This is a genomic window from Citrobacter sp. LUTT5, assembly GCF_009905315.1.
Lineage (GTDB): Bacteria > Pseudomonadota > Gammaproteobacteria > Enterobacterales > Enterobacteriaceae > Citrobacter > Citrobacter freundii.
The window spans coordinates 572,795-803,480 of record NZ_CP047606.1 but is presented as its reverse complement, the minus strand read 5'-3'; the positions used below and the strand labels follow the sequence as shown (position 1 = coordinate 803,480).

The 230,686-nt window shown below is 51.8% G+C and carries 196 protein-coding genes, 1 tRNA gene, 1 other RNA gene, 3 pseudogenes and 1 riboswitch (2 of these 202 cut by a window edge); of the genes and pseudogenes, 101 read left to right on the top strand and 100 right to left on the bottom strand.

Annotated elements, in window-relative coordinates; all coding sequences use genetic code 11:
* The 7 genes and pseudogenes from GUC46_RS03810 to GUC46_RS03785 all read right to left on the bottom strand — a co-directional run.
* A protein-coding gene (locus tag GUC46_RS03810) for a hypothetical protein (RefSeq protein WP_160179782.1) crosses the window boundary here: on the bottom strand, positions 1–1,541 show its 5' end (the start). The gene continues 2,653 nt to the left of window position 1, outside the view; only the first 1,541 of its 4,194 coding nucleotides appear in the window; its start codon is at positions 1,539–1,541; its stop codon lies beyond the left edge, outside the window.
* Between the two features lie 77 nt (positions 1,542–1,618).
* Positions 1,619–3,691: an RNA-binding domain-containing protein gene (locus tag GUC46_RS03805; protein ID WP_130715127.1), complete on the bottom strand. Its 2,073-nt coding sequence runs from the start codon at positions 3,689–3,691 to the stop codon at positions 1,619–1,621.
* Between the two features lie 98 nt (positions 3,692–3,789).
* Positions 3,790–4,938, bottom strand: a complete 1,149-nt coding sequence (locus GUC46_RS03800; RefSeq protein WP_136345910.1) for a DUF3322 domain-containing protein — start codon at positions 4,936–4,938, stop codon at positions 3,790–3,792.
* A 1-nt stretch (position 4,939) separates the two neighbouring features.
* Positions 4,940–6,286: an SbcC/MukB-like Walker B domain-containing protein gene (locus tag GUC46_RS24215; protein ID WP_306308024.1), complete on the bottom strand. Its 1,347-nt coding sequence runs from the start codon at positions 6,284–6,286 to the stop codon at positions 4,940–4,942.
* Positions 6,287–8,071: 1,785 nt separating this feature from the next.
* Positions 8,072–8,218, bottom strand: a pseudogene (locus GUC46_RS24210) (ATP-binding protein); the annotation flags it as partial.
* 5 nt (positions 8,219–8,223) lie between these two features.
* Entirely contained in the window at positions 8,224–8,973 is a 750-nt protein-coding gene (locus GUC46_RS03790; RefSeq protein ID WP_174335344.1) for a DUF4194 domain-containing protein, read from the bottom strand.
* A gap of 5 nt (positions 8,974–8,978) precedes the next feature.
* Entirely contained in the window at positions 8,979–10,475 is a 1,497-nt protein-coding gene (locus GUC46_RS03785; RefSeq protein WP_130715124.1) for a DUF3375 domain-containing protein, read from the bottom strand.
* 664 nt (positions 10,476–11,139) lie between these two features.
* Here GUC46_RS03785 and GUC46_RS03780 point away from each other — a divergent pair.
* The 5 genes from GUC46_RS03780 to GUC46_RS03760 all read left to right on the top strand — a co-directional run bounded on the left by GUC46_RS03780 (position 11,140) and on the right by GUC46_RS03760 (position 19,871).
* Positions 11,140–12,324 carry an integrase arm-type DNA-binding domain-containing protein gene (locus tag GUC46_RS03780; protein ID WP_236654161.1) on the top strand — a complete coding sequence of 395 codons (1,185 nt, stop codon included), beginning with the start codon at positions 11,140–11,142 and terminating at the stop codon, positions 12,322–12,324.
* Between the two features lie 335 nt (positions 12,325–12,659).
* The gene (locus GUC46_RS03775) at positions 12,660–14,771 is read left to right on the top strand and encodes a type VI secretion system Vgr family protein (protein WP_160179779.1); all 2,112 of its coding nucleotides are present in this window, start codon (positions 12,660–12,662) and stop codon (positions 14,769–14,771) included.
* 67 nt (positions 14,772–14,838) lie between these two features.
* Positions 14,839–18,945 (top strand): RHS element core protein, encoded by a 4,107-nt coding sequence (locus tag GUC46_RS03770; RefSeq protein WP_130715122.1) that lies wholly within the window; start codon positions 14,839–14,841, stop codon positions 18,943–18,945.
* Complete coding sequence (locus tag GUC46_RS03765) at positions 18,946–19,494, top strand: hypothetical protein (RefSeq protein WP_130715121.1); 549 nt, start codon at positions 18,946–18,948, stop codon at positions 19,492–19,494.
* 203 nt (positions 19,495–19,697) lie between these two features.
* A complete protein-coding gene (locus tag GUC46_RS03760) occupies positions 19,698–19,871 on the top strand; it encodes a hypothetical protein (protein ID WP_160179777.1) in 174 nt (57 codons plus the stop codon).
* A 460-nt stretch (positions 19,872–20,331) separates the two neighbouring features.
* Here the strand turns inward: GUC46_RS03760 and GUC46_RS23990 are convergent, their stop codons facing one another.
* The 3 genes and pseudogenes from GUC46_RS23990 to GUC46_RS03745 form a co-directional block, all read right to left on the bottom strand.
* A complete protein-coding gene (locus tag GUC46_RS23990) occupies positions 20,332–20,973 on the bottom strand; it encodes a hypothetical protein (RefSeq protein ID WP_225990929.1) in 642 nt (213 codons plus the stop codon).
* A gap of 164 nt (positions 20,974–21,137) precedes the next feature.
* Positions 21,138–21,521, bottom strand: a pseudogene (locus tag GUC46_RS03750) (GNAT family N-acetyltransferase); the annotation flags it as partial.
* A 385-nt stretch (positions 21,522–21,906) separates the two neighbouring features.
* A pseudogene (locus GUC46_RS03745) lies at positions 21,907–22,728 on the bottom strand (IS5 family transposase).
* Positions 22,729–23,098: 370 nt separating this feature from the next.
* Between GUC46_RS03745 and GUC46_RS03740 the strand changes: the two are divergent.
* Positions 23,099–23,956 (top strand): hypothetical protein, encoded by an 858-nt coding sequence (locus tag GUC46_RS03740; RefSeq protein WP_044713779.1) that lies wholly within the window; start codon positions 23,099–23,101, stop codon positions 23,954–23,956.
* A gap of 199 nt (positions 23,957–24,155) precedes the next feature.
* Here the strand turns inward: GUC46_RS03740 and GUC46_RS03735 are convergent, their stop codons facing one another.
* From GUC46_RS03735 to tssB, 15 genes are read right to left on the bottom strand one after another with little or no spacing between them, the layout of a single operon-like run.
* Positions 24,156–24,635 (bottom strand): Hcp family type VI secretion system effector, encoded by a 480-nt coding sequence (locus GUC46_RS03735; RefSeq protein WP_044713777.1) that lies wholly within the window; start codon positions 24,633–24,635, stop codon positions 24,156–24,158.
* 2 nt (positions 24,636–24,637) lie between these two features.
* On the bottom strand, positions 24,638–26,005 hold the full coding sequence (locus tag GUC46_RS03730; RefSeq protein ID WP_160179775.1) for a VasL domain-containing protein: 1,368 nt from the start codon (positions 26,003–26,005) through the stop codon (positions 24,638–24,640).
* Between the two features lie 10 nt (positions 26,006–26,015).
* Positions 26,016–29,540 (bottom strand): type VI secretion system membrane subunit TssM, encoded by a 3,525-nt coding sequence (gene tssM / locus GUC46_RS03725; protein ID WP_160179772.1) that lies wholly within the window; start codon positions 29,538–29,540, stop codon positions 26,016–26,018.
* 23 nt (positions 29,541–29,563) lie between these two features.
* Positions 29,564–30,985 (bottom strand): type VI secretion system protein TssA, encoded by a 1,422-nt coding sequence (tssA, locus tag GUC46_RS03720; RefSeq protein WP_071684645.1) that lies wholly within the window; start codon positions 30,983–30,985, stop codon positions 29,564–29,566.
* 4 nt (positions 30,986–30,989) lie between these two features.
* Positions 30,990–31,718, bottom strand: a complete 729-nt coding sequence (gene vasI, locus GUC46_RS03715; RefSeq protein ID WP_371303276.1) for a type VI secretion system-associated protein VasI — start codon at positions 31,716–31,718, stop codon at positions 30,990–30,992.
* Between the two features lie 23 nt (positions 31,719–31,741).
* On the bottom strand, positions 31,742–34,477 hold the full coding sequence (gene tssH / locus GUC46_RS03710) for a type VI secretion system ATPase TssH (protein WP_071698371.1): 2,736 nt from the start codon (positions 34,475–34,477) through the stop codon (positions 31,742–31,744).
* Positions 34,478–34,485: 8 nt separating this feature from the next.
* Positions 34,486–35,295 (bottom strand): type IVB secretion system protein IcmH/DotU, encoded by an 810-nt coding sequence (gene icmH, locus GUC46_RS03705; RefSeq protein ID WP_044713767.1) that lies wholly within the window; start codon positions 35,293–35,295, stop codon positions 34,486–34,488.
* Between the two features lie 4 nt (positions 35,296–35,299).
* Positions 35,300–36,643, bottom strand: coding sequence for a type VI secretion system baseplate subunit TssK (gene tssK / locus GUC46_RS03700; protein ID WP_160179770.1), 1,344 nt, complete (start codon positions 36,641–36,643; stop codon positions 35,300–35,302).
* A 2-nt stretch (positions 36,644–36,645) separates the two neighbouring features.
* Positions 36,646–37,143, bottom strand: coding sequence for a type VI secretion system lipoprotein TssJ (gene tssJ / locus GUC46_RS03695; protein WP_371303274.1), 498 nt, complete (start codon positions 37,141–37,143; stop codon positions 36,646–36,648).
* Positions 37,144–37,175: 32 nt separating this feature from the next.
* On the bottom strand, positions 37,176–38,474 hold the full coding sequence (tagH, locus tag GUC46_RS03690; protein ID WP_121540789.1) for a type VI secretion system-associated FHA domain protein TagH: 1,299 nt from the start codon (positions 38,472–38,474) through the stop codon (positions 37,176–37,178).
* A gap of 16 nt (positions 38,475–38,490) precedes the next feature.
* On the bottom strand, positions 38,491–39,537 hold the full coding sequence (gene tssG, locus GUC46_RS03685; RefSeq protein ID WP_071684649.1) for a type VI secretion system baseplate subunit TssG: 1,047 nt from the start codon (positions 39,535–39,537) through the stop codon (positions 38,491–38,493).
* Positions 39,504–41,339 carry a type VI secretion system baseplate subunit TssF gene (tssF, locus tag GUC46_RS03680; protein ID WP_044713761.1) on the bottom strand — a complete coding sequence of 612 codons (1,836 nt, stop codon included), beginning with the start codon at positions 41,337–41,339 and terminating at the stop codon, positions 39,504–39,506. Before tssF ends, tssG begins: the two co-directional genes overlap by 34 nt.
* 2 nt (positions 41,340–41,341) lie before the next feature.
* Positions 41,342–41,764 (bottom strand): type VI secretion system baseplate subunit TssE, encoded by a 423-nt coding sequence (tssE, locus tag GUC46_RS03675; RefSeq protein ID WP_370686184.1) that lies wholly within the window; start codon positions 41,762–41,764, stop codon positions 41,342–41,344.
* A gap of 8 nt (positions 41,765–41,772) precedes the next feature.
* Entirely contained in the window at positions 41,773–43,257 is a 1,485-nt protein-coding gene (gene tssC, locus GUC46_RS03670; RefSeq protein ID WP_044713757.1) for a type VI secretion system contractile sheath large subunit, read from the bottom strand.
* A gap of 22 nt (positions 43,258–43,279) precedes the next feature.
* Positions 43,280–43,789: a type VI secretion system contractile sheath small subunit gene (gene tssB / locus GUC46_RS03665; protein ID WP_044713755.1), complete on the bottom strand. Its 510-nt coding sequence runs from the start codon at positions 43,787–43,789 to the stop codon at positions 43,280–43,282.
* A 666-nt stretch (positions 43,790–44,455) separates the two neighbouring features.
* On the opposite strand from tssB, the gene GUC46_RS03660 reads away from it, so the two are divergent.
* The 7 genes from GUC46_RS03660 (at position 44,456) to GUC46_RS03630 (ending at position 51,583) form a co-directional block, all read left to right on the top strand.
* Positions 44,456–44,974 (top strand): Hcp family type VI secretion system effector, encoded by a 519-nt coding sequence (locus tag GUC46_RS03660; RefSeq protein WP_044713754.1) that lies wholly within the window; start codon positions 44,456–44,458, stop codon positions 44,972–44,974.
* Positions 44,975–45,201: 227 nt separating this feature from the next.
* Entirely contained in the window at positions 45,202–47,178 is a 1,977-nt protein-coding gene (locus GUC46_RS03655) for a type VI secretion system tip protein VgrG (protein WP_160180766.1), read from the top strand.
* Between the two features lie 34 nt (positions 47,179–47,212).
* Positions 47,213–48,241, top strand: coding sequence for a PAAR domain-containing protein (locus GUC46_RS03650; protein WP_121572030.1), 1,029 nt, complete (start codon positions 47,213–47,215; stop codon positions 48,239–48,241).
* Between the two features lies 1 nt (position 48,242).
* Positions 48,243–48,572, top strand: coding sequence for a hypothetical protein (locus tag GUC46_RS03645; RefSeq protein ID WP_044713752.1), 330 nt, complete (start codon positions 48,243–48,245; stop codon positions 48,570–48,572).
* A 390-nt stretch (positions 48,573–48,962) separates the two neighbouring features.
* Entirely contained in the window at positions 48,963–49,136 is a 174-nt protein-coding gene (locus GUC46_RS03640; protein WP_160179768.1) for a hypothetical protein, read from the top strand.
* 438 nt (positions 49,137–49,574) lie between these two features.
* Positions 49,575–50,690 (top strand): hypothetical protein, encoded by a 1,116-nt coding sequence (locus tag GUC46_RS03635; RefSeq protein WP_160179765.1) that lies wholly within the window; start codon positions 49,575–49,577, stop codon positions 50,688–50,690.
* Between the two features lie 152 nt (positions 50,691–50,842).
* Positions 50,843–51,583, top strand: a complete 741-nt coding sequence (locus tag GUC46_RS03630) for a peptidoglycan recognition family protein (RefSeq protein ID WP_044713748.1) — start codon at positions 50,843–50,845, stop codon at positions 51,581–51,583.
* Positions 51,584–52,244: 661 nt separating this feature from the next.
* Here GUC46_RS03630 and gss read toward each other — a convergent pair.
* Positions 52,245–54,104 (bottom strand): bifunctional glutathionylspermidine amidase/synthase, encoded by a 1,860-nt coding sequence (gss, locus tag GUC46_RS03625; protein ID WP_003838200.1) that lies wholly within the window; start codon positions 54,102–54,104, stop codon positions 52,245–52,247.
* A 153-nt stretch (positions 54,105–54,257) separates the two neighbouring features.
* The gene (locus tag GUC46_RS03620; protein ID WP_160179763.1) at positions 54,258–56,546 is read right to left on the bottom strand and encodes an FdhF/YdeP family oxidoreductase; all 2,289 of its coding nucleotides are present in this window, start codon (positions 56,544–56,546) and stop codon (positions 54,258–54,260) included.
* Between the two features lie 217 nt (positions 56,547–56,763).
* On the opposite strand from GUC46_RS03620, the gene yghU reads away from it, so the two are divergent.
* Positions 56,764–57,630: a glutathione-dependent disulfide-bond oxidoreductase gene (gene yghU / locus GUC46_RS03615; RefSeq protein WP_003838197.1), complete on the top strand. Its 867-nt coding sequence runs from the start codon at positions 56,764–56,766 to the stop codon at positions 57,628–57,630.
* Between the two features lie 95 nt (positions 57,631–57,725).
* Here the strand turns inward: yghU and hybG are convergent, their stop codons facing one another.
* The 11 genes from hybG to yghX form a co-directional block, all read right to left on the bottom strand.
* The gene (gene hybG, locus GUC46_RS03610) at positions 57,726–57,974 is read right to left on the bottom strand and encodes a hydrogenase maturation factor HybG (RefSeq protein WP_003024459.1); all 249 of its coding nucleotides are present in this window, start codon (positions 57,972–57,974) and stop codon (positions 57,726–57,728) included.
* Between the two features lie 30 nt (positions 57,975–58,004).
* Positions 58,005–58,346: a hydrogenase maturation nickel metallochaperone HypA gene (gene hypA, locus GUC46_RS03605; RefSeq protein ID WP_003024462.1), complete on the bottom strand. Its 342-nt coding sequence runs from the start codon at positions 58,344–58,346 to the stop codon at positions 58,005–58,007.
* A complete protein-coding gene (hybE, locus tag GUC46_RS03600) occupies positions 58,339–58,827 on the bottom strand; it encodes a hydrogenase-2 assembly chaperone (protein ID WP_003024465.1) in 489 nt (162 codons plus the stop codon). The genes hypA and hybE overlap by 8 nt, the downstream gene beginning before the upstream one ends.
* The gene (locus GUC46_RS03595) at positions 58,820–59,314 is read right to left on the bottom strand and encodes a HyaD/HybD family hydrogenase maturation endopeptidase (RefSeq protein WP_160179761.1); all 495 of its coding nucleotides are present in this window, start codon (positions 59,312–59,314) and stop codon (positions 58,820–58,822) included. Before GUC46_RS03595 ends, hybE begins: the two co-directional genes overlap by 8 nt.
* Entirely contained in the window at positions 59,314–61,017 is a 1,704-nt protein-coding gene (hybC, locus tag GUC46_RS03590; RefSeq protein ID WP_160179758.1) for a hydrogenase 2 large subunit, read from the bottom strand. Before hybC ends, GUC46_RS03595 begins: the two co-directional genes overlap by 1 nt.
* Entirely contained in the window at positions 61,014–62,192 is a 1,179-nt protein-coding gene (gene hybB, locus GUC46_RS03585; protein WP_003024479.1) for a Ni/Fe-hydrogenase cytochrome b subunit, read from the bottom strand. The genes hybC and hybB overlap by 4 nt, the downstream gene beginning before the upstream one ends.
* The gene (gene hybA / locus GUC46_RS03580; protein WP_160179756.1) at positions 62,182–63,168 is read right to left on the bottom strand and encodes a hydrogenase 2 operon protein HybA; all 987 of its coding nucleotides are present in this window, start codon (positions 63,166–63,168) and stop codon (positions 62,182–62,184) included. The genes hybB and hybA overlap by 11 nt, the downstream gene beginning before the upstream one ends.
* Before the next feature lie 2 nt (positions 63,169–63,170).
* On the bottom strand, positions 63,171–64,289 hold the full coding sequence (gene hybO, locus GUC46_RS03575; RefSeq protein WP_003024486.1) for a hydrogenase 2 small subunit: 1,119 nt from the start codon (positions 64,287–64,289) through the stop codon (positions 63,171–63,173).
* A gap of 188 nt (positions 64,290–64,477) precedes the next feature.
* Positions 64,478–64,765: a DUF2623 family protein gene (locus tag GUC46_RS03570; protein WP_003838189.1), complete on the bottom strand. Its 288-nt coding sequence runs from the start codon at positions 64,763–64,765 to the stop codon at positions 64,478–64,480.
* A gap of 84 nt (positions 64,766–64,849) precedes the next feature.
* The gene (locus GUC46_RS03565) at positions 64,850–66,490 is read right to left on the bottom strand and encodes a methyl-accepting chemotaxis protein (protein ID WP_160179754.1); all 1,641 of its coding nucleotides are present in this window, start codon (positions 66,488–66,490) and stop codon (positions 64,850–64,852) included.
* A gap of 215 nt (positions 66,491–66,705) precedes the next feature.
* Positions 66,706–67,593: a YghX family hydrolase gene (gene yghX, locus GUC46_RS03560; protein ID WP_003838186.1), complete on the bottom strand. Its 888-nt coding sequence runs from the start codon at positions 67,591–67,593 to the stop codon at positions 66,706–66,708.
* A 155-nt stretch (positions 67,594–67,748) separates the two neighbouring features.
* Between yghX and GUC46_RS03555 the strand changes: the two genes are divergently transcribed.
* A complete protein-coding gene (locus GUC46_RS03555) occupies positions 67,749–68,789 on the top strand; it encodes an aldo/keto reductase (protein ID WP_003024497.1) in 1,041 nt (346 codons plus the stop codon).
* A gap of 70 nt (positions 68,790–68,859) precedes the next feature.
* On the opposite strand, the gene GUC46_RS03550 is transcribed toward GUC46_RS03555, so the two are convergent.
* Positions 68,860–69,363, bottom strand: coding sequence for an ESA_00282 family adhesion-associated protein (locus GUC46_RS03550; protein ID WP_003024499.1), 504 nt, complete (start codon positions 69,361–69,363; stop codon positions 68,860–68,862).
* Between the two features lie 104 nt (positions 69,364–69,467).
* On the opposite strand from GUC46_RS03550, the gene GUC46_RS03545 reads away from it, so the two are divergent.
* Positions 69,468–69,872, top strand: coding sequence for a hypothetical protein (locus GUC46_RS03545; RefSeq protein ID WP_003024501.1), 405 nt, complete (start codon positions 69,468–69,470; stop codon positions 69,870–69,872).
* 1 nt (position 69,873) lies between these two features.
* On the top strand, positions 69,874–70,281 hold the full coding sequence (locus tag GUC46_RS03540; RefSeq protein ID WP_003838178.1) for a hypothetical protein: 408 nt from the start codon (positions 69,874–69,876) through the stop codon (positions 70,279–70,281).
* Positions 70,282–70,358: 77 nt separating this feature from the next.
* Here the strand turns inward: GUC46_RS03540 and exbD are convergent, their stop codons facing one another.
* Complete coding sequence (gene exbD, locus GUC46_RS03535) at positions 70,359–70,784, bottom strand: TonB system transport protein ExbD (RefSeq protein ID WP_003024505.1); 426 nt, start codon at positions 70,782–70,784, stop codon at positions 70,359–70,361.
* Positions 70,785–70,790: 6 nt separating this feature from the next.
* On the bottom strand, positions 70,791–71,525 hold the full coding sequence (gene exbB, locus GUC46_RS03530; RefSeq protein WP_003024507.1) for a tol-pal system-associated acyl-CoA thioesterase: 735 nt from the start codon (positions 71,523–71,525) through the stop codon (positions 70,791–70,793).
* 250 nt (positions 71,526–71,775) lie between these two features.
* On the opposite strand from exbB, the gene metC reads away from it, so the two are divergent.
* Both metC and yghB read left to right on the top strand, forming a co-directional pair.
* Entirely contained in the window at positions 71,776–72,963 is a 1,188-nt protein-coding gene (metC, locus tag GUC46_RS03525) for a cystathionine beta-lyase (RefSeq protein WP_003024509.1), read from the top strand.
* Positions 72,964–73,094: 131 nt separating this feature from the next.
* Positions 73,095–73,754: a DedA family general envelope maintenance protein YghB gene (yghB, locus tag GUC46_RS03520; protein WP_003024510.1), complete on the top strand. Its 660-nt coding sequence runs from the start codon at positions 73,095–73,097 to the stop codon at positions 73,752–73,754.
* A 73-nt stretch (positions 73,755–73,827) separates the two neighbouring features.
* Here yghB and GUC46_RS03515 read toward each other — a convergent pair whose 3' ends face one another.
* Positions 73,828–74,727 carry an AraC family transcriptional regulator gene (locus tag GUC46_RS03515; RefSeq protein ID WP_130715114.1) on the bottom strand — a complete coding sequence of 300 codons (900 nt, stop codon included), beginning with the start codon at positions 74,725–74,727 and terminating at the stop codon, positions 73,828–73,830.
* A gap of 194 nt (positions 74,728–74,921) precedes the next feature.
* Here GUC46_RS03515 and yqhD point away from each other — a divergent pair, with 194 nt between their 5' ends.
* The 4 genes from yqhD to GUC46_RS03495 all read left to right on the top strand — a co-directional run bounded on the left by yqhD (position 74,922) and on the right by GUC46_RS03495 (position 79,159).
* A complete protein-coding gene (gene yqhD, locus GUC46_RS03510; RefSeq protein ID WP_003838168.1) occupies positions 74,922–76,085 on the top strand; it encodes an alcohol dehydrogenase in 1,164 nt (387 codons plus the stop codon).
* 104 nt (positions 76,086–76,189) lie between these two features.
* On the top strand, positions 76,190–77,017 hold the full coding sequence (gene dkgA, locus GUC46_RS03505) for a 2,5-didehydrogluconate reductase DkgA (protein ID WP_160179752.1): 828 nt from the start codon (positions 76,190–76,192) through the stop codon (positions 77,015–77,017).
* 188 nt (positions 77,018–77,205) lie between these two features.
* On the top strand, positions 77,206–78,660 hold the full coding sequence (locus GUC46_RS03500) for a DASS family sodium-coupled anion symporter (RefSeq protein WP_016150982.1): 1,455 nt from the start codon (positions 77,206–77,208) through the stop codon (positions 78,658–78,660).
* A gap of 43 nt (positions 78,661–78,703) precedes the next feature.
* Entirely contained in the window at positions 78,704–79,159 is a 456-nt protein-coding gene (locus GUC46_RS03495) for an HIT family protein (protein WP_003024529.1), read from the top strand.
* A 103-nt stretch (positions 79,160–79,262) separates the two neighbouring features.
* Here GUC46_RS03495 and GUC46_RS03490 read toward each other — a convergent pair whose 3' ends face one another.
* Positions 79,263–81,434, bottom strand: coding sequence for a YgiQ family radical SAM protein (locus GUC46_RS03490; protein ID WP_160179750.1), 2,172 nt, complete (start codon positions 81,432–81,434; stop codon positions 79,263–79,265).
* 199 nt (positions 81,435–81,633) lie between these two features.
* Between GUC46_RS03490 and GUC46_RS03485 the strand changes: the two genes are divergently transcribed.
* On the top strand, positions 81,634–83,109 hold the full coding sequence (locus tag GUC46_RS03485) for a TrkH family potassium uptake protein (protein WP_016150983.1): 1,476 nt from the start codon (positions 81,634–81,636) through the stop codon (positions 83,107–83,109).
* A 16-nt stretch (positions 83,110–83,125) separates the two neighbouring features.
* On the opposite strand, the gene ftsP is transcribed toward GUC46_RS03485, so the two are convergent.
* The 4 genes from ftsP to GUC46_RS03465 all read right to left on the bottom strand — a co-directional run bounded on the left by ftsP (position 83,126) and on the right by GUC46_RS03465 (position 88,318).
* On the bottom strand, positions 83,126–84,538 hold the full coding sequence (gene ftsP, locus GUC46_RS03480) for a cell division protein FtsP (protein ID WP_003024538.1): 1,413 nt from the start codon (positions 84,536–84,538) through the stop codon (positions 83,126–83,128).
* Positions 84,539–84,609: 71 nt separating this feature from the next.
* Complete coding sequence (gene plsC, locus GUC46_RS03475) at positions 84,610–85,347, bottom strand: 1-acylglycerol-3-phosphate O-acyltransferase (RefSeq protein ID WP_003024540.1); 738 nt, start codon at positions 85,345–85,347, stop codon at positions 84,610–84,612.
* A gap of 195 nt (positions 85,348–85,542) precedes the next feature.
* Positions 85,543–87,801, bottom strand: coding sequence for a DNA topoisomerase IV subunit A (gene parC / locus GUC46_RS03470; protein ID WP_003024543.1), 2,259 nt, complete (start codon positions 87,799–87,801; stop codon positions 85,543–85,545).
* 118 nt (positions 87,802–87,919) lie between these two features.
* A complete protein-coding gene (locus GUC46_RS03465; protein ID WP_003024544.1) occupies positions 87,920–88,318 on the bottom strand; it encodes a YgiW/YdeI family stress tolerance OB fold protein in 399 nt (132 codons plus the stop codon).
* Positions 88,319–88,468: 150 nt separating this feature from the next.
* Here GUC46_RS03465 and qseB point away from each other — a divergent pair, with 150 nt between their 5' ends.
* Both qseB and qseC read left to right on the top strand, forming a co-directional pair.
* Positions 88,469–89,128, top strand: coding sequence for a quorum sensing response regulator transcription factor QseB (gene qseB, locus GUC46_RS03460; protein WP_003024547.1), 660 nt, complete (start codon positions 88,469–88,471; stop codon positions 89,126–89,128).
* Positions 89,125–90,474 (top strand): quorum sensing histidine kinase QseC, encoded by a 1,350-nt coding sequence (gene qseC / locus GUC46_RS03455; protein WP_160179748.1) that lies wholly within the window; start codon positions 89,125–89,127, stop codon positions 90,472–90,474. The genes qseB and qseC overlap by 4 nt, the downstream gene beginning before the upstream one ends.
* Before the next feature lie 7 nt (positions 90,475–90,481).
* Here the strand turns inward: qseC and GUC46_RS03450 are convergent, their stop codons facing one another.
* Genes GUC46_RS03450 through GUC46_RS23980 form a run of 3 tightly spaced genes read right to left on the bottom strand, consistent with a single transcriptional unit; the run spans position 90,482 to position 92,013 of the window.
* Positions 90,482–90,814, bottom strand: coding sequence for a DUF2645 family protein (locus GUC46_RS03450; protein ID WP_044713727.1), 333 nt, complete (start codon positions 90,812–90,814; stop codon positions 90,482–90,484).
* 6 nt (positions 90,815–90,820) lie between these two features.
* Positions 90,821–91,531, bottom strand: coding sequence for a hypothetical protein (locus tag GUC46_RS23985; protein WP_226807688.1), 711 nt, complete (start codon positions 91,529–91,531; stop codon positions 90,821–90,823).
* A gap of 2 nt (positions 91,532–91,533) precedes the next feature.
* Positions 91,534–92,013 carry an Hcp family type VI secretion system effector gene (locus GUC46_RS23980; RefSeq protein WP_049002562.1) on the bottom strand — a complete coding sequence of 160 codons (480 nt, stop codon included), beginning with the start codon at positions 92,011–92,013 and terminating at the stop codon, positions 91,534–91,536.
* Between the two features lie 252 nt (positions 92,014–92,265).
* Between GUC46_RS23980 and GUC46_RS03440 the strand changes: the two genes are divergently transcribed.
* Together GUC46_RS03440 and GUC46_RS03435 are read left to right on the top strand one after the other, a co-directional pair.
* Positions 92,266–92,847: an NAD(P)H-dependent oxidoreductase gene (locus GUC46_RS03440; protein WP_160179746.1), complete on the top strand. Its 582-nt coding sequence runs from the start codon at positions 92,266–92,268 to the stop codon at positions 92,845–92,847.
* 30 nt (positions 92,848–92,877) lie between these two features.
* Positions 92,878–93,192, top strand: coding sequence for a putative quinol monooxygenase (locus GUC46_RS03435; RefSeq protein ID WP_003024557.1), 315 nt, complete (start codon positions 92,878–92,880; stop codon positions 93,190–93,192).
* A 72-nt stretch (positions 93,193–93,264) separates the two neighbouring features.
* Here the strand turns inward: GUC46_RS03435 and GUC46_RS03430 are convergent, their stop codons facing one another.
* From GUC46_RS03430 to GUC46_RS03420, 3 genes are read right to left on the bottom strand one after another with little or no spacing between them, the layout of a single operon-like run.
* Positions 93,265–94,455, bottom strand: coding sequence for a glycoside hydrolase family 88 protein (locus GUC46_RS03430; RefSeq protein ID WP_003838151.1), 1,191 nt, complete (start codon positions 94,453–94,455; stop codon positions 93,265–93,267).
* 23 nt (positions 94,456–94,478) lie between these two features.
* A complete protein-coding gene (locus GUC46_RS03425; protein WP_048232794.1) occupies positions 94,479–95,747 on the bottom strand; it encodes an oligosaccharide MFS transporter in 1,269 nt (422 codons plus the stop codon).
* A 10-nt stretch (positions 95,748–95,757) separates the two neighbouring features.
* Positions 95,758–97,578 (bottom strand): DUF2264 domain-containing protein, encoded by a 1,821-nt coding sequence (locus GUC46_RS03420; protein WP_138827941.1) that lies wholly within the window; start codon positions 97,576–97,578, stop codon positions 95,758–95,760.
* A gap of 165 nt (positions 97,579–97,743) precedes the next feature.
* On the opposite strand from GUC46_RS03420, the gene GUC46_RS03415 reads away from it, so the two are divergent.
* The gene (locus tag GUC46_RS03415; protein ID WP_049002558.1) at positions 97,744–98,595 is read left to right on the top strand and encodes an AraC family transcriptional regulator; all 852 of its coding nucleotides are present in this window, start codon (positions 97,744–97,746) and stop codon (positions 98,593–98,595) included.
* Between the two features lie 97 nt (positions 98,596–98,692).
* Here the strand turns inward: GUC46_RS03415 and parE are convergent, their stop codons facing one another.
* From parE to nudF, 5 genes are read right to left on the bottom strand one after another with little or no spacing between them, the layout of a single operon-like run.
* The gene (gene parE / locus GUC46_RS03410) at positions 98,693–100,585 is read right to left on the bottom strand and encodes a DNA topoisomerase IV subunit B (RefSeq protein ID WP_003024571.1); all 1,893 of its coding nucleotides are present in this window, start codon (positions 100,583–100,585) and stop codon (positions 98,693–98,695) included.
* A 28-nt stretch (positions 100,586–100,613) separates the two neighbouring features.
* Entirely contained in the window at positions 100,614–101,195 is a 582-nt protein-coding gene (gene yqiA / locus GUC46_RS03405) for an esterase YqiA (RefSeq protein WP_003024575.1), read from the bottom strand.
* On the bottom strand, positions 101,195–102,022 hold the full coding sequence (gene cpdA, locus GUC46_RS03400; protein ID WP_003838143.1) for a 3',5'-cyclic-AMP phosphodiesterase: 828 nt from the start codon (positions 102,020–102,022) through the stop codon (positions 101,195–101,197). The genes yqiA and cpdA overlap by 1 nt, the downstream gene beginning before the upstream one ends.
* A gap of 24 nt (positions 102,023–102,046) precedes the next feature.
* Positions 102,047–102,469 (bottom strand): DUF1249 family protein, encoded by a 423-nt coding sequence (locus GUC46_RS03395; protein WP_003024582.1) that lies wholly within the window; start codon positions 102,467–102,469, stop codon positions 102,047–102,049.
* Positions 102,466–103,098, bottom strand: coding sequence for an ADP-ribose diphosphatase (gene nudF / locus GUC46_RS03390; protein WP_003024585.1), 633 nt, complete (start codon positions 103,096–103,098; stop codon positions 102,466–102,468). The genes GUC46_RS03395 and nudF overlap by 4 nt, the downstream gene beginning before the upstream one ends.
* A gap of 198 nt (positions 103,099–103,296) precedes the next feature.
* Between nudF and tolC the strand changes: the two genes are divergently transcribed.
* From tolC to GUC46_RS03375, 3 genes are all read left to right on the top strand, one after another.
* Positions 103,297–104,775 (top strand): outer membrane channel protein TolC, encoded by a 1,479-nt coding sequence (gene tolC / locus GUC46_RS03385; protein WP_085951568.1) that lies wholly within the window; start codon positions 103,297–103,299, stop codon positions 104,773–104,775.
* 157 nt (positions 104,776–104,932) lie between these two features.
* A complete protein-coding gene (locus tag GUC46_RS03380) occupies positions 104,933–105,610 on the top strand; it encodes a DUF1190 family protein (RefSeq protein WP_003024591.1) in 678 nt (225 codons plus the stop codon).
* Positions 105,611–105,615: 5 nt separating this feature from the next.
* Complete coding sequence (locus GUC46_RS03375) at positions 105,616–106,776, top strand: glutathionylspermidine synthase family protein (protein ID WP_149911299.1); 1,161 nt, start codon at positions 105,616–105,618, stop codon at positions 106,774–106,776.
* Between the two features lie 85 nt (positions 106,777–106,861).
* Here GUC46_RS03375 and ygiD read toward each other — a convergent pair whose 3' ends face one another.
* A complete protein-coding gene (ygiD, locus tag GUC46_RS03370) occupies positions 106,862–107,650 on the bottom strand; it encodes a 4,5-DOPA dioxygenase extradiol (protein WP_060854962.1) in 789 nt (262 codons plus the stop codon).
* Positions 107,651–107,797: 147 nt separating this feature from the next.
* On the opposite strand from ygiD, the gene zupT reads away from it, so the two are divergent.
* The 8 genes from zupT to GUC46_RS03330 all read left to right on the top strand — a co-directional run bounded on the left by zupT (position 107,798) and on the right by GUC46_RS03330 (position 117,707).
* A complete protein-coding gene (gene zupT / locus GUC46_RS03365) occupies positions 107,798–108,571 on the top strand; it encodes a zinc transporter ZupT (protein ID WP_003024600.1) in 774 nt (257 codons plus the stop codon).
* A 639-nt stretch (positions 108,572–109,210) separates the two neighbouring features.
* Positions 109,211–111,007: an aryl-sulfate sulfotransferase gene (locus GUC46_RS03360; RefSeq protein ID WP_121572038.1), complete on the top strand. Its 1,797-nt coding sequence runs from the start codon at positions 109,211–109,213 to the stop codon at positions 111,005–111,007.
* 23 nt (positions 111,008–111,030) lie between these two features.
* Complete coding sequence (locus GUC46_RS03355) at positions 111,031–111,699, top strand: thiol:disulfide interchange protein DsbA/DsbL (protein WP_160179744.1); 669 nt, start codon at positions 111,031–111,033, stop codon at positions 111,697–111,699.
* Between the two features lie 14 nt (positions 111,700–111,713).
* The gene (dsbI, locus tag GUC46_RS03350; RefSeq protein ID WP_003838131.1) at positions 111,714–112,385 is read left to right on the top strand and encodes a protein-disulfide oxidoreductase DsbI; all 672 of its coding nucleotides are present in this window, start codon (positions 111,714–111,716) and stop codon (positions 112,383–112,385) included.
* Positions 112,386–112,813: 428 nt separating this feature from the next.
* Positions 112,814–113,377, top strand: coding sequence for a fimbrial protein (locus GUC46_RS03345; RefSeq protein ID WP_044713712.1), 564 nt, complete (start codon positions 112,814–112,816; stop codon positions 113,375–113,377).
* A gap of 67 nt (positions 113,378–113,444) precedes the next feature.
* The gene (locus GUC46_RS03340) at positions 113,445–115,892 is read left to right on the top strand and encodes a fimbria/pilus outer membrane usher protein (RefSeq protein ID WP_160179741.1); all 2,448 of its coding nucleotides are present in this window, start codon (positions 113,445–113,447) and stop codon (positions 115,890–115,892) included.
* Between the two features lie 13 nt (positions 115,893–115,905).
* A complete protein-coding gene (locus tag GUC46_RS03335) occupies positions 115,906–116,637 on the top strand; it encodes a molecular chaperone (protein ID WP_160179739.1) in 732 nt (243 codons plus the stop codon).
* A complete protein-coding gene (locus GUC46_RS03330) occupies positions 116,634–117,707 on the top strand; it encodes a type 1 fimbrial protein (protein ID WP_071684667.1) in 1,074 nt (357 codons plus the stop codon). Before GUC46_RS03335 ends, GUC46_RS03330 begins: the two co-directional genes overlap by 4 nt.
* A 55-nt stretch (positions 117,708–117,762) precedes the next feature.
* On the opposite strand, the gene ribB is transcribed toward GUC46_RS03330, so the two are convergent.
* Entirely contained in the window at positions 117,763–118,416 is a 654-nt protein-coding gene (gene ribB, locus GUC46_RS03325) for a 3,4-dihydroxy-2-butanone-4-phosphate synthase (protein WP_003838130.1), read from the bottom strand.
* Positions 118,417–118,522: 106 nt separating this feature from the next.
* Positions 118,523–118,672: riboswitch (FMN riboswitch) on the bottom strand.
* A gap of 132 nt (positions 118,673–118,804) precedes the next feature.
* Here ribB and ubiK point away from each other — a divergent pair.
* Positions 118,805–119,101, top strand: a complete 297-nt coding sequence (gene ubiK / locus GUC46_RS03320; RefSeq protein WP_003024618.1) for a ubiquinone biosynthesis accessory factor UbiK — start codon at positions 118,805–118,807, stop codon at positions 119,099–119,101.
* A gap of 32 nt (positions 119,102–119,133) precedes the next feature.
* On the opposite strand, the gene glgS is transcribed toward ubiK, so the two are convergent.
* Positions 119,134–119,340 (bottom strand): cell surface composition regulator GlgS, encoded by a 207-nt coding sequence (gene glgS, locus GUC46_RS03315; protein WP_019077704.1) that lies wholly within the window; start codon positions 119,338–119,340, stop codon positions 119,134–119,136.
* 260 nt (positions 119,341–119,600) lie between these two features.
* Between glgS and GUC46_RS03310 the strand changes: the two genes are divergently transcribed.
* Together GUC46_RS03310 and GUC46_RS03305 are read left to right on the top strand one after the other, a co-directional pair.
* Positions 119,601–120,230 carry an OB-fold-containig protein gene (locus tag GUC46_RS03310; protein ID WP_044713705.1) on the top strand — a complete coding sequence of 210 codons (630 nt, stop codon included), beginning with the start codon at positions 119,601–119,603 and terminating at the stop codon, positions 120,228–120,230.
* A gap of 23 nt (positions 120,231–120,253) precedes the next feature.
* On the top strand, positions 120,254–121,921 hold the full coding sequence (locus GUC46_RS03305; RefSeq protein WP_003838127.1) for a flotillin family protein: 1,668 nt from the start codon (positions 120,254–120,256) through the stop codon (positions 121,919–121,921).
* 92 nt (positions 121,922–122,013) lie between these two features.
* Here the strand turns inward: GUC46_RS03305 and hldE are convergent, their stop codons facing one another.
* The 3 genes from hldE to GUC46_RS03290 all read right to left on the bottom strand — a co-directional run bounded on the left by hldE (position 122,014) and on the right by GUC46_RS03290 (position 127,774).
* A complete protein-coding gene (gene hldE, locus GUC46_RS03300; RefSeq protein ID WP_003838125.1) occupies positions 122,014–123,447 on the bottom strand; it encodes a bifunctional D-glycero-beta-D-manno-heptose-7-phosphate kinase/D-glycero-beta-D-manno-heptose 1-phosphate adenylyltransferase HldE in 1,434 nt (477 codons plus the stop codon).
* Between the two features lie 59 nt (positions 123,448–123,506).
* Entirely contained in the window at positions 123,507–126,347 is a 2,841-nt protein-coding gene (gene glnE / locus GUC46_RS03295; protein WP_130715106.1) for a bifunctional [glutamate--ammonia ligase]-adenylyl-L-tyrosine phosphorylase/[glutamate--ammonia-ligase] adenylyltransferase, read from the bottom strand.
* Between the two features lie 125 nt (positions 126,348–126,472).
* Positions 126,473–127,774: an inorganic triphosphatase gene (locus GUC46_RS03290; RefSeq protein ID WP_044700902.1), complete on the bottom strand. Its 1,302-nt coding sequence runs from the start codon at positions 127,772–127,774 to the stop codon at positions 126,473–126,475.
* Between the two features lie 241 nt (positions 127,775–128,015).
* Here GUC46_RS03290 and GUC46_RS03285 point away from each other — a divergent pair, with 241 nt between their 5' ends.
* Positions 128,016–128,636, top strand: a complete 621-nt coding sequence (locus GUC46_RS03285; RefSeq protein WP_003024650.1) for a TIGR04211 family SH3 domain-containing protein — start codon at positions 128,016–128,018, stop codon at positions 128,634–128,636.
* Positions 128,637–128,697: 61 nt separating this feature from the next.
* Entirely contained in the window at positions 128,698–129,939 is a 1,242-nt protein-coding gene (locus GUC46_RS03280) for a multifunctional CCA addition/repair protein (RefSeq protein WP_016150993.1), read from the top strand.
* A 97-nt stretch (positions 129,940–130,036) separates the two neighbouring features.
* Here GUC46_RS03280 and bacA read toward each other — a convergent pair whose 3' ends face one another.
* Together bacA and folB are read right to left on the bottom strand one after the other, a co-directional pair.
* The gene (bacA, locus tag GUC46_RS03275; RefSeq protein WP_003846297.1) at positions 130,037–130,855 is read right to left on the bottom strand and encodes an undecaprenyl-diphosphate phosphatase; all 819 of its coding nucleotides are present in this window, start codon (positions 130,853–130,855) and stop codon (positions 130,037–130,039) included.
* An 86-nt stretch (positions 130,856–130,941) separates the two neighbouring features.
* Positions 130,942–131,310: a bifunctional dihydroneopterin aldolase/7,8-dihydroneopterin epimerase gene (gene folB, locus GUC46_RS03270; protein ID WP_003838117.1), complete on the bottom strand. Its 369-nt coding sequence runs from the start codon at positions 131,308–131,310 to the stop codon at positions 130,942–130,944.
* Between the two features lie 106 nt (positions 131,311–131,416).
* On the opposite strand from folB, the gene plsY reads away from it, so the two are divergent.
* Complete coding sequence (plsY, locus tag GUC46_RS03265; protein WP_003024662.1) at positions 131,417–132,034, top strand: glycerol-3-phosphate 1-O-acyltransferase PlsY; 618 nt, start codon at positions 131,417–131,419, stop codon at positions 132,032–132,034.
* A 31-nt stretch (positions 132,035–132,065) separates the two neighbouring features.
* Here plsY and GUC46_RS03260 read toward each other — a convergent pair whose 3' ends face one another.
* Complete coding sequence (locus GUC46_RS03260; RefSeq protein WP_061549549.1) at positions 132,066–133,007, bottom strand: LysR family transcriptional regulator; 942 nt, start codon at positions 133,005–133,007, stop codon at positions 132,066–132,068.
* A gap of 212 nt (positions 133,008–133,219) precedes the next feature.
* On the opposite strand from GUC46_RS03260, the gene ttdA reads away from it, so the two are divergent.
* The 10 genes from ttdA (at position 133,220) to ureG (ending at position 141,293) form a co-directional block, all read left to right on the top strand.
* Positions 133,220–134,128 carry a L(+)-tartrate dehydratase subunit alpha gene (ttdA, locus tag GUC46_RS03255; RefSeq protein ID WP_016150995.1) on the top strand — a complete coding sequence of 303 codons (909 nt, stop codon included), beginning with the start codon at positions 133,220–133,222 and terminating at the stop codon, positions 134,126–134,128.
* Positions 134,125–134,730 carry a L(+)-tartrate dehydratase subunit beta gene (gene ttdB / locus GUC46_RS03250; RefSeq protein WP_044700904.1) on the top strand — a complete coding sequence of 202 codons (606 nt, stop codon included), beginning with the start codon at positions 134,125–134,127 and terminating at the stop codon, positions 134,728–134,730. The genes ttdA and ttdB overlap by 4 nt, the downstream gene beginning before the upstream one ends.
* A 48-nt stretch (positions 134,731–134,778) precedes the next feature.
* Positions 134,779–136,242 carry an anion permease gene (locus GUC46_RS03245; RefSeq protein WP_130715105.1) on the top strand — a complete coding sequence of 488 codons (1,464 nt, stop codon included), beginning with the start codon at positions 134,779–134,781 and terminating at the stop codon, positions 136,240–136,242.
* Between the two features lie 121 nt (positions 136,243–136,363).
* Positions 136,364–137,188 (top strand): urease accessory protein UreD, encoded by an 825-nt coding sequence (locus GUC46_RS03240; protein WP_201743315.1) that lies wholly within the window; start codon positions 136,364–136,366, stop codon positions 137,186–137,188.
* A 10-nt stretch (positions 137,189–137,198) separates the two neighbouring features.
* The gene (locus tag GUC46_RS03235) at positions 137,199–137,501 is read left to right on the top strand and encodes an urease subunit gamma (protein WP_003024678.1); all 303 of its coding nucleotides are present in this window, start codon (positions 137,199–137,201) and stop codon (positions 137,499–137,501) included.
* A 9-nt stretch (positions 137,502–137,510) separates the two neighbouring features.
* Positions 137,511–137,831: an urease subunit beta gene (locus tag GUC46_RS03230; protein WP_016150999.1), complete on the top strand. Its 321-nt coding sequence runs from the start codon at positions 137,511–137,513 to the stop codon at positions 137,829–137,831.
* A complete protein-coding gene (gene ureC, locus GUC46_RS03225; RefSeq protein ID WP_130715103.1) occupies positions 137,824–139,527 on the top strand; it encodes an urease subunit alpha in 1,704 nt (567 codons plus the stop codon). Before GUC46_RS03230 ends, ureC begins: the two co-directional genes overlap by 8 nt.
* Positions 139,528–139,536: 9 nt before the next feature.
* Positions 139,537–139,995, top strand: a complete 459-nt coding sequence (ureE, locus tag GUC46_RS03220) for an urease accessory protein UreE (protein WP_003024684.1) — start codon at positions 139,537–139,539, stop codon at positions 139,993–139,995.
* The gene (locus GUC46_RS03215) at positions 139,995–140,666 is read left to right on the top strand and encodes an urease accessory protein UreF (RefSeq protein ID WP_003838098.1); all 672 of its coding nucleotides are present in this window, start codon (positions 139,995–139,997) and stop codon (positions 140,664–140,666) included. Before ureE ends, GUC46_RS03215 begins: the two co-directional genes overlap by 1 nt.
* A gap of 9 nt (positions 140,667–140,675) precedes the next feature.
* Positions 140,676–141,293 (top strand): urease accessory protein UreG, encoded by a 618-nt coding sequence (gene ureG, locus GUC46_RS03210; RefSeq protein WP_003838095.1) that lies wholly within the window; start codon positions 140,676–140,678, stop codon positions 141,291–141,293.
* A gap of 37 nt (positions 141,294–141,330) precedes the next feature.
* Here ureG and tsaD read toward each other — a convergent pair whose 3' ends face one another.
* Positions 141,331–142,344 (bottom strand): tRNA (adenosine(37)-N6)-threonylcarbamoyltransferase complex transferase subunit TsaD, encoded by a 1,014-nt coding sequence (gene tsaD / locus GUC46_RS03205; RefSeq protein WP_106107586.1) that lies wholly within the window; start codon positions 142,342–142,344, stop codon positions 141,331–141,333.
* Positions 142,345–142,580: 236 nt separating this feature from the next.
* Here tsaD and rpsU point away from each other — a divergent pair, with 236 nt between their 5' ends.
* The 5 genes from rpsU to GUC46_RS03180 all read left to right on the top strand — a co-directional run bounded on the left by rpsU (position 142,581) and on the right by GUC46_RS03180 (position 150,205).
* Positions 142,581–142,796 (top strand): 30S ribosomal protein S21, encoded by a 216-nt coding sequence (gene rpsU, locus GUC46_RS03200; RefSeq protein WP_001144069.1) that lies wholly within the window; start codon positions 142,581–142,583, stop codon positions 142,794–142,796.
* 237 nt (positions 142,797–143,033) lie between these two features.
* Entirely contained in the window at positions 143,034–144,779 is a 1,746-nt protein-coding gene (dnaG, locus tag GUC46_RS03195; protein WP_003024697.1) for a DNA primase, read from the top strand.
* A gap of 359 nt (positions 144,780–145,138) precedes the next feature.
* Positions 145,139–146,986, top strand: coding sequence for an RNA polymerase sigma factor RpoD (gene rpoD / locus GUC46_RS03190; protein ID WP_003024699.1), 1,848 nt, complete (start codon positions 145,139–145,141; stop codon positions 146,984–146,986).
* A gap of 161 nt (positions 146,987–147,147) precedes the next feature.
* Complete coding sequence (locus GUC46_RS03185) at positions 147,148–148,197, top strand: YncE family protein (protein ID WP_003838092.1); 1,050 nt, start codon at positions 147,148–147,150, stop codon at positions 148,195–148,197.
* Positions 148,198–148,207: 10 nt separating this feature from the next.
* The gene (locus tag GUC46_RS03180) at positions 148,208–150,205 is read left to right on the top strand and encodes a TonB-dependent receptor domain-containing protein (protein WP_130715102.1); all 1,998 of its coding nucleotides are present in this window, start codon (positions 148,208–148,210) and stop codon (positions 150,203–150,205) included.
* Positions 150,206–150,235: 30 nt separating this feature from the next.
* On the opposite strand, the gene mug is transcribed toward GUC46_RS03180, so the two are convergent.
* Positions 150,236–150,742, bottom strand: coding sequence for a G/U mismatch-specific DNA glycosylase (mug, locus tag GUC46_RS03175; protein WP_071698087.1), 507 nt, complete (start codon positions 150,740–150,742; stop codon positions 150,236–150,238).
* A gap of 125 nt (positions 150,743–150,867) precedes the next feature.
* On the opposite strand from mug, the gene GUC46_RS03170 reads away from it, so the two are divergent.
* Positions 150,868–150,943 (top strand) — tRNA-Ile (locus tag GUC46_RS03170).
* A gap of 220 nt (positions 150,944–151,163) precedes the next feature.
* Here the strand turns inward: GUC46_RS03170 and GUC46_RS03165 are convergent.
* From GUC46_RS03165 to GUC46_RS03145, 5 genes are all read right to left on the bottom strand, one after another.
* Positions 151,164–151,487 carry a DUF1889 family protein gene (locus tag GUC46_RS03165; RefSeq protein WP_001573898.1) on the bottom strand — a complete coding sequence of 108 codons (324 nt, stop codon included), beginning with the start codon at positions 151,485–151,487 and terminating at the stop codon, positions 151,164–151,166.
* Between the two features lie 109 nt (positions 151,488–151,596).
* A complete protein-coding gene (locus GUC46_RS03160) occupies positions 151,597–153,411 on the bottom strand; it encodes a diol dehydratase reactivase subunit alpha (protein WP_130715101.1) in 1,815 nt (604 codons plus the stop codon).
* Between the two features lie 10 nt (positions 153,412–153,421).
* Complete coding sequence (locus GUC46_RS03155) at positions 153,422–153,850, bottom strand: diol dehydratase small subunit (RefSeq protein WP_032937337.1); 429 nt, start codon at positions 153,848–153,850, stop codon at positions 153,422–153,424.
* A 2-nt stretch (positions 153,851–153,852) separates the two neighbouring features.
* A complete protein-coding gene (locus GUC46_RS03150; protein WP_003024724.1) occupies positions 153,853–154,437 on the bottom strand; it encodes a propanediol/glycerol family dehydratase medium subunit in 585 nt (194 codons plus the stop codon).
* An 11-nt stretch (positions 154,438–154,448) separates the two neighbouring features.
* Complete coding sequence (locus GUC46_RS03145; RefSeq protein ID WP_003841447.1) at positions 154,449–156,116, bottom strand: propanediol/glycerol family dehydratase large subunit; 1,668 nt, start codon at positions 156,114–156,116, stop codon at positions 154,449–154,451.
* Between the two features lie 392 nt (positions 156,117–156,508).
* Here GUC46_RS03145 and GUC46_RS03140 point away from each other — a divergent pair, with 392 nt between their 5' ends.
* From GUC46_RS03140 to GUC46_RS03125, 4 genes are read left to right on the top strand one after another with little or no spacing between them, the layout of a single operon-like run.
* The gene (locus GUC46_RS03140; protein WP_003024730.1) at positions 156,509–156,937 is read left to right on the top strand and encodes a heme-binding protein; all 429 of its coding nucleotides are present in this window, start codon (positions 156,509–156,511) and stop codon (positions 156,935–156,937) included.
* A gap of 22 nt (positions 156,938–156,959) precedes the next feature.
* The gene (gene dhaT / locus GUC46_RS03135; RefSeq protein WP_160179737.1) at positions 156,960–158,123 is read left to right on the top strand and encodes a 1,3-propanediol dehydrogenase; all 1,164 of its coding nucleotides are present in this window, start codon (positions 156,960–156,962) and stop codon (positions 158,121–158,123) included.
* Between the two features lie 16 nt (positions 158,124–158,139).
* On the top strand, positions 158,140–158,493 hold the full coding sequence (locus tag GUC46_RS03130) for a glycerol dehydratase reactivase beta/small subunit family protein (RefSeq protein ID WP_003846238.1): 354 nt from the start codon (positions 158,140–158,142) through the stop codon (positions 158,491–158,493).
* Positions 158,494–159,024, top strand: a complete 531-nt coding sequence (locus tag GUC46_RS03125; RefSeq protein WP_003841452.1) for a cob(I)yrinic acid a,c-diamide adenosyltransferase — start codon at positions 158,494–158,496, stop codon at positions 159,022–159,024.
* Here the strand turns inward: GUC46_RS03125 and dhaR are convergent.
* The gene (dhaR, locus tag GUC46_RS03120; RefSeq protein WP_048218674.1) at positions 159,002–160,927 is read right to left on the bottom strand and encodes a dihydroxyacetone kinase operon transcriptional regulator DhaR; all 1,926 of its coding nucleotides are present in this window, start codon (positions 160,925–160,927) and stop codon (positions 159,002–159,004) included. The genes GUC46_RS03125 and dhaR overlap by 23 nt on opposite strands.
* A 91-nt stretch (positions 160,928–161,018) precedes the next feature.
* Positions 161,019–162,116 carry a glycerol dehydrogenase gene (locus GUC46_RS03115; RefSeq protein ID WP_003024745.1) on the bottom strand — a complete coding sequence of 366 codons (1,098 nt, stop codon included), beginning with the start codon at positions 162,114–162,116 and terminating at the stop codon, positions 161,019–161,021.
* Between the two features lie 563 nt (positions 162,117–162,679).
* Between GUC46_RS03115 and GUC46_RS03110 the strand changes: the two genes are divergently transcribed.
* Positions 162,680–164,338 carry a glycerone kinase gene (locus tag GUC46_RS03110; RefSeq protein ID WP_130715100.1) on the top strand — a complete coding sequence of 553 codons (1,659 nt, stop codon included), beginning with the start codon at positions 162,680–162,682 and terminating at the stop codon, positions 164,336–164,338.
* A gap of 89 nt (positions 164,339–164,427) precedes the next feature.
* On the opposite strand, the gene cfa is transcribed toward GUC46_RS03110, so the two are convergent.
* The gene (gene cfa, locus GUC46_RS03105) at positions 164,428–165,582 is read right to left on the bottom strand and encodes a cyclopropane fatty acyl phospholipid synthase (RefSeq protein WP_003846231.1); all 1,155 of its coding nucleotides are present in this window, start codon (positions 165,580–165,582) and stop codon (positions 164,428–164,430) included.
* A 67-nt stretch (positions 165,583–165,649) separates the two neighbouring features.
* On the opposite strand from cfa, the gene GUC46_RS03100 reads away from it, so the two are divergent.
* Complete coding sequence (locus tag GUC46_RS03100) at positions 165,650–166,498, top strand: AraC family transcriptional regulator (protein ID WP_003024755.1); 849 nt, start codon at positions 165,650–165,652, stop codon at positions 166,496–166,498.
* Here the strand turns inward: GUC46_RS03100 and GUC46_RS03095 are convergent.
* Positions 166,495–167,277 (bottom strand): siderophore-interacting protein, encoded by a 783-nt coding sequence (locus tag GUC46_RS03095; RefSeq protein WP_103848566.1) that lies wholly within the window; start codon positions 167,275–167,277, stop codon positions 166,495–166,497. The two genes, GUC46_RS03100 and GUC46_RS03095, sit on opposite strands and share 4 nt — an antisense overlap.
* Before the next feature lie 238 nt (positions 167,278–167,515).
* Here GUC46_RS03095 and GUC46_RS03090 point away from each other — a divergent pair, with 238 nt between their 5' ends.
* The gene (locus GUC46_RS03090) at positions 167,516–168,190 is read left to right on the top strand and encodes a PadR family transcriptional regulator (protein WP_130715098.1); all 675 of its coding nucleotides are present in this window, start codon (positions 167,516–167,518) and stop codon (positions 168,188–168,190) included.
* 53 nt (positions 168,191–168,243) lie between these two features.
* Here the strand turns inward: GUC46_RS03090 and GUC46_RS03085 are convergent, their stop codons facing one another.
* The gene (locus GUC46_RS03085; protein ID WP_160179734.1) at positions 168,244–169,764 is read right to left on the bottom strand and encodes a PAS domain-containing methyl-accepting chemotaxis protein; all 1,521 of its coding nucleotides are present in this window, start codon (positions 169,762–169,764) and stop codon (positions 168,244–168,246) included.
* A gap of 430 nt (positions 169,765–170,194) precedes the next feature.
* On the opposite strand from GUC46_RS03085, the gene ygjG reads away from it, so the two are divergent.
* Positions 170,195–171,574 (top strand): putrescine aminotransferase, encoded by a 1,380-nt coding sequence (gene ygjG, locus GUC46_RS03080; RefSeq protein WP_168150126.1) that lies wholly within the window; start codon positions 170,195–170,197, stop codon positions 171,572–171,574.
* A gap of 73 nt (positions 171,575–171,647) precedes the next feature.
* Here ygjG and GUC46_RS03075 read toward each other — a convergent pair whose 3' ends face one another.
* Positions 171,648–171,980 carry a tRNA-binding protein gene (locus GUC46_RS03075; protein WP_003024768.1) on the bottom strand — a complete coding sequence of 111 codons (333 nt, stop codon included), beginning with the start codon at positions 171,978–171,980 and terminating at the stop codon, positions 171,648–171,650.
* Between the two features lie 208 nt (positions 171,981–172,188).
* Between GUC46_RS03075 and ebgR the strand changes: the two genes are divergently transcribed.
* The 7 genes from ebgR (at position 172,189) to GUC46_RS03040 (ending at position 184,301) form a co-directional block, all read left to right on the top strand.
* A complete protein-coding gene (gene ebgR, locus GUC46_RS03070; RefSeq protein WP_003024771.1) occupies positions 172,189–173,172 on the top strand; it encodes a transcriptional regulator EbgR in 984 nt (327 codons plus the stop codon).
* 207 nt (positions 173,173–173,379) lie between these two features.
* Complete coding sequence (gene ebgA, locus GUC46_RS03065) at positions 173,380–176,472, top strand: beta-galactosidase subunit alpha (RefSeq protein ID WP_160179732.1); 3,093 nt, start codon at positions 173,380–173,382, stop codon at positions 176,470–176,472.
* Positions 176,469–176,918, top strand: coding sequence for a beta-galactosidase subunit beta (locus GUC46_RS03060; protein ID WP_003024776.1), 450 nt, complete (start codon positions 176,469–176,471; stop codon positions 176,916–176,918). Before ebgA ends, GUC46_RS03060 begins: the two co-directional genes overlap by 4 nt.
* A 66-nt stretch (positions 176,919–176,984) precedes the next feature.
* Positions 176,985–178,418, top strand: a complete 1,434-nt coding sequence (locus GUC46_RS03055) for an amino acid permease (RefSeq protein WP_160179730.1) — start codon at positions 176,985–176,987, stop codon at positions 178,416–178,418.
* Positions 178,419–178,625: 207 nt separating this feature from the next.
* The gene (ygjJ, locus tag GUC46_RS03050; RefSeq protein ID WP_160179727.1) at positions 178,626–179,687 is read left to right on the top strand and encodes a protein YgjJ; all 1,062 of its coding nucleotides are present in this window, start codon (positions 178,626–178,628) and stop codon (positions 179,685–179,687) included.
* 15 nt (positions 179,688–179,702) lie between these two features.
* Entirely contained in the window at positions 179,703–182,054 is a 2,352-nt protein-coding gene (ygjK, locus tag GUC46_RS03045; protein ID WP_160179725.1) for an alpha-glucosidase, read from the top strand.
* A gap of 228 nt (positions 182,055–182,282) precedes the next feature.
* On the top strand, positions 182,283–184,301 hold the full coding sequence (locus tag GUC46_RS03040) for an FAD-dependent oxidoreductase (RefSeq protein WP_130715094.1): 2,019 nt from the start codon (positions 182,283–182,285) through the stop codon (positions 184,299–184,301).
* 128 nt (positions 184,302–184,429) lie between these two features.
* Here GUC46_RS03040 and rlmG read toward each other — a convergent pair whose 3' ends face one another.
* On the bottom strand, positions 184,430–185,566 hold the full coding sequence (gene rlmG, locus GUC46_RS03035) for a 23S rRNA (guanine(1835)-N(2))-methyltransferase RlmG (RefSeq protein ID WP_003024789.1): 1,137 nt from the start codon (positions 185,564–185,566) through the stop codon (positions 184,430–184,432).
* Between the two features lie 84 nt (positions 185,567–185,650).
* Between rlmG and GUC46_RS03030 the strand changes: the two genes are divergently transcribed.
* From GUC46_RS03030 to sstT, 4 genes are all read left to right on the top strand, one after another.
* Positions 185,651–186,151: a YgjP-like metallopeptidase domain-containing protein gene (locus tag GUC46_RS03030; RefSeq protein ID WP_160179723.1), complete on the top strand. Its 501-nt coding sequence runs from the start codon at positions 185,651–185,653 to the stop codon at positions 186,149–186,151.
* 72 nt (positions 186,152–186,223) lie between these two features.
* The gene (locus GUC46_RS03025; RefSeq protein WP_003846207.1) at positions 186,224–187,222 is read left to right on the top strand and encodes a Gfo/Idh/MocA family protein; all 999 of its coding nucleotides are present in this window, start codon (positions 186,224–186,226) and stop codon (positions 187,220–187,222) included.
* Between the two features lie 271 nt (positions 187,223–187,493).
* Entirely contained in the window at positions 187,494–188,462 is a 969-nt protein-coding gene (locus tag GUC46_RS03020) for a TerC family protein (protein ID WP_003828551.1), read from the top strand.
* 243 nt (positions 188,463–188,705) lie between these two features.
* Positions 188,706–189,950, top strand: a complete 1,245-nt coding sequence (sstT, locus tag GUC46_RS03015) for a serine/threonine transporter SstT (RefSeq protein WP_049001660.1) — start codon at positions 188,706–188,708, stop codon at positions 189,948–189,950.
* Between the two features lie 16 nt (positions 189,951–189,966).
* Here the strand turns inward: sstT and GUC46_RS03010 are convergent, their stop codons facing one another.
* The 3 genes from GUC46_RS03010 to uxaC all read right to left on the bottom strand — a co-directional run bounded on the left by GUC46_RS03010 (position 189,967) and on the right by uxaC (position 193,644).
* Positions 189,967–190,521, bottom strand: coding sequence for a YgjV family protein (locus GUC46_RS03010; protein ID WP_048217117.1), 555 nt, complete (start codon positions 190,519–190,521; stop codon positions 189,967–189,969).
* A gap of 207 nt (positions 190,522–190,728) precedes the next feature.
* Positions 190,729–192,216, bottom strand: coding sequence for a UxaA family hydrolase (locus GUC46_RS03005; protein ID WP_130715092.1), 1,488 nt, complete (start codon positions 192,214–192,216; stop codon positions 190,729–190,731).
* Positions 192,217–192,231: 15 nt separating this feature from the next.
* Positions 192,232–193,644 (bottom strand): glucuronate isomerase, encoded by a 1,413-nt coding sequence (uxaC, locus tag GUC46_RS03000; protein ID WP_003024811.1) that lies wholly within the window; start codon positions 193,642–193,644, stop codon positions 192,232–192,234.
* A 472-nt stretch (positions 193,645–194,116) separates the two neighbouring features.
* Here uxaC and GUC46_RS02995 point away from each other — a divergent pair, with 472 nt between their 5' ends.
* The 11 genes from GUC46_RS02995 (at position 194,117) to GUC46_RS02945 (ending at position 202,135) form a co-directional block, all read left to right on the top strand.
* Complete coding sequence (locus tag GUC46_RS02995) at positions 194,117–195,418, top strand: MFS transporter (protein ID WP_003024814.1); 1,302 nt, start codon at positions 194,117–194,119, stop codon at positions 195,416–195,418.
* Between the two features lie 134 nt (positions 195,419–195,552).
* On the top strand, positions 195,553–196,329 hold the full coding sequence (exuR, locus tag GUC46_RS02990) for a transcriptional regulator ExuR (protein WP_003024817.1): 777 nt from the start codon (positions 195,553–195,555) through the stop codon (positions 196,327–196,329).
* A gap of 348 nt (positions 196,330–196,677) precedes the next feature.
* The gene (gene yqjA / locus GUC46_RS02985; RefSeq protein WP_003024820.1) at positions 196,678–197,340 is read left to right on the top strand and encodes a DedA family general envelope maintenance protein YqjA; all 663 of its coding nucleotides are present in this window, start codon (positions 196,678–196,680) and stop codon (positions 197,338–197,340) included.
* Positions 197,341–197,358: 18 nt separating this feature from the next.
* Positions 197,359–197,727, top strand: a complete 369-nt coding sequence (gene mzrA, locus GUC46_RS02980) for an EnvZ/OmpR regulon moderator MzrA (RefSeq protein ID WP_176691756.1) — start codon at positions 197,359–197,361, stop codon at positions 197,725–197,727.
* A gap of 148 nt (positions 197,728–197,875) precedes the next feature.
* Positions 197,876–198,244 (top strand): DUF1090 domain-containing protein, encoded by a 369-nt coding sequence (locus tag GUC46_RS02975; protein ID WP_003024825.1) that lies wholly within the window; start codon positions 197,876–197,878, stop codon positions 198,242–198,244.
* Between the two features lie 33 nt (positions 198,245–198,277).
* On the top strand, positions 198,278–198,583 hold the full coding sequence (locus tag GUC46_RS02970) for a YqjD family protein (protein ID WP_003024832.1): 306 nt from the start codon (positions 198,278–198,280) through the stop codon (positions 198,581–198,583).
* 2 nt (positions 198,584–198,585) lie between these two features.
* Complete coding sequence (locus GUC46_RS02965; protein WP_003024834.1) at positions 198,586–198,981, top strand: phage holin family protein; 396 nt, start codon at positions 198,586–198,588, stop codon at positions 198,979–198,981.
* Entirely contained in the window at positions 198,981–199,280 is a 300-nt protein-coding gene (locus GUC46_RS02960; protein WP_003024845.1) for a YqjK-like family protein, read from the top strand. The genes GUC46_RS02965 and GUC46_RS02960 overlap by 1 nt, the downstream gene beginning before the upstream one ends.
* Positions 199,281–199,454: 174 nt before the next feature.
* Positions 199,455–199,847 (top strand): DoxX family protein, encoded by a 393-nt coding sequence (locus GUC46_RS02955; protein ID WP_003024847.1) that lies wholly within the window; start codon positions 199,455–199,457, stop codon positions 199,845–199,847.
* A gap of 71 nt (positions 199,848–199,918) precedes the next feature.
* Positions 199,919–200,905 carry a glutathionyl-hydroquinone reductase YqjG gene (yqjG, locus tag GUC46_RS02950; RefSeq protein WP_032950281.1) on the top strand — a complete coding sequence of 329 codons (987 nt, stop codon included), beginning with the start codon at positions 199,919–199,921 and terminating at the stop codon, positions 200,903–200,905.
* 864 nt (positions 200,906–201,769) lie between these two features.
* Positions 201,770–202,135, top strand: coding sequence for a DUF805 domain-containing protein (locus GUC46_RS02945; RefSeq protein ID WP_130715090.1), 366 nt, complete (start codon positions 201,770–201,772; stop codon positions 202,133–202,135).
* Between the two features lie 37 nt (positions 202,136–202,172).
* On the opposite strand, the gene yhaJ is transcribed toward GUC46_RS02945, so the two are convergent.
* The gene (gene yhaJ / locus GUC46_RS02940) at positions 202,173–203,069 is read right to left on the bottom strand and encodes a DNA-binding transcriptional regulator YhaJ (RefSeq protein ID WP_003024855.1); all 897 of its coding nucleotides are present in this window, start codon (positions 203,067–203,069) and stop codon (positions 202,173–202,175) included.
* 104 nt (positions 203,070–203,173) lie between these two features.
* On the opposite strand from yhaJ, the gene GUC46_RS02935 reads away from it, so the two are divergent.
* Positions 203,174–203,875: a pirin family protein gene (locus GUC46_RS02935; RefSeq protein WP_048232841.1), complete on the top strand. Its 702-nt coding sequence runs from the start codon at positions 203,174–203,176 to the stop codon at positions 203,873–203,875.
* Positions 203,876–203,901: 26 nt separating this feature from the next.
* Positions 203,902–204,051: a hypothetical protein gene (locus tag GUC46_RS02930; protein ID WP_086504593.1), complete on the top strand. Its 150-nt coding sequence runs from the start codon at positions 203,902–203,904 to the stop codon at positions 204,049–204,051.
* 54 nt (positions 204,052–204,105) lie between these two features.
* Here the strand turns inward: GUC46_RS02930 and GUC46_RS02925 are convergent, their stop codons facing one another.
* From GUC46_RS02925 to garP, 14 genes are all read right to left on the bottom strand, one after another.
* Positions 204,106–205,416 (bottom strand): serine dehydratase subunit alpha family protein, encoded by a 1,311-nt coding sequence (locus GUC46_RS02925; protein ID WP_003841509.1) that lies wholly within the window; start codon positions 205,414–205,416, stop codon positions 204,106–204,108.
* A 24-nt stretch (positions 205,417–205,440) separates the two neighbouring features.
* On the bottom strand, positions 205,441–206,772 hold the full coding sequence (locus GUC46_RS02920) for an amino acid permease (RefSeq protein WP_003841510.1): 1,332 nt from the start codon (positions 206,770–206,772) through the stop codon (positions 205,441–205,443).
* 283 nt (positions 206,773–207,055) lie between these two features.
* The gene (gene tdcG / locus GUC46_RS02915; RefSeq protein WP_049016219.1) at positions 207,056–208,420 is read right to left on the bottom strand and encodes an L-serine ammonia-lyase; all 1,365 of its coding nucleotides are present in this window, start codon (positions 208,418–208,420) and stop codon (positions 207,056–207,058) included.
* Positions 208,421–208,507: 87 nt separating this feature from the next.
* The gene (locus GUC46_RS02910) at positions 208,508–208,903 is read right to left on the bottom strand and encodes an enamine/imine deaminase (RefSeq protein WP_003024870.1); all 396 of its coding nucleotides are present in this window, start codon (positions 208,901–208,903) and stop codon (positions 208,508–208,510) included.
* A 13-nt stretch (positions 208,904–208,916) separates the two neighbouring features.
* A complete protein-coding gene (pflB, locus tag GUC46_RS02905) occupies positions 208,917–211,211 on the bottom strand; it encodes a formate C-acetyltransferase (protein WP_003024871.1) in 2,295 nt (764 codons plus the stop codon).
* 28 nt (positions 211,212–211,239) lie between these two features.
* On the bottom strand, positions 211,240–212,448 hold the full coding sequence (gene tdcD / locus GUC46_RS02900) for a propionate kinase (RefSeq protein WP_160179721.1): 1,209 nt from the start codon (positions 212,446–212,448) through the stop codon (positions 211,240–211,242).
* A 31-nt stretch (positions 212,449–212,479) separates the two neighbouring features.
* On the bottom strand, positions 212,480–213,811 hold the full coding sequence (gene tdcC, locus GUC46_RS02895; RefSeq protein WP_003024875.1) for a threonine/serine transporter TdcC: 1,332 nt from the start codon (positions 213,809–213,811) through the stop codon (positions 212,480–212,482).
* 22 nt (positions 213,812–213,833) lie between these two features.
* Positions 213,834–214,823, bottom strand: a complete 990-nt coding sequence (tdcB, locus tag GUC46_RS02890) for a bifunctional threonine ammonia-lyase/L-serine ammonia-lyase TdcB (RefSeq protein ID WP_003024877.1) — start codon at positions 214,821–214,823, stop codon at positions 213,834–213,836.
* 98 nt (positions 214,824–214,921) lie between these two features.
* Positions 214,922–215,860 carry a transcriptional regulator TdcA gene (gene tdcA / locus GUC46_RS02885; RefSeq protein WP_160179719.1) on the bottom strand — a complete coding sequence of 313 codons (939 nt, stop codon included), beginning with the start codon at positions 215,858–215,860 and terminating at the stop codon, positions 214,922–214,924.
* 1,182 nt (positions 215,861–217,042) lie between these two features.
* Positions 217,043–217,419: RNase P RNA component class A (gene rnpB, locus GUC46_RS02880), an RNA gene on the bottom strand.
* Between the two features lie 32 nt (positions 217,420–217,451).
* Positions 217,452–218,597 carry a glycerate 2-kinase gene (garK, locus tag GUC46_RS02875; protein WP_049001679.1) on the bottom strand — a complete coding sequence of 382 codons (1,146 nt, stop codon included), beginning with the start codon at positions 218,595–218,597 and terminating at the stop codon, positions 217,452–217,454.
* Positions 218,598–218,662: 65 nt separating this feature from the next.
* Complete coding sequence (gene garR / locus GUC46_RS02870) at positions 218,663–219,553, bottom strand: 2-hydroxy-3-oxopropionate reductase (protein WP_003024889.1); 891 nt, start codon at positions 219,551–219,553, stop codon at positions 218,663–218,665.
* A 32-nt stretch (positions 219,554–219,585) separates the two neighbouring features.
* The gene (gene garL / locus GUC46_RS02865; protein WP_130715088.1) at positions 219,586–220,356 is read right to left on the bottom strand and encodes a 2-dehydro-3-deoxyglucarate aldolase; all 771 of its coding nucleotides are present in this window, start codon (positions 220,354–220,356) and stop codon (positions 219,586–219,588) included.
* Positions 220,357–220,371: 15 nt separating this feature from the next.
* Positions 220,372–221,706, bottom strand: coding sequence for a galactarate/glucarate/glycerate transporter GarP (gene garP / locus GUC46_RS02860; protein ID WP_003024898.1), 1,335 nt, complete (start codon positions 221,704–221,706; stop codon positions 220,372–220,374).
* Between the two features lie 403 nt (positions 221,707–222,109).
* Here garP and garD point away from each other — a divergent pair, with 403 nt between their 5' ends.
* The 7 genes from garD (at position 222,110) to GUC46_RS02825 (ending at position 230,504) form a co-directional block, all read left to right on the top strand.
* A complete protein-coding gene (garD, locus tag GUC46_RS02855; RefSeq protein ID WP_003024900.1) occupies positions 222,110–223,681 on the top strand; it encodes a galactarate dehydratase in 1,572 nt (523 codons plus the stop codon).
* Positions 223,682–224,036: 355 nt separating this feature from the next.
* The gene (locus tag GUC46_RS02850) at positions 224,037–225,296 is read left to right on the top strand and encodes a sugar ABC transporter substrate-binding protein (protein ID WP_044701300.1); all 1,260 of its coding nucleotides are present in this window, start codon (positions 224,037–224,039) and stop codon (positions 225,294–225,296) included.
* A gap of 78 nt (positions 225,297–225,374) precedes the next feature.
* A complete protein-coding gene (locus GUC46_RS02845) occupies positions 225,375–226,319 on the top strand; it encodes a carbohydrate ABC transporter permease (RefSeq protein WP_130715087.1) in 945 nt (314 codons plus the stop codon).
* 10 nt (positions 226,320–226,329) lie between these two features.
* A complete protein-coding gene (locus tag GUC46_RS02840) occupies positions 226,330–227,154 on the top strand; it encodes a carbohydrate ABC transporter permease (protein ID WP_130715086.1) in 825 nt (274 codons plus the stop codon).
* Positions 227,155–227,165: 11 nt separating this feature from the next.
* Positions 227,166–228,272 carry an ABC transporter ATP-binding protein gene (locus GUC46_RS02835; RefSeq protein ID WP_003024911.1) on the top strand — a complete coding sequence of 369 codons (1,107 nt, stop codon included), beginning with the start codon at positions 227,166–227,168 and terminating at the stop codon, positions 228,270–228,272.
* A gap of 36 nt (positions 228,273–228,308) precedes the next feature.
* Positions 228,309–229,565 (top strand): Gfo/Idh/MocA family protein, encoded by a 1,257-nt coding sequence (locus tag GUC46_RS02830; RefSeq protein ID WP_160179717.1) that lies wholly within the window; start codon positions 228,309–228,311, stop codon positions 229,563–229,565.
* 18 nt (positions 229,566–229,583) lie between these two features.
* Positions 229,584–230,504, top strand: a complete 921-nt coding sequence (locus GUC46_RS02825; RefSeq protein ID WP_049001689.1) for an ROK family protein — start codon at positions 229,584–229,586, stop codon at positions 230,502–230,504.
* Positions 230,505–230,541: 37 nt separating this feature from the next.
* Here GUC46_RS02825 and agaR read toward each other — a convergent pair whose 3' ends face one another.
* Positions 230,542–230,686: the end of a transcriptional repressor AgaR gene (gene agaR, locus GUC46_RS02820; RefSeq protein ID WP_003024920.1), read on the bottom strand. The gene runs 626 nt beyond the window's last position; 145 of the gene's 771 nt are visible here — the last part of the coding sequence; the start codon falls outside the window, past its right edge — the gene reads right to left on this strand; its stop codon occupies positions 230,542–230,544.

The window sequence follows — 230,686 nt, the reverse complement described above, 5'->3', positions numbered from 1 at the left end:
AGACCTTCGCAAAAAATTTTAAGAAAAAGTGGATTACTGAATTCAGGATGTAATATCGGGACTCCCGGTTGCTCTATACCATATTGAGAAAAGAAGAACTTAGATGCCTGATATTCGACACTCCCAAAACCAGAATGAGCAATTCGTGTTATTTTATTTTCATCGAAAAAGTCTTTGGGGACAATTAATTTTTCATATGAGCTTCTGATACTCAAAACAAGCCCAAGCCAAGGATATTTAGAGAGCTGATTTATCATGCCGACAATATAATCGGGCCAAAAATACCGTCCTTTCCCTTCATTGATTGCATCAATAATAAATAGCAGACGTTCTCCCTGAGCCTCAGCTCTGGCATTCAATGCCCCTAATAAGACATTTTCTTTACCATCAACACGCAGAATATTTCTTAGTATTTGTGTCCATGGTGACTCTTCTGATACAAAGTTTTGCCCCAGAAGTAATAGGCAAGGAATCCTACTTTTTATTCGATGGTTTGCTATATCCGCTAATAAATGAGATTTTCCAATCCCGGCCTCCCCTGACAGAATCATTAGAGGGCTATTTGCCAATTTCAGCATTGGGCCCTTGATAAAGTCTGAAAAGTCAGAAATTGCCTGCCATGCATTATTAACCTGATACCTCAGATCGTCATTTTTCTTTTCGCTATTATCAATAAATTCATGTTCAAAATCAGATAAGTACTTACTAATATTATCTATGTGACTCAACAATAAATTTATATCAAACTGTTCCAATGCACGGTCTTCGGGAACAAAGCTGTCTTTAACATCAGAAATCCAGCGTTTAAATTGTTCGGATGTGTTATTACCAGAATAATGAATGGCTCTATCTGTAAACTTGTTAAGTTTTGAAAGAAAATCATGAAAATATTTATGTGTTACCTTATAAAAACCACTATTTCTGCTAATTGCATCAAAATTCCTGGAAATATCCAGTTCGACATTCAGTTCTGGAGTATATCGCTTGCCAAGGTTTTTAGTACTCTCTTCTATCTGTTCGCTAAACCAACGAATGGTAAACTCTTCCGCTGAGAACCAAAAATGTAACCGGCCAGCATTATTCTCTTGTGATAACCGATGGGTTAGTTCCGAGCTTCCCCAATACTCAATACTGATATTTCTTCCTAGCCCTTTAGCGTATTGAGTCCATTCAGCAACCTTTTTATTCCATTTATCCATAAACCAATCCTGATCCTTTCTACGAGGATCCTGTCGATCTAACGGAATACAGATATAATATTTGGTAAGATTTAGATGTGTTTTTAAAGCAGTTTCAAATGATTCTTTTAACTGTTTCCACTGAGCATCACCCATACTAAAAAAATACTTTGCCTGCCAGCCATATTCAGTTCCATCATCAAGTACACAATAGGCTTCGACGCCACCATCTGGCGCTGCCACACGGCGAAAATCTATTTTGTTAATAATAGGTTCTTCTCTTGCTAACTGACAAATCAGTTCTTCAAAAGCATTATTTTGAGAATTGTTGAACGTCCTGATGCTTTCCCATCTTATCGACATATTATTTCCTTACGATGTGCGTTCAAATCAAACGACACGAGGCGCACGTTTATTGAATATCGCAACCAGATATAGCATTAAACTGCACTATACCCCTGCTTCGGGTCATTCTTATACTGTGGAAAAGCCAGTTTCAGTTCTCCTTGTTCCACCAGCGGTTTTAAGTACTGCTGACGCAGCGCGTTAGGGTTACGACTAAGGATCTGTCCCAGCGCAGCAACGGAAATATACTGCCCCTGACATACTTTCAGGATCACACTCTTCATCAGCGCTTTATCCCCCAGACGTAACCTTCCACGTGGAACGGCAGCCAGAGCAAACAACGAATCCCGGAAAGCATCAGTGAGATTTTCAACATCATCAATATAAGGTCGATCGATAAAACGGTTGAGCAACCGTCCATACTCATCCCGGGATGCGGGCTGATCGTCCCCGGCGTTATACGTGGAGCTTTCCTCGTTATGTGTGGACCTCTGCTCGTTATGTGTGGAGTTCCCTTCGTTATGTGTGGACCTCTTCTCGTTATATGTGGAGTTCCCCTCGTTATGTGTGGACCTCTGCTCGTTATATGTGGAGTTCCCCTCGTTATGTGTGGAGCTCACAACTGCACCTAACGAGAAAACTTCATCCGGCGTCATGACCGATACGCCGGGCAAGGTGTAATATTTGCTTTTCTGCTCACCCCCAGCGACCAGAAAACCTTTACTTTCCAGACGTGGAAGCGTCAACGTGACTTCGCGGGAATGACGGGTTGTTAACTGGCAGGCGCGTTCATGATTGACCCAACCTTCAATAGCCGCGGTTGCAACAATCACCTGTTCAAAATCATCAAGCTGATCAAAAGTCTCGCCAAATCGTTGATGCAAATCATCCAGAACGTGCTGCGGGATCAGGCTGGCGGTTGGTAACTCCAGTATTGTCTGTGCCGGGAAGGGATTTTCTCTCAGTCTCGGCATGCGCCAGTTGGTCGTTCGCCAGCCGCTAAAAATCTTCGGCATTCCTGAACCTGCACGTTCACCCAGACCAATCAGCAAAAACATCTGGTGTAGCAACCTGTTGCGGCAATCACTGACGCCGCCTGCAATCACATCCTCCAACGGCAGGCGCATCAAGCCGGGATTGCGAAAGCCAAACATATCGGGACGTTTGACGATCAGAATAGAAACCCGGTCGGTAAAATCAGCATGGACCAGCGTGTTGACCAACGCTTCACGCAGCGCGATATGTACTGGCGTATCCGTTTTGCGCTGACCCTCTTCAAGGGTAAACGGGACTTTCAGATCGGCGACCAGCTTTTGGTATACCTTGCGATAAAAATCAAACAAGTTCCCTGACCATGTACCGTCCGGACATACCCGATCTACCCAACGTAGCTCCGTTTTAGCCTCGGGGCGTTCCTGATAGTCCACCATGTAGTTGGGCGCTGCGGCAATAATCGCATCCCATTTACCAAACATGAGAACGCCAGCCAGCGTTATACCCTCTTTTCCGGTTTCCCTGTCTTTACGCCACCCACCAACCATTTTAAATAGTTCAAACGGCTCACAGGCCAGATAAGGATGTTGCGGGTTATTTGCCGATAGCAGATTGCGATAGACTTTCAGACTATCCAGATCGATATCGTCCTGAAAGGTATAGTGTTCGGAAAGCACTTCATTATCGCGGCTGTCGTGGATCTGCTCTGCAAGCATCCGCTTGACGGTCATATCATCACAAACGCGATCGCCTTCGTGCAGACGTTGATAGGTGTTACCAAATGGGGACTTTTTCAGGTGCACCGGCTTTTGTTTGCGCATTGCCTGTGGAATATGGATCGCCAGAACGTCCATTCCCTGCAAAGAGACCTGTTGCACATCATTTTCTGATCTCAGCACATTCGCACTGACCCGATCGCGATCGTTTAACTGATTAAACAGATCGGTCTTAATCTTTTCGGGATCAGCAATGCCAACTGGTGTAAATTTTCCAGCCTGTTCTTTTACACCGAGAACAACCCAACCGCCCCGACCATTTGCCATTGCGGAATAGGTGGGCCAGAAGTCTTTCGGTAACTCGCCTTTGCCGTCTTTTCCCCCTGCCAGCTTGAACTCTACCTGTTCCGATTCAACAAGGGTTTGCAGATCTATAATGTCTTTTATTTGCAAAGGCATAGAGGTTCCTCTGGCTGAAAAATATTCGACTATATGATACCGCATCTACCGAATATCCGGTAGGTTGCTAAGGGTACTGACGGATCTTTCAACCTTATTTATAATCCTTTCCGCCACATGACCAGCACCTCTTCAACTATCCCCGCAGGCAAAAATTCCTGCTCCAGACGACCACGCGGCAAGCGGATCAAGTAGCGATAAAAATCGGCCTCTTCATTAAGCAAACCATCGGGTACTGCTTGCTGCGCTTTTACCGGTTCAGAAACGGCGCTATGGCTGGCATATTGCTCAAACAACTCACGGTTCATAAGCAGAACATCAAGCGTCGGGCGACAGCGCCTGGCTCTCGCCAACATCAGTAGCCCCCAGCTATCCATGTCCCCCCAATAGGCAACGCGTTTTTCATCCAGAACAGAGCTGGATAACCATTGCACATCAAGGCCACACCCTAAAATCGCGATAGTGTCAGATAACGCTGGAAGTTGATGCAGACACTGTTCATTTTCAATCACCAGAATACGCGACGCGGGCAATGTCGTTTCCGCCAGTTCCGCCGTCGTCACCCGGCATTTTTTAAAAGGGAGCAATCCGGGCGATAATGGCACAACCAGAACCCAGTGGCTGGACTCATCGAAAGCGTCAAGAAAGGTGGTTAATCCCTGCTCGCTGGCTTCGCCGGAAAAACGCACATCCAGCAGTCGGGTTAATAACGAAATATTATTCTCGATAAATTTGGTATCCACCCCTTGCCCGGAAAGCAGCCTTAACGGTAGCCCTTTTGCGCAGCCTGGCTCTAATCGGCAGGCCAGCCTGGCTGCGCTGATGATGTCTTGTGGGTCTTTGTGCCGCCAGAGAGAACGATGGCTGACCAACAGCGGATGAAAAATGGCATCAACCTGCTCAATAATTCTCTCCAGCAAGCGAAATTCCCGACTCACCACAGGATCCGCCGCTGCGTTGATCCAGTCAGAAGGGCCATTCAGTATCCAGCGTAACGGCATTAATACTGGCGTGCCGCTAGCCCGATAACTCACCTCTTCCCAATCCACACGCCCAACCGTTACTTGCCGCCATAACTGTACGTGCTGCAAAACGTACTGCGTTTGCTCTGCGAACATTCTGGCGGAAGGTTTGCCAATGGGCAGGCAGAGCGGCCAGCTACCTGGAGGAAGTAAGCGCTCAGCCCGAAGCTTTGCATTATCCCACTGCCGGGCTAGTTTTTTACGCAGTTCCTCAGGAGAATACATTTTACGCGTTCTCCCGCCGCTGGTAGTGTTGTTCCAGTTCTTCCCAGCTCAGCGAGGCCATATTCGAATCCTGACCGCGCCGGTGGACGACAATCGCCGAGCGAGTATGGTCGCGCAACAGGCGCATCTCTTTATTAGGGGTGATAAATACCGCATGTAAACCAAACTCTCTAAGCGCGGCAATGATCCTGCCCGCCACGGCATGAGAGCTACGGGAGAAAGCTTCATCAAGGACAATAGTGCCAAACAGCGGATAACGACTCCCCGCAGGGCATAGCGCGTAGCTAAGTGATGCGGTCAGCACGTAAGACGCGATAATCTCTTTTTCTCCGCCGCTACCGCCCTGCGAGCCGGTACGTGACTCAATCACATTACCACTCTGGCGATCCATCACCGATACGGCGAACTCCAGACGAAAACGGGGATCCAGCAGCGCCTTCGCCCCCAGGGTACGGTTTCGTTCACAGGCATCCCGCAGTTGCGCCACCAGCACCTGTAAGGCCTTATAATGGCTCTCGCCATTATCATCAACAAACCGGGCGGCATTTAGCTGACGCTGCGCTTTTTCAAGCGTGCGCAGGCTTTCATGAACAACTTTTTTGGTATCCAGACGCAGGTAGCGATCCGGCTGAAAATCAACCCTGAACATGGTTTCATTGAGTTCGCTGAGTCGCGCTTCAATCACCAGCACCTCATGATCGATATGGCTGAGCAGTTGCGTTACGCCGTCGTCAGATGAACGATTCAGATAGTCAAGAAAGCGATTGAGCTTTTCCGGCAGGGCTTCTTCGGTCAGTTCCTGCAAATGCTGTAAATAGACAGGAATATCGTCTAAATCAGCCCCTGCCTCAACGAGCGCCCCGGTATCCACACGCTTGGCTTCAGACATACGTTTGGTCAGTTCAATGTTCAGTCGATGCAGTTCACCTTTAACACCCTCAATTTCTTGCTGAATTCCCCGCTCATGTTGACGTTCCAGATCGCGAATGTCGGGCAGCTGCTCCAGAGTCACCGCAGGAAAATGTAACGCGCACAACTCTCGCTCTTCATCCTGCATAGCTTGTTGCGCGGTTTGCTGGGCCTTACGTTCTGCGGCCCGGGCTGAGGTGAGTTCTGTATCCAGCCCGTTAGTGACTTTATTGGCGGCTCTGAGCTGCGTATCAAGTTCAGATTCAACCGTTTGAGCTTCATCAAGCTTTGCTTTCGCTACGCTGGCGTCAGAATCCGGGCGGATTAGATTCTCCAGCCGTTCCTTGAGTGTTTCCAGTTGGCCCTTTGCGCCGGGAACATCGATGCTATCGTAATCAATTTGTTGTATTTTCTGGAATGAAATGGCCTGATTTTGCAAAAGCCCCACCTCGCCTTTCGCAAACTCAAGTGCCTTGTTTGCGGCTTTAACCTGCTCCTGAAGCGCGGCAATTTCTTTTGCAAGGAAATTCAGGCGATCGCGGTTATCGAATCCCGTTAGCCAGTCTTCATCAAGGCGTTTCTGATCCTGCTTGTCATAAAAACGCTGTTTACCGGACATTAATCCCTGCATCGTCATGGCATGAGGCATGTCGCGCAACTGTTCAGGGCTGTCAACACAATGCCTGTCGCTTTCCGCCAGTAAGACTTTGACGGCTTCCCGCCACGGATGCTCTTTCCACAACAGCTTGCGGGTAAAGCCATCGTCGAAAAACCGGGCGGGAGAGTGCGGCAATTTGACTTCCAGCAGCCGCACATGCAGACGGTTGTTGCGCTGATTTACCCAGCGCAGCGCTTCCGGTGCAGATTCTGGTGAAACCAGAATACGCAGCCGGTTACTGCCAACGGCACGTTCAATCGCACCGCGCCATTGCGCCTCTTCCGGTTTAACCTGAATCAGTTCGGCGACAAAAGGCAGTTCAGACTCTTCAACGTTCAGCGCTTTTGCCAGCTCGCTGCGAAACGCCTGATAATGTACGGGAAGGTTAGAATCCGGACGACGCGCGATCTCGGCGCGTTCAGTTTCCCGCTCACGCAGTTCTTCGGTAATGCGATGGCTGAGCGCGCCTTTTTGATACGCCTCCTCCTGTTTTAACTTTATATCATCGGCGAGCTGTTCACGTCGGGCCTCGGCTTCATGCTGATTCGCTTCCAGCTGTGGCTGGCTCAGGTCAGGCGGCAATCCAAGATTGCGGGTCAGCTGTTGATACTGGTGCGCCAGAGTTTCTCGACTACCGAGCGTTTTTTGCCAGTCATTGATGCGCTCGTTCAGTTCATCAATATTGGCGCCGCCGACCTGGAGATAGCGCTGCATACAGTCGCTAACCACCTTTTTTTGCAGTTCGAGCCGTGACTGGATCTGTTCTTCGTGAGTTTGTGCCTCACCAAGCTCAGCGTTAAGGAGGCTAATCTTTTCCCGCCAGAGCTGACTCGCCTGTTGGGCAAACCAGATAGGTAACAACGATTCCTGCATCTTCCTGTCAGCAAGTTGTCGCTCTTGCTTCTGGTACTTGTCCCAACTCAGGGCAACAGGTTGCAAGGACTGCTGCTGTTTACGCGCCGTTTCGAGTTCCTGATGAATCTCAGTCAGACCATCAAAACTATTGGCCACTTCTGTTGCGCGATCGAAGGCGGAATGGTCGTCCAGCACCAGCTCGCGGAAAATCTCATCAATACTGTTGAGCTGTTTTAACCCTGCCGCCCGGTTTAACAACGTAAACGCGTTTTCCCCCACTTCGAAGAAATCCCGCAGGCGAGCCAGGTACTGTTTTTTATTCGGATATGTCCAGATGCCGGTCACTTCCTTTTCCATTTGCCGCAGCAAACGTGTGCCGCCATCATGGTAAACATTCAACCAGTGCTCCAGTGTCTGCCCGGGGTTATCGCTGAACAGCCAAAGCCTTTTCATATCCGTCACGCTGGAGCTGGTGGAATCAAACCACAACAGCGCCCCCAGACGTACCTGTTGTCCTTCGCGCTCCAGCGTAGCGGCAATACCGGTCACGGTTTTACCCGGTCTGGCAATATGCGATTGGCCTTCTCCTCCATCACCGGGGCCGGATACGCCGCGCACGTAGGAGATAAGATCCCTGTCACTTTCATGACCGCCGGTTGAGGCCAGGTTGTAACGGGGATTGGCGCAGAGTAGCGTCATCAGGGCATCGACCAGCGTGGTTTTTCCGCTCCCGGTTGGGCCAATAACGGCAGTGCCTTCATGATGGATTGCGGCCTGATGCAATCCATGAAAACCGCCCCAGTTGAACAACTCGATGTGGGTAAGAATGAAAGATTCCTTCCCAGTCAGACGAACCATCTGATTCATACGTCCTCCTCACTGCTATCCTTTTCTGACGCGTTATCCGGGGAGGTTTGCCGGGCAATCTGTTCCCGCAGCCATGCCAGTAATGCCTGAAGATTCATCGGATCGGCAAGATGAGCAATAATCGGACGAATCACGATCCGCTCATGCGCATCCGGCGACGTGACCAGCCCATGACCCTTTAATTGATCCAACAGGGTAAGCAACCGGGTACGTTCTTTTGATTCACTCCCCGGATCGCCAAGGTAAATCTGGAGCTGAGGGAGAAGATCGTCGATAGCGATCTGCGCCTGGCTGGCGCCGGTTCCACTTTCTTGCTCCCAGGCAACAAAATGCTGACGCAATATGGCGACTAATAATGATTGTTCAAGATTGAGCCGTTGCCGTCTCACCAGAGGGTGTGACCATTCATCCTGTTCTGGCGTTTCGTCAAGCCTGACTTTGACATACAGCAGACCGCGGATCTCATCAATGCCAATATCCAGATCGAGAGGTTCCAGAATGCGAGTAACCTCTTCAGGGTGAGTCAGTACCACGCGGTACAGATTGGGTTTACTGGCCTCTTCCAGCAGGCCGTATTTGAGCAATTCCTGAGTCGCTTCGCGTATTTTTTTCAGTGTTCGCGTTTCACTACTGGTTGCATTTTCCTCAACCAATGCTTCGGTAACTTCTTCATCCAACGATTCTGATTCACTGCCTGTATTTGCAGTAACGCTCCGGTTAATCAGTTTGTCAAAAAAGCCCGCCATGCCAACTACTCCCAATCAATATCCATTAATGCCTGACTTTCCAGACCGGTAATGGGCAGATTAAATTGCCAGCGACGACCTTCCCCATCACTAAGTTCAGCAAATTCGCGCTGTGAATCAATAACCTCAATGCCCGCTTCTCTCGCCATGCCAATCCAGACGGCGAACGTTTCGAGATCGTGAGCCGGGGGCAACAACGCCGCCAACTCAGCCAGACCAACGGGACGATTTTCTTTTGCCAGAAGCTGCAACGTCTGCTGAATCAACGCCTCACGATCGAGACCATTGAAAGCATCCCAGAAATCATCACCAATCTGCGTTAAATCCGCCGCATGATTACTGAGATCCAATGTCTGTTCCGCTTCATCGTCCACTTCTTTAAAACGCAAGCGTTCAATAGCAGGGACACCCGTGACTGACACACCAATGGCAGGAAGCGGAACCTCTTGTTTGCGAATAACCTGGCGCTGCCAGTCGAGTTTTAATGCCAGATTCAGAAATTCGTTAAGCAGATGGCCAACACGGTGATGTTCAGCCGCAAGACCCGTTTTCATAAAACCGCGAACATCGCGCTCGCTACGGGCGCGAGCCTGAAGTACGGTTTGCGATTCATCGACCAGGCGTTTAACCAGCCAGCGCAAATCATGACGCTGTAGACGGTTGAGCGCATCAGAAGCAGAAGGATGGCCAAGGATTACGTGCAGTCGCTCGCTCATTGCAGTCAGTTCAGCTGACTGGCGTAGCTGTTGCTGAAAACTGTCGAAGACTCTTCCCTCTGGTGTATTAAGCAGCGCGTCCTGATCGTTTAACAGGCGTTCTACTATATCGCCACGGTGATATTGCTCACCGATAATGGATTGCCGAAGCGCACGGTCTGCCTCACGCCAGGAATCTTCAACGCGACGAAAGTCAGCCCTCAGGCTGGAAGCTAAATTGAAGACCTCACGAATATGTTCGACCGCCTGATACGTTTCCAGTACCTCAATATGTCCGGCTTCTGCCTCCTGTAATTCACGTTCCAGCTCGGCAATACGACGACGTAAGGTTGAAACCCGGTTTGCCGGGTTAGGATTAAGCCGGGTTTCCAGATTTTCAATTTCTCGCTGTACGGTGGACAGACGGGAAGCCGTAGAGGTCATGAAACGATTATCCAACGACTCAACAAACGTAATCGCGACCTCAAGCGCATCGGTGGCGAAGATACGCCCATCCCGTTCGACAATTAAACGCCGTTTTATCCATTCTCGTAGTTCACGGCTGGCCTGAAGAGACGGGTTTTCCTGATTAATATCATACTGTTCCTGACTCACATGCTCGACAAGAATACCGGTAAGGGACTGAATCGCGTCCTCAAGAGGGATACCATCATTTGATTTTTCAAACAGCGTTTTCAGGCAACTCAGTATCAGCGGGGAACGACGGGTAGCAAGAAGTATCCAGGCAGGATGCTGGTTTTTTGCTGAAATATAATTTTCCGTACGCTGCCTTGTGTTTTCTTCCATGTAGCAGAGCCTTCAAAATACTGGTTGAGGTACACAGACTACGATAATTCGCCGTTGCAGATTTTTTCTCCAGTAGCCTGCCTTACTTTGTGATTTTTATCACAATATTTTCTCCAGTGGTTTTTCTCCGTTATCAGAAAAAATCCCGGAATCTGTATGCGATAAGTTCGGGCTAACGCATGAACTGATAACGTCTAGTAATAACTTTACAAGACAGGATGCTGAAAGGCGTGGTGGAAAAATGCGGAAATGGTGTTAACTCCCTACGATAAAAAACAACAACTCTGCTTCATAACAATGGTGAGTTTTATGGTATGGAACAAATCGCGTGTCGTAAGAGTGGGGGGGGGTGGGTCAATTACACTCCAATTTTTCGTGACAACCATCACAAAAACAAAGCGATTTTTTATGGGGGCTTTAGTGGGGGCGCTGTTTGTGAGAAATATCAATAAAACCAATAATAAACAGCACGTTAATCGTGGATATGATTCCGAGTCCGCCACCTTTTCTTTTTTATGCTTCCCTATGAATCCCTATGCGTATGCAATTCAACAGGTTAGCGTAAAAATCTTTCCCGATGCGTTTTGATTTATCCCTACGTATCCGGAAAATTTGGGGTCAGATTACGGGTCGTTCAGTTCGATGAACGATAGAGACCCGTACTATGGCCCTGAATGACAGTAAAATCCGCGCAGCTAAACCCCTCGACAAATCTTACAAACTCACCGACTCGCAAGGTCTGTACCTGACCGTATCCACCAGCGGCGCTAAGCTTTGGTATTTTCGCTATTGCTTCGGCGGCAAAGAAAACCGTCTGGCGTTTGGCGCTTACCCACTGGTGACGCTGGCCGAAGCCCGAGAAAAGCGCGATGCCGCGCGTAAATTGCTGGCGTCCGGTATTTGTCCTTCGCAGATCCGCAAGGCGGATAACGCCGCCGTTGACGAATCCCGCACGTTTACCTTTATCGCCACCGCGTGGCACACCAGTTGCCTTAAGCTCTGGTCGGAAGGTCACGCCGACAAAATCCTCACCTGTCTGAAGCGCTATGTCTTTCCCGATATTGGCGCGATGGATATCGCGAAGATCGAAACCCGTCATCTGGCGCAGCTTGTTAAAGCTATTGACGATAAAGGCGTACACGACGTTGCCGGGCGGGTAAAACAGCATCTGACCAAAATCATGCGCTATGCGGTGCAGCAGGGCGTGATTAAGTACAATCCCGCTTACGATCTGGATGGGGTCGTGACCCCAGGCGTGACCCAACATCACCCCGCCCTGCCCCTGAAACGCCTGCCGGAGCTGCTGGAGAAGGTGGACGGCTACAAAGGCCGCCAGCTGACCCGTCTGGCGCTGGAGCTGAACCTGCACGTCTTCCTGCGCTCCAGCGAACTGCGCCTCGCCCGCTGGGATGAGTTCAACCTGAAAGCTCACATCTGGACGGTGCCTGCAAAACGGGAAGCGGTGAAGAACGTGCGATTTTCCGAGCGTGGCGCAAAGATGAAGGACGAGCATCTGGTGCCGTTATCTGCGCAGGCCGTCACCCTGCTGGAGCAGATTAAGGAAATTACCGGAGAGTCAGTATTTGTCTTTGCGGGTGCGCATTCAATGCACAAGCCCATGAGTGAAAATACCATCAACAAAGCGCTACGGGTAATTGGCTACGACACCAAAACCGAGGTTTGCGGGCATGGTTTCAGAACAATGGCCTGTAGCGCCCTGAATGAATCCGGGCTGTGGTCAAAGGACGCCATTGAGCGACAGATGCGCCGTATGTCGCCACTAAGGTTATTCAGGGTTCCAATCCCGACACCTGATTGTGCAGGTGCGTGCAAAAGATACCGCGATTGATGAACGCCGACAAGAGGGCAGAAACGCAGGAAAGGTGCTCCTCGCTGCCCGACAGCATTTCAGTCAGCTCACCGGGTGTAAAACAGCACAGGAAAAACATTCACGTAACGGATATTAAAATGAAACATATTTTTAAAATAAATAAAACACAATTCACCATTTATTGACAAAAATCATAAAAAAGGACAGGGAGTCGTTTTTAAATGGGACCATCATTTATCAGTGACTTTAATCATTTTCCCGGTAATTCGCAGATGAGTCAGAAGACCAGATAACGCCTGTTGCGATGCCTGCGAAAATGCCCCGTTTTGTTTATTCAGGGAAGCGCTTCGCTTATGTCAACAGGATTACATTTCACGCTGGAAGTGAATGGCCTGGAGCCAGAAACCTTCGCCGTGGTGAGCTTTCTGCTGAAACAGCGTTATTCCTTCCCGTTTACGCTGGAGATGGACGTCGCCAGCGATTCTTTCCGGCAGGCAGCGGAAAACATACTGGAAAAGAACGCCACCCTGACTGTCTGGCAGGGCGATACGCCGCAGCGCCGTATCAGCGGCATTGTCACCCGCTTCGGGATGAAAGAGTACAACGGCTGGCAGATGTGCTACAGCCTGACCATCAACCCTCCCCTGTGGCGCGCCGGGCTGCGACAAAATTTCCGCATCTTCCAGCAGCAGGATATTCAGACGATTTCCGCCACGCTGCTGGAGGAAAATGGCATCACAGGCTGGGAACCTCTGTTTTATGAAGACCACCCGGCGCGGGAATTTTGCGTGCAGTACGGTGAGACCGACCTGGCGTTTCTCACCCGCCTGTGGTCGGAGGAAGGGATTTTCTTTTTTGACTGGCACGTTGCCGACACGCCGTCGCAGACGCTGACGTTGTGCGATGACATGGCCGGGCTGTCCCGCACCGATGAAATCCCCTTTAACCCCAATCCCACGACCACCCTTCTGCCCCTGACTGTCAGTACATTCAGTTACCAGGCACAGATACGCTCCTCTTCGGTGGAAACCCAGGACTACACCTTTAAGGTGCCGGGATGGCCGGCGTATTACGGACGCGACGGCAGGCACCTGAACGGCCAGCGCACGCAGTATGAAGTTTTCGATTATCCGGGACGGTTCAAGGATGAGCAGCACGGGCAGGATTTCGCCCGTTATCAGATGGAAGGCTGGCGCAATAACGCGGAAACCGCCGCCTGCATCAGCAATTCACCGACATTATGGCCGGGCGTCATCTTTACCCTTACCGGGCATCCGGTCAGGGAGCTTAACCGACAATGGCAGGTTGTCAGCAGCGTTCTGACGGGTAAACAGCCGCAGGCGCTGAAAGGCAGCCAGGGGCTGGGGACCACGCTGGATAACCAGTTCGGGGTCATCCCCGCTAACAGGACCTGGCGACCACAGCCGCTGCTGAAGCCGAAAGTGGATGGTCCGCAGAGCGCGATTGTGATGGGGCCGCCGGGAGAGGAAATCTTCTGCGATGAGCATGGCCGGGTGCGGGTGCGGTTTCACTGGGACCGTTACTGTCCGGGGAACGAGGACAGCTCCTGCTGGGTGCGGGTATCGCAGGCATGGGCAGGTGCCGGATTCGGCAATCTCGCCATTCCGCGCGTGGGTCAGGAGGTTATCGTGGACTTCCTCAATGGCGACCCTGACCAGCCGATAATCATGGGACGTACCTATCACCAAGATAACCGTTCACCGGGCAGCCTGCCGGGAACGAAGACGCAGATGACCATCCGCTCAAAAACCTACAAAGGCGATGGTTTTAATGAGCTGCGCTTTGAGGATGCGACGGGGCAGGAGCAGGTTTATATCCATGCGCAGAAGGACATGGATACCGATGTGCTGAATAACCGCACCACCGATGTGACGGCAAACCACCGCGAAACCATCGGCGGCAATCAGCTCATCACCGTGAAGCAGAACCAGATACAGACGGTGGTACAGAATCAGAAAGAGACCGTGGGTCAGAACCAGAGCATTACCGTCGGCCAGAATCAGGCCGAAACGGTGGGCGTGGCGCGGGCGCTGACTGTCGGCGTGGCATACCAGACCACCGTGGGCGGCGTGATGAATACCTCGGTGGCGCTGACGCAGTCCTCACAGGTCGGCATTTATAAATCCCTGCTGGTTGGCAAAGGCTATGACGTCAGCGTGGGGGAAAACGTCACCTTCACGGTGGGCAAAAGCAAAACCGAGAGCACCGGAAAGGTGGCGGTCTATTCCGCCGGGGAACATCTGGAACTTCGCTGCGGACAGGCACGGCTGGTGCTGACGCAGGACGGCAAAATCTTCCTTAACGGTACTGCCATTAATCTCCAGGGCGTCCAGACGCTCAGCGGCGACGCGCTGATGATTAACTGGAACTGCGGCGTGGCGGAAGACCCGCCGGAGGCACCGAAAGAAGACAGCAACAAACCGCCGGATATGCGGCAGTACTGAGTGATATCACCGCAGCAACAGGGCTGTATGTTAAAGAAAAATAAGAAGTTATAAAAAGGACGGGAATATGAGCGGAAAACCGGCGGCACGTCAGGGCGACGGCACCATGAAAGGTGGCCCGATAATCCAGGGCTCGGCGGGCGTGATGATTGGCGCACCCACCGGCGTGGCCTGTTCGGTGTGTCCCGGCGGCATGACCTCCGGCAACCCGGTCAACCCGCTGCTGGGCGCGAAGGTGCTGCCCGGTGAAACCGATATCGCGCTACCTGGCCCGCTACCGTTTGTACTTTCCCGCAGCTACAGCAGCTACCGGACGAAAACGCCTGCGCCGGTGGGTATCTTTGGTCCCGGCTGGAAAGCGCCTTTCGATATCCGCTTACAGATACGTGAAGATGAACTGATACTCAATGACAACGGCGGGCGCAGCATTCACTTTGACCCGCTGCTTCCCGGTGAAACGGCGTTCAGCCGCAGCGAATCGTTCTGGCTGGCGCGGGGCGGCGCTCCGGCGCTGCATGAAAGCAATCCACTGCATCGCCTCTGGCAGTCCTTGCCCGACGATATCCGTGTAAGCCCGCATATTTATCTGGCAACCAACAGCGTGCAGGGGCCGTGGTGGATACTGGGCTGGCCTGAGCGCGTTCCTGAACCTGATGAAGCACTGCCCGCCCCGCTGCCGCCGTACCGGGTGCTGACCGCACTGGTGGACAATTTCGGGCGAACAATAACCTTCCACCGCGCCGCATCCGGGGAATTTGCCGGAGATATTAACGGGGTGACCGATGGCGCAGGTCGCCGCTTCCGGCTGGTGCTGACCACCCAGGCACAGCGGGCAGCGCAGGTCCGCAAACAGGCTGCATCCGCAAAACAGCCCCCGGTTCCTGATGTGTTGCCCGCCACGGGGTACGGCGCAGACAACGGTGTTCGCCTGGCGGAAGTGTGGCTGACCCGTGACCCGGAATACCCGGATAATCTGCCTGCGCAGCCGCTGGCGCGTTATGCCTATTCACCGCGCGGAGAACTGGTGGCAGTGTATGACCGCAGTGGCACAGCCGTGCGCAGCTTCACTTATGACGCAAAATATCCGGGACGGATGGTGGCGCACCGCCATACGGACAGGCCGGAAATACACTATCGCTACGATGCTACCGGACGCGTCGTGGAACAGCACAACCCGGCGGGATTAAGTTACGTTTATGCCTATGAAAAAAATGCCGTCACTATCACCGACAGTCTGAACCGCCGTGAGATGCTGCACACCGAAGGTGACGGCGGGCTGAAGCGGGTGGTGAAACAGGAGCGTGCGGACGGCAGCGCCACGCACAGCGAATATGACCCGGCGGGCAGACTGATTGCGCAGACGGATGCGGCGGGTCGTAAAACGGCATACCGCCTGAGTCCCGGCTCCGGTCTGCTGAAAGAAATTATCACACCAGACGGCAGGCGCACTGAATTTTACCACAACAGCCAGCGCCAGCTGACCAGCACGCTGTACCCGGACGGACTGAAAACCCGGCAGGAGTACGACGACCCGGGCAGACTCACCGCCGAAACCGCGCGCGACGGCAGCACGACCCGTTATTTTTATGATGACCCGCGCAGTGAACATCCCTGCGCCACCGAAGACACCACCGGCAGTAAAAAGCAGATGGTATGGAGCCGCTACGGGCAGTTGCTGGAATACACCGACTGCTCCGGCTACCGGACCCGCTATGAATATGACCGTTTCGGGCAACTGACAGCCACACACCAGGAGGAAGGTATCAGCCTGTACCGCGCTTATGATAACCGTGGCAGGCTGGTCGGCCAGCGGGATGCACAGAGCCGCGAGACGCGCTATGAATACAACGCGGCAGGCGACCTGAAGGCGGTCATTTCTCCTGACGGCAGCCGCAGCGAAACCACCTTTGATAACCGGGGCAACGCCATCAGCACCACGCAGGGTGGGCTGACGCGCCGGATGGAATACGATGCTGCAGGCCGCGTTACCACGCTGACTAATGAGAACGGCAGCCACACGGCATTCACTTATGATGTGCTGGGCAGGCTGACGCAGGAAACCGGCTTTGACGGCAGGGTGAAGCGTTACCGTTACAGCGCGACCGGACAGGTTGTGCGCAGCGAGGATGAAAACCTCGTTACCCTGTGGCATTACGACGAATCAGACCGCCTGACATACAGAACTGTGAATGATGAAGAAGCGGAGCGCTGGCAGTATAACGAACGCGGCTGGCTGACAGATATCAGCCACCTCAGCGACGGCCAGCGCGTCGCCGTGCATTACGGTCATGACAACCGGGGTCGTCTTATCAGCGAGCGCCAGACGGTGCACCACCCGGAAACCGGTGAACTGCTGTGGCAGCATGAAACGAAGCAGGACTACAGCGATAAGGGGCTGGCGACCATCACCACCCCCGACCACCTGTCGCCAGTGGAATGGCTCACTTACGGCTCCGGCTATATTGCCGGAATGAAGCTCGGCGACGAGCCGCTGATTGATTTCACCCGCGACCGCCTGCACCGGGAGACCCTGCTCAGCTTCGGTCAGTACGAAAGAACCACGGCGTACACACCAGCGGGTCAGCTACAGAGTTACCATTTTAACAAACCGCAGCTTAATCGTGACTATACCTGGAATGATGCCGGGCAACTTGTCCGTATCAATGGTCAGCATGAACAGCGTGATTATCAGTACAGCGACACCGGGCGACTGGTTAACACGTATATCAAATCCCCGCACCATGACATCACGCAGTGGACGCTCACCGACCCGGCAGGCAACCGGATAGCGGAGCGGGATAAATACCCGATGCTGCCGGAGGTCTGGCACGACAACCGCATCGCCCAGGACGCAGACTACGTCTACCACCACGACGAACATGGCAGGCTGACGGAAAAGGATGAGCGGCGTGTCCGAAATGGCGGCGGCTTCGTCTATTATTACGATTACGATAATCAGCACAGACTCACGCGCTACCGACAGATACATAACGGCAACACACTGACGGAGAGCCGTTATACTTATGACCCGCTCGGTCGTCGCACCGGTAAACGGATATGGACATGTACGGTGTACCATGATGGTTCATGCGCACAACCGGAACTGAAGGAAGCCGTATGGTACGGCTGGAATGGAGACCGTCTGACCACTACGCAGACAGACGTCGCCCGTATCCAGACGGTGTACCAGCCGGGAACATTTACGCCACTCATTCGCATTGAAACCGCTACGGATGAACTGACAAAAGCTATCCGTCGCACGCTGGCGGAAAAACTCCAGCAGGACGCGGGGATGGTGTTTGTGCCGGAGCTGGTGGCGATGCTGGATAGTCTGGAGCGGGAACTGAAAACGAATCAGATAACCGAACAAAGCCAGCAGTGGCTGGCACAGTGCGGGCTGACCGTGGAGCAGATGAAAAATCAGGTGGAGCCGGAGTATACGCCGGTGAGGAAAATTCATCTTTACCACTGCGACCACCGGGGACTGCCGCTGGCGCTGATTGATGTCAGTGGATATATTGCATGGAGTGCGGAGTTTGATGAATGGGGGAATATACTGCGGGAGGATAACCCGAATAATCTGCAACAGCTAATCCGGCTGCCGGGGCAACAGTGGGATAAGGAGACGGGGCTGTACTATAATCGTCACCGGTATCTCGATCCGTTGCAGGGAAGGTATATTACTCAGGATCCGATAGGACTGAGGGGGGGATGGAATCTGTATTCGTATCCACTTAATCCAGTCACAGATACAGATCCTTTGGGGTTAGAAGTTCTTCCTGGTCCGTTCCCCTTCCCACTTCCATTGCCAAAAAGTCCTGCACAACAGGAAGCTGAAGCTAATGCAGCAAAAGCCTTGACAAAATGGTGGAAAAACTTCGGAGATACCATTAGTAATCCACCGCCTCCAGGTAATTGTTCTAATGATTATTATGAGCATCTGAAAAATCAAAAAGAAGCTATTTGCAACCAAAAAAGAAAATGTTATCCGACCGATAGTTGTCAAACCATAATACAGAAAGGTGTGTATGGTCTTGCTTGTGTATCAGCAAGAAATAATATTATGAATCAATGTTTTAATGGAGGTGATTTACGACATCAGCTTGAAAGAGAAACGGCTAGGGGAACTATGATGTCATGCACTACACTGGCTGTAATAAAAGGATGTTTATAAATGAGAAAAGACGAGATCATAGATTATATTCAGAAAACGTTTTCTGAATACCCAGACTATTTGAGAGATGGGGTCGTTGATGAAGATAGCATTACACATTGCTATGACGCTGTAAAACTTTTTTCGGGAAAGAGTTGGATTGAATTAATGGACAGTGATCTTTATCATTCGGAAGATGCTGTCATGTGTATAACTAAACCGGCATTTTCATATTATATTGCCGCCTATTTAAGACTTTTTATTGAAAGCTATTACGAGGCTGATGCTTTAGTGGATACTGTTTTAAATATGCTCACCCCTCCTGTTAGGAATGGTATTCCAAGCACTACATGGATAGGGAAAAATCTTGATTGTTTTAGTTGTAATAAAAAGGTGATTATCGCTTTTACATTCCAGTATTTATGTAATGAATATAGTGATCAAAATGCTGAAAGGGCATTAAAAATATATTGGGGACAGTATCTGAATGAATCATTGCTCATTAAGAATGAACAGTCCCTTAAAAAGAAGGGAAATAAATGTAAATATTCTCAACGGTCAGGAATGTAAAAATATAATTATATAAAAATAAAACCGACGGGAAATCGCATAGAAACAAAGACCCGACAACAATTCGACAACCTGCCAGAGCAGGACCGCCTCTGGCGCTGATTACCCTGAACAGTATCACATGAAGACGTGTAAATGCTATCCTCTGATAGCATGTTTTTGGTGGTTGTGGCTTACCTTGATAGATTTTAGGGGAGATAAAAATGGAGTATGATTTTGATGAGCATTTTTTTCATGACAACTTAATTCATGGCATTATTTTTCATTCAGATACTGGAGAGTTTTCTTCAGATATAGCGCTTGACATTGATTATATAGAAAAATGGATTAAAACAGATAAGGATGAGATATTTTTGTTATTTATCGAGCGTTATTAAAATTCCATGATGTAACCGATTTAAAAAAATTAATTGACTGGGGAAAGAGTAACAATACTTTATTTTCAGGATATGCCGCCGGGATTTATATAAATCGCATCACACGAAAAAAAACTCACTCCCCAATTACAGATAATTATTTTTTATGGGAAGTAGAAACAAACAGTCATGATAGTAACATTTGTTTTGGTGCATCATCTTTTTCCCTGGAAATTATTGGAAGTCAACACACTGTTAATAGACAATTTTTATTACGGAGTGAAAGATAAAAGATAGAGTGATGATAGAGTAGTTGAGTTTGGTAGTGGAGTATAAACGCCCGACGAACTTATCTTGCACTTTCAGTACAATAGAGGATCCTTCCCTCAGTCGGAATCATTCTCCGAAAAAGGTAACAGTTTACACAGCCTGACTACTTACTGAACAGGACAATAATACATGTACAAATATCAGAAATGTTCTATTTAATATACTGAACATGCATCCTTAGCATAGACTCATAGTTCATCAGTAAATCCTTACTGATGTCTATTCCAAATTTATCATATTCTTGATAATTGCTTAGTTCTTCGTACTCCACAATATCATATTTATTTAATAACCAGTAATCAGCAATAATTGATGCCTGCTGTTCCATAGTATAAAAATTAAATGCAGGCTCATCTAATTTGTAGGAATACCAGACGGATGATGTATACGGATCACGAAAAGAAGAATCATATCTGAAATACTGCCAGACAAAAGACATCGCAAAAATAAATAAATGAGGATATTTTACCGAATCATGATGACTTGTATAATCACCAGAAAAATCAGGTCGGTATTCATTCACGCTTAAAAGCACTTTCCCATTTTTAGTGGTAGTGATAACTCTGGGTTGCATTCGGGATTGACTGCTATGACAATATATCTTTACCCTGTCATAGTCGATAATATTCTGAAAGACAGTCTGCGCCAGTTTTATCTCTCCGGGAGTTAGCGACCTGAATAACTCGGTGTCGGATTGGGGGTGTAACGGTAGTTCTACAGACAGATGATGGTTATTCCTCAGGATAGTTTCATTATTATCAAGAGAGGAGTTTCTTAATATACTCTCGCACATAACAACCTCCATTTACTTTACTTCATCATACTCCCAGGAATAAAAAACTCAATAAAAAACATGATACTTGCTTCGCTGTTTATTTTTATCTGTGACATCTATCTTATGGCATCTTCCTTATGAATAATCATTCAGAAAACTGTTAAACGGAAATTGAGCCACACTTACTCAGATCCCCCCAGCGTCACCAGCAGCATCATCGGATCCATTGGCGACGGCTCAAACCCCAGCCGCAGGTAGAACTCTCGCGCCTCATCAGATAGCGCATGAACCAGCATCCCGCGAATGCCGATAGTATCAGCCACCTGAATCACCCGCAGCCCGGCGTCACACACCAGTGCCCGCCCGATGCCCCGACCGCGCAGAGATTGATCCACCGCCAGACACCCAAGCATCACAACCGGAATTGGATCGGGCATATTGCGGCGAAAGCGATCGGGAGCAATGTTTGTCGTCACTGCGCTGGGAGCCAGCGAGTAATACACCAGTACCTTAGAATCGCTGTCGCAGCAAACAAAAGTACGGGATGCGCCAGTGACCTGATTTTGATCTTACCCGCGTAATGTAGACATTAAACATACAACATGCGTAACGCAGATGTCATTACGATAGATATTAAGGGAATCGAACCAGTGCATCGAACCGAGAATATTTTGAACATTTAAACCCACTATTTTGATTTAAAAGCAAAAATACGGGTCTTGCTCAGTGTCTTGACAACTTATCGAAAACAGATTTATGATGAAATACAGTTAAATAGGTTGCTGAATGTTCCCGAGTCCGGGCACCACTATTTAGAAGAACCCGCCTATGGCGGGTTTTTTGCTTTCTGGGGTTCCGGTAGATATCTAGTCGTCCTGGCCACAGTTACCACCACCGGCTTTGTTGAATAAATAAGATTCCGTGCGAACGTTCCTGTAGCGGGTCGGATTATCATTCAACACGCACGCTTTCTGGCATACCTGCCTTCGTCATTTTGTTCAGTGCACGTATCATGGCCAGAGCGTATGCAACCTGACCATCGTAGTCACGTAGTGTCAGTGCACCTCCGAACAACTGTTTTACCCTATACATGGCCGTTTCCGCTATAGCGCGACGGTAATATTCCGTTGTCCATTTCCACCGAGCATTGCTTCCGCTCAGCCGCTGATTAGCAACAGCACGGTTGCGATCCGCATACTCATCTGGCCAGTAACCCGCTCCCTTTAGGGGGGGAATGAGGGCGCTGATTTTCTTACGGCGCAGTTCATCGTGGCATAACAGGGTGTCGTAAGCGCCATCGGCGGTGTTCTTTGCCGTGTTTTTTGACTTTCCATTCGCCTTCACCGAAGACCTTCAGCCTGGTGGAATCAATCACCAGGTGTGCGATTTCACCCCGGGAGGGTGTTTTAAAACTGACATTGACCGACTTTGCACGCTTGCTGATACAAGTGTAATCCGGACAGCGTAGCGGAACGCCCATCAGGGTAAAAATGGTATCAATAAAGCCCTGTGCAGCCCGCAGGGTCAGCCGGAATACGCGTTTAAAAACCAGAACGGTAGTGATGGCAAGGTCAGAATAGCGCTGAGGTCTTCCGCGTGCTGAAGGCGGGGCGGTGTCATACCACGCCTTAATTGTTTCATCGTCCAGCCAGAAAGTCATGGGGCCACGGTTGATAAGCGCTTTGTTATAGGTGTGCCAGTTGGTGATTCTGAACTTCTGCTTTGCCACGGGACTGCCTGCATTGTCAGGGAATATGTGATCTGATCCTTCAACTTAGCAAAAGTTCGATTTATTCAACAAAGCCAATTATATGTGGAAAACTTTTCGATATTAGTTAACTTCCATTATCTTTATTAGAAAAATACGCAACCGGATTCGTTAATTATATTAGTAGTTATGGTAAAAACTGATGCATTTATTTGCACACATCGTAAAGTTTACTGCGTGATATATTTATGGTCGTTGATCATTGTTTTACGCCACGCAGAATATTACGTTACATTCATCTGGCGAATAATATTTGCGATTGTATATTCCCGTTGTTTATGATTTATTTTTGTCATACTGTCCGTAAATAACGGTATAATAGGCACTTATTTTTCCGGATTAAATAAAACTGATACATCAATAAGGATGTTATGTATGAATACCAGGTCAGGGTTATTACTGCTTCTTGTTTCAGGCTCCTTTCTGTTAACCGGGTGTGCCAGGACATCCTCCATTGATGCCAGGAAAACAAAATCAGGTGTACCTCACCAGGAGCAAATTGCTCCCACATCACAACTCACCGATCAGGATGTTTTTGGTAATGAACTAACGCTAGAGATCACCGAGGAAGATATTCAGAATGCAGTGGAGGAGGCTCAGGAGCAATTTACTATCCCCCTGAACTCTGCCGTTGTGCTGATAAAATCGGGTTCGCGCGCACCTGATGCCAGGATGCAACAGGAAATGCAGCGCTACTATCGAGTATCCACCTTCTCCGGTATTCCGGTTGTAAAGAAAAAACGCCCTGTTCAGCCAGTTATACCAGTAAAGGAAACACAGGCTGATACAACCACGGATGGTGATTTTTCAGTGGACCGGAACAGTGTTGTCAATGCCAACTATATGCAGGCGATGAGATATATTGCGGCAAAGGGCAGACAGAAAGCCATCGTGGTTTACTGGGATGAACTGGAAGCGGGAAAATATAATTCAGCGACAAAAGAGGTGGTCTGGAAAAAATACGCAGGTGAAAAACTGTCAGGATCATCACTACGCTATTTGATCCGGTTTGCGCTGGTGGATGTCGCCACCGGGGAATGGGCCACATATTCCCCTGCCAATTTTGAATCGGTGACTGCTCCGTTGATCGTACAAACGGATGTAAAAGCGAAAGCTGATGCAATGACCAGTGAGAAAACGGATATTACAGAGCAACAGATTGTCAGCCTGGAACAAAAAACCTGCCAGATGGTGGTCCGGGACCTGGTAAACCGGTACAGCAATAAAATCTGATCAACACCCATATTCAGGAATATCTGCCGCCGATGATCTACGGCGGCAGCCAACGGTACGAGAATGTCCCGCCTTTCAGCATTCTTATTTGCTCAATACCGGCAATGACCTGCGGATATTTTTTACAAGGAATATCCATGATCCTGACTGGATCGTAAACACATCATTCATTGAACATCCCTGCTATTTTGCTGCATCCTTAAAAAAGCCGCTCTTCCCACAGGCTGTAGGCGCTGGTTCCGGCGATACAGTGTTCCCAGTTAATGCTCTCATAGGTCAGTGACAGCGATTCTTCGGGTTGTCCCTGGCTGCTGGTGATAACATGGGGAACGATCAGATCGATTTTTGCAATCCGGGCATTAATCAGTTTCAGTTTGTAGTACAGCTCATTGATCCCGAAACGATTAGTGCGGTAGAACTCAAAATCACAGGTCAGACACTCGTTTTCTGAGATGGCTTTATTCAGCAGTGGTGAAGATTTATCCATCGGTTTGCGCACCGTCATCATCAGGTGATTAACGTTCTGCGATCGGCTCAGACTATGATTCATGCTCAGCACCATAATCTGATCCAGATGCGCAATCTGTGCCTTATTACCAATGGACGCCAACGATGAACATCCCGCTGAAATCAGTCCCTGTAACTGTCCGTTCAGTGTCAGGTAGGTTACGTTTGCCATAATTATTTCTCCTTCACCTGCGATGTCGGTTCCCTGGAACCCGCCACCGTAACAGGCGATATGTTGTTTTTCAGCAGCAGCCAGCGGCTTAACACGCCATCCAGCCGTTCATTAATCTGTTTTTCCAGCACGCCAGTCGTCTGGCCTTTCTCCTGCGCGTCCTGGTACTGTGTCAGCAGCGACTCCAGCGGCGTCTCCTGGTTCAGCGTCCGCTCAGCCTGATAAACCACCGTTTTGATATAGGAAAGTGTGAAGCCCTCTTTCGCCTGCTCGCGCTGAACCAGCAGTTCAGCAAACGTGCGTAAATCCTGGCGGGTCTGCTGCCAGCCTTTCATCTGCGGACTGTTCTGCGCGCGGGCTTTCAGCGTTGTATTCCACTGCGCCGTTGCCTGCTGCTGTTGCAGGCTCTCCGGCCAGCGGCTGTCCGCCAGTCGCATCATCTGCATACCGGTTTCCAGTGGTTGTAGCGGTGGGGCATCAGGAAGCTGTTGCAGTCGTTGCCCGTAGCTGTTCAGATCCGGGAAAGCCAGCCAGGCCGTGGCTGCTCCCTGTGCGGTATCCCTGACCTGCGCCAGTTGCTGCTGTACCGGATATACCTGCCACCACCAGAGCGCGGCTGCGACGACGACGGTACAGACGACGCCAGCCGCAAAGCTTTTGAGCCTGTTTCCCGGTGGCGTGCCTGCCACGCCGTTCACAGTTGCGCAGTGGTGAACCTCCACCTTCATGTCCGGCAGGTCTGGAAGAGGCGGAACAACCTCCGCCGTTGCGGGAACGCCTTCCGGAGCATAGACCAGCGTTCTGACCGTAGTATTTACCTGCGTATCCTCGCGGCCACCGGGGTGTGGCTCCAACCGTTTACGCGTGTTCTGCACAAAGTACAGCAAGTTCTCCACACGCGGTGCCCGCTTCAGATCTACCTGCTGGAGTTTGTCGCAGATGAGCTGTAAGGCCCGTTCGGTACGGTACAGCAGCGGCAAATCAGTTTCCGCAAAGGACATCTGCTGGCGCAGGATATTGCCGGTGCGGGTGTTGAACCAGTCCAGCATTTCGGTACGGGCATGATTATCCTGCGGCCAGAATTTATCCCATTCATGACTAATCATCGCCGCCAACAGTTCCGTTCCCTCACAGAACCCCGCCAGCCCCTGCGTGCGGGTACGCGCCAGGGTGTAGTACGTCGCAGTATGCAAATCCACACCATTCGCTCTGAAGATGCTCAGCGCCAGCGATTCCACCAGTTTCCAGTTAAGCTGAGGTTGTGACGGGTGGCTGGCCTTATTGATTTCCTCGCGAATGGCGCTGAATTCCGGCAGACCACGTGGGTCGCTGCCGGTCACAATGGTCTGTGTCAGTACGTTGTTATTCATCCCTGCCTCCTCAGTACAGCGTATCCGGCAGACGGAACTGGCTGAACAGCCCGCCAGTGAACGGGTTATCTTCGCTGTCGGTATGTACCCGGTAGACCATTGCGCCGCCGTCCACGTTAAAGCGCACGCCGAAGGTGCCGTCCTGTACGCCGGTAAGCTGCCCTGCGCCGAACAGCCGGAACTGCGCCCACGGCCCGCTGAAAACGATACTGCGCGGGCCGTTACCGCTGGTGCCAATTAGCGTCAGCTTGCTTTCGTTACCTTCACGCATGTTATTCGGCCACACCAGATGAGCGGTGTAGTTACGCCCCTGGCTGTAATCCACAAGTTGACCATCCAGGTTCAGCACGCTGCGCCGCTTGTTACCGGAGAGTGATACGGTTTCCACCGCAAACTGTGTGCCCAGACCGTTTTGTTTGCTGAAGAAGATGTCGCGGATTTTTTGCGCGGTCTCCAGTTGCTCCCGGATATCCTCACGGATAATGACGCTGTTGTCCCCGTCCTCCAGACTCAGATCGTTCTCCATAAACAACCGCAGATTCTGCTGATAAAAGGTGTCCAGCATGCCGTCCGGTTTGAAGAAACGCTCAAATGCATCCAGCGACGCATCCTGTAATGCGTCCGGGTTAAACGGATACTTGTCTGCCAGTTGTTCGTTAAACGGTTTCACCACGCTGTCACGCCAGTCCACTTCCATATAATGGACGGCCTCCACCATCACCACATGCCAAGCCTGGTCGGCCAGCCTGCCCACCCAGCGGTTGAGCGGCGCAGGTAGAGTTTTCGCCATCTGCCGGGTGGAAAAAATCGGGTCGCTGCTATTCTGATCCAGTCTTAGCTGTACGGCCTTTAGTGCCGATTTTCCCGGCACTGGCGCGTTTTGTATCGCCAGCAGATAACGGTGCAATTCCGTCAGTTGCCGGTAGACTGCCTGCATGGTGCTTTCTTTGTCCTTTTGCACTTCCAGCGCACTGTTTTCCGGAGCAAATTCATGTCCCAGACGGGTCAGGAGCTGATAGTCTGCTGCGCTCCGGGCTTCCTCTCGCTCCTTATCATCCAGTTTTTCCGGGAGAACGATGGAATGCGTGTTGTCGCGCAGTGCGGTTAATGCCCGCTGGAGCGGCTGGTCACCGCTGATGATTTGCTCCAGTGCGCCGGTCAGTTGCGCAATGGATTCATAGTCACGCACGTTGAGGTTATCCATCCCGGCGCGCCAGGTGGCAGTGTAGTCGCTGAGATACTGTTCGGTCAGCTGGCGCTGGATTTCTGCCCGGTCGGCATCGCTGTATTTCACGCTGCGGGTGATATTCAGCACCCAAGAATCCATCGCGGTCAGTTCGACCAGTGCATCGCGCTGCTTCACAAAATAACCCTGTAGTCCGTGTCGGGTGAGCAGTTGCGGAACGACCAGTTTGTTGTCGTCTCCGGAGACAAAGACCAGCTCAAAGGTCGGCCCCACCTGGTCACGCAGGTTCAGATCGGCTGGCAGAACGCCCTGCGCCCGTGTTTTCAGACTCTGATAAACGCGCTGGTAAACCGGCAATTTACTTAACTCGTTCTGCGCATCAGCAACCGGTTTGTCATACGGTGCCCAGCGACTGATGGCATCATTGTCGCCTTGCTCGCGCGCAGCGTGCCAGTCGGTGTGCTTCAGTGCATAATCGAGATGGGACATCAGTTGCGCCTGAATATCCCGCTGGCCATGGAACTGTTCGCTCCAGCGTTTTGCCATATACTGCTTCACTACCGCATCATTACGCCCGCTTTTATCCTCCAGCATCCTCACTACACGCAGTACGGCCAGTTTTTGTTCACTTCCCTGCGGCGCGGCCGCCAGATCCTTTATCAGTCCGTTTGAGAGCGACGTGAGATAACGTTGTTCCAGTAGTTGCAGGTAAGTCTGTTCAACATACGGACCGATATTACGGCCCTGGTACAGACCGAGGTCAGCAAAACGGCTGCGGTCCCCCCAGTCGCCGTAGGCCAGGGTGGCGTCACGTACCGGGTTGAGCAGCGGCAGTTGCAGGTTGCCGTAGTCATCCACACCCTGCGGCGGCGGGACGGACATAAAGGCTCTGGCCTGTTCCAGTACCCTGACGCCCGCATTCCAGTTGGTGTTGTAATAATGGTGCCAGCCACCGGCTGCCAGCACGATCAGTACCGCACTACAGGCAGCAACCCCCATCATCCGGCGACGGGCATTGCCCAGCCAGACACTGTTTTCCCCGGACAGGTTCGGTTCAGCCAGCAATGCCAGTGGAAACAGGCAGCGGGTGAAGTACGGCCTGGTATCGACCAGTGGCCATGCTGCCAGCGGGCTGCTGCCCAGCAGATACTGACGGGCGGCGGACTGCATAAAAATGTCATCCATTTGGCCGCGTTGCAGAGAGGAGGTGAGATATATACCGCGCAACATGACATCCATATTTTCGCCGTCCAGCAGGCTGCCCAGCAGTACCGCCAGAACGTCATGACACCCCTGCATCTGGCGGACAAAGCTAAACAAGGCGCTGCGATCATGGTTTTGTGCGAGCATCAGATCCGGCAGAGCATTGTTGAGTTGTTCACCCCATGTCTGCCAGAAGGCTTTCAGCTCCACACGCCAGTCGTCGTTTTCATGGGCGTGGCGGGTAAAGGTAACGCCGAGAATAGCATCCCTGCCCTGTTTATCCAGCGAGTGAAACAGCGCGGCAAAACCGGTCAGCAAATCCAGTCGGGTCAGTACCACATAGACCGGTAACTGGCAGTGGAGATGCTGACGTACATCCTGTAAACGACTGCGCAAAAGTTGCACAAGGTGTTCACGGCGGTGCTTATCGGCGGTTAGCAGATCGGGCAGATCCAACGTCAGGATCAGACCGTTGAGCGGCTGACGGGCGCGTTTTTGTACCAACCAGCCCAGCCAGTGCTCCCACAGGCGGCGGGGCAATACCTCTGTATCCTGTTGCTCACAGAGTACGCCATCCGGATCAAAAATCACCGCCTGTTTCCCGACGTGCGGCGTGATATACAGCCGCTGCCCCGTTCCCCGCACCGCTTCCGGCGTATAAATAATGTCAGCCGGAAAACCCTCGCGCAGCAGCGCGGTTTTACCGCTCCCTGCAGGGCCGACTACCATATACCACGGCAGTTGCCACAGGTAACGTCGGCTGTCGAGGTGGCGTTGCAGCCGCAGTAGCCACCGGTCGAGGTAACGTTGCTGGGCGTTCAGCTCCACGCTGACAGGATCCTGAGTCTCTTCGCGTTGTTGCTTTTGCTGCCGTTCAAGCTGTTGCAAGCGCTTCATCACCCGGACGGTGAGCCAGATCAGCGCGATAAGCCCCCAGATGGCCGTTGCCAACCAGCGGTTCGCCAGCGGTTTCAGCCAGTGCTCTTCGTATAATGACCATGCCGGGCCTTTCCACCAGATCCACACCAGAAGAAAAATCCACGCCAGCACCAGCAGCCAGAAGGCGGAAACCTTAAACCTGGGCATTGCCGGTCTGAGGGCCGATTTCAGCCCGCTGAAAAGTCGGGGGGTCGGTAATCTGAACACAAAAACTCCTGTTATCTTATTTCTTATTGTTCTGCCGTGAATCTGTTTTCAATATGTTCCAGCAGGGACGGCTCCCATTCGGCCACCATCATCTGTAGCCCCAGTCTGAGCAGGGTCCGGTACTGCTGCTGCGCCAGCTTTTCCATTCCGGCTTCTTCCATCAGTTGCGCGCCCAGGAACTGACGGTGAAACTGATCGCGGGGAGAACCCTCCGGTAGCGTTTCCAGATAGCGCAGCGCAGCCTCCAGCCCCAGTTCGCTGAAACACTGGCGGACAGCCTGTAATTCTTCACTGGTCTGTGCAATAGGTGTGCCACGACCGTGGCTACCCGGAGAAGTTGCCAGCCATTGTTTTGTCGGTTCAGCAATAAACGGCGTATGGTCATTAAACAGCAGACTGGTAAGCTGAGGCAGCCGGACAAGAAAACGAGTGACTTCATCGCGGATAGCCTCTGCCACATCGGTGTAACCCAGACGCAACGCGGTCTGCGCCGAAAGATAATGACCATCCAGCCAGTAGGGCGCCAGCAACAGACTTTTCTCCACCTGCTGCCACAGAGCCATATCCGCGCTGGCAAGCCGCGCCTGATAATCTGCAGTCATATCAGCAGGGACTGCCGCCAGCGGTGTGCGTCCGTCACTTTCCGCCTGCGGTGTGCTGGTAATGGATTGCCACAGCGCATGGCGACGCAGGCGGTAGCCCTGTGGTGAATCCGGTTGACGCTCACACAAAATTGCCGCCACATTCAGCAGCGTGTCGCGCCAGGCTTTATCGTCGTGGCTGTCGATATCCACCACCGGCATGGAAGGAATGACCGTACTGTCAGCAACCGTGCTCTGTTGTATCCCTCGTGAAGGCGTGGCAGTGGCCTGTGTAACAGTAACGTCAGGCGATGTTGCATGTGCCGCATCGCGAAATCCACGCTGGTACAGGGTAAAAAGGTCGTCCGTCGCCTGCGCCAGCTCTGGGACATCATGCGTTTTCCAGCAGAGAGCCAGTTTCGCCAGTTCCCCCAGCAGAAGGTCGCGCTGCGCAGTCGTGGCACTTTCCGCAAAGCCGGAGGTACCGGCCTCAAAGCGTTTGATGACCTGAAGCGCGAAGCGTTTCTTGTGCGTGGCATTCTGTGGCGCAGCTACCGTCCAGTAGTGTTCCACATACAGCGCCAGCAGGCGCAGCGCCAGTAGGTGATCGCCTGCGTGTTGCAGGGTACGCAGCAGGTGGGCCAGCAGGCGAAAATCCTTACTTTCTGATGCCAACAGCACCAGTCCACGCCGCTGAATTTCCGGGATGTCGAGCTGGCTGTGAGCCAGCGAGCCGAGCTTAACGATTTCACTGTCGATATATTCCCACGCCGGATTATCATCTTTCAGTGGCTTGGCCAGTTTGTCGTCCGGCAGGTTTTCCAGCAGGTGCGATATCCATATATCCGGGATACGTAAATCCATGTTGTTATTCTCCCGCCCAGTGACAGGCATCGCGCAGTGGCGCGATGGTTTTCACCAGCCCGTCAATATTAAAGGTTAGTTTCCCGGCAGCGCTGTCGGTACCAGTGCCAATCGTCAGCGTTTTTGCGCCAAACAGGTGCTTAATTTCGTCAATACCGGATAACCCCCGACTGGACTCCAGCAGAGTGCCGTTTTCACGAATAAACCAGTGCGAGCGTAACTGTCGGTTGTCTGCAATCAGCACAACATTAAGGTCGTTCTCCGTCCGGGATTGGGTCAGCGCAACCTGCATCCGGGTGATGTTGTCAACGCAACTGAACATCAGCACCGGACGCGGCGGTACGTTACCGATAGCGGGCGTGGTGATAATCACCGTCGGGTGCTCCCCGGGCGTCCGGGTCATCATCAGTGCCGTTGAGTTGTCCGGGCGCTGCTTCTCCTGGGTGAAAGCCCGCTTCCAGGCTTCGCCTTCGTAACGAGCTTTCGCCAGAGCATGTGTAAAACCTTCAGGCTGCTCTGGCGCAAGGACGTGGTCGTAGCAGTCCAGCCGCTCCAGTGCCGCAGGCGCTTTTCGGCAGGCGCTCATGGCGCTCACCGTGGCCTGCGTGTTGTCAGGACGCTGTGTGTTCAGCGTCGCGGCGAGCGCCTCCGCCAGAGCAAGGCCTGGAGCCAGTTGTTCTGGCGGTTCGGCGGCCTGTACGGCGCTGACGATCAGGCTGGTCAGCAGCACGATGAACCGGGAAACGTGCGTGAGACTCACAGGGCAGCACCCTCCTCTGCTTCCGGCTCTGGTATGTCATCGCTGACGATTGTCTCTTCGATATCGGCGGTAAACGCCCCCTCTGCCACGCCGAGGCTTATCCGGGTAATCACTGCATTTGCCGCCATTTTCTGCAACAGCAGAAGCGACAATGGCGGCAGCATTTCGCCGTCAATTACCGATTCCAGCATACGTGCCCCGTTCTCGGCACGGGTGACGCGTTGCATGATTTCGTCAGTGACTTCTGGCGCGATGACTACCTCCGCACTAAATCGCGAGCGCAGTACGTTATCCAGCCGCGCCAGCTTCCCGGCGATGATGTTAGCAAGCGTGTCGCGCGACAGCGGCAGGTAAGGCACTACTTCCATACGCGCCAGAAGCGCGGGTTTGAAGAAGTCGGCCAGTACCGGATACAGGGCGTCGTGCAGGATTTCCGGATTGTCAGCATGTTCGACAATCACCTGATAACCCAGGTTAGAAGTGAGGAAAAACACGATGTTTTTGCAGTCAATTAGCCGTCCTTCACCGTCGGCCATCTCGCCTTTGTCAAACGCCTGATAGAACAGATTGAGCACGTCCGGGTGCGCTTTTTCCACCTCATCGAGCAATACCACGGAGTACGGCTTCTGACGAATCGCTTCGGTCAGCACGCCGCCTTCACCGTAGCCGACATAGCCCGGTGGTGAACCAATCAGCCGAGAAACAGTATGTTTTTCCTGAAACTCCGACATGTTGATAGTGGTGAGGTACTGACGCCCGCCGTAGAGCAGTTCCGCCAGTTGCAGCACGGTTTCGGTTTTGCCGACACCGCTCGGCCCGGCCAGCAGGAATGCACCAAGAGGGCGTCCTGGACGACGCAGATCAGCACGCGCCGTTAGCAGGTGCTTGTGCAGGTGCTTAATCGCCAGTTCCTGGCCTTTGATGGTGTCGCCCAGCCACTGCGGCAGGTCTGTAATGACCGACATTTCGTTCTGCGACAGGCGGTTAAGCGGCACACCTGTCCATTCGGCAATCACGGCGGCAATCTGCTTTTTATCGACATGTGGGGAAACCAGCAGTTGCGTGTTGTGCAGGGCGTCGAGTTCAGCGCTCAGTTGTACCAAGCATTCAGCCGGACAGATTTCAGTTTCCGGCTGCTTAGCCACCGACTCATCTGCCACCAGGTCGCCATTTTCAGCCACATCCGCTGGCGCGACTTTTTCGCTGTCTTCAGCGTCAGTTTCTTCCAGCAGCCCCTTACGCAGCGCAATAATCTCCTGCACCAGCGCCTGTTGCTGACGCCATACGGCGTCCAGCGTCTGGAGTTCTGTCTGTATTGCCTCATACTGTGCGTGAACGTCGTCCAATCGTGCGGTATCCGTGCGCAGGCCGATGCGAATTTCACGCTCAAGCTGGCGGATTTCCGCTTCGTACTGGTGACTCTGCGTGGTCAGCGCTGAGATTTGCTTCGGCGGCGAGGAGAGGTTAATCGCCACGCGGGCGCAGGCGGTGTCCAGAACGTCAATCGCCTTGTCCGGTAACTGGCGCCCGGAGAGGTAGCGTTCGCTTAATGTCGCCGCCGCCTGTAATGCGTCATCGTCAATCAGCACGCCGTGCGATTGCTCATACACCGCCGACAGGCCGCGCAAAATAATGGTGGCTTCAGCGGCATTCGGTTCGCTAACTTTTACTAACTGGAAGCGGCGCGACAGGGCGGCGTCTTTCTCAAAGTATTTTTTGTACTCGCTCCAGGTGGTGGCGGCAATTGTTTTCAGTTCGCCGCGCGCCAGTGCCGGTTTCAGCAGGTTGGAGATATCCAGCCCGCCCTGCGCATTACCCGCGCCAATCAGCGTGTGGGCTTCGTCGATAAACAAAATGACTGGCTTCGGTGACTGAATGACTTCGGCCATCAGCCCCTTGAAGCGTTTTTCAAACTCACCCTTGACCGAGGCACCCGCCTGTAATGCCCCTAAATCCAGGGTCATAATATCGGTATCGCGCAGCTTGTCCGGCACCTGTCCTGCGATAATACGCAGCGCCAACCCTTCAATTAAGGCGCTTTTCCCGACGCCCGCTTCGCCCACCACCACCGGATTGTTTTTACGGCGGCGGCTGAGAATATCAATCATCAGGTCGATTTCATTATCACGGCACAGCACCGGATCAAGCCGCCCCTGACGGGCGTCTTCGGTCATGTTTTTGGCATAGCGGGCAAGCAGGGTTTCCTCTCCGGCAACGGCAGTATGCTGACCGGGCTGCCCGTCAGTGAGCATCATGGATTCGGCAGATTCCTTTGTCCATTCGGCATAATCCTGCTGTAGCTGGTCGCGGTTAATGGCCGTCAGCAACCGGGCTGCGGCAGGAAGCACATAACGTAATGGTGAATGTAGCAGGGCAAGCAACAGGATACCGCCGCGCAGTTCGGTCTGCTGCATTTGCGCAGAGGCCAGCAGCCAGGACTCTTTCAGCCACTCAACCAGCATCGGCGAAAAGGACGGATAGCTGTCTGCTGACCGGGTGCTGGCGTAATTTTCCACCGTCAGCGCCTGGCGTAAATCCTCTGCGCTGATGTCTGCGCGTTCAGCAATCACCCGCAGGTCGCTGCGCGGGATGGCTAGCATCTGGATAAGTACATGACTGACGGTAATTTCTGTCGCCTGCTGGCTCATACACTCCGACGCCGCCATCTCCAGCGCCTGTTTTGAGAACGGGTTAAGCCGTTTTACCAGCGTGGCTAAATCAATCTGGATCATGGGTGTCCTTACCTGGCAAGCAGCCGGTTCAACTGGTGAAGGATATCCTGCGTCTGGCTGTCCAGGCGCAGCAGGTAAAATAGATAAAGCAGCACCAGCACGACAACGCAGCCAAGCAGAACATGCTTAACGGTCAGGCGTTTGATAAGCTGGTAACGCCCACCCAGGGTCTTTTTATCCTGGTGCAGCAGAGGAAAAGGGGCGTCGCCGCGCAGTTTGTGCAGGACGTGGTACAGGCGACGGTATATCTGTTCAAACTCACCCTGTTCCTGCACCGCCACTTTGTAGCGTCCGCGAAAGCCGAGCGAAAAACAGATATACAAAAACTCCAGCAGGTGCTGGTAACGCGCAGGCTCGCGTATCAGTCTCTCCAGCAGAATAAAGACCTTCTCGCCGCCCCAGGCTTCGTTATGGAAATGCACCAGCAGCGACTGTTTGATCCATTCGTTCTTGTTCGACCAGCCGTTACCCAGCGCGGCCTCATCAATAAAGGTACAGAGGATGTAGCGAAACGAGACAATCACGCCCGGCTCATAGCCCTGCTCCTGAAGCAACTGCTCCACCGCCTGCACGTCCGTTACCACCTGCGTGAACAAGTGTTCCGGCATGGCGTTACTGTTCATCCCGGCAACACGCATTACCATGCCCAGTAGCGGCGTGGCAGCGTCGATCATCGGGTTAAGGCTGTGGCCGCGAAGCGGTAGCCGGTACTGACGGCGGGTGGTTTCCCCGTCGCGTTCGGGTAGAGCGACACTGCCCTGAAGGGGATCCTCCACCAAATAATGGTCGCCGGGCGAAAGAACACGCTGTTCACTCATGCCGTCAACCCCTTATCGCCCAGAGCTGCATATCCAGATCCGGGAAGGTGCCGGAAATATGCAGCCCCAGCGCACCGACCTTCACCACGTCGTTCCAGGCAGCCGCGCCTTTTTCCAGCTCGAAATAAACGTACCCGTCGTGATACGGCAACTGGCGGGGCGCGGCGGTCAGCGGGCGCAGCGGGACGCCCGGTACCTGGACGCTGACCACATTGCGGATCTTGTCGGTAGCGGCCACTTTTGACTGCTGGGTGAACTGAAGAATAATCTGGTTGCTCGGCATTCGCGCCCGGACAGCCAGCACAAAGGAGCCGGACTGCAACAGAGCAGGATCGTTGATGGTGGCAAGATACACGCCGTCTGCGAATATCAGCGGCAGGTTCTGCGCCCGCGGCATCAGCACTGTGTTGAGTGCCCGACGCAGTTCCGGGATCACCGTTTTAAATGACTGAGTAAGATCGCGGTGGTTATAGACTTCCACCTCACAGGGTAGGCGGTTTTTTTCGGTAAACGTCATCAGTTCACCTAACAGGCGTACCAGATCCAGATAAAAAGCCTCCGGGTGCAGAGTATGCAGGTGTGAGCGGTGGGTGAAGTGCATGTGGTTGCGGTTGAGCATCTGCAACATCATGAACTCCGCCACGTCAGCGATACCGCTCTGCTCCGGAGAGCCAATACGCTTTGCCAGTTCGCTGGCCCGGTTCTGGATAAGCCCCTGGACATCACCGGCAAACCCGGCCAGCACGCTGCTGACCCGGATGGCCTGGCAGGTCGGGATAAAGCTGTTATCCAACACCAGTGCGCCAGTGGCCTGGTTGTTGCGGATACGGCACAGCGGCAGTGTTACCATCGCACTGAGATCCTCCGCACCGCTGACAATCCGGGGCACTAGGCTGGCGACGCCGATCTGCTGGACATCCCCCTCATCGGAGTGCAGATCACGGGCGTCCACGCGGGTCAGGCAGTAACGTTCCGTTCCCTGCCCGGCGCTCTGACGACCACTGATTTCGCAGGTGATATCGCTCACCACTGGCAGGGCGAGATAAATATCCAGGCTGCCCGGTTTTGAAAAATCGACAGGCTGAAAAGGCGCGGGAAGATTATCCTGTTCAGGGATACTGAATACCGTTCCATCCGGCATACAGCCCGACGCGCGGTCGATCATGATTTTCCCCTGGGCCAACAACTCTGTATTCAGCACCAGCGAGGTGAATCCCCAGGCAAAGTCGTCCAGTGCGTCCATACGCTGGTTCAGGTGGTATTCGTGATTGCGCTGCTGTTGCTGAAAATGCTGCGGCAGAACAAACAGCCCCTCCTGCCAGATCACCCTGTTTTTCATGGTTGCCATCGTCAGTTATCCTCTTTTTTCATTTCGATACTGCTCTGTCTTACATGCACCAGCAGGCGGTAGCTGTGGCCCGTTCCTACCACCGGCTCGATCTGTTTCCATTCGGAGACCTCATCGCCGGAGAAGTACGCTACCACGCCGATAAACTGCGTTTTCTCATCCAGCTTCACCGGCGGCAGCGTTTTGATGGTGTCAGGCAGCAGGCTGAAATCCTGATGGTCGATATAGTTTTTCCACAACACATCGGGCAGCGGCGTGCTGGCGATCTGGTCATAGTCGGCGGCCTGGAGTTTTGAGTCGTCGGTCAGGTAAATCAGCTGCACGTCCACTGTGGCTGCTTCGCCATCAGCGTTCAGGTTGGTGTCCGGTTCGGTGAGCAGCGTGACGGTCACTTCCGATGGCTGCGATTTCAAATCTCCCACCTGAATATTTGGGTTGCTGATCACCTGCCCCATCTTTTTGGCTGTTTCGCAGCCTGTCAGGGTGACGGTAAATAGCATCACGACCAGACAGGCGCGAAAAAAACGTCCTGTCATGCTTCCGACTCCCGCTGTTTTTCACGCAGTACCCGGTCGTAGATCTGGGCGTACACCTCGTTAAATAACATCTCAAAACCCTGCTGACGATTGGAGGCCAGTTCGTCGTAATAATGGCTGTACATTTGCCACGCTCCGGCATCATCCAGCGGTTGTCGCAATTCGTGGCTGCGGCGATACTGAACAAAACGGCGCATCAGACTCTGTGGCGAGAACGCATCCAGTAGCACCCGCAGTGACTCCACAATCGCTGCCCGGTTTGCCTCTTCGTGGTGACGGATATTACGCAGGCTTTCCCCCACAGCGGCGGGAGCGGCCAGATGCACCGGGCTTTTGCCTTCGGCAAACATCACATCCAGCACATCTGCATAATTCATATTCAGGCGCAGCGGGTTATCCTCCAACGGTCGAAGGTGTTTGTCTGACAGGCTGTTACGGCACTGTTGCAGCGTGAGCAGCCCTTTAATCGCCGCCTGTAATGTCCGGCCAGCCTCCTCCAGGAAATCATCCGCTTCCTGTGAGTCGCGCACAGCCAGTGAACTACCCAGCCCGCGCAGCAACGGCGTGACCGCAAGGTGGCGCTGCGCCATTTCTGCCGAAGAGTCGATGTCGTCGTTTCTGCCATGTGGATCGGTATGCAGTGGCGGCAGATCCATAAACGGCGTATTGATCGTATTGTCCTGTGCCGGATCGGATCCTGGGGCGAAGGAGCCGGAGGCAGCCACGCCGGAAAGCAGATCACCCGCCGTGGTCAGGCTTTCAGCCCGCAGCGCCTGTAACGGATCGGTGGAGAAACCATTCACTACGGTATCGGCGAGATGGTGCCGCCGGGGCATCCCCGGATAAGCAGGCTGGCCGTCGGTGCTCAGCAACGTATCCGCCAGGCGGTCACGGTTGGTGACGATGGTTTCCGGGGCGGCCATCTGTTCGCTGTAGCTGACCAGTTTGCCCTCATGGATAAACACTTTCAGCGCCAGCGCGCCCAAGCCTATCTCATCCCCCTGGCGCAGACGCACCAGTCCAGTGTCCACGGAGACTGGCGCAAGGTTAATCATCAGCCCCGGCATCAGGCTGCGCAGGCAGAATGTGCCATCGTGCAGGACAATCTGGCAGGCGCGACCGGCAATCGAACCAACCCGGTCCTGTACTGGCCAGCGGCACGCCGGGGCGTGACCGATATCTCCACCTTCGGCTGCGAAGAGGCATTTTGCGGCGCGTCCGCTTTCCAGTTCATTGCCGTTCATCACCTGTAATGTCAGTGATAATGCGGCAGACTGCGGTTTTTCCTCAGCCATATGCGGCTCCATAAAATTAGTCCCTGATGTGGAGAGTGATGGATGGCGGTATTTTCGGCTTACCGATAAACGCCGTGCGTTTGATACAGGAACTGGCGCGGTCGCCCAGCCGCATTCCCTGCGCTTGATCCGGTGCCAGATCTAGTTGTAAATCCCAAGCAAGTTGATCACGCAACAGGAAGGAGATAAACATCTTCAGCGCGTCATGGTTATCGCCATTCGGTAAAAGCGAGAGATAACGCGACATTGACAGGCCGCCTATCCGCAGCAGGAATTTGCCGCTACGATCCGGAACTCTCGCACCCAGAGTAAAATTGATGCCGATAACCGAGCGTCCGGGAACATACCCGGCGGTTTTCTTTTTCAGGTGACGTACGCCCAGTCGGTTTTGCTGGTCAGGATCGACCGGCACTTTACGCAGCAGCCAGTTCTCAATGGTGACATCCGGCAGATCAAAACAGTGGGACACCAGGTTGCGCACTACATCCGGCGAGCGCCCCGGCGTTGCCAGGATACCGGCGTAGGCCAGCATCTTGCTGTGGTTGATGGCCAGTTTATCGCGCACGCTTTTATTGCCCAGCCCCACCAGCGCATACATGCGCTGTGAAAACACATCCGTACCGCCGTTGCGAAAACAGATGTGATAGCGGTATTTGCGCCAGGCATGGTACGCAAACTGCGTCCAGCGGTGGCTGAACAAATCGAGAAATGCTGCCAGCCCCTCTTCATTCTGCGCCGATTCCCGCGCCATGCGATCAAGGTAATAGCCTGGCAGCGGCGACTGGCTGCCGGAGAAGCCCAGAAATTTGGTGGTCAGCGTGAACTGGCCTGCGTTGCTACGTGTCAGCGATGTCAGGTCGCTTCCCGGAAAGGCAATGCTGGCGTCGGATTTGAACAGCGCCACTTCCTGTGCAGGCTCTGTGCGCAGGGACGGCTCCTGGTCTGGTTCACCGTACCGGCGGTAGAACGCATCCATCAGGACATAGAAATTCATCCCACGCACGTCTGCTGGGAAAGCGTCATGCGCCCCTACATCAGGGCATGCTGGCCGGTGTGCTGCCATTCCCAGGCCTCCTGACTTTCCGTGTTAATAATTTTGAGACAGTGAAAGGAATTGATACTGGCGTACAAGGCAAAGAAGTGAGACAGCACGTTGCCCAGCAGATAGATTTCACCCGCGCAGACAAAGGGGGCGGGATTTATCCACAGCGTGGTGGCGAGTCCCCTGACTGGAACACCTTTAAACAGGCGGTCAACCGGGCGAGTGTCGAGCTTTTCAATGGCATCCAGCTTCTGGGTGGAAAGACGGGCCTGCTGTGGATGATGAATGCCCGGCAAATCGAAAGTGCGCATCACCTGAATCAGCGCCTCGCGGTCGAGCAGGGAGAGATAATTCAGGTTCATACAGGAAATCAGCGACCAGTGCATGTCGCCATCCGTGACCGGGTAAAGCTGGCGCGTCGGTCGTGTAACGTTACTGAAGGAAGCCACCGCCGGATTTTTATCGACCGCAACGCAGATATCCCCGGTGTGTAATAAAGAAGGGAGCTTCCGGTTGGTGCAGACCAGCGAAGTCGTGATAACTTCTTTGCTTAGTTGTGAAAGATCGGGCTGATGGCCATCGGCATGAACGAAAGCAATGGAATGCTCCAGACCCCGGTGAAACAACGAGGTTTTTGTCCGGTGATGCCAGTAAACCACTTCGCGCTGTTGGCTGTATTCAATCTGATGCTGAAAGCTCTCAAATTCAGGCCACTGTCGCTCTCGTTCCCCCAGACTCGGAACGCCATCAGAGACAGCGACCTTGCTGGAAACAGATTTCACCTGGAAGATATCATAATAATCCGGATGCTTATGACTGACGCTTAGTGGATACTGTGGTGCGCTACCGTCCGGGTTGACCGGCTCTGCATAATGCCGGAACAGATTCACTGCGGGGGTACAGTAAAGACGCAGTGAGTTCTGCCGTAGTTTACTGTCCACCGGTAACGGCTGGTTAAAATGCAGCCGTAGCGTAAAGGCGCTTACCGGGAAATCCTCCGGCAATGGAGCGACGTCGCGCAGGTGAAAGAAGAAAAAGCTCTCCGGGTAGCAAAAATACTCCTGAAGAACGCGATAGCCGTTGTGAACATTTTTCGGCCACGGCAACAACGCATCTTCGCGCTCAAACCCCGCAGCCTCCAGCCATAAATCCGGCAGAGGCAGCCGCCTGTCACCGGCCACCAGTTCAGCATCCATCAGCCGTTCGCTGAACCACAGATAAAGCTGATGGCGGGTATAATCATCCTCATTACCCAGCCAGAAGGTAAGTTTACTCAGATCCAGCGACCGGGATGAAATGGTGCCTTCCGTGAAAAAATCAATCTCAATAACGCCTTTTTTCAGGCTGCTGGTATTACGCACATCGCGAATATGGAGAGGCTGTAACCAAGTATCACGCGCCAGCGTAAAATGGCATCCCGGAAGGGCTTCAGCATTATCGTCAGCCAGCACTTTTTTTCGGCCAGAAGACTCCACCCGGACGACACCAGAACTGATGAGTTCATCGCGACAAACTTTAGCTGGTGCAGAAAATTGTGACGCAGCCGGTTTGTATTCAATGATGGTCATGGCAGGCACCGGGCGCAGGTAATTCGCCCACAGCATATTGATGAGTCCGTGAGAAAATTCAGGAAACTCATCCTCCAGCTTTTGTCGCAGGCCGCCGGAAAGAAAGGCGAAAGCCTCCATCAGGCGCTCCACATCCGGATCGCCTTCCTTTTCAGCCAGGAAACGGGCCAGATGCGGCTTTTCCCGCGCCAGAAGCTTGCCGAGCTGGCGCAGATAGTCCAGTTCTTCCCGGTAATAGCTCTCTTCAAACGGCATCCCTACCCCTCCACCGACCAGTGCTGATGGTTATCCAACAGAATGTTAAATTCCAGAACGTCCCTGCTGCCGTGAAAATCCATATACGCCACAATATGAAAACACAGTTCAAATGGCGCATATTCGTCCTGTGCCCCGGAGGTAACAGCAATGTCGGCAATCCGTGGCTCATAGCGCAGGATACATGTCCGGATAATCCGGGCTGTCGCCACCCTGAGATTTTGAGACGCCAGGGATTCATCATTGAAATCCGGGATCCCCAGTTCCGGTGAACCATAACAACTGCCGGAACGGGTGTTGAGAATATTGCACAGGTTATTGCGTACAGAATGCAACAACGCCGCTTTCGGGCGCTGGCGCGGAGGCGGGTTCACCGCCTCACTGATACGCTCAAACAAACTACTCCCCGACTCCCGCTCCGTTATCATGGTACTTATTCCCTGTCCAGACGTCCCACCAGGGACAATTCAAATGATGCCCCCATATATTTGAAGTGCGGACGCACGCTCAGGGCCACCTGATACCAGCCAGGTTCCCCTTCAACATCAGAGACTTCAATCTTCGCCTGGCGCAACGGTTTACGACTGCGTACGTCAGAAGGCGGGTTTTCCTGGTCGGCCACATACTGGCGGATCCAGGTGTTCAACTCTCGTTCCAGGTCGCCTCTTTCTTTCCATGAGCCAAGTTGCTCGCGTTGCAGAACTTTGATGTAATGCGCCAGTCTGTTGATAACAAAAAGATAAGGAAGCTGGGTGCCGAGTTTGTAGTTGGTTTCGGCCTCTTTCCCTTCCGGGGTGCTGGGGAAGACTTTTGGTTTCTGAACCGAGTTGGCGGAGAAAAATGCAGCATTATCAGAATTTTTGCGCATCGTCAGGCTGATAAATCCCTGCTCTGCCAGCTCATACTCCCGCCTGTCGGTGATAAGGATTTCGGTCGGAATTTTAGCCTGAAGCTGACCCATAGCCTCATATAAATGCACCGGCAAATCCTTTACCGCTCCACCGCTTTGCGGGCCGACGATATTTGGGCACCAGCGGGTTGACATGAAGCTTTCAGCCATGTTGGCTGCCAGAAGGAACGCGGTATTTCCCCACAAATAATGCTCATGATTTTTACTGACTTTTTCATGATAATTAAAGCTTTTAACGGGATTTTCATCCGGTGCATAAGGGTGACGCAAGAGGAAACGAGGTGCCGTCAGACCGAGATTACGAGCATCTTCTGATTCGCGCAGCGAGCGCCATTTTGTGTAGGCAGGGCCTTCAAAAATAGCGGCAACGTCTTTAATGCCAGGAAGCTCGGTAAATGATTCCAGCCCAAAGAACTCAGGGGATACCGAAGACAGGAACGGGCAATGAGCCATCGCACTGACCGCGCTGATATACTTAAGCAGCTTCATATCTGCGGCCGTGTTTTCAAAGGCATAGTTACCAATAACAGCCGCCACTGGCTCGCCGCCAAACTGACCAAACCCGCTGGAGTAAACGTGCTTATAGAACCCGGACTGAGTGATTTCTGGGGCAAATTCAAAATCATCCAGTAGCTCTTCCCTGCAGGCGTGCAGCAGATGAATTTTGATATTTTCACGTGGATCGGCATGGTCTACCAACAGTTTCAGCGAACGCAGAAATGACTCCAGTTCCTGAAATTCCGGGGCATGAAGGATTAAATCCATCTGGTGCCCCATGCGCGCATCAATGTCGGCAATCATTGCATTGACCGCCAGAATATCGACAGGCTCCGCTTCATCGTCGCTCTGCAACAGCGCGCTGATAAAAGCTGTCACACCCTGGCGGGCGATATCGTAACTTTCTGACTCCGGTTTAAAACGGGTCTGCGCCATGATTTCATCAAGCAGGCCAGGTGCAGCGACTGGCATGGGGGAAGCAAATACTTCCGGTAAGATAGTTTCTGACATACTGAAATCCTTGTACAAAGTGTTATTTCCGGCCAGCAAGACCCAGCTCCGCGATCAACTGCTCGCGGCTTTCTTCGTTATCCAACAACGCCTTAATCTGGGCGCGGAAGGCGGGCAGATTACCCATCGGGCCTTTCAGTGCAACCAGCGCTTCGCGTAGTTCCAGTAGTTTTTTGAGTTCCGGCACCTGGGTGGCGATGTTGTCCGGCGTAAGATCGGCCAGGGATTTCACTTTCAGGTTGACGCTCATGCATGCATCAGACGTTTCACTGAGCGCAGAGGGAACCGTGAACTCACGTCCGACACCCGCTTGTTCCAGGACGGCGTTAAAATTATTACGATTGATGGCAATTGGCTGACGTTCATCCAGCGGTGTGTCATCCGCCCCTCCGGTCAGGTTGCCTGTCACCAGCAGATTAAGCGGCAGTTCCACTTCCGCAGTCTGATTTCCAGTTTTTGGCTTGAATTTTATGTTTACACGTTCTTTGGGTGCAATACTGCCACCGGCATCATTGTTTTTTCTGCTGCTCATTAGAATAGTCCGTCAGGTTATCGTCCATACCATGAATACAGCATTCCTTATTAATAAAAAAACAGGCAATGCCGTTCCGGTGGCAATTTAAATAGATTCTCACACCTTCTGCAATTTACATCTTACGCCCATAAAAATATTTTAAAAGCACTTTTTCTTCTAATGAAAGGGGGGTATCCTTACAAGAATCTCAATAACAGACCATTTATTAATTACAATTCAACCATTGTAAAAACAATAAGTTATACATATATAGCCTTTAATTAACCATCTCTAAAAAAGGATATTAAAATATTATTTTATAAATCATATGAATAATAAAAACGAAAACATTAATCTTGATAATTAATTTGTCGCACTCGAAAAAAAATCGTCAATTGGAGTTTTAATTGATGTAAAAATTGACGAATATAATATTGTTCATGATTCAGAAATATCCATTTAAAATATATCATGGACACGTACTGAGGAATGGAAAATGGATATCCGCACATGTATTTAAATACAGACTTAACTGGTTTCGCGTTACCTGACCGCACAATTTTGCTTATTTGCGGTGGATACGAAAAAGGCGGTTCCCGGAGTGAACCACGCAACGTTGCCCGCCGCAGGCTAACGGCAGGTGACAGTAACAGTCGCTGAGACAACACCAAAGGAGTTAATAAAATGCCAACACCATGTTACATATCAATTACAGGCCAGACCCAGGGCAACATTACTGCAGGCGCATTCACCGCGGATTCTGTCGGTAACATCTATGTGCAGGGCCACGAAGACGAGATGCTAGTGCAGGAATTTCTGCATAACGTAACCGTCCCTACTGACCCGCAGTCCGGCCAGCCAAGCGGCCAGCGCGCCCACAAGCCGTTCATCTTCACCGTGGCGCTGAACAAGGCCGTCCCGCTGATGTACAACGCGCTGGCATCCGGTGAAATGCTGCCGAAAGTGGAAATGCACTGGTGGCGTACCAGCATCGAAGGCAAGCAGGAGCACTATTTCACCACCCGCCTGACCGATGCGACCATTGTGGATATGAACCTGCATATGCCGCACTGCCAAGACCCGATGCAGCGCGAGTTCACGCAGTTGCTCGCCGTAAAACTGGCTTATCGTAAAGTTGAATGGGAGCACATCAAGTCAGGCACCTCCGGTGCTGATGACTGGCGTGCGCCGCTGGAAGCGTAAATGCGAGTTGTTTGAACTGACAGCATTCTGTCCTTACGGGCAGGGTGCTGTTTTTTATTGTGTCGAAATTAAAAAGTCAGTGCCAGTAAGGGGTTACGTTTTTACGGGAGATGGCGGATGCCGGAAACTTCGGCGGTAGCGTGCCTGAATGCAGGCGTAACACTGTACTGGTCATAGTTGCTGCCCAGCGACTGTCTCTTTTTTCCTGTGAACCAGGGAGGTCAAATATGTCATTAAAAGGTCTGCGTTTTACGCTGAATATAGACGGACTGAAGGAGACGTCCACGGCGGTGGTGAGTTTCCGGCTGGTGCAGCATTATTCCAGAACCTTCATGCTGAAGGTGGATATTGCCAGTGACCTGCCGGACCTAGCGGCAACGGATTTTCTGGAAAAGAATGCGGTACTGACGGTCTGGCAGGGAATGGAGGCCCAGCGCAGTGTCAGCGGTATTGTCACAGCAGTAACCATGAGTGAAAACAACCACTGGCAGATGGGATACCACCTGATTATCGCCCCGCCCTTGTGGCGCTGCGGGCTGCGCCAGAACTTCCGTATTTTCCAGCAGCAGGATATCCAGACAATCACCTCCACCCTGTTGGATGAAAACGGCGTGACGGGATGGACGCCGGTGTTTTATGAGGGACATCTGGCGCGGGAGTTCTGCGTGCAGTACGGAGAGAGTGACCTGGCATTTCTGACGCGGCTGTTGTCGGAAGAAGGTATTTTCTTTTATGACTGGCACGCAACGGACAGTACAGACCAGAAGCTGGTACTGACCGACAATGTGGCGGGGGCGTCGGCACTGAAAGCGCCGTTGCCGTTTAACCCGAACATCAGTACGGAAGTGTCAGTGGAGTACATCAGCCAGTTCCGCTACCACGCGCAGATACGGCCTTCATCCGTGGAGACGCAGGATTATACATTCAAAACGCCTGGATGGCCGGGATACTACGAGCATGACGGTGAGCACCTGAACGGGCAACAGACGCAGTATGAGATATTTGATTATCCGGGGCGGTTCAAGGACGAGTCGCACGGGCAGGCGTTTGCGCGTTACCAGACAGAAGGGTGGCGAAATGATGCGGAGATGGCGACAGGGCTGAGTAACTCAGCGAAGCTGTGGGCGGGGAAACGGTTCACACTGTCAGGACATCCGTCGGAGACACTGAACCGGGAATGGCAGGTAGTGAAGAGTGTGCTGGTGGGTGAGCAGCCGCAGGCACTGCACGGCAGCCAGGGTGAAGGCACCACGCTCAGTAATCGCTTTGAGGTAATACCTGCGGACAGAACCTGGCGCGTACCACCGCAGCCCAAACCCTCAGTAGATGGTCCGCAGAGTGCAATAGTGACGGGGCCTGCGGGAGAGGAGATTTTTTGTGACAAACATGGACGAGTGCGGATACGTTTTCACTGGGACCGTTATTGTCCGGGGAATGAGGACAGTTCGTGCTGGGTGAGGGTGTCGCAGGCGTGGGCGGGAACGGGGTTCGGCAACCTGGCGATACCGAGGGTGGGCCAGGAGGTTATCGTGGATTTTCTGAACGGCGACCCGGACCAGCCAATTATCATGGGGCGTACCTATCACCAGGATAACCGCTCGCCGGGGAGCCTGCCGGGGACGAAGACGCAGATGACCATTCGTTCAAAAACCTACAAGGGAGACGGGTTTAACGAACTGCGTTTTGAGGATGCGACGGGGAAGGAAGAGCTGTATATGCACGCACAGAAAGACATGACGACTGAGGTGCTGCATGACAGGACGACGACTGTGAACAACAACCATACGGAAACGGTGGTGGTAGGGCAGACGGTGAATGTGGGGAGTAAGAAGGAAGATGGACATGATCAGAAAGTGATCGTGGCGAATGATCAAAAAACAACAGTAGTTAATAATCAGATCACCGAAATTACGGAAGGAAATAAAAAAACTGATGTAAATAAAGGAGATCAGGAAATTACTCTTCATGAAGGAAAGCAAACAATAAAGGTTAAAAAAATCATCAGTGTTTCTTCAGAAGAAAAGATCGAATTTATTTGTGGGGAGTCGAGTATTACCTTGTTGGAAAATGGTGAAATTACAATTAGTGGAAAAATAATTAAGAATATTGCGAAGGATGAATATCATGTCAATACCAAAAAATTATCAGCAGATGGTAGTGAAGAGCAGGTGCTGACCGGTGGCATGTTGAAATTAAATCCATAAGTAAATTAGTTATTACCACATAAGAGAATGCGATATGGGTAAGGACGCAGCAAGACAAACGGCAGATACGGCCGGGCATGATGGTCCAATAACATCTGGTAGTAGCAACGTTTCAACAGGAGGCTTCCCGGCTGCACGTATGGGAGATACTTTTGTTTGTAAAGAGCATGGATCAGGTGTAATTAGTGAAGGTTCTAAAACAGTTATAATAAATGGAATGCCCGCAGCCAGAAAGGGAGATAAGGTTGTCTGTGGTAAAAAATCATTGCCACCAACAAAAACACCTAAACCGCCGGAATATAACTATGTAACATTAGATAAAAATACGAATGAAGATGGAACGGTAAAAGTAAAAAATCCAGATGAATTTCAGATGAGTGTTTTATTAGCCTCATCACAATTATCAGATTCAGATGGTAATGGAAATTTTGATACTGCAAATATTAAAGCTGTCGTTGAGGAGTTTCAATTAAACCATTCCATAGGCAATAGTGGTGTTAATTTTAAGATGGGAGGTACAGTCGGCAAAACGGAAATGACTACTGAGACAACAAATGGAAATAAGGGTAGCTCATTTGGTGTCGATTTAAGTGCGACTGGACTTTCTGGGAATATTGGCCTTAGCGCAGGAACACAAGGAAGTGGTAATTATACAGAAGTGGATGCTGTAGGAACCATTGGTTCAGCAGAAGCTAAAGCTGGAAGTCAAATAATTAATGATGAAGAAGAGCATCAATATGGATTCAAAACTGAACTTGGTGCTGAAGCTGCTATTGCAAAAGGAGATATAAATATTGCTGCCGAGTCAAAATATTTGAAAACAAAGGCAACTATTTCTGGTTCGGCGGGCTCTGTTGGCGCTAGTGGCGGTGCTAGTGTAGTATATGATACAGATGATATACTATTAAAAGTAGAGTTTGTAGGTGAAGTTGCTGCCCTTCTGGGGATTGGGGGGGATGTTGAAGCTGAAATTGGACCTTTCGCACCTCTTTTAGCATCTCTTTTTGGTATCGATTCTGGAACCGTTATTTCCGGCTTGGATACGGTGATTATAGGGGGGTAACATGCTCTTTGAAAAATTACGCAAAATTTTATTTGGTGTGATTTGTTTTTTATTCTTTTCTTTTTTTAGCTTTAAAATCCCAGCACTAAAAAATGTATTTCTTTTACTGGGAGGATATTTATTTATTTATTTTTCTATTTTTTCCTTCATCGAGCTAATCGCTGATAACATCTCTTCCTTTCATCAAAGAAACAATAAAAGAGGACTTCAAAAACAACCCGTTAAATATTTTATTGAGAATAAACATGACGTGATTTATTCTTATAAGATAATATTCAACGTTGGATATGCAATAATAGTTTTTCTTGTGTTGAAATCCGAGGGATTATGAAAATGTATAACAATGATGGTTTTTTTAGGAGAAAATTACATACAAATTCAATTATCAAGAAAAGCATTTTTGGCGTTGTCGTTATACATCTACAAACTCAAATAGTTTACATTATAAAATACTACTTCCGTTAACTGTCAAGCCTATTAGTATGGATCCTGTTCCTGTTTACTGGGACCGTTACTGTCCGGGGAGTAACCATAACATATGACAGTAATGAGTCACTTTATGGATTTGGCGGTGAATTAGGTGCTGAGGCAGCTGCTGCAAAGGGAGAAGTTTCAGCAGCGGGAGTAAAAATATTTTAGATTAAAAGGTTCTCTTGGTTGCAGTGCGGGATCTGTGGGGCTGGCTGGATCTGCTGGAGGATGGTTAGATACTGATAATATAATGTTAAAATTAAAAACAGGAGGTGAATTGGCACTCGTACTTGGACTGAAAGGTGATGTTGAGGTTCAATTTGGACCTTTTAATGATGTTCCTTTGAGTAAAAGATTAGGGTTTACTTCATCAAAATCTGGTACAATATTATCCGGCATGTCAAATATTATTATTGGTGGATGACATGAAAAAACTCTTCCGTATATTAAGATCGTTAAAAGTTTTTCATCCATTTTATAATAATCGTGTTTTTAGTTTTTTTAGGTATTGTCATATTTTATTTATCTGGATTTACAGCACAACGTTGGATTGATAACATCTCATCCATATGGGAGGGATTGTCATTTGAGATATTATTTTTATATCTGTCTATGCTACCATATATTTTACGGTTTTTTTCATTGGCAGCCTTTTTTTGTGATAAAGCAACCTCGTGTCATGAAATACATAATAAGAGTAATATTGACAAGCAGCCTATAAAATGGTTTTTAAGTACAAAGTAAAGCTATCTACTTGCATTAAAATGTTGTTTAATTTTTGGTGTATTTGTGTACTTATTGCTGAGTTAAGAAAATTATTTGATTTTTTTAATGTCGTTTAACATTGAAAATGGAGAGATAGATGAGCATCTTCGATAAAAATGATGTTTTTTATTTTCCTGAAAAAATAACGTACAGCTTTGATTATCAGGAAAAACATTTCTGGCGTTGTCGTTATACTTCCGCAAACTCAAAGAGTTTACATTATAAAATACTGCTTCCGCTGGCAGTCAGACCTATTATTATAGAACCAACATCTGTTGATGGATTGGACGGAGTTAATATCATTGGCAGTTACCAAACCATACCTGAATATCAATCTTCATTTATGGAGGTAAATGTGGTTTATGAACATATAAAGAATGATATTGACGCCAGTGACTGGCTTGATAAGATATTATCCCTTCTTGGCGAAAAGATTATTAACCGTAAAGACAATTATAGTGTTAGTGGTAAATATTCTGATGTATTAACAAGCAATGAGTTTGACAGCGATAAAATAATATCCAGGATTAGAGTGTTCAAAAATTATGATTTCGAACATAAAGGAGCCAATCTAATTATGGTAAAAGCCAGTTGCCCCCATAAAAATTATGAGTCGTTGGCAGAGAGTTTTCTTCATTGCATCAAGTTTTTTACTTTGATTAATGATTCAAAATGGCATCTGGCAGAAGAACTTAAAAGCATAAATTTAGATATACCGTCAGATTATTCATTTTTTTATCCGAATTCATGGCAGTATACAGAACGATATAATAATGAAAAAATGAGTTATTTTTATTTATCTCAGAAAGGGGCAGAAAAAATATCTGGAGATATTAGTGGCTATTTTTTATGTGATAACGCCGTGATTAACAAAGAAATAATTTGTGATTTAATTGTTAAAAAATTAAAAGATGATAAGTATTCCGTGATAAATGAATTTAGCCTAAATGAAGAACGGAATATTTTTAATAAGAATATATCTGAACTGTGGTCGGGTACGTTCAGTGTAAGCAATGAACATAATCGTAATGGTGAACTGGTTGTGTCCGCTGGCCGGATTGAGAATGCCTGGTTTTATTTTATTGGGATATCGGCAAACAGAACGTCAAGCTTTATGTCATGGGCAGTGGTAAAACGAACGATGGATATAATCATTAATTCTTTAAATAATTACGATTTATCTTATGAAGATAATTTCTATGGACAGAAGTAGTTTACAGGGCCACTGCTTTTAGCTGCGAATAACTGCCTGGGCTGTAGTGGTGACTCTTTGTCCTGATAAGGAACATTTAAAATGCATACCCTGGTGAGAAAACTGGTTTCGGGCGTGCTCCAAATCATCAAAAATATATAAATGGTTTTAATATGAACAATGAGTATTATAAAGTAACTGAAGAGTTAATTCATAAAGGACTTGATGCAATATCAGAGTCCATAGTAGAGGAAAATGAAAAAAAAACCAGAGTAAGGGAGGCCATATTTTCTGACTTACGAGAAGCCGGAATAACTATCAGAACACGAAGTGACTGGAATGCAAAAAAAGCCCCAGGAACTGATGGCAAGGATTGGGACTATTCTGCAATTGTGATACATCATGCAGGAAATAGCTACTCCTGTGATACGGATGGAGTAGTTAAAATGCGTCAGGCTGAAGAAACTGACATCAAAAGTTTTAAACATTTAAGTTATCATTATGCCATAGATTGTACAGGTGTAATTTATGAGGCTTTGGATATACGAGAAAAAGGTGCCCATCTAAAGGGGGAAAATACAGGAAAAATTGGCGTGGTTTTTTTATCAGATTTTAGTGTATCTGGTGAAGCATCACAACATGGGCCATCTCGATGGGGATCATTAAGTGAGTTTGCTGGACAGGTTAAGGATGACTGGGATTCATCTGTTGATATACCTACAGATAATCAGAAAAAGACTATTGATGCTTTAGTTAAAACACTAATAAAATCTTTCCCAATCAAACAATTAGGAGGGCACAGGGAGTTTGCTTCTTTAAATGCCTTAGGTCGGGCTTGTCCAGGAACTTATGGTCTTCAGATTGCAGCCAATCTCAGGAAAAAGTACAAGCTAGAGTCCCCTCAAAAACAGTGATTTTAAATGTAAAATCAACATCCTTGAGCAAGGTGCCATAATGCGCATTTTTTCATTTCGTAATTTTATTATTTTACCTGTTTTTTTATATTTTATAATTGGCATAGATAAGCAGCCATACTATGAAGAAGGTGCGTCACCTTGGGTTCCGATATTTTTCATTAAGCACACCATGTCGTTAAAATTAATTTTCGAAATACCTGTGTCGCCTGCTGAAATACTAACCAACTCGTCCTTACCGAATGGTAAATATAATGAATTACATAATTACTGCCAGGCAAGATATGGAACCAAATTACCCGAGTGTAGAAAGCAAATAGCAAAAAAGCTTATTGACAATGGATTTTACATACCAAAATAAACAATGCCACATATCATTATATGACGCTCGAAACTCATATAATAAAATATTATATTACACCTAGATGCTTTCTCAATATTGTGAACGCAAACATATAACGTTAGACCTATCTCACCAAGCGTAATTGTTGAAGTCAGTCAGGAGTCGGACAGCGATATGAATATCTGTGCATATACATGTTATATGATGATTTCGAGCACTGTCTGGCTTAAAACTATCCTAATGGAATAAGCTCATCAATAAAATTATTCCCGACAAAGCCCCCCGTGCTGGCAACATCACCACCACAGGGGGTTGCGATTATTCCTTCACCACAATCAGCGGCTCGATATCGCTCTCTTTCTTAATCACCAGCGACTCATCGCCGCGCAGGCAGGTACCGCCGTAGTTACCGCCTACGGTGAAGGTACAAACCTGAATATATTTACCGGCAATGTTTGGCAGACACCAAAGCTGCTGATAAATGTTCTTCTGCTCGGCAAACTTACCGCTGGTTTTATCCAATAGCTCTTCCTGATGGCTCACCAGATCGATGTTGCTGCCACAACGTCCTGCAATGGGTTTCACCGCATAACCGGTTTGTGCCAGCTCTTCATTAACAGTGAAATCGGTATCAAGCAGATAGCGGTGGTGCGGGAAAAGCTGCCAGAGGATTGGCAATATCGCTTTGTTGCCTGGGATCACCGTCCACAGAGGTTCGAAGACCAGCACTTCCGGGCGCAGCAACACGTCGATTAAACGCACTTCCTGATTCGTATGCCCGGTACGAATTGGTACCGCGGCGTACTCCGTTTCGCTGACCTCTCGCACCTGCTCAATCGCGGTTTCCCACGCCCAGGTTTTCCAGACACAGTTCACCAGGCGGCCGTCACCGTCAATCAGTTGACCGGCATCATCCCAACGTAGCTCATCGAGGCCACGCAGAATTTTGCTGTCAAACCCGGCCTGACGCAGCGCCTGCTGCATAAACTGCGCGTGATAGTTTTCTTCGATATCCTTATCCTGCATGATGTGGACAAACGGACGTGCGCGGCTGTGCTTCCAGGCACCCGCCAGTTCGTTGATCAACCCTTCAGCCGGGTTGTGTCCCTGCCCTGTGTAGCCACGCTCGGCCCATCTTTCGAGAATCAAGCCAGCTTCGGTATGGCACGAGGCGGAATCGGCGTTGTACTCATACACCTTCAGTCCACGTTCATCCATACAGAAATCCATACGACCCGTAATCATATGATGCCGACGACGCTGCCAGGAAAGGCGCAGGCGCGGCCAGAGGATTTTCGGAATATCGAACAGCGCCAGCAAGTTATCGTCTTTCAGCACCTTGTCGGTCGCGTGCAAGTACATCAGGTGCAGCTCGTTAGTGGCTTTGATCAGCTCCTGCTCGGCACTTTCGGTAATGGTGAAGTACTGATGCGGATCCTGATTAATCACATGCCCATTCGCCAGCACGTAGGCTTTTTGCAGCGGATCCTGTTCATCCAGCCATTTACCGTCAAACTGCCCGTTATCTTCCAGTCGCGCGCCGCCAATTTTCAGTGAGTCACTGGCGATCTCCGGCTGCGGCAGGCTGTAACGAGTATCCTCGGTCTGGATCATCCAGCCAAGGATGGTGGTGTCGTCAAAGGTATCCCTCAGGGTGTAGCAACCGTTTTCAACCACCATCTCCAGCTCGCGGGTCCACTGCTGTCCGGGAGGCAGCGGCGTATGGAGCACGTTCTGTTCGGCAATACGGATTTTGTTTTCCAGCAACTGGGTGACGACCGCCACATGGCCGGTATCTTTAAATTCGCCGCCTTTTTGCCAGATAAGCAACGCGCCTGCTACCGGTGCGCGGGGTGAACCATTGGGAAATGCCTGTAACGGCAGGATATTGTCATTCACCACTTCACGTAGGAAGCGTAAGGAGAAGATCTCCCAGGCCATGCCTACATCGGTGAAGACCACGCCATAGTTAAGGAAGAGAAAGCGGCGTGCGAACTCTACGCACTGCCATTTGTGGCCCATGTATTCGTCGTCGATATAGCTGCGAAATGCCGCATCATCGTCGTAGTCCCGTGGGTCGAGGGAGCTGTAATCTGAAGAGTAGATTGCTACGCCACCTGGGGCGTAGCCCAATAATGTCCCGAATGGGGCATCCTGACTGGTCGTTCCTTTGCTCATGCACCTTACCTCAAAACAATACAGCCTGAGCAGGTTGGCGTGAATTTTTCGCTCTGATTGCCTGCTCTGCGACACTAACCGGACAGAGGTCGACATCATCATACACCTCAACGCAGCGACTGGCGCTCAGAGGCGAAAAATTCACAACAGGAACTACACCTGGGTAAGGATTACCGGCACGCTTTTATAGGCCGGAGTCAAACTTTGTGTATCCACCGCCTCCAACGAGAGCAGGACATTCGCTTCAGGCAGATACGCGCCAATTGAGCCCGCCGCCATGTTGTAAATCACCACCGTTAAGCCGTACATGATGCGATCCGCGCAGGGCTGACCGTTGTCGTCCAGCGCCTGAACGTTGACCACATCACCCTGGCTCAGACCGCGCCTCATCGCTTCTTCAGCGCTTAAAAACACCACATCCCGACGGCCGGTAATGCCACGATAGCGATCGTTCATACCATAAATCGTGGTGTTGTACTGATCGTGGCTGCGTAGCGTCGCCAGCACAAGCGCAGCAGCAGGCTGGTTCTCCCGCTCTACCGCCCGCTGATGGCTGACGATAAAGTTGGCTTTGCCATTTACCGTTCGCCATTCACGACGCGATGCAGGGGTATCCATACGAAACCCGCCCGGTTCAGCAATACGGGCGTTGTAGTCGTGGAACGCCGGGATCACGGCTTCAATGGCATTACGGATCAGCGCGTAGTCCCCGGTCAACGCTTCCCAGTTTACCGGCGAAAGCGGCAGCGTTGCGCGCGCCATGCCCGCCACAATCGCGGGCTCGGATTTTAGCCAGCGGGAAGCCGGCTTCAGCGCGCCACAGGACGCGTGGACCATCGACATTGAGTCTTCGACGGTCACAGACTGAATGCCCGTAGCTTGCAGATCGCGCTCGGTTCTACCCAACGCGGGGAGCAAATAGTTGTGTTTTGCCAGCAGCAGGTGCGATCTGTTCAGTTTGGTCGCCACATGGACCTGCAGATCCAGCTTTTTCATCGCCGCAAAGGTACGCTGCGGCTGGGGCATCGCCACCGCCAGATTGCCACCCATGCAGATAAGTGCTTTTACGTCTCCGCGCTCAATGGCGCGAATACTCTCCACGCTGGAACGACCATGTTTGCGCGGAACACGGATAGAAAAATACGTCTCAAGGCGTTGCAGGAAATCTTCGGACGCCGCTTCGTTGATCCCCACAGAACGATCGCCCTGCACGTTAGAGTGACCGCGCAACGGGCAGATCCCCGCCCCCGGCTTACCTATATTTCCTTTCAGCAGCAGCAGGTTTACCAGTTGCTGAACGTTCTCAGTGCCGTTTTTATGCTGGGTGATGCCCAGGCCGTAACAAACAATCGTAGCGCGGGATTTACTGTAGCTGTGCGCCAGATCTTCCATCTGACTGCGCGTCAGACCCGAGTCCTGTTCCAGCTCCGCCCAGCTACGCTGGCGTAAGTCATCATACAACGCGGCATATCCAGCGGTATGCTCTTCGATAAACGCATGATCGAGCGTCGGCTGCTGATCCAATAAGATCCGCGCTTCGTCCATTTCGATTAGCGCTTTCATGATGCCTTTGAGCAGCGAAGCGTCACCGCCCATTTTTACCTGGTAGTAGTCGTTGCTCAGCGCCGTCGCCTGACCGGTGAACATCTCTTTCGCGCTTTGCGGGAAGCTAAAGCGCTCAAGCCCCCTTTCGTTCAGCGGATTAATGGAGATAATTTTAGCCCCGCGTTTGGCAACGTCGCGTAAGGTGGTCAGCATGCGCGGATGGTTAGTGCCAGGGTTATGCCCGATACAAATCACCAGATCGCAGTGGTCAAAGTCCTCAAGTTCAACGGTTCCTTTTCCAAGGCCAATGGCTGGCGTTAACCCTGCGCTGGTCGGTCCGTGGCACATGTTTGAGCAATCAGGGAAGTTGCTGCTGCCATATTCGCGGGCAAACAGCTGATACAGGAACGCTGCTTCATTTGACGTTCTGCCGGAGGTGTAAAACTCAACCTGCTGGGCTGAATCATAACTGCGCAGACGCTCGCCGATTTCCTGGAAGGCGATATCCCAATCCACCGCCTGCCATGTGTCTGACGCGGCATCGTATTTCATCGGCTGCGTTAAACGACCGATGTTTTCCAGCTCATAATCGCTGTAATGCCAGAGTGTGGAAACCGGGTGACGGCTGAAAAATTCTGGTGACGCTTTCTTGTTGGTTGTCTCCCAGGAAACCGCCTTAACGCCATTTTCGCACAGCTCCATCGGTGCCCGATGGCCAGGGTCCGGCCATGCACAGCCCGGACAGTCGAATCCTTTCACCTGGTTCATTTTAAACATCGCGATAATGTCGCGGGCGACAGCCTTTTGCGAAAACAGCGAAGCAGTGACGGCTTTTACCGCGCCCCACCCACCCGCCGGGCCCTGATAACCGCTTACTCCTGGAACACCCTTTTTCATTATTACTGCTTATTCACCGCCAATTTTTGATGGCGAATACGGTAGCAATTTCCGTGCAACAATGATTTCCTCTTCATGGAGTACGGGCCAGGTACAATGAACGGGTTAGATTTATCTTCCCCTTTCAGCACAAAACGGCATAAAGTCCCAATCTGTTAAATTCAGTTCTACCTGGCTGCTACACTGCATCAAACAACCACTCAGAAGGCAGGTCACTATGTCAGACAATACCTATCAGCCCGCGAAAGTCTGGACGTGGGAAAAATCGAACGGCGGCGCATTCGCCAATATCAACCGCCCTGTTTCCGGCGCTACACACGAGAAAACGCTGCCGGTTGGCAAGCATCCGCTGCAGCTCTATTCGCTGGGTACGCCAAACGGGCAGAAAGTGACGATTATGCTGGAGGAGTTGCTGGCGCAGGGCGTGAAGGGCGCGGAATACGATGCCTGGATTATCCGCATCGGCGATGGAGATCAGTTTTCCAGCGGCTTTGTTGAGGTGAATCCGAACTCGAAGATCCCGGCACTGCGTGACCACTCGCAAAACCCACCGGTTCGCGTATTTGAATCTGGCGCAATCCTACTCTATCTGGCGGAAAAATATGGTTATTTCTTGCCGCAGGATTTGGCAAAACGTACTGAAACGCTAAACTGGTTGTTCTGGTTACAGGGTGCTGCCCCGTTCCTTGGCGGTGGCTTTGGTCACTTCTATAATTATGCGCCGGTTAAAATTGAATACGCGATTAATCGCTTCACCATGGAAGCCAAGCGCTTACTTGACGTGTTGGATAAACAGTTAGCGCAGCATCAGTTTGTCGCCGGAGATGAATACACCATTGCCGATATGGCAGTCTGGCCGTGGTTTGGCAATGTGGTTCTGGGTAACGTGTACGACGCGGCAGAGTTCCTTGATGCAGGAAGCTACAAGCACGTGCAGCGCTGGGCAAAAGAGATTGCGTCGCGTCCGGCGGTTAAGCGTGGTCGTATTGTGAACCGTACCAACGGACCGCTGAACGAGCAGCTTCATGAACGCCATGACGCCAGCGACTTCGATACCAATACCGAAGATAAGCGCCAGGCTTAAAATGCCTGATGGCGACGCCGGGGCGTCTTATCAGGCCTACAAAGATGTCATGCCGTAGGTCGGATGAGGCGTTTGCGCCGCCATCCGGCATAAAATCACGCGCTGGTGACGTCGTACTCCATACGGCGAAGTGCGTCTAACGTGGCTTTAGCTTCATCTTCATCAATGATGCTCATGGCGAACCCTACGTGCACCAGCACCCATTGCCCGACCAGCTCAGCCGTATCACCTTCACAAATCAGGGCAATATTGACATCACGTTTGATGCCGCACACTTCAACCTGCGCAAGCTGGTGAATATCTTCACCAACGGCCAGAACCTGACCAGGGACTCCAATACACATATCTGACTCCGCCCCATAGCAACCTATGGGTTATTCGACTTCAATACTTTTCACTTTCAGTGAATCGCCCGCATCAACTCGCAGACGATCCCCCTGACAATGTGGACACTGCGCATCATGCTGGGTGATTTCCACAACCTGACTGCAATCCCAGCACCATGCCTGGGCTGGCTTGTAATCAATATGCAGCTCACACCCTTGCGCCAGCGTCCCCTGACAGACGATGTCGAAACTGAAACGCACGGCGCTCTCTTCAACACAGGAGAGCGCCCCAATTTCCAGCCAAACGCCGGTTACACGTTTGACACCGTGCTGCTCTGCCTGCTGTTGAACAATCTCAACCGCGCTCTGACAAAGGGACAGCTCATGCATTTTCGCAGTTCCGACGACCCAGCAGCAGCGCGCGGCGATTGAGCTGCGGCGCATTAGGATCGCTCACCGGCAGCGATAACAGCATTCGCGCACAATCGTCAGTCAGGCGCACACCTTCTTGCGCAGACATGCTGTGCGAAAGCGGCGACATCAGTGAACAGGAAAGGTATTGTGATACGCCCTCCAGTTCACCAACGGTAAAGGTCATCTCGCCATACGGCAGACGCAGCCCGATTTTTTCGCTGACTTTACGTACCGGCCAGACCTGGTCTGGTCCAGGGAAAATCAGTGCGCTGAGCATCCAGGGTGTGATAACACACCCCGTCCACTGCCCTTCAAACAGCGTAAAATCAGAGACATATACCGGCATATTCGGATGCAAGAAAGAGAGATCGTGCATCGAACGCCGGGCAACCTCTTCAAACGCTGCCTGAATCTGCATCTTCGGGGCCGTCTGAAAACCGACAAACTCCTCAGACATGAGCCGCCTCCCGAGGGATCGCTTCAACACCTGATTCGCGAAGCGCAGCAAGAACCTGCTCAAGCGCAAGTTCAATCATCGCTTCGACCGTTGGCGTTAGCCCGATATGCGGCTCCAGTGATTCCGGAATAATGCCGACTAACGTCAGCTTTTTCGGAAACTCTCCGGTGAAACGCAGGGCCGACAAAACGTCGGCCAGGCCAAGCTGGTGCGGTGAGATTTTGTTGGTAAACAGCGCCGGGATCTCTTCATCCCGTAGGACCATCATCGTTCCTGGCGTGTTTTTCTTCGACACAATGGCGTCAGCAATGATCAGATGATCTCTGTTCGCCATATCGCCGAGAAGCTCCATCCCAGCCGTACCACCGTCCAGAACATCAACAAAGTCTGGCAGGATGTACCGTTGCTCTAATGCCTCAACGATACGTACTCCGATGGCTTCGTCGGTCAGCAAAATATTGCCGACCCCTAAGACTAATATCCGCATTACAGAACCTTAACTGAGACCACTTCGTTCCCGTCAACGTCCACCACATGCACCGCACATGACATACAAGGATCGAAGGAGTGAATGGTACGAACCACTTCCAGCGGTTTGTTTGGATCGGCAATCGGCGTTCCTACCAGCGAGCGCTCATACGGTCCCACTTCATCATTAAAGTTACGTGGGCCAGAGTTCCAGGTTGACGGTACAACCGCCTGGTAGTTGCTGATAATGCCATCTTTAATGACCATCCAGTGAGACAGCATACCGCGCGGCGCTTCGAGGAAACCAACACCTTTGAATTCGCCCGTTGCCGGAATATCCGGTTTCACGAAGGTGGTATGGTCGCCTTTACCGATGTTCACGATCAGCGCGTTGTACTGATCCTGCAGAACGTTCTGCAGTTCACAGCAGTGAACGGTACGGCCAATAATACGACCCAGCGTAGAGTGCAGTTGAGACACTTCGATAGTTTTACCGGTCAGCTTGGTGTAAATCGCGATGATTTCATTCAGCTTGGCATGAGTAGACTCGCGTTTGGCCGCCAGTTTACACAGCATGTTGGCCAGCGGACCCACTTCAACCGTTTTACCGTAGAAGGTCGGTGCTTTAACCCAGGAGTACTTGCCGTCATCTGACCAACCGGTGTAATCAGGAACCGTTGTACCTTCCCACGGAGCCTGCGGCGCTTCGTCTTTGTACCACGCGTGTTTCGCGCTCTCCTGAATCCCTTTGATCAGGTACTCATCGGAGTGAGAGGTGATCGGACGATAGGTCGACAGATCTTCATTAGTAATGTAACCACCCGGGAACAGGAAGCTGCCGTTTTTACCGTCAGTCGGGAATTCCGGCGCGCTCAGGTAGTTAACCGCGCCCTGACCACGTTCCAGCCATTCAGGGTAGAACGCAGCAATGACCGCGGTATCAACCTTGTAAACCTGCTCAACGAAGTCGCTCAGCTTATCAATGAATGACTTGATGTACATCAGACGCTCAAGGTTCAGCACGCCAAGACCGTCGAGGTTAATCGGGTTAGCAACCCCACCTACCGCCAGGTTCTGGATGTGCGGCGTTTTACCGCCCAACAGCGCCACAACGCGGTTGGCATCACGCTGGCATTCCAGCGCCTGCAGATAGTGAGCGACCGCAATCAGGTTCACTTCCGGCGGCAGCTGCATTGCCGGGTGACCCCAGCAACCGTTAGCAAAAATGCCTAACTGACCGCTGGCAACAAGATCTTTGATCTTGTTCTGAACCTTGGTGAACTCTTCTGCGCTGTTCAGGTGCCAGGAGGACACGCCGTTCAACATGGCAGATGCTTTCGCTGGGTCAGCTTTCAGGGCAGAGGTGATATCCACCCAGTCCAGCGCAGACAGCTGATAGAAGTGAACAATATGGTCATGCGTGGTGTGCGCGGCCAGAATGATGTTACGGATATACTGTGCGTTCACCGGAACATCAATATTCAGCGCACTTTCTGCTGCACGAACGGAAGAGATAGCGTGAGTGGTCGTACAAACGCCACAGATACGCTGCACAATCATCCAGGCATCGCGCGGATCGCGGTTTTTCACGATCTCTTCCATGCCGCGCCACATGGTACCGGAAGCCCATGCTTTAGATACCATGCCATTTTCGATTTCGCAGTCGATGCGTAAATGACCCTCAATACGGGTTACCGGATCAATAGTAATTCTCTGGCTCATGCTTTGCTCGCCTCATGACGATTTTGATCGTTTTGTTTTAAAGGAGGAAGTATCGGCAGTAGACGAATGAGTACGATGTATGCACAAATCTCAATAGCCACAAAACCAATAGAAATCAACAGTTCTTCCCAGGTCGGGAAGTAGTGGTAGCCACCACCAGGATTGAACGCCACCAGCGAATAGGACAGACGCCATGTTGCACAACCCAGCAATGCGCTCAGCGCAGACAGATACAGCATGCGCGAGTCATTACGCAGCTTAGTGACGCGCAGCACAACCAGCGGGAAGACCATCAGCACGACCTCAAGCCAGAACATGGCTGAGTAGAAATCGCCTGCAAACGCATACGACAGCTTGTCGCGATAGATCAGTTCGCCAAAGCGCAGAACCACGAAAATCGCCAGCAGCACGCTGATGGTGTTCGTCAGCTTGATGAACAAACTTTTCTCGTCCGGACCGTTACCTTTCAGACCCGCTTGTACCAGTGAGCCTTCAAAGATGACGATCGAGAAGCCCATAATAAAGGCGGTTAATACCGAGAAAAGCGGCAACATTTCATAAGCTTGCCAAAGCGGATGCACCTTATAACCCGCAGAAATCATCAATGAACCCATTGAAGACTGGTGCATGGTTGGCAGCAGCGCGCCGAGGGCAATAACAAAGAACATCACTTTATTCAAACGCTTGAGAGAAACTTTCCACCCCAGACGTTCAAACAGAGCCGGAGCAAATTCCAGCGCCATGATGCCGATATAGATGGTCATACAGACCGCCGTTTCGAACAGTACCGAATTCACGTTGAAGTGACCCGGAATGTAGAAATACGGCAGGTTCCAGTAACGACCGACGTCGATGGTGATTGACAGACCACCCAGCGAGTAGCCAAACAGGCTCGCCAACAGCGCCGGACGTACCAGCGGATGGTATTGTCCTCTGTTGAAAACATACACCGCCCACGCCAGCGCCCAACCGCCGCACGCAAAGCCAGTACCAATCAACAGGTCAAACGCGATCCATACACCCCATGGGAAACCGCCGTTCAGATCGGAGACTGAGCCCAATCCGAAGACCAGACGTTTCACGATCAGGAGCATACACAGGACGATAAGCGGCCCAAAAATAATGACCGGTTTGCTGATTATTTTTCCGCCCAGCGGTTTAGGATCATGACTCATGATCGTCTCCTCCATCGTGATGGTCGTTTTTCGTGTTACGACGAACCAGCACGGTTAAGCCCGCCAGCGCAGCCAGGGGTAATATCATGCCCTTGTACAGGGAATGTTGAACATGTTCGGAACGCGCACCAGTTGAAAGATCATCCAGCTTCGGCAGATCCAAATCCTCGTAAGGAACACCCGTCAGCACCATAACCTGCGTACCACCACCTTCTTTCTCACCGTACAGGTGTGGGTAGTACTTCGGTACCGTATGCAGATAGGTATCGCCTGCTTTCACCGTTTGACGCGGATAGTGGTATTCGCTGCCAGGCTTCAGCGCGAGACGTTTTTTCGCCTCAGCCATCAACTCTTCACGAGTACCAAAAATCACCGCACCGGCTGGGCACACTTCAACACAACCCGGCAAACCGCCTTTGTCCAGACGCTCAACGCCTTTCTGGTTACACAGTTCACATTTGTGAAGCGCACCAAACGGGTTGTTGTAGTCGTACTTAGGCACGTTGTACGGGCAGGCGACCATGCAGTAACGACAGCCCGTGCAGACGTCTTTGTCATAATGGACGATGCCGGTTTTCGGATCTTTCTTCAGCGCGGAGACCGGGCAAACGGAAACGCAGTTCGGATCAACACAGTGCATGCACTGTTTCTTGATGTATGCGTAGCCATTTTCTTCCTGGTCTTTGTTCACGCCTTTTCCGCTACGCCACACCTGGATGATGTTATTGGTATACGGAGACAGTTTGTCGTTGTTCGACCAGGTTTGCTCGCCTTCCGGGTTACGGGCCGGGAAGTTGATATCCTGACACTTGGTGACACAGGCCTGGCAGCCTACGCACAGCGTCGAGTCATAGAGCATCCCAAGAGAACCCGGGATCGGCGGACGGTTTTCTGCAGCCGCATGACTGATGGACGGCGCTGCGCCCAACAGCAATGCCCCGCTGGAGGCTGCTTTAATAAAGTTACGTCTGTTCACGGTTATTCTCCCCGTGAGTCAGCGTTATCTTTCTTTTGCTGACGCCCCAGTTCACGTACCGCCATCACGCTGACGCCGGCAACCAGTCCTACTACGCCACCCAGCAGTCCAATCGCTCCGGCAGATACATTACCGCCTTCTTTCATATTGACGTCAGGCTTCTCGGAACGCGGCGTTTGGTTTTCCACATGAGCAAGCTGGTGAATACCTTTATGGAAACCGACGCCTTCTTCGTTGCAGCCGTAGCAAGGGTGACCAATAGCCACCGGCCACACGCCGCCAACGTCGCAGAATTGCAGCGTTGAACAGTTGCCGTAGGTTTCTGGCCCTTTACAGCCCAGATGGTAGAGGCACCAACCTTCACGGTGGCCTTCATCGCCAAACTCTTTCGCAAAACGACCAGCATCGAAGTGCGGGCGACGTTCGCAGTGCTCGTGAATCAAACGGCCATAGGCGAATGTCGGACGGTTTTTGGTATCCAGCTTCGGCGGCTTACCGTAAGTGATGATATGCGCGACCGTTGCGAGGAAGTTATGCGGGTTCGGCGGACAGCCGGGGATGTTGATGATGGTTTTGCCTGGCAGAACTTCTTGCAGGCCGACGGCACCCGTTGGGTTAACGCCAGCGGCAGCAACACCACCCCACGCGGCGCAAGAGCCGATGGCAATGATAGCGGCTGCGCCTTCTGCGGCCCGGCGGATGTGATCCACGATCGGCTCACCGGCAACCATGCAGTAAATACCATTATCTTTCAGTGGGATAGAACCATCTACTACCAGAACATATTGCCCTTTGTACTTCTCCAGAGCGTTATGTTTGTTCTCTTCAACCTGATGGCCGAAGGCGGCAGAGAGCACCTCATGGTATTCCAGAGAGATTGTCTCCAGAACGAGGTTTTCCACTGTAGGGTGTGTCGCGCGAAGCAGCGATTCAGTACAACCCGTACACTCCTGGGCACCAATCCAGATAACCGGTGGGCGCTGAGGACGAGAAACTGATTCGGCCATTTCTGCGGCGGCTTTGCTACTGAGCCCCATGGTAGCGGCCAGTGCTGCACAAAGCTTCATGAAATCACGGCGATTAATGCCGCTCGAATTGATGAGAGAGTTATCTCCAGTCATTTTATAGTTATTCCGTTGCGAAGACCTGGCTTTTATTTTGCACCATTCGCATGTTGCATATTGCGATCGGCGCGCCATTACCACACTTTTTATATGGTTATGTGCATTATAATACTTCGACGGAGCAACAAAACGAAGGCGTAGGTCAATAGTGTAATTAATTAAAGCAAGATAATACCCCTTTCGGATCAAGCTTCGAGTCGATAGCCAGCCATGAAAAAACGAATTGTTGTACTGGATTGATTCTCTCTAAAGAAATCCATAACCATCTCTTTATCCAGTCCATAGCGACGCGTGAGGATGCCCGCTTCCCACGCGCTAAGCTGTCGATCGCCCGTTTTTTCAAACATGCGATGTGAAAATCCCAACACAAAACCACGCTTATAATCCGCACAAAAATTCGCCACTGAGCGTGCGCTGTCCGCACTTGAGGCGTTTAATCCGGCCATCAGGCCTTTTCCAAAATGGTTGTCCATGCATAACCTCCAATCGCCATATAATAAATTATATAGCGATTTTTTGAGCAAAGACCAGAGGTATCACGAACTTTTTATGCCAGCTTAAAAGGACACCCATTCATCCGTTTTAGCTGCCGCAGACGTTTTGCTGTCTACTGAAGGGGAAGCAGTATTAGCAGCGGCGTATTGCACATCATTCGCTGAGAGGCGGAACTGTTGCACCGAGCGTTGCAGTTCCTCTGTTTGTCTTTCCAACGCCACGGCAGCGGCGGAGACTTGCTCTACCAATGCAGCGTTCTGTTGCGTTACGCTGTCCATCTGCGTGATCGCCACGCTCACCTGCGAGATGCCCTTATTCTGCTCTTCCGAGGCTGAGGCAATTTGCTTCATGATGACCGTAACTTCGGTGGCGCCGCGCAGAATTGCCTCCATGGTTAATCCCGTTTCTTTAACCAGACGAGCCCCCTGGTCGACACGACGAGATGACTCGCCAATTAGCGTCTCAATCTCTTTCGCCGCTCCGGCGCTGCGACTGGCAAGGTTGCGTACTTCACCGGCAACGACGGCAAAACCGCGCCCCTGCTCGCCTGCCCTGGCAGCTTCAACTGCGGCGTTCAGCGCCAGAATATTGGTCTGGAAAGCAATACTATTAATAACTGACGTGATTTCCGCGATCTGTTTAGAGCTGGCGGCAATGCCATCCATCGTCTCAACCACTTCTGAAACCAGCGTGCTGCCTTTACCTGCCGTTTCTGTGGCCGTATCGGCAAGCTGGCTGGCTTCACGCGCATTTTCAGCGTTCAGTTTTACCGTTGCGGTCAGTTGCTCCATGCTGGCAGCGGTCTCTTCCAGCGCCGCGGCCTGTTCTTCAGTACGTGAGGAGAGATCGTTATTACCGGTGGAAATTTCCGTCGCCCCTCGCCAGATGTTGTCACTACCTGAACGGATGGTACTGACGGCTTCGCGCAGGCTGTCCTGCATCGCGCACAGTAACGGCACCAGTTGACCCACACAGTTACGACCAAAATCTTCAATGGGATGGCTGAGATCGCCCTGCGCAATCTGCTGGAACTGCTGACGGATGCGTCCCAGAGGTTTCACCATCATGGCGACGAGGTAACGGTCGGTAAAGAACAGTAGGGCAATACCGAGGATAACAGCAGTAATAATTAACGTTCGGATGATAGACGTTTTGCCATCGACCATCACGCGGGTGGTATCAAGCCGCTCTCCTGCCGTGGCGTTAAAACGCTCGGCACTGGCGCCAAATTCACGGCTCAACGCTGGCGTAACGGTACTGGCATGTTCCGCAAAGGCCGTGAGCGTGCCCTGCTTTGCCAACTGCATTTGCGGGATCACGCCATTGTCCAGCAGCGCCTGCCACTTCGTCAGTACCGCCGCGGCAACTTCCGGATCCATGGGGCCTGGAGACAATGTTTTCATCTCCTGGAGTTTTTTACTCATATTCTCCAGGGACTGCTGCGCCGGCGCAAAATCAGGCGTTCCGCCGCTCATTTTGACATCCATGGCGCGACTTAAGCGCGTTACGAAGCGAAAGTACTGATCGTTACCCTGACTGAGAACCGTCATCTGATGGACAAGATGGCGGTCAATATCATTGCCTTCAGATATTTTTGATAACGAATGAAGACTGAATAAACCCACGCCCGACCAGAGCAGGCAGAAAAGTCCCAGTATTGCCAACATGACAATACGAATAGTGAAGTTTTTCAGCAAACGCATAATAATTTCCTTGCCGTTGATGAGGAATTCGCCATCAGGCGATACTTATCCTTGTTATCGGCAGGCAGTAGAGAAGATATAATGCGTTCTTTATTTTTTTACTTTCTTAAGTACATCCACTATCTCTCCACCCTATATCAATATGAATGCTAATGAAATTAGATAGCATTATTATTCAGGTAATTAATTAAAAGCATTAAATAATCTATTGTTTTCTATCGCAAATATTTATCAAACCACGCAAGGGTACGTTCCCAGGCTAATTCAGCGGTAGCTTTATCATAACGAGGGGTAGAATCATTGTGAAAGCCATGATTAACACCGGGGTAGATATATGCTTCATAGACTTTCTTATTCGCCTTTAGCGCCGCTTCATATGCAGGCCATCCCTCATTAATTCGGGTATCTAATTGCGCATAGTGCAGTAATAAAGGCGCGCTTATTTTAGGGACATCTGATGCAGGAACCTGACGCCCATAAAAAGGCACCGCGCAGGCCAGTTCAGGGAAAGCCACAGCTGCGGCATTCGACACACCACCACCATAGCAAAATCCGGTGATACCTACCTTTCCCGTCGTCCCTGAATAATGCTGCATAAATTCAATGGCGGCAAAAAAGTCGTTCATTAACTTTACGGGGTCAACCTGCTGCTGCAATTCCCGACCTTTATCATCATTGCCTGGGTATCCCCCTACCGAACTTAACCCATCAGGCGCGAGTGCCATAAAGCCCGCCTTCGCCACCCGTCGCGCCACATCTTCAATATACGGATTCAGCCCACGATTCTCATGCACTACCACCACCGCCGGAACTTTCCGCGTCACCTTCGTTGGTTTAACCAAATACCCCCGCACATCACCATGTCCTTCAGGCGAGGGATAGGTAATATATTCCGCCAGAATATCGGGATCGGTAAATTCTACCTGCGTTGCGAGAGCGTAGTTGGGTTTCAATAAATTGAATAAGGCCAATGCCGTCATGCCACCCACTGCATATTTCGCTGCCATATTGAGAAACTCGCGTTTCGTTATTTTGCCATGAGCGTAATAGTCATAGTAGTCGAGCAGTTCTTGCGGAAAATCTTTGGCAGTCAAACGCGGCATCGTCGCACTCCTGATTGATGTTTTTTTAAGCAAAGCACAGTGACCTGTTTTTGCCCAGTTTTTCATCTCAGTGTGACCTGGTGAACGGGATATTCACCGTGAACCCGCTAGAATAGAAACGTTGTTTCGAAATTCACCTGCACTAAGGAGATCTCATGGCCTGGTTTGCCAATCCTGAACGTTACGAACAGATGCTCTATCGCTACTGTGGGCGCAGCGGTTTGCGCTTACCCGCTCTATCGCTGGGTTTATGGCACAGTTTTGGGCACGTTCAGGCGCTGGATTCACAGCGAGCCCTGTTGCGTAAAGCATTTGATTTAGGCATCACGCATTTTGATTTAGCCAATAACTATGGGCCGCCACCAGGCAGCGCAGAAGAGAATTTTGGCCGATTACTGCGCGAGGATTTTGCACACTATCGCGATGAACTGATTATCTCCACCAAGGCAGGCTATGACATGTGGCCAGGGCCATACGGTTCTGGCGGTTCGCGCAAATACCTGCTCGCCAGCCTCGATCAGAGCCTGAAACGCATGGGCCTCGACTATGTCGATATCTTCTACTCGCACCGCGTCGACGAAAATACGCCAATGGAAGAGACCGCCTCAGCCCTGGCCCACGCCGTACAGAGCGGCAAAGCGCTGTATGTCGGCATCTCATCCTATTCGCCAGAGCGTACGCAGAAAATGGCCGAGCTGATGCGGGAATGGAAAATTCCCCTGCTGATCCACCAACCGTCTTACAACCTGCTTAACCGCTGGGTAGACAGCAGCGGCCTGCTGGATACGCTGGAATCCAATGGCATGGGCTGCATCGCCTTTACGCCACTGGCTCAGGGACTGCTGACGGGGAAATACCTCAACGGCATTCCGGAAGGTTCACGCATGCAGCGTGAAGGGAAAAAAGTTCGTGGGCTGACGGAAAATATGCTGACGGAAGAAAATCTTAACAGCCTGCGGTTGCTCAATGAGATGGCGCAACAGCGTGGACAGTCGATGGCACAAATGGCCTTAAGCTGGCTGCTAAAAGACAACCGGGTGACTTCGGTATTAATTGGCGCCAGTCGACCGGAGCAACTGGAGGAAAACGTTCAGGCGTTGGCGAACCTGACGTTCAGCACCGAAGAACTGGCGCAGATCGATAAGCACGTCGCGGACGGTAAGCTGAACCTGTGGCAGGCCTCATCTGACAAATAGCCGTATGTAACATCGTGCCGGGTGACAGCGTTAGCCTCCCCGGCACGTAATACGGGCCAAACAGTCCCCTTCACACCTCTTCCGCTTTGATCTCCGGGCGTTGATACTCCGGCCACACCAGCGCGACAAGCGCGGGATAAGCCTCCAGACTGAACTCCCTGAAACACTGACGCAGGTTGAGCACGTCCAGGTCGGCATGCGGGACCTTCTCACCGCTCAAACAGCGCTTTTTAATATTGTCGTAATATTTATACACCGCAGAGTTGAGATCGCTACAACGCCGCTGCGCATCAAATAATCCAGGTGTCTCATTCAACTCCACCATTGTCATCCGCTTGATCGTGGAGTGGATAAAATCGATATATTCGTGATTAACGCGCCAATACCAGACCGGCGTAATCGAATTCATCAATACCGAGAAATGGTCCTCGCCTTCTTCTTTACTCAGCATTTCCGGCTGGTTTTCAGAGTGCCCATTTTCGGCATGTCGGTTTTTATTTGCACTGCGCATTAACAAAAGTACCCCGCAGGTCAGCAATAGCAGGGTAATAACAGAATAAAATATACTGTTCATATACTGGCTCCATTTTTTTTGATTTTAAAATTACGCCATGCTATTGTCAACGCGGCCTGGTTTATTTAAAACAACATATCATTGGCATCAAAGGATATTTCAACATGCTTCCCGAGCATCTTGTTCCCTCGCACTTTCACTTATCCAGCCCCGCTACCAATACCAATCCCGTAGATAATAGTGAAAATTTGACTCAGGGAAAGAGAACATTAAGCGATTACGAATCTGATATTTTGATTAGCTCAACGGCTACCGGTCAATCACGAAATATGCTATTTGAAGAGTGCGACCGTCATTTAAAAGAGCGTCTGTTTCGTGCAGCAAAAATTGAGTCATTCTCTCGCCTGCTCAATTCACTACAAGCAGAAGGCGATATTAACGCACAAGAATTAAGTAAAATTTTGACTCAAAAAACAGCCATCATAAATGAACAGGGCAACAAAATTTGGCTTAATTTAATTACGCGTGAAACCAGCGACCCTATTTTTTATTCTCTGGAAGAGAAATAAAATGAAAGATGTTGAGGATAACAATGTTTATTTGGCTTTAGATAACCATAAAAGCGATGAGTTTGTCTTAAAGCAAAATTTAGCCGTGTTGATTGCCAATAAAAACGCGACGCTGGAAAGCGTTGCTCAGGAGATAGTCTCTATTCCCGCTGCACTGGTGCGGATGAAATGGCAAAATCGGCGTGAAATTTACACGCTACAGGCTAAAGAAGAGATCTACGGTGCCGCGATCGAAGCCATTATGGAGCAGCAACCAGAACTGCGGGACAAAATCATGGCCCGACTGGAAAGCACCTACCAGCATATACTCGCACGGGAAACGGCCACCTTACGCCTGACACGAAAGCTGTCTGAAGGGAACTACGAACCCACCAGGATAACCACGGTCGCGTTAGACGAGAACAGATAAGAACAGGTATGCGAGGGAGTTGAATCAGGAGATGCACGCCGGGTAAGGCGGCAACCATTACCCGGCAATGAGGAGGATTACTTCGCTTTCACAGTCTCTTCGCCAACCAGACCAATCTTCAGGAAGCCCGCCTGATGCAGCGTATCCATAACCTTCATCATGGTCTCATAATCAACGGTTTTATCTGCCCTGAAGAAAATGGTGGTGTCTTTCTTCCCATCTGTCAGTGCATTTAACTCGCTAATCATGGTGTCATCCGTCACCTGATTGTTGCCAATAAACATACTTTTATCGGCTTTAACAGATAGGTATACCGGCTTTTCCGGACGCGGCTGCGGCGTGCTGGTGGAGGCAGGAAGATTCACTTTCACATCCACCGTTGCCAACGGTGCGGCCACCATAAAAATGATCAATAAAACCAACATAACGTCGATAAACGGCGTCACGTTGATTTCATGCATTTCACCGTTATCGTCCAGGTTTTCATTAAAGCTCATTGCCATGGAACATTATCCTACACGTAATTTCTGCGCTGCACGTACCGGATGCGCGGATGCGCTTGCGTTCAGGTCCAGATCGCGACTTTGCAGTAACAGCACCTGTGCCGCGACATCACCCAGCATCGCTTTATAGCTGCCAATCTGACGTGCGAAAATGTTGTAGATAACAACCGCTGGAATTGCTGCGACCAGACCAATTGCGGTCGCTAACAGCGCTTCTGCGATACCCGGCGCAACAACGGCCAGGTTGGTCGTTTGAGTTTGTGCAATCCCGATGAAGCTATTCATGATGCCCCATACGGTACCGAACAGACCGACGAATGGAGAGATAGCCCCGATGGTGGCCAGGTATCCGTTACCGCGTCCCATATGACGACCTACCGCCGCCACACGACGCTCCAGACGGAAGCCGGTACGCTCTTTAATGCCTTCGTTATCGTCACTGCCTTCTGACAGTTCCAGCTCGTTTTGCGCTTCGTTAATCAACTGTGCGCCCAGGCTTTTGCCATCGAATCCTGCGGCAATCTCACTTGCCTGATCTAAAGAGCGGGCTTCCGCCAGCAGTTGCTGTTCACGCTTAAGGCGGCGTTTCTGAGTAAAGAACTCAAGGCTCTTACTAAAGAAGATAGCCCAGGTGACCACTGACGCCAAAATCAGCCCAATCATCACGCACTTAACCACGATATCGGCGTGCTGATACATACCCCAGACGGAAAGATCCGTCTGCATCAAATTATTACCCACTCTGTATCTCCAGGACGCAAATCACAAAATCTGAGCGTAATGATATCAAAAAGACGTCGAATTGATAGTCGTTCTCATTACTATTTACATATTGCCGCACCTTTGGTTTCTTTTCCTTGCGCTTACGCAGTAAAAAAGTCACCAGAAGCATTTTGAGATTATTTTCTACTGTATGACCGTTCTGCAGGATGCGTCATCTTTGATTCATGGTAGTTTAGACATCCAGACGTATAAAAACAGGTAAGACAACATGGCAGATAAGCAACTTGAAACCAAGCTCGTTCACGCAGGACGCAGTAAAAAATACACGCTGGGCTCGGTAAATAGCGTGATCCAGCGCGCTTCTTCGCTGGTGTTTGACACCGTGGAGGCCAAAAAGCAGGCCACACACAACCGTGCCAACGGTGCGCTTTTCTATGGACGTCGCGGAACCCTGACGCATTTCTCTCTGCAGGAAGCGATGTGCGAATTGGAAGGCGGCGCGGGTTGCGCCTTGTTCCCTTGCGGTGCGGCTGCCGTTGCCAACACCATCCTCGCTTTTGTGGAGCAAGGCGATCATGTGCTGATGACCAATACCGCCTATGAACCCAGTCAGGATTTCTGCACCAAAATTCTCGGCAAGCTTGGCGTGTCCACCGGCTGGTTCGATCCGCTGATTGGCGCCGATATTGTGAAGCACATGCAGCCGAACACCAAAGTCGTATTTCTGGAGTCGCCCGGCTCTGTCACCATGGAAGTGCATGATGTTCCGGCAATTGTTGCCGCCGTCAGAAGCGTAGCACCTGACGCAATCATCATGATTGATAACACCTGGGCTGCCGGAGTGCTGTTCAAAGCGCTGGATTTTGGCATCGATATTTCTATTCAGGCAGGCACCAAATATCTGATTGGCCATTCCGACGGCATGGTCGGAACGGCGGTATCTAATGCCCGCTGCTGGGATCAACTTCGCGAAAATGCGTATCTGATGGGGCAAATGCTGGACGCCGATACCGCCTATATGACCAGTCGTGGGCTGCGTACGCTGAGTGTACGCCTGCGTCAGCACCATGAAAGCAGCTTAAAGGTCGCCGAGTGGCTGGCCAGCCATCCGCAGGTCGCCCGCGTGAACCACCCGGCACTGCCCGGCAGTAAAGGGCATGAATTCTGGAAGCGTGATTTCACCGGCAGCAGCGGCCTGTTCTCCTTTGTATTGAATAAGAAACTCAATAATGAGGAGCTGGCCGCGTATCTGGATCACTTCAGCCTGTTCAGCATGGCCTACTCCTGGGGCGGTTTTGAGTCGCTGATTCTCGCCAACCAGCCGGAACACATTGCGGCAATCCGTCCGCAAGGCGAGGTGGACTTCAGCGGAACGCTCATCCGTTTGCATATTGGTTTAGAGAATGTTGACGATCTGATTGCCGATTTGGCCGCAGGATTTGCCCGAATCGAGTAAAATTGCCACAGATGGACATATATGCAGACACTTCTGGTGGAAAAGTCTGCAATTGTTGCGTCCGGGATCAAGGCATCCCGGGCAATTCAGGAGTACAATCCACATATAAACGCTGTTCCACAGGAAAGTCCATGGTAGTCATTCAAGATATTGTCTCCGCGCTCTGGCAACACGATTTTGCCGCACTGGCGGATCCGCACGTTGTGAGCGTGGTGTACTTCGTCATGTTCGCCACACTGTTTTTAGAAAATGGCCTGCTGCCCGCCTCCTTTTTACCCGGAGACAGCCTGTTATTACTGGCAGGAGCGCTGATCGCTCAGGACGTGATGAGTTTTTTACCTACCATAGCTATTCTGACTGCCGCAGCCAGTCTGGGCTGCTGGCTGAGCTACATTCAGGGACGCTGGCTGGGCAACACGCGCACGGTGAAAGGCTGGCTGGCGCAATTACCTGAAAAATACCATCAACGCGCTACCTGCATGTTTGACCAACACGGGTTGATGGCGCTGCTTGCCGGGCGTTTCCTGGCGTTCGTCCGTACCTTGCTGCCAACGATGGCGGGCATTTCAGGGCTTCCTAACCGTCGGTTCCAGTTTTTTAACTGGCTGAGCGGACTGCTGTGGGTCACCGTCGTTACCAGTTTCGGCTATGCGCTGAGTATGATCCCGTTCGTCAAACGTCATGAAGATCAGGTGATGACCTTTTTAATGATCCTGCCGATTGCCCTGTTAACCGCAGGTCTGTTGGGAACGCTGTTCGTGGTAATTAAAAAAAAATACTGTAGCGCCTGAGTATTATCCGTATGCCGGAGTCACTCCGGCATTTCATTGATGGCGCACAGCTAGCTTTAAAGCCGACAAGAAATCAACTCCCCTGCATCATACGAATTCTTGCCGCATCTTCCCCCGGCGTTACGCCAAAGAAACGTTTGAACTCCCGACTGAATTGCGATGCGCTCTCATAGCCGACGCGCATTGCAGCCGCACTGGCCTTCATTCCATCGTGGATCATCATCATCCGTGCTTTATGCAGGCGATAGCTCTTCAGATATTGCAGCGGCGAGGTACTGGTCACCGCTTTAAAATTATGATGAAACGCCGATACGCTCATGTTCGCCTCTGCCGCCAGCTGTTCTACATTGAGGTTTTCGGTGTATTTGGTTTCAATCCGCTTGAGTACCCGGCTTATCAAACTGAAATGCGTCTGGCGACTTACCAGCGCAAGTAACGCGCCACCGCGCGGCCCGGTCAGCACATGGTAGAGGATTTCGCGAATGATCTGTTTCCCCAGAATACGCGCATCCAGCGGTCGCTCCATCACATCCAGCAGGCGCTCAGCAGCACAGAGAATTTCGTCTGAGAGCGTCGCGGAGTTAATCCCACTGGCAGCCATAGCGGGCTGGAACAGCTCGTCTTCCCCAATGTCCATCAACAGCTCCTGCAGTTGCAGGATATCGACATTCAGGTAAATACCGGCCAGAGGAACCTCCGGCGTCGCATACGTTTCACATTCGAAGGGTAAAGGTACGGTTAGCAGCAGGTATTCGTTGGCGTCATAGCGAAATACGCGCTCATTAATGTAACCAATTTTATGTCCCGAAAAGAGAAATATGATGCCTGGCTGATACATGACTGGTGTACGCGCCGCCGGCTCCGTACCGTGTAGCAGGCGGACATCTGGCAGCAGTTCGTTAAGTTTATTTTCATTGCTTTTCAGATGCTTAATTTTATCTGTCAGCAGAAGGCAGATCTCATCACGGTTCATGGGTCACCATTTCATTATCGTTTTTCGACCCTGACATAATGCGCAGATTTATCCGTTTTCTCCAGCAGTCTGTAGAAATGGGCAAGACATCGGCAGAAATGAGCATTGAGAGCAGCGCGGCGGGCGACCACAATGTTCATCATCCGGCAGACACTCTCCTGCCCTCTTCTATTACCCACCAAAGGGAACGAGCAATGAACAACTTTAATCTCCATACCCCAACACGTATTTTGTTTGGTAAAGGCGCGATTGCTGAGCTGCGCGATCAAATTCCTCAGGACGCTCGCGTACTGGTTACTTACGGCGGCGGCAGCGTGAAAAAAACAGGTGTCCTGGCACAGGTTCAGGACGCGCTGAAAGGCCTGGACGTGCTGGAGTTTGGCGGTATCGAGCCAAATCCGTCTTATGAAACGCTGATGAACGCGGTAAAAATCGTGCGTGATGAGAAAGTGACGTTTCTGCTGGCAGTAGGCGGCGGTTCCGTGTTGGACGGCACCAAATTCATCGCGGCTGCTGCACAGTACGCTGACGGCATCGATCCATGGCGTATTCTGGAAACCCACGGCAACGACGTAACAAGCGCCATCCCGATGGGCTCCGTATTAACCCTGCCTGCAACCGGCTCTGAATCTAACTCCGGCGCGGTAATTTCGCGTAAAACCACCGGCGATAAACTGGCCTTTATGACCCCGTTTGTGCAGCCAGTATTTGCCGTACTGGATCCGGTTTACACCTACACCCTGCCGCCACGTCAGGTTGCAAACGGCGTCGTGGATGCGTTCGTTCATACCGTTGAGCAGTATGTGACTTATCCGGTCGACGGGAAAATTCAGGATCGCTTTGCCGAAGGCATTCTGCTCACACTGGTAGAAGAAGGTCCGAAAGCCTTGCAGGAGCCGGAAAACTACAACGTGCGTGCGAACGTCATGTGGGCGGCAACCCAGGCGCTGAACGGTCTGATTGGCGCAGGGGTACCGCAGGACTGGGCAACGCATATGCTGGGCCATGAACTGACTGCAATGCACGGTCTGGATCATGCTCAAACACTGGCCATCGTTCTGCCAGCGCTGTGGAATGAAAAACGTGATACCAAGCGTGCCAAACTGCTGCAATACGCAGAGCGTATCTGGAATATCACCGAAGGAAGCGATGACCAGCGCATCGACGCCGCCATTGCCGCAACCCGCGCTTTCTTCGAACAAATGGGCGTACCGACTCGCCTGTCTGACTACGGTCTGGACGGTAGCTCCATCCCGGCGCTGCTGGAAAAACTGCAAGCGCATGGCGGTACGAAACTGGGCGAACATCAGGACATTACGCTTGAGGTCAGCCGTCGGATTTACGAAGCTGCCCGCTAAGGTTTTTTAACCTCCGCCTTTCGTTTTTGGGTATTTATACCAGACTTAAGTCACACCTATGTCACCGGAGTATGTTCCGGTGACAGTCATTAAGGGGAGGAATTATGACCACTCCAACCATTATCAAACTACAGGATGGTAACGTCATGCCGCAACTGGGCCTGGGGGTCTGGAAGGCAAGCAACGAAGAAGTCATCACTGCCATTCATAAAGCGCTGGAAGTGGGGTATCGTTCAATTGATACCGCGGCAGCGTACAAAAATGAAGAAGGTGTCGGCAAAGCAATACGTGACGCAGGCGTGCCACGGGAAGAGTTATTCATTACCACCAAGCTGTGGAATGATGACCAGAAACGCCCCCGGGAAGCCTTGCTCGAAAGCATGGAGAAACTCCAGCTTGATTACCTCGATCTGTACCTGATGCACTGGCCAGTTCCGGCGATCGACCACTACGTTGAAGCGTGGGAAAACATGATCGACCTGCAAAAAGAAGGGCTGATTAAGAGCATCGGCGTGTGCAACTTTCAGATCAACCATCTCCAGCGGCTGATGGATGAAACCGGCGTACCTCCGGTGATTAATCAGATAGAACTTCACCCGCTCATGCAGCAGCGCCAGCTGCACGCCTGGAACGCCACACATAAAATCCAGACCGAATCCTGGAGCCCGCTGGCGCAGGGCGGCAAAGACGTCTTCGATCAAAAGATAATCCGTGACCTCGCAGAGAAATATGGCAAATCACCGGCGCAGATTGTCATCCGCTGGCATCTGGATAGCGGCCTGGTGGTGATTCCGAAATCGGTCACCCCTGCGCGTATCGCAGAAAACTTTAACGTCTGGGACTTCCGCCTGGATAAAGATGAATTAGGCGAAATCGCGAAACTCGATCAGGGCAAGCGTCTGGGGCCAGACCCGGACCAGTTGGGCGGTTAACCCCTTCCCTCCAGCCCGACACTCTCGTCGGGCCTTTACTGATTTGAAATATCAGGAAACAATTCACGCACATATATTGTTGTATTTCTTGCAGTCACTGGAGCAGCATTGCGCAACATAACCTGTTAATTATCAAATAAATATATTTATTTGATGAATGTATTCACCATATCCATAGGTGCGTAACCGTGACTGAGAAAAAAGGTAGCGGAGTCAAATGGCTCCCATTAATTCTTATAACATTCATTTCTGCCGGGCTGTGGCAACTTACCCCTCCATCCGGGTTAAGTGCGCCAGCCTGGCATTCGGCAATTATCTTCGTTGCGACGATTGCTTCTATCGTGGCAAAAGTTTTACCCATCGGCGCGGTCGGCATTATTGGGATTACGGTTTTTGCACTCGCCTATGCGGCCGGGGATAAAACCGCCAGCGGCGCTATCACCACAGCGCTAAGCGAACTGAACAGTTCACTTATCTGGCTTATCGTCGTGGCTTTTATGATTGCCCGCGGTTTTATCAAAACTGGCCTCGGACGACGCATTGCGCTGCAGATGATCCGTCTGCTCGGCAAGCGCACGCTGGGACTCGCCTATGGTCTGGCTTTTGCCGATCTGATCCTCTCCCCGGCAATGCCGAGTAATACAGCACGCTGCGGCGGCGTCATCTATCCGATTGCCGACTCTCTGGCACGCAGTTTCCATTCGAACCCGGAAGATGAGTCCCGCAGTAAAATCGGTACCTTTCTTATCACCTGCATTGGCAACGTCAACGACGTCACCGCCGCGCTCTTTATGACCGGTTATACCGGCAACCTGTTGGCGGTGAAGTTGGCGGCCAATGCGGGCGTCACGCTGACCTGGGGCAGCTGGTTTATGGCGGCGCTGCTGCCATGCCTTGTGTCCTTACTGCTGGTTCCACTGCTGGTCTACTGGATCGTGCGCCCGGAAATAAAGCACACGCCGGATGCCCCGAACCTGGCGCGCAAAGAGCTGGCTGAAATGGGCAGCATGTCTCGCGGCGAATGGCTGATGCTGGTTACCGTCGGCGTACTGCTGGTGCTGTGGATTTTTGGCGATACGTTAGGCGTCGACGCCACTACAGCCTCGTTCGTGGGACTGTCCATTTTATTGCTAAGCGGCGTTCTGAGCTGGGAAGATGTGAAAAGCGAGAAAGGCGCATGGGACACGCTGATTTGGTTTGCCGCACTGCTGATGATGGCGAACCAGCTGAAAAAACTAGGTTTCACTACCTGGTTTGGCAATCTGATCGGCGATAGCCTGAGCAGTACTATGCACGGTACCAGTTGGGTGATCGTCCTGTTGCTGCTGAATGCCGCCTACTTCTATACCCACTACTTTTTTGCCAGCGGTAATGCACAGATTGCCGCGCTGTACGCCGTTTTCCTCGGCGTCGGACTGCATCTGAATATCCCCGCAGCCCCCACGGCGTTAATGCTGGCCTTCACCAGCAGTTTGTACTGCTCGCTCACCCAGTACACCCACGCTCGCGGTCCAATCCTGTTTGGCGCCGGGTACGTTCCAACGGGCGTCTGGTGGCGCACAGGATTTATCATCAGCCTGTTTAATCAGGCGGTCTTTATTACCGTGGGTCTGATGTGGTGGAAGGTGTTGGGTCTGTACTAAACTGACTGCGTCCTGACGAATACCTTACCTACGGAGAAAAGGAATGACCTGTATTTTCTGTCAAATTGTTGAAGGTAAAGCACCCTGCCATAAGGTCTGGGAAGACGAGCACCATCTGGCTTTTCTGTCAATTTTCCCGAACACCGACGGTTTTACCGTGGTGATCCCGAAAAAGCATTACCCCAGCTATGCCTTCGATATGCCGCCGCAGGCTTTGGCTGACCTGATGATGGCAACCCAAAAAGTGGCTAAGAAACTGGATAAGGCTTTCCCGGATGTCAGTCGTACGGGGATGTTCTTCGAAGGTTTCGGCGTAGACCATGTGCACAGCAAATTAAGCCCCATGCACGGCACTGGCGATCTAACTCACTGGAAACCGATTGAGTCGCGGCAGACCAAATTTTTCGAGCAATATGAAGGGTATCTGTCATCACACGATCATGAACGGGCGGATGATGCAAAACTGGCCGCATTAGCGGCCAGAATTCGTGAGGCATAAATACTGAGCACTTCTGCCGGATGGCGGTGCAAGCACCTTATCCGGCCTACAAAACTGTGCTGCTCGTAGGCCTGATAAGCATTTCACCACCGGGCAAAGCAAATTAACGTCCCGCTACTTTCCCGCGTTTTTTGTTTGCGGCAGGGGTCTGGCGCTGGTGCGCCACCGGGGTGTGCTTGGTCAACGCCGGACGGGTATGACGATTCTGGCGACGTGCTTCGCGCATCTCTTCCAGCGTAGGCGCCGGAACCAGACATTCACGACGACCGCCGATCAGATGCTTTTTACCCATGTCTTCCAGCGCCTGGCGGATTAACGGCCAGTTAGCTGGATCGTGGTAACGCAGCAGGGCTTTATGCAAACGGCGCTGCTTATCACCTTTCGGCACCACCACGTCTTCACTCTTATAACCAATTTTACCCAACGGGTTTTTGCCGGTGTAATACATGGTGGTCGAGTTTGCCAGCGGCGACGGATAGAAGTTCTGTACCTGGTCGAGACGGAAACGATGCTTCTTCAGCCACAGCGCCAGATTCACCATATCCTCGTCACGCGTACCCGGGTGCGCGGAGATGAAGTACGGGATCAGGTACTGTTCTTTACCCGCCTGTTTAGAGTAGGTATCGAACAACTCCTTAAAGCGATCGTAGCTGCCCATCCCCGGCTTCATCATCTTCGACAGCGGGCCTTCTTCAGTATGCTCTGGCGCAATCTTCAGATAGCCGCCAACGTGGTGGGTCGCCAGTTCTTTGATATAGCGCGGATCTTCAACCGCGATGTCATAGCGCACACCGGAAGCAATGAGGATCTTTTTAATGCCTTTCAAATCACGCGCCCGGCGATAAAGGTTAATCGTCGGTTCGTGGTTGGTATCCATATGCGGACAGATATCCGGGTAGACGCATGACAGACGACGGCAGGTCTGCTCCGCACGCGGTGACTTACAGCGCAGCATATACATGTTCGCCGTTGGGCCGCCGAGGTCGGAAATCACGCCGGTAAAGCCCGGAACGGTGTCGCGAATGGCTTCGATTTCATTGATGATCGAGTCTTCAGAGCGGCTCTGGATGATGCGGCCTTCGTGCTCGGTGATCGAACAGAACGAACAGCCGCCAAAGCAGCCACGCATAATGTTGATCGAGAAACGGATCATCTCATAGGCCGGAATGCGGCTGTCGCCATACGCCGGGTGCGGCACGCGCTTGTACGGCAGCGCAAAGACGCTATCCATCTCTTCGGTAGACAGCGGAATAGCTGGCGGGTTGATCCAGATGTAGCGATCGCCGTGTTTTTGCATCAGCGCACGCGCGCAGCCAGGGTTGGTTTCGTGGTGCAGGATACGCGACGCATGCGCATACAGTACTTTGTCGCCCTTCACTTTTTCGAAGGATGGCAGCAGCACGTAGGTTTTTTCCCACGGTTTCGGGCGCGGCGGCTGTACGGTTACCGCTTTCGCTTCCTGCTTTTTCGGTGCGACCGGTTTGTTGTCAGCACACGGCAGATCTTCGCCGTACGGATGCGGGATCGGATCAATCTTGCCCGGCGTGTCGAGACGCGTGGAATCCACGCCACTCCAGCCCGGCAGCGCTTCTTTAACCATAATCGCGGTGTTACGCACGTCGCGGATCTGATCGATGGTTTCGCCCATCGCCAGACGATGCGCCACTTCCACCAGCGGACGTTCGCCGTTGCCGAACATCAGCATGTCGGCTTTGGAATCCACCAGAACAGAGCGACGAACGGTATCGGACCAGTAGTCATAGTGCGCGGTACGGCGCAGGCTGGCCTCAATGCCGCCGAGAATAACCGGCACATCTTTCCATGCTTCTTTACAACGCTGGGTATAGACCAGCGTGGCGCGGTCCGGGCGTTTACCTGCTACGTTGTCTGGTGTGTAGGCATCGTCATGGCGCAGTCGGCGATCTGCGGTGTAACGGTTGATCATCGAGTCCATGTTGCCTGCGGTCACACCAAAGAACAGGTTCGGTTTACCCAAACGCATAAAATCGTCTTTGTTGTTCCACTCCGGCTGGGCGATAATCCCTACACGAAAGCCCTGCGCTTCCAGCATACGGCCGCATATTGCCATGCCAAAGCTGGGATGATCGACGTATGCATCGCCGGTAACCAGAATGATGTCGCAGCTATCCCAGCCAAGTTGGTCCATTTCATCGCGTGACATCGGCAAAAACGGTGCCGGGCCAAAACAGGCAGCCCAGTACTGCGGCCAAGAGAAAAGGTCTCTGTCCGGCTGGATCAGGGATATTGCGCTCATAATGCTTCCAAAAATGGTAAAAAAATAATCAAAGGCCGGGGATTATACGCTGTATGTCGACAAGAAATGAAGTGGAGTCTGAACCAGGGCAGTAGAAAGTTATATAAATTGTTAAATTTTACGACGCTCATTTTTATCAATCATAATTAACACCATGCCGGCCAGCTGAGATAACTCTTTTTCGGCGGGGGATTTTTCATTGCGACTCAACGATTCACTGCATATTTCCCAGTTACGGGTTGTTGTTCACCTGTGTGGGTTTCTGGTTCTTCTCTACAGCTTTTCTATGCTGCCACCGATGACCATCGCTTTGTTAAACAAAGAGCGGAGTTTGTTCGCTTTTTTCAGCACATTTATGACTTTCTTCACCCTCGGCGGCGGGGCGTGGCTAGCAACCAAACATGCGGGTATTCAACTGCGAACACGGGATGGTTTCGTTATTATCGTCCTGTTCTGGCTGTTGTTTTCGTTTATCAGCGCGATGCCGATGTGGATGGACGATGGCTTAAACCTCTCCTTTGCGGATGCCCTGTTTGAAGGGGTTTCCGGGATTACCACCACGGGCGCAACGGTAATTGGCGACGTCAGCGCCATGCCGAAGTCGTATCTCTACTATCGGGCTCAGCTCAATTTTATTGGTGGCCTGGGTGTTATTGTCCTCGCCGTGGCGGTATTACCGCTTTTGGGTATCGGCGGCATGAAGCTGTATCAGTCTGAAATGCCGGGCCCCTTTAAAGAAGAACGCCTCACGCCAAGACTTGCTGATACTGCACGTACGCTGTGGCTGACCTATGTCATTCTGGGTCTTATCTGTACCCTGGCCTACTGGGCTGCCGGGATGTCGTTCTTCGATGCCTTATGCCACGGGCTGTCGACGGTTTCTCTCGGCGGATTTTCCACTCGCAGTGAAAGCATCGGCTTCTATAACAGCCATGCGATCGAGCTGGTCGCTGGGGTGTTTTCCCTGCTGTCTGCGTTTAACTTCACCCTCTGGTACGTGGCTATCGTGAAACGTACCTTCAAACCCTTTCGTCGTAATGCCGAACTGCGTTTCTTTTTGCTTATTGCGTTGGTTGTCACTCTGATCGCCACCTGGCAAGTTTGGCGGGCAGGCATGTACGGATTAACGGACAGCCTGGTGCATGCTTTTTTTCTGGCCAGTTCGATGCTGACAGATAATGGCCTGTCGACGGCGGATTACGCGCAGTGGCCTTCGCACACGATCTTCATGCTGCTCAGCGCCAGTTTCTTCGGCGGTTGTGTGGGATCGACCTGCGGGGGGATTAAGGTGCTGCGTTTTTTGATTATGTTCAAGCAGTGCCGTCAGGAGTTACACCAGCTCGCGCATCCCCGTGCCCTGCTGAACATTAAAGTGGGCAATAGCGTGGTAAGCGACCGGGTGGTGCGTTCGGTATGGAGCTTTTTCTTTCTCTACGTTTTGTTCACCAGCTTTTTTATCTGGGCGCTCAATCTGATGGGCTACGATCTCTTCTCCTCTTTTGCCACCGTCGCCGCCTGCATCAACAATATGGGGCTAGGATTTGGCGTCACCGCCACAACATTTGGCACCTTAAATGAGGAAGCAAAGCTACTGATGTGCGCGGCTATGATCATGGGGCGTCTGGAGATTTACCCCATTCTGATCCTGTTCTCGCGCATGTTCTGGCGGGCATAACGGAAATCCCGGCGCATTACGGCGCCGGGTTCACCAACATCTGTCCGATTGAGCCACGATCTGCCATTTCCAGCGTCTGGCTATTAAAGTAGAACGGGAAATGGGCCCAGGAAGGCTGTCCGTAATAAACCAGTAATTCAACCTGGCCGTCAACCCAGACGGTATCTTTCCAGCCTCTGTCTTCCGGGAACGGCATCGCGCCATTCACATTACGGATCAGGAACGAGACGCCTTCAATATGGAAGGACTGGGGCATATCCGCCCGCACCGTCCAGCGCTCCCAGGAGCCCTGCTGAGCGGTAATATCCATACGATTGACGTCCCACAGCTGACCGTTGATGCCAGGGTCATCGTCCAGGCTGATATCACGGCTGCGAATCGGCGAACCGCTGAGGATTTCCGTTGGCAGCAGGCGCATTGGCAGGCTGTCAGTCACCAGCGGCAGAAGCCCCGTTGGACGCAGAGTCAGCACCAGCGTGGAGATGAGAATACTGGAAGGCTCAAAGAACCCGCGGATCCTGTCGACAATACTGGCTGCCTCGCCACAGGTGATAGAGACCTCATTACCGTTCGTCATATCCACCAGGATCTCACGACGCTCGCCAGGCGCAAGCGAAAGCTGCTTCACCGAAACGGGCGCAGGTAAAAAGCCCTGATCGCTGGAAATCACATGCAGCGCACGGCCATCGCTCATTTGCAGCTGGTAACGACGCGAGTTTGAAGCGTTCAGTAAACGCAAGCGCACCCAGCCGCGGGAGACTTCGACATACGGGCTTTGCGCCCCATTGACCAGCAACGTATCACCGACAAAGCCACCGCTGCCGGGCTCGCTGTATTCCGGCGTGCCAAAGTTGTCCAACCGCTTGTCCTGGATAATGACCGGAAAATCATCCACGCCATAGTGGTTGGGAATAGACAGTGATTTACTCACTTCATCTTCAACCAGCCACATCCCGGCAAGGCCGTTATAGACCTGCTGAGCAGTACGATTTGGCGTATTGGCGTGATACCACAACGTGGCGGCATTCTGGCGAATCGGTAGCACCGGCGCCCAGTCAGCATTCGGGGACATCATGCGCGCCGGGCCGCCCATCAGCGGGCCTGGTACCTGTAACCCGGCGACGGTCATCGAGACATTCTCAGTCAGACGGTTGCTGTAGATAAGCTTGACGTCATCCCCTTTCCAGACGCGAATTGTCGGTCCCAGGTAGCGGCCGTTAATTCCCCAGACAGGTGCGCGCGTGCCTTGTGTAAAGGACCAGTGCGCACGTTGCAGCGTCATAAATAGCGGCTGCCCCCGGCGGGATTCCAGCAGCGGAGGCACAGGTAACGGTTGTTGCTGACCGGCAGCATTAGCCTTCAGCGGAACAGCACCTGCACACAGTGCGATCCCCGATGCCTGAATGAACTGACGCCGACTGAATGACATATAAACTCCATAAAAAACTGGCTATTAACACGCAGGAAGTCATTTCCTGTAAAAAACCCGAATTGCGCGGATTAAACCTTACCGGCGGCTTCCCGCTCAGCAACTTCTTTATCGAGCTCTGCGATTTTTTGTTCCATCAACGTGCGGCAATGTGCTGCCAGTTCACGAACCTGATCTTTGCCAAAGTGGCTAATATCCACCGGCGGCAACATCTCGACAATCGCCAGACCATTATTGAGTCTGTTTAATTTTATCTTGTTCGAGGTTGTGGAAACGCACACCGGAATGACCGGGACACCAGCAGCAATCGCTGCATGGAACGCGCCGGTTTTAAACGGAAGCAGACCGCGACCGCGGCTACGCGTTCCTTCCGGGAACATCCAGATAGAAATGCGGCGTTTTTTGAAATGATTCACCACGGCAGCAATGGTGCTGTGCGCTTTTGCGCGGTTATTTCTGTCAATCAACAGGTTACCGGTTAACCAGTACAGCTGCCCGAAGAAAGGGATCCACAGCAGGCTTTTTTTACCCACCGTCACCGTCGGCGGTTGAACGATATTCGCAGCAGTAACCATGTCATAGTTGTTCTGATGGTTACAAATATAGATAGCATTACCATAGTTCTGCGCGTCTGCCGGCATGCGGCACTCGACCTTCAGACCATAAAGGGGAGCCAGGCGGCCAAACATATGACCGAACGTTGCAACGTGTTTTGGATTTCGCGGGCTGAACAGACAGTATATGCAACCGAAAATACAGACCAGAACGCAGTAAATAACAGTAATAATTAAACGAAAAATATATAGCATAACAACCTCTAAGGCCTAAGAGCCTGGCATTTTACGTCACCTGATTCATCACGCGGTATCAGGTTAGGGCTTTGTTAAGGGCGGCTCTCTGGAAAAGCGTATTGTTAATCGCAACGCACGAATAAACAACGGTTTCACGGGAATTTTTAACGTTGGCTCTCCCTGGGCTTTAACAGGGAGAGCCGGACGGTAGCGTTATTCTTCGCTGTCGCCGTGACTGGCGCGTCGAGGCGAGTCAATCTCAATGCTGTCGATACGCTGCAGACCACGCATTAGCGTGCCGCGACGGCCACGCTCGCCGGTCACTTTCTGCAACTCTTCGGGACGCAGTTTGATTTTGCGCTTACCGACGTGGATAGTCAGCGTGCTCTGCGGCGGCAGCACGTAAAGTTGCGCCAGACCATCCTCGCCTTTCGCCGCTTCCGCTGAAGGGATATTAATGATCTTGTTCCCTTTGCCTTTCGACAACTGCGGTAAATCGCTCACCGGGAACATCAACATGCGACCAGCCTGAGTAATCGCCAGCAGCATATCGGTTTCATCTTCAATCACCACCGGCTGCATGACGCGCGCATTCTCTGGCAGAGTAATCAATGCCTTACCTGCACGGTTACGTGCAACCAGGTCATTGAAGGTGCAGACAAAACCGTAGCCCGCATCCGATGCCATCAGCAGTTTCTGATCATCGCCTTCCATCAGCATGTGCTCAACCGTCGCGCCCGGCGGCAGAGTGAGCTTCCCGGTCAGCGGTTCACCCTGACCGCGCGCCGACGGCAGCGTAATCGGATCGATGGCATAGCTGCGGCCGGTCGAGTCCACGAACACCACCGGCTGATTGCTCTTACCCTTCACTGCCGACTTAAAGCTGTCGCCCGCTTTATAGCTTAATCCCGGCGCATCGATGTCGTGGCCTTTCGCGCTACGCACCCAGCCACTCTGGGACAACACAATAGTCACCGGCTCAGACGGCAGCATGTCGTGCTCGCTCATCGCCTTCGCTTCTTCGCGCTCCTGCAGCGGAGAACGACGATCGTCGCCATAGGCCTCAGCGTCAGCCTGCAGTTCTTTCTTCAGCAGGTTATTCATTTTACGTTCAGAAGCCAGAATGGCCTGCAACTGATCGCGCTCTTTCGCCAGTTCATCCTGCTCGCCGCGGATTTTCATCTCTTCGAGTTTGGCAAGATGGCGCAATTTCAGCTCAAGGATGGCTTCAGCCTGGGTTTCAGAAATACCAAACCGCGACATCAGCTCTGGCTTAGGTTCATCTTCATGACGAATAATTTCGATTACTTCGTCAATATTGAGGAACGCCACCAGCAAGCCTTCAAGGATGTGCAGGCGCTTGAGCACTTTTTCCAGACGATAATTCAGGCGGCGGCGCACGGTATCGCGGCGGAACGCCAGCCATTCGGTGAGGATCTCCAGCAGGTTTTTCACCGCCGGACGACCATCAAGACCGATCATGTTCAGGTTGATGCGGTAACTTTTTTCCAGATCGGTGGTGGCAAACAGGTGGTTCATCACCTGCTCCATATCCACGCGATTGGAGCGCGGGACAATCACCAGACGAGTCGGGTTTTCGTGATCCGATTCGTCGCGCAGGTCGTCTACCATCGGCAGCTTTTTATTGCGCATTTGAGCAGCGATCTGCTCCAGCACTTTTGCCCCGGAAACCTGATGCGGCAGCGCGGAAATCACCACCGCGCCGTCTTCTTTCGTCCATACCGCACGCATACGTACGGAGCCGCGTCCGTTTTCGTAAATCTTACGAATCTCCGCGCGCGAGGTAATGATCTCCGCTTCGGTCGGGTAATCCGGCCCCTGCACGATATCCAGCAACTGATCCAGCGTCGTTTTCGGCTGCTCAATCAGAGTAATCGCTGCTTTTGCCACTTCACGCAGGTTGTGCGGCGGAATGTCCGTTGCCATACCAACGGCAATACCGGTCGTACCGTTGAGCAGAATATTTGGCAGACGCGCAGGCAGCATCTTCGGCTCCTGCATGGTGCCATCGAAGTTCGGCACCCAGTCCGACGTGCCCTGACCGAGTTCACCCAGCAGGACTTCCGCATATTTAGACAGGCGGGATTCGGTATAACGCATCGCCGCGAAGGATTTCGGATCGTCCGGCGCCCCCCAGTTCCCCTGCCCGTCAACCAGCGGATAACGGTAAGAGAACGGCTGCGCCATCAGCACCATCGCTTCATAGCAGGCGCTGTCGCCGTGCGGATGGTATTTACCCAGCACGTCACCGACGGTACGGGCGGATTTTTTAAATTTGGCGCTGGCATTCAGCCCCAGTTCGGACATCGCGTACACGATGCGACGCTGAACGGGTTTCAAACCATCGCCAATAAACGGCAACGCCCTATCCATGATGACGTACATGGAATAGTTCAGATAGGCGTTTTCCGTGAATTCATGCAGCGCCAGGCGCTCTGCCATATCGCTCATTAATCGTGGTTCCTCAACTTTGTACCCCTCTATTGAAGGGCAATATTGCCGCAGATACTACCCTATCTGGCGTGTTGAGTCACAAAGAAAAGGGCCGCGAATGCGGCCCTGATGGGGATTACTTAGCAACTTTGGTAATCTGTTTCACGTCGATTTCAACGGAGTTCCAGTCTTTATCCACTTCCCCCTGGATTTCAACCACATCCTGCGGTGTGACGGTTACGCCGTTCCAGCGCTTGTGGTCGATATCCACATTCACTGTGCCGGTCGCATCTTTAAACACATACAGGTCGTCGGAAATACGCTCAACGATGTTCCCGCGCAGGGTAACCCAGGTGTCATCACGCAGTGATTTGGCGCTTTCTACTGTCGTGCTACTACCGTTCGGGCCGACAAATCCGCCGTTTTGGCTCTGCGTAGTGGTTGTCGTTGGCCCAGAGAAGCCGCCCTGCTGAGCTGCCAGAACAGGTGCGGAACACAGTGCCATTACGGCAACCATTGCAGCTAATTTTTTCATCGTCATGTCTCCCTTTCATGTTGGTTTACGACTATTAAATAAGTTAATCCTTAACAAGTTCTTAAGGCAAAAAAAGATACTTTTTTTACTGTACAGAGACTGTAGCCACAGGTTTACTGACTGCAAATGAGTTATCGCAGGGAAGAACATATGCGTATTTTACTGATCGAAGATGACACGTTGATTGGCGATGGCCTGAAAACAGGTCTGAGTAAAATGGGTTTCAGCATTGACTGGTTTACCGAAGGCCGCCAGGGGAAAGAAGCACTCTACAGCGCACCTTATGATGCGGTAATCCTCGACCTGACACTGCCAGGCATAGACGGACGGGACATTTTGCGCGAATGGCGAGCTAACGGGAAGCAGGAGCCGGTACTGATTCTGACCGCTCGCGACGCGCTGGCGGAACGCGTTGAAGGCCTGCGCCTGGGCGCAGATGACTATCTGTGTAAACCCTTTGCGCTAATCGAAGTTGCTGCCAGACTGGAGGCGCTGGTGCGTCGTGCCAGCGGCCAGGCCAGCAACACATTGCGCCATGGCCAGGTAACGCTCGATCCTGGCGCGTTGGTCGCCACGGCGGCGGGTGAACCTTTGTCACTCAAACCTAAAGAGTTCGCGCTGCTGGAACTGCTGATGCGCAACAAAGGTCGCGTCCTGCCCCGCAAACTGATTGAAGAAAAACTGTATACCTGGGACGAAAATGTCTCCAGCAATGCGGTTGAGGTCCACGTTCATCACTTACGCCGTAAGCTCGGCAGCGACTTTATCCGTACCGTGCATGGCATTGGCTACACCCTGGGTGACGCATGAAACTCACACAACGCCTCAGCCTGCGCGTCAGGCTAACGCTTATTTTTCTGATTCTGGCATCAGCCACCTGGGCCGTATCCAGTTTTGTGGCCTGGAGGCAGACTACCGATAATGTCGATGAGCTGTTTGATACCCAACTGATGCTGTTCGCCAAGCGGCTTAGCACGCTGGATATCAGCGATGTCACCACCTCAAGCAATATGGCCCGCACGCCAAAGAAACTGAAGCATGGCCATATTGATGACGACGCACTGGCGTTTGCCATCTACTCCACCGACGGCAAAATGGTGCTACACGATGGCGATAATGGCCAGGATATTCCCTACAGCTACAGCCGGGAAGGGTTTAGCGACGGCCAACTCAGGGGCGACAGCGATTCCTGGCGCTTCCTGTGGCTGAATTCCGCTGATGGGAAATATCGCATTGTGGTGGGCCAGGAGTGGGAATATCGGGAGGATATGGCGCTGTCGATCCTTACTGCACAATTAACCCCGTGGCTGGTTGCGCTGCCGCTGATGTTGCTGATCCTGGTGGTCATGCTGAGTCGCGAACTCAGGCCGCTAAAAAAACTGGCGCAAGCTCTGCGCTGGCGCGCCCCGGAATCAGAAGAGCCGCTCGACCCGAAAGGTGTGCCAAGCGAAGTGCGCCCGCTGGTTGAATCGCTAAATCAGCTGTTTATCCGCATCCACTCAATGATGGTGCGTGAACGCCGCTTCACTTCTGATGCCGCCCATGAGCTGCGCAGTCCGTTGACCGCGCTGAAGGTGCAAACCGAAGTGGTGCAACTGTCAGACGACGACCCGCAAACGCGGGAAAAAGCGCTGGCGCAGCTACATGCGGGAATTGAACGCGCCACCCGACTGGTCGATCAGCTCCTGACGCTTTCGCGCCTCGACTCCCTCGATAATCTTCAGGATGTGGCGGAAGTTTCATTGGAGGAGCTACTGCAATCCGCGGTGATGGATATCTACCACCCGGCCCAGCAGGCGCACATTGACGTACGTTTGCAGATTAACGCACACAATATTATGCGCACAGGACAGCCGCTGTTGCTGAGCCTGATGGTACGAAATCTGCTGGATAATGCCATTCGCTACAGTCCACAGGGGAGCATTGTGGAAGTGACGCTCAACGCCCGCAATTTCAGCGTCAAAGATAATGGTCCTGGCGTTGCGCCGGAGGTACTTACACACATCGGTGAACGTTTTTATCGTCCACCGGGACAAAGCGTGACCGGCAGCGGTCTCGGCCTGTCAATTGTCCGCCGTATCGCAACACTGCATGGAATGTCAGCCTCGTTTGGCAACGCACCGGAAGGCGGGTTTGAAGCTAAGATCAGTTGGTAGACCAGACTTAGTGGCAATTTAAATAACGCCCCCAAAAAAGCCACCAGCCGAAGAAAAGGCAGGTGGCTATCGCGAGACAAGATAACCAGAAATCAAACATTCTTCGGACATAGAGTTTTCTGATGAGGATAATGATAAGCGGTGTAAGCAAAAAAAAGGCTGCAACGGCAGCCTGCAAACTGCGGTTATCGTTTGACACGACAGGTATACTACAAATTGAGTCATCCAGTTCAAGCATCCAACTGTATTTATTGAAGGCAAAAAATGTGTCGGTTAACCAATATGCAAGGACTATGTATATAAACACTTCAAGTATGGATATTATTTTTTCTTTTAACATATATAATTACTCTCTAAGTAATGTTCTGATATGTTCTCTTATTTCCAGCAATCTCATACCATAGGATATATAGTTATAGTCTTCTGTACCTCGTTTGGGTAGATTTCTTATTAATCGGATGAAATCGTCTAAACGCCTTTGAACTCCCCGATTATACCTCACACCTGCCATTATGTATTGCTCATCGGTCATATAAAGTGTTGCTACATCAGGATAATCATAGAGAATAAGATCTCTCAAATAATTTGCTGTAACACGCAAGTTAAAATCATCCTCCATGAGACAAGTTGCTAACTCCAACTGATCCCTGGTAGTCAGTTCCGAAGGATCAAGACCAAATGTAACAGCCGCAACGCGTATCTGTGCTGCTACCGAACCAAATGATGTTTTATCTATAGGCTTATTCGCCAACCCGATCATTCTTTTAGCTTCAAAAACTTGAAATTTAAAATTTTCAGGCATTCCTCCTGATTCAATCCATGCTACTGCACCAAGCAGGTCAGAGCGTATCCCCGCAGCATTAGCATGATTAATGATTTTATCTCTGTTGTATTGTACATATGCATCTTTATAGGCATTCAAATAAAAAACTCCTGAACGACCACGCGCATCATTTCTACCCAACGTCCAAAATAAAACATCAATTTCATCCCATTTCCGAAATTTTGTCTGTGGGATAGTACAGAAACGGTTTTTCAACACAAAATCAGTTTTCATTGTCAAAAAATCCTTTCATCCCATAAGCTATATGATTCAGTACCGGCAATAAGATGTTTCCATGTAATATTTTTATAACTCAGCATAACAATTTCCTCTGGTTGATTACCAACATGAGTTAGCACATGAGGATAGCAGGATGAGATGTTAGACAAATAAACTTCCTGTAACTCAATAGAGTAAAATCTTTCAATACCACCACCGGAGGCGGTTCTATAAAAGTCAAATACAACCGATAATTTTTCATTTTCAGATATCGCAGCACTTAACAAGGGTGATGACTTATCTATCGGTTTATAAAATTTCACAGGATGATGTAAAACATTATGCTCTCGACTAATAGAATGATCGAATTGCAGGACAAAAATTTCATCAGTGTGATTTATTTGGTATTTATTACCAATAGAAGCAGATGTTCCACAACCAGCAGAAATCATGCCCTGCTTTTCACCGGTAACAGTCGCATATATAATATTGGCCATTGTTATCCCTCAGTATATTGATGTTTTTGGAAAACTAGCCACAGCATTTTATTCCTTCACTAGGATAAAAAATCTCTTCCCCTATCAGTTACACACATTTCAGAATTCATTTAGCCTTATACTCAGCTAATCACTCTTGGCTCGCAAAAAATTATTGCTATAAACGCAAAAGACTTTGCACATTTTGCTAATTTCACCGCACCGCTGGTGGGGGTAAAATCGTCCTCAAACGTATTTCCTTGAGGACACAAAATGAGCAACATTCTGATTATCAACGGGGCGAAAAAATTCGGCCATTCTAATGGCCAACTGAATGACACCCTGACCGAGGTCGCGGACGGTATCCTGCGCGACCTCGGGCATGATGTTAAAGTCGTACGCGCGGACAGCGATTATGATGTAAAAACAGAAGTGCAGAATTTCGTCTGGGCCGATGCGGTTATCTGGCAGATGCCAGGCTGGTGGATGGGCGCACCGTGGACCGTGAAAAAATACATCGATGACGTGTTTACCGAAGGTCACGGCACGCTGTACGCCAGCGATGGCCGCACACGTTCAGATGCCTCTAAAAAATATGGCTCCGGCGGGCTGATTCAGGGCAAAAAATACATGCTGTCCCTGACCTGGAACGCACCGATGGAAGCCTTCACTGAAAAAGACCAGTTATTCCATGGCGTTGGTGTTGATGGCGTCTATCTCCCGTTCCATAAAGCAAACCAGTTCCTGGGAATGGAAGCGCTGCCGACCTTTATCACCAATGACGTGATTAAAATGCCGGACGTCCCGCGTTATATCGCAGAATATCGCAAGCATCTGACCGAAATTTTTGGTTAACTGGTAACCTGGAATTAGAAGGAGTTAACCATGCTTACCGTTATTGCAGAAATCCGTACACGTCCAGGTCAACATCACCGCCAGGCGGTACTGGATCAGTTTGCTAAAATCGTTCCGACCGTACTGAAAGAAGAAGGCTGCCACGGCTATGCGCCGATGGTGGATCATGCCGCAGGTGTGAGTTTTCAGACCACAGCGCCAGATTCAATCGTGATGGTTGAGCAGTGGGAAAGCATCGCGCATCTTGAAGCGCATTTGCAGACCCCGCATATGAAAGCCTACAGCGAAGCCGTGAAAGGTGACGTGCTGGACATGAATATTCGAATTCTGGAGTCGGGTATTTAAGGTTGTCGATTTGCCGGATGAGGCGTTTTAGGCCACCATCCGGCATTCAACCGCAGCGCCACCGGGCACTCCTTACCAGTAGAGCTTCCAGCTCTGAGTGAAGCGCATTAACGCTTCAACGTAGAAATAATCCCCCCAACTTGCACACTCATCGACCCCTTTGTTGCTCGACAGGTGATACACCGAGTGTTTCAGTAGCCCGTTCCCCTGTTCATCTTTACCCATCAGATAATGCCTGGTCAGCGAAGACATGATCCCCATCGCCCACTGCTGGTAGCACTCGCGATCCGGATCGGTCACCGGCAGATGTTTAATCAGCTCCAGCAGACCACAGACGGCAATCGCCGCCGAAGATGAATCGCGCAGCGCATCGGTTCCGACTAATGCCAGATCCCAGTGGCAAACGGCATCTTCCGGCAGGCGATTAAGAAAGTAGTTGGCCAGCTTTTTCGACAGCTGCACCATTTGTGTATCGCCAGTGTAAATATAGCTCAGCAGAAAACCATAAATCCCCCATGCCTGCCCACGCGACCAGCAAGAATCATCAGCATAGCCCTGCTGCGTATTACCGTAACGCGGTGCTCCGGTTTGCACGTCCATATAGTAGGTGTGGAAGGTCGACGCATCCTGGCGGATCAGATATTTGGCTGCCTGCGCAACGTGGGCCTTCGCCGCATTCGCAAAACGCGGATCGCCCGTTTGCTCGCTAGCCCAGTACAGCAGCGGCAGATTCATATTGCAGTCAATGATCATCCGTCCGGCCTGATCGGGATCGCGAAGATCGCCCCACGCCTGGATGATCTGCGCCTTTTCATGAAAACGCTCCAACAGCGCTTCTGCCGCCATCAGGGAAAAACCTCGAGCATCGCGATTGCCGGTCAATCGCCAGGCCGCCACACAGGAAAGCGTGTAGAGGAATCCCAGGTCGTGGGTGTTGGTATCGTGGCGTCCGGCAATACGCATGCCAAACGAACGCACATGCTTCTCCGCCATCTCACGAAATTTGCTCTCACCACTCATTTCCCACGCCAGCCATAACTGCCCGGTCCAGAAGCTGGTCGTCCATTCCACATTCTCTGTCAGTGGGTAATAACCTTGCACACAGGTTTCGGCAGGAAATTGTTCACCGAATTCCGTTAAATGACGGCTAATCAATTCGAGGACATCTTCTCGGGCGCAACTTATTTGATCCTGAAAACTGCCGGGATTAACCGGACTGCCAGGAAATACGCGCAACGATTCCTCAACGATATGATTTAACATATTTCGGTTCCTTATGACGTAAATTATTTTGCAGGGGTATTTTCAGCAATATCGAGAGCGATATTTTTGCCACGTTTGCTCTGACAGGCTGATAAAGTAAATGCCGATATCAATGTAAAGGTCAGCGCCACAATGCCCATAATGATATATGTCTTCTCAAAGCCTATCCGGTCGTACATTAATCCGGCAGGAGAGGAAACCACCACGTTACCGACATACAGCATCGCCTGATAACCCAGTAAATACATGGTCGCATTGACACGTTTATCAAAATGCTCGGCAATATATTTGAAGACGGAAACCAGTAATAAACAGATCTCCAGACCGTATAGCGGCTTCAGCACAGAAATTAATAAATGAGAGTCACATAGCCCAGATATCACCAATCGCGCGCCCACCAGCGCCCCAACAATCAGCAGACCACGCTTCGCGCCAATATAATTGACGAATAGCGGAATGACCATGTACATGACAAATTCCATTCCCGACTGCACGGTGCCCAGATAACCAAAGACGGCGTTCCCTTCATGTACATCGGCAAAGAAAGTGACGAAGTAGCGGGAGAACTGCTGCTCCGCGATAAACATCATCCACGCCACGCCCGCAACGTACAGGCAGAATGCCCAAAATTTGCGATTACGCAGCAGGGCGTAAACATCCGTCGGGGAGATTTTCTCTTTAGTTATCACCTCCGAGGCGTTGGCCGCATTGACATTGACTTTCAGACTCACCAGAACAACCAGCATCACCACTGACGTCAGGCTGCCGAGCATAAAGTTATAGGCCGGTGAGAGGTTAAACAGCAGGCCAGAGAACGATGACGCCACCGCCCAGCCAAGCGACCCCCACATACGGATCTGCCCAAACTCCATGCCGTTCAGACGGCTGTAGCGGTCAGAATAAGATTCACAGGCCGCCACCCCGGCATACCACGCAAAGCTCAAGTAAATCGCGCCAACTATAATACCCAGCATGGTATTGGAGAGTAATAATGGCTGATAGACATAAATAAAAAACGGTGCCATTAACGCTGACATCACTACGACGAAATAGAGCAGATATTTGCTCATACCTATTTTATCGAGGATATAACCATAAATAGGCTTCAGAATAACCGAGAAAATACCATTCACAGCAAATACGGTGCCAATCACTGTACCGCTCAACTGCGCTTTTTGCCCCAACCAGATAGCCAACAAACCAATACTTGCGGACCAGGTAAAGAAATAAAGGAATATAAAACTGCTTATTTTATAATATTCAGTCCGATTTCCCGTTGAATTATTTTTCATACCACCCTCGCTATAAAAAGAACGACAACTGGCGTGCACTTTCAGGTTGCTGAATAACAACTTGGTTATTGTTGATAGATAGCTGCGGAACGGCGGAGTACTGTCTTTGCTGCCCGCTGGCACTCACGGCGCAGCAAAGCCAGCTTTCGCCCTGCGGGATTTCGCTGGTCAACACAGGAATCGACGCACATTCAGGGAACATGATGCTACTGTTCGGCGGCGTGACCACGCTGTCTGGCTGGCGAACTATGGACGGCGACAGATCAACGATAACGCTGGTTCCGTTGCATGCCGCAAGGAGGCATCCACGCTCACATAACCGGGGCTCGGCTTTCATCACCGCAAATCCCCCTTCCACCGTTTGCAGCGTTCGCGCACTGTTAATACGGTGCAGGCGAAGATGCCATTCGCCAAACGGGACAAGCCAGGTCTCAATCATTACGTCATGCCAGGGAGACCAGCGGGACCAGATAAAATTCTCATCGACCCGAACCTCGTCGCACTGACGACGGCCACGATAGTAGCCATCGCCGTCCGCCAACAGCAGCATAGAGTCACAGGCCGCATGTTTGATGCCGTAACGGCCGCGCTCAATGGTGAAACCAAAGCGGCTGGAGTAGGCAAATTTGGTGTATTTGGCTTCGGTATTAACGTAGTTGTTCAGTTCAAGCTGGCCTGAGGTCAACATCATGACATGCTCAGAATGCTCACTATGCTGCAGGATCTGCGCAGCATGGGGGATAACGCGTTTTTCAACGAGTTGCGGTAGCGCCAGCTCTTCAGCCTGCCAGAATGGATGATCCTCCGGCAGTGCAAGAATCAAAAAAACCTTCAATGCCCAATAAGGCGATCCCGGCGAGTTGTAGTCTTCACACATCGCCAGATTCGGGTAGGCAAACCCCAGCGTCAGAATGCCATCACGATCGAAAATCGGCTGCTTCTGCCACCAGCGCAAATGACGCAGGATCACCCCTTTGATTATGCCTGGCGAAAGAACATCCAGTTCGGCAAACGCCACCGCGCTCCAGAAGGCAACCATGGCAAAGCGGTAGGTCAGGCTGCGGCCAAACGGCACCGATGCGCCGTCAGCGGCGGACAGGTAAATAAAATCTTCGGCAAACAAGCGCGAACGTTCACGCAGAACGACAGCGCGTTCGGTGTCATCCGGGCTGAGGGTGGCATACAACAGACCGTAGAAGTGAAAAGCCATTGAGATGTAGTAATCTTTCGGTCGACCGGGACCATCGGAATACCAACCGTCACCAAGATAGTAGGCTTCTATCAGCTCAAAGCGGCGATCGATAGCTGCCTGATCGTAAGGCAGACCTGCACGCTTGAAACCAAGCTGAACGATAATCGCAAAGTAGTTCCAGTTGCTGTCCGGCATTTGCGAGTCGGTTATCTGATTCAGCCAGCGGTGCAGATTCTCGCGTTCGCTCAGGGAGAAATGCTCCGTTAATTGCGTCTGTAACAATGCCAGACCCAGGCCATAAGCAGCCATCTCAACCAGACGCTGATCGTAAGGACCGGTGTCTCCCCAGTAATGTGGGCTTTGTGGGTCAGTACCGAGTTTTATCGCCTGAATGTACTTTTCGGCAAACGGCACTTTAGCCCCGCCTGCCATCAGAGGAAATAGCCCCCACAACGCCCGGGAAAGCCCTTCCATACAGGCAATATCCGCGCTGTAGTGAGCACAGGTATTGCCAAGAGAAAACTGAGCCTGTCCCGCCGGAAACTGCCGATCCAGCGCACGTAAAATGGCGTTAACCGCACACGTTACGTCTTCGCGTGATGACAATGGATTTGATTTTTCTTCAGTTGCTGACCACATAATCTGCCCCTCTGAATTAAGTGGCTAAAGAATAGTGAATCGCAGAGCAGCAGAAATGTTACGTCAATCACAGCACCAGAATTAAAGTAAAACAGTGATTGAGAAAATTTAAAAATAGGGTTTATAAATTACCATTCGGCGGCAAAAATTTAAATTTATTGCACTATGACTTTATCCTCACCGCAAGAACGTCTGGAGCTGATCGCCCTCAATGATGCGGTTGCATCGTTCAGCCGTTTATTCGCCAATACGGTGCGTTATCACCACTGGCATCAGTGTCTGGAAGTACTGTATGTGGAAGAAGGCTTTGGCGTGGTTACGGTTGACCATAAGCAATACACCATGCGACCGGGACGAATGTTCTTTTTCCCGCCGTTTACCCTACACAAGATCTGGGTCGATGAGCAGGCGCGGGATGGTTATCGACGTACCATTATTCATCTCGATCAACATGCGGTACTGAAGGTGTTGCGCGACTTGCCGCATACTCAACAGCATCTGCAAAATCTGAGCATTCGCGGCAGTGAAGCATGGGTCGTCGACGCGGCGGATGTTCATCCACATGTTGATTTTCTCTTCAGCCGTTATGAAAAAATGGCCGCTCAAAAACCGCTGAGCACTGAGCAGGTTGCCTGTCTGTTAGTCAATTTATTCAGCCTGTTACCCGACGATAATGGCAATATGCCGGAAATTAGCAGCGGAATTGCCAGTCAGGTGATGTTCTGGCTGGATGAACATTACACTCACAAATTTAGTCTGGCAGCGCTGGCGCAGGAACTGAATAAATCAAAAAGCTATGTATCCCGCCGCTTCCAGATGGAAACGGGCGAGAGCATTCTCGACTATCTCAATACGCTGCGGTTACGCAAAGCCTGTGAAGCGCTGTTACACAGTGAAATCAGCGTGCGGGAGATTGCTCAAAAGGTGGGATTTTCAGAGGTAACATACTTCATCAGCGCCTTCGGTAAAGGCATTGGCGAGACGCCGTTGCAGTATCGCAAGCGGCATAAGCTGTAACGCCTGATGGCGACGCTGATGCGTCTTATCAGGCCTACGGGCACAATGCGAATGTAGGCCGGATAAGCGAAGCGCCATCCGGCATTTAACATCATGCTTACCCTTCGAGATCCGCCAGGTCGCCTTTCTCTTGCAACCAGTTACGACGGTCTTCAGAACGCTTCTTGGCCAGCAGCATATCCATCATTGCGTTGGTGCGCTGATCGTCTTCATCATCGATAATGAGCTGCACCAGGCGACGGGTGTTCGGATCCAGCGTGGTTTCACGAAGCTGCATCGGGTTCATTTCACCCAGTCCTTTAAAGCGCTGCACGTTCGGCTTACCTTTCTTGCGCTTTAACTGCTCCAGTACGCCCGCTTTCTCTTCTTCCGTCAGCGCGTAATACACCTCTTTACCGAGGTCGATACGGTATAGCGGCGGCAGCGCCACGTACACGTGACCGTGTTTCACCAGCGTGCGGAAGTGTTTCACAAACAGTGCGCACAGCAGCGTGGCGATGTGCAGACCATCGGAGTCCGCATCCGCCAGGATACAGATCTTACCGTAACGCAACTGGCTCAGATCGTCGCTGTCCGGATCGATACCGATCGCCACCGAAATATCGTGCACTTCCTGCGAAGCCAGCACTTCATCGGAAGAGACTTCCCAGGTATTGAGGATCTTACCTTTGAGCGGCATGATCGCCTGATATTCACGATCGCGCGCCTGTTTGGCTGAACCACCTGCGGAGTCACCTTCGACGAGAAACAGTTCGGTGCGGTTAAGATCCTGTGCAGTACAGTCCGCCAGTTTACCCGGCAGCGCCGGACCGCTGGTCAGCTTTTTACGCACCACTTTTTTCGCCGCACGCAGACGACGCTGGGCGCTGGAAATTGCCATCTCAGCCAGCAGTTCAGCTGACTGTACGTTCTGGTTCAGCCACAGGCTGAAGGCATCTTTCACCACGCCAGAAACAAACGCCGCACACTGACGCGAAGAGAGGCGTTCTTTGGTTTGTCCGGCAAACTGCGGATCCTGCATTTTTACCGACAGCACGTAAGCACAGCGATCCCAGATATCTTCCGCCGACAGCTTCACGCCGCGCGGCAAAATATTGCGGTATTCGCAGAACTCGCGCATCGCATCCAGCAGACCCTGACGCAGACCGTTGACGTGCGTCCCGCCCTGCATAGTTGGGATCAGGTTCACATAGCTTTCGGTCAGCAGCTCACCGCCTTCCGGCAGCCAGAGCAGCGCCCAGTCCACTGTCTCCGTCTCACCGCTGAAATTACCGATAAACGGTTTTTCCGGCAGAGTCGGTAGGCCATTCACCGCTTCGCTCAGATAGTCATTCAGACCATCCTGGTAGCACCAGCGCTGTTCGCTGTTGTTGACCTCATCCTTGAAGGTGATCTCAACGCCCGGGCACAGTACCGCTTTGGCTTTCAGTACGTGCGTTAAGCGCGAAACAGAAAAACGCGGGCTGTCAAAGAAGCTTTCATCCGGCCAGAAGTGCACGCTGGTCCCGGTATTGCGTTTGCCGCAGGTACCGACAACCTGTAAATCCTGCACTTTATCGCCATTCTCAAACGCGATGTTGTATACCTGCCCATCGCGGCGTACGTTCACTTCCACACGTTTGGACAGGGCGTTAACAACGGAGATCCCCACACCGTGCAGACCACCGGAGAACTGGTAGTTCTTGTTGGAGAACTTGCCGCCCGCGTGCAGACGACAGAGGATCAGCTCAACCGCCGGAACGCCCTCTTCAGGGTGAATGTCTACTGGCATGCCGCGTCCGTCATCAATGACTTCCAGAGACTGGTCGGCATGTAAGATCACGTCCACGCGTTTCGCGTGGCCCGCCAGTGCTTCATCCACACTGTTATCAATCACTTCCTGTCCAAGATGGTTCGGACGGGTCGTATCGGTGTACATCCCAGGGCGACGGCGTACCGGCTCAAGCCCAGTGAGTACCTCAATGGCATCAGCGTTATAAGTTTGCGTCATGGTTTAAATAAGCAATTCGAATTGATCGTCAGAAACTGTGCAGTCCAAGGAAATCGACAATCGGGTTGAAATAATCTTCGAAGCCCGTGAATGCGTGGTTTCCGCCCTCAATAACTGTCTGACGGCAGGAGGCGTAATACGCCACCGCCTGGCGGTAGTCCAACACTTCATCGCCCGTTTGTTGGAGCAGCCAGATCAAATCCGGCGCTTCCAGCGGGTCAATCTGCATGACTTTAAGATCGTAAATATGGCGTGACTCTAGCACATATTGCTGCCCCGTGTAGGGGTTCTCGTTTTGACCGAGATAGTCGACCAGCAGTTCATAAGGCCGTACAGCAGGGTTCACCACCACTGCCGGCAGCATAAAACATTGCGACAGCCAGGTGGCGTAATAACCACCTAATGAGGAGCCGACAATCCCCAGCGACTCTCCGCCATGTTCAAGAATGATCGATTCCAGCATCTCTGCGGCCTGGGCCGGATACGGCGGCAGCTGCGGTACGATCATCTCAACGTGCGGATGGTGCTCCGCCAACCAGTTTTTCAGCAAACACGCCTTCGCCGAACGAGGAGAGCTATTAAATCCGTGAAGATAGAGAAGCGTAGACATCAGTAGCCTTCTGAAGCGGTATCAGGGTGGAACCGATTACCCTGCAGACGACGTACCTGAGTCTGCAACGTCCCGTCAGCAAAAAGCTCCAGCGTCCGCCAGCCGGGGCTGATGGTATCCAATGTGAAGTTGGAACAGTGCGGCTTAAACTGCACGCAGGTCGATGGCGTCGCCAGCAGGCGGCGTCCGTTCCAGTCCAGATCCAGTTCCTGATGAATATGCCCGCACAGCAGATACTTCACGCGTGGATAATTCACCAGCACGTTATCCAGCTCAGCGGCATTGCGCAGGCTATGCTGATCGAGCCAGCTACAACCCGCAGGCAGAGGATGATGATGCAGAAGCAGCAAGGTATTACGCTCTGGTGCATCAGCAAGTTTACGCTCCAGCCATTCGAGCTGGAATTCACTTAATTCACCGTGGGGAACGCCGAACACCTGGCTGTCGAGCAACAATATTTGCCACTGCTCACCGATGAAAACACGCTTGGCAGGGGAAATTCCCGCGTCCTGCAGCGCGCTGTACATTGCCGGCTGAAAATCGTGATTGCCCGGTAGCCAAACGCAGGGCGCACGAAAGCTTGCGATGCCTTCAGCAAAATGCTGATAGGCCGCAGCGGATTGATCCTGCGCCAAATCACCCGTCGCGACGATCAGATCGTACTCAGGCGACTCTGCATGTATGGCATCCAGTACGGATTGATAACTGTCCCAGGTATTCACACCCAGCAGCGTTTCATGCTTTTCGGCAAACAGGTGAGTGTCTGTAATTTGTAAGATCCTGACTCTGGCCTCACCAGCCAAAGGAAGGGTTAACAGGCTTTCCAAATGGTGTCCTTAGGTTTCACGACGCTAATAAACCGGAATCGCCATCGCTCCATGTGCTAAACAGTACCGTAGCCAGTCGGCCAGAAACTGATTAATTTGATGCTTTTCGTCGCGTTGATGCAACTTTTTATTTGGATAATCATACCGCGCTTTGAAGCGAAAGATCTGCTGACTTGAACACACTTCAGCCACCCTCGCGTCATGATACAGGCGCACGGTCAATGACGGCAGGCTCCAGTATGTGACAGCCGGCGCCGTTTGTTCGATCGCGACAAGCGTAGTGTATCGGGTCGATTCAACGATCGTTAACCGATATTGTGCGTTTGCTACCTGATAGCTCACTGTTTCACCGGCTGCATCATTACGTGGCAGCAGGCGGCGCAATTGCGAATAGTTGGTTTCGCACAGGCGCATCATTTCAGGGAAGTCAGGTGTGTAACGCTTCATTTTTTCCACTCAGTTTTTAACTCTTGATAGTGCAGCTGTAACCATTGCAAGGCGATGACAGAAGCCGCGTTGTCGATTTTCCCCTCTTCTACCCATTGATAAGCCTGCTCCCGGCTCACCACATGAACACGAATATCTTCGTTTTCATCAGCCAGACCATGAATTCCGCTCGCGGTCGTAGCGTCCACTTCGCCAACTAAAATAGACAGGCGCTCACTGGTGCCGCCAGGGCTTGCCAGATAGCTCAGAACGGGTTTCGTACGTTTAACGTCCAGTCCGGCTTCTTCCATCGCTTCACGACGGGCCACATCTTCAACGGTTTCGCCCTCTTCGATCATTCCGGCTACCATTTCCAGTAGCCACGGGCTTTCGCTGGTATCAAACGCCGCGATACGTATCTGCTCGACCAGTACAACTTCGTCCCGCTCAGGGTCAAAGGGTAGCAAGACTGCCGCGTGTCCGCGCTCAAAAATTTCGCGCTTTACCTCACCGCTCATACCACCGTTAAACAGGCGATGGCGGAACCGATAAAGATCCAGTGAAAAAAAACCGCGGTATAGCGTTTCTCGTGCAATAATTTCTACATCATTTTTAGTGAAAGTCATTGGCAAGTTGTCTGGTTTACGCATTGTGCTGTCCTGAAACCAATAGTGATTAAAATGTGAATTTCAAGGTCGTTTGACTGATGTTTGAACGCCCTTGTGTTAAATTGATGCAAATTAACGCCGTATGGCACGTAACGCCAACTTTTTGCAGTGGCGGATTCTGCTAGAATCAGCAAATATTTTTACATTTGATCAGCGCTAAATACTGCTTCACAACAAGGAATGCAAATGAAGAAATTGCTCCCCATCCTTATCGGCCTGAGCCTGTCGGGGTTCAGTACTTTGAGCCAGGCAGAAAACCTGATGCAGGTTTATCAGCAAGCACGCCTGAGCAACCCGGAATTGCGTAAATCCGCCGCCGATCGCGATGCTGCATTCGAAAAAATTAACGAAGCGCGTAGTCCATTACTGCCGCAACTGGGTTTAGGTGCCGATTACACCTACAGCAATGGCTACCGTGATGCAAACGGCGTCAACTCCAACGCCACCAGCGCGTCATTACAATTGACTCAGACGCTGTTCGACATGTCTAAATGGCGTGCCCTGACGCTGCAAGAAAAATCAGCGGGCATCCAGGACGTAACTTATCAGACCGATCAGCAAACGCTGATCCTGAATACCGCTACGGCCTATTTTAACGTACTGAACGCGATTGATGTGCTGTCTTACACCCAGGCACAGAAAGATGCGGTTTATCGTCAGTTAGATCAGACCACTCAGCGTTTTAACGTTGGTCTGGTCGCCATCACTGACGTGCAGAACGCCCGTTCACAATACGACACCGTGCTGGCGAACGAAGTGACCGCGCGTAACAATCTGGATAACGCGGTAGAACAGCTGCGTCAGGTGACCGGTAACTATTACCCGGAACTGGCTTCGCTGAACGTTGATGGTTTCAAAACCAACAAACCGCAGGCGGTGAATGCGCTACTGAAAGAAGCGGAAAACCGCAACCTGACTTTGTTGCAGGCGCGTTTAAGCCAGGATCTGGCGCGTGAGCAGATTCGTCAGGCACAGGATGGTCACTTACCAACGCTGGATTTAACCGCCTCTACCGGGGTATCTGACACCTCGTACAGCGGATCTAAAACCAACAGCTCCCAGTATGACGACAGCAACATGGGCCAGAACAAAATCGGTCTGAGCTTCTCGCTGCCGCTGTACCAGGGCGGGATGGTTAACTCGCAGGTGAAACAAGCGCAGTACAACTTTGTTGGCGCGAGTGAACAACTGGAAAGCGCACACCGCAGCGTGGTGCAGACCGTTCGTTCTTCATTCAACAACATTAATGCTTCTATTAGTAGCATTAACGCGTACAAACAAGCGGTTGTCTCTGCTCAAAGCTCATTGGATGCGATGGAAGCCGGTTATTCCGTAGGTACACGTACCATTGTGGATGTGTTGGATGCCACCACCACGCTGTACAACGCCAAACAGCAACTGGCAAATGCGCGTTATACCTATCTTATCAATCAGTTAAACGTCAAATCTGCGCTCGGTACGCTGAACGAGCAGGATTTGGTAGCACTGAACAATACGCTGGGTAAACCGGTATCCACAACGCCGGATACCGTAGCACCGCAAAATCCACAACAAGATGCCGCCGTGAATGACTTTAACGGCACTGGCAATTTGCCTGCGGCTCAGCCGACAGCAGCACGTTCAACCAGCAGCAACGGCAACAACCCGTTCCGTAACTGATGCTGATGACGGGGCTTCGGCCCCGTCTGAACGTAAGACAACGTAAAGATCCGCCCCTTCCTGCGCATTCTCGCCTCTTCCCGCTTCAATTTCGACCAGTCATCCTCTATCCTGAGCATTATTTACTGTGTTTACCACTGGGTCCTGGAAGACAAAAATGAAACGGACAAAATCTATACATCACGCCTCGTTCCGCAAAAGCTGGAGCGCGCGCCATCTGACTCCTGTCGCCCTGGCAGTTACCGCAGTGTTTATGCTCGCGGGCTGTGAAAAGAGTGACGAAACGGTTTCGCTTTATCAGAACGCTGACGACTGCTCTGCAGCGAATCCAGGTAAAAGCGCCGAATGTACTACCGCGTTTAACAATGCGCTGAAAGAAGCTGAACGTACCGCGCCAAAATACGCCACTCGTGAAGACTGTATCGCTGAATTCGGCGAAGGCCAGTGCCAGCAGGCTCCTGCGCAAGCAGGTATGGCGCCGACCGGTGAAGGTCAGGCTCAGGCGCAGAATCAAAGCAGCGGCAGCTTCTGGATGCCACTGATGGCAGGCTACATGATGGGCCGACTGATGGGTGGCGGAATGGGCGCTCAGCAACCGCTGTTTAGCTCGAAAAACCCAGCCAGCCCGGCTTACGGCAAATACACAGATGCCAGCGGTAAAAACTACGGCGCAGCAACGCCGGGTCGCACCATGACCGTACCGAAAACCGCTATGGCACCGAAACCAGCCACCACCTCTACCGTAACCCGCGGCGGATTTGGTGAGTCTGTGGCCAAACAGAGCACCATGCAGCGTAGCGCAAGCGGCACCACCACACGTTCAATGGGTGGCTGATCGTCATGGAAAGAGTCAGTATTGTTGAGCGCCCGGACTGGCGCGATAAAGCCACCGAATACGGTTTTAATTTTCACACTATGTACGGCGAGCCGTACTGGTGTGAAGACGCGTACTACAAACTCACCCTTGCTCAGGTTGAAAAGCTGGAAGAGGTCACCGCAGAGCTGCATCAGATGTGCCTCAAAGTGGTGGAAAAGGTCATTGCCAGCGATGAGCTGATGACCAAGTTTCGCATTCCGAAGCATACCTGGGGTTTTGTCCGCCAGTCCTGGCTGACACAGCAACCGTCGCTCTATTCACGTCTCGATCTGGCGTGGGATGGAACCGGTGAACCCAAACTGCTGGAAAACAACGCTGATACGCCAACCTCGCTGTACGAAGCCGCGTTTTTCCAGTGGATCTGGCTGGAAGATCAGCTCAATGCGGGCAACCTGCCGGAAGGCAGCGATCAGTTCAACAGTCTGCAGGAAAAGCTTATCGAGCGTTTCACCGAGTTGCGTGAGAAGTATGGTTTTCAGTTGCTACATCTGACCTGTTGTCGTGATACGGTGGAAGATCGCGGTACGATCCAGTATCTGCAGGATTGTGCGGCCGAAGCTGAGATCGCTACAGAATTCCTCTATGTAGAAGATATTGGTCTTGGTGAAAAAGGCCAATTCACCGATATGCAGGATCAGGTGATCGCTAACCTGTTCAAGCTCTATCCGTGGGAATTCATGCTGCGTGAAATGTTCTCCACCAAGCTGGAAGACGCTGGCGTTCGCTGGCTGGAACCCGCCTGGAAGAGCATTATTTCCAATAAAGCACTGTTACCGCTGTTATGGGAAATGTTCCCGAATCATCCGAACCTGCTGCCAGCGTATTTCGCCGAAGACGACTACCCACAGATGGATAAATTCGTTGTCAAACCGATCTTCTCGCGTGAAGGCGCTAACGTGTCGATCGTTGAGAACGGTAAAACGATCGAAGCGGTGGAAGGCCCGTACGGTGAAGAAGGCATGATCGTGCAGCAGTTCCATCAGCTGCCGAAGTTTGGCGACAGCTACATGCTGATCGGCAGCTGGCTGATCAACGATCAACCAGCCGGGATCGGCATTCGTGAAGACCGTGCGTTGATCACGCAGGATCTGTCACGTTTCTATCCGCATATTTTTGTCGAATGATTGAGAGTGCCGGGCGGCGGCTCCGCCTTACCCGGCCTACGGCACGAACTTAATGCCCGATAAGCGTCGCGCCATCGGGCGTTCATCACCCAACCTGCACCGACAACATACTTAAACTTCCCATCTCGATACCATCTACAGGGATCGTAACAGACTCTTTACCATCCCATGCCCCGAGAACATACAGCAGCGGCAGATAATGATCTGGCGTCGGGTTCGACAACGATCCACCTTCATGAGCAAGATAGTTCACCAGCGGGTGCTGCTCAACCGGTCCTTGCCAGGTCAGGTTAGCCTTAACATAATCATTGAATGAGGTTGCCCACGGATATGGCGTGTTCTCACCGTGCCAACGCGCAGTACGTAGGTTATGCACCACGTTACCACTGGCCACCAGCATAATACCCTCATCACGCAGTGCCGCCAGTTTGCGGCCCATCTCAAAATGCCAGGCCGCCGGTTTTGTACTATCGATGCTTAACTGCACCATCGGGATGTCGGCATTCGGATACATCTTGATCAGTACGCCCCAGGAACCGTGGTCAAAACCCCACGCCTCTTTGTCTAACGCGACGGATACAGGAGCAAGTAAATCAACCAGGTGCTGCGCCAGTTCTGGCGAGCCCGGAGCCGGGTAATGGGTGTCATACAGCGCTTGCGGAAAACCGCCGAAATCGTGGATCGTTTTAGGCGCTTCCATCGCTGTCACACCCGTTCCACGGGTGAACCAGTGCGCCGAGACCACCACAATGGCTTTCGGACGCGGCAACGTTTCCCCCAGTTGCTGCCAGGCACGGGTATAAACGTTATCTTCCAGAACATTCATCGGGCTACCGTGGCCCAAAAACAATGCTGGCATACGAGTTGAAGACATGATGATATCCTTACTGAGGGAGTCATTTTGATACCATTACAATACGCTTATTCGGTTGATGAAGAACTCAGATAACCATGATGAAGATCATCAGTTATTTTGACGATCCGGTCCGGAAAGCAGATTGATAAGGAGTTTTATTTGTCGATGTCAGTACCTTTACTTCTGACTTTACTGGCAGGTGCCGCCACGTTTATCGGCGCATTTCTCGGCGTGTTAGGGCAAAAACCTTCCAACCGCGTTCTCGCCTTTTCTTTAGGCTTCGCTGCCGGGATTATGCTACTGATCTCTCTAATGGAAATGCTACCTGCTGCGCTGGCCGCTGAAGGCATGTCGCCAGTGCTGGGCTACGGAATGTTTATCGTCGGCTTGCTGGGCTACTTTGGCCTGGACCGTCTATTGCCGCACGCGCACCCTCAGGATCTGGTACAGAAAACAACGCAGCCTCTACCCGGATCCATTAAACGCACCGCGATTTTATTAACGCTCGGCATCAGCCTGCACAATTTTCCGGAAGGAATTGCGACGTTTGTTACCGCCAGCAGCAACCTCGAGCTGGGCTTTGGTATTGCGCTTGCCGTCGCATTACACAATATTCCTGAAGGATTAGCCGTTGCAGGTCCGGTCTATGCAGCAACGGGCTCCAAACGTACGGCGATATTCTGGGCCGGGATCTCGGGCATGGCAGAAATACTGGGCGGCGTACTGGCGTGGTTAATTCTGGGGAGTCTCATCTCGCCTGTGGTGATGGCGGCAATAATGGCGGCAGTCGCGGGTATTATGGTGGCGCTGTCAGTCGATGAATTGATGCCACTGGCAAAAGAGATCGACCCAAATAATAATCCCAGCTATGGGGTCCTGTGCGGAATGTCGGTGATGGGGTTAAGTCTCGTCATCCTCCAGTCCATGGGAATCGGATAATCCAGAGGGCGGATGCCACCCTGCTATTTTACAGCATCCGCTCATCCATAGCAGAACGTGAAGGACTATTCCTGTTCCTTAATCACGCTGTTATCTTCACCAGAACGTCGGAAGAGTTTGTTTCGCGCCTCAAGCAATGCGTCTCTGTCTTGTCGGAATGCCCGACAATAACGCTTCATATGGCAATAATAACCCAATGCAACGAGTGCAATTAATACGATCCAATACCAGGCAATAAACATTCTTTTACCCTTAACATTTAACATCATTAAACATTTAACGTTAAAATTTTACATAAACTTATTCTGACATACCCCTATAGTGGCATATTTCAGAAACAAATATATGATTTCGATCATATAAACCAGCAGCTATACCAATAGCTAAAACAGTTATAAAAAATAAAACTCTGTCGACGAGATCACACTAAGCAATAATAAACATTGTCCTTAAAATACCTCACTCATACTATCCAGAAAACAATAAAAATTAGATTTTGTAGAATAATACACTTCATCAATATTTATATACCCACAATAAAAGTGACATCAGTAGTACCATTTTCATTTTTAGCCATATCGTAAAAACATAATATATTCAGTGAAATTATATTTAAAGTTAATATAAGGAGATATATCCATGTTTAGACAATACCGAAAAACACTTCTCGCTGGCACACTCGCACTGACGTTTGGATTAACCGCTGGAAATTCGTTTGCCGCAGGTTTTCAACCCGCTCAACCTGCGGGAAAACTGGGGGCAATAGTGGTTGACCCATACGGAAACGCCCCGCTTACCGCACTGGTTGAATTAGATAGTCACGTTATTTCAGATGTCAAAGTCACCGTTCATGGTAAAGGTGAAAAAGGGATTCCTGTGACATATGCCGTGGGCAAAGAGTCACTCGCTACCTACGATGGCATACCTATTTTTGGCCTTTATCAAAAGTTTGCCAATAAGGTCACCGTTGAATATAAAGAAAATGGCAAAGCCATGAAGGATGATTATGTGGTGCAAACGTCCGCCATCGTTAATCACTACATGGATAACCGTTCTATTTCCGATTTACAGCAAACGAAAGTTATTAAGGTAGCGCCTGGCTTTGAAGACCGTCTCTATCTGGTGAATACCCATACTTTCACCCCACAGGGGGCAGAATTCCACTGGCATGGTGAAAAAGACAAAAATGCCGGCATCCTGGATGCGGGTCCTGCGGGCGGGGCATTACCTTTTGACATTGCCCCCTTCACCTTTATCGTCGATACGGAAGGTGAATATCGTTGGTGGCTGGATCAAGATACCTTTTACGATGGCCATGACATGGATATCAATAAGCGCGGTTACTTGATGGGTATCCGGGAAACACCGCGCGGCACCTTCACAGCCGTTCAGGGTCAGCATTGGTACGAATTCGATATGATGGGGCAGATTCTGGCCGATCATAAGCTACCGCGCGGCTTCCTCGACGCGTCGCATGAATCGATCGAAACAATCAACGACACCGTGTTGCTTCGCGTGGGCAAACGCGATTATCGCAAAGAAGATGGCATCCATGTGCAAACCATCCGCGATCAGATAATTGAAGTAGACAAGTCCGGGCGTGTGGTTGATGTGTGGGATCTGACAAAGATACTCGATCCGATGCGTGATGCGCTTCTGGGTGCACTGGACGCAGGCGCGGTATGCGTCAACGTTGACCTCGCTCATGCCGGTCAACAGGCGAAACTGGAGCCAGATACTCCTTACGGTGACGCCCTCGGAGTGGGTGCTGGTCGTAACTGGGCGCACGTTAACTCCATTGCCTATGATGCCAAAGATGACTCCATTATTATCTCTTCCCGCCATCAGGGTGTTGTCAAAATCGGTCGCGATAAACAGGTGAAGTGGATTCTGGCACCGTCGAAAGGCTGGAATAAGGCGCTGGCAAGCAAGCTGTTAAAACCGGTTGATGATAAGGGCAACGCGCTAAAATGTGACGAAAACGGTAAGTGCGAGAATACTGATTTCGATTTTACCTACACCCAACACACCGCATGGCTCTCGAGCAAAGGGACATTAACCATCTTTGACAACGGCGATGGTCGTGGGCTCGAACAACCGGCATTGCCGACGATGAAATATTCCCGTTTCGTCGAATATAAAGTTGACGAGAAAAAAGGAACCGTTCAGCAAATTTGGGAATACGGAAAAGAACGCGGCTACGATTTCTATAGTCCCATCACCTCGGTTATCGAATATCAGAAAGACCGTGACACCATGTTTGGCTTTGGTGGCTCAATTAATTTATTTGACGTTGGACAACCAACCATCGGCAAGATCAACGAAATTGATTATAAGACCAAAGAAGTCAAAGTTGAGATTGATGTTCTTTCAGATAAGCCGAACCAAACGCACTACCGTGCATTACTGGTCCGCCCACAACACATGTTTAAATAATCGCGTTAGATTAAGGATTAATTATGTCATCTAAATGGATTACTTCATTATTTAAAAGCGTGATATTAACCGCCACACTTGCTTCGTCGTTTGCCGCCTCCGCTTTTACAGAAGGCACTGATTATATGGTTTTAGAGAAACCGATTCCTAATGCTGATAAGACGTTAATAAAAGTATTCAGCTACGCCTGTCCGTTCTGTTACAAATATGATAAAGCCGTGACTGGCCCGGTTTCTGAAAAAGTTGCCGATCTCGTCACCTTCACACCATTTCATCTGGAAACCAAAGGGGAATATGGTAAACAGGCCAGTGAAGTTTTTGCAGTAATGATTGCTAAAGATCAGGCAGCAGGGATTTCATTATTTGATGCCAAATCACAGTTCAAAAAAGCGAAATTCGCTTATTACGCTGCTTACCACGACAGGAAAGAGCGCTGGTCAGATGGTAAAGATCCGGCCGCATTCATTAAAACAGGCCTGGATGCTGCAGGCATGAGCCAGGCAGATTTTGACGCCGCGCTGCAAGATCCCACCGTTCAGCAAACGCTGGAGAAATGGAAAGCGGCATACGACGTCGCCAAAATTCAGGGGGTTCCGGCTTACGTCGTTAACGGTAAATACCTGATCTACACCAAGAGTATCAAATCCATTGACTCCATGGCTGAGCTTGTCAGAGAGCTGGCAACAAAATAAACAGGGACGAGGCTATGGTTTTCATAAAAGGATTGTGGCGGGACTTACGTACCACGCCGGTTGATACGCTGGTGAGATGGCAGGAACGGCGCTTTCTGTGGCTACTGATGGCCTGCGCGATGGGCGGGTTAATAATATTGGCCCACTCGTTTTTCCAAATCTATCTCTATATGGCCCCCTGCGAGCAGTGTGTCTACATTCGCTTTGCCATGTTTGTGATGGTTTTCGGTGGATTGATCGCGGCAATAAACCCTAAAAATGTTGTTCTGAAGCTTATTGGCTGCATTGCGGCATTTTACGGCAGCATCATGGGCATTAAGTTCTCGCTCAAACTCAATGATATTCATCATGCGGTACATAGCCCGGATTCACTGTTTGGCGTCCAGGGGTGTTCCACCGATCCGACATTCCCTTTCAATTTGCCGCTGGCAAACTGGGCTCCGGAGTGGTTTAAACCCACTGGAGATTGCGGCTATGATGCCCCCATAGTGCCTGATGGCGTGGCACTCAGCAGTACGCAAAAGTGGTTTATCGATCTATACCAACAGTCTGAAGGCTGGTATCTGCTTCCACCGTGGCAATTTATGAACATGGCGCAGGCATGCCTGCTAGCCTTTGGCTTATGTTTATTGCTGTTGGTGATAATGAGCGGCGCATGGGCATTGAAACTGGCCAGGGCCAAATAACCTGAATGGAAAAACCAAAGCAGAAGTCTGTATTCAGATTTCTGCTTTTTTTACGATGGTTATACAATCCTATCGCTGGATTCCCTTCGGTTCAAATCATACAAAACGCAAATTATTTGGCGCAAACAATAATAAATCAATATTTATATATTCTGATTTGCAGAAAAAAACCTCATCTAAATCACAGTTTTACAATAACCACCTTAGAGTCAACACCACGAAAAATAATAATAAAACACCATTCATTCTCTCATCAAATGCAATGCAAATTGCAACATCGAAATATATATACACCAAACTTAATCAATACCGGGTCAAATTCCGAATATCACGCAAAAACAAAATATCCTGGTGATATAATATTTTAAAAAACCTATTATTTCGACTTAAGCATAAAGGATATTGTATATTACTAAAGGAATGATTGTATGAAACTAGGCAAAGAAACGTTATTAGCCGTGGCTATCGCCACATTAACTACCACCAGTGCCTTCGCCGATGTTGACGGTGGTAGCGGCAAAATAACCTTCACGGGTACCATTATTAATGCCCCTTGCGCCATTGAACCTGACGATATTGACAAGCAGGTTGAGCTGGGTGAAGTTCCTGCCAGCTATATCAATACTAACGGACATTCTGATGCGGTTGACTCCAGCCTTCACTTAGTCAATTGCGATCTGCCACACTCAAATAATGGCAGCGATGTACCTGTGTCCAAAGTTGATGTCACATTTAACAGTGACAGCGTTACAGCTGAAGATACCAGCCTGCTTAGCAATACTTTTGCCAGTGGTGCAACAAATGTTGGCGTACGCCTTCTGGACAAAACAAGCACGAAGATTACTCTGGGGACCGCAAAAACCATTGATCTAAGTGCAGGATCAGCGACTCAAATCCTTCCATTCCAAGCCTATATGGAAAAAATTGGCGCAACGGATGTCACCGTGGGCGCTGTCGCCGCGACGGCAACCTACAGACTTACCTATAAGTAGTCACATTATGGTGGCCGGATGGCCACCCTATAACACTTGCAACGCTTGGGTATAGGTAAGGATTGCCATGAATACCTGCAAGGTCGTGGCCTATGGATGTGGGCTACTGTTGTCATTTTCCACTCTGGCCGTCGAATTCAACCTGAATGTACTGGATAAATCCATGCGTAGCAGTGTGGATCTCTCACTACTAAAAGATGATCTCTCAATTGCCCCTGGGAACTACTTTGTCACAATTGCTGTGAATAAAAACCAAATCTCCTCTGGCCGCCAACTGAGCTGGGGGAAAAAAGGTGAAGGTGTTGCAGTCTGTATTCCTACCGATCTTGCCGAGCAATTGGGGTTAAAAGAGAAAATTTTACGTTCCCTGCCAATGCAGAACAATTGCGTAGATTTCACCGCATACGCCGACATTGCGTTTACGCTAGACATTGCGAATCAACACCTGGATATTAGTATTCCGCAAGTATTAATGGCATGGAAATCAGAGAGCTGGATGCCGCCATCCACCTGGGATCACGGCGTAAATGGCTTGCTCTTCGACTACAACTTATTTGCCAGCACTTATCGTCCCGATCGGGGTAAAAGTACAGAAAATATAAACTCCTACGGTGCTGCTGGCCTGAATATGGGCGCATGGCGCTTACGTAGCGATTACCAAATCAGTCAGAACCGCAATGAAAAAAACACCCAAACGACACGGAGCATTTCGCGTACCTATCTTTTTCGCCCTCTCCCTTCTCTGGGCGCCAAACTCACACTGGGAGAAACTGATCTAAGTTCCAATATCTTCGACGGTTTTTCCTATAATGGCGCTGCACTGGCAAGCGACGATCGCATGCTGCCGTGGGAATTACGTGGCTATGCCCCACAAATCAGCGGTATCGCACAAACCAATGCGACCGTCACCGTCAGCCACTCCGGTCGCGTTATTTATCAAACAAAGGTTGCCCCTGGCCCCTTTGTCATTACCGATCTCAACCAATCGGTACAGGGTACGCTAGATGTTAAAATCACCGAAGAAGATGGCAGAACCAATACGTTTCAGGTTTCTGCAGCATCCACGCCCTTCTTGACCCGCGAGGGGCAGGTCCGTTACAAAATCGCGGCAGGCCGTGCACGTCCGGACATCTCGCATCATGTGATCGATGAGACCTTTGCCAGTGGAGAAGCCTCGTGGGGAATATTGTCCAATACCTCGCTGTATGGCGGGATCCTCGCAGGAGGCAGCGATTATCGCTCTGCGGCACTCGGCATTGGGCAGAATATGCTATGGCTGGGCGCGCTTTCATTTGACGTTACACGTGCCAGCAGCACTTTCGATGATGGTCATCAAGAAAACGGTCTCAGTTACCGACTGAACTACAGCAAACGCTTTGATGCGACAAACAGCCAGATTTCACTTGCGGCATATCGTTTCTCCGAACGTGAATTTCATAGCTATGCCAACTTTATCGCCCATCAGTACAACAATGCTGATACGCAGGACGAAAAGCAGACCGTAAGCATCGCCTTCAACCAGCCGATCGATCCTTTGCGGATGAATTTGTACGTCAGCGCACTACGCCAGCAATGGTGGGATGGCGACAGCTCTACTACCGCATCCGTAACTGCCGGATTTAACTTTGATGTCGGTGAGTGGAAAGGTTTATCGCTATCGACATCCTTCAGCACAACGCACTACGAAGAGAGTGATAACGATAAGCAGGTCTATGTTTCGCTCTCCGTTCCCTTCGACTTTGGTCGGCGGTTGAATTACGACATGCGCAATAGCAGCAACACCACTAACACTCTCTCATGGAATGATTCCTCCGATCCCCGTAATACCTGGGGCGTTTCCGCAGGAACCGCCACCGACAAGCCAGATAACGGCGCGCAATTCAGGGGCAACTACCAGCATACTACCCCTGCGGGCGAGCTACAGTTCTCCGGAAGCTATGCTGCCAGCGACTACACCTCTGTCAGCGCCAGTTGGAGCGGTTCAATGACAGCCACGGGCAAAGGTATTGCCTTGCATCGTCGCAGTTTTGGTAATGAACCTCGAGTTATGATCGGTACAGATGGCGTGGCCGATATACCTGTTCAGGGAGATAGCAATCGCACCAACCGCCTCGGCTATGCGGTTGTACCGATGATATCCAGTTATCAACCCTCAACCATCGCCGTCAACATGAACGATCTCCCTGACGGCGTTACCGTTGATGAAACGATCACCCGCCAAACCTGGACGGAAGGAGCTATCGGTTACAAAGCGCTGATATCCCGTGCAGGCAAAAATATTACCGTCGCCATCAGAATGGAAAATGGAGACTACCCGCCACTTGGCGCGATCGTTCGGCATATTGCCAGCAATACCGAAGTAGGAATGGTCAGTGAAGAAGGTCATGCCTGGCTTGGTGGTGTCGACAGTGGGCAACACTTTACAGTTCAATGGGGTGATAAAAAGACATGCACCTTCGCATTACCAGACACATTAGATATCACCACGCAAAACCTTATTTTACCTTGTCATTAATTAAGGATGAAAAATGACATTATTTAAAAAATTGCCAATAGTACTATTCGCCTTATCACTCACCTCTCAGGCGGCAATTCAACCTGACAGAACGCGGATAATATTTAACGGCAACGAAAAGGCCAGCAGCCTGAAAATCGAAAACCAGAGCAAGCAGCTGCCCTATCTGGCCTATTCATGGATTGAAGATGAAAAAGGTAATAAGGACGACACCTTTCTGGTTGCCCTGCCTCCAATCCAACGCTTAAATCCCAGCGCAATTTCACAAGTGAGGATCGTTAAGCAGGATAAAGCTCGCTCACTACCTCAGGATCGGGAAACGCTGTTCTATTTTAATGTCCGTGAAATTCCGCCTGCGCCAGAAAATAAGGGAAGCAATGCCATTGTGCAGATGGCCCTGCAATCTCGATTGAAATTGTTCTGGCGTCCAGCGGCTTTGAAGAAAAAGCCGGGTACTGAAGTTGAACTTCAGCTCAAAGTTAGCCAACAGGGAAATACGCTGTTGGTTAATAATCCTACCGCCTACTACATTACGTTGGCTTTTTTTGGCAAAGACAGCAAAAGCCAATTGTCAGGCTTTAGCAGTAAGATGATTGCCCCTTTTTCCTCTGTCACATTAAATGCCGGCGGTTATAACGGAAATGCGTTCGCACTAGGATATATGGATGATTATGGCGGACTGCGCATGCTGAACGTGAAATGCCATGGTCAATGCGATCTTATCGTGCCGGAGGCCAGAAAATGATCCGCACGCTACGGTTATTTCTGCTGTTAATATTCATCGCGCTCCCTTTTCGTTCAGCGCTGGCGGTTCACTGCTATCTGGGAGCCACCGGAGGTCCTGTTGAAGGTTATACCGCTATCGAGCCGTTTGCAGTCCCTAACAACGCCAAACCCGGGGACAAAATCTGGGAAAGTAATGATATAAAAATTCCCGTGTACTGTGATAACGCCACTTCCGATGATGGATATAGCGGTGAAAACGCCTATGCCTGGGTTAACCCCTATGCTTCTGTCAATGATACCTACTACCAGTTAGGTGTCACCTACGAAGGCGTTGATTATGACGCGACGCAAGGTGCTATCAGTATTGATACCCACCAGTGTATTGATAATCAGAAACTGAAGATCTATAACCCGGCGCAAATCAAAGCCAGCGGTTGGGAACATTATCTTTGCTCAGGTAATGCGGAAGATACACACTACTCGAGAACGTTTATCGCACGAATGCGCCTGTATGTAAAAGTCATCTCTATGCCTCCCCATGACTACACCAGTAGTATCGGCGATTATATTCTTGTGCAGTTTGATGGTGTTGGTGGTATCAACGTCAGCCCGGATGCCGCTAACCTGAAATATCATGTCACTGGATTAGATCAAATTCGAGTACTGGACTGTAGCGTAAAATTCAACATCTATCCGGAAAATCAGACCATTGACTTTGGCACCTTTAATAATATGGAAATCAATGCCAAAACCATGACCAAAAGTTTCTCCATCAAGACTATAAAGAATTTAAATGCAGACAGTGGATGTACTGATACATTCAAAGTTTCATCTTCATTCTATACTACTGAAGAATTAGCAGAAGATGATACTTCACTGAGAATAGGTAATGGCTTGCAATTAAAAATCCGTAATATGGAAGATAATACACTCTCCACCTACAACGCGTACGCAGAGTATGCCGAATTTGATACGGAATTATTGACCAGAGAGAAAAGTTATCAAGCAGAGTTAAGTCAAGTCGCTGGCGAGGCCGTTCAGACCGGACCATTTGAAACGGTAGTGTTATTTAAAATTAACTACAACTAAACAAAAAAAAGCCGATGGCATTGCATCGGCTTTTCTTCACCATGGCACTGTACGATTAGCTGGCTTTGCGCTCGTGCGCCTGACGGTAAGCCACCAGGTCTTCGATAGTCACCACCGCCATATTATGCTTGCCGGCAAATTCGATGCACTCTGGCGCACGCGCCATGGTGCCATCGTCGTTGGTCAGTTCGCACAGCACGCCTGCCGGTTTAAACCCTGCCAGCGTCATCAGGTCGATGGTCGCTTCAGTATGACCACCGCGGGTCAACACGCCGCCAGCCTGAGCACGCAGCGGGAAAACGTGCCCCGGACGGTTAAGATCGGAAGGTTTGGCGCCATCCTTAATTGCCGCACGCACCGTAGTCACACGGTCCGCAGCGGAAACACCGGTGGTCACGCCCTCTGCTGCTTCAATGGTCACGGTAAAACCGGTGCCGTAAGCGCTGGTATTATTTTCCACCATCATTGGCAGATCGAGCTGTTTGCGTCGGTCTTCAGTGATGCACAGGCATACAATACCGCTACCGTGACGGATGGTCAGCGCCATCTGTTCTACGGTCATGGTCTCTGCCGGGAAAATCATATCGCCTTCGTTTTCGCGATCTTCATCGTCAAGCACCATCACACCGCGTCCTTCACGCAGCGCAGACAGCGCATGTTCAACACGTTCGAAAGCCGTACCAAAAGAGGAAAGTAGCGTCTGATTCATGGTAAAAAAACCTCACTAAAATTATGGTTACCAGAATCAGGGCAGTCTTAGGAGTACCGTCTAAGCGGCAAAAAAATAACGTGAGCGGGTCCATGCCCGACTGGATCGTTACTCTCTCCCATCCGGACTCTAACCGTCGGCCCCGGAATTACACCGGATCTGCTGACCTTTTTGCCGTAACAAAAAGCGCTCGCGGGCTTTCAACATCAGTTGATTTACCGCCGGTGGGGAATTTCGCCCCGCCCTGAGAATAAGCGGGTTAACTATAACGCTATTGATTACCTTCATCAACGCCTTTACTCGTCTTAGCTTCACACAATTCTGGTTTATGCCTGTGCCAGTTCGCACTACAATAGGCAGCAACACGTACCAGTTCAGGGAAACCACAATGATTGACCCGAAAAAAATTGAGCAGATTGCTCGTCAGGTTCACGAGTCGATGCCGAAAGGGATCCGCGAGTTTGGCGAAGACGTCGAGAAGAAAATTCGTCAAACGCTGCAGTCACAGCTGACCCGTCTGGATCTGGTAAGCCGTGAAGAATTCGATGTACAGACTCAGGTTTTATTGCGCACACGTGAAAAGCTGGCGCTGCTTGAGCAACGTCTGACTGAGCTGGAATCGCGTGAAAAAACGGCAGAAGTTAAACCTGCCCCCGCGATCCCGTCAGTCGATCCGCAAGAGTAAAACGACAACGGGCCGCAAGGCCCGTTTTTCTGTTAGTGTTCCAGTTCTAGCTTCCTGGCTTCCGTCGCCTGCTGGCAGTACAGCGCATAGCGTTTGCAAAACCAGCTTCGATGTTCTTCATCCATGTTCCCGGTTATCGCCTGGATATCAACGGGATGGCCCTCAGCCTGCATTCTGGCAAAACTACGGGCCAGGAAATCGAAATTGTTCATTGAATACATATTGCTGTTCATGAGCATACCCTCCAGTTATTGAATATCTGCTAAGGCCATATGCTTTTTCTAATTTCAGTATTTCCCTGGATACGAAGTTATTCTGTACATATTGTGCGCAAAAAAACCGCCTGCTTCACAGTTTCCTACGAAATCTAAGAGGGGGATGAGCCCCTTTTCGGATTAAAGACCAGGGTAACGCATGTTATTGTAACGTCATGTAAAAGTAAGAGGTAAAACCATTACTTTTGACACGGACAGGGAACGCAGTAACAGGAGGAAACAACTTGGCATTATTCACGGATTACAACAGCCCCTACCTGTTTGCTATTTCATTTGTACTGTTGATTGGTCTACTGGAAATCATCTCTCTTATTTTTGGCCATTTTCTTTCAGGTGCGCTTGATGCTCACCTCGAACATTACGATGCCCTGACTTCCGGCAATATCGGCCAGGCGCTTCACTATCTCAATATCGGGCGGATCCCGGCACTGATCGTGCTGTGTTTACTCGCTGGCTTCTTTGGACTCTTCGGTATCCTCCTTCAGCATGGCTGGGTCACGCTGTGGCAAGCACCGCTCAGCAACCTGCTGCTTGCTCCGGTGAGTTTTATTCTTGCCGTCTTCGCCGTGCATTACAGCGGAAAAATCATTGCTCCCTGGCTGCCGCGGGATGAAACCACCGCCCTCGCTGAAGATGAATTTATCGGCAGCATGGCGATTATTACCGGACATTCCGCAAGTGCCGGAACCCCCTGCGAAGGCAAATTTACCGATAAGTTCGGGCAGACTCACTATGTGCTGCTGGAGCCTGAAGCGGGCAAAGAATTCAAAAAAGGAGACAAGGTGCTGATTATCTGCCGACTCTCCGCAACGCGTTACCTGGCCGAGCTAAACCCCTGGCCGACTGTTTTATAATTTTATACAGAGGGATCTTATAGATGGATGATGTTTTTGGCATGTTACCTTCATGGATGTTTACCGCCATTGTGGCGGTGGTCGTCTTAGTAATTATCGGGATTATTTTTGCCCGCCTGTATCGCCGCGCATCTGCTGAACAGGCGTTTGTGCGTACCGGCCTTGGTGGACAAAAAGTGGTAATGAGCGGCGGCGCAATTGTCATGCCTATCTTCCACGAAATTATTCCTATCAACATGAACACCCTCAAACTTGAGGTGAGCCGTTCAACTGTCGACAGTCTCATCACCAAAGACCGTATGCGCGTGGATGTCGTCGTCGCCTTTTTCGTGCGTGTAAAACCGTCTGTTGAAGGGATTGCTACCGCCGCACAGACGCTGGGACAGCGGACGCTGTCACCAGAGGATTTACGTGTGCTAATAGAAGATAAGTTTGTTGATGCCCTACGTGCCACTGCGTCGCAGATGACCATGCATGAACTGCAGGATACGCGTGAAAACTTCGTTCAGGGCGTACAAAATACCGTCGCGGAAGACCTGTCCAAAAACGGCCTGGAACTGGAGAGCGTTTCACTCACCAACTTTAACCAGACCGAAAAAGTCCATTTCAACCCGAATAACGCCTTTGATGCCGAGGGTCTGACCAAGCTGACCCAGGAAACAGAACGCCGTCGTCGCGAACGTAACGAAGTCGAGCAGGACGTAGAAGTTGCCGTTCGTGAGAAAAACCGTGATGCGCTGGCACGCAAGCTGGAAATCGAACAGCAGGAAGCCTTCATGACGCTCGAGCAGGAGCAACAGGTGAAGACCCGCACGGCCGAGCAAAACGCCAAAATTGCCGCCTTCGAAGCCGAACGTCATCGTGAAGCTGAGCAGACGCGCATTCTTGCCGAACGCCAGATTCAGGAAACAGAAATCGAGCGCGAACAGGCGGTGCGATCCAGAAAAGTCGAGGCCGAGCGTGAAGTTCGCATTAAAGAAATCGAACAACAGCAGGTAACGGAGATTGCTAATCAGACAAAATCTATCGCCATTGCCGCCAAGTCCGAACAGCAGTCTCAGGCTGAAGCACGCGCTAACGATGCGCTAGCCGAAGCGGTTCGCGCCCAGCAGAACGTAGAAACCACCCGCCAGACCGCAGAAGCGGATCGAGCCAAACAGGTGGCGTTGATTGCCGCAGCGCAGGATGCAGAAACTCAGGCGGTTGAACTGACCGTCCGGGCAAAAGCGGAAAAAGAAGCCGCAGAATTGCAGGCGGCAGCAATTGTTGAACTGGCCGAAGCCACGCGGAAAAAAGGTCTGGCGGAAGCCGAAGCCCAGCGTGCGCTGAACGATGCCATCAACGTGCTTTCCGACGAACAGACCAGTCTGAAATTTAAGCTGGCCCTGCTGCAGTCCCTGCCAGCAGTCATTGAGAAATCCGTTGAGCCAATGAAGTCTATCGATGGGATCAAGATTATCCAGGTTGATGGTCTGAATCGTGGCGGCGCCGTCGGTGAAGTGACCGCAGGTAACGTAACCGGAGGGAATCTGGCTGAGCAGGCATTATCCGCCGCCCTTGCCTATCGTACACAAGCGCCGCTGATTGACTCGCTGTTAAATGAAATTGGTTTGTCCGGCGGTTCGCTGTCGGCACTGGCCGATCCGCTGAAAAACAGTCCACAGCCTGTTGAGAAAACGACTGAAGAATAAGAAACAGAAATGCCGGATGGCAACGCTTACGCGTTTTATCCGGCCTACAACCTCGTAGGCCGGGCACCGCCATCCGACAAACATTCCAATTGTTATTTATCGCTGTCTTTCTGGATCTTCTTGATGATATTGGTCGTTGAGCAGCCATCTTCGAAGTTCAGCACCAGCACTTCACCGCCGTTCGCCCATACCTCTTTGCTGCCCGCAATATCTTCTGGCTTATAGTCACCGCCTTTGACCAGCAGATCCGGCAGGATGCCGGCGATCAGACGCTGCGGTGTATCTTCTTCAAAAGAGACCACCCAGTCGACGGATTCCAGCGCGCCCAGCACGATCATGCGCTGTTCCAGCGGGTTGACCGGACGCGTTTCGCCTTTCAGACGTTTGGTCGACGCATCGCTGTTTACCGCCACGATCAGGCGATCGCCCAGCTTGCGCGCATTTGCCAGATAGGAAACGTGGCCCGCATGCAGGATGTCAAACACGCCGTTAGTCATCACCACTTTCTCACCGCGCTTGCGGGCGCTGGCAACGGCCTGTTTCAGCTCAGATTCGCTCATCACGCCAAAACCAGTATCAGCCCGACCACGCACCGCGTTTTCCAGTTCAATCGGAGAAACGGTGGAGGTTCCCAGTTTACCAACCACAACACCGGCTGCAGCGTTGGCAAAATAGCACGCCTCTTCCAGTGTGTTACCCGCCGCCAGCGTCGCCGCCAGCACGCCGATTACCGTATCGCCCGCACCGGTCACGTCATACACTTCCTGCGCCTGCGTCGGCATATGCAGTGGCGATTTGCCCGGTTGCAGCAACGTCATCCCCTGTTCTGAACGGGTAATCAGCAGTGCGGAAAGGTCGAAATCAGCAATCAATTTCATGCCGCGCTCAACCAGTTCATCTTCGCTTTTGCATTTACCCACTACCGCTTCAAACTCAGACAAGTTCGGCGTTAGCAGCGTTGCGCCGCGGTAACGTTCAAAATCGGTCCCTTTCGGATCGATAAGTACCGGCACGCCAGCCTTACGCGCCAACGCAATCATCTGCTGCACGCTTGCCAGCGCGCCTTTGGCGTAGTCGGAAAGCACCAGAGCGCCAATAGAACCCAGCGCCTGATTAATACGCTCGTGCAGCGGCTGCGGATCCACGCCTTCAAAACCTTCTTCAAAATCCAGACGAATCAACTGCTGGTTGCGGGAAAGCACGCGCAGTTTGGTGATTGTCGGATGTGTCGGCACGGAAACGAAGTCGCATTTTACGTTCACATCCGCCAGCGTTTTGCTCAGCGCACGCGCCGCGTCGTCGATACCGGTCAAACCCACCAGACGGGAATTTGCGCCCAGAGAGGCAATGTTCATCGCCACGTTTGCTGCGCCACCGGGACGTTCTTCGATGGTATCGACCTTCACCACCGGAACCGGCGCTTCAGGTGAAATACGGCTGGTAGGGCCGTACCAGTAGCGATCCAGCATCACATCACCGACAACCATGACTCCTGCACGTTCAAACTCTGGCAGCGTTACTTTCATTCCTGTCTCCTGAGAGATTCTCTGAGGGTCTTAAAATTTGCGCGCGATAATAGCACACTTCACTCGGCAACCAGCCACTTCTGCCAGCTGTCACGCACTAGCGTACGTTCAGCGTCAAAGTGCTCCAGCGCCACATGGCCCGGAAGTTCCTGCAACGCAAGATGGTGAAGTTCATCACGCAACGTCGTATAAGCACGGGTAAGCGCCAGCGCTTCCTGCTCGTCCATAATGTCGTTTTGCGCCAGTAATTCCAGAATGCGCACATTATCCGACCAGCGCGTCAGCTTCGGTTTTTCATGCGCATAGCGCAACACCAGATACTGCGTAATAAACTCAATGTCTGTGATGCCACCCTCATCCGCTTTAATATCAAAACGATCCCGATGCTTATTGCCCAAATGGGCGCGCATTTTCTCACGCATTTCACGCACATCGGTCTGCAAGGTTTTCCCATCACGGACGAGGGTCATGATATCGCGACGAATCGCATCAAACTGAGAGGTCAACTGCGGGTCACCATATACCACACGAGCACGCACCAGCGCCTGATGCTCCCACGTCCAGGCTTCGTTGCGCTGGTAATCGGCGAAAGCGTCGGTTGATGTCACCAGCATTCCCGCCGCGCCGGATGGACGCAGACGCGCATCCACTTCGTACAAAATACCGGACGAGGTGCGGGTGCTGAAAAGGTGCATAATGCGCTGCGACAGACGCAGATAGAACTGTCGCCCGTCAATCTCACGCTCACCGTCCGTCATCACGTCCATCGGGCAATCATGCAGGAAGATCAAATCAAGATCCGAACTGTAACCCAGTTCCCAGCCACCCAGTTTGCCATAGCCGACGACGGCAAAACCGCGCCCCTCACGTTCGCCAAGATGGGTAGGTTGGCCGTAGCGAGCAACCATCTGCGTCCACGCCTGCTGGACTACCGCATCAATAATCGCTTCCGCCAGCCAGGTTAAATGGTCGCTCACCTTCATCACCGGCAGCGTACCGGCGATATCAGCCGCGGCAATACGCAGTAGCTGCGTTTGCTTAAACTGGCGCAGTGCCTCCAGTTGCTGCTCTTCGTCATCTTCCGGCACACGCAGCAAATACTGGCGCAGCTCATCACGGTAGGCGTCCGTCGCGGTAGGTTGATACAGGGTATTCGGATCCAACAGTTCATCGAGCAACAACGGATACCGCGCCAGCTGGCTGGCGACCATCGGCGAGGCCGCACAGAGCGAAATCAAATGCTTCAGCGCCCCGGGGAATTCGCTCAGCAGTTCCAGATAGGTCGTGCGGGTCACAATACCCACCAGCAGCGGGGTAATGCGTGACAGCGGGACTGAGGCGTCGTCACGCGTACAGACATCGCTCAGCAGATGCGGCATTAAATGATCCAGCACCTGTCGTCCGCGTGGGCCAATAGTGCGTTTATCCAGCTCTTTGCGGAAATCAGCAATCAGAGACAGCACGCGCCGCCGATCGTCATCCGCCAGATGCGTCAGCACTGGCGTGGTGTCATCTTCCTGTAAGGCGTCCTGCCACAATTCGCGCCACTGTTCTGAGAGCGACTCTTCCTGGGTTTCAGCTTCGTCATCGCCAATCAGCTCGTTGAAGACCCGGCGCACATTGTCCATATGATTGGTCAGCACATCGGTTAACTGCTGCCAGTCATCAACGTTCATCCCCCACGCCAGCCGCGCGCGATTCAGTTCATCACCCGGCAGCGTCTGGGTCTGCTCATCATTGATACTTTGCAGCAGGTTTTCCAGGCGGCGTAAATAGAGATAGGCTGCGCGCAGTTGTTCCGCGTCGGTATCAGAAAGCAAGTGCAGCGCATTGATGGCGCTAAGCGTCGGTAACAGCGAGCGGGATTGCAGCGATGGCTCGCGCCCACCGCGAATCAGCTGGAATACCTGCACGATAAATTCGATTTCACGAATGCCGCCCGCCCCCAGCTTGATGTTGTCTTTCAGGCCACGACGGCGTACTTCACGCGCAATCATCCCTTTCATGTTACGCAGCGACTGGATCACGCTGAAATCAATATAGCGACGGAAGACAAAAGGCCTCAGCATGGCACGAAGCTCGCTGACGTATGTACCGTCGGCATCGCCCATAATGCGGGCTTTAACCATCGCATAGCGTTCCCAGTCGCGCCCTTGTTCCTGGTAATAATCCTCCAGCGCGGAGAAGCTCAGCACCAGCGGGCCGCTGTCGCCAAACGGGCGTAAACGCATATCCACCCGATAGACAAACCCATCCATTGTGGGCTGATCCAGCACTTTGATAAGCCGCTGGCCCATACGGGTAAAGAACTGCGCGTTATCCAGCTCGCGACGCCCACCCTGTGTGCTGCCGTGTTCCGGCCAGGCAAAAATCAGGTCGATATCGGAGGAAAAATTCAGCTCGCCGCCGCCCAGTTTCCCCATGCCTAAAATCAGCAGCGGCTGCGCCACACCTTCAGGATTACACGGCGTTCCCCATTCGCGACAGCAGGCTGCGTACAACCAGTCGCGCGCGGCGACGATCAACGTTTCAGCCAGATGACTTAGCTGCTGCAAAATACTCTCTTCGGTCACCAGCGACAGCGTCTGTGCCCAGGCGATACGCACCATAATGCGACGGCGAAACAGGCGTAACTCACGCATCAGTGTGTGTTCGTCACTAACGTCAGCCAATGCTTGCTGTAACCAGTTGGCATAGTGTTGCCATTCATCCGCCAGGGGTGGAGTGCTTTCCAGCTCAGCCAGCCATTCGGGATGGGCAATAATGCTGTCACGGACAAAATCACTGAATGTAAGTACTGACTTCGCCTGAACGCTAAGCGAGGACTCAGATATTGCTGCTGGCAGCCGCTCAACAACGGTCGGCCAGTACTGCTGTAACGGTGAAGAGAGCTGCTTCATTTACGGGTTATCCTTTGAATGGTGCCGGATGCGTCTTTTCGCCTTATCCGACCTACATGACAGTTACACACATCGCGTAGGCCTGATAAGCGCAGCGCCATCAGGCATCCCGGCCTCGGCCCTGATTATCGTTTTCCGCTGTGCAGCCAGAACGGTTCCAGCGCGATCGCCTCGTTGCGGAAGTGTTCAATTTCAATATATTGGTTGGCCGCAATGGCGCGACGTAAGCCCTGCCAAGTAGCGATCCATTCTGATGCGACATTTTCGTCGTAGTATCCCGCCAGCATCAGCATGCTATCAATGTTACGCGTCAAACGTGGAAGCTGATCGGCGTACTGATCGCCCAACGGCTGCGCAAAAGCGGTTTTCAGCTCAGCGGCATGGCGTGAAAGATGGGTATCAGAGAAGCGCTTAAAGGAGTCGGCAATTTTGCCCTGCGCCTTCGCATCCAGGAACGGCTGCCATCCTTTGGTCACCAGCCATTCGGTCAGCGCCAGCTTGGCCATTGCCGTTTGCGTACTGTAAACCGCCGAAATAGCAGAAACGTCCGACGCAATGATCGCTTCCGATTGGGTCAGTAAATCACGTAAGTGAGCGCTCGCTTTTCGTGGCACATTACCGCCAAACAACATCAGAATGTGACGCACCAGCCCCATTGCCGCCAGCACCTCGGCTTTCGCCCCTTTAACGCCGCGTACCCACAGCTCTTCGTGGTACTGCCACTGTGATAATGCCAGCTCCAGCGCCGCTTCCAATCCCTGCTCAATGCTCGCCTTCGCCGGAACCTTCAAAATCCGCGTCGGTTTGAGTTCGCGCGGCGCATTCCCCAGGGCCAAATGATAACCGCGCGCGGCTTTGCTCAAACTGCCCTGGCGTAAACCGGTTTGCGAAACCAGCTGGTTTGCCAGCTTCAGTACCGCACGGGTATCGCCGCTTAGCAGTTCAAGTTCAAGCTCACAGATAGGTTCTGCAAACTCGCCCGCTTTCACTTCCCCCACATCGAGGGCCATTTCAATCCGGCTGCCATCAACATCAACCAACCATTTCTCACGGAAAAAATCGGTGCTGAACAACGGCTGCACTTGAGAAGCAAGTTCAGCGGGCAGTTTGCCATCAGGCCAGACTTCCGTTGGGAACAAGGCGAGATCCAGCTCAGGCGCGTCCAGCGCAACGTTAAACTCCGGTCGCTGATGCAGGCCGCCCGTTACGCGTCCGGCGATTTTCATGGTCATTTCGTAATGACCGTTTTCACCGCGAATACGCAGCCCCATATCGTGACCACGCAACCACGCATCCGGCGTTTCGTAGTAAATATTCAGCAACTGGCTGGGTGCATGATGCTCTCCCCCCAGCGTATTCAGACGTTCACGTAGCGCATCGACAGCGTCACTATTAACGATAAATTTTAATTCGATTTCCTGGGCCATGGTCTTGTACTTATGGGTTATGTCACAGTTGAGAAAACTGACTGCGAACTAAGTTCGTTCTTTATGGTCAGTAGATAGTATTTTGCGCCAAATTGCCATGCAACGAGCAATTTGACGGGCGTAAAAGTTTCGAGTGGTGGCAAAAAGGACACAGATGATTCCGATTGATGTCGAATGCTTTGCGTAGAGACACTGATGCCACTACTATCGTTCCACTTTCTATGACAATAACGACAGCCTGATGCCAAAATTACGCCTGATTGGATTAACTTTACTCGCACTTAGCGCCACTGCAGTCTCTCATGCCGAAGAAAAGCGCTATGTCTCTGACGAACTGAACACCTGGGTCCGCAGCGGTCCGGGAGATAATTATCGCCTCGTGGGTACGGTTAACGCCGGCGAGGAAGTCACGCTATTACAGACCGATGCCAATACTAATTACGCCCAGGTGAAAGACAGCACCGGACGTACCGCCTGGATCCCACTGAAAGAGCTGAACAGTACGCCGAGCCTGCGTACCCGCGTTCCCGACCTGGAAAACCAGGTTAAGATCTTGACCGATAAGCTCAATAATATCGATACCACATGGAATCAGCGTACCGCCGACATGCAGCAAAAGGTAGCGCAGAGCGACAGCGTGATTGACGGGCTGAAACAAGAAAACCAGAAGCTGAAGAACGAACTTATCGTGGCGCAAAAGAAGGTGAGCGCAGCCAACCTTCAGCTTGATGACAAGCAGCGTACTATCATCATGCAATGGTTTATGTATGGCGGCGGCGTGCTGGGTCTTGGTCTGCTGCTCGGTCTGGTTCTGCCACACATGATCCCAAGCCGTAAACGCAAAGATCGCTGGATGAACTGAATCGCCTTCTCCGCCACACTGACATATGATTAAGGAATGTTTTTTTCAAAAGGAAAGTGGCGTGAAGATTTATCTGGTCGGTGGTGCTGTTCGGGATGCGTTATTAGGGCTACCGATTAAAGATAAAGATTGGGTCGTTGTCGGCGCCACGCCGCAAGGAATGCTCGACGCGGGTTACCAACAGGTAGGCCGCGATTTTCCCGTGTTTCTGCATCCGCAAACCCGGGAAGAGTATGCGTTGGCGCGTACTGAACGCAAATCAGGTTCGGGATATACCGGATTCACCTGCTACGCCGCGCCAGATGTGACGCTGGAGGCCGATCTTCAGCGACGCGACCTGACCATCAACGCAATGGCCCGCGATGACAACGGGGAGATTATCGACCCGTATAACGGACGCGATGATCTGGAAAACCGCCTGCTGCGTCATGTTTCCCCGGCTTTTAGCGAAGATCCACTGCGCGTGCTGCGCGTAGCGCGCTTTGCTGCCCGCTATGCGCACCTTGGCTTTCGTATTGCCGACGAAACCATGACGCTGATGCGCGATATGAACGCCGCTGGCGAGCTGGAACACTTGACGCCAGAGCGCGTGTGGAAAGAAACGGAAAGCGCCTTAACCACCCGCAACCCACAGGTATTTTTTCAGGTCCTGCGCGACTGCGGCGCACTGCACGTTCTGTTTCCTGAAGTGGATGCTCTGTTCGGCGTTCCCGCGCCCGCGCAGTGGCACCCGGAAATTGATACCGGTATTCACACGCTGATGACGCTGTCGATGGCAGCCATGTTAAGCCCGGAGGTCGACGTGCGTTTTGCCACGCTGTGCCACGATCTTGGCAAAGCATTAACGCCTAAAGCGCTATGGCCGCGCCATCATGGCCACGGTCCGGCGGGTGTTAAGCTGGTCGAGCAACTGTGTCAGCGCCTGCGCGTGCCGAATGACATCCGTGATTTAGCCAAACTGGTGGCCGAGTTCCACGACCTGATTCATACCTTCCCGATCCTGCAACCGAAAACCATCGTTAAGCTGTTTGATTCCATCGATGCATGGCGCAAACCGCAGCGCGTGGAGCAAATCGCCCTCACCAGCGAGGCCGACGTGCGTGGGCGAACCGGTTTTGAAGCGGCGGATTACCCGCAAGGCAGGCTGTTGCGTGAAGCCTGGCTGGTTGCACAGGCGGTTCCCACGAAAGATGTCGTGGAAGCGGGATTCAAAGGTCAGGCAATTCGTGAAGAACTGACCCGGCGTCGCATTGCGGCGGTGGCCAACTGGAAGGAGAAGCGGTGTCCTAAACCTGCCCATTAAACTGACGTTGCCGGATGGCGGCATAAATGCCTTATCCGGCCTACATATTACGCCCGTAGGCCGGATAAGCGCAGCGCCATCCGGCATTTAGTGGCGATCAGAAAAAAACCACATAGACGGCAGCCGCCACAACAAAGCGGTAAATCGCAAACGGAATGAACGAGATACGCTTAATCAGCTGCAGGAAGGTTTTGATCGCGACCAGCGCCACGATAAACGCCGTCACAAAACCGACTGCAAACATTGGGATATCTGATGCGCTAAGGAACGACCAGCTCTTGTAGAGATCCAGCGCCGTCGCGCCCATCATCATCGGCACCGCCAGCAGGAATGAAAACTCAGAAGCCGCATAACGGCTCACGCCCATCAGCATACCGCCAGAAATCGTCGCCCCTGAGCGAGAAAAACCCGGCCACAGCGCGAGACACTGAAAACAGCCAATCATAAACGCCTGGCGATAGGTCATATCATCCAGACCCGGCGCGCGCGGCTCTTTCGGCTTCAGGCATTCTGCGGCAATCAGCAGTACACCACCCACCACCAGCGCATACATCACGTTGATCGGGTTAAACAGCGACTTGATGGTGTCGTGGAACACCAGTCCCAGTACAACCGCCGGAATCATCCCCAACAGGATATGCCCCAGCGTCAGTCGACCTTTGCCAGTACCTTCATGCGGGGCCTTGCCGAAGTGAATGCCGATCAGGCCAAACAAACGTCGCCAGAACATCACCACCACTGCCAGAATAGACCCCAATTGGATCACCACCTCGAATGTTTTTGCGGTATCACCCTCAAAACCCAACAGGTGGCCAACAATAATCATATGGCCGGTACTGGAAACGGGTAAAAATTCCGTCAATCCTTCGACCACACCCAAAATTGCCGCCACCAGCAGCGAGTGCATATCACTCATTAATAAACCCCTAGATAGAGAAAACACGGCAAAAAAGAGCCGACGAAAGGACTCTTTTATACCCGTTTGATTTAGAAATTATTAAATTAATTATTTTCTTTCAGATTATTGCCACGCTCAATGACGACCCCGACGTTTGCCGCACGGGCTACCGCGCCAGGTTTGCTGAGTTTGATCCGCACCCACGGTGAATTAAAGCGGTTAAGTAGCAAATCCGCCACCTCTTCCGCTACACGTTCTACCAGCGCAAAACGCCCACCTTCCACATGATTAACAACCGTTTGAGCAATATCAGCATAGCTCAGGCAATCAGCCACATCATCGCTTTTAGCTGATTTGCGGTTATCCCATGCCATTTCGATATCGAACACCAACCGTTGTTCGATCGTTTGTTCCCAGTCGTAAACACCAATAGTGGTGATTACAGAAAGTTGCTCTATAAATACAATATCCATCACGACCTGCCTGCTTTTTGGCTAACCCGGATACCACTTCCGGCGAAATATGCGTATTATCCACAGAAGTAGCGTTTTACACGACATTTTCAAAACGGAACAGCTTATGAGTGCAATCGCGCCTGGAATGATTATCTTCGCGTACCTCTGTGGCTCAATTTCCAGTGCTATTCTGGTATGCCGCCTTGCTGGATTGCCGGACCCGCGCGACAGCGGCTCTGGGAATCCGGGCGCGACAAACGTGCTGCGCATCGGTGGCAAGGGAGCCGCCGTCGCGGTACTGATTTTCGACGTCCTGAAAGGTATGTTACCCGTCTGGGGTGCCTATGCGCTAGGCGTCAGCCCCTTCTGGCTGGGATTGATTGCAATCGCCGCCTGTCTGGGACACATTTGGCCGGTATTTTTCGGCTTTAAAGGTGGAAAAGGCGTTGCCACCGCCTTTGGCGCAATTGCGCCGATTGGCTGGGACTTAACCGGCGTGATGGCCGGAACCTGGCTACTAACCGTCCTGTTAAGCGGCTACTCGTCGTTAGGCGCTATCGTCAGTGCGCTGATCGCCCCTTTTTACGTCTGGTGGTTCAATCCCCAGTTCACTTTCCCGGTGTCCATGTTGTCGTGCTTAATTCTGCTTCGTCACCATGACAACATTCAGCGTCTGTGGCGTCGTCAGGAGCCGAAGATCTGGACCAAGCTAAAGAAAAAACGCGAAAAAGACCCCGAGTGATTTTATTGTCGGATAGCGACGCGTCGGCGTCTTATCCGGCCTCGGGGATGTGATACCCCTCCACCGGTTTGCCTAATCGGTTCTGACACCACGTCGCCAGAAACTCCACGCACACGCGAAGCTTCACGCTGCGATACAGCGGCTCCTGATAAACCGCCCAGATATTAGCGCTCTGCGCATAGTCCGGCAGCACCCGCTCCAGTTCACCGCTGGCCAGAAACGGTTGTACGTCCCATTCAGAACGCAGCATGATCCCTTTTCCCTGTAGCGCCCACTGCAGCACAATCTCACCGCTGTTAGAAGAAAGATGTCCCGCCACCTTAACCGACTTTTTCTCCTGACCGTTATCCAGTTCCCACACCCCGTGAGTCATATCCCGTTCTTTGGTGACCAGACAATCATGCCGAATTAATTCCTGTAACGTGGTCGGCTCACCGTATTTTTGTAAATACGTCGGTGCTGCGCATAATATCCTTTTATTTCTCGTTAACAAATGAGCAATATAATAGTCAGGAATTTCATCATTGATACGAATATCCAAATCGATATTATCCTGCGCCAAATCAATTTGCCGATCGTAAAGTTCAAAATGTACCTGTAATTCAGGATAGCTGTGCATCAATTCTGTAATTGCCGGTGCAATATAACTGCGCCCAAAACCAAAGCTACAGCCGATACGAATCATCCCTGCCGGACGCGTTTTGAGTTGCGTAACGTCATCGACCAGATGTTGATAACCTGCGAGGATCGCCTGCGCATGTTCATAGCAACGTTGACCACTCTCCGTTAGCGCCACGCCGCGCGCCGAGCGGCTTAGCAACGTAGCCCCTAGCGTGGACTCGAGGATCTGAATGCGCTTCGTCACAAACGCTGGCGTCTGGCCCAGCGTCGCAGCGGCGGCGCTAAAGCTGCCGCTATGAACAATTTCAACCAGCACCTGTAGGTCTTTCGCCAGGGGATACGTATTCAGCATGATCGGTAATCCGTAATGTGATTAACCGCAGTGTAATTCTCCCATACGTATTAAACCCTGCCCTGGCGCAATTTTTATTGCCTTATCTGGACATCATTCACGAACTGTTAATTAGATATTCACAGTGCCAAATAATATAAAACCACATTTTTAGTGGTAGTTTGTGGCGGAGAATTTATTTCCAGACAAATAAAAGAACTGGAGTTAATAATATGAGCAATCAAAATAACCAACATGCGATAACTACGCTGACGAACATTGTCGCCGACTTTACCGCCATGATTTCTACCCGCATGCCTGACGATGTTGTGGATAAATTAAAACAGCTGCGTGAAGGCGAAACCTCGCCGATGGGTAAAATCATCTACCACACCATGTTTGACAACATGCAGAAAGCTATCGACCTGAACCGCCCAGCCTGTCAGGACACCGGGGAGATTATGTTCTTCGTGAAGGTCGGTTCCCGTTTTCCGCTACTTGGCGAACTGCAAAGCATTCTGAAACAGGCTGTTGAAGATGCCACGGTAAAAGCGCCGCTGCGCCATAACGCGGTTGAGATTTTTGACGAAGTGAATACCGGAAAAAATACCGGTACCGGTGTGCCGTGGGTCACATGGGACATCATCCCTGATAACGATGACGCGGAAATAGAAGTCTACATGGCAGGCGGCGGCTGTACGCTGCCGGGGCGCTCGAAAGTGTTAATGCCTTCTGAAGGCTACGAAGGCGTGGTGAAATTTGTCTTCGAAAATATCTCCACGCTGGCAGTTAACGCCTGTCCTCCGGTGCTGGTGGGCGTAGGTATTGCCACCTCTGTAGAAACCGCTGCCGTGCTTTCTCGTAAAGCGGTGCTGCGCCCAATCGGATCACGCCATCCAAACCCAAAAGCGGCAGAACTGGAACTGCGCCTGGAAGAAGGACTTAACCGTCTGGGCATTGGGCCGCAAGGGTTGACCGGGAATAGCTCAGTGATGGGCGTACATATCGAATCCGCCGCGCGCCACCCGTCGACTATCGGCGTTGCCGTCTCTACCGGCTGCTGGGCGCATCGTCGCGGCACGCTGTTGGTTCATGCCGACCTCTCCTTCGAAAACCTGTCTCACACCCGGAGCGCGTTATGAAAAAGATCCTCACAACCCCGATCAAAGCCGAAGATCTGGCAGACATTCGCGTTGGCGATGTCATTTACCTGACCGGTACGCTGGTGACTTGCCGTGACGTTTGCCACCGCCGCCTGATCGAACTGAAGCGCCCGATTCCTTATGACCTGAACGGCAAAGCCATTTTCCATGCGGGCCCGATCGTCCGTAAAAACGGTGAAAAATGGGAGATGGTCTCCGTCGGTCCAACCACGAGTATGCGTATGGAAGCCTTCGAGAAAGAGTTCATCGAGCAGACCGGCGTCAAACTGGTGGTCGGTAAAGGCGGTATGGGACCGTTGACAGAAGAAGGCTGCAAGCAGTTTAAAGCACTGCATGTGATCTTCCCGGCAGGTTGCGCCGTACTGGCGGCTACTCAGGTTGAAGAGATTGAAGAAGTGCACTGGACGGAGCTGGGCATGCCGGAATCCCTGTGGGTGTGTCGGGTCAAAGAGTTCGGCCCGCTGATTGTGTCCATCGACACCCACGGCAACAACCTGATCGCCGAAAACAAAAAGCTGTTCGCTGAACGTCGCGATCCTATCGTCGAAGAAATCTGCGAGCACGTGCACTACATCAAATAACCCTCCCGGAGGGGCATAACGCCTCTCCCTCTTCGCAGGGATACAACAATGGCACCTTTAGCTGGTTGGTGGCGATACCTGGCTCCGCTGGTGGTCATCGCCATTATTGCTGTTCTGCCCGTCCCCACCGGTCTTGAGAGTCACACCTGGCTCTATTTTGCCGTCTTTACCGGTGTGATTGTCGGGCTTATTCTGGAACCTGTACCGGGCGCGGTGGTGGCGATGATTGGCATTTCGATCATCGCCGTCCTTTCACCGTGGCTGCTGTTCAGTCCGGAGCAACTCGCGCAGGACGGTTTTAAATTTACTGCCAAATCGCTGTCGTGGGCGGTATCTGGATTCTCAAACTCGGTCATCTGGCTGATCTTCGCGGCCTTTATGTTTGGTACTGGCTATGAGAAAACCGGCCTTGGTCGGCGAATCGCGCTGATGCTGGTGAAAAAGATGGGGCACCGGACGTTATTTCTCGGCTATGCGGTGATGTTCTCCGAACTTATCCTCGCTCCCGTCACGCCTTCCAACTCCGCGCGCGGAGCCGGAATAATCTACCCAATTATCCGCAACCTGCCGCCGCTGTATAACTCGCAGCCCAATAGCGCCAGTTCACGCTCCATTGGCTCGTACATCATGTGGATGGGCATTGTCGCTGACTGCGTTACCAGCGCTATTTTCTTAACGGCGATGGCACCGAATCTGCTGTTGATCGGCCTGATGAAAGGCGCGTCCCACACCGCGCTGAGCTGGGGCGACTGGTTCTTAGGCATGCTGCCGCTGAGCATTTTACTGGTGCTGATCGTGCCGTGGCTGGCGTACGTGCTGTATCCACCGGTACTGAAATCCGGCGATCAGGTTCCACGTTGGGCGGATACAGAGCTAAAAGAGATGGGACCGCTCTGCGCTCGCGAGAAAAAGATGCTGGCACTGATGGTCGGCGCGCTGGTGCTGTGGATCTTCGGCGGCGACTACATTGACGCCGCAATGGTCGGATACAGCGTGGTGGCGTTGATGCTGGTACTACGCATCATTAGCTGGGATGACATCGTCAGCAATAAAGCCGCATGGAACGTCTTTTTCTGGCTGGCCTCGCTGATAACGCTCGCCACCGGGCTCAATAACACCGGTTTTATTACCTGGTTCGGCAAGCTGCTGGCGGGAGGACTGAGCGGCTATTCGCCGATGATGGTGATGGTGGCGCTGATCGTGGTGTTCTATCTGCTGCGCTACTTCTTTGCCAGCGCCACGGCGTATACCTCTGCCCTCGCGCCGATGATGATTGCCGCCGCGCTGGCAATGCCGGAAATCCCGCTACCGGTCTTCTGCCTGATGGTCGGCGCCGCCATTGGCCTGGGCAGCATTCTGACCCCGTACGCCACCGGTCCTAGCCCTATCTACTACGGCAGCGGTTATTTGCCAACGGTGGATTACTGGCGACTCGGCGCTATTTTTGGCCTGATTTTCCTCGTGCTGCTGGTGATCACCGGTCTGATCTGGATGCCCCTCGTTTTACTGTAATCTCCCTTGGGCGGCATATTGTCGCCCCTTAATCCATAAGCTTCTCATATGATCGATTTCCCGATGCGCTGAGGCATACTTTTTTGTATGCAAACACCCTCATGCTGATAGGGGAAACGCTCTGGACACGGTTGCGCACGAGACACTCACACGAGGCTGGCAGGCCGAACTGGAACTGCATTTTTCCTGCACCGGGCACAAAACGGTGCTCGCCTCGGCGCGTCATCATGGTCCATTGACAGTTCAGCGCCCGTTTTACCCGGAAGAGGACGTCTGCCACCTCTATTTGCTGCATCCACCTGCGGGGATCGTTGGCGGGGATGAGCTTCATATTGCCGTCACACTCGACGAAAACAGCCATGCGTTAATCACCCAGCCCGGCGCGGGCAAGTTTTATCGCAGTCGAGGGCCACAAGCGTTGCTGCGCCAGCATTTTACCCTCGCCTCGCACGCCACGCTGGAGTGGCTGCCGCAGGATACGATCCTCTTTCCCGGCGCCAACGCCGCTATTCAGACCGTCTTTCATCTGACATCCGCAAGTCGCCTGCTGGCCTGGGATCTGCTGTGTCTTGGCCGACCGGTTATGCAGGAAACTTTCAGCCACGGCCTGCTGCAAAATCGCCTGGAAGTGTGGCGAGATGGGCTGCCGCTGCTGATAGAACGCTTGATATTGCAGGAGGGGAATCTGAGCAGCGTCGCGCATCATCCCTGGGTCGGCACGTTGCTGTGTTATCCGGCCAACGAACACATGCTGGAGGGCACGCGGGAGCGGCTTATGGCGCTTGGCGATTACGCCGGGGCAACGCTTAACGACTCGCTGCTGACAATCCGTTTTCTTGCTAACGACAACCTGGTTGTTCAGCGCGTTATGCGTGACATCTGGCAATTTTTGCGCCCGCTGCTGACACATAAAACGCCTGTACTACCGAGAATCTGGCAAACCTAAGAGAACCCTTATGGAACTGACCCCCAGAGAAAAAGATAAGTTGTTGCTGTTTACCGCCGCGCTGGTGGCGGAACGTCGCCTGGCCCGCGGGCTGAAGCTGAACTACCCGGAATCGGTGGCGCTGATTAGCGCTTTCATCATGGAAGGGGCGCGCGACGGGCAAACTGTAGCCGCGCTGATGGAGGACGGGCGTCACGTCCTGCGCCGCGATCAGGTGATGGAAGGCGTACCGGAAATGATCCCGGATATTCAGGTTGAAGCCACGTTTCCGGACGGATCGAAGCTGGTCACTGTCCACAACCCGATCGTCTAAGGAGCGACAATGATCCCAGGTGAATATCAGATCGTAAAAGGCAGTATCGCACTTAATCAGGGGCGAGAGATCTGCACGATCGTGGTGGAAAATCATGGCGACAGGCCCATCCAGGTGGGATCGCACTATCACTTTTTCGAAGTGAACCCGGCGCTGCGCTTTGACAGGCTGGCCGCACGCGGCTTTCGTCTGAACATTGCTGCGGGCACAGCGGTGCGTTTTGAGCCAGGACAAAAACGCGAAGTCGAACTGGTGCGCGTTGCTGGCGCACAAAGGATCGTGGGTTTTCGCAGCGAAGTGATGGGCGCGCTGGAGGCAGATAATGAGTGACATTTCCCGGCAGGCGTACGCCGACATGTTTGGCCCAACCACTGGCGATAAAGTGCGCCTGGCGGATACCGAGCTGTGGATCGAAGTGGAAAAAGACTTCACCACCTACGGTGAAGAGGTCAAATTCGGCGGCGGAAAAGTGATCCGCGACGGCATGGGCCAGGGGCAAATGCGCGCCGATGCATGTGTGGATCTGGTGATAACCAACGCGCTGATCGTCGATCACTGGGGGATCGTGAAAGCGGATATTGGTATCAAAGCCGGCAGGATCTTCGCCATCGGAAAGGCAGGTAATCCCGATATTCAGCCCAACGTTACGATCCCGATAGGCGTGGGAACTGAAGTCATCGCCGGGGAAGGCAAGATCGTCACCGCAGGCGGCGTGGATACGCATATTCACTGGATCTGCCCACAGCAGGCGCAAGAGGCGCTGGTTTCCGGTGTGACAACGATGATCGGCGGCGGCACCGGTCCGGCCGCGGGCACTCACGCCACCACCTGTACGCCGGGTCCGTGGTACATCGCACGCATGCTGCAGGCGGCAGACACGTTACCGGTTAACATTGGTTTACTGGGCAAAGGTAACGGCTCAAATCCTGACGCCTTGCGCGAGCAAATCACCGCGGGCGCAATTGGCCTGAAAATCCATGAAGACTGGGGTGCCACGCCCGCCGCTATTGACTGCGCACTGACCGTGGCCGACGAGATGGACATCCAGGTCGCGCTGCACAGTGACACGCTCAATGAGTCCGGTTTCGTGGAAGATACGCTGGCGGCGATTGGCGATCGCACCATTCATACTTTTCACACCGAAGGCGCGGGCGGTGGTCATGCGCCGGATATCATCACCGCCTGCGCGCATCCGAATATCCTGCCCTCCTCTACGAACCCGACGCTGCCCTATACCATCAACACCATCGACGAGCATCTCGACATGCTGATGGTTTGCCACCATCTCGATCCAGATATCGCCGAAGACGTGGCCTTTGCCGAATCACGCATTCGCCGGGAAACGATCGCTGCCGAAGATGTGCTGCATGACATTGGCGCCTTTTCCCTGACCTCGTCCGATTCGCAGGCAATGGGGCGCGTGGGCGAAGTGATCCTGCGCACCTGGCAGGTGGCACACCGTATGAAGGCGCAGCGTGGACCTTTGGCAGAAGAATCCGGTGACAACGACAACCTGCGCGTTAAACGCTACGTCGCCAAATACACCATCAATCCGGCGCTAACCCACGGTATCGCCCATGAAGTCGGCTCCGTTGAGCCTGGCAAACTGGCCGATCTGGTGCTGTGGTCACCGGCCTTCTTTGGCGTAAAACCAGCGACGATCGTTAAAGGCGGGATGATCGTCTGTGCGCCGATGGGCGACATCAATGCCTCGATTCCTACCCCACAGCCGGTGCATTACCGCATGATGTTCGGCGCACTTGGCGCAGCGCGGCATCACACCCGGCTGACCTTTATTTCGCAGGCCGCTGATACGCAAAACATCGCGCAGCAGCTCAACCTGCAAAGCGCCATCGCCGTCGTTAAAGGCTGCAGAACAGTGAAAAAGGCCGACATGATCCACAACGACCTGCAACCCAATATCACCGTCGATGCTCAGACCTACGAGGTGCGTATTGATGGCGAACTGATTACCAGCGAACCGGCAAACGTTTTGCCGATGGCACAACGCTATTTTCTGTTTTGAGGAGTGACGATGATCTACCTGACCCAACGCCTTGACCACGCTCACCGCGTCACCGCAAGCGTCACGCTACCCATTGATATGCGAGTAAAAAGTCGTGCCAGAGTGGCGCTGAACGACGGTCGCGAAGCCGGGTTGATGCTACCGCGCGGTTTGCTGTTACGCGGTGGCGACCTGCTGACCACCGACGATGGAAGCGAGGTGATCGAAGTGATCGCCGCGCCGGAGTCGGTTTCCGTGGTGCGCTGCGCCGATCCTTTCCTACTCGCCAAAGCCTGTTATCACCTCGGCAATCGCCACGTTCCGCTGCAAATCCTGCCGGATGAGCTGCGCTACCACCACGATCATGTGCTGGACGCCATGCTGCGCCAGTTCAACCTCGAGGTGACGTTCGCTCAACTACCGTTTGAACCGGAAGCAGGCGCTTATGCCAGTGAATCACACGGGCATCATCACGGCCATGCGCACTGATGCATAACACCCAACAACTGCGTCTGATGCAGCTCGCCAGCAGCGCACTCCCGGTGGGGTCGTTTACCTGGTCCCAGGGTCTGGAGTGGGCGGTGGAGATTGGCTGGGTGAAAAGCGTCGATGACTTCTCTGCCTGGCAAATTCAGCAGATGGAGCAGAACTTTTTTACCGTCGACCTACCGCTGCTGGCGAGACTGTATCGCGCCTGCGAGCAGGACGATCTCGACGCCGCACGCCGCTGGAGCGCTTACCTGTTGGCCTGCCGGGAAACCCGCGAACTGCGGGATGAAGAACGCAGTCGGGGCGCGGCGTTTACGCGGCTGGTCACCGACTGGGAGGCGGATTGCTCGCGAGAGTGGCGCACTCTCTTCGCCGACAGCCAACTCTGCGGCATGGCCTGGCTGGCCGTGCAGTGGAGAATTCCCCTGACCGAACTGGCGTTAAGCCTCGGCTACAGCTGGATTGAGAGCGCTGTGATGGCTGGCGTCAAGCTGGTTCCTTTTGGACAACAGGCGGCCCAGCGTTTGATTATTGCGCTCTGCGATCGCTATGCGCAGGGTCTGGCACAGGCGCTGGCGACGCCTGACGCCAGTCTCGGCTCCGCAACGCCGTTGGCCGCTATCGCGTCTGCCCGGCATGAAACCCAATATTCCCGATTATTCCGCTCCTGAGGAGAAAAAATGAGTAACTACAAGCATCCCCTGCGTGTGGGCGTTGGCGGCCCGGTCGGCTCCGGCAAAACGGCGCTGCTGGAAGCGTTATGCAAAGCCATGCGCAGTAGCTATCAACTGGCGGTAGTCACCAACGATATCTACACCAAAGAAGATCAGCGCATTCTCACCGAGGCGGGCGCACTGGAGCCAGACCGGATCGTCGGTGTGGAAACCGGCGGCTGCCCGCATACCGCCATCCGCGAAGATGCGTCGATGAATCTGGCTGCCGTAGAGGCGCTGAGCGAGAAATTCGGCAATCTGGATCTGATTTTTGTGGAAAGCGGTGGCGATAACCTGAGCGCCACCTTCAGTCCGGAATTAGCGGATCTGACGATCTATGTGATCGACGTTGCCGAAGGCGAGAAGATCCCGCGTAAAGGCGGTCCGGGGATCACTAAATCCGATTTTCTGGTTATCAATAAAACCGATCTGGCTCCCTACGTCGGCGCCTCGTTGGAGGTGATGGAACGCGATACCCTGCGTATGCGCGGGGAGCGTCCATGGACGTTCAGCAATTTAAAATCCGGAGAGGGTCTGGAAAAAATTATCGCGTTTCTGGAAGAGAAAGGAATGCTGCGGATGTAGCGTCTTGCCCGGTAACAGTGCGCCACCGGGCAAAAAATCACGCCGCAGGTAATTCCGCCAGCGGCCAGCGTGGGCGCACGGTCACGCCAAGATCCGCCGTTGCGCCCGCTTTAAAGCGCACCATGCCCGCGTAGGCGATCATCGCCCCGTTGTCGGTACAAAACTCCGGACGCGCGTAAAACACATCACCACGACGTTTTTGCATCATCTCGGCCAGTTTCGCGCGCAGCGTACGGTTCGCGCTCACGCCCCCCGCCATCACCAGACGTTTAAAACCGGTTTGATCCAACGCGCGTTTGCACTTGATCATCAGCGTATCAACTACCGCATCTTCAAAGGCACGGGCGATATCTGCGCGCGTCTGATCGTCATTTTCGTTATTACGAATGGTATTCGCGGCAAAGGTTTTCAGCCCGGAGAAGCTGAAATCCAGCCCCGGACGATCGGTCATCGGGCGCGGGAAGACAAAGCGTTTTTCAACGCCTTGCGAGGCCAGCTTTGACAGCATTGGACCGCCAGGATAATCCAGTCCCAGCAGCTTGGCGGTTTTGTCGAACGCTTCGCCAGCAGCATCATCAATCGATTCGCCGAGTAATTCATACTGACCGATACCGGTGACGCTAATTAGCTGCGTGTGACCGCCAGAAACCAGCAGCGCGACGAACGGAAAAGCAGGCGGATTATCTTCCAGCATCGGCGCCAGCAGATGACCCTCCATGTGGTGCACAGGAATTGCTGGTACGCCCCAGGCGAACGCCAGCGAACGTCCTACGGTTGCGCCAACCAGCAGCGCGCCAACCAAACCAGGACCTGCGGTATACGCCACCGCATCAATCTCTTTTGCCGTCAGTCCCGCCTCTTTCAGCGCGGCCTGGATCAGCGGTACGGTTTTACGTACGTGATCGCGCGAGGCCAGTTCTGGCACTACGCCGCCGTAGTCAGCGTGTAATTTCACCTGACTATACAATTGGTTGGCTAAAAGACCTTTTTCATCGTCGTAAATGGCGATGCCGGTTTCATCGCAGGATGTTTCAATACCCAGTACACGCATGACTTGTTTTACCTCGCTCTATTACCGCGCAGTGTAGGACCAATGCGGGTTGATGTAAAACTTTGTTCGCCCCAGGAGTTCCGCTCGTGTATACTCCTTGTCCTTATAAAAGTCCCTTTCAAAATCGCGTCGGTGCTTTACAAAGCAGCAGCAATTGCAGTAAAATTCCGCACCATTTTGAAATAAGCTGGCGTTGATGCCAGCGGCAAACCGAATTTATTAAAGGTGAGAGTTACATGCCGGTAATTAAAGTACGTGAAAACGAGCCGTTCGACGTAGCACTGCGTCGCTTCAAGCGTTCATGCGAAAAAGCAGGTGTTCTGGCGGAAGTTCGTCGTCGTGAGTTCTATGAAAAACCGACTACCGAACGTAAGCGCGCTAAAGCTTCTGCTGTGAAACGTCACGCGAAGAAACTGGCTCGCGAAAACGCACGCCGTACTCGTCTGTACTAATCCATTGAGAGCCAAAGCTCTCAATTCAGACTGAGTTGTAGTTGTAAGGCCGTGCTTCCGGAAGGAATGCGCGGCTTATTTTCGTTTATACACGTCATCATTCAAGCTGCCTCAGTGTTGGCTGCAGTCGCTCACCCCAGTCACGTACTGATGTACGCTCCTGAGGATTCGCTTCCTTGCCGCCTTGATGCATCCTGAATGATTTTGTGTATATGAGTCATCAAAAAACAGGGGCTTATGGCTGGACGAATTCCTCGCGTTTTTATCAATGACCTGCTGGCAAGAACCGACATCGTCGATCTCATCGACGCGCGGGTAAAGCTGAAAAAGCAGGGCAAAAATTATCACGCGTGCTGTCCGTTTCATAACGAAAAAACCCCCTCTTTCACCGTAAACGGTGAAAAACAGTTTTATCACTGCTTTGGGTGTGGCGCGCATGGCAACGCCGTCGACTTTCTCATGAACTACGACAAGCTCGAGTTTGTGGAAACCGTCGAAGAACTGGCCGCAATGCACAACCTTGAAGTGCCCTATGAAGCAGGCAGTGGCCCCAGTCAGATAGAGCGCCATCAACGGCAAAGCCTTTATCAATTGATGGATGGCCTGAACACTTTTTATCAACAGTCTTTGATGCAACCCGCCGCTACCCCTGCGCGCCAGTACCTGGAAAAGCGAGGATTAAGTAGCGACGTTATCACCCGTTTTGCTATTGGTTTTGCGCCCCCCGGCTGGGACAACGTCCTGAAACGGTTTGGCGGCAATGCTGAAAATCGCAAATCGCTGGTTGATGCGGGGATGTTGGTCACCAACGATCAGGGACGCAGTTACGATCGCTTCCGCGAACGGGTGATGTTCCCCATCCGCGACAAACGTGGTCGGGTCATTGGTTTTGGTGGACGCGTGCTGGGCGATGCCCTGCCGAAGTATCTGAACTCCCCGGAAACCGATATTTTCCATAAAGGTCGCCAGCTGTATGGTCTTTATGAAGCCCAGCAGGATAACGCCGATCCACAGCGCCTGTTAGTGGTAGAAGGCTATATGGATGTGGTGGCGCTGGCGCAATACGGCATTAACTACGCCGTGGCATCCCTTGGGACGTCAACCACCGCCGATCACATCCAACTGTTGTTCCGCGCGACGAACAACGTAATTTGCTGTTACGACGGCGACCGTGCCGGACGCGACGCAGCATGGCGCGCGCTGGAAACCGCACTGCCCTATATGACAGACGGACGCCAGCTACGCTTTATGTTTTTACCTGACGGCGAAGATCCCGATACGCTAGTGCGCAAAGAAGGGAAAGAGGCCTTTGAAGCGCGGATGGAGCAGGCGCTGCCGCTCTCTGCGTTTTTATTTAACAGCCTGTTGCCGCAGGTGGATTTGAGTACCCCAGACGGACGCGCACAGCTCAGCACGCTGGCATTACCGCTGATTACTCAAGTACCAGGCGAAACGTTGCGCATTTACCTGCGACAGGAGTTGGGAAACAAGCTCGGCATTCTGGATGACAGCCAGCTTGAACGTTTAATGCCAAAACTGGCAGAAAATGGGGCTTCCCGCCCTGTTCCACAGCTAAAACGTACGACCATGCGTATACTTATAGGGTTGCTGGTGCAGAACCCGGAGCTCGCCCCGCTGGTTCCACCGTTAGGGGCACTGGATAGCAATAAGCTGCCTGGACTTGGCTTATTCAGAGAACTGGTCAACACTTGTCTGGCTCAGCCAGGTCTGACCACCGGGCAACTTTTAGAACACTATCGTGGCACAAATGATGCTGCGACCCTTGAAAAACTGTCGATGTGGGACGATATAGCAGATAAAGATATCGCAGAAAAAACCTTCACCGACTCACTCAACCATATGTTTGATTCGATGCTTGAACTGCGCCAGGAAGAGTTGATAGCTCGTGAGCGCACACACGGTTTAAGCAGCGAAGAACGCCGGGAACTCTGGACGCTGAACCAGGAACTGGCCAAGAAATAAGAGAAAGACAAAACAAAGACAAAATCATTCGCGTTGTATCAAGGCAGCAAGTGAACGAACGCCTGGGAGTGTACATAAGTACATGACCAGGATGACAAATCCGCCGGAAGCGGATTTGAACGCTGCTTGCGGCGGCCCCGTAAGGGGCGAGGCTCAGGATGAGCCGAGTAACGAACGCAGCTAACGCAGAGACAACGTGAAAGATGAAGTATTTAACGGCTTAACTGCCGAATATCGATCGGGAAGCCCCCGACAGCCGCACGGAGAGGCAGCGGCAAAATATAAGTATGCCCTCGTTTTGCCGTTGGCGGTTTTACCGCCCAACACCAATCAAACGAATTAAGTGTGGATACCGTCTTATGGAGCAAAACCCGCAGTCACAGCTGAAGCTTCTTGTCCAACGTGGTAAGGAGCAAGGCTATCTGACCTATGCCGAGGTCAATGACCATCTGCCGGAAGATATCGTCGATTCAGATCAAATCGAAGACATCATCCAAATGATCAATGACATGGGTATTCAGGTGATGGAAGAAGCACCTGATGCCGATGATCTGCTGCTTGCTGAAACCTCCAACAGCACCGATGAAGACGCGGAAGAAGCGGCTGCCCAGGTTCTGTCCAGCGTTGAGTCCGAAATCGGTCGTACAACTGACCCGGTCCGCATGTACATGCGTGAAATGGGTACCGTTGAACTGTTAACCCGCGAAGGCGAAATCGACATCGCTAAACGCATCGAAGACGGGATTAACCAGGTTCAATGCTCCGTTGCCGAATACCCGGAAGCTATCACCTACCTGCTTGAGCAGTACGATCGTGTAGAAGCTGAAGAAGCACGTCTTTCCGATCTGATCACTGGCTTTGTCGATCCAAACGCGGAAGAAGACATGGCGCCCACGGCGACCCACGTCGGTTCTGAACTCTCTCAGGAAGAGATGGATGACGATGAAGACGAAGATGAAGAAGATGGCGACGACGACAGCAGCGATGACGACAACAGCATCGACCCTGAGTTAGCGCGTGAAAAATTCGGTGAACTGCGTACTCAGTACGAAATCACTCGCGACACCATCAAAGCGAAAGGCCGCAGCCATGCTGCCGCGCAGGAAGAAATTCAGAAGCTGTCCGAAGTGTTCAAACAGTTCCGCCTGGTGCCGAAGCAGTTCGACTACCTGGTAAACAGCATGCGCGTCATGATGGACCGCGTGCGTACTCAGGAACGTCTGATCATGAAGCTCTGCGTTGAGCAGTGCAAAATGCCGAAGAAAAACTTCATCACCCTGTTCACTGGCAACGAAACCAGCGAAACCTGGTTCAACGCGGCAATCGCGATGAACAAACCGTGGTCTGAAAAACTGCACGATGTGGCAGATGACGTTCACCGCGGCCTGCAGAAACTGCAGCAGATTGAAGAAGAAACCGGCCTGACCATCGAGCAGGTTAAAGATATCAACCGTCGCATGTCCATCGGTGAAGCGAAAGCCCGCCGTGCGAAAAAAGAGATGGTTGAAGCGAACTTACGTCTGGTTATCTCTATCGCTAAAAAATACACCAACCGTGGCCTGCAGTTCCTGGATCTGATTCAGGAAGGTAACATCGGTCTGATGAAAGCGGTTGATAAGTTTGAATACCGTCGTGGTTACAAGTTCTCCACCTATGCAACCTGGTGGATCCGTCAGGCGATCACCCGTTCGATCGCGGATCAGGCGCGTACCATCCGTATCCCGGTACATATGATTGAGACTATCAACAAGCTCAACCGTATCTCCCGTCAGATGCTGCAAGAGATGGGCCGCGAGCCAACGCCGGAAGAACTGGCTGAACGCATGCTGATGCCAGAAGACAAGATCCGTAAAGTGCTGAAGATCGCTAAAGAGCCTATCTCCATGGAAACGCCGATCGGCGACGATGAAGATTCGCATCTGGGTGATTTCATCGAGGATACCACCCTCGAGTTGCCGCTGGACTCTGCGACTACCGAGAGCCTGCGTGCCGCAACGCACGACGTTCTGGCTGGCCTGACCGCCCGTGAAGCGAAAGTTCTGCGTATGCGTTTCGGTATCGATATGAACACCGACCACACGCTGGAAGAAGTCGGTAAACAGTTCGACGTTACCCGCGAACGTATCCGTCAGATCGAAGCGAAAGCGCTGCGTAAACTGCGCCACCCGAGCCGCTCTGAAGTACTGCGTAGCTTCCTCGACGATTAATCGTTTCTGTTATTAAGAAGCTCCCTCCGGGGAGCTTTTTTTTTTGGGATTTTCCGCAGTGTACAAAAATTGGTAGGGGGCATTGCCTATACACGCAATTGTAAATGATATTTATTTTCATTATCATTTTCTTTTCGCAAACAACTGTAAAGAAAAATGACATGAATTTAAAAACATTAAAAAATCAGTCCCTCTGCGCGCTTGCGATTTCACTGGCACTTTATACCGGTTCAGCCCTGGCAAAAGACTTTACTGAGGATCAGTTCGCCTCTCAGACGCTTGGTCATGGCGTTTACGAACTGGCTTATGACGCCGGACAACAGGCTATCTATGCAGCCTCTGCCCCCTCTTTCGACAAAGATAAAACCGCCGGTGAAGTGTTCCTGTTTTCAACTGAATCATTAAAAGTCGATGAGCGGATCGCCACCGAACGCCGTCCTTTTGCGGTCTCACTGGATGAACCTAACCACATTCTCTGGCTAGGTAATGCGCTGGATGGCTCACTGACCCTGCTGGATACCCGCACCCATAAAGAAGTGAAAATGCTTCAGCTTGCAGACGAAGAAAATAAAGCCCACGTTCGTGAAGTGGTGCTCGACAAGAAGCACCACCGTCTGTATGTCTCCGGTATTGGCAGTGAAAATAAAGGTGTGCTGTGGGTTGTCGACACGCATAACCAGAAACTATTACACGCCCTCAAAGGGATGGATCCGGTCGGTTTCGCCGTTGATGAAGCTGGCGATAAAGTTTACGCCGTCACTGGCAAAGGCGAACTGGTTACCCTGGATGGCAAAACGTCGCAGGTTCTGTCGCGTGTGAAGGTTGACCCCTCCGAGCCGAAGCATTACTTCCTGAACATCGCGTTAAACACGGCCAAAGGCGTCGGATTTATCGCCGATACCAACACCGCCGACGTGCTGGTAGTCCAACTGGACAGCGGTAAAATTGTTCACCGCGTTCCCACGCCAAACTCTATCGCTGCGGTCTATAACCCTGCCCGCAACGAAGTGTATGTTACCCATCGCAATGCCCGTCAGATTAGCGTTATCGATGCCAACACTTACAGCCTGAAGCACACCATCAAAACGGCGGCAATGCCAAACAGCATGGTGCTTTCTCCTGACAGCAAAACGCTCTTCGTTAGCGTGAAGCAGGATGAAAAAGCCAACAAGGCTGACTATGTACTCAAGCTCGATTTAACCCAGTTCTGAGGAATGCGTTGTGATTAACCAGACTCGTACCGCGCTGGCGATTTCGCTCGCCCTTGCCAGCCTCGCGGCGACCGTTTTCGCCGAAGAAACCACACCAGATAATGAAGATCAACTGGTGGTCACCGCCACCGGTTTCGCACAGGAACGCCGTGAGGCACCGGCGACCATCTCCGTCGTCGGCGAGAAAGAACTGAACACCCGCTCTAACCAGAACGTCACCGAAGCCCTTCGCGAGATGCCCGGCGTATTGGTGGGTAATGGCAACGGTAGCCTTGCCACAGGCGATGTGCAGATGCGCGGAATGGACTCGACCTATACCTCCTACATGGTCAACGGCATCAAACAAGGCACCCGCGAATCGCGTCCTTACGGACACCATATCGGGACAGAGGCTGCCTTTTTACCGCCGCTTGCTGCTATTGAGCGAATAGAGGTGATTCGCGGACCGATGTCCTCACTGTATGGCTCTGACTCCATTGGCGGCGTGGTCAACGTCATCACCAAAAAAGGCTACAACCTCGATAAATGGACGGGTGTGCTGGAAGATAACTACTTCCTGCAAGAGAAGAGCGAGTACGGTAACACCAACCAGACTAATGTCTTCCTGATGGGGCCAATTATCCCCAGCAAGCTCGGGGTGAGCGTAGCGGCGGATTATCTTGATCGCCGTGATGACGACAGCATCTCCGATGAGCGCTTTGTGAAGCACCAGGCTGGCAATCTGGATGCCACCATCAACATGTCGCCGACCGACACCCAACTTTGGGATTTGAACGTCGTCAAAGGGCATCAGGTAAAATCACACAATGATAAAGCCTGGCAATGGGACTTTGACCGCGATGCCGCTTCACTTGCGCAGCATGCCTGGTACGGCGACGATCTGCTGGAAGTGAAGAACTTCATCAGCTACGAAAACGCTAAAACCGAGTATCGTGTGCCGGGCATGAGTTCGCAGTTCATTAAGCAGAAAAACTATGAAGCCAACAGCGCGAACACCTTTACGCTGGGCGACCACAAGTTGACGCTGGGGATCAACTTCACCCGTAATGAGCTGGACGACACTTTCGGCATCGAAAACAAAGAAGTGCCGGGCATAACGCCAGTCAGCAAGATCACCCGTGACGGCTGGGCCATCTTCGCGGAAGATGCCTGGATGATGGTTCCGGACTTCACCCTCACCACCTCGGCGCGTCTCGATCACGACAGCTACTTTGGCTACCACGTCACGCCAAAACTCTACGGTAACTGGACGATTGACGAAAACTGGGCGCTGAAGGGCGGCGTATCGGCGGGCTATAAAAAACCGGACCTGCGTGAGAACAATGAAGGTTTCACCAGCGTCTACGGTTCGTATCCGTATTCCTTCATTGGGATCGGTAACGATGACCTGAAACCTGAGCAGAGCGTCAACACCGAGCTGGGCGTTTACTGGCAACAGGACACACTGGCACTGGATGCAACCGTGTTCTTCACCAAATTCAAGGACAAGATCAGCGACTACACCATTTGTACCGCAACGGCCACGCAGAAGTGCATTTACAACGGGTATGAAGCGGAAGAAGTCTCGCAGTATTTCAACGTCAGCGACGCGGAAATCTATGGCCTGGAGCTGAACGGCGACTGGCAGGTCACTACCGCGCTGAAAGCGAACGCGAACTACACCTATACCCACAGCGAGCAAAAGAGTGGTCAGTACAAGGGAGAGGCACTGAACGAGTTCCCGACGAGCATGGCCAACCTGTCTCTGACATGGAATGCACTTAACGATCTTGAGCTGTGGAGCAAAGCCAGCTGGCGCAGCAATACGCCTGACATCGGCAAATCAACGTCAACCGACGCCTATGCGCTGGTCGATTTAGGGGCACGCTACCATCTCAACAAGAGCATCACATTGATGGCGGGGGTTTATAACCTGTTCGACGTGAACCCAATCTACAAAACGTCCTATAACCAGTCTTCCATCCTGGAAGGACGCCGCTACAACATGGGCGCACGCTTCGAGTTCTGACAGTGACGCCGGAGCCTAAGGCTCCGGCAGTTACAGGCCGCGCGCCTTCAACGCCACATTCACTTCCCGATACGCCTCTACCAGTTTATCCAGCGTGATCCGGCTTAACCCGCTGGGATTCGGCAATACCCATATTTGCGTCGCGCCAATGGTCAGCGTCTGTTTTCCCCACTGCGCCCCACGCTGGCTAAGCCCCTGCTCAAATGCCTGCTTCCCGAGGATAGCGAGCGCGGCTGGCTGATACTCTTCTATTTTCTCAACGAGCAGACGACCGCCGTTGCGCATCTCCAGGAGCTTGACTTCATTGGCTTGTACCGTCGGCCTGTCGACAAATTTCGTCACGCCGCAGCGGAAATCCAGCAGATGCTGTGCCTCTTCAGGTTTAAGCTGGCGATCGGTGAACCCCGCCTGATGGATAACCTTCCAGAAGCGATTAGCGGGATGTGCAAAGGGGAATCCTGTACCTGCGGAAGATAACCCCGGATTGATGCCGCAAAATACCACCCGCAGCCCCGGTGCCAGTATGTCCTTAACCATAATTACTCCGAACAATACATCAGAGGAACAAGTATAACGGACTGAAAATACATTGTTTATAAAAACAGCATCCGTACGCTTATGTCTGGATTGCAACGCGGAGTTACTTTATAATCCACCGCCACGGCCCCTTAGCTCAGTGGTTAGAGCAGGCGACTCATAATCGCTTGGTCGCTGGTTCAAGTCCAGCAGGGGCCACCAAATTTCAAGGACTTGCGAGAAATCGCAGGTCCTTTTTGTTATTGGAAATATATGCAATTGTTGGCAAAGCCAATAATTGGATGGCTCTGAATGCGTAGCGGGGGATCGCGTGGGAATAAGGATATATCATGCGATACGCCAGCCCATATCGCTGGCATTACATTTGGACGCCGCCATCCCGAGATGGAAACGTCCGTTAGAGTTTGATTCGATAGTCAGCTCACACTAGCTCTTTGAGCTGCTCCTGCATATAGGTTGAAAAATACTCTGGGTTCTTGATAAGGATGCGGTTACCGGAGGCAACTTTTTCTGCCCATCCGGCCACTTTTTTCGTGAACTCGGGATTCCATCCCTCCTGCTCACCCCGTGCCATCACAACTTCCGGACTCGCTGGCACACCTAAGTCATGCAAATACTTTAAGATTCCCTTAGCGGTGCTTTCATCCATTGAATGGGGTACTGACGCCGAAGTGTTCATACCACCAATAAAATCCAATGCTTTCTCAATTGCTGTTGGCATGCTCTTATCCTTAAAATTAACCACGTGAGAGACACATTTATACTATGTACCCAACTCCGCCGGGATATCAAAGAGAACATCGCCTTTATTTGACTTACCCCGCAGCTAAACGCTTGCGCGGCTGTTTTCTGCGCTATTTTTTTGCATCTCCGGCTAAAACCAGTCCGGTTGCCACCGCATTACGCGGCCCTTCGGTACCTCGAATATTGCCCTGCCCGGCGACAACGCCGTAATGCGCCAGCGCATCGGTGATCATCTGCGGGATTTCGAAATCCAGCGAAGAACCGCCTACCAGCACCACAAAAGTCATATCGCGAATAGATCCACCGGGTGACACCAGGCGTAACGCGCGCAGGCAGTTGGTCACAAAAACCTTCTCTTTGGCCTGTCGGCGCACCAGACGTATTTTTTCCAACGAGGTCTGGTTATCTACCGGGATCAGCTCGCCCTCTTTCAAATACACAACTTTGGCAAACACCGCCGGGCTGAGCGGTTCGCGGAAAAACTCTACCGCGCCGTTCTCATGGCGAATGCTGAACAGGCTCTCCACTTTTGCCAGCGGGTATTTTTTAATTTCCTCCGCCAGAAATGCATCGCTTAAGCCCAGCTCTGTTTGAATCAACAGGCTGACCATATTCCCCGCCCCGGCCAGATGTACCGCTTTCACTATGCCATCGCTATTGATGACGGCTGCATCGGTAGATCCTGCGCCTAAATCGAGGATTGCCAGCGGCGCAGCGCATCCAGGTGTTGTTAACGCCCCCGCTACAGCCATGTTAGCCTCCACGCCACCAACTTCAACCGGCGTGTTTAACCGGGCACTCAGCTCACTGGCGATGGCCTGCATCTGTAAGCGATCGGCTTTCACCATCGCCGCAATGCCCACGGCGTTCTCCATTGAACACTCTCCGGCGATGCCGCCCTGCACCTTACGCGGAATAAATGTATCGACCGCCAACAGATCCTGAATATGCACCGTGTTCATGTCATGACCGGTCAGCGAGGCCATCACCTTTCGCACCCGCTCCAGCATGCCGCCTGCGTGCGTACCAGCTTCCCCAGCAATATCGCGCACGGGCGCGCAGGCGCTCATCGCCTGCATAATGGCCTGCGCGCCTTGCGCTACGTCGGCTTCACCGCCACGCTTTTCACCACGGATAAAGATCTTACCCGCCGGGATCACTCTTGATTGCACATCGCCCTGCGGGGTTTTCAGTACCACGGCGGAACGGTTGCCAATCAGCGCTCTGGCGATGGGGACGATAGTTTGCGTTTCCTCGGGCGTCAGGGCAAAGAAGGTCGCAATGCCGTAAGGGTTCGACAGCACCCGTACCACCTGTCCCGGGGCCGCCACTTCCACCGCCGCCAGCACACCTTCCGGCACCTTCTCCAGCAGGGTGACTTCATCAACCACCGGCATTGGCCGACGCAGGCGATTATTCACCAGCACCCCATCATCTTTTTTCAGGATAGCCGCCACCACATTGACGCCGCGATCCAGCGCTTCATTGATAAACCAAACCGCCTCAAGGAAATCCATCTCCTCACCTACCAACGGGATCCAGCCCTGGGCAAATCGATCCTCGCTCAACGCCGCCAACTTCTCCACGGCGATGGTGGTTCCCATACCCACGCCAACGCCACCGGGCGTTTGCGGGTTATGACCAATCATCGTCGATTCGGTAATGATGGTTTCAGTGATGGTTTCCATCGCCACATCGCCAATCACCGGTGCGGCCTCGTTGATACAAATTTTTGCTACGTCCTGCAGCGACCACGGCGTGTTATTCAGCGCCTGCTGCAGGGACGCGACTACCCCAGCGATATTATCCCGCGTGCCTTTCATACCGGTCGTGGCGACAATCCCGCTGCCGATAAACCGGCCATCCTGCGCCAACGCCACTTCGGTGGTGGCGTTGCCGATATCGATCCCTGCAATTAACGGCATGCTGCCTCCGTCACTGGCTGCCTTTACGCAGCTTATTTCTCTGCTGGTATACCTCTGCCGATTCGCGGACAAACCCGGCGTTCACCGTGGCATGCCATGTGTGTTCCAGTTCATCGGCAATGGCCTGCAACTCGGCGAAAGAAGAACGAAACGGTCGCAGCGCGTTGTAGATCTCCAGAATGCGTGTATCCGGAATCGCAATCAGCTCAGCCGCACGACGAAAATTGCGCGCCACGGCATGACGCTGCATCTGCTCGGCAATCTGCGCCTGGTACTCCAGCGTTTGCTGAGAAATACGCACATCCTGCGGTCCTACGCGGCCCGCCAGCACATTCTCAAGGGTAATGTCGGTTAGCGGCTTGCCGGTAGGCGTCTGGATTTTCTCCGGGCAGCGGGTCGCTAATGGGTAATCCTGCGCAGTCATGATGTTGTCGTTCATGGTCATTCCCTTACCAGTGCAATATGCAACGTGACAGGCGCAGCATCCTGCACCACGTGTTTGGTTTCTTTGATATGAAACAGCGCGGCCTTGGCCATAAATTTAGGGCGCACCATCTGGTCATTGACCACTGGCACCGGCGAAGGCGACTCTTTGCGTGCATATCGCGCGGCGTTTTTACCAATCTGACGATAGGTTTCCAGCGTCAGCAGCGGAGCTTGAGAAAACAGCTCGAGGTTGCTTAACGGCAGCAGATCGCGCTGATGAATCACCGTGGTTCCTTTCGACTGGATGCCAATCCCGATGCCTGAGCCGCTGAGGTTTGCCGCATCCCATGCCATAAAAGAAACATCCGAGGTGCGCAGGATCCTTACTACCCGCGCATGTAATCCCTCTTCTTCGATGCCAGCAACCAGCTCTTTCAGAATCGCGTTGTGAGGCATATCAATCAGGGTTTTATGCTGGTGCTTGCCAAAGGCCGGGCCGACGCCAATCACCACTTCATCCACGCGTTCATCCGCGTTAGCCGCCTCGCCTTCGCTCACCTGTAAGGTGAAAACCGGCTTACGTTCAGTTGTGCATTCCACAGTGTTCCGCCTTATTCGATCGAGCCGGGCTGAACCACGCCCGCAATATTTTTAATTTCCGCCCAGCGTTCGGCACTGATGCGATAGCCGGTACCAGGTCCCTGATAATCATTGATGTCGTTGACGGCGCTGACGACGTCGAACTGGCGATCCAGAATGGCCGACGTTTGCAGGTAATCACCAGTAACACGCTGTCTCAGCATATTGAGGATATTGCTGGCGATATCTTCAAAACCGCTGCAACTCAACGCGCCGACGATATCCAGCCCGGTGATATTACGCTTCATCATCTCTTCCACGGCCGCCAGATCCTCCACTACATTGCGCGCAGGCATATCTTTGCTGCCGTGAGCATAAGTAGCGGCTTCCACTTCTTCATCGCTTATCAGCGGCAGGCCCAGTTCGCGGAACACCGCCTGAATGGCGCGTGCAGCCTTATTGCGTATAGCGATGGTTTCTTCTTCAGTCACCGGACGCAGACCGCCGTCAACCATCAGATCGCGTTGCAGGATGTTGTAATCATCGAAGTCTTCAGCGTCGAAGTTCGACCCGGCAAACATGTTGTCGTAGTTGGGTACCGCGCTGTAACCAGAGAAAATAAAGTCGGTACCCGGCAGCATCTGCATCAGGGTGCGGGCAGTACGGCGAATATCGGAGTGAGAAAAGGTCTGGTCATTGGCGGAGGCCACTTCAAGGTCGAGCATTGAGGCAATCAGGTTTTCTGCCAGCACCGCGCGGATCCCCGAAGGCACAGCGCCGGTCATGCCGATACAGCTGACCGCACCGTTTTGCAGCCCCTGTACGCCCGCGCCTTTAGTGATAAAAATGCAGCGCGACTCCAGATAAAGCATCGATTTACTTTCGGAATAGCCCATCAGCGCTTCCGAGCCAGTGCCGGAGGTGTAGCGCATCTTCAGGCCACGCGACGCATAAGCCGAGGCGAGAAACGCTTTGGACCACGGCGTGTCATCACCGTCGGTAAACACCGATTCTGTGCCATACACCGACACCGTTTCGGCATAACTGGTTAGCCCACGCATGCCCAGCTCCAGCTCCGTGGCCTCTTCAACAGAACATTGCGTCAGCACACCGGGACGACCGCATTGGGAACCCACCAGCAGCGCCAGGGCGTTAAACGGCGCGTAGCGGGCGATCCCGACCGTCGTTTCCTGCTCGGAAAAGCCGCGGATCCCCGCTTCAGCAGCGTCGGCGGCAATCTGTACCGGGTTATCTTTCAGGTTGGTCACGTGGCACTGGTTGGAGGGCGTGCGTCTGGCACGCATTTTTTGCAGCGCCATCATCATCTCCACCACGTTCATTTGCGCCATCACTTCCACCGCTTTCGCCGGGGTGATGGCAGTGGTAATGGCAATAATCTCTTCCCGACTGACGTGGATATCCACCAGCATTCTGGCGATCTCCAGCGCGTCGAGCTGCATGGCGTGCTCGGCCTCAGCCACGTTAATGGCGTAGTCGGCAATGAAACGGTCGATCATGTCGAACTCGGCGCGGCTCTTACCGTCCAGCTCAACAATACGACCATTTTCCACCTTCACCGACGACGCTGGATCGTAGGGGCTTTCCATGGCGATCAGCCCCTCTTCAGGCCATTCGCCAATCAGCCCATCCTGATTTACAGGCCGCTTCGCAAGTACTTCGAATCGTTTTGATCTTCTCATGATTTATTGACTCAAAAGATAAAAAATAGGGACGCCGGGCCGCATTGCCGGGGACACAACACCCGTCATTCGCCTTTCATCAGCAATGGTCGAACTCTAAATGAGCAGAACAATAAAAAAATAAAATTAATTTCGTTCCAATTTGGTACCTAATAAAAACGCATCGTTTCATATTGAAACGCAATTCAGGAATATCCATCGTGAATTGTGACGAGGTTAAATGATCATTATCAATAAACGCAAAACCGGGAAGGTGAATTTAATATCTTTGAAATTTTCGCCCTATTGACTTAATAACGCACGGCGAGAAAATAAGGTAAAGCCAATGATAAAAATAGCTGTTGCGCGATATGTTTCGTGACCTCAGCCCTACAACATTTTCAGGAGAAACTGTGAATAAGAGCCAACAAATTGCCACCATTACGCTGGCGGCTGCAAAAAAAATGGCGCAGGCCGTTGAGGCTAAAGCGCTTGAGATCAGCGTTCCGGTGGTCTTTTCCGTGGTGGATCGCGGTGGGAATACGCTGCTAATGCAACGCATGGACGATGCGTTTGTCACCAGCTGTGATATCTCTCTTAATAAAGCGTATACCGCCTGCTGCCTGCGCCAGGGTACCCATGAAATTACCGATGCGGTACAGCCTGGTGCTTCGCTATATGGTTTGCAGCTTACCAACCAACAGCGCATTGTTATTTTCGGCGGCGGTTTACCTGTCATATTAAACGGTAAATTAATTGGTGCCGTTGGCGTTAGTGGCGGCACCGTGGAACAAGACAGATTATTAGCAGAAACCGCACTGAATTGTTTCTCTGAATTATAATTTAAATCTAAGAAGGTATATTATGAGCTATCGTATGTTTGATTACCTGGTGCCAAATGTGAACTTCTTTGGCCCCAATGCTATTTCCGTTGTCGGCGAACGCTGCAAACTGTTAGGCGGTAAAAAAGCGCTGCTGGTTACTGATAAAGGTCTGCGGGCCATTAAAGACGGCGCGGTAGATAAAACCCTCGCCCATTTACGTGAAGCGGGCATTGACGTGCTGGTTTTTGATGGCGTTGAACCTAACCCCAAAGACACCAACGTGCGTGACGGTCTGGAAGTCTTTCGCAAAGAGCATTGCGATATCATCGTTACCGTCGGTGGCGGTAGCCCGCATGACTGCGGTAAAGGCATCGGTATCGCAGCAACTCACGAAGGCGATCTCTACAGCTATGCCGGGATTGAAACCCTGACCAACCCGCTGCCGCCGATCGTTGCGGTAAATACCACTGCCGGTACCGCCAGCGAAGTCACCCGCCACTGCGTGCTGACCAATACAAAAACCAAAGTGAAGTTTGTGATTGTCAGTTGGCGCAACCTGCCGTCGGTCTCCATTAACGATCCGCTGCTGATGCTCGGCAAACCCGCCCCGCTGACCGCCGCGACGGGTATGGACGCCCTGACCCACGCCGTAGAAGCCTATATTTCCAAAGATGCCAACCCGGTCACCGACGCTGCCGCTATTCAGGCTATTCGCCTGATCGCACGCAACTTGCGTCAGGCCGTAGCGCTGGGCAGCAACCTGAAAGCTCGCGAGAACATGGCCTACGCCTCCCTGCTGGCAGGTATGGCTTTCAACAACGCCAACCTCGGCTACGTTCACGCGATGGCGCATCAACTTGGCGGTCTGTACGACATGCCGCACGGCGTGGCGAATGCCGTACTGCTGCCGCACGTGGCGCGCTATAACCTGATCGCTAACCCGGAAAAATTTGCCGACATTGCAGAGTTTATGGGCGAAAACACTGACGGACTTTCCACCATGGATGCCGCAGAACTGGCCATTCACGCCATTGCTCGTCTCTCTGCTGACATCGGCATTCCGCAGCATCTGCGCGATCTGGGTGTCAAAGAAGCCGATTTCCCGTACATGGCGGAAATGGCGCTGAAGGACGGCAACGCCTTCTCTAACCCGCGCAAAGGGAACGAGAAAGAAATTGCCGAGATCTTCCGTCAGGCATTCTGATAGTACAGGGGGCGCAATGTCACTTTCATCACCGGGCGTACATCTGTTTTATCACTCGCGCTGGCAGGATACTCGCGTGCTTGATGAGCTGTGCTGGGGACTGGAAGAGCAAGGCGTCCCTTGTCGGGCAATCTGTTGCAACGAGCATGACTGCGCACTGGCATTGAGCAAACTTGCGGCCAAAAGCTCAACGCTACGTGTCGGTCTGGGTCTTAACGCCACGGGTGATATTGCTTTAACCCACGCCCAGTTGCCCGAGGATCGGGCGCTGATCCGTGGTCATATCCGCGCCGGTGCAGCCCGGCTCCGCGTCCTCGGTGCTAATGCTGGTCAACTGGTCAAAGTGCTTCCCTTCAGCGAGATAAAATAAATGTACCGCATCTACACCCGAACCGGCGATAAAGGCACGACCGCACTGTTTGGCGGCAGCCGTATCGACAAAGACGACATCCGCGTTGAGGCCTATGGTACGGTGGATGAACTGATTTCCCAACTTGGCGTCTGCTATGCCAGCACGCGTCAGGCCGGGCTACGCCAGGATCTGCACGCCATACAGAAAATGCTGTTTGTTCTGGGTGCGGAACTCGCCAGCGATGAGAAAGGACTCGCTCGCTTACAACAGCGTATTGGTGAAGAGGATACTCAGGCGCTGGAGCAGCTTATTGACCGTAATATGGCGCAAAGCGGCCCGCTCAAAGAGTTTGTTATTCCGGGGAAAAATCTCGCATCGGCACAGCTACACGTTGCGCGAACCCTGACGCGCCGACTGGAGCGGGTCCTCATCGCGATGAGCAGATCGCTAACGTTACGCGATGAACCCAGGCGTTATATCAACCGACTGTCAGACGCGCTGTTCTCGATGGCGAGAATTGAAGAAACTAGTCCAGATGCTTGCGCTTAAACTGGCTGGCATCAATGTCGTACTGCTTCATCTTGCGCCACAAGGTAGTGCGACCGATATTCAACAGTTGCGACATCTCCTGCACGCGCCCGCTGGTGACGCGGGCAGCATGGATAATCGCCTCTTTTTCGATAGCGGTAAACGTCAGACTAGCAGGTAGCAGTGAAGACGCCGTCTCCAGACCAGGACGTTCGGCAAACAAATAATCCGGTAGATTGCTCAGCCGAATATGGCCGTTATCACTGCTGATGGCGATGTTTTCGATAATGCTGTTCAGCTCAAAGTCATTGCCCGGCCACGAATAGGCCACCAGTTGCGCCAGCGCGTCGTCGTCGATCTTCAAACTGTATGAAAAGCGTTTTTTCAGGCTATTCAGCCGCGTATAAATCAGCGAGGGAATACTACTGCGCCGCGCCCGCAGCGGTGGGATCACTATCTCAAAAGAGTGCAGCGCATAATACAGCTGACGGCTAAAGCGGTTTTGCTCCACCAGATTGGCGAGATCAACCGTGGTGGTGGCGATCACTTTGACATCCACCGGAATCAGCCGACGGGCATCCAGGCGGGTTAATACCCCCTGTTTGATCACCTGTAACAGCGCGGATTGCAGCTCCGGTGCCAGATATTCAATTTTTTCCAGAAACAGCGTGCCGCCGTTCGCCAGTTCAAGACGGCTCAACCGGCCATTTTCATCGTCGGTGGGCGCACTGCCCATAAAATCCTGCCCCAGTACGCTGTTGGCATACAGCTGACAGTTCACGGCGATATACGGCCCGCTGGCGCGCTCGCTTTCATTGTGGATGGCCTGACTCAGCAGCTCTTTACCAACACCCTCTTCCCCGCACAGCAGGATCGGGAAACTCCCCCTCGCTGCCTGGCGTCCAAAATGGATCAAGCGGCGGGTTTCCGGATCGTCAGTCGACATCTGCTCAAAGGTGTGGCTCACCTTGCCGAGCTGGCTGGTCATCAGCTGGCGCATTTGTTCCACCGGATGCAGTAGCAGAATAAAGCTGTTGCCCTGCTCCTCAACAATCGGCTTCAGGGTAATGACGGCATCAACAAACTGATGCTGGCTTTCAAAGGTAACTTCGACGTGATTCAGACCGCGGGCATGTTTGATCGCCCGGCGCAGCAGCATGGGGAGATTAAGCAGATCGTGAATGTTTTTCCCCTGACTGGCCTGCGCATCGAGATGCAAAAGCAGCGCCGCTCGTGCATTGAGGAACTGCAATACGCCCTGTTCGTTCCAGGCCATCACACCATCATCCATACTCTCCAGCAGCCCGTACATCTGGTTCAGATGGCGGTTGGATTCAGCCAGCAGGCTGTCGGTCAGCAAAGAGTTGCCGACTTCTCTGGCAATCGCCAGCGTCAGGGATAAATCAGAAACGCACTCATGCTCCACCAGACAACACAGCGAAATGGAGCCGAACAGTCGACCATGGTTATCGAAGACCGGCGTCGAGCAGAACGACCACGGATGCAGCGCCTGTTTAAAATGCTGATCGCCAGAGGTTTTTGTCGGCTGACCCGGCATCGTCGCCAGCGACAGGGCACAACTGCCAATGATGCTTTCCGCACAGTAGCTGCCGTCACGAAACCCAAGCTCCGCCAGCTGTTCTACCGTCTGCGGATCGCCGCAACGGCTGAGAATACAGGCTGATTCATCCAGAATCAGCAGCGCGCACGGGCGGCCGTCCATAAACTCCCAGGCATCTTCCAGCGCAGCCTGAGCAATCGTCAGCAACGCCGTCTTGCGACGACAAATCGACTCAAAGGTCAGCCCCTGCGCCTGATGCGGCGCCTGCCAGGTTTCCCGCTGCATAAACTTGCTGCAACGATGCCATGACTGGGCAATGACTGAAGAGACTTCCTTCCCGATGCTATGCGTGTGCGCCGTCATATCCCTTTCCGCTGTTTAACCATAGACAACCCCTCCGGCAGAAACTGTCAGAGGGGGAGAAGATGCCGGATAAAAACCTACCGACGACTGATTAACGCGCCAGCCACTGCTGTCCCAGCAGATCTGCCGTCAAGATAGCGGCATGTACGCTTTCAGGCGTTACCGGGAACGGCATATTGTGGATGGTTTCACCTTCTGCGCAGGTCGCTTTCGCCACGGCCATGATCTTGCCGTCAACGTCTTCTTTCACGCCCATTTCCGCTAACGTTACCGGCAGGCCGACTTTCTGACAGAAATTCAGCACGGTTTCGATCTCTTCCATCGGGCTGTTTTGCAGCACCAGTTGCGCCAGCGTACCAAAGGCGACTTTTTCACCGTGGTACAAATGGTGGCACTCTTCCAGAATCGTAAAGCCGTTGTGGATCGCATGCGCCCCTGCAAGACCGCTGCTTTCAAAGCCGATGCCGCTGAGGTAAGTGTTAGCTTCGACAATACGCTCCAGCGCATCGGTCACCACGCCAGCCTGCGCAGCAAAGCGTGCCTTCTCGCCTTCCGCCAGCAGGGTATCATAGCACAAGCGCGCCAGGCTCAGCGCCGCCACGGTGGACTGTCCGCCCGCCATGCTAGTCGCTCTGGCGTCATAACAGGCTTTCGCTTCAAACCAGGTCGAGAGCGCATCGCCCATCCCAGCCACCAGCAGACGTACCGGCGCTTTGGCAATGATCGCAGTGTCCATCACCACCATATCCGGGTTTTTCGGGTAGATCAGATACTCTTCAAACTCACCGGCTTCGGTATAGATAACGGACAGCGCGCTGGTTGGCGCATCGGTAGACGCGATAGTCGGGATCACCACCACCGGCAGCTTCTGGTAGTAACCAATCGCTTTGGCGGTATCCAGCGTTTTCCCGCCGCCAATACCAACCACGCCGCGACAACCGTGCTGTTTCAGAATGGCAATCAGTCGATTAATTTCAACATGGCTACATTCACCGTTAAAGCGTTCCGCATGGCAGCTAATGTCGTGGCTGTGCAGGCCGTTGAGTACTTTCTCTCCCGCCAGCTTCATCACGAAGTCATCCGCAATCACAAAAAAGCTGTCCGCCAGGTTTTTAGCGTATTGACCAAACAAGGTGGAAGCGTCAGGACCCTGGAGATATTTGGCTGGAGATTGAATAACTTTTAGCATTCCTTTCATCCTCAAATAAGTACATGTTTTTACATGGTGAGCCCTGGCGTTAACCTGTTTGGCCTGATGCAGACGGCGAAAACGGGAGGTACCGGAGCGATGCAATAACTGTATGGCGAGGCGTGCACAAAAAAATCTTTCGTCTTTTTGTTCTGATATGAAACAGATAAAAACGGAGTACGTTCCATATTGGAACGCTTATCCACAAAAATGATAAGGTTTGCGATCCCGATCCGCTCATTTGCCACCAAATCTCCGGCACAGACGAATCTCACTTTCTTTTTTACCTACTCACTTGCCAAAAAACCGGCAAAAAAAAAAGCTGACAGTGCCGTATCAGCTGCATTCATCGCGAGAGAAAAAAGTCGAGCGAGCTCGCATTGTGATCGTTCCTCGTTCTTTTCGGTTTCATTACGGAACAAAAAACAATGACAACGTTCCGTAATGAAACTCATTTTAACGTTGTTTTTTTCCGCGCTGACTTCGCCAGAATCTCTCTATCGCCTCCGTACCATGACCATGCTTCCGGGGGTTTGTCTTACACTCAACCTCAAGGAGCCGTTATGTCTCAATTCTTTTTTAATCAACGCACCCATCTCGTGAGCGACGTCATCGACGGTACGATTATCGCCAGCCCGTGGAATAACCTGGCGCGTCTGGAAAGCGATCCGGCCATTCGCATCGTGGTCCGTCGTGACCTCAACAAAAATAACGTGGCGGTAATTTCCGGCGGCGGTTCAGGGCACGAACCCGCGCACGTTGGGTTTATCGGTAAAGGTATGCTAACCGCTGCGGTTTGCGGCGACGTTTTCGCTTCCCCGAGCGTGGATGCGGTACTGACCGCCATCCAGGCGGTAACCGGTGAGGCGGGCTGTTTATTGATCGTGAAAAATTACACCGGTGACCGTCTTAATTTCGGTCTCGCCGCCGAGAAAGCCCGTCGCCTTGGTTACAACGTTGAAATGCTGATTGTTGGCGACGACATCTCTCTGCCTGATAACAAACACCCACGCGGCATTGCGGGAACCATCCTGGTGCATAAAATCGCAGGCTATTTTGCCGAACGCGGCTACAACCTCGCCACTGTCCTGCGTGAAGCGCAGTACGCGGCCAATAACACCTTCAGCCTGGGCGTTGCGCTTTCCAGCTGTCATCTGCCGCAAGAAGCCGACGCCGCCCCGCGTCATCATCCAGGCCACGCGGAACTGGGCATGGGCATTCACGGCGAACCAGGCGCATCGGTTATCGACACCCAGAACAGTGCGCAGGTGGTGAACCTGATGGTGGATAAACTGATGGCAGCCCTGCCTGAAACCGGCCGTCTGGCGGTGATGATTAACAATCTTGGCGGCGTTTCCGTTGCCGAAATGGCCATCATTACCCGCGAACTGGCCAGCAGCCCGCTGCACCCGCGTATCGACTGGCTGATTGGCCCGGCCTCACTGGTCACCGCGCTGGATATGAAAGGCTTTTCACTGACGGCCATCGTGCTGGAAGAGAGCATCGAAAAAGCGTTACTCACCGAGGTGGAAACCAGCAACTGGCCGACGCCGGTCCCGCCGCGTGAAATCAGTTGTGTACCGTCATCTCAGCGTAGCGCACGCGTGGAATTCCAGCCTTCGGCGAACACCATGGTGGCCGGGATTGTGGAACTTGTCACCACAACCCTTTCCGATCTGGAGACTCATCTTAATGCGCTGGACGCCAAAGTCGGCGATGGCGATACCGGTTCGACCTTTTCCGCTGGCGCGCGTGAAATTGCCAGTCTGTTGCATCGCCAGCAGTTGCCGCTGGATAACCTTGCCACGCTGTTCGCGCTGATTGGCGAACGTCTGACCGTAGTGATGGGTGGTTCCAGCGGTGTGCTGATGTCTATTTTCTTTACCGCTGCGGGGCAGAAACTGGAACAGGGAGCTAGCGTTGCCGAATCCCTGAATACGGGACTGGCGCAGATGAAGTTCTACGGCGGCGCAGACGAAGGCGATCGCACCATGATTGATGCGCTGCAACCAGCCCTGACTTCGCTGCTCACGCAGCCGCAAAATCTGCAGGCCGCATTCGACGCCGCGCAAGCGGGAGCCGAACGAACCTGTTTGTCGAGCAAAGCCAATGCCGGTCGCGCATCGTATCTCAGCAGCGAAAGCCTGCTCGGAAATATGGACCCCGGCGCGCACGCCGTAGCGATGGTGTTTAAAGCGCTGGCAGAGAGTGAGTTGGGATAAGCCATAAGTGCCTGATGCGCTGCGCTTATCAGGCCTACGAGTGCAAAGCTTTGTAGGCCGGATAAGGCAACGCCGACATCCGGCGGACGTTAACGATAAACGCGGATCCCGCCCTCTACGCCGCGGCTAAACAGCACCTGCCAAAGCTCAATATCTCTGGCGCGGAAAGCCCCTGCGCACGCGCATAAATAGTAATTAAACATTCTTCTGAAGGTGGCGGAATAACGTGATGACAGCTCCGGCCATGCCTGATTAAAGCGCTCATGCCAGGCCATCAGCGTTTTATCGTAATCGCTGCCGAAGTTATGCCAGTCTTCCATCACAAACCGTGATTCGCTGGCCTCGGCAATATGGGAAATCGCCGGTAAGCAGCCATTTGGGAAAATGTATTTATTGATCCACGGATCGACGCTCATCCCTTTTTTATTGCTACCAATGGTATGCAGCAGGAACAGTCCGTCTGGTTTTAAACAACGGTCGGCGATACTGAAATAGGTGTCGTAGTTTTTCGGCCCGACATGTTCAAACATCCCCACGGAGACAATGCGATCGTAGTGTTTATTAAGATCGCGATAATCCTGCAGCAGAATGTTAACGTCCAACCCTTCACAGCGCTGCTGCGCCATTTTCTGCTGCTCTTTGGAAATGGTAACGCCTTCTACTGCCACGCCATAATGACGCGCCGCATATTCCGCCAGCCCGCCCCAGCCACAACCGATATCGAGTAAACGCATACCCGGTTTAAGCTGCAACTTCTCGCAGATCATTTTTAATTTGGCATTTTGCGCATCGTTTAATGTGGTTGCATCTTTCCAGTAACCGCAGGAATATTGCATATGCGGATCAAGCATCAGCGCAAAGAGATCGTTACCAATATCATAATGTTCTTTACCGACGATCCATGCACGGCTACGTGACTGCAAATTAAACAGGCGCGCGCTGGCAATGCGTAAAATATCTTTCAGATTACCTGGCATCTGCTGGTCGAGTTTTGCTTTCAGGATTTTGCAGAACAGAATATCGAGCCGTTCGCAGTCCCACCAGCCTTCCATATAGCTTTCGCCAAGCCCTAATGAGCCTTGCTGCAATACTCGTTTAAAGAAACCGGTATGATGAAGTTGAATGTCCCAGGCGCGTGAGCCATTAATTCTGATATCCGCTTGTGAAAGCAGCTCTTTTCCCATTCGGGTCCAGTTATCATTTGTTTCATTGACGATGACAGCATCTGAACAAAGCGAGTTCATGGTATTTACCAAAAGTGGGCTAAAAATTATTACGCAAGATTATTATGGAAAAAAGAGTGTATGTATTATGATCCGCGGACAAGATCTATCGAGCAGCGGACACATCATCGGGAGTATTGACGATTCATTTATGGAAACTCTGGCGCAAAAACAGTGGAACTCCTTCCCGGATAACTCCATGACCGAACTGCCGCAGGACGTATTCTTTCGCTCTTATGTCCTGGAAGCCAACCACCATGTACCGCAGCATTCACACTCTTTTATGCAATTTCATTTCGCCCGCAAAGGCAGCATGCGCATTGATGTTGCTGGTAAGTGCTGGATAATCCCGGCGCATTATGGCATCTGGATCCCAAATAATACTGAGCATGCAGTTTGGGCATTGGATGATGTGTATTTAGAAAATCTGGATATTAAACCGGGCTTTCTTGAAGAGAGCATCAATGAATGCAAAGTTGTGGCTATCAGTGATTTCGCCAGAGAGTTTATTCATTACGCCACGAATTCAATTTCAGGTCATTATGATAGCCAGTCAAAAGAGGGCAAACTGGTTAGCGTACTGGTCGATATTATTCTGCAACTCCCGGAAGTCGCCTTTGTATTACCCTGGCCGCAGGATCGCGAATTAACCAAAGTATGCCGAACCATACAAGAATCCCCCGCCCTGGAGCATTCAGTTGAATACTGGGCGCATCATCTGGGTATGTCTGCCCGTACCTTTTCACGCCATTTCAAAAAAGAAACCGGATTGCCTTTCAGCGTCTGGAAGCAAAAAATGCGTATTCTGGAATCCGTATTAATGCTGAAAAAAAATAAAAGCGTGACCGCCGTGGCGCTCGACGTAGGATATTCAAGCACCGCGGCATTTAGCTATGCCTTCCGCCAGGCGTTTGGCGTTCCGCCATCTAATTATTAATCTGCCGCTTTACGCTGATGCCAGTAGGCTGCCGCACGCACCCGTTGAGGGTCAAACGCCTCGGTTTCAAAGCGAGCACTCAGGTTTTTTACCACCTTGCCTTCGCCAGTAATCCAGACGTAATAATCATCTGCGGGCACAGTTAGTCGCGATAAGCGTTCATTCACCGCCTGCGCGTCATGGCCGATAAACCACTCAATAGTAAACCTGTCGAGATGGGCAAGATAATCCTGGTACGCCGCATCCTGCACGCTGACCAGCGCCGTGACGTTTGGACGTACCGCTAAACGGCTGAGCGACTCCAGGCGTCGGCGTAGCGCGGGCATTCCCGACTCATCGCACACATAAACCTGATACGCATAATCCTCTGGCACCACCAAAGAACCGCGCGGCCCGCCGATTGTCAGCTTGTCGCCCTCGCGGGCATTCATCGCCCATGTACTCGCCACGCCGCCATCATGAATATAGAAATCCAGCGCCAGCTCATGGCGCGCTTCGTCATACAACGGCGTGTAGTCACGGGAAAGCGGACGCACACCGTCAGCCCAGACAATGCCTTCATCGGTGACGACAGGCGGCACAAAGTGGCTGCCCGGTTCAGGGAAAAAGACCTTGGTATGGTCGTCAAAGCCGTGTGAGCTAAAACCGTCCAGAGCGTCACCGCCCAGTACAATGCGCTGAAAGCCCGCGCTAATACGCTCTACGCGCAGGACGGTAAGTTCCCTAAAACGCAGTTCATTGCGAACGCGCTGCGGGTAGCGTGAGGTGTTTTTTGTCATGTTTTCGCCTTCGTGAAATAATAAGATATATCTAAATTCATTTTTAAATGATAATGATTGCTAATCAAGAAGATTGCAAGCACTTTTTTGATATAGTCACCGTCTGATTAAGTAGCTATCAAAAACCAATAAAAACACTAATTAATCATAGGCTTAAACAACATATAATTTGTAGACTTGCAAAATAATAGTTTTTAGATATAAATTAGATATATCTAAATAACATCAGGAGACGATGATGCAAAACCATCATGAAGGTTGCTGCAAAAATACAGAGCACCAACACGAAGGCTGCTGCAAGGGTGAAGGACATCACCACGAAGGCCGCCGCAACGAGCACCATGCAGGCTGCTGCAAAGGTGAAGAACATCGCCATGAAGGCTGTAACAAAGATCACCACCACGAGCACGGCTGCGGGCACCGCCATGGTCGCGGCGGCGGTGGTCGTCGCCAACGCTTCTTCGGTCACGGAGAATTACGCCTGGTCATTCTGGATATCTTGACCCGCGACGCCAGCCACGGCTATGAGCTGATAAAAGCGATTGAAACCCTGACTCAGGGTAACTATACCCCGAGCCCGGGTGTTATCTATCCGACGCTGGATTTCTTGCAGGATCAGGCACTGATCACCATCAGCGACGAGGAAGGTGGGCGTAAACAGATTGCGATCACGACTCAGGGCCAGCAATGGCTGGATGAAAACCGTGAACATCTGGGCCATATCCACGAACGGATCAAAGCCCGCTGCGTGGGTTTTGAATTACGCAAAAATCCACAGATGAAACGCGCGCTGGAAAACTTCAAAGCCGTGCTGGATCTACGCGTTAATCATGGTGATACCAGCGATGCGCAGATCAAAAAAATCATTGGTATTATCGATCGCGCTGCGCTGGATATTACTCAGCTGGATTAACCTGCACAGCAGGCGGAACCCGTTTGCCCGACGTTCCGCCTGTATTATTAGTATTAATGCAACACCGTGACCGCATCTTCCAGACGACCCGCGCGATGTTTCACCATTGCGGAAATCTGCGCACTCTCTTCAACCAGTTCGGCGTTTTTCTGCGTAATGTTGCTCAGCTCATTCACCGCGCGGGTCAGGCTGGAAAGACCATCCGACTGTTCCAGCGTTGAGTGGCTGATTTGGGCGATCAGCTGAGTGACGTTTTGCACCTGCGCCACAATATCGTCCATCGTGCGTCCTGCGGCGTGAACCTGGTCGGATCCGGACTGCACTTTGTCGGCGCTGGCATCAATCAGCTTGCGGATATCATTGGCAGCACTGGCGCTGCGGCTGGCAAGATGACGCACTTCTCCCGCCACCACGGCGAACCCTTTCCCCTGCTCGCCCGCCCGCGCGGCTTCAACAGCGGCGTTCAAAGCCAGAATGTTGGTCTGGAAGGCAATATCGTTAATCAGCGTGGTAATGGTGCCGATCCGCTGGGTGCTGTTGGCGATATCGTCCATGGTTTTGATGACGGTATCCATCGCCTCACCGCCGTGCGTTGCCGCGCTGCTGGCGGCAATAGAGAGCTTATCAGCCGCCGCGGCGGTCTCTGAGTTTTGTTTTACCGATGCCGCCATCTGATTCATGGTGGTCACCGTTTCCTGCACGTTCTCAACGGTCTGCTGCGTATGCTTATTTAAATTATCGCTACCTTTTGCCAGCGTTTCGCTGTCGCTGCGCACGCAACTCACCTGGCTGGAGACATCATGAATAAGCCAGCGACACATTAATCCCAGTTGGCCCACTGCTCGCAGCATCAGTCCCAGTTCATCGCTGCGGTTAAGATGCGACACGCTGTTCCGCTCACCGGTCGCCACTTTCAGCGCCTGACGGGTGACATTCTCAATAGGACGCACAATCTGCCATTCGAAAATAGACGTTCCTAAAAGCATCACCAATGCACTCATCAACAGTAACGGCCATTCAGCACCCATTTGCTGCAATGCGACCGCTAGCAGGACAAACATGAATGCCATCACGCTGCGTACCCGCCAGCGAATCGGCATCGCCGGCAGTTTACCCAGCCAGCCTTTGCGTACCACCAACCCCTTATGGATACGCCGGTTGCAACGTCCTTCGTTCAGCGCTTTATATAAAGGCTCTACCGCTGCAATTTCCTCGTCAGTTGCCCGGGTACGAATCGACATATACCCGGTCACGCGTCCTTCCCGCACCATCGGCACCGCATTGGCCCTCACCCAGTAGTGATCGCCATTCTTACGCCGGTTTTTCACAATCCCGCTCCATGGCTCGCCCTGCTTCAGGGTGTACCACATATCCGCAAACGCCGCTTTTGGCATGTCCGGATGACGAACCAGATTGTGCGGCTTTTCGAGCAACTCATTCAGTTGATAGCCGCTGACCTGAACGAAGGTGTCGTTCGCATGGGTGATATAGCTTTGCAAATCGGTGGTCGACATGAGGGTGATATCATCATCCAGCGGTGTATTTTGCTGACTAACGTAGGGATGAGAAGACATGATTGCGTCCTGTGCAGGTTATCTGGTTGTTAACTCTTTCGGCTTATGTTATTTCGGCGATAATTTTTTTATCTTTAGTTGTTAAATTTGATTTAGATCGCAATTTGCGATTAAACCTCAAAAACTGTACGCATTCTAATCCATTGATTTAAAATACTTTCATCCAGTAACTATTCAATATCACTTCTACCAGCGCACAGTCACAGTGCAAATATTGCCCATTTTTAGAGCAAATTTGCGTTTATTCGATCTGTTTTCAGGCTCCTGAGTTGGACAAAATGCCAGCGAATGTTAAATAATGGCATTAAATGTTGCGTAAATAAGATGTTTCCTGGTGTTTATCCCGATTTTTGCTAAGCGCGCCGGAATGGCGCAATCCCTGCAATACTTAAATCAGTATCATGTGATACGCGAGCTCCGGGAGCATATTTTGAACAGGTTACCTTCCAGCGCATCGGCCCTGGCCTGCAGCGCACACGCACTGAATCTCATCGAAAAGCGCACGCTTGATCATGAGGAAATGAAATCGTTAAACCGAGAGGTGATTGAGTACTTCAAGGAGCATGTCAATCCGGGGTTCTTAGAGTATCGAAAATCTGTAACTGCAGGCGGGGATTACGGAGCCGTAGAGTGGCAAGCGGGAAGCCTGAATACGCTTGTCGACACCCAGGGGCAGGAGTTCGTCGATTGCCTGGGTGGTTTTGGAATTTTCAACGTGGGGCACCGTAATCCAGTCGTGGTTTCCGCCGTACAGAATCAACTCGCGAAACAACCTCTGCACAGCCAGGAGTTACTTGACCCTCTGCGGGCCATGCTGGCAAAAACTCTCGCCGCACTGGCGCCCGGTAAACTGAAATACAGTTTTTTCTGTAACAGCGGGACCGAGTCGGTTGAAGCCGCCCTGAAGCTGGCGAAAGCGTATCAATCACCGCGCGGTAAATTTACGTTTATTGCCACCAGCGGCGCATTCCACGGTAAATCATTGGGCGCGCTGTCCGCCACGGCTAAATCTACCTTCCGCAAACCCTTTATGCCGCTGCTGCCGGGCTTCCGTCATGTGCCGTTTGGCGATGTTAACGCGATGCGCACCATGCTCAGCGAGTGTAAAAAGACCGGTGACGATGTCGCAGCCGTGATCCTCGAACCCATCCAGGGTGAAGGGGGGGTGATCCTGCCGCCACAAGGCTATTTAACCGCTGTTCGTAAACTTTGCGATGAGTTCGGCGCACTGATGATCCTTGACGAAGTGCAGACCGGGATGGGGCGTACCGGCAAGATGTTCGCCTGTGAGCACGAAAATGTGCAGCCCGACATTATGTGTCTGGCCAAAGCGTTGGGCGGCGGCGTAATGCCCATTGGCGCAACCATTGCCACCGAAGAGGTGTTCTCCGTCCTGTTCGACAATCCTTTCCTGCATACCACCACGTTTGGCGGCAACCCGCTCGCTTGTGCGGCTGCGCTGGCCACCATTAACGTCCTGCTGGAGCAAAATTTACCGGCTCAGGCGGAGCAGAAAGGCGACATGTTGCTGGATGGTTTCCGTCAGCTTGCGCGGGAATACCCGGACCTGGTACATGATGTACGCGGCAAAGGCATGCTGATGGCGATTGAGTTTGTCGATAATGAAATCGGCTATAACTTTGCCAGTGAGATGTTCCGCCAGCGGGTGCTGGTCGCTGGGACGCTGAACAATGCCAAGACGATCCGCATCGAACCGCCGCTAACGTTAACGATCGAGCAATGCGATCTGGTGTTGCGATCAACACGCAAAGCCCTGGCAGCATTACGGGTGAGCGTGGAGCAGATGTAACAGATGTCTGTCCGGCCTGCGTGAGCAAACGTAGGCCGGATAAGGCGTAGCCGCCATCCGGCATCAGCACCATTTAAACAATCCGCACGCCTGCAGGCATCACCCGTTCTGGCGTTAACAGCACGCTTTCGCTGCCATCGTCCGTCTCAGCGCACAGCAGCATACATTCTGATGTTTCACCGCGCATTTTGGCCTTTTGCAGATTACACAGCACCACCACCGTTTTCCCCATCAGCTCCTCTTCGCTGTAATAAGGCACCAGGCTGGTCACGGTTTGCAGCGTACGTTCTCCCACATCAACCTGTACGATATACAGCTTATCGGCATTGTCATGGCGCTTAACCTGTGCGATTTTTCCAACACGTATTTCCATGCGGGCAAAATCAGCAAATGCGACAGTATCCATTGTTTTCTCCTTGGTAAAATTTTACTAAATACTAGCAAATTATTTTCTGGGCATTGTTCTCAAAAGCGGGAAAATGACGTACCCATCACACTCTGCAAGCCCAGCTTTACCCCGAACATGTCAATTAAACGTGCTTTTTTTACTGAAAACAGATGAATAGATAAGCACTTCATTTACAATGCGCAGGTAACTCAGGGAAAAGGCAAACATGGCAACACTTAAAGACATCGCAATCGAAGCTGGCGTGTCCCTGGCGACAGTGTCCCGGGTTTTAAACGATGACCCCACGCTGAATGTAAAAGAAGAGACCAAGCATCGCATTCTGGAGATCGCGGAAAAGCTGGAGTACAAAACCAGCAGCGCCCGTAAGAACCAGACCAGCGCACTCGGCCCCCAGCATATTCTGGCGCTCTACAGCTATCAGCAGGATTTGGAAATCAACGATCCTTACTATCTCGCGATCCGCCATGGGATTGAAACCCAGTGCGAGAAGCTGGGGATTGAACTGACCAACTGCTATGAGCACAGTGGGTTGCCGGAGAGCAAAAACATTACCGGCATTCTTATTGTCGGCAAGCCTTCTCCTGCGCTGCGCGAGGCGGCAACAGCGCTTACCGACAACATCTGCTTTATCGATTTTCATGAACCCGGCAGCGAATATGACGCTGTCGATATCGATCTGGCCCGCATCAGTAAAGAGAGCATCGACTACTTCATCGCCCAGGGCGTGACCCGCATTGGCTTCATCGGCGGCGAAGATCAGCCTGGCAAGGCTGATATCCGCGAAGCCGCGTTTGTCGAATACGGTCGCCTGCAGCAGGTCGTTTCAGAACAGGATATTTATCGCGGTGGCTTCTCCAGTTCATCAGGCTATGAACTGGCCAAAAAAATGCTGGCGAAAGCCGACTATCCCAGCGCCCTGTTTGTGGCTTCTGACTCGATTGCTATTGGCGTTCTGCGCGCCATTCACGAGCGTGGACTGAACATTCCGCAGGATATTTCGCTGATTAGCGTTAATGATATCCCGACGGCGCGCTTCACCTTTCCTCCGCTTTCCACCGTACGCATCCATTCAGAAATGATGGGCAGTCAGGGCGTCAATCTGCTGTTTGAGAAAGCCCGCGACGGGCGTGCACTTCCCCTGCTGGTTTTTGTTCCCAGCAAGCTGAAACTGCGCGGTACCACCCGCTAAAATTCCCCGTTAATCCGTCCGGTTTCTGCTGAAGCCGGGCGCGCATTGTCATGCATTCTTTTCTGCGCCCGAATTATTTTCGTGATCCAGTTAAAGTAAATCACCTCACTCGCTATATTTTAGTAAAACTTTTACTAAAATCACCATCAATTACACTTACTCACCATTAAAATGAATGGTTCCGATTTTTCTCCACCGGGAGGCCTTATGAATCGCTGGGAAAACATTCAGCTCACCCACGAAAATCGACTGGCGCCACGCGCATATTTTTTCTCTTACGACTCCGTTGCGCAGGCTCGCTCGTTTGCCCGCGAAACCAGCAGCCTCTTTCAGTTGCTGAGCGGTCAGTGGAATTTCCAGTTCTTTGAGCATCCGCTGCAGGTGCCGGAAGCCTTTACATCGCAGTTTATGAGCGACTGGGGCAACATCACCGTCCCCGGTATGTGGCAGATGGAAGGGCACGGCAAGCTGCAGTATACCGACGAAGGTTTTCCTTTCCCGATTGATGTCCCCTACGTGCCGACCAATAACCCCACCGGAGCCTACCAGCGTATTTTCTCTCTCAGCGAAGGCTGGCAGGGTAAACAGACGCTGATTAAATTTGATGGCGTAGAAACCTACTTCGAAGTTTACGTGAATGGTCAGTACGTTGGCTTCAGCAAAGGCAGTCGCCTGACGGCCGAGTTTGATATCAGCGCGGTGGTGAAAACCGGTGACAACCTGCTGTGCGTTCGCGTCATGCAATGGGCTGATTCCACCTACGTTGAAGACCAGGATATGTGGTGGTCGGCGGGAATTTTCCGCGACGTCTATCTGGTCGGCAAACAGGCGACCCATATCCAGGATTTTACCGTTCGTACCGATTTCGATGATGACTATCGCGATGCCACCCTCTCCTGCGACATCGTGCTGGAAAACATCGCCTCCACGCCAACGATGGCATCGCTCGAATACACTTTGTTTGACGGTGAGCAGGCACTGCATAGCGGTGTGATTAACGCTCTGACAGTGGATAAACTCACCCGCACCGCGTTCAATTTCAAGGTCAGCGCACCACAGCAGTGGTCAGCGGAATCGCCGTATCTCTATCATCTGGTGATGACCCTGAGAGATGCCAGCGGCAACATCCTTGAGGTTGTGCCGCAGCGCGTCGGATTCCGCGATATCAACGTTCGCAACGGTCTGTTTTACATCAATAACCGCTATGTCATGCTGCATGGCGTCAACCGTCATGATAACGATCATCTCAAGGGTCGGGCGGTCGGTATGGATCGCGTGGAAAAAGATCTGCTGTTAATGAAGCAGCACAACATCAACTCCGTACGCACCGCCCATTACCCGAACGATCCACGTTTCTATGAATTGTGCGATATCTACGGTTTGTTCGTCATGGCCGAAACCGACGTTGAATCTCACGGCTTCGCTAATATCGGCGATATCAGCCGGATCACCGACGATCCGCTGTGGGAAAATGTCTACGTTGAGCGCATCGTACGCCACGTCCACGCGCAGAAAAACCACCCGTCGATCGTCATCTGGTCGCTCGGCAATGAATCCGGCTACGGCTGTAATATTCGCGCCATGTACCACGCGGCAAAAGCGCTGGATGACACGCGTCTGATCCACTACGAAGAAGATCGTGACGCCGAAGTGGTGGATATCATTTCCACCATGTACACCCGCGTACCGTTGATGAATGAGTTTGGTGAATACCCACATCCTAAACCGCGCATCATCTGCGAATATGCTCACGCAATGGGCAACGGCCCCGGCGGGCTAACGGAATATCAGAACGTCTTCTATCAGCATGATTGCATTCAGGGACACTATGTCTGGGAGTGGTGCGATCACGGGATTCAGGCCAAAGATGAAGACGGTAACGTCTGGTACAACTATGGCGGTGACTACGGCGACTACCCGAACAACTACAACTTCTGCCTTGATGGCCTGATTTATTCCGATCAAACCCCAGGCCCGGGTCTGCAAGAGTACAAGCAGGTAATTGCACCAGTGAAAGTGCGCGCGCAGGATCTGGCTCGCGGCGAACTGCGGGTAGAAAACAAACTGTGGTTCACCACGCTTGACGACTACACCTTGCATATTGAGGTTCGCGCCGAAGGAGATACGCTCTCTGCTCAGCAGATAAAACTGCGCGACGTTCCTCCCAACAGCGATACGCTGCTGCAATGCACGCTGCCGGAGCTGGATGCGCGCGAGGCGTTCCTCAACGTCACCGTGACGAAAGATTCCCGCACGTTATACAGCGAAGCCGGGCATCACATCGCGACTTATCAGTTCCCGCTGAAGGCCAGAACGGCGACTGCCGTACCGTTCAGTCTGCAAAACGCCACCCCTTTGACGCTGGAAGAGAACCGCCAGAGCTGCACCGTTCGCGGTTATAACTTCCATCTGACGTTCTCAAAGCTGACCGGTAAACCCATTAGCTGGAACGTCAATGGTGAAGAGCTGATTACCCGCGAGCCGAAGATTAATTTCTTCAAACCAACCATAGATAACCACAAGCAAGAGTTCGAAGGCCTCTGGCAGCCAAATCATATACAGATAATGCAGGAGCATCTGCGCGACTTTACCTTTGAGCAAACCGAAGATGCGCTGCTCATCACCAGCCAAACGATTATCGCCCCGCCGGTATTTGATTTCGGTATGCGCTGCACCTATCGCTGGCGGATTGCCGCAGACGGTCAGTTGAATGTGGAGCTTTCCGGCCAGCCTTACGGCGAGTACCGGGACATTATTCCGTGCATCGGCTTCACGATGGGCATCAGCGGTGATTTGGGACAGGTGGCCTGGTACGGACGTGGTCCTGGTGAAAACTATGCCGATAGTCAGCAGGCCAACATCATCGACATTTGGCGCAGCAGCGTGGATGAGATGTTCGAGAATTACCCGTTCCCGCAAAACAACGGCAATCGTCAGGACGTACGTTGGGCAACGCTAACCAATCGTCACGGTAACGGTCTGCTAGTGACTCCGCAGCGCCCTGTCAATCTGAGCGCCTGGCGCTATACGCCAGAAAATATCTTTGCCGCACAGCACTGTAATGAGCTGCAGCACAGCGATGACATCACCCTCAATCTGGACCATCAGCTACTGGGCTTAGGTTCTAACTCGTGGGGAAGCGAGGTACTTGATTCCTGGCGCGTCTGGTTTACGTCATTCAGCTACGGCTTCACGTTGTTGCCGGTTTCCGGCAGTGAGTCTGGCGCTCAAACCACCGCCAACCGTGCCTTTGGCACCGGGTTCTTTTCCACGAATATGCACAGCGAGAATACAAAATGAGGATCATCGACAACTTAGAGCAGTTCCAGCAACGCTATGCTTCGGGTCGGAAATGGCAACGCTGCGTCGAGGCCATTGAAAATATTGACAATATTCAGCCAGGCGTCGCTCACTCTATCGGTGATTCTCTGAGCTACCGTGTAGAGACGGACTCTGCAACCGATGCGCTGTTTACCGGCCATCGTCGTTATTTTGAGATCCATTACTACCTGCAAGGACAGCAAAAAATAGAGTATGCCGCCAAAGAGGATCTCCAGGTGGTTGAATATTATCGCGATGAAACCGACCGCGAATATTTGAAAGGCTGCGGAAAAACCGTAGAAGTGCACGAAGGACAAATGGTTATTTGTGACAACCATGAAGCCTATCGTTTTATCTGTAATAGCGTAGTGAAGAAAGTCGTACTCAAAGTCACCATCGAAGATGGTTATTTTCATAATAAATAAAAAACACAGGCGGCGCCGACGTTGCGCCGCCAGTACCCTATAATAATCAGGAATCGGAGATGTGCTATGTCTGATACCAAACGTAATACCATCGGCAAGTTCGGCTTACTTTCACTCACCTTTGCCGCGGTTTATAGTTTTAATAACGTTATCAACAATAATATTGAGCTTGGTCTGGCATCCGCACCGATGTTTTTCCTCACGACAATTTTCTACTTTATTCCATTCTGCTTAATCATCGCCGAATTTGTTTCGCTGAATAAAAACTCCGAAGCCGGTGTCTACGCATGGGTGAAAAGCTCGCTGGGCGGGCGCTGGGCCTTTATTACCGCCTACACCTACTGGTTCGTTAACCTGTTCTTTTTTACCTCGTTACTCCCGCGCGTTATCGCCTATGCCTCGTACGCATTTTTAGGCTACGAATACATTCTGACGCCGTTCGCCACAACCGTGTTAAGTATGGTGCTGTTTGCCTTCTCGACCTGGGTTTCGACCAACGGCGCAAAAATGCTGGGGCCGATTACCTCCGTCACCTCCACGTTAATGCTGCTGCTGACGCTGTCTTACATTTTACTGGCGGGTACTGCGTTGGTGGGCGGCGTGCAGCCTGCTGACCCCATCACCGTTGATGCAATGATCCCGAATTTTAACTGGGCGTTCCTCGGTATTACCACCTGGATATTCATGGCGGCAGGCGGCGCGGAGTCCGTGGCGGTATATGTCAACGACGTCAAGGGCGGGTCAAAATCGTTCGTGAAGGTCATTATCATTGCCGGGATTTTTATCGGCGTGCTTTATTCCATCTCCTCGGTGCTGATCAACGTCTTCGTCAGCAGCAAAGAGCTGAAGTTTACCGGTGGATCGGTGCAGGTATTCCACGGTCTGGCGGCATACTTTGGCCTGCCGGAACTGATCGTTAACCGCTTTGTCGGCCTGGTCTCCTTTACCGCGATGTTCGGCTCTCTGCTGATGTGGACCGCAACGCCGGTGAAGATCTTCTTCTCTGAAATTCCGGCGGGTATTTTCGGTAAAAAAACCGTCGAACTGAATGAAAACGGCGTACCGGCCCGTGCAGCGTGGATCCAGTTTCTGATCGTTATCCCGCTGATGATTATCCCAACGCTCGGTTCCAATACCGTGCAAGACTTAATGAACACCATCATCAACATGACCGCCGCCGCATCGATGCTGCCGCCGCTGTTTATTATGCTGGCCTACCTGAATCTGCGCGCAAAACTGGACCACTTACCGCGCGACTTCCGTATGGGTTCGCAAAAAACCGGCATTATTGTGGTATCAATGCTGATCGTCCTGTTCACTATCGGATTTATTGCCTCTACCTTCCCGAGCGGCGGAAATATCATAACCATTATTTTCTATAACGTCGGTGGGATTGTTATTTTCCTCGGTTTTGCCTGGTGGAAATACAGTAAATACATCAAAGGGCTAACCAAAGAAGAAAAAGCTATTGAGGCTGCTCCCGCTTCAAATATCAATTAATGACTAAAACATAATAACAATAAACAATATTCTCCAAGGCTATAACCAAAATAATTCGAGTTGCATGAAGGCGGCAAGTGAGTGAATTCCCAGGAGCATAGATATCTATGTGACTGGGGTGAACGAACGTAGCTAACGCACATGCAGCTTGAAGTATGAAGGGTATATAACAATAAAAATTATATTTTATTTGCTTAGGATCGAAGCATGAATAACATTAGCCATTATTGCAGGGCAATTATTGCCCTGCCCTTTTTCTGCGTCTCTTCTCTGGGTGCAGAAGAAGTTCGCCCTGCTGAACACGACGATACGAAAACACCTGCCATAACCACCCCCTCTTTTCGTTTTTATGGCGAATTAGGCATGGGTGGATATATGGATTTAGAAGGAAAAGATAAGCATAAATACAGCGACGGTACTTACATTGAAGGTGGCCTGGAGATAAAACACGGTTCATGGTTTGGTCTGATCTACGGCGAGGGCTGGACCGTGCAAGCCGACCATCAAGGCAATGCCTGGGTTCCTGACCATAGCTGGGGCGGATTCGAAGGCGGGATCAACCGCTTTTACGGTGGTTACCGTACCGATGCTGGAACAGAGGTGATGCTCAGCCTGCGCCAGGACTCCTCGCTGGATGACCTGCAATGGTGGGGGGATTTCACGCCAGACCTGGGCTACGTTATTCCGAATACCCGAGACATCATGACCGCCATTAAGGTGCAAAACCTGACCGGCCCTTTGCGCTATAGCGTGACCGCTACACCCGCCGGACATCACGATGAAAGCAAAGCCTGGTTGCACTTTGGTAAATACGATCGCTACGACGATAAATATACCTATCCGGCCATGATGAACGGTTACATCCAGTACGACCTGACTGAAGGCGTAACCTGGATGAACGGTCTGGAGATAACGGACGGTACCGGACAGCTGTTCCTGACCGGCATCCTCTCGCCCAACTTCGCCGCCCGCGCGTGGCACCACACGGGTCACGCCGACGGGTTGGATGTATCCGGCACCGAGACCGGCTATATGGTCAGCGCGATGTATGAAGCGCTAAAAGGCGTTTACCTCTCCACCGCATATAGCTACGCCAAACACCGACCGGATCGCGCCGAGGAAGAAACCACGTCCTTTATGCAGTTCGGTATCTGGTATGAATACGGCGGCGGACGTTTCGCTACCGCCTTCGACAGCCGGTTCTATATGCAGAATGCATCTGGTGACCCGAGCGACCAAATCTTCCTGATGCAATATTTCTATTGGTAACAAGGACCGGAACTCATGAATATCAAACCTCTTCTTACGCCGCTGGCCTGCCTCCTGCTGATGAACGTCTCTGCGCATGCCGCCAGCGTTAATGACTTCAAAAACATCATTAATCGCACCGGTGCGCCGGACTACATGCATGACTACGATCACGACGACCACCAGCGTTTTAATCCCTTTTTCGACCTCGGCTCATGGCATGGGCATCTGTTGCCAGATGGCCCCGCAACAATGGGCGGCTTTCCTGGCGTCGCACTGCTGACCGAAGAGTACATCAACTTTATGGCCAATAATTTTGACCGACTGACGGTGTATCAGCACGGTAAAAAGGTCGATTTTGCCCTCGAGGCTTACAGCATTCCCGGGGCGCTGGTACAGAAATTGTCATCAAAAGATGTACAGGTAGAGATGACGCTACGCTTCGCCAGTCCGCGCACTTCGCTGCTGAAAACCAAAATCACCAGCAACTCGCCGCTGGATCTGGTGTGGGACGGCGAACTGCTGGAAAAACTGGAGGCAAAAGAGGGAAAAGCCCTGTCGGATAAAACCATTGATGGCGAGTTCCCTGGCTATCAGCGCAAAATCACCGCCACGCACGACGGCCTGAAAGTCACCTTCGGCAAGGTGCGTTCAACCTGGGATCTGCTCACCTCCGGCGAGTCGGAGTATCAGGTGCATAAATCTGTCGCCATGAAAACCACGGTTAATGGTCATCGTTTCACGGGGAAGACCCATATCAACGGTTCGACGACGATTTACACCACCTGGTCTCATCTGCTTACCGCCGAAGATGTGGCAAAAGAGCAGCCGCAGATCCGCGATATTCTGGCGCGTCCTTCTTCTTACATGCTCGCCTCGCAGCAGCGCTGGGACGACTATCTCAAGAAAGGCTTAAACAACCCGGACGCCACGCCAGAACAAACCCGAGTGGCGGTGAAGGCGATCGAAACGCTGAACGGTAACTGGCGATCGCCGGGCGGCGCGGTAAAACACAATACCGTGACACCGTCGGTTACCGGCCGTTGGTTCTCCGGCAACCAGACCTGGCCGTGGGATACCTGGAAGCAGGCCTTCGCCATGGCGCACTTTAACCCGGAAATCGCCAAAGAGAACATCCGCGCCGTCTTTTCATGGCAGATTAAACCCGGCGATCCCGTTCGCCCGCAAGACGCCGGATTCATTCCCGACCTGATTGCCTGGAACCTTAGCCCCGAGCGCGGCGGCGACGGCGGTAACTGGAACGAGCGCAACACCAAACCCAGCCTGGCGGCCTGGTCGGTGATGGAGGTTTACAACGTCACCAAAGACAAGGCCTGGCTCGAAGAGATGTATCCAAAGCTGGTGGCGTATCACGACTGGTGGCTGCGTAACCGCGATCACAACGGCAACGGCGTACCGGAATACGGCGCGACCCGCGATAAAGCCCACAATACCGACAGCGGTGAAATGCTGTTTACGGTGAAAAATGGCGACAAGGAAGAAACCCTTTCCGGACTGAAAAACTACGCCAACATCACCAGTAAAGGCCAGTATGACAGCCTCGAGATCCCAGCACAGGTTGCTGCTTCCTGGGAATCCGGGCGTGACGATGCGGCAGTCTTTGGTTTTATCGACAAAGAGCAACTGGATAAATACGTCGCTAACGGTGGGAAACGCAGCGACTGGGTGGTCAAATTTGCCGAAAACCGCAGTAACGACGGTAAGTTGCTGGGTTACTCGCTGCTGCAGGAATCGGTCGATCAGGCCAGCTATATGTACAGCGACAACCATTATCTGGCGGAGATGGCGACCCTGCTCGGTAAACACAAAGAAGCGCAGCGCTACCGCCAGTTGGCGCAAAAACTGGCGGATTATATCAATACCTGCATGTTCGACCCAGACACCCGATTCTTCTATGACGTGAGGATCGAAGATACCCCGTTGACCAACGGCTGTGCGGGTAAACCAATCGTCGAACGTGGCAAAGGGCCGGAAGGCTGGTCGCCGCTGTTTAACGGGGCGGCAACGCAGCCCCATGCGGATGCGGTGGTTAAGGTGATGCTCGATCCCAAAGAGTTCAACACCTTTGTACCACTTGGTACTGCAGCGCTAACCAACCCCGCCTTCGGCGCGGACATCTACTGGCGCGGGCGCGTCTGGGTGGATCAGTTCTGGTTTGGGCTAAAAGGGATGGAGCGTTATGGCTATCGCGATGAAGCATTAAAACTGGCGGATACCTTCTTCAGCCACGCCAAAGGCCTTACCGCAGATGGTCCGATTCAGGAAAACTATAACCCGTTGACTGGCGCACAACAGGGCGCGCCGAACTTCTCCTGGAGCGCGGCACATCTCTATATGCTGTATAACGATTTTCTTAAAAAACAGTAATCTGTGACATACCGCCGGATGGCGCTTCGCTTATCCGGCCTACAAAGACACATTTTCATAGGCCGGATTAGGTGCTTGCACCGATATCCGGCAAATTCATTCTCTGGCTCCACTCCTTTTTTGAATCCCATCACAATCACGGCATTCCCCTTTTCCCTTTTACGCGGCGACGGCTAAATTAGAACTCATCCGACCACATAACAATAATTTTACATACTGGACACCTTTATGAGCTATCCGTCGCTGTTCGTCCCGCTCGATTTAGGCTTCACCACGCTTAAAAACCGCGTGCTGATGGGTTCAATGCATACCGGGCTGGAGGAGTATCCCGACGGTGCAGAACGGCTGGCCGCGTTCTACGCCGAGCGCGCTCGTCACGGCGTAGCGTTAATTGTGAGCGGAGGCATTGCGCCTGCGCTTTCCGGCGTGGGGATGGAAGGCGGCGCGATGCTCAACGACAGCAGCCAGCTTGCACACCATCGTGTCATTACCGATGCCGTTCATGACGAAGGCGGCAAAATCGCCCTGCAAATCCTGCACACCGGGCGTTACAGCTACCAGCCGCATCTGGTGGCCCCATCTGCTATTCAGGCCCCCATTAACCGCTTTACGCCACATGAGCTGACGCACGATGAAGTGCTGCAGTTGATTGAAGATTTTGCCCATTGCGCCCAACTGGCGCGGGAAGCGGGCTACGATGGCGTAGAAGTGATGGGGTCGGAAGGGTATCTCATCAACGAATTCCTGACTCTGCGTACCAACCAGCGCAATGACCAATGGGGCGGTGAGTATGCCAACCGCATGCGTTTTGCCGTTGAGGTGGTGCGAGCGGTACGTCAGCGTGCCGGTAATGACTTTATAATTATATTCCGCCTGTCGATGCTCGATCTGGTAGAAAACGGCGGAACCTTCGACGAAACCGTCCAGCTGGCGCAGGCTATAGAAGCCGCCGGGGCCACCATTATTAACACCGGTATTGGCTGGCATGAGGCGCGTATTCCCACTATCGCTACCCCAGTACCGCGCGGCGCGTTTAGTTGGGTGACGCGTAAGTTGAAAGGGCATGTGACGATCCCACTGGTCACCACCAACCGCATTAACGATCCCCAGGTCGCCGATGACATTCTGGCCCGTGGCGATGCCGATATGGTGTCGATGGCCCGTCCTTTCCTCGCCGATGCCGAACTGCTGTCAAAAGCGCAAACCGGACGAGCGGATGAGATCAACACCTGTATCGGCTGTAACCAGGCCTGTCTGGATCAGATCTTTGTCGGCAAAGTCACCTCTTGCCTGGTCAATCCGCGCGCCTGCCATGAAACTAAAATGCCGATCGTTGCGGCAGCTGTATCAAAGAATCTGGCGGTTGTCGGTGCGGGTCCTGCGGGCCTCGCCTTCGCCATTAATGCCGCCGCACGCGGACATCACGTCACGCTGTTTGACGCACATGGCGAAATTGGCGGGCAGTTTAATATCGCCAAACAGATCCCCGGCAAAGAAGAATTCTATGAAACCCTGCGCTACTACCGCCGGATGATCGACGTGACTGGCGTGACTCTGAAGCTGAATCACTTTGTCAGCGCACACGATCTGCACACTTTCGACGAAGTGATCCTTGCCAGCGGGATCGAGCCACGTATGCCGCCGATCGAGGGGATCGAACATCCAAAAGTGCTGAGCTATCTCGACGTCCTGCGCGATAAAACGCCAGTGGGCAAACGCGTAGCGATCGTTGGCTGCGGCGGGATTGGTTTCGATACAGCCATGTATCTGAGTCAACCCGGTGAAGCCACCAGCCAGAACATTGCGGAGTTCTGCGTGGAATGGGGGATCGACACCAGCCTGCAACAGCCTGGCGGCTTACGCCCGGAAGGTCCGCACTTATCCCGCAGCCCGCGCCAGATAGTGATGTTGCAGCGCAAAGCCAGCAAACCGGGGCAAGGTTTAGGTAAAACGACAGGCTGGATCCATCGCGCCACCCTGCTCTCACGCGGCGTGAAAATGATCCCGGCAGTCAGCTACCAGAAGATTGATGATGATGGGTTACACGTCGTGTTGAACGGCGAACCGGTGATCTTTAACGTGGATAACGTGGTGATTTGCGCCGGACAAGAGCCACGCCGTGAACTGGTCGATCCGCTGCACGCGGCAGGTAAAACGGTGCATCTGATCGGCGGCTGCGATGTGGCGATGGAACTGGATGCCCGACGCGCTATTGCGCAGGGAACCCGCTTAGCGCTGGAGATTTAACACGTTGTATCCCGTAGGTCGGATAAGGCAACTGCGCACATCTTTGCCTGATGACGCTACGCTTATCAGGCCTACGATGCAGCTCGTGTAGGCCGGATAAGGCGTTAGCCGCTATCCGGCACTAGGGCTTAACGACGGCGACCGGTTTTGACCGCTTTTAGCACCACGAATTTATTATTGGTGGCGATGGTTACGCAGTTGCCGAAAATCTTCTTCAACTTGTGGAAGTAGTCGAGGTGACGGTTAGCCACAATGTACAGCTCACCGTTGATTTTCAGGCAGCGGCGGGCGTGGTGGAACATCTCCCAGGCGATATTATCGGTCAGCGCATGCTTCTGGTGGAACGGAGGGTTGCAGAACACCGCGTTGAAGCGGAACGGTTCTACGCCGGAGAGCGCGTTATTAATCATAAATTCGCTGCGATCCAGCGCGTCCGGCAGGTTGGTTTCCACGTTCAGACGGCTGGAAGCGACCGCCATCGGTGATTCATCAACAAACACCACGCTGGCTTCTGGGTTCTTCGCCAGCAGCGTCATGCCCAGCACGCCGTTACCGCAGCCGAGATCGACAATCTCGCCTTCCAGGTTTTCCGGCAGATGCTCCATAAAGAAACGTGCCCCGATGTCCAGCCCGGTACGGGAGAAGACGTTGGCGTGGTTGTGGATAGTCCAGTCGGTGCCTTCCAGCTTCCAGCTCAGGGTCTGGGCGGTATCGGCCAGCGCCGGTTTGGTAAAGGTGCCGTTGATCAGGCGCGCCTTTTTCCATGCCAGCGTGGTGGTGGTTGGTCCCAGCACTTTCTCAAACAGCTCCAGCGTAGAGGTGTGGATATCACGCGCTTTTGCACCGGCGATGATACGCGTCTGCGGCGTGACCACTTCACGCAGGGCGCGCAGTTGCTGCTCCAGCAGCGCCATGGTTTTTGGCAGCTTAATCAGCACCACGCCCGGCGCCTGCGGATAGTCAGCGGTACTGTCGAGGAACTTGACGCTCGACTCGGCAATATCGTTGTGACGCAGGTTCTCACGTGTGGCAAGCTCGCTGAGATAGGAGTCGCCAATGCTGTACGGCGTATGTTCCGCCAGCGCACAGCCCAGCGCACCAAAGGTATCATTCAGGATCAGCACCGGGCCGCTAATTTCGGTATCGTCCAACTGTTGCAGCAGATATTCATCTGCAGCTTCCCACGCCAGCAGCGGGTTAACGTCATCCGTTTCCGGGAAACGTTTAAGTGACAGCGAACGGAAACCGTTGTCTATGTGGCTCATCGGCCCTCCTGAATGGTAAAATTTCGGCGTATCCCTGAAAAGGGTGCGTGAGTATACACTTTTTATACTTTATATGGGGCACTAATGAGTCAGTTGACCTATCTGCAAGGATATCCGGAGAATTTACTTTCTCAGGTGAGAACGCTGATTGCTGAGCAACGCCTGGGCGCAGTGCTGGAGAAGCGCTATCCGGGTACGCATGACTTCGCGACCGACAAAGCGCTCTGGCAATATACTCAGGATCTGAAAAATCAGTTTCTGCGTAACGCCCCGCCGCTGAATAAAGTCATGTATGACAGCAAGATCCACGTTCTGAAGAATGCGTTGGGGCTGCATACCGCCGTTTCTCGCGTGCAGGGCGGAAAGCTCAAAGCTAAAGCGGAGATCCGCGTGGCGACCGTTTTTCGCAATGCCCCCGAACCCTTTTTGCGTATGATTGTCGTTCATGAACTGGCGCATCTGAAAGAAAAAGAACACGACAAAACGTTTTACCAGCTGTGCTGTCATATGGAGCCTCAGTATCACCAACTGGAGTTCGATACCCGCCTGTGGTTAACGCAACAATCGTTAAAGCAAACTGCGTAGTCGCGCACTGGCTTTGTCTTCGGGGCATGCTAAATTGACGAAAGAATCCCTTTTCGCAGCCTGAAGGCCTTTATGATACGTTTCGCAGTAATTGGCACAAACTGGATCACCCGCCAGTTTGTCGATGCCGCCCATGAAACCGGCAAGTATAAGTTAACCGCAGTCTATTCTCGTAGCCTTGAGCAGGCACAGACCTTCGCCAACGATTACCCCGTCGAGCATCTGTTTACTTCGCTGGAAGCGATGGCGCAAAGCGAGGCGATCGACGCCGTCTACATCGCCAGTCCAAACTCCCTGCACTTCCCGCAGACCGAGCTGTTTTTGCGGCACAAAAAGCATGTTATTTGCGAAAAGCCACTGGCCTCCAACCTGGCGCAAGCCGAAGCCGCTATCGCCTGCGCGCGTGAAAACCAGGTCGTGCTGTTTGAAGCGTTTAAAACCGCCAGCCTGCCTAACTTCCTGCTGTTACAGCAATCGCTCCCAAAAGTTGGAAAAATCAGGAAAGCATTTATCAATTACTGCCAGTACTCCTCGCGTTACCAGCGCTATCTGGATGGTGAAAATCCGAACACGTTTAATCCGGCGTTCTCCAATGGCTCGATTATGGATATCGGTTTTTACTGCCTGGCCTCGGCGGTTGCGCTATGGGGCGAACCACAGAGCGTTCAGGCCAGCGCCAGCCTGCTGGAAAGCGGCGTGGATGCTCACGGTGTGGTGGTGCTGAATTACGGTGATTTCAGCGTTACGCTCCAGCACTCAAAAGTAAGCGATTCAGTATTAGCCAGTGAAATTCAGGGCGAGTCGGGATCGCTGGTCATCGAGCATATTTCCGAATGCCAAAAAGTGTGCTTTGTTCCGCGCGGGGGAAAAACGCAGGATCTGACGACGCCTCAACACATCAATACTATGCTGTATGAGGCAGAGGCTTTTGCCCATTTGGTTGAATCCGGCGAAGTGGATCACCCGGCACTGGCCGTCAGCCGTATCACCGCTAAACTGCAAACGGAGATTCGCCGCCAGACCGGCGTGGTTTTCCCGGCAGACGAGACGGTAACCTCGCTGACTGCGTAAAAGTGTGTAAATGGAATGTTGCAGGCCATTGACTGAATGCATGGCCTGTAATATTTTGTAACCCGCAAAGGGGAGTAACTTCGTTGTCGGTTGATCGTCATTACGATGTGTGAAAAACCACATCCGGTCACCGGGCGATAACAAAGGAATACGCCATCGTATTCCTTTGTTGTTGTAAGTGAGACCTTGCCGAATGGCAAGGTCTATGCATAAAAAGCAGCGGCTAACGTCATTCGGCGTTGGCCGTTTTTTTTATGCATGGGGAAATACAATGAATACTGTCGGCACACCGTTGTTATGGGGTGGCTTCGCTGTCGTAGTGGTAATTATGCTGGCCATCGACCTGCTGTTGCAGGGTCGTCGTGGCGCACATACGATGTCGATGAAACAGGCTGCGGCCTGGTCAATCGTCTGGGTAACGCTGTCGCTACTGTTTAACGCCGCCTTCTGGTGGTACCTGGCGGAAACCCAGGGCCGCGCCGTTGCCGACCCACAGGCACTGGCGTTCCTGACCGGCTATCTGATCGAAAAATCGCTGGCAGTAGATAACGTCTTTGTCTGGTTGATGCTCTTCAGCTACTTCTCAGTGCCGCCTGCGTTGCAGCGCCGGGTATTGGTGTATGGCGTGCTGGGAGCAATTGTTCTGCGTACGATCATGATCTTCGCCGGCAGCTGGCTTATCACCCAGTTTGAGTGGTTGCTGTACGTGTTCGGCGCGTTCCTGCTGTTTACCGGCGTGAAGATGGCTCTGGCGAAAGAAGATGCCTCCGGTATCGGCGACAGACCGTTAGTACGCTGGCTGCGCGGCCATTTACGCATGACCGATACCATCGAAGATGAAAAATTCTTCGTGCGTAAAAACGGTCTGCTGTTTGTCACGCCGCTGATGTTGGTGTTGATTCTGGTTGAGCTGAGCGACGTGATTTTCGCCGTCGACAGTATTCCGGCTATATTTGCCGTTACCACCGACCCGTTCATCGTGTTGACCTCGAACCTGTTTGCTATTTTGGGGCTGCGTGCGATGTACTTCCTGCTGGCGGGCGTGGCAGAGCGTTTCTCCATGCTGAAGTACGGCTTGTCGGTCATTCTGGTGTTTATCGGTATTAAGATGCTGATCGTCGATTTCTACCATATCCCGATCGCTATCTCGTTAGGCGTGGTATTTGGCATTCTGTTTGTGACGCTGATTGTTAACGCATGGGTCAACCACCAGCACGATAAAAAGCAGCAAATACAGTAAGTTTCATCTGCTAGCTGAAAAGCCCGGCAGCACACTGCGTGCGTCGGGCTTTTTGTCTATCATGTCAAAACAATGTTAATTCAAAGTTATAAAATATGATCTCAGCGGGGAATCCAGGATATTTCTCTTCCCGAAGCTTTATCTTTCCTTATACTCAACCACGCAAACACTTTGTTACATCCAGAAAGATGCGTCGTAAGAGCGCACGATGGATGAGCAACAACACAATGAAAGGATCACGACATGACTACGCAACGTTCATCGGGGCTACTCTCGCGTTTGGCGCAAGGGAGCCTGGTTAAACAAATTTTGATTGGCCTGGTACTGGGGATTTTACTCGCACTGGTGTCAAAACCTGCGGCAGAAGCCGTTGGTTTACTGGGTACGCTGTTCGTCGGCGCATTAAAAGCCGTCGCGCCAATTCTGGTTCTGATGCTGGTCATGGCCTCTATCGCCAACCACCAACACGGGCAAAAAACCAATATCCGCCCCATTCTGTTCCTTTACCTGCTCGGAACATTTTCAGCGGCATTAGCCGCCGTTGTCTTCAGCTTCGCCTTCCCGTCGACACTGCACCTTTCCAGCAGCGCCAGCGATATCGTGCCGCCGTCCGGCATCGTTGAAGTAATGCGTAGCCTGCTGATGAGCATGGTTTCTAACCCAGTTGATGCCCTGCTTAACGCTAACTATATTGGTATTCTGGTCTGGGCCGTCGGTCTGGGTTTTGCACTGCGCCACGGTAATGAAACGACCAAAAATCTGGTCAATGATATGTCCAACGCCGTCACCTTTATGGTAAAGCTGGTGATTCGTTTCGCGCCAATCGGTATCTTTGGTCTGGTCTCATCCACGCTGGCAACCACCGGTTTTGCAACGCTTTGGGGCTACGCCCAACTGCTGACCGTACTGGTAGGCTGTATGCTGCTGGTGGCGTTTGTGGTCAACCCACTGCTGGTCTTCTGGAAAATTCGCCGTAACCCTTATCCGCTGGTGCTGGCCTGTCTGCGCGAAAGCGGCGTGTACGCTTTCTTTACCCGCAGTTCTGCCGCCAACATTCCGGTGAATATGGCGCTATGTGAGAAGCTGAATCTGGATCGTGATACCTACTCGGTATCTATCCCGCTGGGCGCCACCATCAATATGGCGGGTGCGGCGATCACCATTACCGTGCTGACGCTGGCGGCGGTGAATACGCTGGGTATTCCGGTCGATTTACCGACGGCGCTGTTACTGAGCGTGGTGGCTTCGCTTTGCGCCTGTGGCGCATCTGGCGTGGCGGGTGGATCTCTGCTGCTGATCCCACTGGCGTGTAATATGTTCGGTATCCCGAATGATATCGCCATGCAGGTAGTTGCCGTCGGCTTTATCATCGGCGTATTGCAGGATTCCTGTGAAACGGCGCTGAACTCTTCTACAGATGTCTTGTTTACCGCGGCAGCCTGCCAGGCTGAAGACGAGCGTCTGGCAAATAACGCTCTGCGCGGCTAATCCCTGCGCCCCTCCGTTATCGGGCGGAGGGGCTCTTTTCTTGTACGCTTTTTTCAATTTTGAACGGATCAATTCCGCGTTTTTGCATCCGCCGGAAGCGAATAATGTTCAGGCCATTCATCACCAGAAAACTCCCTTCGATCATCGTCCCGCCAATCGATCCCAGCCAGAAATTATGGATAACCCAACAGGCGGTTGCGCACCACATTACGCAACGCACGGTTAACCCTTTGCAGCGAAACAGTGCCCAGGTGCTGGCCAGCGTGCCAATTATCGGTAACAGCTCCATCGCATGCTGTAATTTCGCCAGACCGAGAACCAGGGTGAGGATAATAAAAACGGCCATCACCCACAGTTTGCGGGTATGCATTGAGACAAGTGTGCGGATGGTGTTTAGTTCTGCGCTCATTCCCGCGGGCCAGGCGCCCATCAGAAAAAAATGCACGCCAATGGTGGCGCTATAGACAGCAAGTTGCAGCCGGAAGCGGCGCTCATCGCGATTGAAAAAGGTGGTAATGCCGATCAGAAAGGCGATGACACCTACGCCCTGGGCCAGCCAATACGCGGTCATGAATGATCCTTGTCAGGTAATGCAAAAACAAACGGCGCTCCATATTATGAAACGCCGTTTTTAGATTCCACCATAAACAAACTTACCCAAAAGATTTTGTGCTACAGCAAGGCGGCAAGTTCGCACATCCCCGAGAGCTTACATGAGTAAGTGACCGGGGTGGGCGAACGCAGCCAACACAGCTGTGGTGCAAAAGATGAAGGGTAATTACAACGTTACGCCGCTTTTAAAGATAGCCAGTTCCCGGAAATCGTTGCGCTCGTTGCAGGTTTGCTTACCGTTGGCGAACTCAACGATCGTATCGACAAACTCGCTCAGCAGTTGAGGCATCGCTTTACCGTGGATCAACTGTCCAGCGTCAAAATCGATCCAGTGCTTTTTCTTCGCTGCCAGCTCGCTGTTGGTGGCAATTTTCACCGTCGGTACAAAACCACCGTACGGCGTACCGCGACCGGTACTGAACAGCACCATATGACAGCCCGCGCCCGCCAGGGCACTGGTCGCCACCGCATCGTTACCTGGTGCGCTCAGCAAGTTCAGGCCATGCGTCTTCAGGCGTTCGCCGTAGCGCAGTACGTCCACCACCTGACTGGAGCCTGCTTTTTGCGTACAGCCCAGCGATTTATCTTCCAGCGTGGTGATACCGCCCGCTTTGTTTCCCGGCGATGGGTTCTCGTAGATCGGTTGGTCGTGGGCAATGAAGTACTGCTTGAAGTCATTAACCATGGTGACCAGCTTGCCAAACGTTTCTTCATCGCGGCAGTGGTCCATCAGCAGCTGTTCGGCGCCGAACATTTCCGGTACTTCGGTCAGCACTGTAGTTCCGCCGTTAGCAATCACGTAGTCGGAGAAACGGCCCAGCATCGGGTTGGCGGTAATACCGGAGAGGCCGTCAGAGCCACCGCATTCCAGACCAAACTTCAGCTCGCCCAGCTTACCCGGTTCACGCTTATCGTTACGCATCACGTTGTACAGCTGGTGAAGATGTTCAATCCCCGCTTCCACTTCGTCTTCCTGATGCTGGCAGACCATGAAGTGAACGCGATCAGGATCGTACTCGCCTAAGGTTTCGCGGAAGGCATCCACCTGATTGTTTTCACAGCCCAGACCAACCACCAGCACCGCACCCGCATTCGGATGGCGCACCATGTTTTGCAGCATGGTGCGAGTATTAATGTGGTCGTCGCCGAGCTGTGAACAGCCGTAGGTGTGGCTGAAGAGATGCACGCCGTCGATACCTTCAGCGTCGTTAGTCTCTTTCAGAAAACGGTTCTGCATCTGGCGCGCCATGGCATTAACGCAGCCTACCGTCGGTAGGATCCACAGTTCGTTGCGCACCCCAACGTCACCGTTCGCGCGTCGATAAATCTGCACATCGCGATCCGCCGGTTGTGCAACTTCCGCCTGAAAATCAGGTTGGTAGCGATACGTATCCAGGTCGCTCAGATTGGTACGCGTGTTGTGAGCATGAATATGCTCACCCGCCGCAACATCCACCAGCGTATGGCCAATTGGCAAACCGTATTTAATGACGTTTTCGCCTTTCGCAATATCGCATAAGGCGAATTTATGGCCACGAGAGACCGCCTGAAGCAGGATTACCGCCTGCCCATCAACGGTGACTTCGTTTCCTTCAGCCAAATCAGCAAGCGCTACCGCGACGTTATCCAGCGCATGGATCTTGATGTATTGCATACCTTCACCCAGGCCTTAGTTCAGTTCAATGGCGAAATAATCGCGCGCATTGTTGAAGCAAATATTTCTGACCATTTCACCCAGCAGCTGGATATCTGCCGGTGCTTCACCTGCAGCAACCCAACGGCCAATCATCTGGCACAGAATGCGACGGAAGTATTCATGACGGGTGTATGACAGGAAGCTACGGCTATCGGTCAGCATACCGACGAAACGGCTCAGCAAACCGAGCTGGGCCAGCTGCGTCATCTGACGTTCCATCCCGTCTTTCTGATCGTTGAACCACCAGCCGGAACCGAACTGCATTTTGCCCGGCATACCTTCGCCCTGGAAGTTACCGATCATAGTCCCAAGCACTTCGTTATCGCGCGGGTTCAGACAGTACAGAATGGTTTTCGGCAGCAGGTTTTGTTCATTCTGCTTGCTCAGCAGTTTGGACAGCTCTTCCGCCATCGGACGGTCGTTGATGGAGTCGAAGCCGACGTCCGCGCCGAGCAGTTTGAACTGACGCAGGTTGTTATTACGCAGCGCGCCGATGTGGTATTGCTGTACCCATTCGCGACGGGCGTATTCAGCGCCGAGGAACACCAGAACGGCGGTTTTGAACTGCGCCACTTCATGTTCACTCAGGGTTTCACCCGCCAGGCGACGCGCCAGAATGCTATCCAGTTCAGATTCGTTAGATTCGGCAAACAGCACCACGTCCAGCGCGTGGTCAGAGACTTTACAGCCGTGCGCTGCGAAGTGATCAAGACGTTTGGTCAGTGCAGCTTGCAGGTCGCTGAAGCGGCGGATATCCGTGTCAGACACTTCACCGAGCTTCGCCATGTAGTCATTAAAGGTCGCCAGCTCAATGTTAAAAGCTTTATCCGGACGCCAGCTCGGCAGCACTTTCACATCAAAGCTTCCGTCTTTAGCAACGGCCGCATGGTGCTCCAGAGAGTCGATCGGATCATCGGTAGTGCCGACCATTTTCACATTCATCTGCTGCATGATTCCGCGCGCAGAGAATTTATCCTGCGCCAGCAGCTCGTTGCACTGGTTCCAGATTTCGTCAGCCGTTGCCGGAGACAGCAGCTTACCTGTAATACCAAACGGACGACGTAATTCGAGGTGGGTCCAGTGGTACAGCGGGTTACCGATAGTGTGCGGAACCGTGGCGGCCCATGCGTCAAACTTCTCGCGATCGGACGCATCGCCGGTACACAAGCGCTCAGCGACGCCATTGGTACGCATCGCACGCCATTTGTAGTGATCACCCTTCAGCCAGATGTCATACAGGTTATTAAAACGGTAGTTTTCAGCGATTTGTTGCGGTGGTAAATGGCAGTGGTAATCGAAGATCGGCTGGTCTTTGGCGTAATCATGGTACAGACGGCGGGCAAATTCGGTGTCCAGCAGGAAATCTTCAGTCATAAACGGGGTCATTATCGTCTTCCTCTCAACGAGTGCGTCAGATTGCTTATGTTTTGATGTTGACAAAGTTATCACACCAATTTCTATACGCTGAAGATATTTTCGTGAGTTAGATCAACAAATGGTGACAAAAAAATTACTCTCAAAGAGGTAAATCACGCGTCAAGCCGCGCCAGTTCTGGCTTTGCTGAATCGAAATAATGACCACACGAAGATTCACACTTTTGTGATGGCACTCACCTTTTAAAGCTGTATGACAAGTTATCTTTTGGCCGTCGCGATACATAAGCCGACGGAATGCAAATTACCGATGGATATCCATCGGATTGACCGGTACGGAAACCGAATTAGCACAATTATTGACATGGCAAAGTTCGGGGAGTACCGGCTTTTTTTTCGGTCCCCCCTCGTAAAAGAACATCCTCCGCCCTGAACTGGAAGATGACCGCTCGTTCGCGGACATAACAAAACGATGAGGTTTTACATGCGTAAAATTAAAGGGTTACGTTGGTACATGATTGCACTGGTGACACTTGGCACCGTGCTGGGTTACCTGACACGTAACACTGTGGCGGCAGCTGCGCCAACTCTGATGGAAGAGTTACACATCTCCACTCAACAGTATTCCTATATCATCGCAGCGTATTCTGCTGCTTACACCGTAATGCAACCCGTTGCCGGCTACGTGCTCGATGTGCTCGGCACAAAAGTGGGTTACGCGATGTTCGCCGTTCTGTGGGCCGTCTTCTGTGGCGCGACCGCACTGGCTGGCAGTTGGGGTGGACTGGCACTGGCGCGTGGTGCGGTAGGTGCCGCTGAAGCCGCAATGATCCCTGCGGGTCTGAAAGCCAGTTCTGAATGGTTCCCGGCAAAAGAGCGTTCAATTGCCGTAGGTTACTTTAACGTCGGCTCTTCTATCGGCGCGATGATTGCTCCACCGCTGGTGGTCTGGGCCATCGTCATGCACAGCTGGCAGATGGCATTCATTATTTCCGGTGCGCTGAGCTTCATCTGGGCGATGTGCTGGCTTGTGTTCTACAAACACCCGCGCGACCAGAAAAAACTGTCTGATGAAGAACGTGATTACATTCTGAATGGTCAGGAATCACAGCATAAAAACGCGACCTCGAAAAAAATGTCGCTCGGTCAGATCTTGCGTAACCGCCAGTTCTGGGGCATCGCGCTGCCGCGTTTCCTGGCAGAGCCGGCCTGGGGTACCTTCAACGCCTGGATCCCGCTGTTCATGTTTAAAGTCTACGGCTTTAACCTGAAAGAAATTGCGATGTTTGCCTGGATGCCGATGCTGTTTGCTGACCTGGGCTGTATCGTTGGGGGTTACTTACCGCCGCTGTTCCAGCGCTGGTTCGGCGTTAACCTGATCGTTTCACGTAAAATGGTCGTCACCATGGGTGCATTGCTGATGATTGGCCCAGGGATGATTGGTCTGTTCACCAGCCCATACATTGCTATCGCCCTGCTGTGCGTCGGTGGCTTTGCTCACCAGGCGCTGTCCGGTGCGCTGATTACACTCTCTTCTGACGTGTTTGGTCGTAATGAAGTGGCAACGGCGAACGGTCTGACCGGTATGTCCGCCTGGCTTGCAAGTACGCTGTTTGCGCTGGTCGTCGGCGCACTGGCTGACACCATCGGCTTTAGCCCACTGTTTGCCGTACTGGCGGTATTCGACCTCCTCGGCGCGTTAGTCATCTGGACAGTATTGCAGAACAAATCGGCCAGCGAGGTAGAGTCAGAGTCGCAAACTGGCGATCCCGCTGCGCAAAGTTAACCGGACAAGATTTAACAAGGTTTTGTCATGCTAAGCCGCCAGTTATCTGGCGGCTTTTTTGACGTCGCGAGTGGAGCCGTAATCGTAAAAGTGGTATAACAAATAGAGTCTGCCGTATCATGCCTGGAGCGCATATGGAAATCACTGAACCACGACGTTTGTACCAACAACTTGCCGCTGATCTGAAAGAACGCATTGAGCAGGGCGTCTATCTGGTGGGTGAAAAACTCCCCGCAGAGCGCTTTATCGCCGATGAAAAAAATGTCAGCCGTACCGTGGTTCGTGAAGCGATTATCATGCTCGAAGTTGAGGGCTATGTAGAAGTGCGCAAAGGTTCTGGCATTCATGTCATTTCGAACCAGGCCCGTCACCAGCAGGCCACCGACGAATCGCTTGAATTCGCCAATTATGGTCCTTTCGAGCTGCTTCAGGCTCGTCAGTTGATTGAAAGCAATATCGCTGAATTTGCCGCGACGCAGGTTACCAAGCAAGACATCATGAAACTGATGGACATTCAAGAGCATGCGCGGAATGAAAAATGCTTCCGCGATTCCGAATGGGATCTGCAGTTTCATATTCAGGTCGCGCTAGCCACGCAGAACTCAGCGCTGGCCGCCATCGTAGAAAAAATGTGGACCCAGCGTAGCCACAACCCGTACTGGAAAAAACTGCACGAACATATCGACGCACGTACCGTCGATAACTGGTGTGATGACCATGATCAAATTCTCAAAGCACTGATCCGTAAAGATCCGAACGCGGCAAAACTGGCGATGTGGCAGCACCTGGAGAATACCAAAATCATGTTGTTCAATGAGACTAGCGATGATTTTGAGTTCAATGCCGATCGTTATCTTTTTGCAGAAAATCCGGTCGTTCATCTCGATACGGCGGTTAACAGCGCTAAATAAGCAATCTTTTCGATGCAGGCGCGACAAAGCGCCTGTTTCTCCTGCTTGGTAAGCATTAGGTATAAAGTGTCAGCCTGTGTAAATCCTCTCGCCTCCCTCCATTGCGATAAGCAAAATCACAGTTCAACAACCGTAATTTCTATAACGGACAACGTTGACCTTTGTTACAATTAGATGCTATTTGAATTTTTGTGTTTGAGAGCTTGCTTACTTCACAACTTTACAGGGAATAGTTCAGGCCGTGAATTTGTGTCAGACCGCGATCCATGTAAAAAACACCAATAAAATTGCGGCGTTACAAACTCCAGAAAACCGGCATGACGACAACCGATTCTCCAGGAATATTGAATGGAACTACTGACTCAATTACTGAATGCTTTATGGGCTCAGGATTTTGAAACGCTGGCCAATCCTTCCATGATTGGCATGCTCTATTTCGTACTATTTACCATTTTGTTTCTGGAAAACGGACTGCTGCCAGCGGCCTTTTTACCTGGCGACAGTCTACTGGTGCTGGTCGGCGTACTTATCGCCAAAGGCGCGATGGGTTTCCCGCAAACGGTACTGCTGCTCACTACCGCAGCCAGCCTGGGTTGCTGGCTTAGCTATATCCAGGGGCGATGGCTGGGGAATACCCGCACAGTACAAAACTGGCTATCTCATCTGCCCGCGCATTACCATCAGCGCGCGCATCATCTGTTCCATAAGCATGGCTTGTCTGCGCTGCTGGTCGGTCGCTTCATCGCGTTTGTCAGAACATTACTGCCGACCATCGCAGGATTGTCCGGCCTGAACAATGCGCGCTTTCAGTTCTTCAACTGGATGAGTGGACTGCTTTGGGTTTTGATTCTCACAACGCTTGGTTATCTGCTGGGCAAAACGCCGGTGTTTCTCAAGTATGAAGATCAGCTGATGTCTTGTCTGATGCTGCTTCCTGTGGTGTTACTGGTGTTTGGTCTGGCAGGTTCACTGGTTGTTCTTTGGAAGAAGAAATACGGGAACCGAGGGTAAATTATGCTGAAATCATGCATAACGCTCCGACGACTTGCCTGGTCCACCACTTTTATGTTGTTCATTGGCGCGTTGCTCCTGACCTGGTCTGTCATTCGCCAGCAGGAATCAACGCTTGCCATTCGTGCCGTAAACCAAGGAGCCAGCGTGCCTGATGGCTTCTCTATCTGGCATCACCTGGATGCCAACGGCATTCGTTTTAAAAGCATCACTCCGCAAAATGACGCACTGCTGATTACCTTTGATTCCAGCGCACAGAGCGCAGCCGCAAAGGTCGTGCTGGACCGAACGTTACCGCACGGTTTCGTTATTGCTCAGCAGGATGATGATAATCAGGCGGTGCAGTGGTTATCCCGCTTACGTGATACTCCACACCGCTTTGGTTAATTTCCAGGAATCTGAATTAGATCACTCACTTTGGTGATTTCACCGTTTAGCGCCTATGATTAATAAACTGGGCTTATGACCCAACGTTTTATTATTCTGGAGCATCGACCCTAAACGACGAGGTCGAATCACAATGGAAGGTTCAAGAATGAAATACCGCATCGCTTTGGCAATTAGCCTTTTCGCTCTAAGTGCCGGCAGCTACGCCAACACCCTCTGTCAGGAAAAAGAACAAGACATTCAGCGGGAGATTAGCTATGCCGAAAAACACAATAATCAGAGCCGCATCAATGGGCTGAACAAAGCGCTGAGCGAAGTCAGGGCAAACTGTACTGACAGCAAACTGCGCGCCAACCATCAGAAAAAAATCGCCGAGCAGAAAAATGAGATTGCCGAGCGTCAACGTGACTTAGCCGAAGCTAAGCAAAAAGGCGATGCGGATAAGGTAGCTAAGCGCGAACACAAGCTTGCTGAAGCTCAGAAAGAGCTAAAAGAACTCGAGACCCGCGATTACTAAGTACGGTAACTAGCCACTCAACTGGAGAAAACTATGTCGAAAGATAATGCTACGGAAAACCTGCGCGCTGAGCTGAAATCTCTTGCGGATACGCTTGAAGAAGTACTTAGCTCTTCTGGCGATAAGTCGAAGGAAGAGATGAGTAAAATTCGCAGCAAAGCCGAACATGCGCTGCGCGAGAGCCGCCATCGTCTGAGTGAAACCAGCGATGTGATTGCCAAACAGACCCGTGAGGCCGCGGCTAAAGCCGATAACTACGTGCGCGAAAACCCATGGACAGGCGTCGGCATTGGCGCTGCAGTCGGTGTGGTGCTTGGTGTACTGCTGTCGCGCCGTTAACAATGGCTGATTCTCAACACGCACAAGGTCCAGGCAAAGGCGTACTGGGTATTGGACAGCGGATCCTGACGATTCTCGTTGAGATCGTAGAGACGCGGCTGCGGCTGGCCGTCGTTGAGCTGGAAGAGGAAAAAGCCAACCTCATCCAGATCCTGCTGATGCTTGGGCTGACTATGCTGTTCGCGGCGTTTGGCCTGATGAGCCTGATGGTACTTATCATCTGGGCCATTGACCCTCAATACCGACTGAACGCCATGATTGCCACCACCGTAGTGCTGTTGCTGTTAGCGCTGATTGGCGGGATATGGACGCTGCGTAAAGCGCGTAAAACAACGCTGCTACGCCATACGCGCAATGAACTCGCGAACGACAGGCGGGCTCTGGAGGATGACGCATAATGAGCAGTAAAGTCGAACGTCAACAACGTAAGGCGCAACTGCTTGGACAGATCCAGCAGCAACGGCTGGATCTGTCTGCTACTCGCCGCGACTGGCTGGAAGCCACCGAGGTCTACGATCGTGGCTGGAAGACGCTGTTGAACCTGCGCGGCTGGGTGTTAGTCGGGAGCAGTATTATGGCAGTTCGCACCATCCGTAACCCAAATCTGCTGGTCCGCTGGGCCAAACGCGGCTTTAGCGTCTGGAGCATCTGGCGCCTGGTGAAATCGACCATCAGGCAGCAGCAGTTGCGCGGCTAATCCCCCTACTCCCACCTAACCTCAAATTTTTTGATAATTTCTGACAGTTTTCCTTGCTAACAATTCTCATTAGCCACGTTTATTATTCTCTTCATCGACAGCAACGACGCGCTCAGCAGCGTCATTGCACAAAAAAACACAATAAGCCGCCTGAGTGGTTTCCTGGAGAGTATGATGAAGAAATTAGAAGATGTTGGTGTACTGGTAGCGCGCATTCTGATGCCAATCCTGTTTATTACCGCAGGTTGGGGAAAAATCACCGGATATGCAGGTACCCAACAGTACATGGAAGCCATGGGCGTCCCAGGATTTATGCTGCCGCTGGTGATTCTGCTTGAGTTTGGCGGCGGTCTGGCAATTCTGTTCGGTTTCCTGACCCGTACTACCGCGCTGTTCACCGCAGGCTTCACGCTGCTGACGGCGTTCCTCTTCCACAGTAACTTTGCGGAAGGTGTGAACTCTCTGATGTTTATGAAAAACCTGACCATCGCAGGCGGCTTCCTGCTGCTGGCTATCACCGGTCCGGGCGCATTCAGTATTGACCGCGTACTGAATAAAAAGTGGTAAGCAAACTATACTGAACACATCAAAAAGCGAGGAGATATCTCCTCGCTTTTGCTATCTGAGGAGACGATAAAATGGGACAACTGATTGACGGCGTCTGGCATGACACCTGGTACGATACCAAATCAACCGGTGGGAAATTTCAACGTTCTGCATCGGCTTTCCGTAACTGGCTCACCGCAGATGGCACGCCTGGCCAGACCGGTGAAGGTGGCTTTGCTGCCGAAAAAGACCGTTATCATCTGTACGTTTCTCTGGCCTGTCCGTGGGCGCATCGCACACTGATTTTGCGTAAACTTAAAGGGCTGGAACCGTTTATTTCCGTTTCCGTTGTGCATCCGCTAATGCTGGAAAACGGCTGGACCTTTGACGACAACTTCCCAGCGGCAACCGGCGATACCCTGTATCAGCACGAATTTCTTTATCAGCTCTATTTACACGCCGATCCGCACTACAGCGGTCGGGTGACCGTTCCGGTACTGTGGGACAAAAAAAACCACACTATTGTCAGCAACGAATCTGCAGAAATCATCCGCATGTTTAACACTGCGTTTGATGCGCTGGGTGCGAAAGCCGGGGATTACTATCCACCTGCCCTGCAAAGTAAAATCGACGAGCTGAACGGCTGGATTTATGACAACGTCAATAACGGCGTGTATAAAGCGGGATTTGCCACCAGCCAGGAAGCCTACGACGATGCCGTGGAAAAAGTCTTTCAATCTCTGGCACGACTGGAGCAGATCCTGGGTCAGCATCGCTTCCTGACCGGTGACCAGCTAACCGAGGCCGATATTCGCCTGTGGACCACGCTGGTGCGCTTTGATCCGGTTTATGTCACCCACTTCAAGTGCGACAAACACCGCATCAGTGACTACCTGAATCTGTACGGTTTTCTGCGCGATATCTACCAGATGCCGGGCATTGCGGAGACCGTCAACTTTGACCATATCCGTCATCACTACTTCCGTAGCCACAAAACAATCAACCCGACCGGTATTATTTCAATCGGCCCGTGGCAGGATCTCAGCGAACCTCATGGGCGTGACGAGCGTTTCGCCTGATTTACACTGGCCTCCGTTTGGGTAATGCTGTTCAGTTAACGCCTCCGTTTCGAAAGGCATCAACATGTGCTGGCGGAGGTAATGAATATGTTATTTCAGGGAAAGGGTTCCGTTCACCTCATGTTCATCGTTTCTCTGAAGCACCGATTCCTGTGAACGTGTAAAGGGCGTTCTCCGCCACGCCCTTTACAATCCCGGCTCCCGGCAGGAAAATTGTTGCTGTGCAATACCCTCCGCTTATTCCTCCAGGCTACCGGGTCGGGCGCGAGGAAACGTCCCTGTAAAACGCGCCCTGAACCCGCATCCATGCGGGTTCTCCCGGCCTTACGGAAACACGTCGGCAATTTTCAGCCGGACCAGCCCACACCTGACCATCTGCGTTTTTTTTGAATATATCTGAACAGCAAATCAGATTTAACTGGAAGTCAGAGCATTACAGCGATGACCCCGGTCCGGCTGAAAATCGATGAGGCGTTGACGGCTGACCGGGTCTGCCCGCAGGGATGCGGGCAAAGGGGACGGCCTGCAGGGACGCAGGCTCGGCCCCGACCCGACAGGCAGACGGAATAAGACGAATAACTCGCGCAGCGACGATTTTCCCGCCGGGAGCCTGGGTTGCAAGGGAGGCGGCGGTGAGCCTCCCTTGCCCGTTCACGGGTATAAAGATATCAGAGAAGCAACGCACATGAGGTGAACGGAACCCTGAGCAAGAATCACATGTTCACCATACATGCTTAACTGATCGGCATTGCCCGTTTGGAGGCCAAATAATTAATACTACAAACATTTACCAGCATTCCATTCGCAGCTATTCTTAATTTGATTGCTTTAAAAACAAGTAATTGAACGCAGAACGAGGCAAAAATGGATTGGTATTTAAACGTATTAAAGAATTACTTTGGTTTTGGTGGCCGCGCGCGTCGTAAAGAATACTGGATGTTTGTGCTGGTCAACATCATCTTCACGTTCGTGCTGGGCATTCTGGACAGAATGCTTGGCTGGGAACGCGCCGGAGGAGAAGGCATATTAACGACGATTTACGGGGTTCTGGTCTTTATCCCGTGGTGGGCGGTACAGTTTCGGCGTTTACATGACACCGACCGTTCAGCCTGGTGGCTGCTGGTGCTGCTGATCCCGATCGTCGGCTGGTTGATCATCATTATTTTCAACTGTCAAAACGGCACTCCGGGGAGCAATCGCTTCGGCGCTGACCCCAAACAGTTGTCCTGAATTTAAATACGCCCCTTCCGTTGGAGGGGCGTATTTCTTATTTACCCGCAAACAGCTTGGGAATTTCTCGCAGACACCAGGATTTCGCCTCGCCCATGCTGTCACGACGCCAGGCCATAATAATATCTATCTCGCTTGTCGATTCCGGACTAACGACCCGCAGTCGACCAGCTGCAATATCCTCTTCCACCAGCGGGTACGGCATTGTCGCTACGCCCAATCCGGCCAACAGCGCCTGACGTTTATCTTCTATCGTACTCACCGTCAGACGCGGCTGTTTATCCAGCAGTTGAACGGTCAGCACCGGACGTTCACGTGCGGTATCCGCCACAGCGATCCCACGGTATTTCACGCGGGTGACTTCCGATAACGGTTCCGGCTCCTGGTGGATAGGATGATCCGGTGCCGCCACATACACGTTCATCAGCGAGTACAGCTTGCGCGAGTTGATTTCGGAAGATGAGCGAAAATGCATATCCGGCGCAATCACGATATCCGCCCGCCCCTGCTCAAGACGCTCCCACGCCCCGGCCAGAACTTCGGTAATAACGGAAAGCTGGGTATTGGCCTTCCCGGCCAGTCTGTCGATCAGCGGGAAAAACGCCGCCGTTGGCACCAGTGCTTCGGTAACGATAGTCAAATGCGTTTCCCATCCGCGAGCCAGCGCTTCGGCATCGGTAGTCAGCTTATCCGCAGCCTCCAGCAGTACGCGCCCACGCTCCAGCAGCATACGCCCGACGTTAGTGAATTTTGTGCGGTGGCCTGAACGGTCAAACAGCACTACGTCCAGCTCTTCCTCCAGCTTCTGCATGGTATAGCTAAGTGCGGAAGGCACGCGCCCCAGTTCGTCTGCGGCGGCGGCAAAGCTGCCGCGCCTGTCTATTGCGTCCATGACGCGTAACGCCTCAAGCGTTAAAGCCCTTTCTTTAGCCATCTCGTTCTCATTCAGGAAATTTGAACATACCGGGCAGAATATCTGGCTAACAATGCAGCGTCTAGCCATTTAACATAAAAGGAAGTAAAGAGAGGTCAAGAACTATGATTACTACCCGTACAGCCAAACAATGCGGGCAAGCAGACTACGGCTGGCTGCAGGCCCGTTATACCTTCTCCTTTGGACACTATTTTGATCCTAAACTGCTGGGTTATGCCTCGCTGCGTGTTCTGAACCAGGAAGTTCTGGCACCGGGGGCCTCTTTCCAGCCACGGACCTATCCGAAGGTGGATATCGTCAATCTGATCCTCGAAGGGGAAGCGGAGTACCGAGACAGCGAAGGCAACCATATCAAGGCCAAAGCAGGCGAAGTTTTACTGCTCGCGACACAGCCCGGGATTAGCTATAGCGAACACAATATCAGCAAAGACAAACCGTTAACGCGGATGCAGCTCTGGCTGGACGCCTGCCCGCAGCGTGAAAACGCCTGCGTACAGAAAGCCACGCTGGGTACCAGTAAGCATCAGCTGCTGGCCTCGCCGGACGGTGAACAAGGCAGCCTGCATCTGCGCCAACAGGTATGGGTGCACCACGTTGAACTGCAGCAAGGTGAATCGCTGAGTTTTCAGTTACATGGGCCACGCGCTTATTTACAGTCGATTCACGGCAGATTCCATGCGGTAACGTCTGGCGCCGAAAAAGAAGCGCTCACCTGTGGCGATGGGGCATTTATTCGTGACGAAACTAACATAACGTTAGTCGCCGATACCCCGCTGCGCGCTTTGCTGATAGATTTGCCCGTATAGTCAGGGAAAACAATGGAGTACGACTATTGAGCAAGAAATCATCAAAAAAACGCCAGCCGCAGGTTGAGCTGAAAAAACGGGAAACGGTTCCCTTCGGCTATGAAGAAATGCTGACAGAGCTGGAAGCGATTGTGGCCGATGCCGAGCTACGGCTGGAAGACGAAGAAGCCGCCTGAAAAGGCGGCTTAGACTTATGCCGGGTGGCGGCAACGCCTTACCCGACCTGGAGATTAATGCGCCTTACTGGCCATGATCTCAATGATCTGCTTGTCGGTTTCCTGCATCGAACGACACGCCAGCGCACACAGGTTAGCGATAGATTGTTCCACGTTATGCGCCACAATCCCTTCGTTTCCGGTTACGGCAGTATCATCCAGTGCCATCAGTACCGCTTTCCACGCCGCAGATGCGCTGGTTGAGACTTTCATCGCGCAGCTGTTTGAAGCGCCATCGCAAATCATTCCGCTCACGTCGCCAATCATGCTGCTGATCGCCATCGCGATGGTGTTGTAGCGGCCATCCACGATCCATGCCATCCCCGCTGCAGCGCCCATCGCCGCCGTGGTTGCTGCGCACAGCGCAGACAAACGAGGAAGCTGATGATGGATGTAGATAGCGCTCAGGTGAGACAACATTAGCGCACGTGCCAGTTTCTCCTCATCCGCGCCAAAGTGCTCGGCCACCACCATGACCGGAACAGTCGCGGTAATCCCCTGATTGCCGGATCCGGAGTTGCTCATGGCCGGCAGCGTCGCCCCGCCCATTCGCGCATCCGATGCCGCACTGGTGCGGATCAGAATAGAGGTGGAGAGATCGTTCGCCAGCAGACCACGCGCGCACTGCTTCTCAAGTGTGGTTCCGATGTGCAAGCCCCAGTTACCACGCAGCCCTTCCTGAGACAACGCACCGTTCAGCTTTGCCGCATCAAGAATAAAGCGGATCGACTCAAACGGTACCGCGTTCACGAACGCCAGAATCTCTTCCAGCGAGGTGTGAGACAGTACCGCCAGCGGCGACTCCAGCTCCTCTTCCTGAGCATTCTGTTCTGTGGTGAACACTACACCCTTATTGGTCTCGATGTGGACTATGTTGGTATGACCGCCCACAATCGTCACGCACGCCCATCCTTCAGCGCTGTAAACCTTCGCGCGGGAAAAGAGGATATCCTCGCAAGGCTCCTGCAGCATCACCGCGACCTTGCCAGCGCTCAACATCGCTTTCGCATCAGCGATCGCTTGGGGCGACGCATCTTTCAGTACCTCTAAACCGGCACGGGCATTTCCCCCCAGCGCACCCAGCGCCGCCGCGACAGGTAACCCGACCATTCCGGTACCCGGCACGGTAACGCCCATGCCGTTTTTCATCAGGTTCGGTGAGACCCACGCATCAATACGTTCAACCGCGCCGTCCAGCTCAGAGGATGCGACCGCTGCCGCCAGCGCCAGAGAGATAGGTTCCGTACAACCCAGCGCAGGCTTAACCTCTTCCTGTACCGCGCGGATAAAACTATCCCATAATGGATTCAATGTAGTCTCAAACATAACAACAACCTTTGCTCAGATAACTCAGGAAAATGCCAGGAACGGAGAAACGCACAGCAGCAGGCCCGTGATAATAATCAGATACAGGGAAGCGCCTTTGTATTTGTGCAGTGAAGGAACTTTGTAGACCAGCCAGGCCGGGATCAGACAACCCACCATGCCGAAGATAGGACTACAAATAGAGGTGAAGCTCAGCACCGGCGCATTGAGCACAATTGCGCTCCAGGCCAGCAGGATGGCGAAAACCATAATGCCGCGCTGAACCAGGGTTTCGTTGATTTTCTCGGCTGGCATTTTGCGGCGCAGCACGTTCATTACGATCCCCTGAGTCGCTTCACGGAAACCTAAGTAGACGCCGAAGAAAGCGGTCATAACGGCAAAGATGTTCAGAACAACGCTGACGATTTTCACCCAACCAGCACCCGCACCGCTGATAAACTGCGCGGCAATCGCCAGAGCGGAAATATTCTGCTCATAAGCTTTAACCGCTTCGTCATGGCCCATCGCCAACGTGAAGGAAACGGCGTAGAAAAAGACGGTCACGAACAGAATGCCGAACGCGATATTCATCGCTCGCAGGGCTTTATGGCGCGCCACTTCAATGGATTTGTTGCGAGAACGATACGAGATAACCATCGGGCTTAATGTCTGAATAAACAGAATTGAGGTCAGCGTAAATGGCAACGTTATGATCGCGTTTTTGATCAGCAGCGCCATCGGCGGCAGTAAACCTACGTTATACAAATGCCACATCCCAACCATCGATACGCCAAGCGCTGCCACTACCAGCAGCTTGGTCAGCACCATGCCGGTGGAGATTTTAAACAGCAGTTTTTCCCCGCGTGACGAGATGGCCACCAGGATGCAAATCAGCACCAGGCCATAGAACGGGCTGTCGGACAGTAAACCTTCAGTAACGCCAAACGTGTGCAGATAAGAGGCGCTATCGTTGGTGATGGCGGTGGAATAGACAAACATCCAGATAACCAGCATCACAAAATACAACGCACCTAACAGGATGCCCCAGTTCTTACCCAGATAGCCGCTGATCACGCTCGGGTAGTCTTTACACTCTGGGGACTCAGCCAGCGTGTTGATAAACAGGCGCTGGAACAAATACATGGCTGGATAGCCGATGATAGAAGAGAGTAAGAACACCCACAGCCCCATCAATCCTACCTGGACGGGAAGAAAAACAATCCCCGCGCCAATTGCCATACCGATACTCATAATGACCCAGCCAGTGTCCATGCTGTCGAATTTAATGGCTTCACGCCATTCACTTTCGGTCATCCCCGCCCGACGCGCCGGAGCAGATGCGTCGAGTATTACGCTGTTATTCGTTGCCGTTTCCATAAAAATCTCGCTCAAAATGTAGGGTAAGGTTTTATTATTTTTCCGTTCCGCATCAATGCGATACGCGGTACGAGTCGTGCAGGCGAGTTCGTTAGAATGGAGAAATCATACGCCGAGGGTCAGAGAAAAACTTCACATAAATACCCCCTCATTTCATAATGTTTAATAAAGTTTTTCTATTTTATATTTACAAAATGGGATTAATTTCTCTTTTTGAAGCGGATCACAACAAAAAAAAGGGCGCACTCAAGTGCGCCCAAAGGAGAAATAAACACAAATTTAGTTAAGTGCAAATCACTTTGATAGCCAGACCACCACGTGACGTTTCACGGTATTTGTCGTTCATATCTTTGCCCGTTTCATACATGGTCTCGATCACTTTATCGAGCGAAACGCGTGGCTCAGATGTTCGACGTAGCGCCATACGCGCGGCGTTGACGGCTTTTACCGCGTTGATCGCATTGCGCTCAATACATGGTATTTGCACTTGTCCGGCGACCGGATCGCAGGTCAGTCCCAGGTTATGCTCCATGGCGATTTCCGCCGCAATACACACCTGAGACGGGCTACCGCCAAGCAACTCTGTCAACCCGGCTGCTGCCATTGAACAGGCGACGCCAATTTCCCCCTGGCAACCCACTTCGGCACCAGAAATAGAGGCATTCATCTTATACAGCGCGCCTATCGCCCCCGCGGCCAGTAAGTAGCGGGCAATGGAGTTTGCATTCACCGGGCGGCGGAACTTGTCGTAATAGGCCAGGACAGCAGGGATAATCCCACATGCTCCGTTGGTCGGTGCCGTCACAACCCGGCATCCGGCGGCGTTTTCTTCGCTCACGGCCAGCGCGAACATGTTGATCCAGTCGATCACGTTCATTGGGTCGCTGGACAGGTTATCGCTGGAAACCAGCAACCGACGTAATGCCACGGCGCGGCGCGGGACGTTCAGTGGACCCGGCAGAACGCCTTCGGTGTTCATGCCGCGCTCAATTCCAGCGTGCATAACGTCCCAAATGGCAGCAAAGCCAGCATCGATTTCTTCTTTGCTGCGCATCGCCAGTTCGTTTTGCATCATCAGGCCGGAAACAGACAGCCCGTTGCGCTCGCACAGTTTCAGCAGTTCGCTGGCGGAATGAAAATTGTAGGGCACGTGTGCTTCAACATCATGCGCCTGACCAAATTGCTCCTCTTCAACGATAAAACCACCGCCGATGGAGTAATAGGTTTTGCTTAATAGCGTCTCGGTGCCGTTCCATGCGGTGATACGCATGCCATTTTCATGGCGTGGCAGCGTTTCGGCATGAAAGAGAATATTTTCGTCTGGAATGAAATTGACAACATGCGTGCCCCCTGCAACCGGTAAACGTCCGGTACGGGCCACTTCCTGAGTAAAACCAGCGATTGAATCTATATTAACATTTTGCGGGCTGTTACCTGCCAGTCCCATCATGATGGCGACATCTGTTGCATGACCTTTTCCGGTCAGGGAAAGCGATCCATAAAGATCGACCACAATATGTGTAGCCTTGGGAAGTTCCCCGCAGCTGACCAACAGATCGATAAAGCTTTTACCAGCGTTCATTGGCCCCACGGTATGGGAGCTGGAAGGTCCAATGCCAATCTTAAAAATATCGAATGCGCTAATCATATCCACACCCTCGGATTGCCGTTCAGTGAAGACCAGGTTTCACACTCATTAAGGATCGGGGCGATCCTGAGATCGCCCCGCAAGGGATTACAGCGTGTCGCCACGTACGGCGATGGCTTCAATCTCCAGCTTCACATCCTTTGGTAAGCGGGCGACCTGCACGCAGCTGCGTGTAGGGTAGATTGCCTTATGCTCATCAAAGAACTGCTGGTAAACCTGATTGATGGTGGCGAAGTCGTTCAGGTCGGAAACGAAAACGGTGGTCTTGACGATATCGCTCACTTTCAAACCTGCAGACTCGACAATCGCTTTCACGTTTTCCAGGCTTTGACGCGCCTGATCGGATACGTTTTCAGCCACTTCACCGGTCTGTGGACACACCGGGATTTGACCTGACGTCAACACCATGCTGCCCAGATCCACACCCTGTACGTAAGGCCCAATCGCCCCTGGCGCACATTCGGTTGCAATAACTTTTCTCATAGTCCCTCCGGCGTCAGAGCGCCTGGGTGAAAGTACGTGAAATAACATCCTGCTGCTGTTCGCGGGTCAGCGCGTTGAAGCGCACCGCATAGCCAGACACGCGGATCGTCAGGTTCGGATAGTTTTCCGGGTGCTCAATGGCATCCATCAACATTTCACGGTTCATAACGTTAACGTTCAGATGCTGACCACCTTCCACATGCGCTTCATGGTGGAAGTAACCGTCCAGCAGACCGACCAGGTTGGTTTTACGCACTCCATCCTCTTTGCCCAGCGCTGCCGGTACAATGGAGAAGGTGTACGAGATACCGTCTTTGGCATAGGTGAACGGCAGTTTGGCGACCGAGGTTAACGACGCCACCGCACCTTTACGATCGCGGCCGTGCATCGGGTTTGCCCCTGGCGCAAACGGCGTACCTGCGCGACGTCCGTCCGGCGTGTTACCAGTTTTCTGTCCGTACACCACGTTGGAGGTGATGGTCAGAATGGACTGCGTCGGCACCGCGTTACGGTAGGTTGGCAACACTTTAATTTTCTTCATAAAGCGTTCGACCAGGTCGCAGGCAATACTGTCTACGCGCTCGTCGTTGTTGCCGTATTGCGGATAGTCGCCTTCGATTTCGAAATCAATTGCCAGGCCGTTTTCATCGCGAATCGGTTTCACGCGAGCATATTTGATAGCCGACAGAGAATCCGCCGCCACGGACAGACCCGCCATACCACAGGCCATCGTGCGATAGACATCACGATCGTGCAGCGCCATCAGCGAAGCTTCGTAGCTGTACTTGTCGTGCATGTAGTGGATGATGTTCAGTGCGCTGATGTACTGCACGGCCAGCCAGTCCATAAAGTGGTCCAGGCTCTCCATCACCGTGTCGTAGTCCAGCACGTCATCCATCAGTGGTGCCGTTTTCGGCCCGACCTGGATTTTCAGCTTCTCATCCACGCCGCCGTTGATTGCGTACAGCAACGTTTTAGCGAGGTTGGCACGCGCCCCGAAGAACTGCATTTGTTTGCCGATAACCATCGGGCTGACGCAGCAGGCAATGGCATAGTCATCGCTGTCAAAGTCGGCACGCATCAAATCGTCGTTTTCATACTGCAAAGACGAGGTGATGATAGACACCTGGGCAGCGTACTTTTTAAAGGCGATTGGTAGCTGTTCAGACCACAGCACCGTCAGGTTCGGCTCTGGTGCCGGGCCCATGGTGTGCAGCGTATGCAGATAGCGGAACGAGTTCTTCGTCACCAGCGTGCGACCATCAAGCCCCATACCACCGATAACTTCGGTCGCCCAGATAGGGTCGCCTGAGAACAGGGTGTCGAATTCCGGCGTACGCAGGAAGCGCACCATACGGATCTTCATAATGAAGTGGTCGATCAGCTCCTGCGCCTGCTGCTCGTTTAAAATCCCCGCTTTGAAATCGCGCTCAATGTAGATGTCTAGGAACGATGCGGTACGGCCCAGCGACATCGCGCCGCCGTTCTGCGATTTCACCGCAGCCAGGTAAGCAAAGTACACCCACTGCACCGCTTCTTGCGCATTACGCGCCGGTCGGGAGATATCGCAGCCATACTTCGCAGCCATTTCCTGCATTTGCAGCAGAGCGCGACGGTGCTCAGACAGCTCTTCACGCAGACGAATCGTGGCTTCAAGATTCTGGCCCCACTCCAGGTTCGACTGGAGATCGGCAAACTGCAGTTCACGCTCGCGCACCAGGTAGCGAATACCGTACAGCGCCACGCGGCGATAGTCACCGATGATACGGCCACGACCATAGCCGTCCGGCAGACCGGTCAGCACGCCGGATTTACGGCAGCGCAGCATATCCGGAGAGTAGGCGTCGAATACGCCCTGGTTATGGGTTTTACGCAGTTCAGTAAACTGGTATTCAAAATCAGCATCCATCTCACGACCATAAGCATCAAAAGAGCTTTTGATCATGTTGATGCCACCAAACGGATGCAGAGCGCGCTTGAGCGGCTTATCCGTTTGCAGACCAACGATTTTTTCCAGTTCTTGTTCAATATAACCCGCATCATGCGCGGTTATCGTGGTAGCAATATTAGTATCGAAATCAACCGGCGCGTGCGTCGAGTTTTCAATACGGATGCCCGCCATCACTTTTTCCCACAATGCAGTGGTCGCAGGCGTTGCTTCGGCGAGGAAAGATTCATCCCCTTCATAAGGCGTATAGTTGTGCTGAATAAAATCACGGACATTAATTTCTTCTTTCCAGTCCGTACCTTTAAAGCCATTCCAGGCTTCGGCATACAGCATATCGCTGGTATCGATATTTACCTTCATGAAAAATAATCTCTCTGCTGAAAATTAATTATGCAAATTCTACTGATGTATTAATTTTGCCTAATGCAATGGCATCACGTGCAATCATTTTCTCTTCGTTTGTGGGAATTACCGCACAAACAACACGAGCATCTTTATTTGAGATAATTCTTTCGCCATGGGAATTTGGCAGACTATTCATTTCGTTGTCGATATTCACGCCTAAAAAGGCAAGGTGCTCAATAACCAGACGACGAATTAATACCGAGTTCTCACCTATGCCACCGGTGAAAATAATCCCATCAAGACGATGCAGCGATGCAGCATGGCCGGCGATATGACGCGCGATACGATGCACAAACGTTTTAATCGCCAGCTGCGCACGCTCATGTCCCTCGTGCCAGGCTTTTTCTAACGTACGTAAGTCAGAAGACAAACCGGAAATACCCAGTAAACCGGACTCTTTATTCACTACGCGCTCAAGGTCGCTCAGCGTCTGGTTGGTTTCGCTGGCAATCCACGCCATCGCGCCGAAATCGACGTCGCCGCTGCGTGTCCCCATCATCAACCCTTCCAGCGGCGTCATGCCCATTGAGGTATCAACGCTCTGCCCGTTACGCACCGCACAGATTGACGCACCGTTCCCCAGGTGAGCCACAACCAGACCCGAGTCATCACTCTGCAGGTCAAGAAGGTCATGCGCTTGCTGAGAAACATAGCGATGCGACGTGCCGTGGAAGCCGTAACGACGAACGCCCAACTCTTCGAAATATTTCCACGGTAAACCGTACAAATAGGCTTCAGGGGCCATCGTCTGGTGGAAGCTTGTATCAAATACCGCAACCTGCTGTCGGCCAGGGAAAAGGTGCTGAGCAGATTCGATCCCACTCAGGTTCGCATAATTATGTAACGGTGCTAGCGGCGATACCCGGCGGATATTATCGATAACTTCGTCAGTAATAATTGCTGATTCGGTAAAGATATTTCCGCCGTGTGCAATGCGGTGGCCAATTAAGGCCACGCTGTCCATTAAATTACGTTTCTCTAGTTCAACGGCAATTGCTTTTAATGCGTCTTCGTAGCTGTGGTGAGCCAGCTTAGCTGGCTCTCCTCCATTAATTGCTATGAACGCATTTTCAGAGTTAATACCGTCCGCGATTCCCGCCATTAAAACTTCACAGTTAGCTGCATCCAGCACTGAGAATTTAATGGAAGACGAACCACAGTTAATAACCAGTACTACCGGAAACTCATTCATTTCACTACTCCGCTCATCCTGAGCTTAAGGATTAAAACAGTTTGTAGACAATGTTCAGGATGGTCAGCAGACCAATCACGGTAACAAACACGTTATCCAGACGGCCACGGTATTTCGCCAGTGATGGCGCTTTACGGATGGCATACATCGGCAGCAGGCAGAGCAGAGAGGCAATAATCGGCGCGCCCATTGCTTCAATAAGGTCCAGGATGTTCGGGTTGGCGTAAGCCACAACCCAGGTGGAGCCCATGATGAAGATCATGCTGATGGTGTTCAGTTTGCCGGCGGAAACTTTGGTCTTATCGCCTTTGTAACCAAACTTCAGCACCAGACCGTTCAGACCTTCCAGCGTACCCAGGTAGTGGCCGAAGAACGATTTGAAGATAGCAACCAGGGCGATAATAGAAGCACCGTATTCCAGAACGGTCGCGAAGGTGGACTTCGTCCCGGACAGTGAAGCGAAGTGGTTCGCCAGATAAGACAGTACTGGAATGTTCTGCGCTTTCGCATCCGCCATGTTTGCCGGAGACAGCGTGAACAGGCAGCTAAAGGCGAAGAACATTACCACCGCAACCATCAGCATACTGGCGCGGGAGATGATTTTAGAACATTTCTGCTCGGTAAATTCGCGACCGAAATCTTTCTCATACTCTTCGCGTTTAGAGACCACGAAGGAAGAAACGATTGGCGAGAAGTTGAAAGAGAACACCATGATGGAAATACCCAGCCATACGGTAACCAGGATGCCGTCATGGCCAGTCAGAGCGATATTGCTGATATCAACCTGATCGATAACCGCAGAGTTCCAGTAAGGAATCAGTGACAGAGAGATAAGCACCAGGCTGGCAATGAACGGCCATACCAGGTAGCTCATCACTTTAACCATCAGATCTTTACCAAACCAGATGACGAATGCCATCAGCAGCAACAGGAACAGCGCCACGAAGCCACGGTTCAATGCTGGCATTTGCAGCTGGTTTTCCCAGAAGGTCATAAAGGTGTTGGTAATGGTGACGCCATAAATCCACAGCAGCGGACAAATCGCAAAGAAGTAGAGGAACGTGATAACCACGCCGCCCGTTTTACCAAAGTGCTCTTCAACCGTTTCTGTGATGTTACCGGAAGGATTAGAACCGGAAAGACACAGGCGTGCCAGCGCACGGTGGCAATAGAACGCGATGGGGTATGCTAACACCAGCATGATCAGAATGGGGATCAGTCCGCCAAAACCTGCGCGGATAGGGAAGAACAGCACCCCAGCGCCGATGGCTGTACCAAATAAACCCAGTGTCCAGGTGGTGTCCGATTTGCGCCAGGACGACTGTTTTGTCTGGCTGGATACAATGCTATCAGTAGTACTCATATCCTATCCTCAACGAAGTATATTAAGCGTCAACTAAACCAGTAATTTGAGATACACGAGAAAGGTCGATATTACCGCCAGAAATAATGCTGACTGTTTTTCTGTTCTGGATATAGCTATCTAATTTCCCGCTTAATAATGCTGCGCATGCCAGCGCACCGGCACCTTCAGTTACAACTTTATTTCGCTGAATTAATGCCACCATGCTGTTGCGAATTTCATCTTCGCTGACCAGGACAATGTCATCCACCAACTCACGAACGATTTCATACGTTAAAGTACCCGGGCGAGAGACGTCACAACCATCTGCCAGGGTGCCGGTCGTTCGGTGCGTGGTTATTTCTCCAGCGTGGAAAGAAGCCGCCATGCCGTGAACGTTTTCAGACTGCACGCCAATAATTTTAATGGTCGGGTTAATAGATTTAATTGCCACCGCAATACCCGCAATCAGTCCACCACCACCAATTGGCACAATCACGTTATCGACATCGTACAGATCTTCCAGAATTTCCAGACCAATAGTGCCCTGACCAGCAATAACTTTCGGGTCATCATATGGTGGAATAAAGATACGGCCTTCCGTTTCCACAATCTCGCTAACCTTAGCGATGGTGTCGTTGAAGTTGTCGCCATGCAGCACAACTTCCGCGGAATAATCGCAGGTTGCCGCTACTTTAGACTTCGGTGCGCCTTTCGGCATCACCACTTTGCCGTCGATACCGAGCATAGCGCAGGAGAGAGAAACCCCTTGCGCATGGTTACCTGCAGAGCAAGCCACCACGCCCTTCATTCTTTCTGCTTCTGTTAAGGAACTGAGCTTGTTAAAAGCGCCACGGATTTTAAATGAACCGGTACGCTGCATGTTTTCAAACTTGAGGAAAATTTCCCCTTTGCAACGTTCACTAAAATAGTTAGAGCGAGGCATTCCCGTTTTATAAATTTTCCCCGCCAGTCTTTTTTTCGCTTCGAGGATATCTTCAATTGCAACTGGGAGATCGTATGTAATGTGCATTAGAACCTCTTACTAGGGTATTAAAGTAAATAGATAGCCGTGACCATTGTCAGATATAGACAGATGGCGTTTATTTTTTGTTAAAACAATTTCAATCTTTAATCAATTTCAATTAATTGCCTTCGTCTCCGACAATTATATGATGAATACTCTTTGGCTAATTCCACCAAAATAGATACTGCTTTTTTAATTCGATAATTTTTCGACCACACGGCGGCGTAACGCGCGACGGGTAAAGTTTCTTGTACCGGGATAGTAATAAACTGGTTTGAGCCAAACGGTGTGGTCATATCGCAGGGAATTACTGTTAAGAAATCAGCATTGAGAACAAGATTATAAATGGTGACGACGGAGTCAGTATTAACGATGTTTTCACTGCTGATGCCATTATTCTGTAACGTGGTAAGAAGTTCGCTGTAGTACCCCATATTCGTTTGTGGCAACACCCACTGTTCGTTTTTCAACGCGCTCAGCGAGGTGATGCCGGTGCATGTTCGGGACTTGCTGGCAACCAGGATAAAGTCTGACTCAAAGAGCGGCTCCACATGCAGATCGTGCAGTTTCATCTCATCGCTCAGCGTACCGATGGCAAAATCCAGACGCCCGTCACGGATTGCCGGTAAGAACGAGGAGAGCTGAGCTTCATACATAGAAACCTGTGCTTTCGGGAATACCTCTTTGAATTTTTTAATCATGCCGGACATGATGGTGAAGGCAATCAGTGAAGGAAAACCAAACGACACATCAACGACCGCATTGCTCGTCATGCTGTTCATCTCATCAACCATGTTTTTCATTTCACGGGTAATTGATTCAGACCATGAGAGCATCACCTGACCTGCCTGAGTCAATGTCACACCAGTATTTTTACGCACAACTAACTCAATACCAAAATAAGCCTCAACATCGTTGATGATTTTACTGACAGCGGGTTGAGTTAAACCTAATTCTTTTGCAGCTGAGCCGATAGAACCGCTTCTAATGACTTCCTGAAAGACCACTAAGTGCTGTGTTTTAGGGAGTGTAATAGTATTCATATCGACCTGCGTTAATTACTTTGTTGACGGCAGGAAGTGTACCAAATTAAGCAAACAAGGATATGTGCTACCCCTCACAAATCCCCTTGACTTACATTTTGTAAGACTATTATAAAAAATGAAACCACTTATAAATCATATGGATATGAAATACATATCTCACTTTACCCTGACTTTAATCAAAAAAAGATGGGGGATAACGATTTTTATGGCTATAACATCGCCATTTTATCTGTTATTTCTAAAAACGAGGAAAGGCTATATTTCAATCAATTACAGCGCAATTATCGGGCAGAATGACACTTAAATTTAATGAGTAATTTATCAAATATAATTATATTTCACCGTTTGTGGTGATTAAATAACGCCATGCATCACATTTTTTCGCCATATTTGTTTGTAAAGAAACATTGCGTTTATTAAAATTCAATCTAGACAATACAAATAATCATCATATTCAACATTACATTAACACTAATTTTGTACACTTTATTAGCGCGTAATTTTGTGATGGCGATCGATTGCGTTCGATTATTCTCGATAAAAACGTATCGCGCAGCGTTTTGTGCTAGCCATCACAAAAACGAAAATACCCCACAACGCATTCCCTCAAATAAAAGACGTTCAGCGCATAAATAAAGGTCAAATAAAGAGTAGATGAAGAGAAAATAAACGCCAGAGTCGTGTTAAACCAAGCGTAACGCGACAGGTATAACGTCTGCCGGATGGCGGTGTAAACACCTTATCCGGCCTACAAAACCCGTTCCAGCCATCCCTGTAGGCCTGATAAGCGCAGCGCCATCAGGCATAACAACCTGCCCAGAAAGCAAAAAACCCATCAAAGCGGGGTTTTATAAAGAGTGAAGATGACCGATAAGCCGCGTTCTTTTGAGCATAGCGTCGTGGACAGTCATTCATCTGGCCTATCCGGAAAGCAAAAAACCCGCCGAAGCGGGGTTTCATAAAGAGTGAAGTTGACCGATAAGCCGCGTTCTTTTGAGTATAGCGTCGTGGACAGTCATTCATCTGGCCTACCCGGAAAGCAAAAACCCCGCCGAAGCGGGGTTTTATAAAGAGTGAAGCTGACCGATAAGCCGCGTTCTTTTGAGTATAGCGTCGTTGACAGTCATTCATCTGGCCTATCCGGAAAGCAAAAACCCCGCCGAAGCGGGGTTTTATAAAGAGTGAAGCTGACCGATAAGCCGGGTTCTGTCGTGGACAGTCATTCATCTAGGCCAGCAATCGCTCACTGGCTCAAGCAGCCTACCCGGGTTCAGTACGGGCCGTACCTTGTGAACCCCTATTTGGCCTTGCTCCGGGTGGAGTTTACCGTGCCACGGACTGTTACCAGCCGCGCGGTGCGCTCTTACCGCACCCTTTCACCCTTACCTGATCCCACTTACGTGGGCCATCGGCGGTTTGCTCTCTGTTGCACTGGTCGTGGGTTTCCCCCCCAGGCGTTACCTGGCACCCTGCCCTATGGAGCCCGGACTTTCCTCCCCTCCGCCCGTCTCCCCCGAAGAGGACGACGACGAAGCGGCGACTGTCTGGTCAGCTTCGGCGCGCAGTATAGAGGGTTTGCGGGGTAATGTCACCCCGCACTGCGCATTCCTATCGCTAACGTGGCGGCGATGTTTCTTGAGGCGCGATAAATATTGTCAAATGCCCCACGGAAGGCCTCTTCCAGCGTACTGATGCTGGTCAATACGCTAAACACCGCATCGATACCATATTGATGCACCACCTCCACATCGCGCGTCAGGCTGCCGCCAATACCAATTACCGGTTTGTGGTATTTCTTCGCGACGATCGCCACGCCCACCGGCACTTTGCCGTGAATGCTCTGGCTGTCGATGCGTCCTTCCCCGGTCACCACCAGCGTACAGTCGTGAATATGCTCTTCCAGGTTGAGCGCCTGGGTCACAATCTCAATACCACTGCGCAAGTCCGCGCCTAAAAAAGCCATTAACGCAGCGCCCATACCACCGGCAGCCCCCGCCCCGGGAACATCCTTCACGTCTACCCGTAACGATTTTTTAATGATGTCGGCATAGTGAGACAAATTTCGGTCCAGTTCGAGAATGCGTTCTTCCGTCGCACCTTTCTGTGGGCCGAAGATGCGCGAAGCGCCAGTATCACCTGTGAGCGGATTGGTCACATCGCAGGCCACACGAATGGAGCAGGTTTTTAATCGCGGATCCAAACCGGAAATGTCGATGCTGTTGAGGCTCATCAGACTGCCGCCCCCGTAGCCAATCTCTGTCCCGTTAGCGTCGCAAAGTTTCGCGCCCAGAGCCTGCACCATACCGGCGCCGCCGTCGTTAGTTGCACTACCGCCAATGCCGATAATAATGCTCTGCGCCCCGCTATCCAGCGCCTGCAAAATCAATTCCCCGGTACCACGTGACGTGGTGACTAACGGGTTACGCTTATCAGGAGGGACTAACGCCAGACCACTGGCTGCCGCCATTTCGATAAACGCAGTTTTACCATCTCCGGACATGCCCCAGCAGGCATTCACTTTTTCGCCCAGCGGCCCCGTCACCCACGCGGAATATTCACTCCCTTGCGTGGCGGCAATCATGGCTTCGACCGTTCCTTCGCCGCCGTCGGCCACCGGAACTGAAACATATTGCGCATCGGGAAATATTTCCCGAAATCCTTTTTCTATTGCCTGAGCGACCTCAGTGGCAGATAGACTTTCTTTATAAGAGTCTGGGGCAATTACGATTTTCATAGTTATGTAGCCTGACTGTGCCGCGCAAGGCAAGAAATACAGGGCGCACATCCGCGCCCTTCTTGTTAGCGTGTGACTTCCACTTTCGCCAGTTTTTCGTAGTAGCATGCGAGCGCGCTGTGATCGGCGGTGCCCAGCCCATCTGCGCGAAGCGCCTGCATCATCTCCATGACTGCAGCAGTCAGCGGCAACTGCGCGCCGACCCCATGAGAAGTGTCCAGCGCATTCGCCAAATCTTTGATATGCAGGTCAATACGGAAACCTGGCTTAAAGTTGCGGTCCATGACCATCGGCGCTTTCGCGTCCAGCACGGTGCTTCCGGCCAGTCCGCCACGGATCGCCTGATACACCAGATCCGGGTTCACACCCGCCTTGGTCGCCAGCGTCAGCGCTTCAGACATCGCCGCAATGTTCAGCGCCACAATCACCTGGTTCGCCAGCTTAGTAACGTTACCCGCGCCAATGTCACCGGTATGTACCACTGAACCAGCCATCGCTTTCAGCAAATCGTAGTACTTGTCGAAAATCGCTTTATCACCGCCAACCATCACCGACAACGTACCATCAATCGCTTTTGGCTCGCCGCCGCTGACCGGCGCATCCAGCATATCCACGCCTTTCGCTTTCAGCGCCTCGCTAATTTCACGGCTGGCCAACGGTGCAATGGAGCTCATGTCGATCAGCACAGTGCCCGGTTTCGCCCCTTCAATAATACCGCCTTCACCCAGCGCCACTTCCTTAACATGCGGAGAGTTCGGCAGCATGGTGATGATCACGTCGCACTGCTCAGCAATATCTTTCGCCGTGGCGGCGGTTTCTGCACCAGCGGCAATGACTTCCGCAATGGATTCCGGGTTACGGTCAGCAACCACCAACGAGTAACCTGCCTTGAGGAGGTTTTTACTCATTGGTTTACCCATGATACCGAGGCCAATAAAACCAACTTTCATTGTCATGTCTTTATCTCTCTCTCTACTGTCGATGGTGGTTATTTCTTAAAAGAATCAGCCAGTTTCTGCGTGGCTGAACGGAACACGCCAAGGTCGCTGCCAACAGCAACAAAGGTCGCGCCCCACTCCAGATAACGACGCGCATCCGCCTCTACCGGCGCCAGAATTCCGCTTGGTTTGCCATGTGCTTTCGCGCGGGCAAAAATGTGCTGGATAGCTTTCTGCACATCAGGATGTGACGCATTGCCGAGGTGGCCTAGCGCCGCAGCCAGATCGCTTGGGCCGACGAAGACACCGTCTACGCCTTCGGTCGCCGCGATGGCGTCAACGTTATCAACACCCTGCTGACTTTCGATCTGCACGATGATGGTGATGTTCTTATTCGATTGCGCAAAGTAGTCCGGTACGGTGCCAAACATATTGGCGCGATGGGAGACGGACACGCCGCGAATACCTTCCGGCGGATAGCGGGTCGACGCCACAGCGTTCACCGCCTCTTCTTGTGTCTCAATGAACGGGATCAGGAAGTTGTAAAACCCAATATCCAGCAGGCGCTTGATAATCACCGGCTCGTTGGTCGGCACGCGTACGACCGGCGCGCTGGCGCTGCCTTTCAGCGCCATCAATTGTGGGATAAACGTCGAGATATCGTTCGGCGCGTGTTCGCCATCCAGTACCAGCCAGTCAAAACCCGCCAGGCCTAAAACTTCGGTACTGATTGGGCTGGCCAATGCAGACCAGCAGCCAATCTGAATCTGTTGCGCCGCGAGGGCCGCTTTAAACTTATTCGGGAAAATCGTGTTATTCATCGCCTATACCTTTGTTTATTTCTGCAATTCCATACGTTTAATGTCACCGACAATAAACAGGTAGCAAACCATTGCCATCAGCGCCGAACACCCTACAAACATCAGCGCAGCATTAAATGAGTGCAGCTCGCTCACCAGATAACCAATCACCAGCGGGGTGACGATAGAGGCTACGTTGCCAAATACGTTAAATACCCCACCGCACAGACCGACGATTTCTTTCGGTGCAGTATCGGAGATCACCGGCCAACCCAGCGCGCCGAAGCCTTTGCCGAAGAACGCCAGCGCCATCAGCGCAACCACCAGAGTGGTGTTATCGGTGTAGTTACACAGAATAATGGTCGACGCGAGCAACATTCCGAGCACAATCGGCAGCTTACGTGCCAGGGTGATGCTGAAGCCACGTTTAATCAGATAATCAGAGAACACACCGCCGAGCACGCCACCGGCAAATCCGCACAGCGCAGGAATCGACGCCACCAGACCGACTTTCAGGATCGACATGCCTTTTTCCTGTACCAGGTAAATCGGGAACCAGGTAAGGAAAAACCAGGTGATAGTGTTGATAAAATACTGTCCGAAGAACACGCCAAGCATCATGCGGTTTGTCAGCAACTGCTTGATATAATGCAGTTTAGGACCACCTGATTTCACATCGCCGGGCTTTTTATGGTCCATATCCACGACCGCGCCGTTTTCAGAGATAAACTTCAGCTCTTCCTGCGACATACGCGGGTGATCGGTTGGGTTATGAATAAACTTTACCCACAGGCCGGTGAGCACAAAACCGATCACGCCCATCACGGTAAAGACGTGCTCCCAGCCCCAGGCAAAGGTCAGCCAGCCCAGCAGCGGCGAAAACAGCGCCAGGGAGAAATATTGTGCGGAGTTAAAAATCGCAGATGCCGTACCGCGCTCTTTCGTCGGGAACCAGGCGGCCACAATACGGGCGTTCGCCGGGAAGGACGGTGCTTCCGAGAAGCCCAGCATAAAGCGCATGATGAACATTGAAATACCCGCCCAGGCCAGCGGGAACATATCGACAAAACCCTGCAGAAAGGTGAACAGCGACCAGAAGAACAGACTGTAAGTGTAGACTTTCTTCGAACCGAACTTATCCAGCAGCCAGCCGCCAGGGATTTGCATCAACAGGTAAGCCCAACCGAAGGCGGAGAAAATGTAACCCATTGAAATGGCACTGAGCTGCAACTCTTTCGCCACTTCCGTGCCGGCAATAGATAGCGTGGCACGGTCCGCGTAGTTAACGGCGGTAACAATAAATATTATTAGCAATATTAAGTAACGGGTGTGCGTACCTTTCTTTTTCTCGACAACTGTATCCAGTATCATTCTAATTACCTCGGGTACATAAAAGTTTTTATTATTATTTGGCAGATATCCCTGGTGATAAATTACCGATAATAAAAACGTATAATAATTTATCAGACGCAATGAAACCGTGATTTAGTATAATCAGCAGCGCAACGTTAATCATTGTGCAAGCGCTCATTAAATATGCGTTATTAAATTAATGTTTTGGGCATATGCACACATGCATGGGCGCTAATCCACACATTTACGTATTGCTCCCCCTGCTGGCGTGGTCTTGCTGAGTTTAAGTGATCATTGTCACATTCTTCACGATAAACTCCTGACATTCTTATTTCACGATACCGAATCTTTATTACTGACAATGAGATTCAAAATATAAATATCCACACTATTATCACCACTTGTTGGAGAATACTGGACAATGGCCGACATCGAAATTAGACAAGAATCGCCAACGGCGTTTTATATTAAAGTTCACGAAACAGATAATGTGGCGATAATTGTCAATGACAATGGTCTGAAAGCCGGAACGCGTTTTCCGGACGGACTGGAACTCATTGAACATATTCCCCAGGGTCATAAAGTGGCGCTCGTGGATATTCCTGTTCATGGTGAAATCGTGCGTTATGGCGAAGTGATAGGCTATGCCGTTCGCGACATCCCCCGCGGCAGTTGGATTGATGAATCAATGGTTGAGCTGCCCAAGGCTCCGCCGCTGGAGACGCTGCCGCTGGCAACTAAAGTGCCTGAGCCGCTGCCGCCTCTCGAGGGTTATACCTTCGAAGGTTACCGCAATGCTGACGGTAGCGTTGGCACCAAGAATCTGCTCGGCATCTCCACCAGCGTGCACTGCGTGGCGGGCGTGGTGGACTATGTGGTGAAAATCATTGAACGCGATCTGCTGCCCAAATACCCGAATGTTGACGGTGTGGTGGGGCTCAATCATCTGTACGGTTGCGGCGTGGCGATTAACGCTCCAGCCGCCATCGTGCCCATTCGAACTATTCATAATATTGCGCTGAACCCTAACTTTGGCGGTGAGGTAATGGTCATTGGCCTCGGCTGTGAAAAACTGCAGCCAGAGCGCCTGCTGGAAGGTACGCACGATGTAAAAAGCATTCCGGTCGACAGCGCCAGCATCGTCAGCCTGCAGGATGAAAAACACGTCGGCTTTCAATCGATGGTTGCCGATATTTTGCAAGTGGCCGAACGCCATCTGGCAAAGCTCAATCAGCGCCAGCGTGAAACCTGCCCGGCATCAGAACTGGTGGTCGGCATGCAGTGCGGCGGCAGCGATGCGTTTTCCGGCGTGACGGCCAACCCAGCGGTAGGTTATGCCTCCGACCTGTTAGTACGCTGCGGCGCGACAGTGATGTTCTCCGAAGTCACCGAAGTACGCGATGCCATCCACCTTCTGACCCCGCGCGCGATTAACGAAGAGGTGGGTAAACGCCTGCTCGAAGAGATGGCCTGGTACGATAACTACCTGGATATGGGCAAGACTGACCGGAGCGCCAACCCATCACCGGGCAACAAGAAAGGCGGTCTGGCAAACGTGGTGGAAAAAGCGCTGGGTTCTATTGCGAAGTCGGGCAAGAGCGCGATTGTCGAAGTCTTGTCGCCGGGCCAGCGTCCAACCAAACGTGGCCTGATTTACGCTGCCACCCCCGCCAGCGATTTTGTCTGCGGTACGCAACAGGTTGCTTCTGGGATCACAGTACAAGTCTTTACCACCGGTCGTGGTACGCCGTATGGCCTGATGGCCGTGCCGGTGATTAAAATGGCGACACGCACGGAGCTGGCCAATCGTTGGTTTGACCTGATGGACATCAACGCCGGTACCATCGCTACCGGAGAAGAAACCATTGAAGACGTGGGTCTGAAACTGTTCGAGTTTATTCTCGACGTCGCCAGCGGACGTAAGAAAACCTTCTCAGATCAGTGGGGACTGCATAACCAGCTGGCGGTGTTTAACCCGGCGCCAGTGACCTGATTATCGAAACGAAAGCCAACGAAAAAACGGGGATTTGTCCCCGTTTTTGATGTCGATGCTTCAACAAATAAAGTGATAACGTTCGCATTTTAAGAGGTTTTTTTAAACATCTATTTTTTTCGATTCAAACCTACCAAATGAACCTAACGACATGAAATTAAAAGAAATAATACCACCATTGTTTTACGTTATATTTTCGTTTTGATAAAAGAGAAACCTACCGAAAGACGACCTTGTTTTAATGCGATAATCCCCTCTTTTTTACTGCTTTGACTTTCTCCGGTGTAAAACAGATTATTCATAGGCTGCTGTAATTTACCTCATAAGCATTCTGACCTGAATAAAGAGGGAAGTTATGTATACCCTGAATAAAAATAATGTCGCATTGGCTTGTCTTATTTCCTGTTTACTGGCAACTCCTGTCTTCGCGAGTGCTGAAGGCCAGTCGGACGCAAAGCCTGTTAAATTACGCTACACGTTATGGGACCGCAATCAACTCCCTGGCGAACAACAGCTCGTTAATGAATTTGAAAAAGACAACCCCGGAATTAAGGTCGAAATTGAACTAACTCCTTATGACCAGTATTTTATCAAACTCAGTTCAGCAGTCGGTGGAAATGTAGCACCGGATGTATTCTGGATGAACATGCCTAATTTCCAGCAATATGTGAAAAATGGCATGCTGGAACCACTGAGTAATTATCTGAAAGATAAATCAGCGCCGAAACTGGATGATTTTGTTAAAAGCTCAGTCGATGCCTACCAATACCAGTCGCAACAATATGCCATCCCAAGGGATATTGATGCAATTGCCGTCTGGTACAATAAAAAAATGTTCGATCAGGCTGGTGTGAGCTATCCCGATAAAAACTGGACATGGGACGATTTAAAACAAAAATCAGAGCAGTTGCGTAAAGGGCTGGATAAACAGTCTTATCCACTGGCAATGGAATTCAGCAGCGGACAGGATAGTTACTTTAACCTGCTATTACAGGCCGGGGATAAGATTGTACTACCTGAGGGCAAAACGGATGTTGCCAATGACAAAGCTATCGCCGTCTATCGCGATGTTCAAGGCATGCTGAACGCGGGACTAATCCAACCGCCAGGCGAGATGGAAGCCTCAGACGTCTTCCAGTCAAACCGGGTAGCCATGGTCTACGCAGGCTCATGGTGGGCATTACCCTTCTCTCAAAATGAGCTGATTAAGGATCACATCGGCGTAGTGCCAATGCCAAAAATGGCAGAGCAGGCAGGTGTATCCCATAGTCTGGCATTTGCTATGTCAGCCAAAAGTCAGCATAAAGATGCGGCGTGGAAGTTCATTGAGTTCATGAGTTCTGAGCATGCGCAGCAGACTCTGGCGACGGGAAAAGTCGTGATCCCCGCTAACCAAAAAGTGGCCAAAGAGTGGGCTGAAGGCTTTAAGGATATTGATGTTTCAGCCTATATCGATTCGTTGGCTTTCTCACATAAATATCCAACCGCGGGCTCCAATACCGCTAAGTGGAATAGCATTCTGAATGATGGCTTGAAAAAAGTGTGGACGGGTACTGACCCAGAGAAAGTCATGCCTGGTGTTGCTAAACGCGTTGAACGAGAAATGCAGAAATAATCCTGAGGGAGCCATGCTCCCTCTCGCTTTCGCCCGCGCAATATATTTTGGTTGCACAGTGAGCATCCCGGAGTCTGTATGAGCTATTCAGATGAAGCTGCATCCCCACAATTACCGGCCAGAGAGGTGCAAAAAAAATCCCTGACCAAGCTGGAAAAAGAAGAACGCTTCTGGGGATGGATAATGATTATGCCGTTACTGGCGGGGTTAATTGTTTTTTACTTTACTCCATTCTTCCAGAACGTTTTTTATAGTTTCACTGACCTGGGTGAGTTTCAGATCTGGACGACGATCAGCTTAGATAACTATATTAATTTATTCAGCGATGATGAGTTTCGTTCAGCAATATATAACACCTTGGCCTATGTTTTTATTTGCGTACCAATAATCACCGTTTTGTCATTACTGCTCGCAATTGGCCTGAATCAGGCGATTCGCGGTCAGTGGTTGTTTCGCACGCTGTTATTTCTGCCCGCTGTCACTATGCCTGCGGCCATTGCTATGGTCTGGCAGTGGTTGATGAACCGAAACTTCGGCTTAATTAATCAGATCCTGGCCTTTTTCGATCTTCCAGCCATCGGTTGGTTATCCGATCCCGATGTCGTCCGCCTGAGCGCTTCGTTGGTTATCATCTGGTCGGCTATTGCGCTGAAGATGATCATTCTGCTCGCTGGATTGCAGGGGATCCCCAAACAAATTTATGAAGCGATGTCGCTGGATGGCATCAGCAAATTGCGTGGATTCTGGTCTATTACCTTACCGCTAATGATCCCCACGCTGTTTTTCGTACTGGTGATCTCTTTTATCGAAACGCTGCAAATTTTCGATGTGGTTTATCTGCTGTTTGGCAGTTCATCCATGGTGGACGGTCAGACGATGACTATCGCCTATCTCTTCTATAAATACGCCTTTATCTACCATGAAAAAGGGTATGCCTCAGCGATCGCCGTGGTGATTTTCGTTATCACGATGGTCCTGACGCTGCTGCAAATATGGATTGGTAAACGACTTAAAGCACAGTGAGGCAACCACGATGTTCATGACTAAACGTGAAAAATGGCTAATTTACGGCTTGATGATCCTCGCGACGCTGGTAACTGTGGTTCCCTTCATCTGGATGATCATCACCTCTTTTAAAACCCAGGCAGAAAGCATCGCCTTTCCGCCGATCCTGCTACCTGCCAACCCAGGGTTTCAGGCTTACGGTAAAATCTTGCATGAAATGCCTTTTGGCAGCTTTTACTTTAACTCGATCGTCTCCACGTTGGTCATCGTCATTTTGCAGACGCTGATTGCGGCAATGGCAGCGTACGGTTTCTCCCGACTGCGTTTTAAAGGGCGAGATGTCCTGTTTATGATGTGTATTTCAATTCTGATGGTGCCCGGTCAGATCTTTTTAATCCCACAGTTTTTAACCGTTGAAAAAATCGGTTTGCTGAACTCAATTCCTGGACTGGTGCTACCGGGTTTATTCAGCATATATAGCGCCTTTTTATTGCGTCAGTTTTTTCTGTCAGTACCTAAAGAACTGGAAGAGGCAGCCATTATGGATGGGTATAACCATCTGACTATTTTCTTCAAAATTATGCTGCCATTAATTAAACCAGGGCTGATTGCCTGCGTCATTATTAACGGATTGTGGAGCTGGAATAACTTAATGTGGCCGCTGATCGTCAACACCTCCATGGATAAAATGACATTACCGGTGGGGTTAGCCTCACTTTCCGGACGCTCAGGCGTGGAATATCCGATGTTAATGGCGGGCGCATTGCTGGCGATTATCCCGATGTTGTTACTTTATATCTTCTTCCAGCGCTATTTTATTCGCGGCATCGCTGGTGCCGGAATTAAAGGATAAGGGGCAGTGTTATGTCAGGTATTCAATTACAGGCAGTAAGCAAAGTCTATCCCAATGGCTTTCAGGCGATCCATGGCGTTGATCTTGAAATCCACGATGGCGAATTCATGGTGTTTGTCGGGCCATCAGGCTGCGCCAAATCAACGCTGCTGCGCATGATTGCAGGTCTGGAAGATATCACTCATGGTCATATCGCAATCGGAGAGAAGTGCGTCAACGACCTGCTACCAAAGGAGCGAGGCGTTGCCATGGTCTTCCAGAATTATGCCCTCTATCCCCACATGACGATTTATAAAAATATGGCATTCAGTCTGTTAGGGAAAATGAGCAAAGAAGAGATTGATATCCGCGTACGGGAAGCTGCACACAAGCTGGAAATAGAGACATTACTCGATAAAAAGCCCGGCCAACTTTCGGGCGGTCAATGTCAGCGCGTTGCCGTTGGCAGGGCCATCGTGCGTAAGCCAGACGTTTTTTTGTTTGATGAGCCGCTTTCCAACCTGGATGCAAAGCTGCGTGTTTCAATGCGCGTGCGGCTGACAGAACTGCATCGACAACTGCGTCACGAAGGCGTGAGCGCAACCATGGTGTACGTCACGCACGATCAGATTGAAGCGATGACGATGGGAGACAGGATTTGCGTTCTTAATGGCGGTCGTATTATGCAGGTGGATACCCCAGGAAATATCTACCATCACCCCAGGAATAAATTTGTTGCTGGTTTTATTGGTAATCCGGCAATGAATATTATGCTGCTTGATATTGAACCCGGCACTCGTGGTCTGCGCCTGGCTGATAATTTAATCCTGCCATTAAATACACGCTTGAGTAACCTACTGGAGCAATATCCGCACTCCAGCGTCTGGTTCGGCATCCGGTCAGAGGCCATTCAGTTAGCCTCGCAGCATGACGTCTCTGCGTTCGATGCGCACATTACCAACGTAGAAAGGATGGGCAACGAAGACCTTCTGCATTTTGATATTGGTGAGCAACATATGATCTTACGTATTAACTCCTCACCCGACTGGGCCCCTCTTCCCGGCGAATCTATCAAAGTGAAATTTAATCTGGAAGCCGCCTTTTTGTTTGATAAAAAACATGAAGAAAATTTGGCCTGATCGTTATTCAGGCTAAGTGAAAAATGAGAGGTTTATATGTGTGCGAATAAAGTGACCGTATTAGTGGTAGGGGCTGGTGCGCGCGGAGAAATATATGCTCGCTATGCGCTTGAACATCCAGACAGAATGCAGGTAGTAGGCGTTGCTGAGCCCAGAGAGGCGTATCGCCAGCAGTTTGTCGCACAGCATATGATTGCCCCAAATAACGTATTTTGCGACTGGCAAGAGGCTGCGGCCCAACCCAAAATGGCCGACGTAGTACTTATTTGCACGCAGGATAATATGCACAAAGATCCTGCCGTGGCGTTTGCCAATCTCGGCTATCACATTCTGCTGGAAAAACCGCTCGCCCCTACGCCAGAAGATTGCAGGATCATTATTGATGCGGTTAAACGCAACAACGTATTACTGGCCGTCGCGCACGTCCTGCGGTACACCCGCTATACGCAAAAGCTGAAATCACTGCTTGATGATGGCGTAATTGGCGATATTGTCAGCATGCAGCATCTCGAACCCGTAGGTTACTGGCATCAGGCGCACTCGTTTGTACGTGGTAACTGGCGCAATGAAGCAGAATCGTCATTTATGTTATTGCAGAAATCCTGTCATGATTTGGACTGGATCCGCTACATCATGGGCGACAACTGCAAGGACGTAGGATCATTTGGCAGCCTGAGCCACTTTGTGAAAGAGAATCAGCCTGCTGGCGCCGCCGACCGCTGCCTTGATTGTCAGGTTGAAGCAACCTGCCCCTGGTCTGCCTGCAAAATTTATCTGGGTGAAAACCACAAATGCACTCCTCACTTCCGTCGGGTGCTGACTGCAGATCCCAGCGAAGAAAATGTCCGCCAGGCGCTGAGCGATGGGCCTTATGGTCGCTGCGTTTATCGTTGTGATAATGATGTGGTGGATCATCAGGTTGTTAACTTACGTTTTGCCCACCAGCAGACGGTGACCTTTACCATGACCGCATTTACCAAAATGGAAGATCGAAAAACGCGCCTGTTTGGCACCAGAGGTTATCTGGAAGGTGATGGCGAGCAGATCCGGGTGTTTGATTTCCTGACAGACAAAGAAACAGTGCATCAGATCGAGGAGATCGCCGCTGGAACACAAACCCAGATGGGGGGACATGGTGGTGGCGATTACTACCTGATGGATCGCTTTATCCATGCAGTGATGGCCAACGATCAAAATATGATCCTTTCTGGCCCGGATGAGTCACTGGAAAGTCACTTAATGGTCTTTGCCGCAGAACGCGCTCGCAAGGAAAACAGTCTGGTTACGCTGTGAAGCCGGAGGAGATGAGGCATGTTTTACGGTGTTGATATTGGTGGAACCAAAACTGAAATTGTCGCTTTTGATAAGGAAATGCAGGTTTGCTGGCGCAAGCGCGTCGCCACGCCAGTCCAGGATTATGAACTCTTTCTTTCGACCTTTACTTCACTTATTGATACCGCCGACTGGGCGACTGGAACGCAAGGAAAAATTGGCATCGGCATGCCCGGTCTTATGGACAGACATACCGGAAAATTACTGTCATCTAACGTGCCTTGCCTTACTGGACGCCAGGTGATGAACGATCTGGCCCACCGCCTCAATCGTTCGGTTGAACTGGACAATGACTGCTGCTGTTTTGCACTCTCGGAAGCCCATACCCAGCAGGCTCGCCAGTTCTCCAGAATTTTTGGTGCCATTATTGGCACCGGCATGGGTGGAGGGTTAGTCATTGACGGTCAGCTGTATCGGGGTCGCAACCGAATGGCCAGTGAGTTTGGCCATTTACCGCTTCCGGCAACGTTTATGCGTCGTTATCATTTACCGGAACTGAAGTGCGGCTGTGGCTTACAAGGGTGTCTGGAACGCTATCAATCCGGCCCCGGTTTACTGTGGCTCCACAAACACTTCAGTGGAGAACAACTCAAAATGGAGACCCTGCTGGAGCATTATCGTCATGGCAATACCAGCGCCGTTACTACCATAGAAGCATGGATTGATATGTTGGGTTGTACGCTGGCGCAATTGCAGTTGATTCTGGATGTCGATGCTTTTGTTCTCGGCGGTGGGGTTTCCAACATCGAAGAAATTTATACGTTGCTGCCGCAGGCCATGTCACGTTATTTGTTCCCAGGATTAGAACCTGCCCGCGTATTCCCGGCCATCCATGGCGCATCCAGCGGGGTTCGCGGTGCCGCATTGCTGCTGGTTGAACAGGGTACGCAGACCCACTAAAAAATTGCTGGCGGGAGAATCTCGCCAGCAATTTCAGTTATTCATCCGCAATCACCACATCCACCCCAAGCTGGATTAACGTCCGGTGATAATTTTCTGGGATCCCGCTGTCGGTAATCACCCGGTCAATCCCGCTGATTTCGCTAATCATACAGAAACTTTTGCGGCCAAACTTGCTGGAG

Bases quoted from the DNA above. Each gene is read 5' to 3' on its own strand.
- metC (WP_003024509.1), top strand. From the start codon at position 71,776: ATGGCAGATAAGCAACTTGAAACCAAGCTCGTTCACGCAGGACGCAGT.
- yqiA (WP_003024575.1), bottom strand. From the start codon at position 101,195: ATGTCTACGCTTCTCTATCTTCACGGATTTAATAGCTCTCCTCGTTCG.
- GUC46_RS03185 (WP_003838092.1), top strand. From the start codon at position 147,148: ATGAATTTAAAAACATTAAAAAATCAGTCCCTCTGCGCGCTTGCGATT.
- GUC46_RS23980 (WP_049002562.1), bottom strand. From the start codon at position 92,013: ATGGCCAATATTATATATGCGACTGTTACCGGTGAAAAGCAGGGCATG.
- hybE (WP_003024465.1), bottom strand. From the start codon at position 58,827: ATGTCTGAGGAGTTTGTCGGTTTTCAGACGGCCCCGAAGATGCAGATT.
- ubiK (WP_003024618.1), top strand. From the start codon at position 118,805: ATGATTGACCCGAAAAAAATTGAGCAGATTGCTCGTCAGGTTCACGAG.
- glgS (WP_019077704.1), bottom strand. From the start codon at position 119,340: ATGCTCATGAACAGCAATATGTATTCAATGAACAATTTCGATTTCCTG.
- GUC46_RS03565 (WP_160179754.1), bottom strand. From the start codon at position 66,490: ATGCGTTTGCTGAAAAACTTCACTATTCGTATTGTCATGTTGGCAATA.
- GUC46_RS03230 (WP_016150999.1), top strand. From the start codon at position 137,511: ATGATCCCAGGTGAATATCAGATCGTAAAAGGCAGTATCGCACTTAAT.
- GUC46_RS23990 (WP_225990929.1), bottom strand. From the start codon at position 20,973: ATGTGCGAGAGTATATTAAGAAACTCCTCTCTTGATAATAATGAAACT.
- GUC46_RS03040 (WP_130715094.1), top strand. From the start codon at position 182,283: ATGAGCTATCCGTCGCTGTTCGTCCCGCTCGATTTAGGCTTCACCACG.
- GUC46_RS03800 (WP_136345910.1), bottom strand. From the start codon at position 4,938: ATGTATTCTCCTGAGGAACTGCGTAAAAAACTAGCCCGGCAGTGGGAT.
- GUC46_RS02945 (WP_130715090.1), top strand. From the start codon at position 201,770: ATGGATTGGTATTTAAACGTATTAAAGAATTACTTTGGTTTTGGTGGC.
- GUC46_RS02850 (WP_044701300.1), top strand. From the start codon at position 224,037: ATGTATACCCTGAATAAAAATAATGTCGCATTGGCTTGTCTTATTTCC.
- yqjG (WP_032950281.1), top strand. From the start codon at position 199,919: ATGGGACAACTGATTGACGGCGTCTGGCATGACACCTGGTACGATACC.
- GUC46_RS03740 (WP_044713779.1), top strand. From the start codon at position 23,099: ATGAATACCAGGTCAGGGTTATTACTGCTTCTTGTTTCAGGCTCCTTT.
- GUC46_RS03760 (WP_160179777.1), top strand. From the start codon at position 19,698: ATGGAGTATGATTTTGATGAGCATTTTTTTCATGACAACTTAATTCAT.
- rpoD (WP_003024699.1), top strand. From the start codon at position 145,139: ATGGAGCAAAACCCGCAGTCACAGCTGAAGCTTCTTGTCCAACGTGGT.
- ttdA (WP_016150995.1), top strand. From the start codon at position 133,220: ATGAGCAATCAAAATAACCAACATGCGATAACTACGCTGACGAACATT.
- GUC46_RS03125 (WP_003841452.1), top strand. From the start codon at position 158,494: ATGTACCGCATCTACACCCGAACCGGCGATAAAGGCACGACCGCACTG.
- GUC46_RS03020 (WP_003828551.1), top strand. From the start codon at position 187,494: ATGAATACTGTCGGCACACCGTTGTTATGGGGTGGCTTCGCTGTCGTA.
- GUC46_RS03515 (WP_130715114.1), bottom strand. From the start codon at position 74,727: ATGAACCGTGATGAGATCTGCCTTCTGCTGACAGATAAAATTAAGCAT.
- GUC46_RS03435 (WP_003024557.1), top strand. From the start codon at position 92,878: ATGCTTACCGTTATTGCAGAAATCCGTACACGTCCAGGTCAACATCAC.
- GUC46_RS02830 (WP_160179717.1), top strand. From the start codon at position 228,309: ATGTGTGCGAATAAAGTGACCGTATTAGTGGTAGGGGCTGGTGCGCGC.
- GUC46_RS03440 (WP_160179746.1), top strand. From the start codon at position 92,266: ATGAGCAACATTCTGATTATCAACGGGGCGAAAAAATTCGGCCATTCT.
- GUC46_RS03380 (WP_003024591.1), top strand. From the start codon at position 104,933: ATGAAACGGACAAAATCTATACATCACGCCTCGTTCCGCAAAAGCTGG.
- GUC46_RS03145 (WP_003841447.1), bottom strand. From the start codon at position 156,116: ATGAGAAGATCAAAACGATTCGAAGTACTTGCGAAGCGGCCTGTAAAT.
- GUC46_RS03005 (WP_130715092.1), bottom strand. From the start codon at position 192,216: ATGCAATACATCAAGATCCATGCGCTGGATAACGTCGCGGTAGCGCTT.
- GUC46_RS02995 (WP_003024814.1), top strand. From the start codon at position 194,117: ATGCGTAAAATTAAAGGGTTACGTTGGTACATGATTGCACTGGTGACA.
- GUC46_RS02845 (WP_130715087.1), top strand. From the start codon at position 225,375: ATGAGCTATTCAGATGAAGCTGCATCCCCACAATTACCGGCCAGAGAG.
- gss (WP_003838200.1), bottom strand. From the start codon at position 54,104: ATGAGCAAAGGAACGACCAGTCAGGATGCCCCATTCGGGACATTATTG.
- GUC46_RS03660 (WP_044713754.1), top strand. From the start codon at position 44,456: ATGCCAACACCATGTTACATATCAATTACAGGCCAGACCCAGGGCAAC.
- GUC46_RS03360 (WP_121572038.1), top strand. From the start codon at position 109,211: ATGTTTAGACAATACCGAAAAACACTTCTCGCTGGCACACTCGCACTG.
- cfa (WP_003846231.1), bottom strand. From the start codon at position 165,582: ATGAACTCGCTTTGTTCAGATGCTGTCATCGTCAATGAAACAAATGAT.
- GUC46_RS03555 (WP_003024497.1), top strand. From the start codon at position 67,749: ATGGCCTGGTTTGCCAATCCTGAACGTTACGAACAGATGCTCTATCGC.
- GUC46_RS03425 (WP_048232794.1), bottom strand. From the start codon at position 95,747: ATGAAAAATAATTCAACGGGAAATCGGACTGAATATTATAAAATAAGC.
- ureE (WP_003024684.1), top strand. From the start codon at position 139,537: ATGATCTACCTGACCCAACGCCTTGACCACGCTCACCGCGTCACCGCA.
- hypA (WP_003024462.1), bottom strand. From the start codon at position 58,346: ATGCATGAGCTGTCCCTTTGTCAGAGCGCGGTTGAGATTGTTCAACAG.
- tssK (WP_160179770.1), bottom strand. From the start codon at position 36,643: ATGGCAACCATGAAAAACAGGGTGATCTGGCAGGAGGGGCTGTTTGTT.
- parE (WP_003024571.1), bottom strand. From the start codon at position 100,585: ATGACGCAAACTTATAACGCTGATGCCATTGAGGTACTCACTGGGCTT.
- garR (WP_003024889.1), bottom strand. From the start codon at position 219,553: ATGACAATGAAAGTTGGTTTTATTGGCCTCGGTATCATGGGTAAACCA.
- tssH (WP_071698371.1), bottom strand. From the start codon at position 34,477: ATGATCCAGATTGATTTAGCCACGCTGGTAAAACGGCTTAACCCGTTC.
- GUC46_RS03450 (WP_044713727.1), bottom strand. From the start codon at position 90,814: ATGTTAAAAGAAAAAATAATATCCATACTTGAAGTGTTTATATACATA.
- hldE (WP_003838125.1), bottom strand. From the start codon at position 123,447: ATGAAAGTAACGCTGCCAGAGTTTGAACGTGCAGGAGTCATGGTTGTC.
- exuR (WP_003024817.1), top strand. From the start codon at position 195,553: ATGGAAATCACTGAACCACGACGTTTGTACCAACAACTTGCCGCTGAT.
- GUC46_RS03345 (WP_044713712.1), top strand. From the start codon at position 112,814: ATGAAACTAGGCAAAGAAACGTTATTAGCCGTGGCTATCGCCACATTA.
- tdcB (WP_003024877.1), bottom strand. From the start codon at position 214,823: ATGCACATTACATACGATCTCCCAGTTGCAATTGAAGATATCCTCGAA.
- icmH (WP_044713767.1), bottom strand. From the start codon at position 35,295: ATGAGTGAACAGCGTGTTCTTTCGCCCGGCGACCATTATTTGGTGGAG.
- GUC46_RS03785 (WP_130715124.1), bottom strand. From the start codon at position 10,475: ATGGAAGAAAACACAAGGCAGCGTACGGAAAATTATATTTCAGCAAAA.
- GUC46_RS03775 (WP_160179779.1), top strand. From the start codon at position 12,660: ATGTCAACAGGATTACATTTCACGCTGGAAGTGAATGGCCTGGAGCCA.
- ebgR (WP_003024771.1), top strand. From the start codon at position 172,189: ATGGCAACACTTAAAGACATCGCAATCGAAGCTGGCGTGTCCCTGGCG.
- GUC46_RS03375 (WP_149911299.1), top strand. From the start codon at position 105,616: ATGGAAAGAGTCAGTATTGTTGAGCGCCCGGACTGGCGCGATAAAGCC.
- GUC46_RS03465 (WP_003024544.1), bottom strand. From the start codon at position 88,318: ATGAAAAAATTAGCTGCAATGGTTGCCGTAATGGCACTGTGTTCCGCA.
- GUC46_RS03420 (WP_138827941.1), bottom strand. From the start codon at position 97,578: ATGTGGTCAGCAACTGAAGAAAAATCAAATCCATTGTCATCACGCGAA.
- ftsP (WP_003024538.1), bottom strand. From the start codon at position 84,538: ATGTCATTCAGTCGGCGTCAGTTCATTCAGGCATCGGGGATCGCACTG.
- tdcA (WP_160179719.1), bottom strand. From the start codon at position 215,860: ATGAATACTATTACACTCCCTAAAACACAGCACTTAGTGGTCTTTCAG.
- GUC46_RS03260 (WP_061549549.1), bottom strand. From the start codon at position 133,007: ATGCTGAATACGTATCCCCTGGCGAAAGACCTACAGGTGCTGGTTGAA.
- GUC46_RS03130 (WP_003846238.1), top strand. From the start codon at position 158,140: ATGTCACTTTCATCACCGGGCGTACATCTGTTTTATCACTCGCGCTGG.
- GUC46_RS03780 (WP_236654161.1), top strand. From the start codon at position 11,140: ATGGCCCTGAATGACAGTAAAATCCGCGCAGCTAAACCCCTCGACAAA.
- hybC (WP_160179758.1), bottom strand. From the start codon at position 61,017: ATGAGCCAGAGAATTACTATTGATCCGGTAACCCGTATTGAGGGTCAT.
- parC (WP_003024543.1), bottom strand. From the start codon at position 87,801: ATGAGCGATATGGCAGAGCGCCTGGCGCTGCATGAATTCACGGAAAAC.
- GUC46_RS03010 (WP_048217117.1), bottom strand. From the start codon at position 190,521: ATGACCGCGTATTGGCTGGCCCAGGGCGTAGGTGTCATCGCCTTTCTG.
- GUC46_RS03640 (WP_160179768.1), top strand. From the start codon at position 48,963: ATGTTAAAATTAAAAACAGGAGGTGAATTGGCACTCGTACTTGGACTG.
- uxaC (WP_003024811.1), bottom strand. From the start codon at position 193,644: ATGACCCCGTTTATGACTGAAGATTTCCTGCTGGACACCGAATTTGCC.
- ribB (WP_003838130.1), bottom strand. From the start codon at position 118,416: ATGAATCAGACGCTACTTTCCTCTTTTGGTACGGCTTTCGAACGTGTT.
- GUC46_RS03805 (WP_130715127.1), bottom strand. From the start codon at position 3,691: ATGCCTTTGCAAATAAAAGACATTATAGATCTGCAAACCCTTGTTGAA.
- GUC46_RS03635 (WP_160179765.1), top strand. From the start codon at position 49,575: ATGAGCATCTTCGATAAAAATGATGTTTTTTATTTTCCTGAAAAAATA.
- GUC46_RS02840 (WP_130715086.1), top strand. From the start codon at position 226,330: ATGTTCATGACTAAACGTGAAAAATGGCTAATTTACGGCTTGATGATC.
- GUC46_RS02935 (WP_048232841.1), top strand. From the start codon at position 203,174: ATGATTACTACCCGTACAGCCAAACAATGCGGGCAAGCAGACTACGGC.
- GUC46_RS02955 (WP_003024847.1), top strand. From the start codon at position 199,455: ATGAAGAAATTAGAAGATGTTGGTGTACTGGTAGCGCGCATTCTGATG.
- GUC46_RS03075 (WP_003024768.1), bottom strand. From the start codon at position 171,980: ATGGATACTGTCGCATTTGCTGATTTTGCCCGCATGGAAATACGTGTT.
- GUC46_RS03285 (WP_003024650.1), top strand. From the start codon at position 128,016: ATGCCAAAATTACGCCTGATTGGATTAACTTTACTCGCACTTAGCGCC.
- GUC46_RS03620 (WP_160179763.1), bottom strand. From the start codon at position 56,546: ATGAAAAAGGGTGTTCCAGGAGTAAGCGGTTATCAGGGCCCGGCGGGT.
- GUC46_RS02910 (WP_003024870.1), bottom strand. From the start codon at position 208,903: ATGAGAAAAGTTATTGCAACCGAATGTGCGCCAGGGGCGATTGGGCCT.
- GUC46_RS03735 (WP_044713777.1), bottom strand. From the start codon at position 24,635: ATGGCAAACGTAACCTACCTGACACTGAACGGACAGTTACAGGGACTG.
- ygjJ (WP_160179727.1), top strand. From the start codon at position 178,626: ATGAATAACATTAGCCATTATTGCAGGGCAATTATTGCCCTGCCCTTT.
- GUC46_RS03055 (WP_160179730.1), top strand. From the start codon at position 176,985: ATGTCTGATACCAAACGTAATACCATCGGCAAGTTCGGCTTACTTTCA.
- dnaG (WP_003024697.1), top strand. From the start codon at position 143,034: ATGGCTGGACGAATTCCTCGCGTTTTTATCAATGACCTGCTGGCAAGA.
- folB (WP_003838117.1), bottom strand. From the start codon at position 131,310: ATGGATATTGTATTTATAGAGCAACTTTCTGTAATCACCACTATTGGT.
- hybG (WP_003024459.1), bottom strand. From the start codon at position 57,974: ATGTGTATTGGAGTCCCTGGTCAGGTTCTGGCCGTTGGTGAAGATATT.
- GUC46_RS02835 (WP_003024911.1), top strand. From the start codon at position 227,166: ATGTCAGGTATTCAATTACAGGCAGTAAGCAAAGTCTATCCCAATGGC.
- pflB (WP_003024871.1), bottom strand. From the start codon at position 211,211: ATGAAGGTAAATATCGATACCAGCGATATGCTGTATGCCGAAGCCTGG.
- tssB (WP_044713755.1), bottom strand. From the start codon at position 43,789: ATGAGCAGCAGAAAAAACAATGATGCCGGTGGCAGTATTGCACCCAAA.
- yhaJ (WP_003024855.1), bottom strand. From the start codon at position 203,069: ATGGCTAAAGAAAGGGCTTTAACGCTTGAGGCGTTACGCGTCATGGAC.
- GUC46_RS03215 (WP_003838098.1), top strand. From the start codon at position 139,995: ATGCATAACACCCAACAACTGCGTCTGATGCAGCTCGCCAGCAGCGCA.
- rlmG (WP_003024789.1), bottom strand. From the start codon at position 185,566: ATGAGCCACATAGACAACGGTTTCCGTTCGCTGTCACTTAAACGTTTC.
- GUC46_RS03540 (WP_003838178.1), top strand. From the start codon at position 69,874: ATGAAAGATGTTGAGGATAACAATGTTTATTTGGCTTTAGATAACCAT.
- GUC46_RS03115 (WP_003024745.1), bottom strand. From the start codon at position 162,116: ATGCTAAAAGTTATTCAATCTCCAGCCAAATATCTCCAGGGTCCTGAC.
- ttdB (WP_044700904.1), top strand. From the start codon at position 134,125: ATGAAAAAGATCCTCACAACCCCGATCAAAGCCGAAGATCTGGCAGAC.
- GUC46_RS03645 (WP_044713752.1), top strand. From the start codon at position 48,243: ATGCTCTTTGAAAAATTACGCAAAATTTTATTTGGTGTGATTTGTTTT.
- dhaR (WP_048218674.1), bottom strand. From the start codon at position 160,927: ATGACGGCGCACACGCATAGCATCGGGAAGGAAGTCTCTTCAGTCATT.
- nudF (WP_003024585.1), bottom strand. From the start codon at position 103,098: ATGCGTAAACCAGACAACTTGCCAATGACTTTCACTAAAAATGATGTA.
- ureG (WP_003838095.1), top strand. From the start codon at position 140,676: ATGAGTAACTACAAGCATCCCCTGCGTGTGGGCGTTGGCGGCCCGGTC.
- GUC46_RS03110 (WP_130715100.1), top strand. From the start codon at position 162,680: ATGTCTCAATTCTTTTTTAATCAACGCACCCATCTCGTGAGCGACGTC.
- glnE (WP_130715106.1), bottom strand. From the start codon at position 126,347: ATGAAGCAGCTCTCTTCACCGTTACAGCAGTACTGGCCGACCGTTGTT.
- tsaD (WP_106107586.1), bottom strand. From the start codon at position 142,344: ATGCGTGTACTGGGTATTGAAACATCCTGCGATGAAACCGGCATCGCC.
- tssC (WP_044713757.1), bottom strand. From the start codon at position 43,257: ATGTCAGAAACTATCTTACCGGAAGTATTTGCTTCCCCCATGCCAGTC.
- bacA (WP_003846297.1), bottom strand. From the start codon at position 130,855: ATGAGTGATATGCACTCGCTGCTGGTGGCGGCAATTTTGGGTGTGGTC.
- GUC46_RS03235 (WP_003024678.1), top strand. From the start codon at position 137,199: ATGGAACTGACCCCCAGAGAAAAAGATAAGTTGTTGCTGTTTACCGCC.
- tagH (WP_121540789.1), bottom strand. From the start codon at position 38,474: ATGGCTGAGGAAAAACCGCAGTCTGCCGCATTATCACTGACATTACAG.
- GUC46_RS03340 (WP_160179741.1), top strand. From the start codon at position 113,445: ATGAATACCTGCAAGGTCGTGGCCTATGGATGTGGGCTACTGTTGTCA.
- GUC46_RS23985 (WP_226807688.1), bottom strand. From the start codon at position 91,531: ATGAAAACTGATTTTGTGTTGAAAAACCGTTTCTGTACTATCCCACAG.
- GUC46_RS03155 (WP_032937337.1), bottom strand. From the start codon at position 153,850: ATGAACGACAACATCATGACTGCGCAGGATTACCCATTAGCGACCCGC.
- plsC (WP_003024540.1), bottom strand. From the start codon at position 85,347: ATGCTATATATTTTTCGTTTAATTATTACTGTTATTTACTGCGTTCTG.
- GUC46_RS02960 (WP_003024845.1), top strand. From the start codon at position 198,981: ATGAGCAGTAAAGTCGAACGTCAACAACGTAAGGCGCAACTGCTTGGA.
- GUC46_RS03765 (WP_130715121.1), top strand. From the start codon at position 18,946: ATGAGAAAAGACGAGATCATAGATTATATTCAGAAAACGTTTTCTGAA.
- dsbI (WP_003838131.1), top strand. From the start codon at position 111,714: ATGGTTTTCATAAAAGGATTGTGGCGGGACTTACGTACCACGCCGGTT.
- GUC46_RS03090 (WP_130715098.1), top strand. From the start codon at position 167,516: ATGCAAAACCATCATGAAGGTTGCTGCAAAAATACAGAGCACCAACAC.
- GUC46_RS03025 (WP_003846207.1), top strand. From the start codon at position 186,224: ATGATACGTTTCGCAGTAATTGGCACAAACTGGATCACCCGCCAGTTT.
- GUC46_RS03085 (WP_160179734.1), bottom strand. From the start codon at position 169,764: ATGTCTTCTCATCCCTACGTTAGTCAGCAAAATACACCGCTGGATGAT.
- tssJ (WP_371303274.1), bottom strand. From the start codon at position 37,143: ATGCTATTTACCGTCACCCTGACAGGCTGCGAAACAGCCAAAAAGATG.
- yghB (WP_003024510.1), top strand. From the start codon at position 73,095: ATGGTAGTCATTCAAGATATTGTCTCCGCGCTCTGGCAACACGATTTT.
- yqjA (WP_003024820.1), top strand. From the start codon at position 196,678: ATGGAACTACTGACTCAATTACTGAATGCTTTATGGGCTCAGGATTTT.
- GUC46_RS02920 (WP_003841510.1), bottom strand. From the start codon at position 206,772: ATGGAAACGGCAACGAATAACAGCGTAATACTCGACGCATCTGCTCCG.
- GUC46_RS03100 (WP_003024755.1), top strand. From the start codon at position 165,650: ATGATCCGCGGACAAGATCTATCGAGCAGCGGACACATCATCGGGAGT.
- GUC46_RS03160 (WP_130715101.1), bottom strand. From the start codon at position 153,411: ATGCCGTTAATTGCAGGGATCGATATCGGCAACGCCACCACCGAAGTG.
- ygiD (WP_060854962.1), bottom strand. From the start codon at position 107,650: ATGTCTTCAACTCGTATGCCAGCATTGTTTTTGGGCCACGGTAGCCCG.
- GUC46_RS02925 (WP_003841509.1), bottom strand. From the start codon at position 205,416: ATGTTTGAGACTACATTGAATCCATTATGGGATAGTTTTATCCGCGCG.
- yqhD (WP_003838168.1), top strand. From the start codon at position 74,922: ATGAACAACTTTAATCTCCATACCCCAACACGTATTTTGTTTGGTAAA.
- GUC46_RS02975 (WP_003024825.1), top strand. From the start codon at position 197,876: ATGAAATACCGCATCGCTTTGGCAATTAGCCTTTTCGCTCTAAGTGCC.
- GUC46_RS03415 (WP_049002558.1), top strand. From the start codon at position 97,744: ATGACTTTATCCTCACCGCAAGAACGTCTGGAGCTGATCGCCCTCAAT.
- GUC46_RS03030 (WP_160179723.1), top strand. From the start codon at position 185,651: ATGAGTCAGTTGACCTATCTGCAAGGATATCCGGAGAATTTACTTTCT.
- yghU (WP_003838197.1), top strand. From the start codon at position 56,764: ATGTCAGACAATACCTATCAGCCCGCGAAAGTCTGGACGTGGGAAAAA.
- tssG (WP_071684649.1), bottom strand. From the start codon at position 39,537: ATGGCAGCACACCGGCCAGCATGCCCTGATGTAGGGGCGCATGACGCT.
- tolC (WP_085951568.1), top strand. From the start codon at position 103,297: ATGCAAATGAAGAAATTGCTCCCCATCCTTATCGGCCTGAGCCTGTCG.
- GUC46_RS03730 (WP_160179775.1), bottom strand. From the start codon at position 26,005: ATGAATAACAACGTACTGACACAGACCATTGTGACCGGCAGCGACCCA.
- exbD (WP_003024505.1), bottom strand. From the start codon at position 70,784: ATGGCAATGAGCTTTAATGAAAACCTGGACGATAACGGTGAAATGCAT.
- GUC46_RS03495 (WP_003024529.1), top strand. From the start codon at position 78,704: ATGACCTGTATTTTCTGTCAAATTGTTGAAGGTAAAGCACCCTGCCAT.
- tdcD (WP_160179721.1), bottom strand. From the start codon at position 212,448: ATGAATGAGTTTCCGGTAGTACTGGTTATTAACTGTGGTTCGTCTTCC.
- GUC46_RS03770 (WP_130715122.1), top strand. From the start codon at position 14,839: ATGAGCGGAAAACCGGCGGCACGTCAGGGCGACGGCACCATGAAAGGT.
- qseC (WP_160179748.1), top strand. From the start codon at position 89,125: ATGAAACTCACACAACGCCTCAGCCTGCGCGTCAGGCTAACGCTTATT.
- dkgA (WP_160179752.1), top strand. From the start codon at position 76,190: ATGACCACTCCAACCATTATCAAACTACAGGATGGTAACGTCATGCCG.
- hybB (WP_003024479.1), bottom strand. From the start codon at position 62,192: ATGAGTCATGATCCTAAACCGCTGGGCGGAAAAATAATCAGCAAACCG.
- GUC46_RS02965 (WP_003024834.1), top strand. From the start codon at position 198,586: ATGGCTGATTCTCAACACGCACAAGGTCCAGGCAAAGGCGTACTGGGT.
- garL (WP_130715088.1), bottom strand. From the start codon at position 220,356: ATGAATAACACGATTTTCCCGAATAAGTTTAAAGCGGCCCTCGCGGCG.
- GUC46_RS03790 (WP_174335344.1), bottom strand. From the start codon at position 8,973: ATGGCGGGCTTTTTTGACAAACTGATTAACCGGAGCGTTACTGCAAAT.
- sstT (WP_049001660.1), top strand. From the start codon at position 188,706: ATGACTACGCAACGTTCATCGGGGCTACTCTCGCGTTTGGCGCAAGGG.
- GUC46_RS03290 (WP_044700902.1), bottom strand. From the start codon at position 127,774: ATGGCCCAGGAAATCGAATTAAAATTTATCGTTAATAGTGACGCTGTC.
- ebgA (WP_160179732.1), top strand. From the start codon at position 173,380: ATGAATCGCTGGGAAAACATTCAGCTCACCCACGAAAATCGACTGGCG.
- GUC46_RS03355 (WP_160179744.1), top strand. From the start codon at position 111,031: ATGTCATCTAAATGGATTACTTCATTATTTAAAAGCGTGATATTAACC.
- ureC (WP_130715103.1), top strand. From the start codon at position 137,824: ATGAGTGACATTTCCCGGCAGGCGTACGCCGACATGTTTGGCCCAACC.
- garP (WP_003024898.1), bottom strand. From the start codon at position 221,706: ATGATACTGGATACAGTTGTCGAGAAAAAGAAAGGTACGCACACCCGT.
- yghX (WP_003838186.1), bottom strand. From the start codon at position 67,593: ATGCCGCGTTTGACTGCCAAAGATTTTCCGCAAGAACTGCTCGACTAC.
- GUC46_RS03550 (WP_003024499.1), bottom strand. From the start codon at position 69,363: ATGAACAGTATATTTTATTCTGTTATTACCCTGCTATTGCTGACCTGC.
- tssF (WP_044713761.1), bottom strand. From the start codon at position 41,339: ATGCCGTTTGAAGAGAGCTATTACCGGGAAGAACTGGACTATCTGCGC.
- plsY (WP_003024662.1), top strand. From the start codon at position 131,417: ATGAGTGCAATCGCGCCTGGAATGATTATCTTCGCGTACCTCTGTGGC.
- GUC46_RS03545 (WP_003024501.1), top strand. From the start codon at position 69,468: ATGCTTCCCGAGCATCTTGTTCCCTCGCACTTTCACTTATCCAGCCCC.
- GUC46_RS02970 (WP_003024832.1), top strand. From the start codon at position 198,278: ATGTCGAAAGATAATGCTACGGAAAACCTGCGCGCTGAGCTGAAATCT.
- GUC46_RS03630 (WP_044713748.1), top strand. From the start codon at position 50,843: ATGAACAATGAGTATTATAAAGTAACTGAAGAGTTAATTCATAAAGGA.
- GUC46_RS03595 (WP_160179761.1), bottom strand. From the start codon at position 59,314: ATGCGGATATTAGTCTTAGGGGTCGGCAATATTTTGCTGACCGACGAA.
- GUC46_RS03335 (WP_160179739.1), top strand. From the start codon at position 115,906: ATGACATTATTTAAAAAATTGCCAATAGTACTATTCGCCTTATCACTC.
- garK (WP_049001679.1), bottom strand. From the start codon at position 218,597: ATGAAAATCGTAATTGCCCCAGACTCTTATAAAGAAAGTCTATCTGCC.
- GUC46_RS03650 (WP_121572030.1), top strand. From the start codon at position 47,213: ATGGGTAAGGACGCAGCAAGACAAACGGCAGATACGGCCGGGCATGAT.
- ygjK (WP_160179725.1), top strand. From the start codon at position 179,703: ATGAATATCAAACCTCTTCTTACGCCGCTGGCCTGCCTCCTGCTGATG.
- tdcC (WP_003024875.1), bottom strand. From the start codon at position 213,811: ATGAGTACTACTGATAGCATTGTATCCAGCCAGACAAAACAGTCGTCC.
- GUC46_RS03655 (WP_160180766.1), top strand. From the start codon at position 45,202: ATGTCATTAAAAGGTCTGCGTTTTACGCTGAATATAGACGGACTGAAG.
- GUC46_RS03060 (WP_003024776.1), top strand. From the start codon at position 176,469: ATGAGGATCATCGACAACTTAGAGCAGTTCCAGCAACGCTATGCTTCG.
- GUC46_RS03570 (WP_003838189.1), bottom strand. From the start codon at position 64,765: ATGGACAACCATTTTGGAAAAGGCCTGATGGCCGGATTAAACGCCTCA.
- mug (WP_071698087.1), bottom strand. From the start codon at position 150,742: ATGGTTAAGGACATACTGGCACCGGGGCTGCGGGTGGTATTTTGCGGC.
- GUC46_RS03330 (WP_071684667.1), top strand. From the start codon at position 116,634: ATGATCCGCACGCTACGGTTATTTCTGCTGTTAATATTCATCGCGCTC.
- qseB (WP_003024547.1), top strand. From the start codon at position 88,469: ATGCGTATTTTACTGATCGAAGATGACACGTTGATTGGCGATGGCCTG.
- GUC46_RS03490 (WP_160179750.1), bottom strand. From the start codon at position 81,434: ATGAGCGCAATATCCCTGATCCAGCCGGACAGAGACCTTTTCTCTTGG.
- tdcG (WP_049016219.1), bottom strand. From the start codon at position 208,420: ATGATTAGCGCATTCGATATTTTTAAGATTGGCATTGGACCTTCCAGC.
- zupT (WP_003024600.1), top strand. From the start codon at position 107,798: ATGTCAGTACCTTTACTTCTGACTTTACTGGCAGGTGCCGCCACGTTT.
- GUC46_RS03430 (WP_003838151.1), bottom strand. From the start codon at position 94,455: ATGTTAAATCATATCGTTGAGGAATCGTTGCGCGTATTTCCTGGCAGT.
- GUC46_RS02825 (WP_049001689.1), top strand. From the start codon at position 229,584: ATGTTTTACGGTGTTGATATTGGTGGAACCAAAACTGAAATTGTCGCT.
- GUC46_RS03095 (WP_103848566.1), bottom strand. From the start codon at position 167,277: ATGACAAAAAACACCTCACGCTACCCGCAGCGCGTTCGCAATGAACTG.
- tssA (WP_071684645.1), bottom strand. From the start codon at position 30,985: ATGGATTTACGTATCCCGGATATATGGATATCGCACCTGCTGGAAAAC.
- dhaT (WP_160179737.1), top strand. From the start codon at position 156,960: ATGAGCTATCGTATGTTTGATTACCTGGTGCCAAATGTGAACTTCTTT.
- rpsU (WP_001144069.1), top strand. From the start codon at position 142,581: ATGCCGGTAATTAAAGTACGTGAAAACGAGCCGTTCGACGTAGCACTG.
- hybO (WP_003024486.1), bottom strand. From the start codon at position 64,289: ATGACTGGAGATAACTCTCTCATCAATTCGAGCGGCATTAATCGCCGT.
- GUC46_RS03305 (WP_003838127.1), top strand. From the start codon at position 120,254: ATGGATGATGTTTTTGGCATGTTACCTTCATGGATGTTTACCGCCATT.
- garD (WP_003024900.1), top strand. From the start codon at position 222,110: ATGGCCGACATCGAAATTAGACAAGAATCGCCAACGGCGTTTTATATT.
- GUC46_RS03395 (WP_003024582.1), bottom strand. From the start codon at position 102,469: ATGAAGCGTTACACACCTGACTTCCCTGAAATGATGCGCCTGTGCGAA.
- GUC46_RS03245 (WP_130715105.1), top strand. From the start codon at position 134,779: ATGGCACCTTTAGCTGGTTGGTGGCGATACCTGGCTCCGCTGGTGGTC.